This is a genomic window from Pseudomonas sp. IT-196MI5, from assembly GCF_949767415.1.
In the GTDB taxonomy this organism is placed as follows: domain Bacteria; phylum Pseudomonadota; class Gammaproteobacteria; order Pseudomonadales; family Pseudomonadaceae; genus Aquipseudomonas.
Window position 1 is genome coordinate 112,060 of sequence record NZ_CATKPZ010000022.1, and the last position, 230,686, is coordinate 342,745.

Annotated in this window: 194 protein-coding genes and 1 pseudogene (2 of these 195 running past the window's edge); 94 read left to right on the forward strand and 101 right to left on the reverse strand. The window is 59.5% G+C overall.

The features are described 5' to 3' along the window. The 10 genes from mraY to lpxC all read left to right on the forward strand — a co-directional run. A protein-coding gene (gene mraY, locus ACM6IK_RS14910; protein WP_108214916.1) for a phospho-N-acetylmuramoyl-pentapeptide-transferase crosses the window boundary here: on the forward strand, positions 1-649 show its 3' portion. The gene continues 434 nt to the left of window position 1, outside the view; the window shows 649 of its 1,083 coding nt (coding positions 435-1,083); the start codon falls outside the window, past its left edge; the stop codon is at positions 647-649. A gap of 6 nt (positions 650-655) precedes the next feature. Further along, complete coding sequence (gene murD, locus ACM6IK_RS14915; RefSeq protein ID WP_414874938.1) at positions 656-2,002, forward strand: UDP-N-acetylmuramoyl-L-alanine--D-glutamate ligase; 1,347 nt, start codon at positions 656-658, stop codon at positions 2,000-2,002. Continuing rightward, positions 1,999-3,216: a putative lipid II flippase FtsW gene (ftsW, locus tag ACM6IK_RS14920; RefSeq protein ID WP_046041925.1), complete on the forward strand. Its 1,218-nt coding sequence runs from the start codon at positions 1,999-2,001 to the stop codon at positions 3,214-3,216. The genes murD and ftsW overlap by 4 nt, the downstream gene beginning before the upstream one ends. Beyond that, positions 3,206-4,276 carry an undecaprenyldiphospho-muramoylpentapeptide beta-N-acetylglucosaminyltransferase gene (murG, locus tag ACM6IK_RS14925; protein ID WP_414874939.1) on the forward strand — a complete coding sequence of 357 codons (1,071 nt, stop codon included), beginning with the start codon at positions 3,206-3,208 and terminating at the stop codon, positions 4,274-4,276. The genes ftsW and murG overlap by 11 nt, the downstream gene beginning before the upstream one ends. Then, positions 4,269-5,729, forward strand: coding sequence for a UDP-N-acetylmuramate--L-alanine ligase (murC, locus tag ACM6IK_RS14930; RefSeq protein ID WP_150727953.1), 1,461 nt, complete (start codon positions 4,269-4,271; stop codon positions 5,727-5,729). Before murG ends, murC begins: the two co-directional genes overlap by 8 nt. Then, complete coding sequence (locus ACM6IK_RS14935; protein ID WP_414874940.1) at positions 5,726-6,709, forward strand: D-alanine--D-alanine ligase; 984 nt, start codon at positions 5,726-5,728, stop codon at positions 6,707-6,709. The genes murC and ACM6IK_RS14935 overlap by 4 nt, the downstream gene beginning before the upstream one ends. 4 nt (positions 6,710-6,713) lie before the next feature. Further along, positions 6,714-7,583: a cell division protein FtsQ/DivIB gene (locus ACM6IK_RS14940; protein ID WP_223529615.1), complete on the forward strand. Its 870-nt coding sequence runs from the start codon at positions 6,714-6,716 to the stop codon at positions 7,581-7,583. A gap of 15 nt (positions 7,584-7,598) precedes the next feature. Next, positions 7,599-8,858: a cell division protein FtsA gene (gene ftsA / locus ACM6IK_RS14945; protein WP_007989901.1), complete on the forward strand. Its 1,260-nt coding sequence runs from the start codon at positions 7,599-7,601 to the stop codon at positions 8,856-8,858. Between the two features lie 73 nt (positions 8,859-8,931). Beyond that, entirely contained in the window at positions 8,932-10,125 is a 1,194-nt protein-coding gene (gene ftsZ / locus ACM6IK_RS14950) for a cell division protein FtsZ (protein WP_108214923.1), read from the forward strand. Positions 10,126-10,237: 112 nt separating this feature from the next. Further along, positions 10,238-11,149, forward strand: coding sequence for a UDP-3-O-acyl-N-acetylglucosamine deacetylase (lpxC, locus tag ACM6IK_RS14955; RefSeq protein ID WP_007939852.1), 912 nt, complete (start codon positions 10,238-10,240; stop codon positions 11,147-11,149). A gap of 157 nt (positions 11,150-11,306) precedes the next feature. Here the strand turns inward: lpxC and ACM6IK_RS14960 are convergent, their stop codons facing one another. From ACM6IK_RS14960 to ACM6IK_RS14990, 7 genes are all read right to left on the reverse strand, one after another. Next, positions 11,307-12,809, reverse strand: coding sequence for a diguanylate cyclase (locus ACM6IK_RS14960; RefSeq protein WP_414874941.1), 1,503 nt, complete (start codon positions 12,807-12,809; stop codon positions 11,307-11,309). A 247-nt stretch (positions 12,810-13,056) separates the two neighbouring features. Further along, on the reverse strand, positions 13,057-13,281 hold the full coding sequence (locus tag ACM6IK_RS14965) for a hypothetical protein (protein WP_414875256.1): 225 nt from the start codon (positions 13,279-13,281) through the stop codon (positions 13,057-13,059). Between the two features lie 248 nt (positions 13,282-13,529). Further along, complete coding sequence (locus ACM6IK_RS14970) at positions 13,530-14,894, reverse strand: heavy metal sensor histidine kinase (RefSeq protein ID WP_414874942.1); 1,365 nt, start codon at positions 14,892-14,894, stop codon at positions 13,530-13,532. Next, positions 14,884-15,561, reverse strand: a complete 678-nt coding sequence (locus ACM6IK_RS14975; RefSeq protein WP_223529616.1) for a heavy metal response regulator transcription factor — start codon at positions 15,559-15,561, stop codon at positions 14,884-14,886. The genes ACM6IK_RS14970 and ACM6IK_RS14975 overlap by 11 nt, the downstream gene beginning before the upstream one ends. A gap of 8 nt (positions 15,562-15,569) precedes the next feature. Continuing rightward, positions 15,570-18,671 (reverse strand): multidrug efflux RND transporter permease subunit, encoded by a 3,102-nt coding sequence (locus ACM6IK_RS14980; protein WP_414874943.1) that lies wholly within the window; start codon positions 18,669-18,671, stop codon positions 15,570-15,572. Continuing rightward, on the reverse strand, positions 18,668-19,828 hold the full coding sequence (locus ACM6IK_RS14985; protein ID WP_414874944.1) for an efflux RND transporter periplasmic adaptor subunit: 1,161 nt from the start codon (positions 19,826-19,828) through the stop codon (positions 18,668-18,670). The genes ACM6IK_RS14980 and ACM6IK_RS14985 overlap by 4 nt, the downstream gene beginning before the upstream one ends. A gap of 704 nt (positions 19,829-20,532) precedes the next feature. Next, positions 20,533-21,501, reverse strand: a complete 969-nt coding sequence (locus ACM6IK_RS14990) for a LysR family transcriptional regulator (RefSeq protein WP_218426778.1) — start codon at positions 21,499-21,501, stop codon at positions 20,533-20,535. Between the two features lie 201 nt (positions 21,502-21,702). Here ACM6IK_RS14990 and ACM6IK_RS14995 point away from each other — a divergent pair, with 201 nt between their 5' ends. From ACM6IK_RS14995 to ACM6IK_RS15010, 4 genes are all read left to right on the forward strand, one after another. Beyond that, on the forward strand, positions 21,703-23,202 hold the full coding sequence (locus ACM6IK_RS14995; RefSeq protein ID WP_414874945.1) for an efflux transporter outer membrane subunit: 1,500 nt from the start codon (positions 21,703-21,705) through the stop codon (positions 23,200-23,202). A gap of 138 nt (positions 23,203-23,340) precedes the next feature. After that, positions 23,341-25,533, forward strand: a complete 2,193-nt coding sequence (locus tag ACM6IK_RS15000; protein ID WP_414874946.1) for an FUSC family protein — start codon at positions 23,341-23,343, stop codon at positions 25,531-25,533. Next, entirely contained in the window at positions 25,523-25,723 is a 201-nt protein-coding gene (locus ACM6IK_RS15005; protein WP_108214933.1) for a DUF1656 domain-containing protein, read from the forward strand. Before ACM6IK_RS15000 ends, ACM6IK_RS15005 begins: the two co-directional genes overlap by 11 nt. A 39-nt stretch (positions 25,724-25,762) precedes the next feature. After that, positions 25,763-26,626, forward strand: a complete 864-nt coding sequence (locus ACM6IK_RS15010; protein WP_414874947.1) for an efflux RND transporter periplasmic adaptor subunit — start codon at positions 25,763-25,765, stop codon at positions 26,624-26,626. A gap of 150 nt (positions 26,627-26,776) precedes the next feature. Here the strand turns inward: ACM6IK_RS15010 and ACM6IK_RS15015 are convergent, their stop codons facing one another. The 3 genes from ACM6IK_RS15015 to ACM6IK_RS15025 form a co-directional block, all read right to left on the reverse strand. Then, complete coding sequence (locus tag ACM6IK_RS15015) at positions 26,777-27,175, reverse strand: DUF4440 domain-containing protein (protein ID WP_414874948.1); 399 nt, start codon at positions 27,173-27,175, stop codon at positions 26,777-26,779. Between the two features lie 149 nt (positions 27,176-27,324). Beyond that, positions 27,325-28,149, reverse strand: coding sequence for an SDR family oxidoreductase (locus ACM6IK_RS15020; protein WP_414874949.1), 825 nt, complete (start codon positions 28,147-28,149; stop codon positions 27,325-27,327). A gap of 33 nt (positions 28,150-28,182) precedes the next feature. Next, the gene (locus ACM6IK_RS15025) at positions 28,183-28,647 is read right to left on the reverse strand and encodes a multidrug transporter (protein WP_414874950.1); all 465 of its coding nucleotides are present in this window, start codon (positions 28,645-28,647) and stop codon (positions 28,183-28,185) included. A 173-nt stretch (positions 28,648-28,820) separates the two neighbouring features. Between ACM6IK_RS15025 and ACM6IK_RS15030 the strand changes: the two genes are divergently transcribed. Then, complete coding sequence (locus ACM6IK_RS15030) at positions 28,821-31,709, forward strand: RHS repeat-associated core domain-containing protein (RefSeq protein WP_414874951.1); 2,889 nt, start codon at positions 28,821-28,823, stop codon at positions 31,707-31,709. A 104-nt stretch (positions 31,710-31,813) separates the two neighbouring features. On the opposite strand, the gene ACM6IK_RS15035 is transcribed toward ACM6IK_RS15030, so the two are convergent. The 13 genes from ACM6IK_RS15035 to yaaA form a co-directional block, all read right to left on the reverse strand. Further along, positions 31,814-33,265 carry a mannose-1-phosphate guanylyltransferase/mannose-6-phosphate isomerase gene (locus ACM6IK_RS15035; protein WP_218426788.1) on the reverse strand — a complete coding sequence of 484 codons (1,452 nt, stop codon included), beginning with the start codon at positions 33,263-33,265 and terminating at the stop codon, positions 31,814-31,816. 212 nt (positions 33,266-33,477) lie between these two features. Then, entirely contained in the window at positions 33,478-34,134 is a 657-nt protein-coding gene (locus ACM6IK_RS15040; protein WP_414874952.1) for an alginate O-acetyltransferase AlgF, read from the reverse strand. A gap of 14 nt (positions 34,135-34,148) precedes the next feature. Further along, a complete protein-coding gene (locus ACM6IK_RS15045) occupies positions 34,149-35,324 on the reverse strand; it encodes an alginate O-acetyltransferase (protein WP_414874953.1) in 1,176 nt (391 codons plus the stop codon). An 11-nt stretch (positions 35,325-35,335) separates the two neighbouring features. Beyond that, positions 35,336-36,901: an MBOAT family O-acyltransferase gene (locus ACM6IK_RS15050; protein ID WP_414874954.1), complete on the reverse strand. Its 1,566-nt coding sequence runs from the start codon at positions 36,899-36,901 to the stop codon at positions 35,336-35,338. 214 nt (positions 36,902-37,115) lie between these two features. Next, complete coding sequence (locus ACM6IK_RS15055; protein ID WP_414874955.1) at positions 37,116-38,240, reverse strand: mannuronate-specific alginate lyase; 1,125 nt, start codon at positions 38,238-38,240, stop codon at positions 37,116-37,118. An 8-nt stretch (positions 38,241-38,248) separates the two neighbouring features. Continuing rightward, positions 38,249-39,700: an alginate O-acetyltransferase gene (locus ACM6IK_RS15060; RefSeq protein WP_108214944.1), complete on the reverse strand. Its 1,452-nt coding sequence runs from the start codon at positions 39,698-39,700 to the stop codon at positions 38,249-38,251. A 10-nt stretch (positions 39,701-39,710) separates the two neighbouring features. Next, complete coding sequence (gene algG, locus ACM6IK_RS15065) at positions 39,711-41,285, reverse strand: mannuronan 5-epimerase AlgG (protein WP_414874956.1); 1,575 nt, start codon at positions 41,283-41,285, stop codon at positions 39,711-39,713. Between the two features lie 26 nt (positions 41,286-41,311). Beyond that, positions 41,312-42,793: an alginate export family protein gene (locus ACM6IK_RS15070; protein ID WP_414874957.1), complete on the reverse strand. Its 1,482-nt coding sequence runs from the start codon at positions 42,791-42,793 to the stop codon at positions 41,312-41,314. Continuing rightward, positions 42,790-44,298: an alginate biosynthesis TPR repeat lipoprotein AlgK gene (gene algK / locus ACM6IK_RS15075; protein ID WP_414874958.1), complete on the reverse strand. Its 1,509-nt coding sequence runs from the start codon at positions 44,296-44,298 to the stop codon at positions 42,790-42,792. Before algK ends, ACM6IK_RS15070 begins: the two co-directional genes overlap by 4 nt. A 9-nt stretch (positions 44,299-44,307) precedes the next feature. Continuing rightward, the gene (locus tag ACM6IK_RS15080) at positions 44,308-45,477 is read right to left on the reverse strand and encodes a PilZ domain-containing protein (RefSeq protein WP_414874959.1); all 1,170 of its coding nucleotides are present in this window, start codon (positions 45,475-45,477) and stop codon (positions 44,308-44,310) included. A gap of 36 nt (positions 45,478-45,513) precedes the next feature. Continuing rightward, positions 45,514-46,995, reverse strand: a complete 1,482-nt coding sequence (gene alg8 / locus ACM6IK_RS15085) for a mannuronan synthase (protein WP_411736572.1) — start codon at positions 46,993-46,995, stop codon at positions 45,514-45,516. Between the two features lie 200 nt (positions 46,996-47,195). Beyond that, positions 47,196-48,512 carry a nucleotide sugar dehydrogenase gene (locus ACM6IK_RS15090; RefSeq protein ID WP_046041959.1) on the reverse strand — a complete coding sequence of 439 codons (1,317 nt, stop codon included), beginning with the start codon at positions 48,510-48,512 and terminating at the stop codon, positions 47,196-47,198. An 827-nt stretch (positions 48,513-49,339) separates the two neighbouring features. Beyond that, entirely contained in the window at positions 49,340-50,119 is a 780-nt protein-coding gene (yaaA, locus tag ACM6IK_RS15095) for a peroxide stress protein YaaA (protein WP_414874960.1), read from the reverse strand. Between the two features lie 267 nt (positions 50,120-50,386). Between yaaA and ACM6IK_RS15100 the strand changes: the two genes are divergently transcribed. The 6 genes from ACM6IK_RS15100 (at position 50,387) to ACM6IK_RS15125 (ending at position 55,721) form a co-directional block, all read left to right on the forward strand. After that, entirely contained in the window at positions 50,387-51,511 is a 1,125-nt protein-coding gene (locus tag ACM6IK_RS15100; protein ID WP_414874961.1) for a polysaccharide deacetylase family protein, read from the forward strand. A gap of 335 nt (positions 51,512-51,846) precedes the next feature. Beyond that, positions 51,847-53,241 carry a PhoH family protein gene (locus tag ACM6IK_RS15105; protein ID WP_414874962.1) on the forward strand — a complete coding sequence of 465 codons (1,395 nt, stop codon included), beginning with the start codon at positions 51,847-51,849 and terminating at the stop codon, positions 53,239-53,241. 227 nt (positions 53,242-53,468) lie between these two features. Continuing rightward, positions 53,469-53,942 carry a cyclic pyranopterin monophosphate synthase MoaC gene (gene moaC, locus ACM6IK_RS15110; protein ID WP_218426815.1) on the forward strand — a complete coding sequence of 158 codons (474 nt, stop codon included), beginning with the start codon at positions 53,469-53,471 and terminating at the stop codon, positions 53,940-53,942. Beyond that, positions 53,939-54,181 (forward strand): MoaD/ThiS family protein, encoded by a 243-nt coding sequence (locus tag ACM6IK_RS15115; RefSeq protein WP_414874963.1) that lies wholly within the window; start codon positions 53,939-53,941, stop codon positions 54,179-54,181. Before moaC ends, ACM6IK_RS15115 begins: the two co-directional genes overlap by 4 nt. 3 nt (positions 54,182-54,184) lie before the next feature. Continuing rightward, complete coding sequence (moaE, locus tag ACM6IK_RS15120) at positions 54,185-54,637, forward strand: molybdopterin synthase catalytic subunit MoaE (RefSeq protein WP_414874964.1); 453 nt, start codon at positions 54,185-54,187, stop codon at positions 54,635-54,637. Between the two features lie 307 nt (positions 54,638-54,944). Continuing rightward, positions 54,945-55,721: an ABC transporter substrate-binding protein gene (locus ACM6IK_RS15125; protein ID WP_414874965.1), complete on the forward strand. Its 777-nt coding sequence runs from the start codon at positions 54,945-54,947 to the stop codon at positions 55,719-55,721. A gap of 112 nt (positions 55,722-55,833) precedes the next feature. Here ACM6IK_RS15125 and ACM6IK_RS15130 read toward each other — a convergent pair whose 3' ends face one another. From ACM6IK_RS15130 to ACM6IK_RS15150, 5 genes are all read right to left on the reverse strand, one after another. Further along, positions 55,834-56,475, reverse strand: a complete 642-nt coding sequence (locus tag ACM6IK_RS15130) for a helix-turn-helix transcriptional regulator (RefSeq protein WP_414874966.1) — start codon at positions 56,473-56,475, stop codon at positions 55,834-55,836. Positions 56,476-56,559: 84 nt separating this feature from the next. Continuing rightward, positions 56,560-57,693, reverse strand: a complete 1,134-nt coding sequence (locus ACM6IK_RS15135; protein WP_414874967.1) for an NAD(P)/FAD-dependent oxidoreductase — start codon at positions 57,691-57,693, stop codon at positions 56,560-56,562. Positions 57,694-57,843: 150 nt separating this feature from the next. Further along, the gene (locus ACM6IK_RS15140) at positions 57,844-58,788 is read right to left on the reverse strand and encodes an ornithine cyclodeaminase family protein (protein ID WP_414874968.1); all 945 of its coding nucleotides are present in this window, start codon (positions 58,786-58,788) and stop codon (positions 57,844-57,846) included. Positions 58,789-58,926: 138 nt separating this feature from the next. Continuing rightward, positions 58,927-60,417 (reverse strand): ATP-dependent RNA helicase RhlB, encoded by a 1,491-nt coding sequence (gene rhlB, locus ACM6IK_RS15145; RefSeq protein WP_414874969.1) that lies wholly within the window; start codon positions 60,415-60,417, stop codon positions 58,927-58,929. Between the two features lie 98 nt (positions 60,418-60,515). Continuing rightward, positions 60,516-61,172: an alpha/beta hydrolase gene (locus ACM6IK_RS15150; protein ID WP_414874970.1), complete on the reverse strand. Its 657-nt coding sequence runs from the start codon at positions 61,170-61,172 to the stop codon at positions 60,516-60,518. Positions 61,173-61,641: 469 nt separating this feature from the next. Here ACM6IK_RS15150 and ACM6IK_RS15155 point away from each other — a divergent pair, with 469 nt between their 5' ends. From ACM6IK_RS15155 to ACM6IK_RS15180, 6 genes are all read left to right on the forward strand, one after another. Continuing rightward, complete coding sequence (locus ACM6IK_RS15155) at positions 61,642-62,673, forward strand: amino acid ABC transporter substrate-binding protein (protein WP_108214962.1); 1,032 nt, start codon at positions 61,642-61,644, stop codon at positions 62,671-62,673. A 65-nt stretch (positions 62,674-62,738) separates the two neighbouring features. After that, entirely contained in the window at positions 62,739-63,920 is a 1,182-nt protein-coding gene (locus ACM6IK_RS15160; RefSeq protein ID WP_218426832.1) for an amino acid ABC transporter permease, read from the forward strand. 10 nt (positions 63,921-63,930) lie between these two features. Beyond that, positions 63,931-65,028, forward strand: a complete 1,098-nt coding sequence (locus ACM6IK_RS15165; protein ID WP_218426834.1) for an amino acid ABC transporter permease — start codon at positions 63,931-63,933, stop codon at positions 65,026-65,028. Between the two features lie 28 nt (positions 65,029-65,056). Next, positions 65,057-65,821: an amino acid ABC transporter ATP-binding protein gene (locus ACM6IK_RS15170; RefSeq protein ID WP_108214965.1), complete on the forward strand. Its 765-nt coding sequence runs from the start codon at positions 65,057-65,059 to the stop codon at positions 65,819-65,821. Between the two features lie 257 nt (positions 65,822-66,078). Beyond that, the gene (locus tag ACM6IK_RS15175; protein WP_414874971.1) at positions 66,079-66,738 is read left to right on the forward strand and encodes a FadR/GntR family transcriptional regulator; all 660 of its coding nucleotides are present in this window, start codon (positions 66,079-66,081) and stop codon (positions 66,736-66,738) included. Beyond that, the gene (locus ACM6IK_RS15180; RefSeq protein ID WP_414874972.1) at positions 66,728-68,038 is read left to right on the forward strand and encodes a CynX/NimT family MFS transporter; all 1,311 of its coding nucleotides are present in this window, start codon (positions 66,728-66,730) and stop codon (positions 68,036-68,038) included. Before ACM6IK_RS15175 ends, ACM6IK_RS15180 begins: the two co-directional genes overlap by 11 nt. A 7-nt stretch (positions 68,039-68,045) precedes the next feature. On the opposite strand, the gene ACM6IK_RS15185 is transcribed toward ACM6IK_RS15180, so the two are convergent. The 5 genes from ACM6IK_RS15185 to ACM6IK_RS15205 form a co-directional block, all read right to left on the reverse strand. Then, positions 68,046-68,696: a DUF1120 domain-containing protein gene (locus tag ACM6IK_RS15185; RefSeq protein ID WP_414874973.1), complete on the reverse strand. Its 651-nt coding sequence runs from the start codon at positions 68,694-68,696 to the stop codon at positions 68,046-68,048. Between the two features lie 78 nt (positions 68,697-68,774). Further along, on the reverse strand, positions 68,775-69,389 hold the full coding sequence (locus ACM6IK_RS15190; RefSeq protein ID WP_414874974.1) for a DUF1120 domain-containing protein: 615 nt from the start codon (positions 69,387-69,389) through the stop codon (positions 68,775-68,777). Between the two features lie 86 nt (positions 69,390-69,475). Continuing rightward, complete coding sequence (locus ACM6IK_RS15195; RefSeq protein ID WP_414874975.1) at positions 69,476-70,618, reverse strand: DUF1120 domain-containing protein; 1,143 nt, start codon at positions 70,616-70,618, stop codon at positions 69,476-69,478. Between the two features lie 10 nt (positions 70,619-70,628). Further along, positions 70,629-73,112 carry a fimbria/pilus outer membrane usher protein gene (locus ACM6IK_RS15200; RefSeq protein ID WP_414874976.1) on the reverse strand — a complete coding sequence of 828 codons (2,484 nt, stop codon included), beginning with the start codon at positions 73,110-73,112 and terminating at the stop codon, positions 70,629-70,631. A 140-nt stretch (positions 73,113-73,252) separates the two neighbouring features. Then, entirely contained in the window at positions 73,253-73,981 is a 729-nt protein-coding gene (locus ACM6IK_RS15205) for a fimbria/pilus chaperone family protein (protein ID WP_414874977.1), read from the reverse strand. Positions 73,982-74,440: 459 nt separating this feature from the next. Between ACM6IK_RS15205 and ACM6IK_RS15210 the strand changes: the two genes are divergently transcribed. From ACM6IK_RS15210 to ACM6IK_RS15225, 4 genes are all read left to right on the forward strand, one after another. Continuing rightward, positions 74,441-75,067 (forward strand): response regulator, encoded by a 627-nt coding sequence (locus tag ACM6IK_RS15210; protein WP_414874978.1) that lies wholly within the window; start codon positions 74,441-74,443, stop codon positions 75,065-75,067. A 120-nt stretch (positions 75,068-75,187) separates the two neighbouring features. Beyond that, a complete protein-coding gene (locus ACM6IK_RS15215; RefSeq protein ID WP_414874979.1) occupies positions 75,188-75,658 on the forward strand; it encodes a nuclear transport factor 2 family protein in 471 nt (156 codons plus the stop codon). 40 nt (positions 75,659-75,698) lie between these two features. Next, the gene (locus ACM6IK_RS15220; protein ID WP_414874980.1) at positions 75,699-76,019 is read left to right on the forward strand and encodes a GIY-YIG nuclease family protein; all 321 of its coding nucleotides are present in this window, start codon (positions 75,699-75,701) and stop codon (positions 76,017-76,019) included. 88 nt (positions 76,020-76,107) lie between these two features. Further along, positions 76,108-77,043 (forward strand): glutathione S-transferase family protein, encoded by a 936-nt coding sequence (locus ACM6IK_RS15225; protein WP_414874981.1) that lies wholly within the window; start codon positions 76,108-76,110, stop codon positions 77,041-77,043. A gap of 133 nt (positions 77,044-77,176) precedes the next feature. Here the strand turns inward: ACM6IK_RS15225 and ACM6IK_RS15230 are convergent, their stop codons facing one another. Together ACM6IK_RS15230 and yejK are read right to left on the reverse strand one after the other, a co-directional pair. Continuing rightward, positions 77,177-77,527, reverse strand: a complete 351-nt coding sequence (locus ACM6IK_RS15230) for a glutaredoxin family protein (protein WP_414874982.1) — start codon at positions 77,525-77,527, stop codon at positions 77,177-77,179. Beyond that, positions 77,527-78,531 carry a nucleoid-associated protein YejK gene (gene yejK, locus ACM6IK_RS15235; RefSeq protein WP_007972706.1) on the reverse strand — a complete coding sequence of 335 codons (1,005 nt, stop codon included), beginning with the start codon at positions 78,529-78,531 and terminating at the stop codon, positions 77,527-77,529. The genes ACM6IK_RS15230 and yejK overlap by 1 nt, the downstream gene beginning before the upstream one ends. Positions 78,532-78,927: 396 nt before the next feature. Here yejK and ACM6IK_RS15240 point away from each other — a divergent pair, with 396 nt between their 5' ends. After that, positions 78,928-79,209, forward strand: a complete 282-nt coding sequence (locus tag ACM6IK_RS15240) for an HU family DNA-binding protein (protein WP_007905514.1) — start codon at positions 78,928-78,930, stop codon at positions 79,207-79,209. 303 nt (positions 79,210-79,512) lie between these two features. Beyond that, a complete protein-coding gene (locus ACM6IK_RS15245; RefSeq protein WP_414874983.1) occupies positions 79,513-79,953 on the forward strand; it encodes a DUF3757 domain-containing protein in 441 nt (146 codons plus the stop codon). Between the two features lie 152 nt (positions 79,954-80,105). Here the strand turns inward: ACM6IK_RS15245 and rlmF are convergent, their stop codons facing one another. From rlmF to ACM6IK_RS15270, 5 genes are all read right to left on the reverse strand, one after another. Further along, positions 80,106-81,137 (reverse strand): 23S rRNA (adenine(1618)-N(6))-methyltransferase RlmF, encoded by a 1,032-nt coding sequence (gene rlmF / locus ACM6IK_RS15250; RefSeq protein WP_414874984.1) that lies wholly within the window; start codon positions 81,135-81,137, stop codon positions 80,106-80,108. A gap of 265 nt (positions 81,138-81,402) precedes the next feature. Continuing rightward, positions 81,403-84,249: a valine--tRNA ligase gene (locus tag ACM6IK_RS15255; RefSeq protein WP_414874985.1), complete on the reverse strand. Its 2,847-nt coding sequence runs from the start codon at positions 84,247-84,249 to the stop codon at positions 81,403-81,405. 168 nt (positions 84,250-84,417) lie between these two features. After that, complete coding sequence (locus ACM6IK_RS15260) at positions 84,418-85,734, reverse strand: MFS transporter (protein WP_414874986.1); 1,317 nt, start codon at positions 85,732-85,734, stop codon at positions 84,418-84,420. A 255-nt stretch (positions 85,735-85,989) separates the two neighbouring features. After that, positions 85,990-87,222: a transporter associated domain-containing protein gene (locus tag ACM6IK_RS15265; protein WP_414874987.1), complete on the reverse strand. Its 1,233-nt coding sequence runs from the start codon at positions 87,220-87,222 to the stop codon at positions 85,990-85,992. A 12-nt stretch (positions 87,223-87,234) separates the two neighbouring features. Beyond that, complete coding sequence (locus ACM6IK_RS15270) at positions 87,235-88,047, reverse strand: inner membrane protein YpjD (protein WP_414874988.1); 813 nt, start codon at positions 88,045-88,047, stop codon at positions 87,235-87,237. Positions 88,048-88,257: 210 nt separating this feature from the next. Here ACM6IK_RS15270 and ffh point away from each other — a divergent pair, with 210 nt between their 5' ends. From ffh to ACM6IK_RS15325, 11 genes are all read left to right on the forward strand, one after another. Beyond that, positions 88,258-89,634, forward strand: a complete 1,377-nt coding sequence (gene ffh / locus ACM6IK_RS15275) for a signal recognition particle protein (RefSeq protein ID WP_056726162.1) — start codon at positions 88,258-88,260, stop codon at positions 89,632-89,634. A gap of 266 nt (positions 89,635-89,900) precedes the next feature. Beyond that, positions 89,901-90,152, forward strand: a complete 252-nt coding sequence (rpsP, locus tag ACM6IK_RS15280; RefSeq protein ID WP_108214983.1) for a 30S ribosomal protein S16 — start codon at positions 89,901-89,903, stop codon at positions 90,150-90,152. Positions 90,153-90,157: 5 nt separating this feature from the next. Continuing rightward, on the forward strand, positions 90,158-90,694 hold the full coding sequence (rimM, locus tag ACM6IK_RS15285) for a ribosome maturation factor RimM (RefSeq protein ID WP_150754524.1): 537 nt from the start codon (positions 90,158-90,160) through the stop codon (positions 90,692-90,694). Between the two features lies 1 nt (position 90,695). After that, positions 90,696-91,448, forward strand: a complete 753-nt coding sequence (trmD, locus tag ACM6IK_RS15290) for a tRNA (guanosine(37)-N1)-methyltransferase TrmD (RefSeq protein WP_007941398.1) — start codon at positions 90,696-90,698, stop codon at positions 91,446-91,448. Positions 91,449-91,493: 45 nt separating this feature from the next. Further along, complete coding sequence (gene rplS, locus ACM6IK_RS15295) at positions 91,494-91,844, forward strand: 50S ribosomal protein L19 (RefSeq protein ID WP_003175895.1); 351 nt, start codon at positions 91,494-91,496, stop codon at positions 91,842-91,844. A gap of 100 nt (positions 91,845-91,944) precedes the next feature. Continuing rightward, entirely contained in the window at positions 91,945-92,841 is an 897-nt protein-coding gene (gene xerD / locus ACM6IK_RS15300; protein WP_414874989.1) for a site-specific tyrosine recombinase XerD, read from the forward strand. Positions 92,842-93,095: 254 nt separating this feature from the next. Beyond that, positions 93,096-93,827, forward strand: coding sequence for a bifunctional protein-disulfide isomerase/oxidoreductase DsbC (dsbC, locus tag ACM6IK_RS15305; protein ID WP_218439690.1), 732 nt, complete (start codon positions 93,096-93,098; stop codon positions 93,825-93,827). A 132-nt stretch (positions 93,828-93,959) separates the two neighbouring features. After that, on the forward strand, positions 93,960-95,264 hold the full coding sequence (locus tag ACM6IK_RS15310) for a homoserine dehydrogenase (protein ID WP_414874990.1): 1,305 nt from the start codon (positions 93,960-93,962) through the stop codon (positions 95,262-95,264). 66 nt (positions 95,265-95,330) lie between these two features. Then, entirely contained in the window at positions 95,331-96,740 is a 1,410-nt protein-coding gene (thrC, locus tag ACM6IK_RS15315; protein WP_414874991.1) for a threonine synthase, read from the forward strand. A 119-nt stretch (positions 96,741-96,859) separates the two neighbouring features. Next, the gene (locus tag ACM6IK_RS15320) at positions 96,860-98,215 is read left to right on the forward strand and encodes a transporter substrate-binding domain-containing protein (protein WP_414874992.1); all 1,356 of its coding nucleotides are present in this window, start codon (positions 96,860-96,862) and stop codon (positions 98,213-98,215) included. Between the two features lie 160 nt (positions 98,216-98,375). Further along, positions 98,376-98,663, forward strand: a complete 288-nt coding sequence (locus tag ACM6IK_RS15325) for a DUF3509 domain-containing protein (RefSeq protein WP_414874993.1) — start codon at positions 98,376-98,378, stop codon at positions 98,661-98,663. Between the two features lie 170 nt (positions 98,664-98,833). Here ACM6IK_RS15325 and ACM6IK_RS15330 read toward each other — a convergent pair whose 3' ends face one another. After that, positions 98,834-99,790 (reverse strand): TIGR02285 family protein, encoded by a 957-nt coding sequence (locus ACM6IK_RS15330; RefSeq protein ID WP_414874994.1) that lies wholly within the window; start codon positions 99,788-99,790, stop codon positions 98,834-98,836. Further along, positions 99,744-100,943: a CaiB/BaiF CoA transferase family protein gene (locus ACM6IK_RS15335; RefSeq protein ID WP_414874995.1), complete on the reverse strand. Its 1,200-nt coding sequence runs from the start codon at positions 100,941-100,943 to the stop codon at positions 99,744-99,746. The genes ACM6IK_RS15330 and ACM6IK_RS15335 overlap by 47 nt, the downstream gene beginning before the upstream one ends. Before the next feature lie 147 nt (positions 100,944-101,090). Here ACM6IK_RS15335 and ACM6IK_RS15340 point away from each other — a divergent pair, with 147 nt between their 5' ends. From ACM6IK_RS15340 to ACM6IK_RS15350, 3 genes are all read left to right on the forward strand, one after another. Continuing rightward, positions 101,091-101,633 carry a YaeQ family protein gene (locus ACM6IK_RS15340; RefSeq protein ID WP_007971297.1) on the forward strand — a complete coding sequence of 181 codons (543 nt, stop codon included), beginning with the start codon at positions 101,091-101,093 and terminating at the stop codon, positions 101,631-101,633. 66 nt (positions 101,634-101,699) lie between these two features. Further along, a complete protein-coding gene (gene recJ, locus ACM6IK_RS15345) occupies positions 101,700-103,409 on the forward strand; it encodes a single-stranded-DNA-specific exonuclease RecJ (RefSeq protein ID WP_414874996.1) in 1,710 nt (569 codons plus the stop codon). Positions 103,410-103,737: 328 nt separating this feature from the next. Then, complete coding sequence (locus ACM6IK_RS15350; protein WP_414874997.1) at positions 103,738-104,844, forward strand: NADH:flavin oxidoreductase/NADH oxidase; 1,107 nt, start codon at positions 103,738-103,740, stop codon at positions 104,842-104,844. 324 nt (positions 104,845-105,168) lie between these two features. Here the strand turns inward: ACM6IK_RS15350 and glpD are convergent, their stop codons facing one another. From glpD to ACM6IK_RS15370, 4 genes are all read right to left on the reverse strand, one after another. Continuing rightward, on the reverse strand, positions 105,169-106,707 hold the full coding sequence (glpD, locus tag ACM6IK_RS15355; protein WP_414874998.1) for a glycerol-3-phosphate dehydrogenase: 1,539 nt from the start codon (positions 106,705-106,707) through the stop codon (positions 105,169-105,171). Positions 106,708-107,006: 299 nt separating this feature from the next. Then, positions 107,007-107,762: a DeoR/GlpR family transcriptional regulator gene (locus ACM6IK_RS15360; protein ID WP_108214993.1), complete on the reverse strand. Its 756-nt coding sequence runs from the start codon at positions 107,760-107,762 to the stop codon at positions 107,007-107,009. Positions 107,763-107,857: 95 nt separating this feature from the next. Further along, positions 107,858-109,363: a glycerol kinase GlpK gene (gene glpK / locus ACM6IK_RS15365; protein ID WP_414874999.1), complete on the reverse strand. Its 1,506-nt coding sequence runs from the start codon at positions 109,361-109,363 to the stop codon at positions 107,858-107,860. Between the two features lie 74 nt (positions 109,364-109,437). Continuing rightward, positions 109,438-110,289, reverse strand: coding sequence for an MIP/aquaporin family protein (locus tag ACM6IK_RS15370; RefSeq protein ID WP_414875257.1), 852 nt, complete (start codon positions 110,287-110,289; stop codon positions 109,438-109,440). Between the two features lie 347 nt (positions 110,290-110,636). On the opposite strand from ACM6IK_RS15370, the gene ybaK reads away from it, so the two are divergent. Both ybaK and ACM6IK_RS15380 read left to right on the forward strand, forming a co-directional pair. After that, positions 110,637-111,107 (forward strand): Cys-tRNA(Pro) deacylase, encoded by a 471-nt coding sequence (ybaK, locus tag ACM6IK_RS15375; RefSeq protein ID WP_414875000.1) that lies wholly within the window; start codon positions 110,637-110,639, stop codon positions 111,105-111,107. 106 nt (positions 111,108-111,213) lie between these two features. Next, the gene (locus ACM6IK_RS15380) at positions 111,214-111,996 is read left to right on the forward strand and encodes a PhzF family phenazine biosynthesis protein (protein ID WP_414875001.1); all 783 of its coding nucleotides are present in this window, start codon (positions 111,214-111,216) and stop codon (positions 111,994-111,996) included. Positions 111,997-112,110: 114 nt separating this feature from the next. Here ACM6IK_RS15380 and ACM6IK_RS15385 read toward each other — a convergent pair whose 3' ends face one another. Together ACM6IK_RS15385 and argF are read right to left on the reverse strand one after the other, a co-directional pair. Next, positions 112,111-113,220 (reverse strand): ABC transporter ATP-binding protein, encoded by a 1,110-nt coding sequence (locus tag ACM6IK_RS15385; protein ID WP_414875002.1) that lies wholly within the window; start codon positions 113,218-113,220, stop codon positions 112,111-112,113. Further along, a complete protein-coding gene (gene argF / locus ACM6IK_RS15390) occupies positions 113,217-114,137 on the reverse strand; it encodes an ornithine carbamoyltransferase (protein ID WP_223548151.1) in 921 nt (306 codons plus the stop codon). The genes ACM6IK_RS15385 and argF overlap by 4 nt, the downstream gene beginning before the upstream one ends. A gap of 575 nt (positions 114,138-114,712) precedes the next feature. On the opposite strand from argF, the gene ACM6IK_RS15395 reads away from it, so the two are divergent. Both ACM6IK_RS15395 and grxD read left to right on the forward strand, forming a co-directional pair. Continuing rightward, positions 114,713-116,821 (forward strand): molybdopterin oxidoreductase family protein, encoded by a 2,109-nt coding sequence (locus tag ACM6IK_RS15395; protein ID WP_414875003.1) that lies wholly within the window; start codon positions 114,713-114,715, stop codon positions 116,819-116,821. Positions 116,822-116,918: 97 nt separating this feature from the next. Then, entirely contained in the window at positions 116,919-117,260 is a 342-nt protein-coding gene (grxD, locus tag ACM6IK_RS15400) for a Grx4 family monothiol glutaredoxin (RefSeq protein ID WP_064679482.1), read from the forward strand. Positions 117,261-117,447: 187 nt separating this feature from the next. On the opposite strand, the gene bfr is transcribed toward grxD, so the two are convergent. Beyond that, positions 117,448-117,924: a bacterioferritin gene (gene bfr / locus ACM6IK_RS15405; protein ID WP_414875004.1), complete on the reverse strand. Its 477-nt coding sequence runs from the start codon at positions 117,922-117,924 to the stop codon at positions 117,448-117,450. Positions 117,925-118,122: 198 nt separating this feature from the next. After that, positions 118,123-118,341: a bacterioferritin-associated ferredoxin gene (locus ACM6IK_RS15410; protein WP_414875005.1), complete on the reverse strand. Its 219-nt coding sequence runs from the start codon at positions 118,339-118,341 to the stop codon at positions 118,123-118,125. Positions 118,342-118,653: 312 nt separating this feature from the next. Here ACM6IK_RS15410 and ACM6IK_RS15415 point away from each other — a divergent pair, with 312 nt between their 5' ends. Further along, positions 118,654-119,256 (forward strand): peroxiredoxin, encoded by a 603-nt coding sequence (locus ACM6IK_RS15415; protein ID WP_414875006.1) that lies wholly within the window; start codon positions 118,654-118,656, stop codon positions 119,254-119,256. A gap of 197 nt (positions 119,257-119,453) precedes the next feature. On the opposite strand, the gene rnt is transcribed toward ACM6IK_RS15415, so the two are convergent. Both rnt and pyrC read right to left on the reverse strand, forming a co-directional pair. After that, positions 119,454-120,131, reverse strand: a complete 678-nt coding sequence (gene rnt / locus ACM6IK_RS15420) for a ribonuclease T (RefSeq protein WP_046043606.1) — start codon at positions 120,129-120,131, stop codon at positions 119,454-119,456. Then, positions 120,128-121,174 carry a dihydroorotase gene (gene pyrC / locus ACM6IK_RS15425; RefSeq protein WP_414875007.1) on the reverse strand — a complete coding sequence of 349 codons (1,047 nt, stop codon included), beginning with the start codon at positions 121,172-121,174 and terminating at the stop codon, positions 120,128-120,130. The genes rnt and pyrC overlap by 4 nt, the downstream gene beginning before the upstream one ends. A gap of 159 nt (positions 121,175-121,333) precedes the next feature. Here pyrC and ACM6IK_RS15430 point away from each other — a divergent pair, with 159 nt between their 5' ends. Continuing rightward, complete coding sequence (locus tag ACM6IK_RS15430) at positions 121,334-122,239, forward strand: flagellar protein MotY (RefSeq protein ID WP_414875008.1); 906 nt, start codon at positions 121,334-121,336, stop codon at positions 122,237-122,239. Positions 122,240-122,368: 129 nt separating this feature from the next. Then, complete coding sequence (locus ACM6IK_RS15435; RefSeq protein WP_414875009.1) at positions 122,369-123,586, forward strand: argininosuccinate synthase; 1,218 nt, start codon at positions 122,369-122,371, stop codon at positions 123,584-123,586. A 149-nt stretch (positions 123,587-123,735) separates the two neighbouring features. On the opposite strand, the gene ACM6IK_RS15440 is transcribed toward ACM6IK_RS15435, so the two are convergent. After that, the gene (locus tag ACM6IK_RS15440) at positions 123,736-124,446 is read right to left on the reverse strand and encodes a hypothetical protein (protein ID WP_414875010.1); all 711 of its coding nucleotides are present in this window, start codon (positions 124,444-124,446) and stop codon (positions 123,736-123,738) included. A 480-nt stretch (positions 124,447-124,926) separates the two neighbouring features. On the opposite strand from ACM6IK_RS15440, the gene ACM6IK_RS15445 reads away from it, so the two are divergent. Beyond that, positions 124,927-125,553 (forward strand): response regulator transcription factor, encoded by a 627-nt coding sequence (locus ACM6IK_RS15445; protein WP_008053528.1) that lies wholly within the window; start codon positions 124,927-124,929, stop codon positions 125,551-125,553. Between the two features lie 80 nt (positions 125,554-125,633). Here ACM6IK_RS15445 and ACM6IK_RS15450 read toward each other — a convergent pair whose 3' ends face one another. From ACM6IK_RS15450 to metG, 8 genes are all read right to left on the reverse strand, one after another. Then, positions 125,634-125,813, reverse strand: coding sequence for a PA3496 family putative envelope integrity protein (locus ACM6IK_RS15450; protein WP_414875011.1), 180 nt, complete (start codon positions 125,811-125,813; stop codon positions 125,634-125,636). A 106-nt stretch (positions 125,814-125,919) separates the two neighbouring features. After that, complete coding sequence (gene nth / locus ACM6IK_RS15455; protein ID WP_007972326.1) at positions 125,920-126,558, reverse strand: endonuclease III; 639 nt, start codon at positions 126,556-126,558, stop codon at positions 125,920-125,922. Positions 126,559-126,583: 25 nt separating this feature from the next. Further along, entirely contained in the window at positions 126,584-127,168 is a 585-nt protein-coding gene (locus ACM6IK_RS15460; RefSeq protein WP_414875012.1) for an Rnf-Nqr domain containing protein, read from the reverse strand. After that, entirely contained in the window at positions 127,161-127,772 is a 612-nt protein-coding gene (locus ACM6IK_RS15465) for an RnfABCDGE type electron transport complex subunit G (RefSeq protein WP_414875013.1), read from the reverse strand. The genes ACM6IK_RS15460 and ACM6IK_RS15465 overlap by 8 nt, the downstream gene beginning before the upstream one ends. Further along, complete coding sequence (locus ACM6IK_RS15470; RefSeq protein WP_414875014.1) at positions 127,769-128,755, reverse strand: RnfABCDGE type electron transport complex subunit D; 987 nt, start codon at positions 128,753-128,755, stop codon at positions 127,769-127,771. The genes ACM6IK_RS15465 and ACM6IK_RS15470 overlap by 4 nt, the downstream gene beginning before the upstream one ends. Beyond that, positions 128,742-129,755, reverse strand: a complete 1,014-nt coding sequence (rsxB, locus tag ACM6IK_RS15475) for an electron transport complex subunit RsxB (RefSeq protein WP_414875015.1) — start codon at positions 129,753-129,755, stop codon at positions 128,742-128,744. Before rsxB ends, ACM6IK_RS15470 begins: the two co-directional genes overlap by 14 nt. Further along, complete coding sequence (locus tag ACM6IK_RS15480) at positions 129,752-130,321, reverse strand: electron transport complex protein RnfA (RefSeq protein ID WP_414875016.1); 570 nt, start codon at positions 130,319-130,321, stop codon at positions 129,752-129,754. The genes rsxB and ACM6IK_RS15480 overlap by 4 nt, the downstream gene beginning before the upstream one ends. A 254-nt stretch (positions 130,322-130,575) precedes the next feature. Then, the gene (gene metG, locus ACM6IK_RS15485; protein ID WP_414875017.1) at positions 130,576-132,627 is read right to left on the reverse strand and encodes a methionine--tRNA ligase; all 2,052 of its coding nucleotides are present in this window, start codon (positions 132,625-132,627) and stop codon (positions 130,576-130,578) included. Positions 132,628-132,873: 246 nt separating this feature from the next. Between metG and apbC the strand changes: the two genes are divergently transcribed. Then, positions 132,874-133,968 (forward strand): iron-sulfur cluster carrier protein ApbC, encoded by a 1,095-nt coding sequence (gene apbC / locus ACM6IK_RS15490; RefSeq protein ID WP_218426935.1) that lies wholly within the window; start codon positions 132,874-132,876, stop codon positions 133,966-133,968. A 121-nt stretch (positions 133,969-134,089) separates the two neighbouring features. Here apbC and ACM6IK_RS15495 read toward each other — a convergent pair whose 3' ends face one another. Continuing rightward, on the reverse strand, positions 134,090-134,848 hold the full coding sequence (locus tag ACM6IK_RS15495) for an SDR family oxidoreductase (protein WP_102671225.1): 759 nt from the start codon (positions 134,846-134,848) through the stop codon (positions 134,090-134,092). A gap of 163 nt (positions 134,849-135,011) precedes the next feature. Here ACM6IK_RS15495 and ACM6IK_RS15500 point away from each other — a divergent pair, with 163 nt between their 5' ends. From ACM6IK_RS15500 to groL, 4 genes are all read left to right on the forward strand, one after another. Further along, a complete protein-coding gene (locus ACM6IK_RS15500; RefSeq protein ID WP_414875018.1) occupies positions 135,012-135,743 on the forward strand; it encodes a HugZ family protein in 732 nt (243 codons plus the stop codon). Between the two features lie 66 nt (positions 135,744-135,809). Next, the gene (locus ACM6IK_RS15505; protein WP_218426941.1) at positions 135,810-136,286 is read left to right on the forward strand and encodes an FxsA family protein; all 477 of its coding nucleotides are present in this window, start codon (positions 135,810-135,812) and stop codon (positions 136,284-136,286) included. Positions 136,287-136,534: 248 nt separating this feature from the next. Then, complete coding sequence (locus tag ACM6IK_RS15510) at positions 136,535-136,828, forward strand: co-chaperone GroES (protein ID WP_047532658.1); 294 nt, start codon at positions 136,535-136,537, stop codon at positions 136,826-136,828. A gap of 49 nt (positions 136,829-136,877) precedes the next feature. Beyond that, complete coding sequence (groL, locus tag ACM6IK_RS15515; protein ID WP_150728305.1) at positions 136,878-138,524, forward strand: chaperonin GroEL; 1,647 nt, start codon at positions 136,878-136,880, stop codon at positions 138,522-138,524. Between the two features lie 122 nt (positions 138,525-138,646). Here the strand turns inward: groL and ACM6IK_RS15520 are convergent, their stop codons facing one another. Further along, positions 138,647-139,390: a phosphatase PAP2 family protein gene (locus tag ACM6IK_RS15520; RefSeq protein WP_414875019.1), complete on the reverse strand. Its 744-nt coding sequence runs from the start codon at positions 139,388-139,390 to the stop codon at positions 138,647-138,649. Between the two features lie 54 nt (positions 139,391-139,444). Next, positions 139,445-141,394 (reverse strand): LTA synthase family protein, encoded by a 1,950-nt coding sequence (locus ACM6IK_RS15525; RefSeq protein WP_414875020.1) that lies wholly within the window; start codon positions 141,392-141,394, stop codon positions 139,445-139,447. 202 nt (positions 141,395-141,596) lie between these two features. On the opposite strand from ACM6IK_RS15525, the gene colR reads away from it, so the two are divergent. The 5 genes from colR to ACM6IK_RS15550 all read left to right on the forward strand — a co-directional run bounded on the left by colR (position 141,597) and on the right by ACM6IK_RS15550 (position 145,315). Further along, entirely contained in the window at positions 141,597-142,280 is a 684-nt protein-coding gene (colR, locus tag ACM6IK_RS15530; RefSeq protein WP_007985839.1) for a two-component system response regulator ColR, read from the forward strand. Then, a complete protein-coding gene (locus ACM6IK_RS15535) occupies positions 142,270-143,538 on the forward strand; it encodes a sensor histidine kinase (RefSeq protein ID WP_414875021.1) in 1,269 nt (422 codons plus the stop codon). The genes colR and ACM6IK_RS15535 overlap by 11 nt, the downstream gene beginning before the upstream one ends. 160 nt (positions 143,539-143,698) lie before the next feature. Continuing rightward, positions 143,699-144,367, forward strand: coding sequence for a class I SAM-dependent methyltransferase (locus ACM6IK_RS15540; RefSeq protein ID WP_414875258.1), 669 nt, complete (start codon positions 143,699-143,701; stop codon positions 144,365-144,367). Positions 144,368-144,371: 4 nt separating this feature from the next. After that, entirely contained in the window at positions 144,372-145,085 is a 714-nt protein-coding gene (locus ACM6IK_RS15545; RefSeq protein WP_414875022.1) for a lipopolysaccharide kinase InaA family protein, read from the forward strand. A 2-nt stretch (positions 145,086-145,087) separates the two neighbouring features. Next, complete coding sequence (locus ACM6IK_RS15550; protein ID WP_414875023.1) at positions 145,088-145,315, forward strand: hypothetical protein; 228 nt, start codon at positions 145,088-145,090, stop codon at positions 145,313-145,315. A 201-nt stretch (positions 145,316-145,516) separates the two neighbouring features. On the opposite strand, the gene ACM6IK_RS15555 is transcribed toward ACM6IK_RS15550, so the two are convergent. From ACM6IK_RS15555 to ACM6IK_RS15585, 7 genes are all read right to left on the reverse strand, one after another. Beyond that, complete coding sequence (locus ACM6IK_RS15555) at positions 145,517-148,543, reverse strand: multidrug efflux RND transporter permease subunit (protein ID WP_414875024.1); 3,027 nt, start codon at positions 148,541-148,543, stop codon at positions 145,517-145,519. Positions 148,544-148,556: 13 nt separating this feature from the next. Then, positions 148,557-149,705 carry an efflux RND transporter periplasmic adaptor subunit gene (locus ACM6IK_RS15560; protein WP_414875025.1) on the reverse strand — a complete coding sequence of 383 codons (1,149 nt, stop codon included), beginning with the start codon at positions 149,703-149,705 and terminating at the stop codon, positions 148,557-148,559. A gap of 198 nt (positions 149,706-149,903) precedes the next feature. After that, complete coding sequence (locus ACM6IK_RS15565; RefSeq protein ID WP_414875026.1) at positions 149,904-151,004, reverse strand: DUF1513 domain-containing protein; 1,101 nt, start codon at positions 151,002-151,004, stop codon at positions 149,904-149,906. Positions 151,005-151,018: 14 nt separating this feature from the next. After that, positions 151,019-152,083, reverse strand: a complete 1,065-nt coding sequence (locus ACM6IK_RS15570; RefSeq protein WP_414875027.1) for an imelysin family protein — start codon at positions 152,081-152,083, stop codon at positions 151,019-151,021. Positions 152,084-152,110: 27 nt separating this feature from the next. After that, the gene (locus ACM6IK_RS15575) at positions 152,111-153,538 is read right to left on the reverse strand and encodes a di-heme oxidoredictase family protein (protein ID WP_414875028.1); all 1,428 of its coding nucleotides are present in this window, start codon (positions 153,536-153,538) and stop codon (positions 152,111-152,113) included. Positions 153,539-153,819: 281 nt separating this feature from the next. Continuing rightward, positions 153,820-155,163 (reverse strand): imelysin family protein, encoded by a 1,344-nt coding sequence (locus ACM6IK_RS15580; protein ID WP_414875029.1) that lies wholly within the window; start codon positions 155,161-155,163, stop codon positions 153,820-153,822. A 252-nt stretch (positions 155,164-155,415) separates the two neighbouring features. Continuing rightward, positions 155,416-157,467 carry a putative bifunctional diguanylate cyclase/phosphodiesterase gene (locus ACM6IK_RS15585; protein WP_414875030.1) on the reverse strand — a complete coding sequence of 684 codons (2,052 nt, stop codon included), beginning with the start codon at positions 157,465-157,467 and terminating at the stop codon, positions 155,416-155,418. Positions 157,468-158,420: 953 nt separating this feature from the next. Between ACM6IK_RS15585 and ACM6IK_RS15590 the strand changes: the two genes are divergently transcribed. Beyond that, positions 158,421-158,687, forward strand: coding sequence for a DUF6124 family protein (locus tag ACM6IK_RS15590; RefSeq protein ID WP_414875031.1), 267 nt, complete (start codon positions 158,421-158,423; stop codon positions 158,685-158,687). A 182-nt stretch (positions 158,688-158,869) separates the two neighbouring features. Here the strand turns inward: ACM6IK_RS15590 and ACM6IK_RS15595 are convergent, their stop codons facing one another. From ACM6IK_RS15595 to ACM6IK_RS15605, 3 genes are all read right to left on the reverse strand, one after another. Beyond that, the gene (locus ACM6IK_RS15595; protein ID WP_008022038.1) at positions 158,870-159,466 is read right to left on the reverse strand and encodes a superoxide dismutase; all 597 of its coding nucleotides are present in this window, start codon (positions 159,464-159,466) and stop codon (positions 158,870-158,872) included. Between the two features lie 165 nt (positions 159,467-159,631). Beyond that, the gene (locus ACM6IK_RS15600; protein ID WP_414875032.1) at positions 159,632-160,234 is read right to left on the reverse strand and encodes a LysE/ArgO family amino acid transporter; all 603 of its coding nucleotides are present in this window, start codon (positions 160,232-160,234) and stop codon (positions 159,632-159,634) included. 6 nt (positions 160,235-160,240) lie between these two features. Then, complete coding sequence (locus ACM6IK_RS15605; RefSeq protein WP_414875033.1) at positions 160,241-160,642, reverse strand: ACT domain-containing protein; 402 nt, start codon at positions 160,640-160,642, stop codon at positions 160,241-160,243. 96 nt (positions 160,643-160,738) lie between these two features. Between ACM6IK_RS15605 and ACM6IK_RS15610 the strand changes: the two genes are divergently transcribed. The 4 genes from ACM6IK_RS15610 to ACM6IK_RS15625 all read left to right on the forward strand — a co-directional run bounded on the left by ACM6IK_RS15610 (position 160,739) and on the right by ACM6IK_RS15625 (position 163,822). After that, the gene (locus ACM6IK_RS15610; protein WP_218426972.1) at positions 160,739-161,632 is read left to right on the forward strand and encodes a LysR family transcriptional regulator ArgP; all 894 of its coding nucleotides are present in this window, start codon (positions 160,739-160,741) and stop codon (positions 161,630-161,632) included. 54 nt (positions 161,633-161,686) lie between these two features. Beyond that, a complete protein-coding gene (locus ACM6IK_RS15615) occupies positions 161,687-162,679 on the forward strand; it encodes an NAD-dependent epimerase/dehydratase family protein (RefSeq protein ID WP_414875034.1) in 993 nt (330 codons plus the stop codon). A 116-nt stretch (positions 162,680-162,795) separates the two neighbouring features. After that, complete coding sequence (locus ACM6IK_RS15620) at positions 162,796-163,668, forward strand: ATPase (RefSeq protein WP_414875035.1); 873 nt, start codon at positions 162,796-162,798, stop codon at positions 163,666-163,668. Positions 163,669-163,687: 19 nt separating this feature from the next. After that, complete coding sequence (locus tag ACM6IK_RS15625; protein WP_414875268.1) at positions 163,688-163,822, forward strand: hypothetical protein; 135 nt, start codon at positions 163,688-163,690, stop codon at positions 163,820-163,822. 106 nt (positions 163,823-163,928) lie between these two features. Here the strand turns inward: ACM6IK_RS15625 and ACM6IK_RS15630 are convergent, their stop codons facing one another. Together ACM6IK_RS15630 and pobA are read right to left on the reverse strand one after the other, a co-directional pair. Next, positions 163,929-165,446, reverse strand: a complete 1,518-nt coding sequence (locus ACM6IK_RS15630) for an MDR family MFS transporter (RefSeq protein ID WP_414875036.1) — start codon at positions 165,444-165,446, stop codon at positions 163,929-163,931. Positions 165,447-165,524: 78 nt separating this feature from the next. Next, positions 165,525-166,709: a 4-hydroxybenzoate 3-monooxygenase gene (gene pobA, locus ACM6IK_RS15635; protein WP_414875259.1), complete on the reverse strand. Its 1,185-nt coding sequence runs from the start codon at positions 166,707-166,709 to the stop codon at positions 165,525-165,527. A gap of 190 nt (positions 166,710-166,899) precedes the next feature. Here pobA and ACM6IK_RS15640 point away from each other — a divergent pair, with 190 nt between their 5' ends. After that, positions 166,900-167,796: a helix-turn-helix domain-containing protein gene (locus ACM6IK_RS15640; RefSeq protein ID WP_414875037.1), complete on the forward strand. Its 897-nt coding sequence runs from the start codon at positions 166,900-166,902 to the stop codon at positions 167,794-167,796. A 9-nt stretch (positions 167,797-167,805) separates the two neighbouring features. Here the strand turns inward: ACM6IK_RS15640 and ACM6IK_RS15645 are convergent, their stop codons facing one another. Beyond that, on the reverse strand, positions 167,806-167,982 hold the full coding sequence (locus ACM6IK_RS15645; RefSeq protein WP_414875038.1) for a hypothetical protein: 177 nt from the start codon (positions 167,980-167,982) through the stop codon (positions 167,806-167,808). A gap of 202 nt (positions 167,983-168,184) precedes the next feature. Continuing rightward, entirely contained in the window at positions 168,185-169,090 is a 906-nt protein-coding gene (locus ACM6IK_RS15650; RefSeq protein ID WP_414875039.1) for a LysR family transcriptional regulator, read from the reverse strand. Positions 169,091-169,320: 230 nt separating this feature from the next. Here ACM6IK_RS15650 and ACM6IK_RS15655 point away from each other — a divergent pair, with 230 nt between their 5' ends. Continuing rightward, positions 169,321-170,205: an MBL fold metallo-hydrolase gene (locus ACM6IK_RS15655; RefSeq protein WP_414875040.1), complete on the forward strand. Its 885-nt coding sequence runs from the start codon at positions 169,321-169,323 to the stop codon at positions 170,203-170,205. Positions 170,206-170,399: 194 nt separating this feature from the next. After that, positions 170,400-171,014 (forward strand): NAD(P)-dependent oxidoreductase, encoded by a 615-nt coding sequence (locus ACM6IK_RS15660; RefSeq protein ID WP_414875041.1) that lies wholly within the window; start codon positions 170,400-170,402, stop codon positions 171,012-171,014. 94 nt (positions 171,015-171,108) lie between these two features. Here ACM6IK_RS15660 and ACM6IK_RS15665 read toward each other — a convergent pair whose 3' ends face one another. Then, a complete protein-coding gene (locus ACM6IK_RS15665; protein WP_414875042.1) occupies positions 171,109-171,990 on the reverse strand; it encodes a LysR substrate-binding domain-containing protein in 882 nt (293 codons plus the stop codon). 228 nt (positions 171,991-172,218) lie between these two features. Here ACM6IK_RS15665 and ACM6IK_RS15670 point away from each other — a divergent pair, with 228 nt between their 5' ends. The 6 genes from ACM6IK_RS15670 to ACM6IK_RS15695 all read left to right on the forward strand — a co-directional run bounded on the left by ACM6IK_RS15670 (position 172,219) and on the right by ACM6IK_RS15695 (position 179,738). Next, positions 172,219-173,856: a 5-guanidino-2-oxopentanoate decarboxylase gene (locus ACM6IK_RS15670; protein WP_414875043.1), complete on the forward strand. Its 1,638-nt coding sequence runs from the start codon at positions 172,219-172,221 to the stop codon at positions 173,854-173,856. Continuing rightward, positions 173,853-175,301: an aldehyde dehydrogenase family protein gene (locus ACM6IK_RS15675; RefSeq protein ID WP_414875044.1), complete on the forward strand. Its 1,449-nt coding sequence runs from the start codon at positions 173,853-173,855 to the stop codon at positions 175,299-175,301. Before ACM6IK_RS15670 ends, ACM6IK_RS15675 begins: the two co-directional genes overlap by 4 nt. A 310-nt stretch (positions 175,302-175,611) precedes the next feature. Continuing rightward, positions 175,612-176,715: an extracellular solute-binding protein gene (locus ACM6IK_RS15680; RefSeq protein ID WP_414875045.1), complete on the forward strand. Its 1,104-nt coding sequence runs from the start codon at positions 175,612-175,614 to the stop codon at positions 176,713-176,715. A gap of 195 nt (positions 176,716-176,910) precedes the next feature. Continuing rightward, complete coding sequence (locus tag ACM6IK_RS15685) at positions 176,911-177,819, forward strand: ABC transporter permease (protein WP_414875046.1); 909 nt, start codon at positions 176,911-176,913, stop codon at positions 177,817-177,819. Continuing rightward, positions 177,816-178,664, forward strand: coding sequence for an ABC transporter permease (locus ACM6IK_RS15690; RefSeq protein ID WP_414875047.1), 849 nt, complete (start codon positions 177,816-177,818; stop codon positions 178,662-178,664). Before ACM6IK_RS15685 ends, ACM6IK_RS15690 begins: the two co-directional genes overlap by 4 nt. 18 nt (positions 178,665-178,682) lie before the next feature. After that, on the forward strand, positions 178,683-179,738 hold the full coding sequence (locus ACM6IK_RS15695; RefSeq protein WP_414875048.1) for an ABC transporter ATP-binding protein: 1,056 nt from the start codon (positions 178,683-178,685) through the stop codon (positions 179,736-179,738). A 132-nt stretch (positions 179,739-179,870) separates the two neighbouring features. On the opposite strand, the gene ACM6IK_RS15700 is transcribed toward ACM6IK_RS15695, so the two are convergent. Next, positions 179,871-180,800, reverse strand: a complete 930-nt coding sequence (locus ACM6IK_RS15700; protein ID WP_414875049.1) for an AraC family transcriptional regulator — start codon at positions 180,798-180,800, stop codon at positions 179,871-179,873. Positions 180,801-181,230: 430 nt separating this feature from the next. Here ACM6IK_RS15700 and ACM6IK_RS15705 point away from each other — a divergent pair, with 430 nt between their 5' ends. Together ACM6IK_RS15705 and ACM6IK_RS15710 are read left to right on the forward strand one after the other, a co-directional pair. After that, entirely contained in the window at positions 181,231-181,584 is a 354-nt protein-coding gene (locus ACM6IK_RS15705; protein ID WP_414875050.1) for a putative quinol monooxygenase, read from the forward strand. Between the two features lie 41 nt (positions 181,585-181,625). After that, positions 181,626-181,856, forward strand: a complete 231-nt coding sequence (locus tag ACM6IK_RS15710; protein WP_108215055.1) for a hypothetical protein — start codon at positions 181,626-181,628, stop codon at positions 181,854-181,856. A gap of 3 nt (positions 181,857-181,859) precedes the next feature. Here ACM6IK_RS15710 and ACM6IK_RS15715 read toward each other — a convergent pair whose 3' ends face one another. The 9 genes and pseudogenes from ACM6IK_RS15715 to ACM6IK_RS15755 form a co-directional block, all read right to left on the reverse strand. Next, entirely contained in the window at positions 181,860-182,483 is a 624-nt protein-coding gene (locus ACM6IK_RS15715; protein WP_414875051.1) for a flavin reductase family protein, read from the reverse strand. Positions 182,484-182,733: 250 nt separating this feature from the next. After that, on the reverse strand, positions 182,734-182,925 hold the full coding sequence (locus ACM6IK_RS15720) for a hypothetical protein (protein WP_414875052.1): 192 nt from the start codon (positions 182,923-182,925) through the stop codon (positions 182,734-182,736). Between the two features lie 224 nt (positions 182,926-183,149). Beyond that, a pseudogene (locus ACM6IK_RS15725) lies at positions 183,150-183,281 on the reverse strand (hypothetical protein); the annotation flags it as partial. Positions 183,282-183,341: 60 nt separating this feature from the next. Continuing rightward, positions 183,342-186,143 (reverse strand): RHS repeat domain-containing protein, encoded by a 2,802-nt coding sequence (locus ACM6IK_RS15730; protein ID WP_414875053.1) that lies wholly within the window; start codon positions 186,141-186,143, stop codon positions 183,342-183,344. A 122-nt stretch (positions 186,144-186,265) separates the two neighbouring features. After that, on the reverse strand, positions 186,266-187,585 hold the full coding sequence (locus ACM6IK_RS15735; protein WP_414875054.1) for an MFS transporter: 1,320 nt from the start codon (positions 187,583-187,585) through the stop codon (positions 186,266-186,268). Positions 187,586-187,914: 329 nt separating this feature from the next. Continuing rightward, positions 187,915-189,249: a sigma-54-dependent transcriptional regulator gene (locus ACM6IK_RS15740; RefSeq protein WP_414875055.1), complete on the reverse strand. Its 1,335-nt coding sequence runs from the start codon at positions 189,247-189,249 to the stop codon at positions 187,915-187,917. Then, positions 189,243-191,009 carry a sensor histidine kinase gene (locus ACM6IK_RS15745; RefSeq protein ID WP_414875056.1) on the reverse strand — a complete coding sequence of 589 codons (1,767 nt, stop codon included), beginning with the start codon at positions 191,007-191,009 and terminating at the stop codon, positions 189,243-189,245. Before ACM6IK_RS15745 ends, ACM6IK_RS15740 begins: the two co-directional genes overlap by 7 nt. 96 nt (positions 191,010-191,105) lie before the next feature. Beyond that, positions 191,106-195,740 carry a SpvB/TcaC N-terminal domain-containing protein gene (locus ACM6IK_RS15750; RefSeq protein ID WP_414875057.1) on the reverse strand — a complete coding sequence of 1,545 codons (4,635 nt, stop codon included), beginning with the start codon at positions 195,738-195,740 and terminating at the stop codon, positions 191,106-191,108. A 206-nt stretch (positions 195,741-195,946) separates the two neighbouring features. Beyond that, on the reverse strand, positions 195,947-197,470 hold the full coding sequence (locus ACM6IK_RS15755) for a fumarate hydratase (protein WP_218427023.1): 1,524 nt from the start codon (positions 197,468-197,470) through the stop codon (positions 195,947-195,949). Between the two features lie 432 nt (positions 197,471-197,902). Here ACM6IK_RS15755 and ACM6IK_RS15760 point away from each other — a divergent pair, with 432 nt between their 5' ends. From ACM6IK_RS15760 to ACM6IK_RS15770, 3 genes are read left to right on the forward strand one after another with little or no spacing between them, the layout of a single operon-like run. Beyond that, on the forward strand, positions 197,903-199,009 hold the full coding sequence (locus tag ACM6IK_RS15760; RefSeq protein ID WP_414875058.1) for a diguanylate cyclase domain-containing protein: 1,107 nt from the start codon (positions 197,903-197,905) through the stop codon (positions 199,007-199,009). Then, the gene (locus ACM6IK_RS15765; protein WP_414875059.1) at positions 199,002-199,937 is read left to right on the forward strand and encodes an iron-sulfur-binding ferredoxin reductase; all 936 of its coding nucleotides are present in this window, start codon (positions 199,002-199,004) and stop codon (positions 199,935-199,937) included. The genes ACM6IK_RS15760 and ACM6IK_RS15765 overlap by 8 nt, the downstream gene beginning before the upstream one ends. Positions 199,938-199,966: 29 nt before the next feature. After that, complete coding sequence (locus tag ACM6IK_RS15770) at positions 199,967-200,716, forward strand: enoyl-CoA hydratase-related protein (protein WP_414875060.1); 750 nt, start codon at positions 199,967-199,969, stop codon at positions 200,714-200,716. 208 nt (positions 200,717-200,924) lie between these two features. Here the strand turns inward: ACM6IK_RS15770 and pyk are convergent, their stop codons facing one another. Further along, the gene (gene pyk / locus ACM6IK_RS15775) at positions 200,925-202,376 is read right to left on the reverse strand and encodes a pyruvate kinase (protein WP_115947377.1); all 1,452 of its coding nucleotides are present in this window, start codon (positions 202,374-202,376) and stop codon (positions 200,925-200,927) included. A gap of 172 nt (positions 202,377-202,548) precedes the next feature. On the opposite strand from pyk, the gene ACM6IK_RS15780 reads away from it, so the two are divergent. From ACM6IK_RS15780 to ACM6IK_RS15800, 5 genes are all read left to right on the forward strand, one after another. Then, complete coding sequence (locus ACM6IK_RS15780; RefSeq protein ID WP_414875061.1) at positions 202,549-202,923, forward strand: tetratricopeptide repeat protein; 375 nt, start codon at positions 202,549-202,551, stop codon at positions 202,921-202,923. A gap of 246 nt (positions 202,924-203,169) precedes the next feature. After that, positions 203,170-203,529 (forward strand): PilZ domain-containing protein, encoded by a 360-nt coding sequence (locus ACM6IK_RS15785; protein ID WP_414875062.1) that lies wholly within the window; start codon positions 203,170-203,172, stop codon positions 203,527-203,529. Between the two features lie 868 nt (positions 203,530-204,397). After that, positions 204,398-209,218, forward strand: a complete 4,821-nt coding sequence (locus tag ACM6IK_RS15790) for a Tc toxin subunit A (protein WP_414875063.1) — start codon at positions 204,398-204,400, stop codon at positions 209,216-209,218. An 87-nt stretch (positions 209,219-209,305) separates the two neighbouring features. Further along, on the forward strand, positions 209,306-213,043 hold the full coding sequence (locus tag ACM6IK_RS15795; protein WP_414875064.1) for a neuraminidase-like domain-containing protein: 3,738 nt from the start codon (positions 209,306-209,308) through the stop codon (positions 213,041-213,043). Positions 213,044-213,137: 94 nt separating this feature from the next. Then, a complete protein-coding gene (locus ACM6IK_RS15800) occupies positions 213,138-213,695 on the forward strand; it encodes a hypothetical protein (RefSeq protein ID WP_414875065.1) in 558 nt (185 codons plus the stop codon). 20 nt (positions 213,696-213,715) lie between these two features. Here ACM6IK_RS15800 and ACM6IK_RS15805 read toward each other — a convergent pair whose 3' ends face one another. The 6 genes from ACM6IK_RS15805 to ACM6IK_RS15830 form a co-directional block, all read right to left on the reverse strand. Then, complete coding sequence (locus ACM6IK_RS15805; RefSeq protein ID WP_414875066.1) at positions 213,716-215,047, reverse strand: DUF58 domain-containing protein; 1,332 nt, start codon at positions 215,045-215,047, stop codon at positions 213,716-213,718. Positions 215,048-215,123: 76 nt separating this feature from the next. Then, a complete protein-coding gene (locus tag ACM6IK_RS15810; RefSeq protein ID WP_414875067.1) occupies positions 215,124-216,125 on the reverse strand; it encodes an AAA family ATPase in 1,002 nt (333 codons plus the stop codon). Beyond that, positions 216,122-217,285: a DUF4350 domain-containing protein gene (locus ACM6IK_RS15815; RefSeq protein WP_414875068.1), complete on the reverse strand. Its 1,164-nt coding sequence runs from the start codon at positions 217,283-217,285 to the stop codon at positions 216,122-216,124. Before ACM6IK_RS15815 ends, ACM6IK_RS15810 begins: the two co-directional genes overlap by 4 nt. After that, the gene (locus tag ACM6IK_RS15820; RefSeq protein ID WP_414875069.1) at positions 217,282-218,826 is read right to left on the reverse strand and encodes a DUF4129 domain-containing protein; all 1,545 of its coding nucleotides are present in this window, start codon (positions 218,824-218,826) and stop codon (positions 217,282-217,284) included. Before ACM6IK_RS15820 ends, ACM6IK_RS15815 begins: the two co-directional genes overlap by 4 nt. Then, complete coding sequence (locus tag ACM6IK_RS15825; protein WP_414875070.1) at positions 218,813-219,790, reverse strand: stage II sporulation protein M; 978 nt, start codon at positions 219,788-219,790, stop codon at positions 218,813-218,815. The genes ACM6IK_RS15820 and ACM6IK_RS15825 overlap by 14 nt, the downstream gene beginning before the upstream one ends. After that, positions 219,787-220,512, reverse strand: a complete 726-nt coding sequence (locus ACM6IK_RS15830; protein ID WP_414875071.1) for an RDD family protein — start codon at positions 220,510-220,512, stop codon at positions 219,787-219,789. Before ACM6IK_RS15830 ends, ACM6IK_RS15825 begins: the two co-directional genes overlap by 4 nt. Before the next feature lie 187 nt (positions 220,513-220,699). Between ACM6IK_RS15830 and sbcB the strand changes: the two genes are divergently transcribed. After that, positions 220,700-222,130, forward strand: coding sequence for an exodeoxyribonuclease I (gene sbcB, locus ACM6IK_RS15835; protein WP_414875072.1), 1,431 nt, complete (start codon positions 220,700-220,702; stop codon positions 222,128-222,130). A gap of 99 nt (positions 222,131-222,229) precedes the next feature. Here sbcB and mvaT read toward each other — a convergent pair whose 3' ends face one another. After that, on the reverse strand, positions 222,230-222,607 hold the full coding sequence (mvaT, locus tag ACM6IK_RS15840; RefSeq protein WP_007933316.1) for a histone-like nucleoid-structuring protein MvaT: 378 nt from the start codon (positions 222,605-222,607) through the stop codon (positions 222,230-222,232). A 336-nt stretch (positions 222,608-222,943) separates the two neighbouring features. Between mvaT and purU the strand changes: the two genes are divergently transcribed. Both purU and ACM6IK_RS15850 read left to right on the forward strand, forming a co-directional pair. Continuing rightward, entirely contained in the window at positions 222,944-223,792 is an 849-nt protein-coding gene (purU, locus tag ACM6IK_RS15845; RefSeq protein ID WP_414875073.1) for a formyltetrahydrofolate deformylase, read from the forward strand. 86 nt (positions 223,793-223,878) lie between these two features. Then, positions 223,879-224,055, forward strand: a complete 177-nt coding sequence (locus ACM6IK_RS15850; protein WP_414875074.1) for a hypothetical protein — start codon at positions 223,879-223,881, stop codon at positions 224,053-224,055. A gap of 61 nt (positions 224,056-224,116) precedes the next feature. Here the strand turns inward: ACM6IK_RS15850 and ACM6IK_RS15855 are convergent, their stop codons facing one another. The 3 genes from ACM6IK_RS15855 to ACM6IK_RS15865 form a co-directional block, all read right to left on the reverse strand. Beyond that, positions 224,117-224,893 carry a DUF2334 domain-containing protein gene (locus tag ACM6IK_RS15855; RefSeq protein ID WP_414875075.1) on the reverse strand — a complete coding sequence of 259 codons (777 nt, stop codon included), beginning with the start codon at positions 224,891-224,893 and terminating at the stop codon, positions 224,117-224,119. Beyond that, on the reverse strand, positions 224,886-225,998 hold the full coding sequence (locus tag ACM6IK_RS15860; protein WP_414875076.1) for a glycosyltransferase family 4 protein: 1,113 nt from the start codon (positions 225,996-225,998) through the stop codon (positions 224,886-224,888). Before ACM6IK_RS15860 ends, ACM6IK_RS15855 begins: the two co-directional genes overlap by 8 nt. Before the next feature lie 208 nt (positions 225,999-226,206). Beyond that, positions 226,207-228,096: a methyl-accepting chemotaxis protein gene (locus ACM6IK_RS15865; RefSeq protein WP_414875077.1), complete on the reverse strand. Its 1,890-nt coding sequence runs from the start codon at positions 228,094-228,096 to the stop codon at positions 226,207-226,209. A 188-nt stretch (positions 228,097-228,284) separates the two neighbouring features. On the opposite strand from ACM6IK_RS15865, the gene ACM6IK_RS15870 reads away from it, so the two are divergent. Further along, on the forward strand, positions 228,285-229,763 hold the full coding sequence (locus ACM6IK_RS15870; protein ID WP_414875078.1) for a helicase HerA-like domain-containing protein: 1,479 nt from the start codon (positions 228,285-228,287) through the stop codon (positions 229,761-229,763). 120 nt (positions 229,764-229,883) lie between these two features. On the opposite strand, the gene ACM6IK_RS15875 is transcribed toward ACM6IK_RS15870, so the two are convergent. After that, positions 229,884-230,339 (reverse strand): DUF721 domain-containing protein, encoded by a 456-nt coding sequence (locus tag ACM6IK_RS15875; RefSeq protein ID WP_414875079.1) that lies wholly within the window; start codon positions 230,337-230,339, stop codon positions 229,884-229,886. A gap of 307 nt (positions 230,340-230,646) precedes the next feature. On the opposite strand from ACM6IK_RS15875, the gene secA reads away from it, so the two are divergent. Further along, positions 230,647-230,686, forward strand: partial view of a preprotein translocase subunit SecA gene (secA, locus tag ACM6IK_RS15880; RefSeq protein ID WP_414875080.1) — the 5' end (the start) only. It continues 2,696 nt past the right edge of the window; the window shows 40 of its 2,736 coding nt (coding positions 1-40); it begins with the start codon at positions 230,647-230,649; its stop codon lies beyond the right edge, outside the window.

Consider the following 230,686-nt stretch of genomic DNA (forward strand, 5'->3'; position numbering starts at 1 on the left):
GATCTTTCTGTATGTGACCGCCGCCACTCCGGTGGAAACAACGCTGATCCTGCCGATGCTCAAGGACTACAGCATTCCATTGGGCGCCGGCTTCATCGTCCTGACCTATTTCGTGATCGTCGGTTCGAGCAACGCGGTCAACCTGACCGACGGCCTCGACGGCCTGGCGATCATGCCGACGGTGATGGTCGGCGGTGGCCTGGGCATTTTCTGCTACCTGTCGGGTAACGTGAAATTCGCCGAATACCTGTTGATCCCTTACGTACCGGGCGCAGGCGAGCTGATCGTGTTCTGTGGCGCACTGATCGGAGCCGGCCTGGGCTTCCTCTGGTTCAACACCTATCCGGCACAAGTCTTCATGGGCGACGTCGGCGCACTGGCGTTGGGCGCGGCCCTGGGCACCATCGCGGTGATCGTCCGTCAGGAAATCGTCCTGTTCATCATGGGCGGCGTGTTCGTGATGGAAACCCTGTCAGTGGTCATCCAGGTTGCCTCTTTCAAACTGACCGGTCGCCGTGTATTCCGCATGGCGCCCATTCACCACCACTTTGAACTCAAGGGCTGGCCCGAGCCGCGCGTGATCGTCCGTTTCTGGATCATCACCGTGATTCTCGTGCTGGTCGGCCTTGCCACCCTGAAGCTGAGGTAGAAACTCGTGTCTCTGATCGCTTCTGACCACTTCCGCATTGTTGTCGGCCTCGGCAAGAGCGGCATGTCCCTGGTTCGCTTCCTGGCGAACCAGGGCGTGGCGTTTGCCGTGGCCGATACGCGGGAAAATCCACCGGAACTGGCCACGCTCAAGCGTGACTATCCGCACGTGGAAGTGCGTTGTGGCGAGCTGGACGTCGAGTTCCTGTGCCGTGCCGACGAACTCTACGTCAGCCCCGGTCTGGCGCTGGCGACCCCGGCCCTGCAGGCCGCCTCCGCCCGTGGCGTGAAATTGTCCGGCGACATCGAACTGTTCGCGCGTAACGCGAAGGCGCCGATCGTGGCCATCAGTGGTTCCAACGCGAAAAGTACCGTGACCACCCTGGTCGGCGAGATGGCCGCTGCGGCGGGCAAGCGTGTTGCCGTCGGCGGCAACCTCGGTACGCCGGCGCTGGATCTGCTGCGCGACGACGTCGAGCTGTACGTGATGGAGTTGTCGAGTTTCCAGCTGGAAACCACCGATCAGCTCAACGCCGAAGTGGCCACCGTGCTCAATATCAGCGAAGACCACATGGACCGTTACAGCGGTCTGCCGGCCTATCACCTGGCCAAGCACCGGATCTTCCGTGGCGCCAGACAGTTCGTGGTCAATCGTCAGGATGCCCTGAGTCGTCCGTTGATGGGCGAAGGGCAGCCATGCTGGACCTTCGGCCTGAGCAAACCCGACTTCAAATCCTTCGGTATCCGTGAAGAAGACGGCGAAAAATACCTGGCCTTCGAGTTCCAGAACCTGATGCCGGTGCGCGAGTTGAAGATTCGCGGTGCCCACAACCAGTCCAACGCCCTGGCAGCCCTGGCGCTGGGCCATGCGGTTGGCCTGCCATTCGATGCCATGCTGTCGAGCCTGCGCACTTTCGCCGGTCTCGAACATCGCTGCCAATGGGTCCGCGACCTCGACGGCGTGGCCTATTACAACGACTCCAAGGCCACCAACGTCGGCGCCGCACTGGCCGCCATCGAAGGCTTGGGTGCGGACATCGAGGGCAAGATCGTGCTGATCGCCGGTGGCGACGGCAAGGGTGCCGAGTTCAATGACCTGCGCAATCCGGTGGCAGCCAACTGCCGCGTCGTGGTGCTGATGGGGCGTGACTCCGACAAGATCGGCGAAGCCATCGGCGATGCTGTACCGCTGATCCGCGCCGGCTCCCTGGTCGAAGCCGTCGAGCAATGCCGCGCCGCCGCCCAGCCGGGCGACGTAGTGCTGCTGTCGCCAGCCTGCGCCAGTTTCGACATGTTCAAGAACTACGAAGACCGTGGTCACCAGTTCGTCCAAGCCGTGGAGGATCTGGCATGAGTCTCAAAGGCATCATCAAGCCGTATCCATCGCCGCTCATCACCGGGCGCGGTATCGACCTCGATTTCCCGATGCTTGCCGGTTGCCTGACGCTGCTCGGCCTTGGGCTGATCATGATTGCCTCGGCATCGACCGAAGTGGCGGCAGTGCAGTCTGGCAGCGCCCTGTATTACATGATTCGCCACCTTATTTACGTGGTGCTGGGTCTGGGTGCCTGCATCGTCACCATGATGATCCCGATTGCCACCTGGCAACGCCTGGGCTGGTTGATGCTGCTGGGGGCGTTCGGCTTGCTGGTGATGGTGATCGTCCCGGGAATCGGTCGTGAGGTTAACGGCTCGATGCGCTGGATCGGTTTCAGTTTCTTCAACGTCCAGCCTTCCGAAATCGCCAAGGTGTTCGTGGTGATCTACCTCGCCGGTTATCTGGTACGTCGCCAGAAAGAAGTGCGCGAAAGCTGGATGGGCTTCTTCAAACCGTTCATCGTGCTGCTGCCGATGGCGGGCCTGCTGCTGATGGAGCCGGACTTCGGTGCCACCGTGGTGATGATGGGCGCTGCCGCGGCGATGCTGTTCCTCGGCGGCGTCGGCCTGTTCCGTTTTTCCCTGATGGTGGTGCTGGCCGTCGGCGCGGTGGTGCTGTTGATTCAAATGCAGCCCTATCGTATGGCGCGTCTGACCAACTTTGCCGACCCGTGGGCCGACCAGTTCGGCGCCGGCTATCAGTTGTCCCAGGCATTGATCGCTTTCGGTCGCGGCGAATGGCTGGGCGTTGGCCTGGGCAACAGCGTGCAGAAACAGTTTTACCTGCCGGAAGCCCACACTGACTTCGTATTCTCGGTCCTGGCCGAAGAACTGGGTGCGGTAGGTTCGCTGTGCACCGTGGCACTGTTCGTCTTCGTGTGTATTCGTGGCATGTACATCGGACTGTGGGCTGAAAAGGCCAAGCAGTTTTTTGCTGCTTATGTCGCCTACGGTCTGTCGTTCCTGTGGATTGGTCAGTTCCTGATCAACATTGGTGTAAACGTCGGTCTGCTGCCGACCAAGGGACTGACCCTGCCGTTCCTCAGTTATGGCGGTAGTTCGTTGGTGATCTGCTGTGCCTGTCTCGGTTTGTTGCTGCGCATCGAGTGGGAAAGTCGAACCCACCTGGGCAGTGAAGAGATGGAGTTCCATGAGAGCGACTTCGCCGAGGAGCCGAACCATGGGCGCTAACGTCATGATCATGGCCGGCGGCACCGGTGGCCACGTGTTCCCGGCGCTGGCCTGTGCTCGCGAATTCCAGGCGCGCGGCTACACCGTGCACTGGCTCGGCACCCCGCGTGGCATCGAGAACGATCTGGTGCCGGCGGCCGGTATCGAGTTGCATCGGATCAATGCCAGCGGTCTGCGCGGCAAGGGCAAATTGTCCCTGCTCAAGGCACCGTTCATGTTGTTCAAGTCGGTCTGGCAGGCGCGGGCGATCATTCGTCGGCTGCGGCCGGTCTGCGTGGTCGGCTTTGGTGGTTACGTGACCGGTCCTGGTGGCGTTGCCGCCAAACTGGCCGGCGTGCCGGTAATCGTTCACGAACAGAACGCCGTGGCCGGTACCGCCAATCGGTTGCTGGTGCCGTTGGCCGCCCGAGTCTGTGAAGCGTTCCCCGACACCTTTACCCTGTCGGGCAGCCGCCGGACCACCGGTAATCCGGTGCGCACCGAGCTGTTCCTCGAGACATCGCGACCTGCCCTGGCTGGTCGCAAGGCGCGTTTGCTGATCCTGGGCGGAAGCCTGGGCGCAGAACCGTTGAACAAGTTGCTGCCTGAAGCCCTGTCGCAAGTCGCTGCCGATTTGCGTCCGGAAGTGTTCCATCAGGCCGGCAAAAACCACGATGAAGTGACTGCAGAGCGCTATCGCGCGGCTGGCGTCGAAGCGCAGGTGCAGCCCTTCATCAAAGACATGGCCCAAGCCTACAGCTGGGCCGACCTGGTGGTTTGTCGCGCAGGCGCGCTGACCATCAGTGAACTGGCCGCCGCCGGTCTGCCCTCGATGCTGGTGCCTTTGCCTCATGCCATCGACGATCACCAGACCCGCAACGCCGAATATTTGGCCCGTGAAGGCGCAGCCTTCCTGATGCCGCAAAGAACGACTGGTGCAGCGGATCTTGCCGCTCGCCTGACAGAGGTCCTGATGCAACCACAACGACTCAACGAAATGGCTACTGCGGCACGCCGCCTGGCCAAACCCGATGCCACCCGTAACGTGGTCGATAGCTGCCTGGAGGTGGCCCATGGTTGAGAATCAGAAAGCCATGCCGCAACCGGAAATGCGCCGCATCCGTCGCATCCACTTCGTTGGTATCGGCGGAGTGGGCATGTGCGGGATTGCCGAAGTGTTGTTGAACCTGGGCTATGAAGTGTCCGGTTCCGACCTGAAGGCTTCGCCAGTGACCGAGCGTCTGGAGTCCTTCGGGGCGCAGATCTTCATCGGCCACCGCGCCGAGAACGCCGCTGCCGCCGACGTGCTGGTGGTGTCGAGTGCCGTGAACACGTCCAACCCGGAAGTCGCTACCGCGCTGGAACGCCGTATTCCGGTGGTGCCGCGTGCAGAGATGCTGGCTGAGCTGATGCGTTATCGCCACGGCATCGCCGTTGCCGGTACCCACGGCAAAACCACGACCACCAGCCTGATCGCTTCGGTGTTCGCCGCCGGTGGCCTGGACCCGACGTTCGTGATCGGTGGCCGCCTGAATGCCGCGGGTACCAATGCCCAGCTCGGCACCAGCCGTTACCTGATTGCCGAAGCCGACGAAAGCGATGCCAGCTTCCTGCACTTGCAGCCGCTGGTGGCCGTGGTCACCAACATCGACGCCGACCACATGGCGACCTACGACGGTGACTTCAACAAACTGAAGAAAACCTTCGTCGAATTCCTGCACAACCTGCCGTTCTACGGTCTGGCGGTGGTGTGCCTGGACGATCCGGTGGTGCGTGAAATCCTCCCGCAGGTCAAGCGTCCGACCGTTACCTACGGCTTCGGCGAAGACTGCGACGTGCGCGCCATCAATGTGCGCCAGCAAGGCATGCAGACCTTCTTCACCGTACTGCGTCCCGACCGTGAGCCACTGGATGTTTCGGTGAACATGCCGGGCAACCACAACGTATTGAACGCCCTTGCGACCATCTGCATCGCCACCGACGAAGGCGTCAGCGATGAAGCCATCGTCCAGGGCCTGTCCGGGTTCCAGGGTGTCGGCCGACGCTTCCAGGTCTACGGCGAACTGCCGGTAGACGGCGGCAATGTGATGCTGGTCGACGACTACGGTCACCACCCGACCGAAGTTGCGGCCGTGATCAAGGCCGTCCGCGGTGGCTGGCCGGAGCGCCGCCTGGTGATGGTTTACCAGCCGCACCGTTACAGCCGCACCCGTGACCTGTACGACGATTTCGTCAATGTGCTGGCTGACGCCAACGTATTGCTGCTGATGGAAGTCTACCCGGCCGGCGAAGAGCCGATTCCGGGCGCCGACAGCCGCAAGCTGTGCAACAGCATCCGTCAGCGTGGCCAGCTCGACCCGATCTACATCGAGCGTGGCGTCGACCTCGCGCCAGTGGTCAAGCCGTTGCTGCGCGCCGGCGACATCCTGCTGTGCCAGGGCGCCGGCGATATCGGCGGTCTCGCACCGAAACTGTTGAAAAGCGAGTTGTTCGCCGGTGCCGTTGCCGCGCCGGAGAAGGGGAAGTTGAAATGACTGCTGCCTACGCCAACCTGGTCTCCACGATCGCGCCGAAAGACTTCGGCCGCGTCGCCGTGCTGTTCGGCGGCAAGAGTGCCGAGCGTGAGGTCTCCCTGAAGTCGGGTAACGCCGTTCTGGACGCACTGCAAAGCGCCGGTGTGGACGCGTTCGGCCTCGACGTGGGCGATGACCTGCTGCAGCGACTGCTCAATGAAAAGATCGACCGCGCCTTCATCATCCTCCACGGCCGTGGCGGTGAAGACGGCAGCATGCAGGGCCTGCTCGAATGCCTGGGCATTCCGTACACCGGCAGCGGCATCCTGGCTTCGGCCCTGGCCATGGACAAACTGCGCACCAAGCAGGTCTGGCACAGCCTGGGCATTCCGACCCCGCGTCACGCGGTACTGAGCAGCGAAGCCGATTGTATTTCGGCGGCGACGGAACTGGGCTTCCCTTTGATCGTCAAACCGGCCCATGAAGGTTCAAGTATCGGTATGGCCAAAGTGAGTTCCGCGTCCGAATTGATCGACGCATGGAAAGCGGCCAGTACCTACGATTCGCAAGTGCTGGTCGAGCAATGGATTCACGGTCCGGAGTTCACCATCGCCACCCTGCGTGACCAGGTGTTGCCACCGATTGCCCTGGGCACGACGCACAGCTTCTACGACTACGACGCCAAGTACATCGCCAGCGATACCCAGTACCGCATTCCGTGCGGTCTGGACAGCGCCAAGGAAAAGGAACTCATGGACCTCACGGCGAAAGCCTGTGAAGCGCTGGGTATCGCCGGTTGGGGCAGGGCAGACGTGATGCAGGACGCCGAAGGGCAGTTCTGGTTCCTGGAAGTCAACACCGCACCGGGCATGACCGATCACAGCCTGGTGCCGATGGCGGCCCGTGCCGCCGGTCTGGATTTCCAGCAACTGGTTCTGGCCATTCTGGCCGAGAGCGTTGCCGGCAACACTGCCGGTAACCAAGAGTCGACGAGAGGTTAAGGCCATGCAAGGCGCTCAGCTCAGACATCAGCCCTCCGCATCGCCCGGCCGCAAGCCGGTGCCGCGGGGTGCCAGCCGAATGGTGGCCAAAGAGCCGATGTCCGCGCGCCTGCCGAAAGCCAACTTCGGTTTTCTCAAAGCGTTGTTCTGGCCGGTAGTGCTGGTGGCTTTGGGGTTCGGTACTTACGAAGGCGCGACACGGCTGTTGCCGTATGCCGACCGGCCGATCACCAAAATCAATGTGCAGGGCGACTTGAGTTACATCAGCCAGCAAGCGGTGCAGCAGCGGATCGCCCCGTACGTGGCATCGAGCTTCTTCACCATCGACCTGGCGAGCATGCGCACCGAGCTGGAAACGATGCCATGGATTGCCCACGCCGAAGTGCGCAGGGTGTGGCCGGATCAAGTGGTGATCCGCCTGGAAGAACAACTGCCGGTGGCCCGATGGGGTGACGAGTCGCTGTTGAACAACCAGGGCCAGGCGTTCACTCCACGCGAGCTGGCGAACTACGAACACTTGCCTCAGTTGTTTGGCCCGCAGCGGGCTCAGCAGCAAGTGATGCAGCAATACCAGGTGCTGAGCCAGATGCTCAGGCCGCTGGGCTTCTCGATTGCACGCCTGGAACTGCGTGATCGCGGCAGCTGGTTCCTGACCACCGGCCCCGGCAGCGCGGGTCCCGGGATCGAACTGCTGCTGGGACGCGGCAACCAGGTGGAAAAGATGCGCCGTTTCATCGCCATCTATGACAAGACGCTCAAAGAACAGATTACGAACATTGCGCGCATCGATCTGCGCTACGCCAACGGCCTCGCTGTTGGCTGGCGGGAACCTGTAGCGCCCACGGCAGCCCAACCCGCTGTCGCGAAGAATTAAGAAGAGGCAGGACCCATGGCAAACGTGCAAAGCGGCAAAATGATCGTCGGTCTCGATATCGGCACCTCCAAGGTGGTGGCGCTGGTGGGCGAGGTCGCGGACGACGGCACGCTGGAAATCGTCGGGATCGGTACCCATCCGTCCCGTGGCCTGAAAAAAGGCGTGGTGGTGAACATCGAATCCACCGTGCAATCGATCCAGCGCGCCATCGAAGAAGCGCAGCTGATGGCGGGTTGCCGCATTCACTCGGCGTTCGTCGGCGTGGCCGGCAATCACATTCGCAGCCTGAACTCCCACGGCATCGTGGCGATTCGTGATCGCGAAGTCAGCTCGGCGGACCTTGAGCGTGTACTCGACGCCGCCCAGGCCGTGGCGATCCCGGCTGACCAGCGCGTGCTGCACACCCTGCCGCAGGATTACGTGATCGATAACCAGGAAGGCGTCCGCGAGCCACTGGGCATGTCCGGCGTGCGTCTGGAAGCCAAGGTCCACGTGGTCACCTGCGCCGTCAATGCTGCACAGAACATTGAAAAATGCGTGCGCCGCTGCGGTCTGGAAATCGACGACATCATTCTCGAGCAACTGGCTTCCGCGTACTCGGTACTGACCGATGACGAGAAAGAGCTGGGCGTGTGCCTGGTGGATATCGGCGGCGGCACCACCGACATCGCGATCTTCACCGAAGGTGCGATCCGTCACACCGCGGTAATCCCGATTGCCGGCGACCAGGTGACCAACGACATCGCCATGGCGTTGCGCACTCCGACCCAGTACGCCGAGGAAATCAAGATTCGCTACGCCTGCGCCCTGGCCAAACTGGCCGGTGCCGGTGAAACCATCAAGGTGCCAAGCGTTGGCGACCGTCCACCACGCGAGCTGTCACGCCAGGCCCTGGCCGAAGTGGTCGAGCCGCGCTACGACGAACTGTTCACGCTGATCCAGGCCGAACTGCGCCGCAGCGGCTACGAAGACCTGATCCCGGCCGGCATCGTGCTGACCGGCGGTACGTCGAAGATGGAAGGCGCTACCGAACTGGCCGAGGAAATCTTCCACATGCCGGTGCGTCTGGGCGTGCCTCACGGCGTGAAAGGTCTGGATGACGTGGTGCGCAATCCGATTTACTCCACCGGCGTCGGCCTGTTGATGTACGGCCTGCAGAAGCAGTCCGACGGCATCTCGTTCTCGGGCATCGGCAGTCGCGACAGCTACAGCAACGAAGAGCCACAGGCTCCGCTGCTGGACCGCCTGAAGAAGTGGGTCCAGGGCAATTTCTGAAGAATTACCGCATCACCGTTACACCGAAGCACGCAGTAGGCGAAAAAACTAGAGAATGTAAAGGAGAGGGAAAATGTTCGAACTCGTAGACAACATCCCCGCAAGCCCGGTAATCAAAGTTATCGGTGTCGGCGGTGGCGGCGGCAACGCTGTCAACCACATGGTCAAGAGCAACATTGAAGGCGTTGAATTCATCTGCGCCAACACTGATGCCCAAGCGCTGAAAAGCATCGGCGCGCGGACCATCCTGCAACTGGGCACTGGTGTGACCAAAGGTCTCGGCGCTGGCGCCAACCCTGAAGTAGGTCGTCAGGCCGCTCTGGAAGATCGTGAGCGCATTGCCGAAGTCCTGCAGGGCACCAATATGGTGTTCATCACCACGGGCATGGGCGGTGGTACCGGTACCGGTGCTGCGCCAATCATTGCTGAAGTGGCCAAGGAAATGGGCATTCTCACCGTTGCGGTGGTGACTCGTCCGTTCCCGTTCGAAGGCCGCAAGCGCATGCAGATCGCCGACGAAGGTATTCGTCTGCTGTCTGAAAGCGTCGACTCGTTGATCACCATTCCCAACGAGAAGCTGCTGACCATCCTCGGTAAAGACGCAAGCCTCTTGTCGGCTTTCGCCAAGGCTGACGATGTATTGGCCGGTGCCGTTCGCGGTATCTCCGACATCATCAAGCGTCCGGGCATGATCAACGTCGACTTCGCCGACGTGCGTACCGTGATGAGCGAAATGGGCATGGCGATGATGGGCACTGGCTGCGCCAGCGGTCCGAACCGTGCACGCGAAGCCACCGAAGCGGCCATTCGCAACCCGCTGCTGGAAGACGTGAACCTGCAAGGCGCTCGCGGCATCCTGGTGAACATCACCGCAGGTCCCGATCTGTCCCTGGGCGAATACTCCGACGTGGGCAGCATCATCGAGGCGTTCGCTTCCGAGCACGCGATGGTCAAGGTCGGTACCGTTATCGATCCGGACATGCGCGACGAGCTGCACGTGACGGTCGTTGCCACGGGTCTGGGCGCCAAGATCGAGAAGCCTGTGAAGGTCATCGACAACACTGTCCATACTTCGATGGCTGCACAGCCACAACAACAGGCCCCTGTTCGTCATGAAGCTCCAGCGGTGAACTACCGTGACCTGGACCGTCCGACCGTCATGCGCAACCAGGCCCAGGCCGGTGCTGCGGCTGCCGCGAAGATGAATCCGCAAGATGACCTGGACTACCTGGACATCCCGGCATTTCTGCGTCGTCAGGCCGATTGATGAAATGTATCAGGGGTATTAGGGTGATTGGTGTTCAGCAAAGGTCTGGTCTGCTATCATCGCCAGCCTTTGTTGATACCAGTTCGCAATTTGCGCTGAAGCGGCCCATGCCATGATTAAACAACGCACCCTGAAGAATATTATCCGTGCCACAGGTGTCGGCCTGCACTCCGGGGAGAAGGTCTACCTGACCCTCAAGCCAGCGCCTGTCGACACCGGCATTGTGTTTTGTCGCGCCGACCTCGACCCCGTGGTGCAGATTCCTGCCCGCGCGGAAAACGTTGGTGAAACCACTATGTCGACCACGCTCGTTAATGGTGACGTCAAAGTGGACACGGTAGAGCACCTGCTCTCGGCCATGGCAGGCCTGGGCATCGATAACGCCTACGTCGAGCTCTCCGCGTCCGAAGTCCCGATCATGGATGGTAGCGCTGGACCTTTTGTATTCCTGATTCAATCGGCTGGACTGGAAGAACAGGACGCCGCCAAGAAATTCATCCGCATCCTGCGTGAAGTGACAGTGGAAGACGGCGACAAGCGCGCCACTTTCGTCCCTTTCGAAGGGTTCAAGGTGAGCTTCGAGATCGATTTCGATCACCCGGTTTTCCGTGACCGCACACAAAGTGCAAGCGTGGATTTTTCCAGCACTTCGTTCGTAAAAGAAGTCAGCCGCGCCCGTACCTTTGGTTTCATGAGTGACATCGAGTACCTGCGCAAGCACAACCTCGCACTCGGCGGCAGTGTTGAAAACGCTATTGTGGTCGACGCCGATGGCGTACTGAACGAAGACGGCCTTCGTTATGAAGACGAATTCGTGAAGCACAAGATTCTCGATGCAATTGGTGACCTCTACCTGCTGGGCAATAGCCTGATCGGTGAGTTCAAGGGCTTCAAGTCCGGCCACGCACTGAACAACCAGCTGCTGCGCAAGTTGATTGAGCAGACAGATGCCTGGGAAGTCGTGACGTTCGAAGACGCCAGCACTGCACCGATCTCTTACATGCGTCCGGTTGCGGCCGTGTAAGTAAAAACCTCTCTAGTTTTTAAAGGCTGCCTTCGGGTGGCCTTTTTTTATGAAGCAAAAGATCGCCCGAGCGCGGACCGAGCCTTCGGCAGCTCCTACATTTGGAACGCATTTCCCTGTAGGAGCTGCCGAAGGCTGCGATCTTTTGATCTTTGCTTTAATCCGCGCACACCACCCGATTACGCCCTCCTTCCTTGGCCTGATACAACGCCTTGTCGGCACTGAACAGCAATTGCTCCAGGTTGATATCGCTGGCTTCAGTCCAGGTGGCAATACCGATACTCACGCTCATCGGCGGTTCACCGGCATCCGCCAGCAGCAGCTTTTGCACCGCCTCACGGATATGCTCGGCGATCTGCCGCGCGCCTTCGCTGTCAGTTTCGGCCAGGACCACCGAAAACTCTTCACCACCATAACGAGCCACCAGGTCTGCCGGGCGATGGACACTGGTGCGGATGACCTCGGCCAATGCCCGCAAGGCGTCGTCGCCGGCCTGATGCCCGTGCCGGTCATTGAAGGCCTTGAAGTGATCGGCATCGATCATCAGCAATGACAACGGCTTGCCGCTGCGCTGCGCACGAAACCACTCATGGCGCAGGGTCTGATCAAGGGATCGACGGTTGGCCACGCCGGTCAAGGCATCGGTGGCCGCCAATTGCGACAATTCCTGCTCGGCATATTGGCGCAGTCGCAGCTCGCGGCAGAGCAGCCAGGTCAGCCACAACAGACCGATGCACAAAACCCCCGTCGCACCGTTGATCACATAGGCCGTGCGGTTCCAGGTGGCGAACACTTCATCGATGGAAAGGGCCACGATGACGGTCAGCGGCAGATTGCCGACCCGGGAAAAGGTGTACAGGCGCCGCTGATGGTCGACACTCGACACGCTTTCGAAGGTCCCACTGCGCTCCTGCAACATGCGTGCGACGTTGGGGCGGCTGGAGAAGTTTTTGCCGATGGCGTTTTGTTCCCGGTACGGTTTCTGCGCCAGGAGAATCCCGTCGTCGTTAATGATGCCCAGCGTACTGCCGGAGCCGATTTCGAGGCTGTTGAACAGCTGGTCGAAGTAGCTCATGCGCATCGACGCAACTGCGACCCCCTGAAATTCACCTGTGGGCGAGGAAATGCGTCGGCTGAAACTGATGCGCCATTCGTCGCTGTCATCGCAGTCACAACGTGTCTTGAACGGTCGGCTGATAAACATGCCCGCGTCGCGATTGAAGACATGGGCCAGGAAATAATCGCGGTCAGCGAAGTTGCCCGGTTTCGGTTCGATCAACGATGAGTCGGCCAGCACGTCGCCGTGCTTGTCCAGCAGCAGGATGTCGCCCTTGTAGCGCGCGGTGGTGGAGCGGTCGAACAGCACCAGGTGACGGATCTGCGGCGAAACCTGTTTCAGGTCGTCCCGTTGGGCGGCGGCGATCAGGCCCTGCAAGGTCAAGTCATAGAGCTCGACCGTACGCAGGACATCGGCATCGATCAGTTGCGCAATGGTGGTCGCGCTGCGTGTGGCGGTCTGCTGGGCATTGGCGTGCTCGCGGATCAGCAGGTAAGTGACAATGCACAGGATCGAGATGACAGTCAGGGTGCTGCCGAGGATCACCATGATCTCGGGTCGCCCGGGCGGGCCTTGAAAGTGTGGGGTGCGGCTTGCGGTCATAGGGCTGACGTCTGCTAGAGGGACGTTGTAAGCGTAGTTGCATAAACGTAGCAGCCAAGTGAATCGTTCCTGTTGCCCGAACGATTGATCGATGGGACGGGCATCAGTGATTTTCGTTGCAAAAGTTGCAATGAAGGTAGAGTCGTCACTATAAAAAAAGCCGCTGACAGAAGCGGCTTTGAAGACAACTTTTCAAAGGGAAGAGCCGATGAAAAGTGTCGAGGGAAACAGGTGTGACAGGTGTGGATCAGCTGTCTTTCTCGGCCCGTGGCTGGGCCTGGGTGCTGGATGCTTGCGGGGCCTGGGCGTCTTGCGCAGCCTCGGCCGTCATCTCGATCCGATGCTCTTTGAACGCCGCAGCGCGTGCAGCGTTATGCGTGACGAAAGTCTGCGACTCTTCCGCCATCGCCAAGGGTGACAGGAACAAAGAGGACAAAACGAAAGCGCTGGCAATACCCATACTGTTGGACATCTTTAAAACCTTCTTGCTTGGCAAGTGCTGTTTGGTGCGGGCAAAGATAAGGATATGGGGCGAGGGGAAAAAGAGCGGATTCATGAAAGGACTGTTGCGGTTACGGCAATAGTTGGTTGGCCGCACATTTAAGTGCGCCTGAATCCAATGTGGGAGCGAGCTTGCTCGCGATAGCATCACCTCGGTTCCGAAGTTGTACCGAGTCGCCTGTATCGCGAGCAAGCTCGCTCCCACAAAGGAAGAGGGGGTCAGACCGGGAGATGTATGCCGAAGGTATTCATCCCATGGTCGCTGTGCACAAACACATCGCCGCCATGCATCAACGCAATGGCCTTGACGATGGCCAGTCCCAATCCATGGTTTTGACCGCTGTTGCTGCGCGAGGCATCGACCCGGTAGAAGCGCTCGAACAGCCGTGACAGGTGTTCACGGGCTATCGGCGAACCGGGGTTGGCGACGCCGATGCTGACCAGGTGTTCTGCGGCTTCAATGCGCACTTGAATCACCTGCCCGGGCGCGGTGTGTTGCACCGCGTTGTTCAGCAGATTGATCAACGCCCGGCGCAGATGCGCGATCTCGATCCGCACTTGCGCGTCTCCACTGACCTCAACCCGGACCTGAGCGTCCTCAAGTATGAAATCCAGGTATTCCAGGGTCGTGGCCACTTCATCGGCCAGTGAGGTTGAGGTGAGTTTGGTCGCCTTGCTGCCCTGATCGGCGCTGGCGAGGAACAGCATGTCGTTGATGATCGAACGCAGCCGCTCAAGCTCTTCGAGGTTCGATTGCAGCACTTCGAAGTAATGCTCGGCGGAGCGTCCACGGGTCAATGCGACCTGGGTCTGGCCGATCAGGTTGGTCAGTGGAGAGCGCAGTTCGTGGGCGACGTCGGCGTTGAACGATTCAAGGCGCGAGTACGCTTGTTCAACCCGTTCCAGGGTCGAGTTGAACGAACTGACAAATTGATCAAGTTCCGGCGGCAATGGCGACAGGCGCAAGCGCCCCGAGCGCAATGGCGGGGCCAGGCGCTGGGCTTCCTGGGACAGTTTGATCAGCGGCTTGAGCCCGATCCGCGCCACCCAATAGCCCAGTGCCGAAGCCAGCAACACACCGACGATCGCCAGGCTGATCAGCGCGATCAGCAGTTGATGCTGGGTCTGGAAAAATGTCTCGGTGTCGATGGCGATCATGAAACGCAGTGGTGGGCGCTGGTCCTTGGCAGGGAATTCGCTGACCAGCACTTTCAGCGGATAGGGGTGATCCGGCAGATGCATGTCGCGGGTGCCCAGCGGCCCTTGGGCAAAGGCGCGGATTTGCGGTGTCGGGTTGCCGTATTCGTAGTGTGGATCGCCGCTGATGATCCAGAAACGGATGCGCTTGTCTTCTTCGCTCAGCAGATTGAGTTTGTTGTTGATCTTCACCCAGTGCTCGGGCGTGCCGTAACGGCCGACCGTGGATTCGAGCACGCTGTAGCGCGCATCGAGTTCGGCTTCAGGCAACAGGCCCAGGCCCTTGTCGACCTGCTGGTACAGCGCCCAGCCGATCAGCAGGAACACCAGCAGCGCTACCAGCGTGAACATGCCGCTTAAACGCAGCGCGATGGAATTACTGGACACCACGGCTCTCCAGCACATAACCCATGCCGCGAATGGTGTGCAGCAGCTTCTCTTCGAACGGCCCGTCGAGCTTGGCCCGCAGGCGTTTGATCGCGACTTCGACAACGTTGGCGTCGCTGTCGAAATTGATGTCCCAGACCATTTCGGCGATGGCGGTTTTCGAGAGGATTTCACCCTGGCGCCGGGCCAGCACACTGAGCAGCGAGAACTCTTTGGCGGTCAGGTCCAGCCGTGTGCCACCTCGGGTAGCCTTGCGGCTGATCAAATCTATCCACAGGTCGGCGATGCTCACTTGCACCGGTTCATGGCCACCGCTACGGCGGGTCAGCGCTTGCAGGCGCGCCACCAGTTCCAGGAAGGAAAACGGTTTGCCCAGATAGTCATCGGCGCCTTCACGCAGGCCCTTGATGCGGTCTTCCACACGCTCGCGGGCGGTGAGCATGATCACCGGGGTTTGCTTGCGCGCACGCAGGGCGCGCAACACACCGAAGCCGTCGAGGCCCGGCAACATCACGTCGAGGACGATCACCGCGTAGTCGCTCTCCAGCGCCAGGTGCAGGCCTTCCACACCATCGCGAGCCAGGTCCACGGTGAAACCCTGTTCCGTCAGGCCGCGATGCAGATAATCCGCGGTTTTTTCTTCGTCTTCGATAATCAGAACGCGCATGACCCGCCTCAGTCTGTGGTCGCCAGCTTTGGCACTGGCGAAGGTTTAGGCCGATGGAACAGACGCTCCAGCCACAAGTATATGACCGGCGTGGTGAACAGCGTCAGCGCCTGGCTCACCAGCAAACCGCCGACCACCGCGATCCCCAGGGGCTGGCGCAATTCGGCGCCGGTGCCGTAGCCGAGCATCAGCGGCAGGGCGCCGAGCAGGGCGGCGAGGGTGGTCATGATGATCGGCCGGAAACGCGTGATGCAGGCCTTGAAGATCGCTTCTTCTGGCGACAGTCCGCCATTGCGCTGCGCTTCGAGGGCGAAGTCGACCATCAGGATGCCGTTTTTCTTGACGATGCCGATCAACAGCACCAGCCCGATCAAGGCCATGATCGAAAAGTCCTGGCCGCAGATCCACAGCATGATCACCGCGCCGAGGCCCGCCGAAGGCAAGGTCGAAATGATCGTCAACGGGTGCACGAAACTCTCGTAGAGCACGCCGAGAATGATGTATACCGCCACCAGTGCTGCCAGGATCAGCCACGGCTGGCTGGCCAGCGAACTCTGGAACGCCTGGGCCGCACCCTGGAAATTGCCGCTGATGGCGGTCGGCATGCCGATGTCGACTTTGGCCTGGTTGAGCATGATGACCGCATCGCCCAACGCCACGCCGGGGGCCAGGTTGAATGACAGGTTGGCCGCCGGGAACATGCCGTCATGGGCGATGGACAGCGGGCCGATGGTCGGCGCATCAAACCTGGCCAGGGCCGACAGCGGTACCATTTCCCCGCTCAGGGGCGAGCGCAGGTAGAAGTAATTGAGGCTCTCGGCCTTGCCGCGCTGCCTGGTGTCCAGTTCCAGGATCACGTTGTACTGGTTGACCTGGGTCTGGAATTCATTGATCTGGCGCTGGCCGAACGCATCGTACAGCGCTTCGTCAACGTCGCTGGCGGTCAGGCCGAAACGGGCTGCGGCGCTACGGTCGATGCTGATATGGGTAATGCTGCCGCCCAGTTGCAAGTCATTGGAAATGTCGCGGAAGGCCGGGTTGGCGCGCAGTTTTTCCGTCAGGCGCTGGGTCCAGGTGCTGAGTGTGCCGCCGTCGTTACTCTTGAGTACATATTGGTACTGGGCACGGCTCGGGCCGGAGCTGAGATTGATGTCCTGGCCGGCGCGCAGGTACAGGACGATGCCCGGTACGTTCATCAGTTGCGGACGAATCCGGTCGATGAACTGGCTGGCGGAGACGTCGCGGTCGCCACGTTTTTTCAAGGTGATCCAGAACCGGCCATTGGCGATGGTCTGGTTGCTGCCCGAGACACCGACGGAATGTGAAAACGTTTCGACTGCGGGATCGGCAGCGACGATTTCGGCCATCGCCAGGTGTTTTTTCACCATGTCGCCATAGGAAATATCGGCAGCAGCTTCGGTGGTGCCGAAGACGAAACCGGTGTCCTGGATCGGGAAGAAACCCTTGGGAATGAAGATGTAACCGGCGACGGCCAGACCCAGCGACAAAGCAAACACACCGATCATCGTTTTCTGGTGGGCGAGGGCATGGCGCAGGCCTTTTTCGTACCAGGCCAACAGGCGTTCACCGAAGCCCGGTTTGTCGTGGGCGTTATGCACCGGCGCGCGCATGAACAGCGCGGCCAGCATCGGCGCCAGGGTCAGGGATACCACCACCGAAATCATGATGGTCGAGGTGGCGGTCAGGGCGAACTCCTTGAACAACCGCCCGACCACGCCGCCCATGAACAGCAGCGGAATGAACGCAGCCACCAGCGAGAAACTGATCGACACCACGGTGAAGCCGATCTCCCCGGCGCCCTTGATCGCCGCTTCGCGCATGCCTTCGCCGGCCTCCAGGTGCCGGTGAATGTTTTCCACCACCACGATCGCATCGTCGACCACAAAGCCCACGGCCACCACGATCGCCACCAGCGTCAGGTTGTTCAGGCTGAAGCCCATCACATACATCAGGGCAAAGCTGGCGATCAGCGAAACCCCCAGCACCGCCGAGACAATCAAGGTCGCCGACAACTGGCGCAGGAACAGCGCCATCACCGCCACCACCAGCATGATGGCAATGAGCAGGGTGATTTCCACTTCATGCAGCGAGGCACGGATGGTCTGGGTGCGGTCGATCAGCGTCTTGACCTGCACCGAGGCGGGGAGCATCGCTTCCAGCGCCGGCAAGGCGGCCTGGATGCGGTCCACGGTTTCGACGATGTTGGCCCCCGGCTGGCGGAAGATCACCAGGTTGACCCCCGGTTGCGAGCCTGCCCAAGCCTGGATGTAGGCATCTTCCGAGCCGTTGACGACTTTGGCGACATCGCGCAGATGAACCGGTGCACCGTCCTTGTAGGAAACAATCAGCTGGCTGTAGTCCTCCGGGTGGAACAACTGGTCGTTGGTGGACAGGGTCGAGATGCTCGACTCCCCGTACAGCGCACCCTTGGCCAGGTTGAGGCTGGTCTGCTGGATCGCCAGGCGGATGTCGGCGAGGGTCAGGCCGATGGCCGCGAGCTTGTCCGCCGAAACCTGGACGCGGATCGCCGGACGCTGCTGACCGGTGATGACGACCTGGCCTACACCGTCGACCTGACTGAGCTGACGGGACAACAGGGTTTCCGTCAGGTCGCTGAGCTGTGGGCCGGGCATCAGCGAGGAGTTGACGCTGAGGATCAGCACCGGGCTGTCCGCCGGATTGACCTTGCGCCAGGTCGGCAGGTTCGGCATGTCCTTGGGCAGCTTGCCCGCGGCAGTATTGATCGCCGCCTGCACTTCCTGGGCGGCGGTGTCGATGCTCTTGTCGAGGGTGAATTGCAGGGTCAGGATGGTCGAGCCCAGTGCACTGCTCGAGGTCATCTGGGTCACGCCGGGAATGGCGCTGAATTGCACTTCAAGAGGCGTGGCCACCGAGGAAGCCATGGTTTCCGGGTTGGCGCCGGGCAGTTGCGCGGCCACCTGGATGGTCGGGAATTCTGCCTCCGGCAACGGCGCTACCGGCAGGCGCGGAAACGCGATGACACCCAGCAGCACCAGGGCGAACGTCAGCAGGACCGTGGCCACCGGGTGGTCGATGCACCAGGCTGAAATCGAACCATGACCCTTCATTGCTCCGCCTCCGATCGCACCACCTGCGGCGGCTCGGTCAGCACTTGCACAGTCGCGCCGGGCTTGAGCCGCGACTGACCATCGCTGACCAGCACATCACCGGGCTTCACACCTTTGATGATGTCCTGGCCGCTGCCTTGATAGACCATCTGCACCTGCACGGCTTCGACCTTGTTGCCATTGACCCGGTACACGAAGTGCTGGTCGAGGCCGCGTTGTACGACTGTCGGCGGCACCACCAGCGCATTTTTCTCCAGGGCCGTCTGAATCTTTACCGTCACCAGCAGGCCCGGCCAGAGCTTCTGCCCGGGATTGTCGAACTCGGCCTTGGCGCGGATGGTGCCGGTGCTGGCATTGATCTGGTTGTCGATCAGGGTCAGGTGGCCTTCGCCGAGCAGGTTGCCGGTTTCGCCGTCGGTGTCGGCACCGATGTAGGCCTTGACCTGGGCGTGCTGTGGATCGTTGATCAGGCCCTGCAAGGTCGGCAGCATTTGCTGCGGCAGGGAAAACTCCACGGCGATCGGGTCGATCTGGGTGACAGTGAACAAGCCCTTGGTGTCGGTCATGCGCAGGAAGTTGCCTTCGTCCACCGTGCGAATACCGACACGACCGCTGACCGGTGAGCGGATTTGTGTGTAGGAAAGCTGTACCTCGGCAGAATCAATCGACGCCTGGTTGCCTTGGGCGGTGGCCTTGAGCTGGTTGACCAGGGCCTGTTGCTGGTCGTAAGTCTGCTTGGACACGCCGTCGTCGACGCTCAGCAGTTTGTAGCGTTTGAGGTTGACCAGCGCCACTTGGAGCTGCGCCTGGCTTTCGCCCAGTTGTGACCGGGCCTGATCGAGGCTGGCGCGGATCGACCGGTCGTCGATGGTGGCCAGCAGGTCGTCTTTTTTCACCAGTTGGCCTTCCTTGACCATGATTTTGGTGAGAATGCCGTCGATTTGCGGGCGGACCACGACGCTGTGCAGGGACAACACCGAACCGATGCCACTGACATAGCGCGGCACGTCTTTTTCGGCAACGGCGACCACTCGCACGGGGATGGCGGTGGGGGGGGCGAGTTTGGCCTTGGCCGGTTTGGCGGTATACCACAGGCCCAGCGCTGCCAGGACGATCAGAAGGGCGACGAGCAGGGCCGATTTTTTCTGGATTCGCATGCGAGTGGGGCGCCGGGGCTGGGTGGTCGGTTGGTATTTTCCTTTATAAACCTGTTTGCCGGTCAGGAGGGTGACGGCTAACTGACGGCGCTGTCAGCTTTGGGGGACTTGGCGGCCTTTGGGCCGACCATGGTGTTGGGTGACCGTGTACATATCCGTTTCTTCGGTAACGGCCACTTAGGGTTCCGCCCTGACGGCGGGTCACTTGGAAGAGCCCCAAGTAACCAAGGGCTCTTGCCCCTGACGTTCGGTGCCTCGCCGTGGCTCGGCATGCCCTCGCTCCGGTCCTGCTCCGTGGGCCCGCCGCCATCGGCCATCCATGGCCGGCGGCGGTGGAGGTAGCTTCGGGTTGACGGAGAGGCTCAGGGCATGAGGGGGCGTACACCGCAACAGCGCCCGAGGCGGCCTACCGGCCGGCCTGATTTTTTGGTCCGTACGCATTTCAAAACTGTAGGAGCGAGCCTGCTCGCGATGGCGGCCTGATAGCCGACCGATCTCATGCAGATGTACTCGATCCCTGTGGGAGCGGGCTTGCCCGCGAAGGCGGCCTGACAGCTGGCCAATTTCTGGCAGATTTATGCAAATCTAACTGTGGGAGAGAGCTTGCTCGCGATGGCGGTGTATCTGCTCACAGAGATTTGAATGTGAGAACGCCATCGCGAGCAAGCTCGCTCCCACAAGGGATCAATCCTTGAGCCGATGGATCAATTCGCCACCCGAACCCCACCCAGACTCCCGCTCAATTCATACGCCGCCAATTCCGCCTGGTGTGCCGCCAGCAATTCCGGTAACGATCCGCGCAAATACTCGACCCAGGTCTTGATCTTCGCATCCAGGTACTGGCGCGACGGGTAGATGGCGTACAGGTTCAGTTCCTGCGAGCGGTATTTGGGCATCATGCGCACCAGCGTGCCGTTGCGCAGGCCTTCTATTGCGGCGTACAGCGGCAGCACGCCAACGCCCATGCCGCTGATGATTGCGGATTTCATCGCGTCGGCGGAGTTCACCAGGAACGGTGAGCTGTTGATGGTGACCATCTCCTGGCCGTCAGGACCGTCGAAGGCCCATTTTTCCAGCGGAATCACCGGGCTGACCAGGCGCAGGCAGGCGTGGTTGAGCAGGTCGCTGGGTTTTTGTGCGCAGCCGTTGGCTTTGACGTAGGCCGGCGAGGCGCAAACGATGCTGTAGGTGATGCCCAGGCGCTGGGAGACGAAACCCGAGTCCGGCAGTTCGCGGGCCAGGACGATGGACACGTCGTAACCCTCGTCGAGCAGGTCCGGCACGCGGTTGGCCATGGTCAGGTCGAAGGTCACGTCCGGATGGGTCTTGCGGTAGCGGGCGATGGCGTCGATCACGAAGTGCTGGCCGATGCCGGTCATGGTGTGCACTTTCAGTTGCCCGGCCGGGCGGGCATGGGCGTCGCTGGCCTCGGCTTCGGCTTCTTCGACGTAGGCCAGGATCTGCTCGCAGCGCAGCAGGTAACGCTTGCCGGCTTCGGTCAGGGCGATACGGCGGGTCGTTCGGTTGAGCAGACGGGTTTGCAGGTGGGCTTCCAGGTTGGAGACCGCGCGCGAGACATTGGCCGTGGTGGTGTCCAGTTGTATGGCGGCGGCGGTGAAGCTGCCGGCTTCGGCCACGTAACTGAAGGCGCGCATGTTTTGCAAAGTGTCCATGGGGTGCTCTCTCGTCGAATGACAAATTGTGACACGAAGTTTCTGTTTATTTACAGGCGACTAAAGATCTACCAACGGATTATCTCGTTAACGGTAACAAAGATTCACAGGAATCCCAGCTTATCGCCCTTCAGGCTGCCCCATAGAATTGCGCTCACCTCTTACGCCCCGAACATCTCCCCACCTCAGGAAATCACAGCAGTGCCGCGTCGCATCAGCAGAGCGCTTCAGCCGCTCAGTGTTTTGGCTTTAATCCTGGCAATCAGCGGCTGCATCGGAACCGGAGGTATTGCCCCACAGGGCAAGGCGCTGGAGGCCAATTCACTGGCCACCGACGAAGCGATCCAGAGCGCCGCGCAAGATGCGCACTGGCCCACCGCGCAATGGTGGCAAGCCTATGGCGACCCGCAACTGAATCGCTGGATCGACCTCGCCCTGCAAGGCAGCCCGACCCTGGCCATGGCCGCCGCCCGGGTGCGTCAGGCCCGGTCCATGGCCGGAGTGGCCGAAGCGGTCGAGTCGCTGCAGATCAATGGCGATGCCACCCTCAAGCGCCACAACTGGCCGACCGACCAGTTCTATGGCCCAGGCGAACTGGCCAACAGCACCACCTGGGACAACAATGCCGCGCTGGGCTTCAGCTATGCCCTCGACCTCTGGGGCCGCGAAAGCAATGCCACCGAGCGCGCCGTGGACCTGGCGCACATGACCGTTGCCGAGGCCCGCCAAGCCCAGCTCGAATTGCAGGACAACATCGTCCGGGTTTACATCGAGCTCTCGTTGCATTACGCGCAACGGGACATCGTTGATGCGACCCTGAAGCAGCAACAGCAGATTCTCGAACTGGCGCAAAAACGCCTGAGCGGGGGTATCGGCACTCATTTCGAAGTCAGCCAGGCCGAGACGCCGCTGCCGGAAACCCATCGCCAGATCGATGCCCTCGACGAAGAGATCGCCCTGAGCCGCAACCAACTCGCCGCCCTCGCCGGCAAGGGGCCGGGGGAGGGCGCGCAGTTGCAGCGGCCAACGCTGTCGTTGGGGGCGCCGCTGAAACTGCCGTCGTCGCTGCCGGCGCAATTGCTCGGCCAACGCCCGGACGTGGTCGCCAGCCGCTGGCAAGTGGCGGCACAGGCGCGGGGCATCGATGTCGCCCATGCCGGTTTCTACCCGAACGTCGACCTGGTCGGCAGCCTCGGCTACATGGCCACCGGCGGCGGGGCGCTGGAGTTCCTGACCGGCAAGAAACTCAACTACAGCGTGGGGCCGGCGATTTCGCTGCCGATCTTCGACGGCGGGCGTTTGCGCTCGGAACTGGGCGAAGCCTCGGCCGGGTATGACATCGCCGTGGCCAAGTACAACCAGACCCTGGTCAATGCCCTGAAAAACATCTCCGACCAGTTGATCCGCCGCGAGTCCATGGACAAGCAACAGGCTTTCGCCGCCGAGTCGGTGGCCACCGCGCAGAAGACCTACGACATCGCGATGATCGCCTACCAGCGCGGCCTGACCGACTACCTCAACGTGCTTAACGCCCAGACCTTGTTGTTCAAGCAGCAGCAGGTGCAACAGCAGGTTCAGGCGGCGCGTTTGAGTGCTCATGCGCAATTGGTGACGGCGCTCGGTGGTGGTCTCGGTGCCGGTCATGACGTGCCGAACGCCGAACAGACCCAAGCGCCGAAAACCCCGAGCCTTTTGCGTTGAACACAAGACCTGTGGGAGCGAGCTTGCTCGCGATGAGGGCGTGTCAGTCAGCAATGATGTTGCCTGACACACCGCTATCGCGAGCAAGCTCGCTCCCACAGGTTCCGGTTTTCACTGGAATTTATTGAGCAGGATTTAATGACTCCCTTGCCCGCACCCTTGCGCTGGCTGTACTCCCTGGAATGGCGCCGGGGGTTCTTCGACTGGGCACGCAGCGACGGCGTGACCTGGGTTTATATCTTCAAGGTGCTGTTCGCGGCATTCCTGGCGCTGTGGCTGGCCATGCGCCTGGAACTGCCGCAACCGCGCACGGCGATGATCACCGTGTTCATCGTCATGCAGCCGCAAAGCGGCCAGGTGTTCGCCAAGAGTTTCTATCGTTTTCTCGGCACCCTGGCCGGGTCGACGGTGATGGTCGCGCTGATCGCCCTGTTTGCGCAGAACACTGAGCTGTTCCTCGGTTCGCTGGCGATCTGGGTCGGTATCTGCACGGCCGGTGCCGCCCGCTGCCGCAACTTCCGCGCCTACGGTTTCGTACTCGCCGGATACACCGCGGCGATGGTCGGCTTGCCCGCGCTGGCCCATCCGGAGGGGGCGTTCATGGCGGCGGTCTGGCGGGTGCTGGAAATCTCATTGGGCATTCTCTGTTCGACATTGATCAGCGCTGCAATCCTGCCGCAAACCGCCAGCGCCGCCATGCGCAACGCGCTGTATCAGCGCTTCGGCGTGTTTGCCCTGTTCGTCACCGACGGCTTGCGTGGCCGCAGTCAGCGCGAGGCGTTCGAGGCCGGCAACGTGCGTTTCATTGCCGAGGCAGTCGGACTGGAAGGGTTGCGCAGCGTCACCGTGTTCGAAGACCCGCACATGCGTCGGCGCAATGGACGACTCAGTCGCCTGAACAGTGAGTTCATGGGCATCACCACGCGCTTCAATGCCCTGCATCAGTTGCTCGAACGCTTGCGCAACAACAATACGGACCATGCCGTGGCGGCGATAAAGCCGGGCTTACAAGACCTCGCCGAACTGCTCGACGGCTTCAGCGGTCGTGCCCTGACCAGCGCCGATGCGGCGCGTCTGGTTATGGCGCTGAGTGCATACAAGGCAGGGTTGCCGGCGCGGGTACGCAGCCTGCGGGTGATCTTTCAGGAGAGCGAACCGAGCGACGACGAACTGCTGGACTTCCACACGGCGTACGAGCTGCTCTATCGCTTCGTCGACGACCTGCACAGTTATGCGCAGACCCACGCCTCCCTGGCCGATCACAGCCACGAACGGGAGCGCTGGGACGAGCCGTTCACCCCGCAAACCAACTGGATGGCGGCGGCGGCATCGGGGATTCGCGCGGCGTTCATCCTGGTGGTTTTGGGCAGCTACTGGGTGGCAACCGCCTGGCCGAGCGGCGCGACCATGACCCTGATCGCTGCTGCGACCGTGGGCTTGTCCGCCGCCACCCCGAACCCGAAACGCATGGCGTTTCAGATGGCGTGCGGGACGTTGCTCGGGGCGCTGATCGGCTTCGTCGAGATGTTTTTCATTTTCCCGTTGATCGACGGATTTGCGTTGCTGTGCGTGATGCTCGCACCGGTGATCGTACTGGGCTCGTTCCTGACTTCACGGCCGCAATATGTCGGCGTCGGCCTGGGCTTGCTGATCTTCTTCAGCACCGGTTCGGTGCCGGACAACCTCACGGTCTACAACCCCTACACCTTCATCAACGACTACATCGCCATGGTAATGGGCATGCTGGTGTGCGCAGCGGCCGGGGCGATCATTCTGCCGCCCAACAGTCGCTGGCTGTGGCGCCGATTGGAGCAGGATTTGCGCGGTCAGGTGGTGTACGCCATCAGTGGCAAGCTCAAGGGTTTGGCGTCGAGTTTCGAAAGCCGCACTCGCGATCTGGTGCATCAGGCCTACGGCTTCGCGGCGGGGCAACCGCAAGTGCAGCGGGACTTGCTGCGCTGGATGTTCGTGGTGCTGGAAGTCGGTCACGCGATCATCGAGTTGCGCAAGGAGCAGGCGACTCTGCCGGTGCATCCGGCCTATGCCGAATCCCGGCCATGGCGTCAGGCGATCCGGGTGATGGGGCGTGCATTGGTGCGGCTGTTCCTGCAACCAAACAGCAGCAACCTCGAGCGCGCGTTGGTCGCCGTCGATCACGCGATCAGTCGTGTGCAGTCCACTGACGAACCCTTTGCCCCGCACTTCGATACCTCGGCGTTGCGCCGGGTGAAGAGCTATCTGCACTTCATCCGCACCTCATTACTCGATCCGCAATCACCGCTCGCCGCCTTCGCCAGCAGCCAGCCACAAGGATTTGAACATGCCTCGTGAAATCGCCTTCCACGGCGTGTACATGCCGACCATGACCCTGATGTTTTTCATCGCGGCGGCGATTGCCTGGGCGCTGGACCGGTTCCTGTCCGGGTTCGATCTGTACCGCTTCTTCTGGCACCCGGCGTTACTGCGCCTGAGTCTGTTTACCTGTCTGTTCGGCGCGTTGGCGCTGACTGTCTACCGTTGACTCTCTATCACTGACTCTCTATCTCTGAAGAATGCCCCGATGAAAAAGTTTTTCAGCCTGCTCGCGACCCTGCTGGTGCTGGCCCTCGCGCTGTGGATCGGCCGCTCCTTGTGGGAGCACTACATGAACACGCCATGGACCCGCGACGGTCGCGTACGCGCCGATATCATCAACGTCGCCGCCGACGTCACCGGTGAAGTGGTAGACGTGCCGGTGCGCGACAATCAGTTGGTGAAGAAGGGCGATTTGCTGATGCAGATCGACCCCGAACACTACCGCTTTGCAGTCAAGCAGGCGCAAAGCCTGGTGGCATCGCGCAAGGCGACCTGGGAGATGCGCAAGGTCAACGCCCATCGTCGTGCCGATATGGACAACCTGGTGATCTCCCGGGAAAACCGCGACGATGCCAGTAATCTCGCCGACTCAGCCCTGGCCGATTACCAGCAGGCCCAGGCGCAACTGGAAGCCGCCGAACTCAATCTCAAACGCACTGAAGTGCGCGCCGCAGTGGACGGCTACGTCACCAACCTCAATGTGCATCGCGGCGACTACGCACGCATCGGCGAGGCGAAAATGGCCGTGGTCGACATGAACTCGTTCTGGGTCTACGGCTTCTTCGAAGAAACCAAGCTGCCCCATGTGCGCGTGGGTGATAAGGCCGACATGCAACTGATGAGCGGCGAAGTGCTCAAGGGCCATGTGGAAAGCATCTCGCGCGGTATCTACGACCGCGACAACCCGGAGAGCCGCGAGTTGATTGCCGACGTCAACCCGACCTTCAACTGGGTTCGCCTGGCGCAACGGGTGCCGGTGCGCATTCATATCGATGAAGTGCCGGAGGGTGTGGTGTTGGCGGCGGGGATTACGTGTACGGTGGTGGTCAAGCAAGGTGATGGTGCATAACAGGTAGACCGAGTCGACTGTTTCGCGAGCAGGCTCGCTCCCACATTTGATCTTCAGCGACCGATGATTTTATGTACGACACAAATCCAGTGTGGGAGCGAGCCTGCTCGCGAAGGGCGCGACTCGGTCTCACAGGTATAAGAAACAGGTTCACTCCTTGCAAAACGTCTCATGCAGATGCCGCCAGATCACCCGGCCATCCACCTGCTTTTCGAACACCACCGTGGAGCGACGATCCGAGTGCAGCCCGGTCGCATCGGTTTGTTGTTCGCGGTAACTCACGGTCGCGCCACTGTCGTACAACGCAATACCACGCAACTCACTGAGCTTGATGCGGAACCCGAGTTTCTTACCGCCCGCCAACGTGAACAATTCGTTCAGCGCGTCAAAATCCAGCACTCGACCGAGCGGCGAGACCATGGAGAACTGCGGCGAAAAACGGGTCAGCAGTTTTTCGAGTTCGCACGCATCGCGTTCTTCGGCCAGCCATTGTTCGATGGCCACGTGGGCCTGGATCACTTCGTCGAAGTATTCGGTGTAGTCGGTCATGCTAGCGTTTCCTGAAGTATTGCAGTGTTTGTGCAGGCGTCATCGCGAGCAAGCTCGCTCCCACAGGGTTCTGCTGGGTGGCATAGATAGCATTCACACCAAAAATCTTTGTGGGAGCGAGCTTGCTCGCGATTGCAGGCAACTCGGTCTCAGAGCTGCCCACGCAACCCGAATCGCTTCATCAGCCCGGATTCGAGCAACCCCTTGGGCAACAAACTGGCCATCAGCGGTAATGCACGACTGCCATTGCCCAGGCGCACCAGTCGCGGTGGCTTGTGCTGCTGCACAGCCTTGAGCAATCCGGCGGCAAATTCATTGGCCGGCGTCGGGTTGTCCTGAGAGGCTTTGGCCCGGGCGCGAATGCCTTCGCGCAGCGGGAACCATGGCGATTGCTCACTGATCAGTTGCTCGGCTTCATGCCCTGCGTTCCTGGCAAAACTGGAAGCGATGGCCCCCGGCTGGACTTCCATCACCCGCACGCCGAACGGCGCCAGTTCCATGCGCAAGGCATCGCTCAAGGCATGCACGGCGGCTTTCGAAGCGCAGTAGGCGCCGGCGAATGGCGTGACCAGCACACCCGAAACGCTGCCGATATTCACGACCAATCCTTTGGTCCGGCGCAGCACAGGAAACATCGCGCGGGTGACGCCGACGACAGCGAACACATTGGTTTCGAACTGGCGTTGCATGGCCGGTACGCCGCCATCGAGCAGCGGTCCCATGGCGCCATAACCCGCATTGTTGATCAGCACGTCGAGACCACCGCGCTCCTGGTTGATGCGGTCGCTCAACTGCTCAAGGGCAACACCGTCGTTTACGTCAAGTTGCACGGCGGTAAATCCGGCAGCGCTCAGCATGGCGACATCTTCGGCCTTGCGCGCACTGGCCCAGACTTCATAGCCGGCGCCCTTGAACGCATCGGCAAGGGCACGGCCGATGCCGCTGGAGCAACCGGTAATCAACGCAACGGGCATGGCGCATTCCTTGTGCAAAAAATGGGGGAGAGATCAGTCGGAAAAACTACCCTGCAACCGCTCGGCGCGAAACTCCAGGGTTTCCGGACGGTAGCCAGGGCGCAGTGGCGGCAGCGGCAAACAGTCTTCCCAGTTGCCACCGGCCTGCAATTCGCCGGGGCCACGATAGCGTGGGGCGGTGTACTGATTGTCGGCCAGGTTCACCGTATCGCCCGGCGCATAAGCCGCGACTCGCCACCGCAGCTCAGTCAGCGGCACGTCATTGCCGTTGTTCAGGGTCAATTGCAGTGGCCGATCGGCGGGACATTGCTGCGGCGCGTAGCTGATGCGCAACTCCAGGCGTTGCAGCTGCTTGAGTTCGCGGTGATCCATCCAGACGACCCAGGTGGCGACGATGCCCAACCCCGCGGCGGCCGCCATGGAAACGGGCAAGGCCTTGGCCGGGTAGCGCAGCAACAGGATCAGCCAGGTGATGACCAGCAGGACGCCGATGAACATGACGTGAAATCTCGGGAATAGAGAGGGTCATCCTACCTAAGCGCAGGTGGGGTTGGCGATGGGCGGGACGAGGTCATGGCTTTTAGGCCATCCGTCTGATCTGTAATTTCTGACAGTAGCCAGGCGCCTGAGCGGCGGGTTTAGTTGAGGCCAGTGCCTCAGGAGCGGCTACTGTGCCAGCGACCCTTTCAATCCACCGCCACACGCCGACCTTGATCGCGATTGACCCTCGGGGGCTGGCGGTGCGCGCGGTCGGTTATTGGCGTGACATCGACGACGTGCCCCCCCAGGCACGGGTCAACCGTACGGTCCATGATGGGGCAGGGCGAGCGATTGCACAGTGGGACCCGCGGTTGTTTCTGGACGCTTCGGCGCCGCCTAATCTGCAAACGATTCATGCCCTGTCCGGTGCGGTGTTGAGCACGGACAGCGTGGATGCCGGGTGGCGTGTGACGCTGCTGGGCGAGGCGGGGCAATCAGTTCACCACTGGGATGGTCGCGGCTCGCAGCGCTGGTTGCGGTACAACACTCAGCTGCGCCCGGAATCGGTGTTCGAACAGGCGGTGGACGGCGAAGCGCTTTGCGCGGAGCGCTTGAGTTACGGCGCGAGCGGACCGACTTTTGCCGAGCGCAACCAATGCGGCCAATTGATTCGCCATGATGACCCGGCGGGCACGCAGCGGTTTACCGGGTTCGGCTTGCACGGCGCGGTGCTGGAGCAGACGCGGCATTTTCTGACCGACTTGACGCTGCCGGACTGGCCCGAGTCAATAGCGGATCGCGAGTTGTTGCTGGAACCGGGTGAGGGCGCAACCTCCCGATCGCACTTCAACGCGGCGGGCGAGATTTCCCATCAGACCGATGCCAAAGGTCACCGCCAGTTTTTTAGCCAGGCCCTCGACGGCCAGTTGCGTGAGGTGCGTCTGCAACTCAATGGCGCGCCCACCGCGAAAACGCTGATCAACGCCATCGCCTACAACGCCCATGGCCAGACCGAACGGGAAGTCGCCGGCAACGGCGTGATCACCACGCTGGAATACGACGCGCAGAATGGCCGGCTGACCCGCCTCCAGGCGCAACGCGGCAATGAAGCCGTGCAAGACCTGCGCTACACCTACGACCCGGTGGGCAATGTGCTGAGCATCGAGGATGCCGCGCAGCCGATTCGCTACTTTGCCAACCAGCGGATTGAACCGGTCAATCGTTATGGATACGACAGCCTGTCGCAACTGATCGAAGCCACCGGCTGGGAAGCGGACGGCGCCAATAAGGGTCCACAAATTTCAACCTTTGACGACCCCGCCCCTCGCGCCAACTACCGCCAGACCTATCGCTACGATGCGGGCGGCAATCTGCTGGAGCTGACTCACGAAGGTCCGCAAAGCCATGGGCATCGACTGATTGCAGCAGCACACAGCAACCGTTGCCTGCCGGTGCTGGAGGGGGTGGAACCGGACGAAGAGGACTTCCGCCAAGGCTTCGATGGCGATGGCAACCTGCTCAACCTGCAACCGGGGCAGGCCTTGGCATGGGACCTGCGCAACCAGTTGGGCGAAGTGCGGCCGGTGGAGCGCGATTCGGGCCTCAATGACCGCGAACGCTACGTCTACGGTGCCGACGGCATGCGCCTGCGCAAAGTCCGTGAAACGCAATCCAATGCCCGAACGCTGATTGCTGAAACCCGCTATCTGCCGAATCTCGAACTGCGCAATGACAGTGGCACGGGCGAAGAGCTGCAGGTGATCAGTGTTCAGGCCGGGCGCAGCAGCGTGCAGGTATTGCATTGGGAGTCCGAGCCGCCGAAAGACATGGGCAAAGATCAATACCGCTACCACCTGAATGATCACTTGGGCTCCTGCACCCTGGAACTCGATGACGACGGTGAAGTGATCAGCCAGGAGCGTTATCACCCCTTTGGCACCACCGCGTGGTTCGCTGGACGCGGGGAGGTAGAAGCGAGTTATAAAACGGTGCGTTATTCGGGGAAAGAACGGGATGCGACGGGGCTGTATTACTACGGGTTCAGGTACTACATGGCGGGGTGGCAGCGGTGGTTGAATCCGGATCCGGCGGGAGAGATTGATGGCATGAATGTTTTCCGGTTTGTCCAGAATAGCCCGGTAATGAACATCGACCCCAATGGACTGGATTCAAAAAGGGCGCGAGGACTCTGGAAGTATGCTTTTCAAAGCATTGTAGAAGACCGTGATAATCGAAGTGTGATTACTATTGCCCCAGGCATTATCGGCGTAGCCCTTTCCGGTGGGGCAGAGGTCTTTGAGCAAGTCGGGATATCCCTGTCTCGGGGATTCAAAGGTGAACGTAGTCTTTACTATCTTTCAATTGATGCTAGCTACGAAGGGCGAATTGTAGGCGGCGATCGTCCTGTATCTCTAAAAAGTGCTTCCGCCGCTGGCTTGAATGCAGCAATTGGTAGTTCGGGTGCCAAGTGGACGGCCTTCATCAATGGTGGATTTTACAACCTTGGCCAACTGGCTGATGCAAACGAGCCCTCGTGGGCCGCTATCGGTCCAAGCTTCATTGATGGAGGCTTCAAGCAATCAGTATCTATTCCTTCTGACTACATTGAAAATTATGTTGAGCTGAGAATGGGCAACGGATCGTTTATTCAGACAGGGCCAGTGCTCGCAAGAGAGGGGCAAGCCGTGTTCACACAACAGCATCTCGAGCAACCGAAATTCCAGTTTGATCCTGAAATGAATTATCCAGGTCGATTAGGTCATTCAAACCGACCCAACAATCGTTCAGGGATCAGCATGCCTTCCGAGGCGAACAGCGTACATCGCACACGGTTAGTGATTGGACTTGGGAGGGGGCGGAGTGATGATTCTCCCGGGTTTACGATGCCTGAATGGGCAGAAGTCATGGCCAGAATTGATCGTCTGAATGAACTACCAGGCTGGTCAGTGAATCTGGATGGAGGCGACTCGAGTGCTCTCGGAGTTATTGACCAATCAAACGTCGTTTTGATGGATGCGGGAGCCCCAGCTAACAAAAAAAGAGGTACAAGCAATTTCATTGCGTTTATGAAAAAGTCTTGATTTTTGAGTTTTTTTTAAAAAGTTAATCTTTCTCGGAAAAACATCCAACCCACTGCGGATAGGGAACGCAGTGAGCTGGATGGGGGCCGTTTTTTGCTGAACACTTACTGCGCGATAGTCTTCACCGCAACCCCACGCTCAATCGGCGTCGACCGCCCGTAGATATCCTCAAACCGCTCGATATCGTCCTCACCCAGATAGCTCCCCGACTGCACCTCGATGATCTCCAGCGGGATCTTCCCCGGGTTACGCAGGCGATGCACCGAAGCGATCGGAATGTAGGTCGACTGGTTCTCGGTCAGCAGGAACACGTTCTCGTCACAGGTCACCTCAGCGGTGCCGCTGACCACGATCCAGTGTTCGGCGCGGTGGTGGTGCATCTGCAGCGACAGGCACGCGCCCGGTTTGACCGAGATGTGCTTGACCTGGAAGCGCCCGCCCATGTCCACCGAGTCGTAGGAGCCCCACGGACGGTAGACCTCGCAGTGGTTCTGGGTTTCGCTGCGGCCCTGTTCGTTGAGGGTGTTGACCATCTGTTTCACGCCTTGGACCTTGTCCTTGTGGGCGATCATCATGGCGTCCTTGGTTTCCACCACGACGATGTTTTCCAGGCCGATCACCGACACCAGTTTGCCGTTGCCGTGGATCATGCAGTTTTTGCTGTCCTGGATGACCACGTCGCCTTTGGTGACGTTGCCGTTGGCGTCTTTTTTATTGACTTCCCACAGCGACGACCAGCAACCAACATCGCTCCAGCCGGCGGTCAATGGCACGACGCAGGCGCGTTGGGTTTTTTCCATCACCGAGTAGTCGATGGAGTTGTCCGGGCAGCAGGCGAAGGTGGCTTCGTCGAAGGTGATGGTGTCGGCATCCTGCTGGCTGCGTTCCAGGGTCAGCAGGCAGGTGTCGTAGATGTCCGGATCGTGCTTCTTCAGCTCTTCGAGGAAGCGGCTGGCGCGGAACAGGAACATGCCGCTGTTCCAGAAGTAACCGCCGGACTGGACGAACTCGGTGGCGCGCTTCACGTCGGGTTTTTCGACGAAGTGCGAGACGCGGCTGACGCCTTCCGGCAGCAGCGAGTCGTTGGTCGACTTGATGTAGCCATAACCGGTCTCCGGCTTGGTGGCCGGCACGCCGAACAGCACCATCTCACCATTTTCGGCGGCGACGGTGGCCAGGGCCAGGGCGCGTTGCAGGGCTTTCTGGTCTTCCAGCACGTGGTCGGCCGGCAGTACCAGCATCAGCTCGTCGCGACCTTCGCTGACCAGCATCATCGCGGTCAGGGCCACGGCCGGCGCGGTGTTACGACCGAAGGGCTCCATCAGGATGCGCTGGGATTCCAGCTTGCGGGCGGCCAGCTGCTCGTTGACGATGAAACGGTGGTCCTTGTTGCAGACCACGATTGGCGAATCCATGCCTTCGAACACCAGGCGTTCCAGGGTTTGCTGGAACAGGGTGTGTTCGCCGGTCAGGGCCAGGAACTGCTTAGGGAATTGTTTGCGGGAAAGCGGCCAAAGACGTGAGCCACTACCACCTGACAAGATCACCGGAATCATGTTGTTACTCCTTGAATATCGATTGGTTAGAGCCACGAGAGTTCTGTCGTTTCACTCTTGTTTTTGTTCCGTGTCCGGCTGGCCTTTGTAGGAGCGGGCTTGCTCGCGATGGAGGCTAACGATGATGTTGGGCACCAGAAGAAACGCGGTGCCCTTGAGTTCATCGCGAGCAAGCTCGCTCCTACAGGGTCTTGGTCAGCCTGAAAAATGTATCAGCGCGTCGACACCGGGCGTTTCACCCAGACCGGCGACAGGCTGCTGCCGCTGCCAGTGACGTACAGCACCGCGGCTTCACCGCGTTCCAGGGCGACCGGTTTCACATCGCCGACTTTGGTGGTGCCGTCATAGAGCGCCAGGCTGACCTTCACCGGGTTGATTTCACGCTCGCCACGGCCTTTGGCTGCCACGCTCGGGACCACGTCGGTCTTGCCATCGGCGGTCTTCAGGGTCAACGCCTTGTCGCTGAGGTTTTGCATGCGTACCAGGGACTTCTGCTTGTTCTTGAACGGCGGCTCTTCGATCAGTTGTGGTGCGCCGCTGGCGTTGTTGACCAGGGTGTAATAGTGGTCGCCGGCCAGTTTGACCGGCAGGGTCTGGCTGCCGACCTTGGCGCTGTAGTCGCCACCCGGCATGAAGCTGAAGTCACTGCTCGACAGTGGTGCGACATCGCTCAGGTTGGTGCTGCCGACAGTGGCGCTGACTTCTGCGTTGCTGGCGTTGTAGATGCGCACGAAGGTCGAGCCTTTCGGCGCAGTCGGGCCGTAGAGTGCTGCGTCGCCACCGGCGAAAGCCTGTACCGACAGCACGCTGAGGCCGGCAACCAGGGCAAAGCGTTTGGCGAGACGACGAGGAGTTGTAGTGAAAGTCATGGTGTACCTCTCTTTCAGTTTTGCGCCCGGTCGGGCGTCTCGGATTTGTTGGTGATGGCTACGTTTTGTTGGCGCGCGCCGGCTTGTTTAAGCTCTGCGACCCACTGCGGGTCGGCGTCGCCGATTTCGTTGTTCACAGGCAGATATCGTTCAGGGAACTCCCAGATCAGCACCTGTGGGGGGCTGTTCTTGAAGGCATCGCTTTTCAGGTAGCTGAGCATCGGCAGAATCGGGCCGTGGCCGTCTTCGGCGTAATTGACCACGTCGCTGTGCAGCGCTTGCTTGAGCGCACCGACGAAGTTCCAGTTGGGGTTGGCGCTGTAGCTGGTGCCGATCAGGGCCACCGGAACTTCGGTGTTGGCGAACAGCGCATCGTCGCCGGCGGGCTGATCTTCAGCCGCGACCGTATTGCGCTTTTGCAATTGTTCCTGTTTAGGCATCAGGTTTTCGAACAGCGGGTCCAGTGGCAGAAACAGACGCAGGTCGCCCTTGTGGGTGATGGTTTCCGCAGGTTCAGTGACGAAACGCTGCGGCTCGCCGCTCAGCGGGTACTTGTCGGCAATGGTTTTGGCCAGTCGGTTGGCGGCGATCTCGGCGCCTTGCGGCGTCCAGTGGGTGTCGGTACGCAGGAACACTTGCTGACCATCCTGCTTGGCCTGTTGCAGCGGGCCGAGCAGGTCAGGGGCCGGAATCCGGTCGGCGGCCAGGCGCTGGTGGAAGTCCTTGTAGAGGTTGGCGTGGATGCTCGCCGGTTTCACCTCACCGAGGTGTTCCGGGTACAGGCGCACCTTGGCCGGCACCACCGCCATTACCAGTTGCACGCCTTTCTCTTTCAGGGTCTGGCGCACGCCTTCGACCAGCGCGTAGTTGCCTTGCAGGTTCAACTCTTCGTTGACCACCGGGTGGAATTCTTCATCGCTGTACAACCACTGGTCGCGACCGAGCACCACGCCCGGACGACCTTCGTTGAACAGCTTGAAATCCAGCGCGGCCCAGAGGTTGGTGCCCAGGCGCTTGATCGGGAACTCGTCGTCGTAGTGGGTTTCCACGGCCTTGGTCCAGCGACCGTTGAGCACCGTCGCATCGGCGTTGGTGCTGAAGCCGAAGAAGCTGCGCACCGACCACAGACCGAGCACCAGCAGGGTCACCAGGAACAGCGCGATGTAGAAGATGCGTAATGAGCGGGTCATGGTCAGATCCCTCAGAACTGGAAGTAAAGGAACGGCGAGAAGCTTTGCGCCGAGAGTTTGAGAATCGAGGCGATGAACAGCAGCAGCACCAGCGCACGCATCACGTAGCGCGACCAGTCAGCGGTCCAGTAGGCCGGTTGCACCTGGGCTTCGACGCCGACGGTGTAGCCAGGCTGGTGGATGTTTGCCGGGTTATCCCCAGGCACGGCCTTGATCGTTCCCGGTGTCGCAGCGGCCGGGCCGTCGGCGTCGACGTTCACGGCAGGCTTGGTCTTGGCCGGTGGCTGATTGGTGTAGAAATCGCGCAGGCCGAAGAACGCCAGGGTCACGTAAGCCACGATCAGGGTCGCCACTTGCAGGCCGGTGAGGCTGGCCTGGTTGAGTTCCGACAGCGACCAGTCGCCGAAGCTGAACATCGCGCCGTACATGCGCCCGGCGACGTGCAGGTTTTCCGCGCGGAAGATCACCCAGCCCATCACCACCAACAGGAAGGTCATCACCCAGCGGATCGGATTGAAGCTGCGTGGAGAAGTATTCAGGCCGATGGCTTTTTCAATCGCCAGCCACATGCCGTGCCACGCACCCCAGACGATGTAGGTGATGTTCGCGCCGTGCCACAGACCGCCGAGCAGCATGGTCAGGAACAGGTTGCGATAGGTCATCAGCGTGCCTTTGCGGTTACCGCCGAGGGTGATGTACAGGTAGTCACGCAGCCAGGTCGACAGGCTGATGTGCCAGCGCCGCCAGAACTCGGTGATCGACTGGCTGACGTAAGGCTGCTTGAAGTTTTCCATGAAGCGAAAACCCATCATCAAGCCCAGGCCGATGGCCATGTCGCTGTAACCGGAGAAGTCGAAATACAGCTGCGCGGTGTACGCCAGCGCGCCGAGCCAGGCATCGCCCGTGGTCGGGTTTTGCAGGGCGAAACAGTGGTCGGCCACCACCGCCAGGGTATCGGCGATGAAGACTTTCTTGATGAAACCCTGCATGAACCGCGTGCAGCCCTCGGAGAACTTGTCGAGGGTGTGGGTGCGGTTGTTGAACTGGTCGGCCAGGTCACGGAAACGCAACACGGGGCCGGCGATCAAGTGCGGGAAGATCGCCACGAACGCCGCGAAGTCGATCAGGTTGCGGGTCGCCGGGGTATCGCCACGGTAGACGTCGATGATGTAGCTGATGGACTCGAAGATGTAGAACGAGATCCCGATCGGCAACAGCACGTGGGTCAGGATGAACGGCGAAAGACCCACCGACGTCATCATCGCATTGATGCTGTCGACGCCAAAGTTGGCGTACTTGAAGTAGCCGAGGATGCACAGGTCGACGGCCACGCCGAGCAGCAGCCAGCGCTGTGCCGGTTTGGTCCTGACCCCGGCGGCGCCGACTTTCAGGCCGATCCAGTAGTTCCACAGCGTGACGCCGGCGAACAGCGCGAGGAAGTCCACGCGCCACCAGGCGTAGAACACATAACTGGCAATCAGCAGCAGCAGATTGCGATAGCGTTGCCCGCTCAGGTAGTACAAGCCGAGGAAGATCGGCAAGAACAAAAACAGGAACACGTTGGATGAAAAAACCATCCCGGTCTCTCCTTGTTTGAACCAACAGTCAAGGGCCAACGGCCCCCCCAAACCCCCCACTGAAATCTGGAGGGCTAACTCACAAAACTCAAACTCGACACTGAACCTGTAGGAGTGAGCCTGCTCGCGATGAGGCTTTGTCAGTCGACATCAATGTTGAATGTCAGACCGCTATCGCGAGCAGGCTCACTCCTACAAGGGTTTGTGTTTGTCTCTAAGAACCCTTACTGCCCTTTTCATTGGCCGGGTCGTAGACCTTGGTCAGGTCTCCGCCCAGGCGGAAGTTCTTGAACGGTTGCATCTTGTGCTTCTTCTCCAGTACGTCCGGCGTACAGGTGTAGAGCGAGCAGAACGGCTCGAGCCAGGCGAACTTCATGCCCTCTTTCAGGTCGGTCATGTCCTGTTCCTTGCCGTTCTTTTCCTCGAACTCATCCGGGTCTTTCACCCCGGACAGCACCCGATCACCCAGGCGTTTGAGTGCGCCATTGTTTTCCTGGCGCAAGTCCACCCCGTTGACCTGGGCGAAACTGGCGATCATCGCCAGCGGCGGCAGGGCGTAGTTGTGGTAGGCCAGCGCCCGTTGCTGACGCTTGAGTTCGTTGGGCAGGTAGCCGTCGGCATCGATCTGATTGGCGCCGACCTTGTATTCCTTCACCGCCCAGTCGAACAGGTCGCGACGGTTGGTGGCGACGGAAGTGGCCATCACCGACCAGGCGGCCCAGTACGAGTGGTTGTTGGTCTGGTCGAGCGGCAGGTTGTCCCAGTCGCTGACCACCTGGTCGGCCATTTTGCTGAACCAGGCTTCAATCAACTGGGCTTCCTGTTGATGGGTGGCCAGCGGATGGGAGTCGGAAAACTTCAGGCGGATATACGCCGAAGCCATGCTGCCCAATGCCCATTTGCGCATCGACTTGCCGGTGTGGTTGAAGTCCCTGGACATCAATGCATCCGCCCGAGCCCAAGTAGCCAGCCAGCTCAACGTGCATTCCAGTTGTTCCGGGCGACCGTCACGCATGAACTGCATTACGCGCTTGCTGGTGCCGCGCTCGATCTTGGTGATGTCGGCGGTGCTCTCGCGAAAGGCTTTTTCCGACTGCACATTCAGGGTCGCGCGGGCCTTGTCCGAACCTTCGTACTTGCTGCGAAATTGCAACGAGCCGGTGTACGGCGTCGGCATTGCATCGCAGCCGTCGCTCTTGTCGCCCGTCTTGAATTTATCCACAGGCGCAAAATAGCCTTGGGGTGGACGCAGTGGCGCAGCCGCTTGCGTGGCCCCGGCGAACATCGCCAGGCTCAAGAGCGTCGGTGCCAACAGTGTTGAAAATTTCGGATTGCGCATGGCAGACCTCATTGCCCGACCGAAGCAGTACGCTGCTCGGCGCCCGGGAACACGTTGCGTTTGCAAATTTTCGCTTCGACTTTCTGTGGTGCGGCACCGGCTTGTTCCGGGCCCTGGACTTCAACGGCCAGCAGGTTCTGCGAGGCCCAGTCTTCGTCCGTGCGCAACTCGAAAGCGAAACGCCCGTCAGTCTCGGAGGTTTCCGGTTTGTCGATCTTGATGTCCTCGTGGCGACCGTTCATGTACCAGAGGGTGGCTTGCAGGGTTTTCACCGAGGTGTCGGCGAAGCGGATGTCGACCTGGTGGCTACCGTTGCGCAGGTCCATGTTCTTGCTGTTGACCATCAACTCGTTTTTGCCCGGCTTGAGCGTGGCGCTGCCGGACATCTGTGCATCCTTGCCTTCGCAACCGTTGTCCAGCAACGCCATCATCTGGCGGTAGATGGTTTCCTGGTCGAGGCGGTACAGCGGCGAGAATTCCCAGATGAGAATTTTCGGCGGGTTCTTCTGGAATTCGTCGCTGCCCAGGTACTGCAGCATCGAACCTTCCAGGCCGCCGCCGGGGAACGCTACGTTGAGGATGTCGGCGCCGATGGCCTCTTCGAGGAAACCGGCGAAGTTGTAGTTCTTGCCGCTGTGGGAGGTACCGACCAGGGTGATCTGCGGGTTACCGGAGTCGCCGAACAGATCGCCATCGCCCGCTTCGCCCTTGGGCTCGGTGGTGAATTGATCCATGTACTGGATCGCATAGCTGGTGCCACAGAGTTGGCCGGCCATGTTGTGCAAGGTGCCGGTCTTGCCCATGCGACCTGACTTTTTGGTCTCGAATTCGCGCTTGGGAATGTCGGCGAACTCAGGCAATTGCTTGACCTTCTCGGCGACGATTTTCGCCGTGCGCTGGGCACCGTACGGGGTCCAGTGCTGGTCACCGCGGAAGTAGAAATCGTGGGCGGGCAGGGTGTCGGGCAACGACTCGTTGGTCAGCGGCGACAGGTCCGGAACGACATAGCCCATCTGCGCGAAACGACCGAGCATGGACTTGTAGTTTCTCAGTGCCTTGTCGAAGTCGTAGCTGGCTTTCTCCGCCGGGTTGAGCTTGTTGCGGTTCACCAGGCCACGGGTCGGCTGGTACACGACAACCAGTTCCACGCCTTTGCTCTTGAACGCATCGTGCAGTTGTTTCATGCGTTTGTAGCCGGCGGGCGTGGTGTCGAATTCGGTGCGCAAGTCTTCTTGCGTACGGAACAACCAATCACCCTGGGCCTGCACCAGCGTGGTGAAGTTCTGCTGGTAACGGGTGGTGTAGTTCTTCGGATCGTGAGCAGCCGGGCACAGGCTGCAGCACGGTTCGGCAGAGAATTTTGGTGGGGCAACTTCATCGGCACGCGCGCCACCGCTGGCCGCGAGAATGCCGGCGGTCAGGGCTGACAGGCTGAGTAATTTGATCAGGTGTGGGTGCATAAGATTATCCTCAGTCCCGCATTTCGGTCTGGCGTTCGACGGGGTCGATCAGCACGGCTTTCTGCTGGCGCACCAGCAGGTCGAGAATTTCATCCTGGCGCTCGCCAAGGATGCCGGTGAAGCTGATGCCGCTGGATTTGGTCGGCGCGAGCATCGACACGCGATACAGCTCGACACTCAGTGGCGAGTCGATGGACAGCGGGCCACTGCCGTTGGCCGCCAGCTCACCGCCGACCACGATCAGCGACACCTCGGCGTCGAACGGGTCGAGCTTGATGTCACGGTCGGTGTTGCTCAGGTCCTTGATGTGGCCATAGACGCCGGTCAGGCCGTTGGCCATGGCGACGTTTTCGTAGAGGCGAATGTTCACGCTGTTACGAATGCGGATGCCGTGGCGCCTGTTGCTCAACACGCGGTTGCCCCACAGCAGGTTGTCGGCACTCTCGTAGAGGGTGATGCCGTCGGTGTGGTTCTGGTAGATCTCGTTGTGGGCAATCAGGTTGTTGACGCTGTTACGGTCGATCACCAGCCCTGAGAGGTGGTTGTCGTAGCTGCGGTTGTTGAAGATGAAGCTGTCGTTGACCTCACGGGAAATAATGATCCCGTGCTTCTTCTTCGTTCCATACACCGTGTTGTCGGCAATGATCAGACCGTGGGAACGGTCGTGCGGGTCAATGCCGTAGACGATGTTGTCTTTGTAGGTGTTGCTCTTGACCACGAAGTCGCGGGTTTCGTAGCAGTAGAAGCCGTACCACATGTCCGAGAATTCGGAGCCGACGATCCAGCCGGTCGGCTCAGGGCGCTTGAGCACCTTGGCCATGTTTGGCGTGTACTGGGAAATACTCACGCCATAGGACTTACTGTTGGCGTAGCCGAAACTGGCGATCTTGCTGTTGGCGATGTAGGTCTCGGTGCCGCCCCAGGCCAGCAGGAACGGACGGAATTCCTTGGGCGAAGTGAACGTCGCCGGGCCGTTGTCCTTCTCGCGCCAGCCAGTGATTTTGGTATCGCGAACGAACAGCTGGCCGTCGTTGACCAGGAACGTACCGGCCTCCTGGGACAGGCGCAGTTCCTGGGTCTGTTTGTCGATTTCCAGGATGCCGTGGCGACCGACCACGATCGGCAACCGCGAGAGGAACACACCCGGCGAGGTTTCGCTGAAGTACTGCTTGGGCAGCTTCTTCGCCAGGTCCTTGAGGTTCATGTAGCCGTCGTCGACGAAGATCGCCTGGGGGATGCCGTGCTGACGCACTACCCACTCGGCCATCTTGTTGTCGCCACCGATGAAGTCCTTGAGGGCGTCCTCCTGCATCATCCGGCGCACGCTGATCTTGCCGGCCTTGCTGCGCACGATTTTCGCCGCGATGGCATCGCTGGTGTAGCCGGAAACGTCCGGCAGTTTCGGCGTGGCCAGTTCCAGCGGCGCGGTCGGTGCGCTGCTGACGGTGTAGGTCTTGGCCTGTTGCAGTTCCTTGGCCACGGTTGCCGGCTTCGCCGGCTCCACATTGGCGAAGGCAGTCGTGCTGGCCAGCAGCATCGCGCCGGCCAACAGGCTGATCGAGCCTTTTCGGGCTGGATGATTCATCTGGGAGACTCCCTTCGCAATGTGCATCAGAAGCGCCAGATCACGTCGATGAACGCGCGATGCATGTACGAATCGACTTCCTTGCCGTACGCATCGCCCGGCTTGAACACGCCGCCACGGAAGCGCACCAGGGCCGAAGGCTCATCGATCGCCTGACTCATCGACGCGGGCAACAAGCCTTGCTTGAAGTACTTGGTGACCACCAGGTCCATCTCCTGACCGAGGTCTTTCTCGCCATCGTTCAGCGGCAGCGAAGTGCTGGAGAGGATCGCGCCGGTGACGTCGTCGGTGTTGTTCTGGACGGCGTTGATGCCATTGCTGCCGACCGGCTTGTTGCCGTCGACGCGCCAGAACTTGTGGTAGATCAGGCTGGCGTCGTATTCGTCGTTGAGCATCCACGAACCGAACAGGGTGGCGCTCTGCATGTTGTTCATTTCGCCACGGAAGGCCTCGCCGAAGCGGTGCACGCGCGAGCGGGTGCCGGTGTAGTTCGAGCGGTTGCTTTCCAGGCCGTTCTGTTCGTACTCGGCGCTGGCGCGGGCATAGGCAGCACCGACTTGCCATTGCGGATCGAGGCGCAAACGCACGCCGAGATCGGTAGCCCAGCCATTGAGGTTTTCACCGCGCTTGGCTTCAGCTGGCGGCGTGCCATCGGCGTTCAGCGGGTTGACCTTGTCGATGTCGCCGCTCATGCCGGTGATGCTGCCCCAGTAATTGACGGTGTTGGTATTGCGCCAGTTGTAGGCGTCGCTGTCGGCGGTCAGGCCGAGCCAGCTGATGTCGCCGTTCTGTTTCTTGTCCAGCGAATCCGCCGGCACACCTGGCTCCGGGAAGTCGAGCTTGCCGTTGTCGTGGGTGTGATGACCGCGAATGCCGACCCAGTTGCCGGGTGTCCACTGGTACGCGGCGTCGGCGTAGGCGTGCAGGCGATCCTTGTCTTGCGGCGACAGCTCCTTGAGGTCGGTGCGGTACTCGCTGAAGCGTTCGGCGATACCGACGTTGGCGCGCAGCAGGGTGGTGTCGAAGGTCCAGTTAAGGGCTTCGATGTTGGTGTCACGCCATTGGCCGTCGTCGTTGCGCAGGCGCTGGCGACCGAATTTCAGGATCTCGCCGGGGTAGGGCGTGAAGCCGCTGTAGCCGACCCAGAATTCGCGCATGGCCAGGTAGTTCTTCTTGGTCTGGCGATCATTGTTGTCGGTGTTCTCGGCGCCATCGGATTGTTGCAGGGTGTCGGTCTCGATGATGTCGGTGGACGTCACCGCCTGACCCATGGCGTAGGCGCTCCACGCACCGCTTTCACCATAGACCCACGGACGCAGGTCGAGGCCGACACCATTGACGTCGCCGCCGGGAGCGGTGCCGAGGTCACGGTCGTCTTCGGACTGACCGGTGATTTTCACGTCCAGGCCGAAGTTCTTGGTTTCAGTCATCGCAGCGAGCGTCGGGCAAGACCAGATCAGCGCGAATGTCAGGCCGATGCCGGCCTTCATGAATGGATTCAACTTCATTGGGATTCCTCGCTGACTTCTTCTTGCAGGGTGTGCAGTTCCGGCGTGTTCGGGCTCAGGGCACCGCGCACGGCCTGTTCTTGTTTCAACAGGCGTTGGGCTTCGGCCAACCGATCGGGCGGCAATTGCGTTTGGATTGTTTGCGCAAGCTCGGTGGCTTGCGGGGTGTTCTGGGCCAGGGCCAATTGGCTGAAGACGTAGGCGTTCAGCGGATCAGGCTTGGTGCCCTTGCCTTGGGAAAACAGCTGGGCAATGGCGAAGTCGGCGCTGTTCTGGCCGTTGCGCGCAGCGGTCAACAGATGGTCGAGAGCCTTCTGCGGATAGACCTTGCCCAGGTAGCCACGGCGATAGATCTGGCCGAGGTAGTAATCGGCAGCGACTTCGCGGCCGACGGCTTTCTGGAAATGCTCTTCGGCGACCTTGGCGTCGGCCGGCACCAGTTTGCCTTCGAAGTAGAGCTTGCCCAGCAACAGTTCGGCGCGGGGCTGGTCGGCGGCGCGGCCGTTGTCCAGGTACTTCATCATCTGGTCGACATCGCCGAGTTCCGGGAAGTCGTAGAGCAGTTGCGCGAGGCTGACCCACGAAGCCGGGTAGCCCGGTGCGATCGGTTCGAGCAGCGATTGTGCGGTCTTCTCGTCGGTCTTGCCCAGGGACGCATCGGCGAGCACGCGGGCGACGCTGTCGACGCGCTGCGCCGAAACGGTGCCTTGGGCGTGCGCCGCTTGCATCTGCTTGATCAGCTCGGCCTGTTGCTCTGGCTTGGCCTGTTTCTGATAGACCGTTGCCAGCTCGACGTAGCAGATGTCGCTGGTGTTGAGTGCGGCCTTGCAGATTTTTTCCACGTCATCCAGATGCTGGTCGTAGGTGCCCTGGGTGCGATAGAGCAGCACCTGCGCCAGACCGGCTTCCGGTTTGTTCTCGGCACGCCATTGGCTGATCTGCTGCTGCGCATTCACGTTGGGGAAGCTGTGCGGGTATTGCAGGTACAGCATCGCCAGCGGGATCAGCGTGTTGCCTTCGCCTGCCGCAGCGGCTTTTTTCAGCAGGGTTTCAGCTTCGTGTTGTTCCGCTTCGGTGGAACCGGGTTTGGCTACCAGCAGTCGGCCGAGGCGTGCCTGGGCGCGCGGCGAAACGCTGGCCGCAGCGCGGTAAGTCGCCTCGGCCTGTTTCATCTGCGCCGGGTCACGGCTGTCGACCTGGATATCGGCCAGACCGACCTGGGCTTCGCTGTAGCCCAGGTCTGCCAGTTGCCGGTAATTCTGCGCGGCGGTGGCGGTATCGCCACGTTTGAGCGCTTCGTTGGCCAGGCGCTGGTCGGGCAGGCCGGCACAACCGGCCAGGCTCACCGCCAATGCCAAGGCACACACTGTTCCCATGTAGGAGTGAGCCTGCTCGCGATGCAAGCAACTCGGTACATCAGACAGACCGCGTCGATCCCATCGCGAGCAGGCTCGCTCCCACAGGGATGGCGGTGTGTTCGAGATTTTTGTGATAGTCACAGGCATGTCCTCGACTTAAAGACCGACAGCCATGGCTTTGTCGATCAGCCAGTTCAGGTTCGGGCCACGGTCGCTGTTGACTTCCACCGGGCGGCCGGCGAGGGAGCTGTCCAGGGTCTCGTCCGGCTGGATCAGCACGCGGATGTCCGAGGACAGATCGGCGCTTTTCAGGCTGGTGCTGCTGACGATCTTGCCGGTGCGGCTCTTGTCTTCGCCGGCGATCTGGAAGCGCACCGAAGTACCCGGGCGCACGTCGCCGAACTGGCGATAGGAGAAGCGCGCTTCAACATTGGCTTCGCTGTTACGCGGCACCAGTTGGAAGATCACGTCACCCTTGCTGGCGTACTGACCGTTGGCGACCATTTGCTGGGCCACGGTGCAGTCGCACGGCGAGGTCAGGGTGCCGGTCATCTGCTTGCCGAACAGTTCTGCAACCTTGGCCGGGGCCAGTTGGTCTTCGTCCAGATGGCCCTTGAGCACGTCGAGCATGCTGGTGCTGAAGGTCGCCAGCGGTGCGCCCTTGGCGGCCACGCCGTCGGCTTTCACCAGGCTCTGCACGGTGCCGTCGCGGGGCATGGTGATGTTCACGCCCGGCACGCTGACCAGACCGGCCTGGGCGTGGCTGACGAAGTACATGCCGTACACCGATTTGAAAACAAAGCCGAATGCAGTCAGGCCGACAACGAAGACCCCCAGGCTGAAGGTCACGGCTTTCAGGCGGCCGAACGCGGTCATGCCGTGGCCGCCGTCCTTCATCTTGCGCGCCTTGGTGAAGTTGTCGCGCTGCAGGGTCGCCAGCATTTCACCCACGCTGACGATGTCGCCAGCCAGGTGCGAAGTGATCAGGTGGCGCAGGGTCGAGATGTCCCGTGGTTCCAGGTTCTGGAACTGGCAGCCGGCGCGTCCGGTCTGGCGGTCGAAGGAGCGGACCTGCAATTCGACGTCAATGGCCAGGCCGAGGTTGTCGATGAGGAATTGCAGGCGGGCCTTGTACACGTCACCGATCTTCAGCGGCAATTGACCGGCGTTGAACGCCAGGCCACCGGCGGACAGGTCGATCACCCGGGCTTCGACCGGCGTCCGGTCGGGGCCGAAGAAACGCAACTTGGCCGGGATTTTCACGCGGGCGTGTTGGCGCTGGGCTTCGGATTCATGCACTACGTTGGCGTTGACGGCGGTATTCATAGGGGGCGTTTTCCTAGTTAATTCAGGCGAGTTCGGTCAGACCATCAACAGCAGCACGGCGACAAAAATGCTGCCGGCAGAGAAGGTCATGGTCCGAGACGACCAGGTGTTGAACCAACGTTGAAAGCTGGCGAGATCACGGGTCAGAGAAGTGGGCTGGCGAGTCCAGGACTGTTGATCGAGGCGGAAGAACACGTAGATCTTCACCAGCGCGCCGACGATCTGGTTGTAATAGAGAATCGCCGGGTAGGCCGGGCCGATCCGGTGTCCGGAGCACGACAGCAACAAGGTCAGGATGAACCGGGTGATGCCGATCCACAGCAGGTACACCAGGATGAACGCGGTGCCGTACTTGAAGCTGGCGATCAACGCCACGGTCAGGCCCAGCAGCGAGGTCCACATCGACACGCGCTGGTCGAACAGCACCACCGAAGTGAACACGCCGAGGCGTTTGATCCCCAGGCCCAGGGCACGGGAGTTCTGCCGCAGGTTGTTGCCGTACCAGCGGAACATCAGTTTGCGGCTGGCCTTGATGAAGCTCTTTTCCGGCGGGTGTTCAACGGTGTTGATCGCCGCGTCGGGCACGTAGAACGTGTCGTAGCCCAGGCGCATCAGGCTGAACCAGCTCGACTTGTCATCGCCGGTAAGGAACTTGAAGCGACCCAGGCGCCAGTGTTGCAGCGAGTCGCTTTCCACGTCGGCGATGAAGTCCGGGTTGGTGACCACGGTGGCGCGGAACACCGACATGCGGCCGGTCATGGTCAGCACGCGCTTGGACAAGGCCATCGAGCACATGTTGATGTGGCGCTGGGCAAAACGCAGCTTGTGCCATTCGCTCATGATGTAGCCGCCGCGCACTTCGCAGAACTCGTTGGTGGTCAGGCCACCGACGTTGCCGAACATCTGGAACCACGGCACGGTCTTGAGCACCACGCCTTCGGCCAGCACGGTGTCGCCATCGATCACTGCGACCACGGCGCGATCATCCGGCAGGTGCCGGGAGATGGCGCGGAAGCCGTAGGCCAGGCCATCGCGTTTGCCGGTGCCGGGAATGCGCACGAAGTCGAGCTTGACCCGGGACGGCGGGTTCATCCGGTTCCACAGGCTTTTCACCAGCAGCTCATCGGACATTTCCACGATGGAGCAGACCACGGTGGTCGGCAGGCCGCAGTCGATGGCTTCGCGGATTACCGAGCTGTAGACCTGCGCAGTGGTCAGGGCGTCGATACGGAAACTGGTGACCATCAGGAACACATGGGATGGGTCAGCCGCTTTACCCAGCTTGCGCACTTTGCGTCGCAGGTAGGGGTAGACGATGTACAGAAAGATCATGCCGCGCACAAAGTGCGTGGCACCCATCGAATAGCGCCAGATACCCACGGCGCCAATCAGGAAAATGAAGTCCTTCGACTCGGAGTCGAACGTGGACACGGGCAACGCCATGGCGAGGCCCATCAGTAAACTCAGGTAGAACAGCCAACCGGCGGCCTGGAGTAGGCCGTGTTTTAGCCTGTGCATAATCTGCATCCGTCTCGATCTCGGGCGAGCCTTTGGGGTGGCCCGATGGGGTTAAGGCAGGCCTGTGAAAACTGGCGGCACCCGCTCTGGGTGACGCCAGAATCCCTGTAGGAGCTGGCGAAGCCTGCGATCTTTTGATCTTCAGCAATCACGCCGGCGCCAAAAGATCGCAGCCTGCGGCAGCTCCTACAGATACCGCGTTACCAGCAGATACCTTCAGCCCGGCTATTCGTGCTGGTGGCCTTGGACATGAAACCAACCAGGTCGATCACCTGCTTGCCGTGTGGAACGTCCTGCACCAGGGCGCGGAATTTCTCGTCACGGTTGCCGAGGATGATCACGTCGGAGTTGTTGATCACCGCGTCGAAATCGGAGTTCAGCAAGGACGAGACGTGAGGGATCTTCGACTCGATGTAGTCCTTGTTCGCACCGTGAACGCGGGCGTACTCGACGTTGCTGTCGTAGATGCTCAGGTCGTAGCCCTTGCCGATCAGCATTTCCGCCAGGTCAACCAGCGGGCTTTCACGCAGGTCGTCGGTACCGGCCTTGAAGCTCAGGCCCAGCAGGGCGACTTTGCGTTTGTCGTGGCTGGAAACGATGTCGAAAGCGTTCTGCACCTGGGATTCGTTGCTGCGCATCAGCGAGTTGAGCAGCGGCGCTTCCACATCCAGGGAACCGGCGCGGTAGGTCAGGGCACGCACGTCTTTTGGCAGGCACGAGCCACCGAAGGCGAAGCCCGGGCGCATGTAGTACTGGGACAGGTTGAGGGTCTTGTCCTGGCAGACCACGTCCATCACTTCGCGACCGTCGACGCCGACCGCCTTGGCGATGTTGCCGATCTCGTTGGCGAAGGTGACCTTGGTGGCGTGCCACACGTTGCAGGTGTACTTGATCATCTCGGCGACGGCGATGTCCTTGCGGATGATCGGTGCGTCGAGCTCTTCGTACAGCGATTGCAGAACGTCACCGGACGCTTTGTCGAATTCGCCGATGACGGTCATTGGCGGCTGGTCGTAGTCGGCGATGGCGGTGCTTTCGCGCAGGAACTCAGGGTTCACGGCCACGCCGAAATCAACGCCGGCCTTCTTGCCGGAGCAGTCTTCGAGAATCGGGATGACCACGTTGGCCACGGTGCCCGGCAGCACGGTGCTGCGCACGACGATGGTGTGGCGGGTGGTCTTGTCACGCAGGACAAAACCGATTTCGCGGCACACGGCCTCGATGTAGTTCAGTTCCAGATCGCCGTTCTTCTTGCTCGGCGTGCCCACGCAGATCATCGACAGATCGGTGTCGCGAATCGCCTCGGCGAAGTTGGTGGTGCCACGCAGACGACCTGTCTGGATGCCTTGGGCCAGAAGTTCGCCCAGGCCCGGTTCAACGATCGGCGATTTACCGGCGTTGATCATATCGATCTTGTCTTTGGCCACATCGACGCCTACGACGTCATGGCCCCGTGCAGACAGGCAACCGGCACATACCGCGCCGACGTAACCCAAACCAAAAATGCTGATGCGCATCGCAATTACCTCTCTGTTATCAAGCCTGTATACATCAAGCCATTTAGATGGCCGGAGTTAAGGGTGTTCAGCGTGTTTTAGTGCACTCGCAAGTGTGCCTTACAGGCACAACGATGCCCTGTGCTGGCATATAAGTTACGAGTGTCTAAATAAATGCACTCAAGGTGTGCGCAACTAGGCCTTGTTGTTATGATTTGCCCTGTTATGCAGCCGATCCTCCTTTCAGAAGGATGCAGGTGCAACGGCCTTGCACGCTTGATGTCAGGCGAAAAGCCTGTGGATCAAGCGGTTGGGTGCTCGGGTGAGCACGTTTATAGGGGCGCTGCCGTGGCCTTGTAGGGGATAGTCATACCGCGTTATCTCCTGTCAGATCGCTATTGTCCAAATCAGTGATTATTCAGCGCAAGTTAGTGTTTCAACTTCGCTACATGAATCGCTTATCTGCGTAAGTTATCTCGTACACGTTCGGCGAGAATCGTTACCGGTGGTATGAGCGGCGCGTTTGGACATAGTTCCGGTCCGCTCATCGTGAAATCTGAAATTTCTTGAAATACTGAGAGAGATGGCACTGCTCTCAAATTGATAGCACTTGCCGTTTCGCCCTTTATATATAGGCGGATCATTGGGTAGGATATTTTTTTGCCACTACTGTTAAAAAAAGTCAGTGCCACTACGCAAAAAAATGTTCGAAGTCGAGTGAAACTAAAGTTAGAAAATAGGTCGATGTTTTTTTGGCGCCATAAAAGTGGCGAAATGGCTGGGAAGGTTGAAGTGAATCAAGGGTCAGCGCACGAGGGGATGTGGAGGTCGTGCGCCGACTGGATGCATCACTCTGGTGCGTGATCGCGAAGAAACACCAGATTGTCCGGTTTGGATTGTTCGGCGCTGTAGCGATAGCCTTGAACGTCGAACTGCTTGAGGGTGGCCGGGTCGTTGATGCGTTCTTCGATGACGAAGCGACTCATCAAGCCGCGGGCCTTTTTTGCGTAGAAGCTGATGATCTTGTACTGGCCGTTCTTCAGGTCCTTGAATTCGGTATTGATGATGCGCGCGTTCAAGGCGTTGCGTTTGACCGCTGAGAAATACTCGTTGGACGCCAGGTTGAGCAGCACGTCATCGCCTTGATCGAGCAAGGCTTCGTTCAGCCATTCGCTGATGCGCGTGCCCCAGAAGGCATACAGATCCTTGCCACGGGCGTTGGCCAGCCTGGTGCCCATTTCCAGGCGGTAGGGTTGCATCAGATCCAGCGGACGCAGCAGGCCGTAGAGGCCCGAGAGCATGCGCAGGTGTTTTTGGGCGTAATCGAAATCGGCTTCGCTGAGGGTTTGCGCATTCATGCCGGTGTACACATCGCCCTTGAAGGCCAGCAGCGCCTGCTTGGCGTTTTCCGGGGTGAACGCAGGCGTCCAGCTGCCGAAACGCGCGGCGTTCAGCCCGCCGATCTTGTCGGAGACGTGCATCAATTCGCTGATCTGTGCGGGCGTCAGTTCGCGCAATTGCAGGATCAACTCCTGGGAGTGGTCGAGGTACTGCGGCTGAGTGAAGCGCTGGGTCGCCGGCGGTGTTTCATAGTCGAGGGTCTTGGCGGGTGAAATCACCATCAGCATGAAGTCGTCTCCTTTAATCGTGGCGGCGATTCTAGGGGGTTGTTCGTGTTGACTCCAGCTATGGCATCCATAGGTGATGGCCGGTGGCTTGCATAAAACCCTGTGGGAGCGAGCTTGCTCGCGATTGCGGTATGACATTCACCAAAGATGGTGCCTGAACTACTGCTATCGCGAGCAAGCTCGCTCCCACAGTGGTTCAGTGTTGCTGCGGGAGTTGAGTGTGGATCAGCTATAGTGCCGCGCGGGTTTTGTTCTGGAGACATCCCATTGCGTATCGCTTTTCTCATCTCGATCTGGCTACTGAGTTTCGGCGCCCTCGCGGCACCTGGCGATGTGGCGACGCTCGATCGCAGCACCTGGCCGGAAAAACTCGGCAACCCGACCCTGTTCGACGTGGCATCGAGGGCCGAGATCCTCATGTTTTCCAGTGTGCTATTGGCCAGCGAGTCACTGGATGAACCCGCCCTGGCCCAGCGCCTGGGCTTGCGCACGATCAATCTGGAGTCGGTCAACCGGGTTCGCCAGCGTCTGTGGCAACGGTTGCTGGCCAACTACAACTTCGCCCAACAGAGCTGCGACCAGGATGCCTCCTTCTGTTTTCTGGTCGAAGACATGCCGACCCTGCACGAACAGGCCGCCAGGTTCCAGGTCAGCGCAGACAGTTACTACATCAAGTGGGCCGAGCCGAGCCGTGTGTTTCACACCCAATACCTGGACGAGCAGTTGCGCAAGGCCGCGCTGTTCCCGCAAACCAGCAGCGAAGTCGATCGTTTTGGCGACTACGAGCGCAGCGGCGACGAGATGCATGACCGGCTGTTTCTGCTGACTTTCGACAGCGCCGCCAACGCTGCACCGGACAATACCGCCTGGGTCACCGAGTACCTGCGCAAGTCGAACATGAGCGGGACATTCTTCGTCCTCGGCAAGGACATCCAGGCCCGTTTGGCCGAGTATTCGGTAAGCAACCTGCAAGCGACCTACTCGACCCAGTGCATTGGCGTACAAGGCTGGGAATTCCGCTCCCACAGCTACTGGCAGGACTGGCAGGACTCGTTGCGCCGCAGCGCCGAACTGGTGAAAAGCAAGCTGCCGGAGAACTACGTGCCACTGTTCCGTCCGCCGGATGGCCAGCGCCGTTCCGATGCCGAGGGTTTCTTCAAGACTCAGGGGTTGCAGGTAGCGCTTTGGGACATCGACGCCCAGGATGGCGCCGGCAAACTCAAGGGCAACCCGAGTGCGCAACGGGTGCTGACCCTGATGCTGCTGTGGCGGCACGGGGTGATCAATTTCAATGTGAAGCAGGATGGGGTGAAAACGGCGTTGCCGTGGCTGGTCACGCAAACGGCGCCTGTCGGAATCGGCTGGGAAGATTGCCAGGATGCGTTTCGCTGAGCCTCAAAAACCCGTAAACATTGGGTTTTTGGTGATTTTTGAGGGGAGTTCGTTGCAGGTTGACTTACGACTGTAAACGGGTGATGGCAGTCCGCCAAGTGTTATTGGTCATTCTGAAAAATAAACTTCAAAAAAGCGTCAAAGTACTTTTTTCTGTCACACGTTTTGGAGTATTACGAAGACAGACCGCCGAAACCTGCAACACAGGTGGCGTCTCCCAAGACCCAGCTATGTAGGCAGAACACTTGAGTCCCCGCAGGTGTATTCGGCAGTCACTTCGAGGCGCAGCACCGTCAAGGTATTGCGTCGAATGGCTCCCACAAAGGTGACCGAGTATGGATGATCACGGACGTAGCTCTTCTTCCAACCAGCCAATCCTGTATGTACTCGATACCAACGTATTGATTCACGATCCAAACGCGCTGCTCAACTTCGAAGAACACCACGTCGCCATCCCGATGACCGTGCTTGAGGAGCTCGACAAGCTCAAGAGCGGGCATCACAGCGTTGCCGCCGAATGCCGCCAGGCGATCCGCCTGATCGACAAGACCCTGGGCGATGCCTCACCCGAGGATGTCGAGCAGGGTGTGCCGATCCAGCGTGGCAAAAGCGGACCCAAGGGTTTACTGTCAATTCTGATGAGCAGGAATACCGAGCCGAATCTGATTCTGCCCGAGCACCTGAACGACAACAGAATCATCAACCAACTGATCGACCTGCACGCGCGCGACCCGAAAAAGCCCGTGGTGCTGGTCACCAAAGACATCAACATGCGCCTCAAGGCGCGCGCCTGCGGGATTGAGGCCGAGGACTACAGCACCGACCAACTGGTCGACGACGTGTCCTTGCTGCCCAACGGCTACCACAACATGACCGGCTCTTTCTGGGACCGCGTGAGCAAGGTCGAAACCCGTCAGGACCACGGCCGCACCTGGCATCAGGTGCAATTGATCGACAACCTGCCAGCGGTGCACATCAACGAATTCATCATTGATGAACAGGGCTTTGTCGGCTGGATCAAGGAGATCGAAGAAGACCGTTTGCTGATCCTCGACCTGCACCAGGAACCGCTGCTGCACCAGGAAGCCTGGGGCCTGAAACCGCGTGATATCTATCAGAGCCTGGCGCTATACGCCTTGCTCGATCCGGACATCCACCTGGTCAACCTGTCGGGTGCCGCGGGTTCGGGTAAAACCATCCTGGCGCTGGCCGCTGCGATCGAGCAGACCATGGTCAGCAAACGTTATCGCCGCATCATCGCCACCCGTAGCGTGCAGGGCCTGGACCAGGAAATCGGCTTCCTGCCCGGCACCGAGGCGGAAAAAATGGAGCCGTGGCTGGGCGCCATCACCGACAACCTCGAAGCCTTGCACATGGATGACGAAAGCACCCATGGCAGCGTCGACTACATCCTCAGCAAAGTGCCATTGCAGTTCAAATCCCTCAACTACATCCGGGGCCGCAGCTTCCAGCAGAGCCTGATTTTGATCGACGAATGCCAGAACCTCACGCCGCACCAGATGAAAACCATCATCACCCGTGCCGGCGCCGGTTCCAAAGTGGTGTGCCTGGGCAACCTGGCACAGATCGACACCCCTTACCTGTCCGCGACCAGCTCCGGGCTGACCTACCTCACTGAACGCTTCAAGGACTTCCCGAACGGGGTGCACATCACCCTGCAAGGGGTACCACGCTCGATCCTGGCCGAATACGCCGAATCGCATTTGTAACTGTCCACCGGAACCGGGCGGCCGCGAGGTCGCCCGGTTTTTTGTGCCCGACACAAAACCTTGTAGGAGCTGGCTTGCCAGCGAAGACGGCCTCGAGTTCAACGCAAGCCTCAAGGCACCCTTCGCTGGCAAGCCAGCTCCTACAGGAAAGCGTCCGTCCGATAATCAGGCGTGCGAATAATTGACCCGCAGGTTTACAATCGACGCTCCTGATCAGGAGTAATCCCGTGCTGACTCATCTCGATTCCCAAGGTCGCGCCAACATGGTCGACGTCACTGAAAAAGCCGTGACGTTCCGTGAGGCGACCGCCCAGGCGCTGGTGCGCATGCTGCCCGAAACCCTGCAGATGATCGTCAGTGGCGGCCACCCCAAGGGTGATGTGTTTGCCGTGGCGCGCATTGCCGGCATTCAGGCAGCGAAGAAAACCAGCGATCTGATTCCCCTGTGCCATCCGCTGATGCTGACCGGCGTCAAGGTCGAGCTCAGTGCCGAAGGCGACGATTCGGTGCGCATCGTGGCGCGCTGCAAGCTGTCCGGGCAGACCGGCGTCGAGATGGAGGCGCTGACCGCTGCCAGTGTCGCCGCGCTGACCATCTACGACATGTGCAAGGCCGTGGACCGCGGCATGACCATCGAAAGCGTGCGTCTGCTGGAGAAGGTCGGTGGCAAGAGTGGTCATTTCCAGGCGGAGCCGTCATGAACGTTACCGTGAAATTTTTCGCTCGTTATCGTGAAGCGCTGGGGCTGGACTCGGTGAAGGTTCAAGGCGATTTTGCCACCGTCGACGACGTTCGCGCATTGTTGGTCCAGCGTGACGGTGCCGAGGTATTGAGCGAGCAAAACCTGATGTGCGCCCGCAACGAAGACCTCTGCCAGCTCGACGAGCCGGTCAGCGAGGGCGATGAAGTGGCGTTCTTCCCGACTGTGACCGGAGGCTGAACCATGGCCATTCGCGTGCAGTCCACGCCGTTCGACCCGGGTGCCGAGGTCAACGCCATGCACGACGCCAACGTCGGCGTGGGGGCGGTGGTGAGTTTTGTCGGCTATGTGCGCGACTTCAACGACGGCCTCGATGTGGCTGGGATGTTCCTCGAGCATTATCCCGGCATGACCGAAAAAGCCCTCGGCAAGATCGCCACCGAGGCCGAGCAGCGCTGGCCGCTGCTCAAGCTGGAAGTGCTGCACCGCGTCGGCGCACTGGAACCGGGCGAGCCGATTGTCTTCGTCGGCGCGGCCAGCGCCCATCGTCAGGCGGCATTCGACGCCTGCGCCTTTGTCATGGATTACCTGAAAACCCGTGCGCCGTTCTGGAAAAAAGAAAACACCAGTGACGGGCCGCGCTGGGTCGAGGGGCGTGACAGTGATCATGCGGCGGCGGATCGCTGGAAGCAGTAGTTCCTGCGGTGTTCTTTAGTCCGTCTTCGCGGGCAAGCCCGCTCCCACAGGGTTCTGCGTCGTACACAACATTTGTGTTCAACCAGATCAACTGTGGGAGCGGGCTTGCTCGCGAAGGGGCCATCTGACTCACCCAATACCTTGCAGAACCGCCACCCGACCATCGGCCGGCACAGGCTGCATTTGCCTGATTGACGCCTAATACATAAAAGTCCAGTATGGAATTATAAGTACAAAAAAGGTTTCCACCCCGTTTCAGCTTTTTCTTCTGTCTTGCCAAACCAACAACAACCGCGAGAAAACGAACATGAAGAAGTTCCCCCTCATCACCGGTCTGGCCTTGAGCCTGTTGGCGTGCAGTTCTGTATTCGCCGCCGAGAAAACCCTGCGCATCGGCATTGAAGCCGCTTACCCGCCGTTCGCCTCGAAAACCGACAAAGGCGAAATCGTCGGTTTCGACTATGACATCGGCAATGCCCTGTGTGCGCAGATGAAGGCCAAGTGTGTGTGGGTCGAAGGCGAGTTCGACGGTCTGATTCCTTCCCTGAAAGTGAAGAAAATCGACATGGCGCTGTCGTCCATGACCATCAACGAAGACCGCAAGAAGTCGGTGGACTTCACCCACAAGTACTATTTCACTTCGTCGCGTCTGGTGATGAAGGATGACGCGGTGGTGGATGACCAGTACGCCAGCCTCAAGGGCAAGACCGTCGGCGTGCAGCGCGCCACTACCACCGACCGTTACGCCACCGAGGTGTTCGAGCCCAAGGGCATCAACGTCAAGCGCTACAGCAACAACGAAGAAATCTACATGGACCTGGCCGCCGGTCGCCTCGACGCGATTTTTGCCGACACCATTCCGCTCAATGATTTCCTGTCGATGCCGCGTGGCAAGGGTTACGCCTTCGTCGGGCCGGAGCTGAAAGATCCGAAGTATGTGGGCGAGGGGGCCGGGATTGCCGTGCGCAAGGGCAATACCGAGTTGGTCAGCGAGCTGAACACGGCCATTGATGGCATTCGCGCCAATGGTGAGTACCAGAAGATTTCGGACAAGTATTTCAAGTCCGACATCTACGGCGACTGATGGTCCGCCATCGCGAGCAGGCTCGCTCCTACAGGGTACGGTGTACGCCGATCCATCGTAGGAGCGAGCCTGCTCGCGATGAGGCCAGATCAAACAATACAAATTTCAGGGCCTAGCCCTTCAATTCCTTCAAATGCTTGTACACCGTCGCCCGGCCCATGTTCAGCACATTGGCCACGTAGTTCGACGCACTTTTGCCCTTGAACGCGCCTTCGGCGTGCAACGCCAGCACCAGTTCACGCTTGTGGTCGCGGGTCAGCAGATTCAGGCTCAGCTGGCGCTCGCGCAGCCAGGCGTGGAGGAAGGTGTTGATCCGTTCCTGCCAGTCATCGCGGAACAGTGAATCCGGTTGCGGGATCAGCTTGGTCGGCGACAGGAACAGGTCCAAAGCGGCCTTGGCATTTTCAAACAACGAAATATTCAGGTTGATGCACAGCACCGCCAGCGGATGACCCTCGCTGTCCCGTAGCACCGTGCTGAGGCTGCGAATCTTCTGGCCATCCCAGTTGAGCTTTTCGTACGGCCCGATGTTTCGTTCGCTGACATCGTCGCTGAGCATGTCTTCCAGCGCCGAGTCGTCGCCGATTTCCCGTTTGGACAGGTTGTTGGCGATGTAGTCGACCTTTTGTGTACGCAGGTCGTGCAGCACCACTTCGGCGTGGGGAAAGAACAGTGTGGCGATGGCATCGGCGATCGCCCGGAAGTTATCCAGCGCCGCAGTGTTCGGGACCGAGTCTTTTTCGGGGGCGTTCATACAGTGGAGCTCCAGGCAGCGTCAGCGCCCCATCAAAGGGGCTCTGAAAGTGTGCCGTAATCGTGTGGGCGCGTCACCTGAGGATCAGGATGAGCCGAGGCGGGCAGGGGAGAGCATTTCGGCATTCAGCCCGAAATGGCTGAGCGACTCGGGCAACGCTGCACCGCGTACCAGTGCCGCGCTGGCCTGGCCCATGGCCGGCGAGGTCTGGATGCCATAACCGCCCTGTGCCGCGACCCAGAACAGCCCCGGCACTAGTGGATCGAAACCGGACAGCAAGTCGCCGTCGCTGACGAAGCTGCGCAGGCCGGCCCAGGTGCGGGTCGGGCGGCGAATGGTCAAGGTCGTGGCCTCTTCGATCTGGTAGATGCCCATGGCAATGTCCAGCTCTTCGGGCTGCACGTCGTGGGGTTCCACCGGGTCGGCGTTGGCCGGCGAGCCGAGGAACATCCCGGCGTCGGGTTTCATGTAGAAGGATTCGTCGAGGCTGACCAGCATCGGCCAATGGTGGATGTCCACGCCTTCGGGGCCGGCGAAGATGAACGCGGCACGACGTTTCGGTTGCAGGCCCAGGGGCTTGGCGCCGGCCAATTCACCGACCTTGTCGGCCCACGCGCCGGCGGCGTTGATGATGATCGGCGCGCTGTACGTCTGGTTGCCGGTCTGGACATGCCATGTGCCTTGGCCGTCGTGGCTCAGGCTGACGACTTCGCTGTCGGTATGCACTTCGCCCAGGTTGCGGCGGATACCGCGTAAATAGCCCTGGTGCAGGGCATCGGTGTCGATGTCGCTGGCGGTCGGGTCGTAGATGGCGCCGTGGACCTTTTCCCGGCGCAGGATCGGCACCCGCTTGCAGGCCTCGTCGACGCCGAGCAATTGCATCTCTGGCACCGTGGTTTTTGCGCTCTGGTATTGCCTGTTCAGCTCGTCCGGGTCACCGGTGAAGTCCACGGTCATTTCGCCACGCGGAGTCAGCAGCGGGTGTTCGCAGAAACCGCTGGGCGGGTTGTCGAAAAAGTCCCGGCTGGCCAGAGTCAATGCGCGAACTTGCGGGGTGCCGTAGGCCGCGGTGTACAGCGCGGCCGACCGGCCGGTGGAGTGATAGGCCGGATAGGATTCGCGTTCGAGCACGATCACGCGGCCGTGCTGCGACAGCCAGAAACCGGTGGACGCGCCGGCAATCCCGCCGCCGATGATAATGAAATCTGCCTGGCTCATGAACGTCTCCTGTTGGGGCGTAAATGCCAATGGTGTAGACATTTTCTGTGGGAGCGAGCCTGCTCGCGAAAGCGTCAGGTCAGTCAACATCTATGTTGAATGAAAGATCGTATTCGCGAGCAGGCTCGCTCCCACAGGTGAGTGGTGGTGTCAGCGGGACAGGCGATAGATCGCGTTGGCCAGCGCAATGTCTTCCAGGCCCAGGCCGATGGAGCGGAAAAACACATGACGATCGTAATCAGGGCGCAGGACTTTTTCGCTTAGCAGGTCGGGCAGGTCGCCGATAATCGCGCTCCTGTCCCAGCCGTGCCGTTCGGCGGCGATCAGCATTTCACCGGCCGAACCCGGAGTGGTCAGACGATAGTCGCAGAACACCCGCATGTCATTGAGGCTCTGCGGCGGCACTTCGTGGGCGCGTGGCGCGTTGGTGCTGATGGAGGTGATCAGCGCCGGTTTGCGTAAGTGAGACGGGTCGATCACAGGGCCGGCGGATGAGGTGCAGAGCATGATCACGTCGGCGTCCTGAACAGCAGCTTCGCGACTGTCGACGATGTTCAGGCGTGGCTCGATGTTTTTCAGCAGGCTCACGGTTTTGGCATCTTCGCTCAGGCTCGGCGAATACAGGCTGATGCTCTGCCAGTCGCGCAGGCCTTTCACGTAATGCAGGTGCGCCTGGGCCACTTTGCCGCTGCCGATGATGGCCAGGCGCCTGGCTGTGAGCGGCGCGAGGGCGTCGACCGCCACGGCGGTGGTCGCGGCGGTGCGGGCCGTGGTCAGTTCGCCCGCATCGCACAGCAACAGCGGCTGGCCGGTTTGCATCGACATCAGCAGTGTCCATGCCGTCACCAATGGCCCCTGTTCACGGACGATGTACGGCGAAGTCTTGATCCCGTACACGCCGTCTTCGGCCAACACGCCCAGGTAATTGATGAAGTCGCCGGCGCCCTGGGGGAATTCCACCAGTTGCTGCGCCGGTTGCACTGCTTGCCCGGCGGCCAGGTCGCGGAACAGTTTGCGCAGGATCTGCGGCACGTCGACCTGCGTCAGTAGCTCGCGAGCCTGGGCTTGGGGGATCACTTGAGGCGTACTGGACATGGTCGGCTCCGGAGCTGGAAGTAAACTAATTTGTCTATTATGGACTTTTAGATATCTACAGCAAGCTCCTGTTGAAAAAAAGCCGGGCGAAAAAAAAGCGCAGTCCGTTTCCGGCTGCGCTTGTCTTTTCAGCGTCGCTTAATGAGGACGCTTGCGCTCAACCGCCCGCAACAGATGCGTCGGTGGCGTTTCACAACTGATCTTGCGCCCCAGCAGTTCTTCGATGGACGGTAGCTGGTAGGAGTCGTCTTCACCGGCAAAGCTGATGGACACACCGTCGGCACCGGCGCGACCGGTACGACCGATGCGGTGCACGTAGTCGTCCGGCACTTCTGGCAGGGTGAAGTTGATCACGTGGCTGATGCCGTCGATGTGGATGCCGCGGCCGGCCACGTCGGTGGCCACCAGCACGCGGATCTTGCCTTCGCGGAAGCCTTCCAGGGTCTTGATGCGCTTGTGCTGCGGCACGTCGCCGGACAGTTGCGCGGCGTTGATGCCGTCGCGCACCAGGCGTTCTTCGATGCGTCGCACTTCATCCTTGCGGTTGGCGAACACGATGACCCGCTCCCAACCATTGTCGTTGACCAGGTTGTAGAGCAGTTTGTATTTGTCTGCACCGGCCACCGCGTAGATGTGCTGCTCGACGTTTTCGCTGGCCACGTTCTGCGACTCGATCTCGACGATCGACGGGTCGGTGGTCCATTGCTTGGCCAGGTTCATCACGTCTTCGGTGAAGGTCGCGGAGAACAGCAGCGTCTGACGCTCGGACTTCGGTGGCGTCTGGCGAATGATCTGGCGTACTTGCGGGATGAAGCCCATGTCGAGCATGCGGTCGGCTTCGTCCAGTACCATCACTTCGACCATGTCCAGATGCACGTCGCCGCGCTGGTTGAAGTCCAGCAGACGGCCCGGTGTGGCCACGAGGATGTCGCAGTGGCGGGCTTCGAGGTGCTTGAGTTGCTTGTCGAAGTCCATGCCGCCGACGAACGTCATGACGTTGAGGCCGGTGTACTTGGTCAGGTCGGCGGCGTCCTTGGCGATCTGCACCACCAGTTCGCGGGTCGGTGCGATGATCAGCGCCCGCGGCTCACCCATGTAGCGCTCTTTCGGCGGCGGGGTTTGCAGCAGCTGGGTGATGATCGAGATCAGGAACGCAGCGGTTTTGCCGGTACCGGTCTGGGCGCGGCCAATGGCGTCTTTGCCCGCGAGGGTGAAGCCCAGCACCTGGGCCTGGATCGGCGTGCAATACGGGAAGCCCAGGTCCTGGATGGCGTGCATCAGCTCAGGGGCGAGTTTGAAATCGTGGAAGCGGGTTTTGCCTTCCTGGGGTTCGACGACGAAGTCTTCGAGTGTCCATGGGATGACCGGCGCCTTCGGCTTGGGTTCACGGCGCGGTTTGGCGGGTTTCGGCGTTTCGCTGCGTGGCTGTTCCGGGGGGGTTATCGCCGCAGGCTGGGCAGTTTGTGCGGTCTTCGGCTCATGCTCGGGTGCCGCGGTGGGGGCGGCCCGTTCAGACTGATTACCGTCGGTGCGGTGGCCGGGAGCGTGAGACGCAGCGCTGGGAACTGGCGCGAGTTGCTCAGTCTCGCTTTTACCGAACATTTTCTTGAGTGCTTTGAGCACGGTCATCTCATCAATTGGTTAAGGAATGTACGCCGGCCAGTGTAATGCAAGAACCGGGCGCGGCGTAGGGGGATGGATCAAAGGGCGCTTTTAATCCTGAACGCTCAGCGCAAGCGCTCGGCGAGCCAGGTGCCGATGTCGCGAATTTCTTCGGGTAACACTTCGTGACCCATTGGGTATTCCTGCCATGTCACGGTGACACCACGCAGCTTCAAGTGCTCGTAGGCGCTGCGTCCCATCGAGTTTTGCACCACGTCGTCATACTGGCCGTGCATCGTCAGCACCGGAATGCGCTGCTGGCTGGCGGACAACTCCAGTTCATCGCTGAAGGTCGGTGCATAAGTAGAAAGGGCAACGATGCCACCCAGTGGTCCCTGCCACTTCAGAAACGCGGTGTGGAACACCACGGCACCGCCCTGGGAAAACCCTGCCAGGAAAATCCGCGAGGCGTCTATTCCGCAGGCTCGCTGCGCCTCAATCAATTCGATGATCCAGTTGGCAGACTCTTCAAGTTGTTCGCGATTGATCGCGCGCGCCGGGCTCATGGCCAATATGTCATACCAGCTCGGCATCTCGTAACCGCCATTGATGGTCACGGCGCGGCTCGGTGCCTGGGGCAAAACGAAGCGGGTGCTCAGCAGGCTTTCCTGTAGCGCTTCGGCCACCGGCAGGAAGTCATAGCGGTCGGCGCCCAGGCCATGCAGCCAGATGACGCAGGCGTCTGCGGTCTTGACGGGTTCAAGAATCAAGGGGTTGGTCATGGCTGCTCCAATGTTGTGCGTGCGCGCTCATTAAGTGCGTGTTCCAAGTGCGCGTCAGGTTGATCCGTTAAGAAGATGTCGCAAGGGTACAAGTTTTGCTATTGACCTGCAGCTGAAGCGCTTCCGCGGGCGGTGTGGTACGGGCTTTGCTATGGAGAAGCGGTGCAACACATCTCGCGCCCGGCGGTAACACTATCAGTGTACTGCCGACTGTGGGATAGCAATGAATCCGGTGATGGATGTTCGCCAAGGGCCGCTACGGGGCTTCGCGAACGTGAAAGGGCTACAGCCCCGTTCGGCCGACTGGTGAGAGTGAGTTTTCCAAAACGTGGATTTTCTCCTACTAGACTCATAGCTGATGTCTTACGTCGGTTGACCCCAAAAAAAGCCAACACGGGTCGACTACGCCTCAAAAGGGTGCGACTGGACTCACGCTCCGACACAACAAGAGCAAAACTGGAGGTTTTGAATGAAGATGTTGAAATCCACCCTGGCTATCGTGACTGCAGCCGCGGTACTCGGTGTCAGCGGGTTTGCCCAGGCGGGTGCAACCCTGGATGCAGTGATGAAGAAAGGCTTCGTGCAGTGTGGCGTCAGCGATGGCCTGCCAGGCTTCTCGGTTCCGGATTCCACCGGCAAGATCGTGGGTATCGATGCTGACTACTGCCGCGCAGTAGCGGCGGCTGTCTTCGGCGACGCGACCAAGGTCAAGTTCAGCCAGTTGAACGCCAAGGAGCGCTTCACCGCGCTGCAATCCGGCGAAATCGACATCCTGTCGCGCAACACCACCATGACCAGCTCCCGTGACGCGGGCATGGGCCTGAAATTCCCTGGTTTCATCACCTACTACGATGGCATCGGCTTCCTGGTAAACAACAAACTGGGCGTCAAAAGCGCCAAGGAACTGGACGGTGCAACCATCTGCATCCAGGCCGGTACCACCACCGAACTGAACGTTTCCGATTACTTCCGCGGCAACGGCCTGAAGTACACCCCAATCACCTTCGACACCTCCGACGAAAGCGCCAAGTCGCTGGAATCCGGTCGTTGCGACGTACTGACCTCCGACAAATCCCAGCTGTTCGCCCAGCGCAGCAAGCTCGCTTCGCCGAAGGACTACGTGGTTCTGCCGGAAACCATTTCCAAGGAGCCTCTGGGCCCGGTCGTGCGTAATGGCGACGACGAGTGGCTGGCCATCGTGCGTTGGACTGGCTTCGCCATGCTCAACGCTGAAGAAGCCGGCATCACTTCGAAGAACGTCGAAGCCGAAGCCAAGGGCACCAAAAACCCGGACGTAGCCCGTCTGTTGGGTACCGACGGTGAATACGGCAAAGACCTGAAAGTGAAGAAAGACTGGGTCGTGCAGATCGTCAAGCAAGTGGGTAACTACGGCGAAGTGTTCGAGAAAAACCTCGGCAAGAGCACTCCGCTGGAAATCGACCGCGGGCTGAACGCTCTGTGGAACGCTGGCGGCATTCAATACGCACCACCAGTGCGCTGATGGTTCTATCACCCGGTGGGCCAACCGCCGGGTGATGTTCTGTTCCATTATTTGCGGGGCACTTCATGCAAAATTCAATCGGCGCACCAAAGCAGAGGCTCAGCCTCAGCGATCCTAAAGTGCGTGCGTGGCTATTCCAGATCATCACCATTGTGGCGGTGGTCTCGATGGGCTGGTATCTGTTCGATAACACACAGACCAACCTGCAACACCGGGGCATTACCTCCGGTTTTGACTTTCTGGAGCGCAGTGCCGGTTTCGGCATCGCTCAACACCTGATCGACTACACCGAATCGGACACCTATGCCCGAGTGTTTGTCATCGGCCTGCTCAACACGCTGCTGGTGACCTTCATCGGCGTGATCCTGGCGACGATCCTCGGGTTCATCGTCGGCGTGTCACGGCTGTCGAAGAACTGGATCATCAGCAAGGTAGCGACGGTGTATGTGGAAGTCTTCCGCAATATTCCGCCACTGCTGCAAATCCTGTTCTGGTATTTTGCGGTGTTCCTGACCATGCCGGGGCCGCGCAACAGCCATAACTTCGGCGACACCTTCTTCGTCAGCAGCCGCGGCCTGAACATGCCGGCGGCGTTGATGGCGGACGGCTTCTGGCCGTTTGTGGCGAGCATTGTGGTGGCGATCGTCGCCATCGTGCTGATGAGCCGCTGGGCCACCAAGCGCTTCGAAGCCACCGGTGTGCCGTTCCACAAGTTCTGGGTGGGCCTGGCGATGTTCCTGGTAATCCCTGCACTGTGTGCACTGATCTTCGGCGCACCCTTGCATTGGGAAATGCCGAAGCTGCAAGGCTTCAACTTCGTCGGTGGCTGGGTGCTGATCCCGGAACTGCTGGCGCTGACCCTGGCCCTGACTGTGTACACCGCGGCGTTTATCGCCGAGATCGTGCGCTCGGGCATCAAGTCGGTCAGCCATGGCCAGACCGAAGCGGCGCACTCGCTGGGGCTGCGTAACGGTCCGACCCTGCGCAAGGTGATCATCCCGCAAGCCCTGCGCGTGATCATTCCACCGCTGACCAGCCAATACCTGAACCTGGCGAAGAACTCCTCGCTGGCGGCCGGTATCGGTTATCCGGAAATGGTCTCGCTGTTTGCCGGTACGGTGCTGAACCAGACCGGGCAGGCGATCGAGGTGATTGCGATCACCATGAGCGTGTACCTGGCGATCAGTATCAGCATTTCCCTGCTGATGAACTGGTACAACAAGCGCATTGCGCTGATCGAGCGGTAAGGAAAAGCGCATGAGCACTCACACTTTCAAACCCGACATGCCTCCACCGGGCCGCAGCATCGGCGTGGTGGCGTGGATGCGCGCGAACATGTTCTCCAGCTGGCTCAACACCTTGCTGACTCTGTTTGCGTTTTATCTGATTTACCTGGTGATTCCGCCGATCCTGAGCTGGGCCATTCTCGACGCCAACTGGGTGGGCACGACCCGTGCCGACTGCACCAAGGAAGGCGCCTGCTGGGTGTTCATCCAGCAGCGTTTCGGCCAGTTCATGTATGGCTACTACCCACCGGAACTGCGCTGGCGCGTGGACCTGACGGTGTGGCTGGCGATCGTCGGCGTGGCGCCATTGTTCATCTCGCGCTTTCACCATAAAGCGGTGTACGGGCTGGGCTTCCTGGTGCTGTACCCGATCTTTGCCTACTTCCTGCTCAATGGCGGCATTTTTGGCCTGACCAGCGTGGCGACCAGCCAGTGGGGCGGCCTGATGCTGACCCTGGTGATCGCCACTGTCGGTATCGCCGGCGCGCTGCCGCTGGGGATTGTCCTGGCCCTGGGCCGTCGTTCGAACATGCCGGCGATTCGCGTGGTCTGCGTGACCTTCATCGAATTCTGGCGCGGCGTGCCGTTGATCACGGTGCTGTTCATGTCCTCGGTGATGCTGCCGCTGTTCCTGCCCGAAGGCATGAACTTCGACAAGCTGCTGCGGGCGCTGATCGGCGTGATCCTGTTCCAGTCGGCCTACGTGGCCGAGGTGGTGCGCGGTGGTCTGCAGGCGATTCCAAAAGGTCAGTACGAAGCCGCTGCCGCGATGGGGCTGGGCTACTGGCGCAGCATGGGCCTGGTGATTCTGCCGCAAGCCCTGAAGCTGGTGATCCCCGGCATCGTCAACACCTTCATTGCGCTGTTCAAGGACACGAGCCTGGTGATCATCATCGGCCTGTTCGACCTGCTCAACAGCGTCAAGCAAGCCGCCGCCGATCCGAAATGGCTGGGCATGGCCACCGAAGGCTATGTGTTCGCCGCCCTGGTGTTCTGGATTTTCTGTTTTGGTATGTCGCGCTATTCCATGCATCTGGAACGCAAGCTCGACACAGGCCACAAGCGCTAAGTCGCTACCTAATTTAGGAAGTTCTCCAATGAGCGAAGCAATCAAAAAGCCTGTGAGCCCTGAAGGCATTATTCAGATGCAGGGCGTAAACAAGTGGTACGGCCAGTTCCACGTGCTCAAAGACATCAACCTCAACGTCAAGCAGGGCGAACGTATCGTGCTGTGCGGCCCGTCGGGTTCCGGCAAGTCCACCACCATCCGCTGCCTCAATCGACTGGAAGAGCACCAGCAGGGCCGCATCGTGGTCGATGGCGTAGAGCTGACCAACGACCTCAAGCAGATCGAGGCGATCCGTCGTGAAGTCGGCATGGTGTTCCAGCACTTCAACCTGTTCCCGCACCTGACCATTTTGCAGAACTGCACCCTGGCGCCGATGTGGGTGCGCAAGATGCCCAAGCGCAAGGCCGAGGAAATTGCCATGCACTATCTGGAACGCGTACGCATTCCGGAACAGGCGCATAAATTCCCGGGGCAACTGTCCGGCGGTCAGCAGCAGCGTGTGGCGATTGCCCGCGCGCTGTGCATGAAACCGAAAATCATGCTGTTCGACGAACCGACTTCGGCGCTCGACCCGGAGATGGTGAAGGAGGTACTCGACACCATGATCGGCCTGGCCGAAGACGGCATGACCATGCTTTGCGTAACCCACGAAATGGGCTTCGCCCGTACCGTGGCCAACCGCGTGATCTTCATGGACAAGGGTGAAATCGTCGAACAGGCGGCGCCGAACGACTTCTTCGATAACCCGCAGAATGATCGCACCAAGCTGTTCCTGAGCCAGATCCTGCATTGATCGAACCCAGGCATTGAAATAAACCCGGACTGAGTTCCGGGTTTATTTTTTCCCTCAATTTATCGCCCGGCCCCCCCTGTAGGAGCGAGCCTGCTCGCGATGGGCGTTAACGATGACGCGTTTTAACTGGAAACATGCCTCGCCTGCCCATTCATCGCGAGCAGGCTCGCTCCTACAGGGATCGCCTTGCTCTCTCGGATGAAGCTGACTACCATGTCAGAAAATTCATCCTATGATTGGATGAAAGGGCGAATCCCATGTCTGAAATCACTTCATTGGTAAAACGATCCCTGGTCGATCAGGCCCTCGACCAATTGCGCCTGCGTATCAACCAAGGCGTTTGGGTCGTGGGTCAGCGGTTACCCACCGAGCCTGAGTTGTCCGCCGAGCTGGGCATCAGCCGCAACACTGTGCGCGAAGCCATGCGCGTGTTGGCGTTTTCCGGGTTGATCGAAATCCGTCAGGGCGACGGCAGTTACCTGCGCGCGGTGATCGATCCCCTCGATACCTTGAAGGCGCTGTCCCGTTGCTCCCTTGAGCAGGCCCGGGAAACCCGGTACATCCTTGAAGTCGAGGCCGTCGGCCTTGCAGCCATGCGCCGCACCAATGAAGACTTGGTGGCATTGCGCGAAGCGCTGGGTGTCAGCGGTAGCCACTACCACGGCGATCTCGACACCTACATCGCCTGCGATCTGGTGTTTCACCGCCGCTTGGTGGACGCCGCGCATAACCCGACCCTCAGCGAGTTGTACCGCTATTTCTCCAGCATCGTCGGCGCGCAGTTGCGTCAGACCCTGAGCATCGTCCCGCGCCGCCAGGAAGTGTTCGACCTGCACATCGAGTTGCTCGATGCCGTCGAACAACGCGATCCGGAACGGGCTAAAGCCCTGTCGAGGCAGTTGATCAATGAACCTTGAAACCGAGAAGTCCATGCACCGCAGTGAGTTATCCACAGCCCCCAAACGTTCGGCCGAGCTGGAAGAGCTGCTGATCGATGCCGAGGCCGATGACGAACAGGTCCAGCAAACCCATCCGGTTCTGAGCCGGCCCTGGCTGTTGCTACTGGGCCTGATACTGGTGGCGCTTAACCTGCGCCCGGCGCTGTCGAGCATGGCGCCGATGCTCAGTGAGGTGTCGAAATCCCTTGGCCTTACAGCCTCTCAGGCCGGTTTGCTGACGACGCTGCCGGTGCTTTGCCTGGGGTTGTTCGCGCCACTTGCACCGGTGCTGGCCCGACGTTTCGGCGCTGAACGGGTGGTATTGGGGATTCTGCTGACACTGGCGGGCGGGATCATCTTGCGCAGTTCGTTCGGTGAGGTCGGCCTTTTTGCTGGCAGCGTGCTCGGCGGTGCCAGTATCGGCGTGATCGGCGTGTTGCTGCCGGGCATCGTCAAGCGTGACTTCCCGAAACAGGCCGGGACCATGACCGGCGTCTACACCATGGCCCTATGCCTGGGCGCGGCGATGGCGGCGGGTGCGACTGTGCCGCTGAGCGAGCATTTCGACAAAAGCTGGGCGGTGGGTCTCGGCTTCTGGGGCATTCCGGCTTTTGCGGCGGCACTGTTCTGGCTGCCGCAAGTCGGCCAGAAACACGGAGCGCATCATGTCGCCTACCGCGTTCGGGGACTATTGCGTGACCCGCTGGCCTGGCAGGTGACCTTGTACATGGGGTTGCAATCGTCCCTGGCCTACATCGTGTTCGGTTGGTTGCCGTCAATCCTGATCGGGCGCGGTCTGACTCCGACCCAGGCCGGGCTGGTGCTGTCGGGTTCGGTGATCGTGCAACTGGTCAGTTCCCTCGCCGCGCCATGGCTGGCGACGCGTGGCAAGGATCAGCGGCTGGCGATTGTGATCGTGATGGCCCTGACGCTCGGCGGTCTGTTCGGTTGCCTGTATGCACCGATAGAAGGCTTGTGGGGCTGGGCGATCGTACTTGGATTGGGGCAGGGCGCCACGTTCAGCCTGGCGTTGACCCTGATTGTGCTGCGCTCGCGGGATTCCCATGTGGCGGCGAACCTGTCGAGCATGGCCCAGGGCTTCGGTTACACCCTGGCGTCCATGGGGCCGTTCGCAGTCGGTATCGTGCATGACTGGACCGGCGGCTGGACGGCCGTGGGCTGGATTTTCGGTGTCATCGGCCTGGGTGCGATCATCGCCGGCCTCGGTGCCGGGCGGGCGCTGTATGTGCAGGTCAGCAGTGAAAGAATTCAACCATGACGCACACCTATAAATAGATAAGCTCCAGGGTAGCGGAGCCGTCGAGTGTTGCATCGTCACTCAAGTCCAGTGTTGAGGTAGGTGCAATGATTGTAACGAGCGTGGCCCGACTGCTCAGGTTCTGAATCGCGACAGGGCCTGCGGTGCTGCCCGCCACATTGGTGAAGCCCAGATAGCTTTGGGCGCCAATCGGTATGGGGCTGGATCTGGATGTACTCCACGCTCGCCCTCCAGTGGTGGAGTCGGTTCGATAGACTTCAGGCCAAGCGTCCACTACGGTTCTGGCGGGATCGAAGTGCAACGAAAACAGACCAATCCTGTTGTCGCTTCGGTCGAAATTCAGGCCGTAATAGATCTCACTGTTGACGATGGCAGAGCCTTCCCGGTTGTCCCGCATGATCAATGCGAAACGGGCCGCAGCGTTGCAACTGATGTTGAGGTCAAGGAATTGGTCACGCAGTTGCGTCCTTTTGTCTACGTTCAGGTCCTGCCGGGATATTTTTCCGTAGTCGACAAGACCGTTGTTGGAAAAAATCGGGGTGCAGGCGACCGGGGTGATGGTGCCTTTGACCAATAGTGCATTGGGAGACGCCGCAAGGGCGCCAGTCGTCGTGCTCATCAACAGTGCGGCGGTCAGAGCCATGGGTATACGCTTCATCGATAAATTCCTTTTTGGATAGAAGGTATAGGCGCTGAACCGTTCATTCAGACAGCGAACGGTTCAGCGCGTTGGTCCTTAGAGGTATTTCACTTCGAACGTCGCGGAGCCATCAAGGGTGACTTCGTCGGTCAGGGTCAGTTCGCTAGTCTTATTGATGTAGGTATCGACCTCAAAATAAAAGGTGACATCTTTTGCATCAATCGGTGTGGTGGTGCCAGTAGCGGCAAAGGACAGGAGATATCCGGCTTGAGCATTGTCTGCTTTCACCCAGGTTGATCCGCCGTCTTCTGATTTGATTGCGTCCAGTGAATTTGTCGCGTCTTTGACTTGCACGACTTTGGGAACAAATTGGCCCAATGGTTCGTCGGCAGGGGTCAGACCAAGGCCAAACCAGTCAGCAATTGATGTGCCGCCTTTATTGTCAATTGGATTCAATGCAAACGATATTGCAGCATCACATGCTACTTCCAGTTGAATTGTATTTGTCCCAACCAGCGTATTGTTGGTTTCACTAAGGTCTGCTGACGAGATCTTGCCGATATCAATGACACCGCCGCCGGTGAAGGTCGGTGTGCAAGCGATTGGCGTGATGAGGCCTTTGACCGTCAGGTCAGTGCTCGACGCTGCGAGAGCAAAAGGCGCGGCGCTGATCAGTGCCGTTGTGGCGAGTGCTGCGAAGTACTTTTTCATAGGTGAAACATCCTTGCTACTGTTGTTGACCTTGAATGGCCCGGAGCGCGTGATTGCACTTGGGGTTCAACAAGGCCGGGTGGGTGTTATGGGTAAAGCATTTCGATCGTCGCTGAGCCGTCGAGGTGAACGGCGGTGCTCAGGTCCAGACTGGCGGTGGGGGCAATGACGGCATCGACCGTCACCGTGGTTGTGAGGTTCTGGATCGAGGCGGGCCCCGCGGTGCTGGCGGCGCTGTCGGTAAAGCCCAGGTAGCTTTTCCGGGCGATCGGTATGGGGTTCGAACTGGAAGTGCTCCAGGCCACGCCCTGGGTGGTGGAATCGGTTCGATACACGCGGGCAAAGTTGTCCGCGCTGGCGTTGGCCGGATCGACATTCAGTGAATACAGGCCAATCTTGTTGCTGCGGTTATCCAGACCCAGTCCGTAGTAAATCTCGCTGTTGACCGTCGCTGTGCCTGAGCGGTTGTCATGCATGACCAGGGCAAATTGTGTCGGAGCGTCGCAGCCAACTCGCAGGGTTAAATCCTTGGGTGGCAATCGGGTGCTCCTGTCAGGGTTCAGGTCGTTTTTTGATAACCGGCCGAAATCCACCAGGCCGCCATTGGACAGTTCCACGTTGCACGCGGCGGGCGCAAAACTGGCGCGCAGGGTTATCTCTCTTGAGCGTCCCGCAACGACCGCATCGAACACGCCGGTGGTTTCCCAGACAACGGCGTCACGTACCTGCGACGCTTTTTCCTGCGCCCAGGCTGTCAGTTCCAGTTGCGCCGACAGACTTTGCCCTTGCACCGCCACACCGCCCCGAACCGGAACGACCGCTTGCTGCGGTCGCCAAAGCACACTCGATGCGGCCGCTTCGGGTAACTGGCCGACGACGGAAATCAGGCCCAGGTCCACCGGTTGCCCATCGAGTACGGCGTCACCCATGCGCACGGCATAGTTGCCGTGTTCGGCAAAGCGAAAGCGCTCGGCGGTCGCCGCCATGGCGCGGTAGAACAGGGTCATGTCGGTCGGTTGTGGGCAGTTCAGGTTCAGGCTCAGGCGGCGCTCGCCCAGGGATCGCTCTCCGGGGGCATTGGCGCGTGTTGCCCGATTCATCAAGCCGTAATCGAGCACCGACTGACTCAGGGTGAGCTGGCATTCATCGGCGAGCGCCCGGGCCTGTGGCGTCAGCGCGCTTAACATCAGCGTGCCAAGTGTTAACAGCAAAGGGTGGGACAGCTTCATGGGATCATCCTTAAAGAATCCGGCACTGGGCGGCTGCGGTCTCGTAATACACCTGGGTGTTGGCCTTGGCCGGTAGTTCGAAACGCAGTTCGCAGCGCTCCAGCCCCGGTGCGGTTATCCACAGGTCAGGGGTGTCGAGGGCGTTGGGCAGAAACACCAACCCCCCTTCTTGAGCGAGCGTGACGAACTCGCCGCTTGCGGTGCTGACCGTCGCGCCACGGGGCAGGGGGGTGCCGTTGTCGGTGGTGACTTTGAGCAAGGCACGGCGGGTCAACGTGACACCGAATGCAACCTTGTCGACGGCACCGCGCCCCGCGGAAACCATGGCCAGTCCGTTGTTGATGTCGAGGTTGCGTGGCAGCGAGCGGGTGTCGACTTCTACCGGGCTGCGACCATAGGCGCTCACTTGAGGAACCACGGCGTGACCTTGCCAATCGGTCCATACCGGACCACTGGGGGTCGAGACTTTGATGGCGCTCGTATCGCCTACCGAAAGCAGCGCGAAGGTGTCCCGCACGGCATATGGCGATAACGTCAAACCGTCGCCGTGCAGCACCGCGCCACCACGCGCGCCAATCTGGTAACTGGAGCGTTCGGCATCGGAGCGGGTGTAGCTCAAGTCCAATTGGCTGTAGCGCGGCAGCAGGGAAACCCCTGCCGAGGACTGCACCTGTTTGTCGCGGGTGTCGTGCTCGACGCCGAGCCGGTAACTCAACTGGTCGTTGACCTGTTCGTTCAAACCGACACCGCTGCGGTATTCGCCTGCGGAACTGCGTACCCAAGTGCGCGCCCGACGATTTTCACCCAGCGGAATACTGAAACTCAGGTAAACGCTGTCGTCACTGCGTTGGGTGCCACTGACCTGCCGTTGCGCCGTGGCCGACACCGATACGCCGCCGATGTTGGTGCCCCAGGATGCCAGGGCGCGGCTGCTGCTTTGTCCATCGAATGTCGTTGAACGACTGAAGCCGCTGCTGAAGGCGCCGAGCCCGGGAGTCGACCAGGCCAGCGACAGGCTTTGCCGATCACGGTAACGCGACTGGCTGCGCTCGGACTGGGTATCGAACACGGCCTCCGACAGCTCGCGATAACCGAAGGTCCGGTGCGAAGCTCCGGCAGTGATCGACCACTGCTCACCCAGGCGTTGCGAAACATTCAGGTCGGCCTGAAACCCTCTGTCGGCTTGGCGGGTTCTGGTGTCGGCCGCTTGAAGGGTGGTCTGGATCTGTGTGCCGGGCCCCGTCAGCAGGCCAAGACCTGCGCCCGCTGCACGGTAGTCGGCGGTCCCCGTGGCGCCGGCGCTGAGCAGGGCATACGGGTTGAGTGCTCCGCTCCAGCCACCGCTGATCACCCATGGGTCGCCGCTCTGTGCCGCGCCGAGACTGCGTACCTGGCCTGCGGCCAACGAAAAGCCGGGAGCCGGCAGGCCAACGCCGAGCATGGCGACGGGGACCGTGAAGCGCTGCTCGCTGCCATCCGCTTCCTTGACGGTGACTTCAACATCGGAGCGACTGTCGAGCCGACGCACGTTACTCAGGGAAAACGGCCCGGCCGGCACCACTGTCGAGTGGATCAGCGAACCGTTCTGGCGAATTTCGACCTGAGCCTGGCTGCGAGCAATCCCTTCGATGGGATTGCTTTGGCCTTCGACCTGAAGCGCCTGCTCGGTCATGACCTGGACGCCAGTGATCTGCGCGCCGGCCAGTACCGGGTTGTAGAGATTGACTTGACCCGCTTGAAGCACCGTCTCATGGCTGGCAAAGGTGCGCTGGGCATAGGCCGCCAGGTGAGTGGTGCTGGACACATCGTTCTGCCAGGTCTGCACCTGACGACTGCGCACAATCCAGTCGCCGGCATTGAACCCGACTTCGGTATTGGCCGAGAGGTAACGGTTCGATTGATTGCCGTATTGGCTGTGGAGGCTGTTGACGTCGTAGTTGAACAATCCGGCGATACCGCCGGTTTGATAACCAGAGATATCCCGGACCGCCGGACGTATCGCCTGGGTGGGCACGATCAATGACAAGCCGAGGTTGGCCGGGTCCTGTTCGATTCGGGCTTGCGGCCAGGTGGCGAGTACATCGAAACAGCCTTTGTCGTTGGCCGGGGTGGGTGGCTCGGTCAGGTTTGCCGCATCGAGCAGGGCACGGTCAAAGCACGGAGCGCCTTCCTGGTTGAACGTGACGTCTACCCGGCCACGGCGCAGGCCATTGACCGTAAGGGTGATCGGATGTCGGCCAGCGGTGAAGCTTGGAGCAGCCAGCAGCAGGGTAGCGAGACTGGGGTCGATACCGCGTTGACTCAGCATTTTCTGGTCGAACGAAGTCAGTAACGAAGCCTCATTGAGGTCTTCGGCATTGACTTGAAGCCCTATCAGCACGTTGCTTAGCAGCAACACCATGCCGGTTCTGACTCGCGACAGATGTGGGGGCATGCTGGCCGGCCGAATCGCAGGCATGGCTTCGCCATCACGGTATTTCAATACGGTGTTCATGAGGCTCACTTGGGTTATGCCTGGGCGCCGGCTTGATCCGCTACGGCGTCCGTCACGCATGTGGCGACGGCAAAACAGGCCATCACGTTGAAATGTCGACGCCTGCTTTTCCCTGCACGGCGCTATCGGTGGTGTCGGTTCTAGGGGGCGAGCAGCGCTTCATAGGGCGGCACGGCAAAGCCATAGACCGTCGCGGGATGAATTCGAACCTGGGTGGCAGCCTTTACGGGGACCGGAACGCTGATGTGGTCTCCAGGCAGTACGTAGGTTCGCGGTAGCATTGCACCGCTCCCGGAAGGCAACAGTTGCACTTCCTGAGCAAGGCGTACGACATAAGGCGTTTCGTTGCGTACGGTCAGTTGACCATCCTGCAGCGACCATTTCAGGTCGGTCCATGGCGTGCGGTTGGGCGCCAGGCCTGCGGGGTGAAGGATGACCGGCAGGTTCTGGCGCACCGTCATGCCCACACGGGCATGCCCGGCCTCGGGAGCAGATTTGCCTTGGGGGATGCCTTCGAAAATCACCCGCTTCAAACGCTGGGTGAGCAGGGGCTTTTTTGATTGCAGGATGAAGCGCACCAACTGCGTCCTGGAGGCTTCAACGCGTGCCAAGGGTGGCGTCACGAACACCAAAGGCTCGGTGTCTTCGGGAATGTCTTCGAGGGTGACGTGCAGCAGCGCCAGGCTGCTATCGGTATTGGTCACAGAGACAGCGACTTCCCCGTTGGCTTCATTGACGATGACCACTGAAGTATCGGGCACCATGCCGTCGGCGTGAGCCTGCGCGGTGAATAACAGAGCGCAGGCACCGATACCCGTATGGGTCAAACGGCGCACTTGCTTCAACAATATTGTCTTGATGTCTCTCATTGAAATTCCCGGATAAAAGACCGTTGGCATGGCTCGCGATACAGGTAGCGCAGGGATTGCATGGGCAAGCATGCAGTGCGCTGGGTAATGGGCGTTCGATCGTCAGCCAGCGAGTGAGCGCAGTTCTGTACAGGTACGGCGGGGCAAATTGGCAGGCCGCAATTTAGCGGGCAGGCGGAGCGGGAGGAATGCAACTAATACGAAAAGGGAGGGGGCGTGTATGAAAGAATGTTGCGGACTACGTAGCGTTTTCTAACGAGCAATCCTTTGGTTGTAGTCCTTCTGTGTAGTCTTCCGCCTGCTGCATTGTAGGAACCATCTTTTTAATGGGTGGGCAAAGAGTCAGCCCATTGAATACATTGAGGCTGCGACGTTAGAGGTTTTTTCGGGGCGTTGTGGAATGGGTAAGAACGGCGCTATTTTCCGCGCTTTCGCGCCACAATCAGAAGGTATCCCACAATGCGAGTCGTTATTGCTGACGACCATTCCGTCGTTCGTGTCGGGCTGCGCATACTCATCAACGCCAGTCGACGATGTGTGATCGTCGGTGAGGCCGACAGTGCCGACAGCCTGATGAATCTGCTTTCAAGCACGCCCTGCGACCTGCTCATCACGGACTTCTCCATGCCGGGGGGGCAGCAGGCCGATGGCTTGAAAATGTTGAGTACGATTCAGCGCCATTACCCGGCCTTGCCGATCATTCTGGTGACGATGTTTACCAGTGTGGCGACGGCAAGGGCTGTGTTGGCTCAAGGGGCGATGGCCGTCGTGGCCAAAACCGCATCGGCGAAGGAGCTGCCCCTGGCAATCAATGCAGTGCTGGAAGGGCGCCGCTACCTCAGCGAGTCCCTGCGCACGCTGCTGGCCAACACCCGCAATCAGCTGCACGAATCGCCACTGTCAGCCAAGGAATATGAAGTGGTCCGAATGCTCGCCAGTGGCATGACCGTCAGCGAAATCGCCATTCATTTCAAACGCAGCGTGTCGACCATCAGTAAGCAGAAGAACATGGCCATGCACCGGTTGGGTATTTCCACGGACGTTGATCTTTTTTCCTACGCCCGGGACAGCGGAATGTCGTACTGAAATGGCAGGAATAGTCATTGCGCTATTTTCGCCATGAATGCCGATAGTGTTCGATGCATTTGCAGACTATCGTGCAGGCAATCTTTCGAAGCCATTATGCAAATCCTGGGGAGCCCGCAAATGAGTGAAGCCCATAGTGCCTTGATCACCCGTTTCTACCAGGCTTTCCAGCGCCTGGATGCCGAAGCCATGGCTGCCTGTTACGCCGATGATGTGGTGTTCAGCGACCCGGCGTTCGGCGAGCTTCGCGGTCGCGATGCCGGTGACATGTGGCGCATGCTGACCACTCGGGCCAAAGACTTTTCCCTGACTTTCGATCATGTTCACGCCGATGAGCGCACCGGTGGTGCCCATTGGGTTGCGACCTATCTGTTCAGCCAGACCGGCAACACCGTGGTCAACGATATCCAGGCGCGTTTCGTCTTTCGTGATGGCAAGATCTGCGAGCATCATGACCGTTTTGATCTGTGGGCCTGGTCGCGTCAGGCGCTGGGTTTCAAAGGTCTGTTGCTGGGCTGGACGCCACTGGTGCGCAACGCCGTTCGCGCCCAGGCATTGAAGGGGCTGAAGGCATTCCAGGCCAGTCGCTGATAAGATCGCGGCCTGTTTTCCCTCAAGCCCGGATCGTTACGTGACCACCCTCAGCGAAAGCCCTGTCGACGCCGACACCTGCGCGAGTAAAACCTGGTTCGTCTACCTCGTTCGCGCGGCCAACGGTTCGCTCTATTGTGGGATCAGCGATGATCCCGTGCGTCGCTTCGCCAAGCATCAAAGCGGCAAGGGCGCACGTTTCTTTCTCTCCAGCCCGGCCATGGCCCTGGTCTACACCGAACGTTGTCGCGACAAAAGCGATGCGTTGCGTCAGGAACGGCTGATCAAAAAACTCAAGAAGAGTGCCAAGGAATGCCTGGTGGCGAGCGTAGCGAACGTCGCCTCTGGTTTATCACTCTGACTGATCAGTTCCCATCAGGCAGATCTGTAGGCTGTCAGCTGATTGCGCGCTAAGCTGCTGGTTCCTGATCCTTGCGGCGGAGCCGAGCATGTCCGAGTTGATTCTGCATCATTACCCGACGTCCCCCTTTGCCGAAAAGGCCCGCCTGATGCTGGGCTTCAAGGGCTTGTCCTGGCGCTCGGTGAGGATCCCGCCTGTGATGCCCAAACCGGATCTCACGGCGCTGACCGGTGGCTATCGCAAGACACCGGTGTTGCAGGTCGGTGCAGATATCTATTGCGACACAGCATTGATTGCCCGGCGACTGGAACAGGAAAAAGCCTTGCCGGCGTTCTACCCTGAGGGGCAAGAAATGATCACTGCGTCATTTGCCGCCTGGGCCGACTCAGTGGTGTTCCAGCATGCGGTCAGCCTGGTGTTCCAGCCGGAGTCGATAGCGGTGCGCTTTGGCAATTTGTCGCCGGAAGCGATCAAGGCGTTTCTGGCCGACCGCGCCGGTTTGTTCGGTGGTGGTAGTGCGACAAAACTGTCCGCCGAGCAGGCCAAACACCAGTGGCCAACGATCATGTCGCGGCTGGAACAACAGTTGCAGCGCGAAGAAGGCGATTACCTGTTTGGCGAACCGTCGATTGCCGACTTCGCCTTGGCTCATTCACTGTGGTTTCTCAAGGCGACGCCGGTCACGGCACCCTTGGTCGATGCTTATCCGGCAGTCAATGCATGGCATGCGCGGGTTTTGGGTTTCGGTCATGGTGCGTCCAGCGAGATGAGCTCCGAGGAGGCCCTGGCAGTGGCACGCACGTCCACGCCAGCGGCATTGCCGGATGAGCAGTTCGTCGATCCCAACGGGTTCACGGCGGGGCAGCAGGTAGTGATCGCCGCTACGGACTACGGCGTTGATCCGGTGGCGGGGGAGTTGTTGTTTGCCGGCCGCGAGGAGCTGATTGTACGGCGAGAGGACGAGCGTGGCGGTGTGGTGCATGTGCACTTCCCGCGGTTTGGTTTCCGTATTGGAGCGCAGTAAGTCCCGTCATAAACAGGCCCTGTAGGAGCTGGCTGGCCAGCGAATGCGGTTTGTCAGTCAGCATTTTTGTCGACTGATCCACCGTCTTCGCTGGCAAGCCAGCTCCTACAATGGATGGTTGTACGCTGAACAGTTATTTGAGAGCCGCCAGAATCGCATCCGGGTCATACCCGCGAATCAGGGTTCCGTTTACATCGATGATCGGAATCCCGCCGCCGCCCAAGGCCTGATAATCCTTGCGCGCGACGGCATCCTTCTCGATATCGAACTCCTTGTACGGAACGCCTTTCTGATCGAGAAAGCGCCGGGTCAGCTTGCAGTAACCACACCATTCGGTGGCGTAGAGCACGACGTTGGCCTGGGCCTGCGTCTGTGCAGGTACCACTTGCGAAGGGTTGAACACCCGCTCGATCTTGCCCCAGTTCTGGTAAGCCACGACCACCAGCAGGATCAGCAGGAATTTTTTCAGTACGCCGCCGAGCATCAGTTGCGACGCTTCAACTGATCGGTGAGCGAAGTGGGCAGGCCCTTGATGATCAACGTGCCGGCTTCTTCGTCGTACTCGATCTTCGATCCCAGCAGGTGCGCTTCGAAACTGATCGACAGGCCTTCGGCGCGGCCGGTGAAGCGGCGGAACTGGTTCAGGGTGCGTTTGTCAGCCGGGATTTCCGGCGACAGGCCGTAATCCTTGTTGCGGATGTGATCGTAGAAGGCCTTCGGGCGTTCTTCGTCGATCAGCCCCGACAATTCTTCCAGACCCATTGGCTCGCCGAGTTTGGCCTGGCTGCTGGCGTAATCCACCAGGGTCTTGGTCTTCTCGCGGGCGTCGTCTTCCGGCAGGTCTTCGCTTTCGACGAAATCACTGAAGGCTTTGAGCAAGGTGCGGGTTTCACCGGGACCGTCGACGCCTTCCTGGCAGCCAATGAAGTCGCGGAAATACTCCGAAACCTTTTTGCCGTTCTTGCCTTTGATGAACGAAATGTACTGCTTGGATTGTTTGTTGTTCTGCCACTCGGAAACGTTGATCCGTGCTGCCAGGTGTAACTGGCCAAGGTCCAGGTGACGGGACGGGGTCACGTCCAGTTCGTCGGTCACGGCCACGCCTTCACTGTGGTGCAGCAGGGCGATGGCCAGGTAGTCGGTCATGCCTTGTTGATAGTGCGCGAACAGCACGTGGCCGCCGACCGACAGGTTCGACTCCTCCATCAGCTTTTGCAGGTGCTCGACCGCCACTCGGCTGAATGCGGTGAAATCCTGGCTGCCCTCCAGGTACTCCTTCAGCCAGCCGCTGAACGGGAAAGCGCCGGATTCCGGATGGAACAGGCCCCAGGCTTTACCCTGTTTGGCGTTATAGCTTTCGTTGAGGTCGGCGAGCATGTTCTCGATGGCCGCGGACTCAGCCAGTTCAGAGTCACGGGCGTGGAGAACCGCAGGTGTGCCGTCGGGTTTTTTGTCGATCAGGTGGACGATGCAATGACGGATCGGCATGGGCTTCTCGGCTGAATGGAGAGAGGAGGGCGTGCTCCCCCGAAAAAGCGCTCAGTGTACCGCAACCACTGGTTTTGGCGCGGTGCGAAGGGTAATTGCGGGCCGACCGGCGGCGCTTATGCGATTTTTTGCAGATTTAGAGCAATAAAGCTGACCAAATGGGTAGCTAGAGGCGGATATTTCCACGTCTGTGTGCTAGTTTTGCCCGGTCTTGCGCGAAGTCACTGCGTTAAGCCTGCAGTCAGCTTTTGTCAGGTCGAACCAAACCCTGATTTCGGTATCTATAACCCCGATCCCGAGGTTATTTCGCCGAGGGTGCCAGATCCAGAAGATCGGGCTCGATGGCTGACATTGCACTCTGCAATCCATATGAATTTGATAGGGAAGGAACACTAAATGGCTCTTACTAAAGACCAACTGATCGCCGACATCGCTGAAGCTATCGACGCGCCGAAAACCACCGCGCGTAACGCTCTGGACCAACTGGGCCAAATCGTTGCCGATCAGCTGGAAAACGGCGGCGAAATCACTTTGCCAGGTATCGGCAAACTGAAAGTGACTGAGCGCCCTGCCCGTACTGGCCGTAACCCTTCGACTGGTGCTGCCATCGAAATCGCTGCCAAGAAAGTGATCAAGCTGGTTGTGGCCAAAGGCCTGACCGACGCTGTCAACAAGTAAGACTTGTTAAGAAAAAACCGTGCACCGGAGCGATCCGGGCACGGTTTTTTTGTGGGTGCTGTAACGATTTACGCAAGGTGAATTGTTGAAATAATCCTGTCATTTGAAAGCATTTATTACCTGCGTGCCAGACAAAGTAGCTGTTTGCGCTGAATAGCACTTTTCTCTCTTTATAAAACGATCATTCCTACAGAGCTGATAGTTGAGTGTGCGCCTTGGGTCGGTAGTATCAACAACGCATAGCGCTTGGCTTTACTTAAAAGCCAAAATCAAATTTCAGTTGTTCGTTACAGGGACGTTTTTATGAAAGTTAAACAGCTATTGATGTGCGTGTCGTTTCTGGTTTCCGGCCCGGCTTTGGCAAATGTTACCGAGTACTGCCCAAGCCCTTCTGACATCAAGGAGTTGACAGCCGGTGCCTATAAAGCACCAGCAGCGAGTGGCGAGGGGGAGTGGTACGGTGTTTCGCAAACCGGGCGCGGGCCGGTAGGTGAATTCGAAGTGGCGATATTCGCACCTCGCAAAGAGGCCGAAGCTGGCATGATCGTTGGTGAAATCCTGCGTTGTGGTTACATGCTGCAAAATGGAGGTAGTCTGGATATGAGATACAAGCGAGAGGGAACTATCGTAAGTATTGATACCAACAAGGGTCCATGGTCGGAGTGGATGACTCGGTATTACTGCGACAGTAAAGAGGCCCGTGCCTGTGGGTTCAAAGAGATTGTTCGTGCGGCAAAGCCCTGAAACGATAATGTATGAACTTTCTTGTTGTTGAAATCGTCAGGAAAGTTGTCAGGTTTTTTGTGGTAACCCCGAATATCACGGTTAACTACTAAGACTTGTTAAAAAGCCGTGCCCTGGGTAATCGGGGCACGGCTTTCTGTGCATTCAACGTTTTACTCAGCGGTAGCCTTCGGCCATCGTGCCTGACGCCAGGCCTGTTGCTGCGCCTGGGTCTGGAAGGTCCATGCGACGAAGCGGCTCTGTTTTTGTCCCTGGCCCATTTCGACCACCTGGCTGTCCAATGCGCCGGCCTTTTTCAAGGCGGCCTGGATCGCCGGCAGGTTCGACGCCTTTGACACCAGCGTGCTGAACCACAGTACTTGTTGCGCCACCTGCGCGCTCTCGTTGACCAGTTGCGTGACGAAACGCACTTCTCCGCCCTCACACCACAATTCCGCCGCTTGCCCGCCAAAGTTCAACACCGGCAGCTTGCGTTTCGGGTCGGCTTTGCCCAGGGCGCGCCATTTGCGCGTGCTGCCCCGTGTGGCCTCGTCCAGAGAGGCGTGGAATGGCGGGTTGCACATGGTCAGGTCGAACCGCTCTGCGCTCTCCAGCAGGCCTGTGAGGATCTGCTTGGGGTTGCTCTGCTGGCGTACCTGGATCGCTTTGTTCAGGCCATTGGATTGAATGATGGCCTTCGCCGCGGCAATGGCGGTCGCATCGATATCGGAACCAAGGAACTGCCAGCGATAGTCGCTGTAACCGATCAGCGGATACACGCAGTTGGCGCCCATGCCGATGTCCAGCACCTTCACGGCGGCGCCCCGGGGGATTACACCGTCATTGCTGCTGGCCAGCAGGTCGGCGAGGAAGTGCACGTAATCGGCACGGCCTGGCACCGGTGGGCACAGGTAGTCGGCCGGAATGTCCCAGTGAGCGATGCCATAGAACGACTTGAGCAGTGCCCGGTTGAACACCCGCACGGCTTGCGGGCTGGCAAAGTCGATGCTTTCCTTGCCGTACGGATTGATGATCACGAATTTCTTCAATTCCGGGGCGCTTTTGATCAGCGCCGGAAAGTCGTAGCGACCCTGATGGCGATTGCGCGGATGCAGGCTGGCCTTTTCCTTCGGGGCGACGGCCGTGGCCGGAGTCTTCGGAGCAGGCTTTTTGCGCGCAGGCTTGGGGGGGCGAGGGGCGGTCATGGGTGTGGTCGATTCGGGTATGGCTGAAAGTGGCGGGCATTGTCCCACATCCAGCCGATGTGAACCCAACTGTAGCAATCAGCACATAACCCTGTGGGAGCGAGCTTGCTCGCGATGGCGGTGTGTCATACAACACATATGTTGGATGTGATGGCCTCATCGCGGGCAAGCCCGCTCCCACAGGGATCTTCTTTGGTTAGTTGGGAAGTGGCAGGCATAAAAAAGGGAGGCCGCATGGGCCTCCCTCATTTATTGCGATCTACCGTTACAGGCTGGCAATCCGCGCATGCTGCTCGGCCAGCTTGCCCAGGGCCTGTTCGGCCTCGGCCAGTTTGGCGCGTTCCTTGTCGATGACTTCGGCTGGCGCCTTGTCAACGAAGCCGGCATTGGACAGCTTGCCGCCGACACGTTGCACTTCACCTTGCAAACGCTGGATTTCCTTGTCCAGACGCGCCAGTTCCGCACCTTTGTCGATCAGGCCGGCCATTGGCACCAGCACTTCCATCTCGCCGACCAGCGCGGTGGCGGACAGCGGAGCTTCGTCGCCGGCAGCCAGCACGGTGATCGATTCGAGGCGTGCCAGCTTCTTCAGCAAGGCTTCGTTCTCGGTCAGACGACGCTGATCCTCGGCGCTGACGTTCTTCAGGAACAGCGGCAGCGGTTTTCCCGGGCCGATGTTCATTTCGCCACGGATGTTACGAGTACCGAGCATCAGACCCTTGAGCCACTCGATATCGTCTTCGGCCGCCTGATCGATGCGTGTTTCATTGGCCACTGGCCAAGGTTGCAGCATGATCGTCTTGCCATCGATACCGGCCAGCGGCGCAATGCGCTGCCAGATCTCTTCGGTGATGAACGGCATGAACGGATGCGCCAGACGCAGCGCGACCTCCAGTACACGCACCAGGGTGCGACGGGTGCCGCGCTGGCGTTCGACCGGTGCGTTTTCGTCCCATAGCACAGGTTTGGACAGTTCCAGGTACCAGTCGCAATACTGGTTCCAGATGAATTCGTACAAAGCTTGCGCAGCCAGGTCGAAACGGAACTGGTCGAGCTGGCGGGTCACTTCGGCTTCGGTGCGTTGCAGCTGCGAAATGATCCAGCGATCGGCCAGCGACAGCTCGTAGGCTTCGCCGTTCTGGCCACAGTCTTCGCCCTTGTCCAGCACGTAGCGCGCCGCGTTCCAGATCTTGTTGCAGAAGTTGCGATAGCCTTCGACGCGGCCCATGTCGAACTTGATGTCACGACCGGTGGACGCCAGCGAACAGAAGGTGAAGCGCAGGGCGTCGGTGCCGTAGCTGGCGATGCCTTCGGCGAACTCGTCGCGGGTCTGCTTCTCGATCTTCTTCGCCAGTTTCGGCTGCATCATGCCGGAGGTGCGTTTCTGCACCAGGGCTTCGAGCTCGATGCCGTCGATGATGTCCAGCGGGTCGAGGACGTTGCCCTTGGACTTGGACATTTTCTGGCCCTGGCCATCACGCACCAGGCCGTGAACGTACACGGTCTTGAATGGAACCTGCGGCGTGCCGTCTTCGTTTTTCACCAAATGCATGGTGAGCATGATCATCCGGGCAACCCAGAAGAAAATGATGTCGAAGCCAGTCACCAGGACGTCGGTGGAGTGGAACTTCTTCAGGAATTCGGTTTTTTCCGGCCAGCCGAGGGTGGAGAACGTCCACAGGCCCGAGCTGAACCAGGTGTCGAGAACGTCGTTGTCCTGTTGCAGCGCAACGTCCGGGTCGAGATTGTGCTTGGCACGCACTTCGGCTTCGTCGCGACCGACATAGACCTTGCCCGACTCGTCGTACCAGGCCGGAATCCGGTGGCCCCACCACAGCTGGCGGCTGATGCACCAATCCTGGATGTCGCGCATCCACGAGAAGTACATGTTTTCGTACTGTTTCGGCACGAACTGGATACGGCCGTCTTCAACGGCGGCGATCGCAGGCTCGGCCAAAGGTTTGGTGGACACGTACCACTGGTCGGTCAGCCACGGCTCGATGACGGTGCCGGAGCGGTCGCCTTTCGGTACTTTCAGGGCGTGATCGTCAACGCTGACCAGCAGGCCGGCAGCGTCGAACGCGGCCACGATCTGCTTGCGCGCTTCGAAGCGGTCGAGACCGGCGTATTCGGCCGGGATCTTGCCGTCGATGGTTTCGTTCAGCGTGCCGTCGAGGTTGAACACCTGGCACGCGGGAAGAACGGCTGCGTTCTTGTCGAAGATGTTCAGCAGCGGCAGGTTGTGACGCTTGCCGACTTCATAGTCGTTGAAGTCGTGGGCCGGGGTGATTTTCACGCAGCCAGTGCCGAATTCAGGGTCGCAGTAATCGTCGGCAACGATCGGGATGCGGCGGCCGACCAGCGGCAGCTCGACAAATTTGCCGATCAGGGCTTTGTAGCGTTCATCGTTCGGGTTAACGGCCACGGCGGAGTCGCCGAGCATGGTTTCCGGGCGAGTGGTGGCGACGATCAGGAAATCGTTGCCTTCAGCGGTCCTGGCGCCGTCGGCCAGTGGGTATTTCAGGTTCCACAGGAAACCTTTCTCGTCGTGGTTTTCCACTTCAAGGTCGGAAATCGCCGTGTGCAGCTTGGTGTCCCAGTTGACCAGGCGTTTGCCGCGGTAGATCAGGCCGTCTTCGTGCAGGCGGACGAAAGCCTCTTTAACGGCTTCCGAGAGACCGTCGTCCATGGTGAAGCGCTCGCGGCTCCAATCTACGGACGAACCGAGACGACGGATCTGACGGCTGATGTTGCCGCCAGATTCATCCTTCCACTCCCAGACTTTCTCGAGGAATTTCTCGCGGCCCAGGTCGTGACGGCTCTGGCCCTTGGCTTCGAGCTGACGCTCTACCAGCATCTGCGTGGCGATACCGGCATGGTCGGTGCCCGGTTGCCACAGGGTGTTGCGACCCTGCATGCGGCGGAAGCGGATCAGGGCGTCCATGATCGCGTTGTTGAAGCCGTGACCCATGTGCAGGCTGCCGGTGACGTTCGGCGGCGGGATCATGATGGTGTAGGACTCGCCCGCGCCTTGCGGGGCGAAGTAATTCTCTGACTCCCAGGTGTTGTACCAGGAAGTTTCAATGGCGTGCGGCTGGTAGGTCTTATCCATGCGCGGCGGGACCCTATTGGCATTTATTCAGGAAAAGCCGGGAAGTATAGCGGGGATGAGCCGATGCGCGTAGAGCGAGGTGACAATGGGTGGAGGGAAAATTGTGGCAAATCGACCCACAGGGATACATCTCCCTGTGGGAGCGAGCCTGCTCGCGATAGCAATCTGTCAGGCGACGCGATTCAAATCGTTATGTCGAGTTTCTTTCAGGCACAGCACGGCAATCAAACTCAACACCGCTGCCCCGGACACGTACCCGCCGACATAACTCAAACCACCCATCGCAACTAGCTTCTGCGCGAAGAACGGCGCCGCCGAAGCACCGACGATACCGCCCAGGTTGTAGGCCGCCGAGGCGCCGGTATAACGCACGTGGGTCGGAAACAGCTCCGGCAGCAGCGCACCCATGGGCGCAAACGTCACGCCCATCAGAAACAGCTCGATGCATAGAAACAGTGCCACGCCCCAGGTCGAGCCTTGGGTCAGCAGCGGCTCCATGAGGAACCCTGACAGGATCGCCAGCACGCCACCGATGATCAGCACCGGTTTGCGCCCGTAACGGTCACTGGCCCAGGCCGACAGTGGGGTGGCGGCTGCCATGAACAGCACGGCGAAGCACAGCAGCCCGAGGAAGGTTTCACGGCTGTAGCCGAGCGTTGCCACGCCGTAACTCAAGGAAAACACGGTGGAGATGTAAAACAGCGCGTAACACACCACCATCGCGCCGGCTCCCAGCAAGACGGGAGCCCAGTATTGGCCGAACAACTCGAACAGGGGGATCTTCACCCGTTCCTGACGTGCCATGGCGTTGGCGAACACCGGGGTCTCATGCAGCTTGAGGCGCACGTACAGGCCGACCATCACCAGCGCGGCGCTGAGGAGGAATGGAACACGCCAGCCCCAAGAGCGAAATTGTTCATCGTCAAGCACCACGGCCAAGGTCAGGAACAGACCGTTGGCCGCGAGAAAACCGATGGACGGGCCGAGTTGCGGGAACATGCCGAACCACGCGCGCTTGCCTTTGGGTGCGTTCTCCGTGGCCAGCAACGCTGCGCCGCCCCATTCGCCGCCCAGCCCCAAGCCTTGGCCGAAGCGCAGGACACACAGCAGGATCGGTGCCCAGGCGCCAATGCTGTCGTACCCGGGCAGTACGCCGATCAGTGTGGTGCACACGCCCATCAGCAGCAGCGAGGCAACCAGGGTCGATTTGCGACCGATTCGGTCGCCAAAGTGGCCGAACAGTGCCGAGCCAAGTGGTCGTGCAAGGAACGCGATGCCGAACGTGAGAAACGCCGAAAGCATCTGGGCGGTGCCGGATGTCTGTGGAAAGAACACCGGGCCGATCACCAGCGCGGCGGCGGTGGCGTAAACGTAGAAGTCGTAGAACTCGATGGCTGTGCCGATAAAACTCGCGGTGGCCACGCGGGTGGCGGAGTTCGTCGGTTGCGCAGGCGTGGAATCGCTGTAAGTCGTGCTGGTCGTCATGCGGTTATCCCTGACAGTCATGTGCCCCAGTGGAGCGAATTATTATGGTCGAGAACCCAGGGATGTGGGTGAGAGCGCGGTCGCTGTTTCAGGTAGGAACAGTCGTCGGTTTGCTGCGGTTCTTGCTGATGGTCGGGCCGGAAGCTGCGAAGTGCGGGGTAAGCACGGGGCCGGCGAGGCTTGGGTAAGCGGTTCGATTATAGGAAGGTGGCTAACGATCGAACAAGAGGGCTTGCGAGGGCATTGTGGCGAGTTTTAGATAACAACAGGCATCGAGCTGGTCTGCCAGATCAGCACCCGCGTGACACGGTTGTCCTCGGTCTCGAGAATTTCCAGGCGGTAGCGGCCGATCTTCAGGCATACCGCGCTTTCGGGAATGGTTTCCAGAGCCTCGGTGACCAAGCCGTTCAGGGTTTTCGGGCCATCGCTGGGCAGGTGCCAGCCGAGGCTCTTGTTCAGCTCGCGAATGGAGGCGGCACCGTCGATCACCAGGCGTCCGTCGGCTTGCGGATGAATGTGCGGATTGTCCACGCTGTGCTGGCTTTCGAACTCACCGACGATTTCTTCGAGAATGTCTTCCAGGGTGACGATGCCCAGCACTTCGCCGTATTCGTCGACCACCATGCCCAGGCGCCGCTGCTGCTTATGGAAATTGAGCAGTTGCAACTGCAACGGGGTGCTTTCCGGCACGAAGTATGGCTCGTGACTGGCCGCCAGCAACGCTTCCCTGGTCAGGCTCGCGTCGGGCAGCAAGTGCAGGATGTGCCGGGTGTTGAGGACGGCTTCGACCTGGTTGATATCACTGTGGAACACCGGCAGGCGAGTGCGCTTGTTGTGGCGCAATTGCTCGGTGATTTCTTCGATGGGATCATCGAGGTTGATGCCGTCCACGTCACTGCGCGGTACCAGGATGTCATTGACCGTGATGTTGTCCAGCGCGTGGATGCCTGGCAGCGGGTGAGTGCGGGTTACGGTTTCGGAGGATGCATGCCGCTCCGTCAACGTTTCGTCGTCACTCTGCTGTACTACTTTGGCTTTACGGGCGAACGGTCGAATCAGCCATTGACTGATGCTGTTGAGCAACCATGCCGCGGGATAGGTGATTTTCAGTGGCACGCGCAACAGATTGTTGCCCTGGGCCAGGATCGCATCCGGATAGCGGGTGGCGAGCGCTCGGGGTAAATAGTCGGAAAACACCAGCAAAATGGCGCCGGCCCCAAGGCACGCGACCCACGGACCGTTCTCGGCCCAGGTGAAAATGGCCAGCAAGGTACTGATGACCACCACGAGTGCGCGGCAGAGGGTGTTGCAAAAAATCAGGCTGGCCAGGGGGAAGCTGAGTTTCGCCACCGGTTTGTCGCTGGAGCGCGTTGCGGTGCGCTGGGCCAGTAAATACTGGTGCGCCGCTTCGATGGCGGTAAACAGTCCCGACCATAAAATCAGCAGGGTCACTACCGCAAGCATCGGCCCTATGGGCAAGTCGTCCATTAATGCCGCCCGTCAGATATGCAGGATGTATTCACGAACCAGTTTGCTGCCGAAATACGCCAGCATCAGCAGGCAAAAACCGGCCAGGGTCCAGCGAATCGCTTTGTGCCCGCGCCAGCCGAGGCGATTGCGTCCCCAAAGCAGCACGCTGAAAACGAACCAGGCCAGGCAGGCCAGCAGGGTTTTGTGCACCAGATGCTGGGCGAACAGGTTTTCGACGAACAGCCAGCCGGAAATCAGCGACAGCGATAACAGCGTCCAGCCGGCCCAGAGGAAACCGAACAGCAGGCTTTCCATGGTTTGCAGTGGCGGGAAGTTCTTGATCAGCCCGGATGGGTGCTTGTGCTTGAGCTGATGGTCTTGAACCAGCAGCAGCAAGGCCTGGAACGCCGCGATAGTGAACATGCCGTAGGCCAGAATCGAAAGCAGGATGTGGGCGAGGATGCCCGGCTCCTCATCGATGATCTGCACCGTACCGGCCGGCGCGAAATGCGCCAGCGACACGGTCAAGGCCCCAAGCGGGAACAGCAGGATCAGCAGATTCTCCACAGGAATCCGCGAGCAGGCCAGCAGGGTCAATGCGATGACCGCTGCGGCAATCAGGCTGGCGGCACTGAAGAAATCCAGGCCCAGGCCGATCGGGGTCAGCAGGTGGGTGAGCAGGCTGGCGCTGTGGGTCAATACGGCGAGCACGCCGAGCAAGACCAGCAGGCGTTTGTTGGCCTTGGCGCCGGACGCCAGGCGAGTGCCCTGGTAGATGGTCGCAGCGGCATACAAGCAGGCGGCGGCGAGGGTAGTTAGCAAACTGGGTGACAAGGGGAGCATAAATCCTGTTAGGCAAGCCCGAAAGTCGCTGAGTTTGGCATAGAACCCCCGCCACACGAAAGACCGTGCAACCCGACAGCGAGGTGTCCGCCGGCCACAGTCTTCGCTATAATCCGCGACCTGCCCACGCCGCAGGCTCGCCGAGCACACGTTTAGTCCGGTCCGGGCCGCCATTATCCCGGTCTACACAGGGCCTGAAAGGATCGCGCAATGTTTGAAAACTTAACCGACCGTCTCTCGCAGACGCTGCGCCATGTCACCGGCAAGGCCAAGCTGACTGAAGACAACATCAAAGACACCCTGCGTGAAGTGCGCATGGCGTTGCTCGAGGCCGACGTCGCCCTGCCGGTGGTCAAGGACTTCGTCAATTCGGTCAAGGAACGTGCCGTCGGTACCGAGGTGTCGCGCAGCCTGACGCCGGGCCAGGCCTTCGTGAAGATCGTCCAGGCCGAACTTGAAAGCCTGATGGGCGCGGCCAACGAAGATTTGAACCTGAGCGCCGTGCCGCCAGCGGTCATCCTGATGGCCGGTTTGCAGGGTGCTGGTAAAACCACCACCGCCGGCAAGCTTGCGCGCTTCCTTAAAGAGCGCAAGAAGAAGTCGGTCATGGTCGTGTCCGCCGACGTTTATCGTCCAGCGGCGATCAAACAGCTGGAAATGCTCGCTGGTGAAGTCGGCGTTACCTTCTTCCCGTCCGATCTGAGCCAGAAGCCGGTCGAGATCGCGCAAGCGGCTATCAAGGAAGCAAAACTCAAATTCATCGACGTGGTCATCGTCGATACCGCCGGTCGCCTGCACATCGATGAAGAGATGATGGGCGAGATCAAGGCGTTGCATGCCGCGATCAACCCGGTCGAAACCCTGTTCGTGGTCGACGCCATGACCGGTCAGGACGCCGCCAACACGGCCAAGGCCTTCGGCGACGCATTGCCGCTGACCGGTGTGATCCTGACCAAGGTCGACGGCGACGCCCGTGGCGGTGCCGCACTGTCGGTGCGTGCGATCACCGGCAAGCCGATCAAGTTCATCGGTATGGGCGAGAAGAGCGAAGCGCTCGATCCGTTCCATCCTGAGCGTATCGCCTCGCGCATCCTCGGCATGGGCGACGTGCTCAGCCTGATCGAGCAGGCGGAAGCGACCCTCGACAAGGACAAGGCCGACAAACTGGCCAAGAAACTGAAGAAGGGCAAGGGCTTCGATCTCGAAGACTTCCGTGATCAGCTGCAACAAATGAAGAACATGGGCGGCCTCGGCGGCCTGATGGACAAGCTGCCGAACATGGGCGGCGTGAATCTGGCGCAGATGGGCAACGCCCAGGGTGCGGCAGAGAAGCAGTTCAAACAGATGGAAGCCATCATCAACTCCATGACCCCGGCCGAGCGCCGCGACCCTGAGATGATCAGCGGCTCGCGCAAGCGCCGGATCGCCATGGGTTCCGGCACTCAGGTGCAGGACATCGGCCGCTTGATCAAGCAGCACAAGCAGATGCAGAAAATGATGAAGAAATTCTCCGCGAAAGGCGGAATGGCCAAGATGATGCGCGGCATGGGCGGTATGTTGCCCGGCGGCGGCATGCCGAAGATGTAGTGCTCTGTTAAGCACCAGAATTCGCGCCGGCCATCGGGTCGGCGCTGCCCCACACGGACGTGGGATACACAGCAAACCCGCACTTGGCGGGAGCTGATCGGCCGTTTTCAACGACGGCTCTATAGCAAATCTGCATGGCGGCCGATAGACCGCCGGAAAAAGTCATTTGCAAAAGTCCGGATATTCCTTAGAATATGCGGCCTTTCGGGCACCCATGCCCGCTGTGCCTTTAGATTTGCAGCACCGACTACAGGAACGATGTTCACATGCTAACAATCCGTCTTGCCCTTGGCGGCTCCAAAAAGCGCCCGTTTTACCACTTGACCGTAACCGACAGCCGCAACCCGCGCGACGGTTCGCACAAGGAACAGGTTGGCTACTTCAACCCTGTTGCCCGTGGTCAGGAAGTTCGTCTGTCCGTGAACCAAGAGCGCGTAGCCTACTGGCTGAGCGTTGGTGCACAACCTTCTGAGCGCGTTGCTCAGTTGTTGAAGGAAACTGCTAAGGCTGCGGCCTGAGCAATATGAACGCGACGCCAGCCATTGCTGATGATTTGATCGTTATCGGCAAGATTTATTCTGTTCACGGCGTTCGCGGCGAAGTGAAGGTGTACTCCTTTACTGATCCGATTAAAAACCTGCTGGACTACAAAACCTGGACGCTCAAGCGTGACGGCAATGTAAAGCAGGTAGAGCTGGTCAGCGGACGCGGGAACGACAAGTTCCTGGTCGCAAAGCTCAAGGGTCTCGATGATCGCGAAGAAGCTCGTCTTCTGGCTGGTTATGAGATCTGCGTGCCGCGCAACCTGTTCCCTGAACTCACCGACGGCGAGTACTACTGGTACCAGCTGGAAGGTCTCAAGGTTATCGACACTCTCGGACAACTGTTCGGGAAAATCGATCACCTGCTGGAGACCGGCTCGAACGATGTCATGGTGGTCAAGCCTTGCGCTGGCAGCCTGGATGATCGTGAACGCCTGTTGCCCTATACGGAGCAATGCGTGTTGGCCATCGACCTGGCAGCAGGTGAGATGAAGGTGGATTGGGACGCGGATTTCTAACGTGGCTAACTTGCGCGTAGAAGTGATCAGTCTGTTTCCCGAGATGTTTTCCGCCATCAGCGAGTACGGCATCACCAGTCGGGCGGTGAAACAGGGGCTCTTGCAGCTCACCTGTTGGAATCCGCGAGACTACACGACGGATCGACATCACACTGTGGACGATCGCCCGTTTGGCGGTGGTCCGGGCATGGTGATGAAGATCAAGCCCCTGGAAGATGCTCTGGTTCAGGCCAAGGCAGCAGCCGGGGAGGCGGCGAAGGTAATTTACCTGTCCCCCCAAGGCCGTCAACTGACTCAGTCGGCGGTACGCGAGTTGGCGAATCTGGATGCATTGATCCTGATTGCCGGCCGCTATGAAGGCATTGACGAGCGTTTTATTGATGCTCATGTCGATGAAGAGTGGTCGATTGGCGACTATGTACTGTCTGGCGGCGAGCTGCCGGCGATGGTCCTGATCGATGCGGTTACACGACTGCTGCCTGGAGCTTTAGGGCATGCGGACTCCGCCGAGGAAGATTCCTTTACGGATGGTTTGCTGGATTGCCCGCACTACACCCGACCGGAGGTGTATGCGGATCAGCGTGTTCCCGACGTATTGCTAAGTGGCAATCACGCGCACATCCGGCGTTGGCGTTTACAGCAGTCCCTTGGTCGGACCTATGAACGACGCGCCGATCTTCTGGAAAGCCGCTCGCTTTCTGGAGAAGAGAAGAAGCTGCTCGAGGAATACATCCGCGAGCGGGACGATAGTTAACAACGTATCGATGGTAGATCCGACGATTTACCTTAGGAGCACAGCATGACTAACAAAATCATCCTTGCACTCGAAGCAGAGCAGATGACCAAAGAGATCCCTACCTTTGCCCCGGGCGACACCATTGTCGTTCAGGTGAAAGTGAAGGAAGGCGACCGTTCGCGTCTGCAAGCGTTCGAAGGTGTTGTTATCGCCAAGCGTAACCGCGGCGTAAACAGTGCATTCACCGTTCGTAAAATCTCCAACGGTGTTGGCGTAGAGCGTACTTTCCAGACCTACTCCCCGCAAATCGACAGCATGGCTGTCAAGCGTCGCGGTGACGTACGTAAAGCCAAGCTGTACTACCTGCGTGACCTGTCGGGTAAAGCAGCTCGCATCAAGGAAAAACTGGCTTAAGTCCAGCTTCCGATGCAAAAAAAAAGCAGCCTGCGGGCTGCTTTTTTGTTGCCCGCGATTTATCTTCCCAGGCCGTATTGCCGGTCTTGCCTGAGCCTTTATGCCTGCCATTGATCATCCCCTGATTGACCAGTTTCTCGACGCTCTTTGGCTGGAGAAAGGTCTCTCCGATAACACTCGAGACGCCTATCGCAGTGACCTCGCGCTGTTTAACGGTTGGTTGCAGGAGAATGGGCTGGAGTTGATCAGTGCCGGGCGTGAGTTGATCCTTGATCATCTGGCCTGGCGTCTGGAGCAAAACTACAAGCCCCGTTCGACCGCGCGATTTCTCTCGGGCGTGCGTGGCTTTTATCGCTATCTGCTGCGGGAAAAGCTGATTGCGGTCGATCCGACGTTACGCGTTGATATGCCGCAGCTCGGACGGCCGTTGCCGAAATCCCTCTCGGAAGCTGATGTTGAAGCACTACTGAAGGCGCCTGACTTGAGCGAAGCCATCGGCCAACGCGATCGAGCCATGCTCGAGGTGCTATACGCCTGTGGCCTGCGTGTAACCGAGTTGATCAGCCTGACGCTGGAGCAGGTCAACCTGCGCCAGGGTGTGCTGCGCGTAATGGGCAAGGGCAGCAAGGAGCGGCTGGTGCCAATGGGCGAGGAGGCGATCGCCTGGGTCGAGCGGTATATGCGTGACGGGCGTAGCGAACTGCTCGGTGGCCGTCCCAGCGATGTGTTGTTCCCGAGTCAGCGTGGCGAACAGATGACCAGGCAGACCTTCTGGCATCGGATCAAGCACCAGGCCAAGGTGGCCGGGATCGGCAAGTCGCTGTCGCCGCACACCTTGCGCCATGCCTTCGCCACGCACCTGCTCAACCACGGTGCAGACCTGCGGGTGGTGCAGATGCTGTTGGGGCACAGCGACTTGTCGACGACCCAGATCTACACCCATGTTGCCCGGGCACGGTTGCAGGATCTGCATGCCAGGCACCATCCCAGAGGCTAACGCAAAACCTGTGGGAGCGAGCCTGCTCGCGAAGAGGCCGGCATATCCAATATTAATGACGCCTGACACACCGCATTCGCGAGCAGGCTCGCTCCCACAGGGGATTGTGTCGCCACAAATGTCTTGCATCAGGTGCATTCGGCCATGCGGACCTTATGTGATAGGCTGGGACGGTTTGCACGATGGGCGGTTATGACCCGGTGTTTCGGCACGGGCGTTCTGATCGTCCCATATGTTCGCCTTCAGGAGTTCTCATGCGTCTGACCCAGATTTTCGCCGCCGCAGCCATTGCGTTGGTCAGCACCTTTGCCGTCGCCGATGACGCGGCAGACAAAGCCATTCGTAAAAGCCTGGAAAGCCTCCAGCTCGAAGTGCCAGTGGAAAGCATCACCGCCAGCCCGTTGCCCGGCCTGTACGAAGTCAAGCTCAAAGGCAGCCGCGTGCTGTATGCCAGTGCCGACGGCCAGTACGTGGTTCAGGGCTACCTGTTCGATCTCAAGGACGGCAAGCCGGTCAACCTGACCGAGAAGACCGAGCGCCTGGGGATCTCCAAGCTGATCAACGACATCCCGGTTGCCGAAACCGTTGTCTACCCGGCCATTGGCGAAACCAAGTCGCACATCACCGTATTCACCGACACCACCTGCCCGTACTGCCACAAACTGCATGCCGAAGTGCCTGAGCTGAACAAGCGCGGCATCGAAGTGCGTTACGTCGCGTTCCCGCGCCAGGGCCTGGGCTCGCCGGGTGACGAGCAGCTGCAAGCAGTGTGGTGTTCGAAAGACAAGAAAGCGGCCATGGACAAAATGGTCGACGGCAAGGAAATCAAGGCCGCCAAGTGCGATAACCCGGTTTCCAAACAGTTCGCCCTCGGCCAGTCGATCGGCGTGAACGGCACACCGGCCATCGTTTTGGCCGACGGTCAGGTCATTCCGGGCTACCAGCCTGCGCCACAAGTCGCCAAACTGGCGCTGGGCGCGAAGTAATTCGCATCGTCACGGCAAGCCTTGACGATCATGGTCCGGTAGCGACGTTCGCCGGGCCATCAATAGAGAGCCGCGAGTCTGCGGTTGTTTTCACGGCCGGCCTCGAGTCGGCCGTTTTATGGGGAGTTCACAGTGAATCCGGTCAAAGTAGGCATCTGTGGGTTAGGGACCGTCGGTGGCGGTACCTTCAACGTACTTCAGCGCAACGCCGAGGAAATTGCTCGTCGTGCCGGGCGTGGGATCGAAGTGGCACAAATTGCCATGCGCACGCCAAAGCCTCAGTTCCAAACGACCGGTATTGCGATTACCAACGATGTCTTCGAAGTGGCCACGAACCCTGAGATCGACATCGTCATAGAGCTGATGGGCGGCTACACCGTTGCCCGCGAGCTGGTACTCAAGGCCATCGAGAATGGCAAGCATGTGGTCACCGCGAACAAGGCACTTATCGCCGTTCACGGTAATGAAATTTTCGCCAAGGCTCGCGAGAAGGGCGTGATCGTTGCGTTCGAAGCGGCGGTGGCCGGTGGCATCCCTGTGATCAAGGCGATCCGCGAAGGCCTGTCGGCCAACCGCATCAACTGGGTGGCCGGCATCATCAACGGCACGGGCAACTTCATCCTGACGGAAATGCGCGAGAAGGGTCGCACCTTCGAAGACGTATTGGCCGAAGCCCAGGCCCTGGGTTACGCCGAAGCCGATCCGACCTTCGACGTCGAGGGTATCGACGCCGCTCACAAGCTGACGATCCTGGCGTCCATCGCGTTCGGTATCCCGCTGCAATTCGACAAGGCCTACACCGAAGGCATCACCAGGCTGACCACCGCCGACGTCAACTACGCCGAAGCGCTGGGCTACCGCATCAAGCACCTGGGCGTGGCGCGCAGCACCGCGGCCGGTATCGAGCTGCGCGTGCACCCGACGCTGATCCCGGCCGATCGCCTGATCGCCAACGTCAACGGCGTGATGAACGCGGTGATGGTCAACGGCGATGCTGCTGGTTCGACCCTGTTCTACGGCGCTGGCGCCGGAATGGAACCGACCGCTTCGTCCGTGATCGCCGACCTGGTGGACGTGGTCCGCGCCATGACTTCCGACCCGGAAAACCGCGTGCCGCACCTGGCGTTCCAACCGGATTCGCTGTCGGCTCACCCGATCCTGCCGATCGAAGCCTGTGAAAGCGCCTACTACCTGCGCATCCAGGCCAAGGACCATCCGGGTGTATTGGCTCAGGTCGCGAGCATCCTCTCGGAGCGCGGCATCAACATTGAGTCGATCATGCAGAAGGAAGCCGAGGAGCACGACGGCCTGGTGCCGATGATCCTGCTGACCCACCGTGTGCTGGAACAGCACATCAACGATGCCATCGCGGCTTTGGAAGCCTTGGCGGGTGTGGTCGGTCCGGTTGTACGGATCCGTGTCGAGCACCTGAACTAAGCCGATATCGTTGACCGGGCTCGCTTGCGGGTCCGGCACTACGAACACTGTCCATTGGAGTCAGTCATGCGTTACATCAGTACCCGCGGCCAGGCACCGGCCCTGAATTTCGAAGACGTCCTGCTGGCAGGCCTTGCCACCGACGGCGGTCTGTACGTCCCGGAAAACCTGCCACGATTCACCCAGGAAGAAATCGCTTCCTGGGCCGGCCTGCCGTATCACGAACTGGCTTTTCGCGTCATGCGCCCGTTCGTTACCGGCAGTATTCCGGACGCCGATTTCAAGAAAATCCTTGAAGAAACCTACGGTGTCTTCGCCCACAGCGCCGTTGCGCCGCTGCGTCAGCTGAACGGCAACGAATGGGTGCTGGAGCTGTTCCACGGCCCGACCCTGGCATTCAAGGACTTCGCCTTGCAATTGCTCGGTCGTTTGCTCGACTACGTGCTGGAAAAGCGCGGCGAGCGCGTGGTAATCGTCGGTGCCACTTCCGGTGACACCGGCTCGGCCGCCATCGAAGGCTGCAAGCATTGCGAAAACGTCGACATCTTCATCCTGCACCCGCACAACCGGGTGTCCGAAGTGCAGCGTCGGCAGATGACCACCATCTTCGGTGAGAACATCCACAACATCGCCATCGAAGGCAACTTCGATGACTGCCAGGAAATGGTCAAGGCGAGCTTCGCCGACCAGGGCTTCCTCAAGGGCACGCGCCTGGTGGCGGTGAATTCGATCAACTGGGCGCGGATCATGGCCCAGATTGTTTACTACTTCCACGCAGCCCTGCAACTGGGCGGCCCGGCACGTTCGGTGTCGTTCTCTGTGCCGACCGGCAACTTCGGCGACATCTTCGCCGGTTACCTGGCGCGCAACATGGGCCTGCCGATCAACCAGTTGATCGTCGCCACCAACCGCAACGACATCCTGCACCGCTTCATGAGCGGCAACCAGTACGTCAAGGAAACCCTGCACGCCACGCTGTCGCCGTCCATGGACATCATGGTGTCGTCGAACTTCGAGCGCTTGCTGTTTGACCTGCATGGTCGCAACGGCGCGGCCATCGCCGGGCTGATGGATTCGTTCAAGCAAGGCGGCGGTTTCAGCGTCGAGCAAGAGCGCTGGACCGAAGCTCGCAAGTTGTTCGACTCGCTGGCCGTGGATGACGCGCAAACCTGCGAAACCATCGCCGAAGTCTACGAGCAGACTGGCGAAGTGCTGGATCCACACACGGCCATCGGCGTGAAAGCTGCGCGGGAATGCCGTCGCAGCCTGGACATTCCAATGGTGATCCTGGGCACCGCCCACCCGGTCAAATTCCCGGATGCCGTGGAAAAAGCCGGCGTAAGAAAAGAGCTCGAGCTGCCTGCACATCTTTCTGATTTGTTTGAACGAGACGAACGTTGCACCGTATTGCCAAATGACCTGAAGGCCGTGCAGGCCTTTGTCAGTCAGCATGGCAACCGCGGCAAGCCGCTGTAACCGGTCAGCGCTGTAACATTTTGAAGCCCGTCTCCTGACGGGCTTTTTCATTTCTGAGTGCACACTTGTCGTGTTATCGCCGCGAAGGGACAGGCGAATGGATCACCAAGGACGTGGGAATGCTGTTTACAAGTGTGTTCAAGCCAGTCGCACGCTGGCTGTTTTTATTCGGCATGCTGGGAATCGCCGAATGGGGAGGGGCGAACCCTGCATCGATTCCGGAGCGCGGGATGTCTGCCCACCGCTCAATGGTCGTGCTGAATGACCAGGAGTTGCAATGGATGGCCAGCCATCCACGGGTCGTGGTCACGGCACTGGAATATCCGTTGTACCTGTTCAAGGATGAACATGGTCAATGGACGGGCTTGAACAGTGATCTGCTCAAGCGCATCAGTGACATGACGGGGTTGCAGTTCGTTTACGAACAGTCTTTTTCCACCGATCAGATGCTGGCCCGTCTGGAAAGCGGCGCGGCGAATTTGAGTACGACCTTGGCGATGAATGATGAACGCAAGGTATTTCTCGATTTCAGCCATGCGTTCGGCGGTGCCGGATGGGTCTTTGTCGGGCAGGCCGGGGCGCCGCCGGTGCAGTCGCTGGAGGATATGGCGAAGCGGGTACTGGTGCTGCCGACCCGGCATGCACTGGAAGCGGTGATCCGCCGTGATTATCCGTCCATCGAATTGCGTTCGGTCAAAACCTATGCCGAAGCCCGTGCCTGGGTTGAAAGCGACGAAGCCTACGTCACCATCGAAAACGAAATCGGCGCCCTGCACTTTCCGTCGGGTCGGCTGCAGATCGGGGCTGTGGTGCCGGGCAAATGGGATGCGGATTATCTGACGTTGCGCAAAGGTCAGCCGCAGTTGCTGAGTATCCTCAACAAGGCGCTTGAGGCGTTTCCTGCGCAGGAGCTGCGCGACCTTCGCCTTAAGTGGTTCGGCGGCACTACCGTGCCACCGCCGCCTGGCCTCTGGCAGCGGATTGACCAGTGGGTCTGCTGGGGCATGTTTGTGCTCAGCCTGTTCGGCCTGTTGTCCCTGCTCTGGAATCGGCGGTTGGCGGTGGTGGTCAGGCAACGGGTCGAGGCCCAAAGCAGTCTGCGCGATCAGCTCGCCTTCCAGCATGCCTTGATGGATGCCATGCCTGACCCGATGTTTGTCCGTGATCTGCAAGGGCGCTTGATCATGTGCAACAAAAGTTATGAGGATGCTTTGTCGACACGTTTTGACCGGATGCAGGGGCGGCAGTTGATCGAGGTCGACGTCATGCCCAGACAAACCGCGGAACTGCTGCACGCCGAGTTTCTGGCGCAGTTGAGTACGCGCAGGACGCGCTTCTTCGAGCGTCAATTGATGTTCAAGGACGGCGCCAGGGATATTTACCAGTGGACGGTGCCGTTTTACACGGCGGATGGCCAGCTACGAGGATTGTTGGGGGGCTGGGCCGACATCGCCCGACGTACCCGACAGACGTGATGGTAGCGTTTTTTCTCTGTCATGTTCGACGTGCATGCTCTCTTGACTGGGCTGCAGGTTCGCTTGCAGTCAGTATCCAGAACTTTCTTCTCGGGCCAGCGGTCATCTTTTTCAGGCCCGCCCCAGGCACGTTGTTTCGGACTATTGAGTGGTGATCGGGATGGAAAGTATCAATCTGTTGCTCGGTGAGGCGCTGAGCCCGTATCAGGTCACGTTGACCCCGTCAGGCATTCGTGGCGAATGCCGGGTAACCCTGAAGAATGCTATCGGCGCGACGGTGGTCGAGCGCGAGTTCAATCAGGTCCAGTTGGATGACAAACGGCTGCTGACGGATGTGGTCGACGGTTTGCACCGCGACGTGCTGATCGCTGAAGGACGCCTTGAGCCTTGTGTCATCGCGGCGTTGCGTAATGCGGCGCAGGACAAGCTGCTGACCAGCCGCAATTGAAGGGATTTTTGTGGGAACCTTCCCGCGCCCAGGTCGGTCAGACTTTATAACAGCAGGATCAAGCATTGTGCTCCGGTGCTTGTAGCTTGCTGCTACTGGTCTCCAGGCAGACCACGTTTAACCCCGGGTCGTCTCCCCACTTCCCGGGGTTTCTTTTTGCCCGGGATTTGTCAGGGTTGCGCCAGGTTGTCGAAAAACGCCTTGGTGTCTTTCAGGTATTCGCTACGGCTCTCGGGATCCAGCCAGGCGGCATAGGCCTCGTCAAGGCGTTCACGGGGAAGGGTACGCAGCACCTGGTTGATCTCGACAATGGCCTGCCGGCCCTTTGGCGTGTCGGTGCAGCCGATATAACCGGACAGGTATTTGCCCGTGCCACGAATTGGATAGAACTGCAATTCATCCTCGGCGATGCCTTGCTGCGAGGCCTGGTAGCGAATTTCCGGGCGATAGCCCAGCAGCAGACGCAAGCGTCCCAGGCGCTGCATTTGCAGCAGGCTGCCCAAGGCGTCGTTGCCGTAATGAGGAGTCAGCGCGTCGGCTGGCGCTTGCTTGAGCAGCCCGTCGAGGTATTCGCCGTAATTGCGCTCGGCAATAATCCCCAGTTTTTCGCTGCCGCTGGCAAGCAGAGCCGCCAGGTCCACTTCGCCGTCCTTGATAAAGGGCGCCAGCACTTTCTGGTCGACGCGCCGCACGGCCAGGCCATTGCTCATGGCGCGGAAGACCGGGATGGAAAAGGCGATCCACTTTTCCCGTTCCTTGCTCCAGTTCAGCGCCGCGTCGCAAACGAGGGACGGTTCGTGGAGCATTTGCAATCCACGCGCGCGATTGACCCTTATCACGTTGTGCTGGTACTGCGGCATGCCGGCAATCAACAGTGGAAGCAGTTGATCGATAACGCCCTGGCCCTTTTTCGGGCCGTCGAAGATCGTCAGCGGCGGCAGGTCGCGTTTGAGCCAGATCAGGGTTTCCCTGGTTTGCGCCAGGGCTGATGGGGCCGTTTCAAGGAGCAAGAGCAAAATCGCCAGCATGTACAGTAGCTGTCCGCCGCGCGACGGGCAGCTTCGAGGCAGGGGCCTCAGTTCAGATGGCTCCGTCTTTGCGCAACTCTGCGATCTGCGTCGCGTCATAGCCAAGTTCCTGGAGTACCTGTGCGTTGTGTTCACCCAGTTGTGGCCCGACCCATTCACATTCCCCGGGTGTCTCTGAGAGTTTCGGCACAATGCCCGGCATCTTGAAGTCTTTGCCATCCGGCAGCTTGGCCTGCAGGAACATTTCCCGCGCCAGGTACTGAGGGTCATTGAACATGTCTTCGGCGCTGAAGATCCGGCTGGCCGGCACTTCGGCCTGATTGAGCCGCGCCAGCACCGTGTCCAGCGGCAACGAGTTGACCCAGCGATCGATGACGCCATAAATCTCATCGCGTCGGGCATCGCGGCCATCGTTGCTGGCAAGCAGGGGGTCGTTGGCCAGGTCCTCCCGGCCAATGATCAGCATGAAGCGTTTGAAAATCGCGTCGCCATTGGCGCCGATCTGCACGTGCTTGCCATCGGCGCTGGTGTGGATCGAGGACGGGGTGATGCCCGGCATGATATTGCCCGTGCGTTCGCGAATGAAGCCGAACACGTCGAACTCAGGGACCATGCTTTCCATCATCGCGAAGATGGCTTCGTACAGCGCCACGTCCACCACTTGCCCCTGGCCGCCGTTGACTTCGCGATGACGCAGGGCCATCAGTGCGCCGATCACGCCCCAGAGCGCGGCAATCGAGTCGCCGATGGAAATGCCGGTGCGCACCGGTGGCCGGTCTTCGAAGCCGGTGATGTAGCGCAGACCGCCCATGGATTCACCAACCGCACCAAAGCCGGGCTGATCTTTCATCGGACCGGTCTGGCCGAAACCCGACAGCCGCACCATGACCAGTTTCGGGTTCAAGGCGTGCAGGACGTCCCAGCCCAGGCCGAGTTTTTCCAGGACGCCGGGACGAAAGTTTTCGATCAGAATGTCTGCTTCACCCAGCAGCTGTTTCAGGATCGCCTGACCGTCGGGGTGCTTGAGATTGAGGGTCAGGGACTTTTTATTGCGGGCCTGGACGAACCACCACAACGAAGTGCCTTCATACAACTTGCGCCATTTGCGCAATGGATCACCGCCGTCCGGAGACTCGACCTTGATCACATCGGCACCGAATTCAGCGCAAATGCGCGAAGCAAACGGGCCGGCAATCAAGGTACCCAATTCGATGACTTTCAGACCGGAAAGCGGTTTGGCGGTGAGCGGCATGCGGGATCCTGCAGGACAAAGGATGAGCGAATACAGCGTTTTAACATAGCCGACTGTCAGGCGCTTCAGGTTGATCACCTTCAATTCGTGGATTGCCTTGCGCATCGGTTAGACTTGCCGCCTTTCCTCGTATCAAGAAGCCCGTTCATGGCCCAGCCGTCCACGACCTACAAGTTTGAACTGAACCTCACCGACCTTGACCGCAGCGTCTATGAGAGCGTGAAGCAGACCATCGCCCGTCACCCTTCGGAAACCGAAGAGCGCATGACCGTGCGCCTGCTGGCCTACGCCCTCTGGTACAACGAGCAGCTGTCGTTTGGCCGTGGTCTGTCGGAAGTGGATGAGCCTGCCTTGTGGGAAAAAAGCCTGGATGACCGCGTCCTGCACTGGATCGAAGTCGGCCAGCCCGATGCCGAGCGCCTGACCTGGTGTTCGCGTCGCACTGAACGCACCAGCCTGCTGGCCTACGGCAGTTTGCGCGTGTGGGAAGGCAAAGTGGTGCCGGCAGTGAAAAACCTGAAGAACGTCAACATCGCTGCCGTGCCCCAGGAAGTCCTGGAAACCCTGGCCAAAGACATGCCGCGCGTTATCAAGTGGGACGTGATGATCAGCGAAGGGACGATCTTCGTCACCGACGACCGCGGTCAGCACGAAGTCCAGTTGCAGTGGCTGGCTGGTGAGCGCGGCTGATTTTTCGCCGCTTTAGCGCATCACCCGGTTTTATCCTACGTATTGAAGAGAAGCATCTTTCACCCCATGCGCATCGAACCTCGCCTACTGCCCGACACCCTGCCATTCCTCGGTGATATTCCGCCGCTGCTGACCCGCCTGTACGCGGCGCGGGGTGTGCAATCCGAGGCAGAACTGGACAAGAGCCTGGCGCGGTTGATTCCGTTCCAGCAGCTCAAGGGCATCGATGCCGCCGTGGATCTGCTGGTGACGGCGCTCGAACAGCGCCAGCGCATTCTGATCGTCGGCGACTTCGATGCCGACGGCGCGACGGCCAGCACCGTGGGCACGCTGGGCCTGCGTTTGCTGGGTGCGGCGCATGTCGATTATCTGGTGCCAAACCGTTTCGACTACGGCTACGGCCTGACACCGGAGATCGTCGCGGTCGCGCTGGAGCGCCAGCCGCATTTGCTGATCACCGTCGACAACGGCATCTCCAGCGTCGAAGGCGTGGCCGCGGCGAAAAAGGCCGGACTCAAGGTGTTGGTTACGGATCACCACTTGCCCGGTGACGAGTTGCCGTTGGCCGATGCGATCGTCAATCCGAATCAGCCTGGTTGCGAGTTTCCGAGCAAGGCGCTGGCCGGTGTCGGGGTGATTTTCTATGTGCTGATGGCCTTGCGCGCGCGATTGCGCGAACTTGGCTGGTACACCAGCAAGCCGCAGCCGAATATCGGCGAACTGCTCGATCTGGTGGCCTTGGGCAGCGTGGCCGACGTGGTGCCGCTGGATGCCAACAACCGGATTCTGGTGCATCAGGGCCTGGAACGGATTCGCGCCGGACGTGCCCGACCGGGGATCAAAGCGATCCTCGAAGTGGCCAAGCGTGACCACACACGCATCACTTCCACCGACCTGGGCTTCATCGTCGGCCCGCGCCTGAACGCGGCAGGGCGCCTGGATGACATGAGTCTGGGCATCGAATGCCTGCTGACCGAAGACGCCGGGCTGGCCCGTGAAATGGCTGCTCAGTTGGACGGCATGAACCAGGATCGCAAATCCATCGAGCAGGGCATGCAGCGCGAAGCGCTGGCGCAGCTCAAGGATCTGCCGGTGGAGTCGATGCCGTTCGGCTTGTGCCTGTTCGATCCCGAGTGGCATCAGGGTGTCATCGGTATCCTCGCATCACGGATGAAAGAGCGCTATTTCCGCCCGACCATCGCCTTTGCCGATGCCGGAGACGGCCTGCTCAAGGGTTCGGGGCGTTCGGTCCAGGGCTTTCACATCCGCGACGCCCTGAGCGTGGTGGCGGCGCAGCATCCGAATCTGATCACCAAGTACGGCGGCCACGCGATGGCGGCCGGCCTGACGCTGCCGGAAGCGAATTTCCCCTTGTTCGCCGAAGCCTTTGACGCTGAAGTGCGCCGGCAGATGCGCGAAGAAGACCTGACTGGCCGCCTGTTGTCGGACGGCACCCTGGCGGTGGAAGAGTTCCACCTGGAACTGGCCCGTGCCCTGCGGCATGCCGGTCCTTGGGGACAGCACTTCCCGGAACCGTTGTTTCATGGGGTGTTCCAGTTGGTCGAGCAGCGGGTTGTGGGCGAACGGCACCTTAAAGTCGTGCTGAAAAGTGAATGTGGTTCGGTGAAACTCGACGGCATTGCCTTCGGGATCGACCGCGACATCTGGCCGAATCCGACCATCAAGTGGGTGGAACTGGCCTACAAGCTCGACCTCAACGAGTTTCGTGGCAACGAGACGGTCCAGCTGATGATTGCCCACATCGAACCGCGTTGAATCCCTGTAGGCGCGAGCTTGCTCCGGGCGGCGTTCCGACGAAAAAACCAATGGCGCCGCTGGGCATCAGGTTTAGCGCATTATCGTTCACGACCATCGCGAGCGAGCTCGCTCCTACAATAACCAAAGTGACTTCCTCTCCAGCAAATCCCTCGGAACCCTCCCTGATCCGTCGATGTCGACTAGGCTCTAAACACTGCTTGATTTTAGCCTTGTGACGTCTTGTCGAATTTTTTGCCCGCGGGGGCGGGTGCTGTACCTTTTTCCTGTCACTCGTCGACTATTCAAACAGAACCTGGAGCCTGCCCACTGATTCGAGAGGTGCCCCATGAGTCTGCTGCTTGAACCCTTTACCCTTCGCCAATTGACCCTGCCCAACCGCATCGCGGTATCGCCGATGTGCCAGTACTCCAGCACCGATGGCCTGGCCAATGACTGGCACCTGGTCCACCTCGGCAGCCGTGCTGTCGGCGGGGCCGGGCTGGTGTTTACCGAAGCCACGGCGGTCACCGCCGACGGGCGTATCACCGCTCAGGACCTCGGTCTGTGGAATGACGAGCAGATCGAACCCCTGCAACGCATCACCCGCTTCATCAACGCCCAGGGCGCCGTTGCCGGCATTCAACTGGCCCATGCCGGGCGCAAGGCCAGTACTTACCGGCCATGGCTCGGCAAGCATGGCAGCGTCAAGCCCGACGAGGGCGGCTGGGTGCCGGTCGGGCCTTCACCGATTGCTTTTGATCCACAACACACACAACCCAGGCAGCTGGATGACGCTGAGATCGCCAAGGTGATCCAGGCCTTTGTCGATGCGGCAAAGCGCTCGCTAAAAGCCGGTTTCAAGGTGGTAGAAGTGCACGCCGCCCATGGTTACCTGTTGCATCAGTTCCTGTCGCCGTTGAGCAATCAGCGGCGCGATCAATATGGCGGTTCATTCGAAAATCGCATTCGGCTGGTGTTGCAGGTCACCGAAGCGGTGCGTGCGGTGTGGCCTGAAGAATTTCCGGTGTTTGTCCGGGTATCGGCCACCGACTGGGTGGAGGACGGCTGGAACCCCGATGAAACCGTGGAACTCGCCCGTCGCCTCAAAGCCCAGGGAGTGGACCTGATCGACGTCTCGTCGGGCGGGACGGCGGTGAATGCCGAAATTCCCACAGGTCCCGGTTACCAGACCCGCTTCGCCGAACGTGTGCGCAAGGAGTCGGGCATGGCCACCGGCACGGTTGGCATGATCACCGAGCCGGCACAGGCCGAGCACATCCTGCGCACCTGTCAGGCGGACATCATCTTCCTGGCTCGTGAGTTGTTGCGCGACCCGTACTGGGCGCTGCATGCAGATGATGATCTGGGCGGGCACAAGGCCGTGTGGCCGGCGCAGTATCAGCGGGCGACTCACCGTGAGCAGCCGATTCACGAATCGGATTTGCGCGACTGAAATCCATCGATACGAAAAAGCCCCTTGAATCGTGAGATTCAAGGGGCTTTTGTTTGGTTCTTCACGCAATCCCGGGGAATACCGATACCTGTAGGAGCTGCGGTGCGGCGATCCGACTTGCCAGCGATGGCAACTGACGGTCGAGCATTTTCTTCCTGGTGTACATATTCATTGCTGCGGTAACGGCTGAACTGGTCAAGTAATCCCGGACACCGGTTACGGTGTTTATGCCGCTTTTTGCTCCATGGCTATTGGCGACAGATATTTCGTTATATGTGTTCCCCCGGAATTCCGTGAAGAACCTTTTGTTTATGCCGCGATCGATCAGGCGGCTTCGATCTTGCTGCGGTTCTGTTCGACCATGTTCAGGTAGTCCTTGAGCTTTTCCTGTTCGGCCGCCGTCGTGAACAAGCCGAGCTTGCTGCGACGCCAGAGGATGTCGTGGGCGCTGGTGGCCCATTCTTCGCTGCACAGATAGTCGACTTCACGGGTGTAGAGACCGCCGCCGATGTGCTCGCCCATATCGCTGAGGTCCTGTACGCCTTCGAGCATGCGCCAGGTGCGGCTGCCGTAGGTGGTAGCCCAGCGGCGCGCGATCTCGCTCGGTACCCAGTCGAATTGGTCGCGGATACGCGAGCTCAAGGCTTGCGGGGTGGTCATGTCTTCACCGCCCGGCAGCGTGGCGCTGGCGGTCCAGCTTGGCTTGATGTGCTTGAAGTACGGTGCCAGTTGCGCCAGTGCCGACTCGGCCAGTTTTCGATAGGTAGTGAGCTTGCCGCCGAACACCGACAGCAACGGAGCCTCTTCGCCAGTGCCAGACAGCGCCAGGGTGTAGTCGCGGGTCACTGCCGACGGGTTGTCGGATTCGTCGTTGCACAGCGGGCGCACGCCGGAATAACTGTGCAGGATGTCGTTGCGGCTGATTTGCTTTTTGAAATGGGCATTGACCACGTTCAGCAGGTAATCGGTTTCGCCATCGGTAATTGCCACTTTCGCCGGATCGCCGGTGTACTCGCGGTCAGTGGTGCCGATCAGGGTGAAGTGATTCAGGTACGGAATGGTGAACACGATGCGCTGATCTTCGTTCTGCAGGATGTGCGCGTGTTCGCCTTCGTACAGTTTCGGCACGATCAGGTGGCTGCCCTGAATCAGGCGGATGCCGTAAGGCGATTCCATCTTCAGGTCATCGCGAATGAACCTGGCGACCCATGGTCCGGCCGCATTCACCAATGCTTTGGCGCGGATCGAAAACAGGCTGCCATTGGCACGCTCGAGATGCAGGTGCCACAGCCCCTTGGTACGGCGAGCGCTGACGCAGCGGGTCTGGGTGTGAACGTGGGCGCCTTTTTCCCGTGCGGCCATGGCGTTCAACACCACCAGGCGCGCGTCGTCGACCCAGCAATCGGAGTACTCGAAGCCCTTGGTGATCTCGCTTTTGAGCGCGCTGTCGGGGCCGAACTTCAGGCTTTTCGAACCTTGCAATTGCTCGCGCTTGCCCAGGTTGTCATAGAGGAACAGGCCGGCGCGAATCATCCACGCCGGGCGCAGGTGCGGGCGGTGCGGCAATACGAAACGCATTTGCTTGACGATGTGCGGAGCCTTGGTCAACAGCACTTCGCGTTCGGCCAGGGCTTCACGCACCAGGCGGAATTCGTAATGTTCGAGGTAGCGCAGGCCGCCGTGAATCAGCTTGCTGCTGGCCGATGAGGTATGGCTGGCCAGATCATCCTTTTCACAAAGGAACACCGAAAGACCGCGACCGGCGGCATCCGCTGCGATCCCCGCACCATTGATCCCGCCACCGATGACGGCGATATCGTAGACCTCGGCGAGAGGGGGCATGGACAAGGTGGAATTGGGCATCGGCTCGGCCTCGGAATTCTTTGAAGTTCTGTATTTGAATTCGAACATTAATGTTCATTTTCGAAAATACTAGCCCATAAAGAAGCGCACAGCCAGTCAGCTTCGATTGAAAATACTCATCGAAGGGCCGTTAAAGGAAAATTTACGAACATTTTGCTGTGTATTGGCGACCGCCATCGCGAGCAAGCTCGCTCCCACAAGGAATGGAGTCGGTCACAAATCTTGTGCACGCCATCAATCACTGTGGGAGCGAGCTTGCTCGCGATGGCGTCAATACAGACGCCGAAGAAGGAGGGGGCTTAAACGACTTCCAGCCGAACCTTGTGCTGGTTCAACAACTGAGCCAGCGCCGGGGAAGGCTGCTGATCGGTGACCAGGCAATCAACCAGGCTGATCGGCCCCAGGCGAATCATGGCGTTGCGTCCGAATTTGCTGGAGTCGGCCGCGAGGATCACTTGTCGGGCATTGGCGATGATCGCCTGGGATACCCGCACTTCCTGATAATCGAAGTCCAGCAGGCTGCCGTCCTCATCGATACCACTGATGCCGACCAGGGCGAAATCGACCTTGAACTGGTTGATGAAGTCGACACTGGCCTGACCGACCACGCCGCCGTCACGCCGCACATTGCCACCGGTCAGCAGTACGTCGAAGTCGTCCTTGGCGCTGAGCATCGAAGCCACATGCAGGTTGTTGGTGATGATTTTCAGGTGACTGTGGTTAAGCAGTGCCCGGGCAATGGACTCGGTGGTCGTGCCGATGTTGATGAACAACGAGGCATGGTCGGGAATCTGTGCGGCAATGGCTTCGCCGATACGCTGTTTTTCGTCGCGCATCTGATCGGCGCGCATGGCGTAGGCGGTGTTTTCGACACTGGAATCATAGGCGGCGCCACCGTGGTAGCGACGCAACAAGTTGGCTTCAGCGAGCTGATTGATGTCGCGGCGGATGGTCTGCGGGGTAACTACGAACAGAGCGGCCATTTCCTCGATACTGACATAGCCACGTTCGCGGACCAGTTCGAGGATTTGCTGCTGACGGGGAGGCAGATTCATGGGGCGTCCTTTGGGCTGCCGTGCAAAATTTGCCCATGATGCCGCAGGAATCCGCTCCCTACCAGTTACATACAGATACGGGGACTGGAGTTAGCTTATTCAGCCTCGTCTTCAGCCGCCCAATCGCGGGTGCGACTGACCGCTTTTTTCCAGCCAGCGTAGAGTTTTTCCTTTGCGGCTTCGTCCAGTGTCGGCTCGAACTGGCGTTCGATCACGGCCTTGCCACGTAACTCCTCCAGGCTGCCCCAGAAGCCACAGGCCAGACCTGCCAGGTAAGCCGCACCCAGCGCCGTGGTTTCGCGCATTTGCGGGCGCTCGACCTGCGTGCCGAGGATGTCGGCCTGGAACTGCATGAGGAAGTTGTTGGCCACCGCACCGCCGTCCACGCGCAACGCCTTGAGGCGTTCGCCAGAGTCCTGCTGCATGGCGTCCAGCACGTCGCGGGTCTGGTAGGCAATCGATTCCAGCGCGGCCCGAATGATGTGATCCACGCGGACGCCGCGGGTCAGTCCGAACAATGCACCACGGGCGTACGGGTCCCAGTACGGGGCGCCAAGACCGGTGAAGGCCGGCACCAGGTACACACCGTTGCTGTCCTTGACCTTGTTGGCGAAGTATTCGGTGTCGTGGGCGTCGTTGATGATCTTCAGTTCGTCACGCAGCCACTGTACGGTAGAGCCGCCGTTGAACACCGCGCCTTCCAGCGCGTAAGCGACTTCGCCACGCGGGCCACAAGCGATGGTGGTCAGCATGCCGTGTCGGGATTTCACGGCTTTGTCGCCGGTGTTCATCAACAGGAAGCAGCCAGTGCCGTAGGTGTTTTTCGCCTGGCCTGGCTCGACACACATCTGGCCGAACAGAGCGGCTTGCTGGTCACCGGCAATGCCACCGATGGCGATGCCGCTTTTTGTGTGGCCGTAGATCTCGGACGACGATTTGACTTGCGGGAGCATCTCAGGCGGGATGTCGAGGACTTCCAGCATCTTCGCGTCCCACTCCAGGGTGTGGATGTTGAAGAGCATGGTGCGCGAAGCGTTGGTGTAGTCGGTGACATGCACCTTGCCGCCGGTAAATTTCCAGATCAGCCAACTGTCGACGGTGCCGAACAACAGTTCACCGTTGCGCGCGCGCTCGCGGCTGCCTTCGACGTTGTCGAGGATCCACTTGAGCTTGGTGCCGGAGAAGTACGGGTCGGTGACCAGGCCAGTGGTTTCGCTGATGTATTGTTCGTGGCCATCGCGCTTGAGTTGCTGGCAGATCTCGGTGCTGCGTCGGCACTGCCAGACGATTGCGTTGTAGATCGGGCGGCCGGTGTTCTTGTCCCAGACCACGGTGGTTTCGCGCTGGTTGGTGATGCCGATGGCTGCTACCTGGTCGTGGTGCAGGCCGGCTTGTGCCAGGGCCTCGACCATCACGGCGCTTTGGGTGGCGAAGATCTCCATCGGGTCATGCTCGACCCAACCGGCTTGCGGGTAGTGCTGTGCGAACTCCCGTTGGGCGGTGCAGACCACGTTCGCGTCACGGTCGAAAATGATCGCGCGGGAGCTGGTCGTACCCTGATCGAGGGCAATGATGTAGTTCTTATTCTGTGTGTCGGTCATGTCGATTGCCTTGGACGAAATAAGGGAGTGAGGTCTGGCGCGTGATCAAAGGGCAGGGGCACGCGCCAACGGTATCAAGAAGTTCTGGGTTTGCCGTCAATGGCACCTGTTGCATCCTTTGTAGCAGGTACAGCGCCGTGCAGATGGCGGGCAATCAGCCCGCGATAGGCGGCGGCGCCGAGGCAGGCACCGACAATCGGTGCAAAAACAGGAATCAGGAAATACGGAATATCGCGTCCGCCGGTGAAGGAAATTTCACCCCAGCCAGCGAAGAAAGTCATCAGTTTAGGGCCGAAGTCCCGCGCAGGGTTCATGGCAAAACCGGTCAGCGGTCCCATCGAGCTGCCGATCACCGCAATCAGCAGGCCGATCAGCAGTGGTGCCAGCGGGCCTTTTGGCAGGCCATTGTTGTCATCGGTCAGGGACATGATCACGCCCATCAGGATGGCCGTGATGATTACCTCGACCAGAAATGCCTGGGCGGTGGTCAGCGCAGGATTCGGGAAGGTAGAGAACACAGAGGCCAATTCGAGGCTGGCTTGAGTGCCGCGAACCATGTGCTGCGTTTGTTCGAATTCGAAGAATAGATTGCTGTAAAGCGTGTAAACCAACAACGCGCCACAGAAGGCACCCGCCACCTGGGCGAGTACGTAGAAAGGCAATTTACGTTTTTCGAAGTCCGCGAAAATGCTCAGGGCAATGCTGACGGCAGGGTTCAGATGAGCTCCGGAAACTCCGGCGGTGAGGTAGATCGCCATGCTGACACCGACGCCCCAGATAATGCTGATTTCCCACAAGCCAAAACTGGCACCCGCGACTTTGAGCGCGGCAACACAACCTGTACCAAAAAAAATCAGCAGCGCCGTACCCAGAAACTCGGCCATGCATTGGCTCGAGAGCGACGGTTGTTGTAAAGCAATTGTCATTGAAACCTCATTTTTTTGTTGTCTGGCGCTCTTTTCCATCATGGTCGGAACGCGTTTTTCGCCGAGGCAGGATCCCCATCCTGGTCGCGGTTTACTGCTGGGTGCAGCGATAGGATGTTTCGTGTAGTTTCAGAAACGAAAAAATATAGACAAGAAACGCAACTGTCAAAGGTCGAAAGTGAACCATTGGTCACAAAAAAAACATTCGTTGCATGAATGAATGAGTCACTGGGGGATGGGGTGGCCAGGCAATGGCGTCATGGATGCGCCGCCGTAGAGCCTTTTAACGATCAATGTCCTAGAATCGGGCGCAGTATTTTTCTTCTGCCGCCCAGTCTGGAGCTGTCATGACCCCCGCATTGGATTTGTTGAAAAAGGTTCGGGCCGAACATCGCGTACACAACTACGAACATGACCCGAAGGCCGCCTCCTACGGGCTGGAAGCGGCGGAAAAACTCGGGCTCGATCCTGCGCAGGTGTTCAAGACCCTGCTGGCGGCCAGCGAAAAAGGCGAGTTGCTGGTGGCCGTGGTGCCGGTTGTCGGCAGCCTGGACTTGAAAGGGCTGGCCCACGCCGCGGGAGTGAAAAAGGTCGAAATGGCCGACCCGGCGGCAGCGCAGCGCTCTACGGGTTATCTGTTGGGCGGGATCAGTCCTTTGGGGCAGAAAAAGCGTTTGCGTACCTTCATTGATAATTCGGCCCAGCCCTTCGCCAGCATTTTTGTCAGTGCGGGTCGACGCGGGCTGGAAGTTGAGCTGGCACCGGCCGTGCTGGCCGAGCACACCCAGGCGAAGTTTGCCGATATCGGTCGGGCGTGAGCATTGAAGCAAGTGCAGCGCTGTATGGTGAAAATCAGCCCGCTCTGTCACTGGCGTTGGTTCGGCCGGCGCTGCATGCTCAGCGGACAAACCAAGGGAGAAGGTTATGCAGCTTGAGTTTCATCAGGTCGACGCGTTCAGCAATCAGCCATTCAGTGGTAACCCGGCGATGGTCTATCGGCTCGATACCTGGCTCGCCGATGAATTGATGCAGAAGATTGCCGCCGAGCACAACCTCGCCGAAACAGCATTTGTCGTGCGCGAAGGGCAGGGCTGGCACATCCGCTGGTTTACGCCGACCACCGAGGTGCCATTGTGCGGTCACGCGACGTTGGCCAGTGCCTATGTGCTGTTTGAGATCTATAAAGAACCGGTCGAGCGACTGGACTTTACCTGCAAATCCGGCCCGTTGAGCGTGACCCGAGAGGGTGGGCGCCTGTGGCTGGATTTCCCGGCGATCACTGCGTCGCCAGTGAACCTGATCCCGGACATCGAGCGTGCACTGGGCGTGAAGCCTGTCGAGGTACTGGGCTCGAATGAGCTGTTCGTGGTGCTGGAGTCGGAGCAAGCCGTGCTCGACTGCAAGCCGGACATGGTGGCCCTGGCGAAACTGCCATGGTTGGGCGCCATCGTGACGGCGCGTGGCAGCCAGTACGATTTCGTTTCCCGCTACTTCGCCCCGGCAATCGGCATCAATGAAGACCCGGTGACCGGATCGACCCATTGCCTTTTGATTCCGTACTGGTCAAAGCGTTTGGGCAAGTCGAGCCTGACGGCTTTTCAGCGTTCGGCGCGGGGCGGGGAACTGTTCTGTCGACTGGAAGGCGATCGAGTGAATATCGGCGGTAATGCGACGCTCGTGGCAAGCGGAACGCTGATGCTGGGCTAATGCCAGTCCAATGTGGGAGCGAGCTTGCTCGCGATAGCGGTGGATCAGTCAACATCGCTGTTGAATTTGAAACCGTCATCGCGAGCGAGCTCGCTCCCACAGGGATTGTGTTGTTTAGCTAGCGGTGCTGTACCGCCGGACACCTGATTCGAGAGCAGGAATCTGCGCCGCCGTGCTGCCGGACGCCTGGAATAGCACCAGGTGTTCAGCCGCGACACGAATACCCACATCCGCCCCAACCTGGCGATCGACATGGCTCGGGAAGATTGATTCCAGCTGTGCGCCTGTCGGCAGCTGCAAGCGATACAGGGTCGAGGCACCCAGGAACGTCTTGCCGGCAATTCGCGCCTTCAGTGCGCTGTCCGGCGCGTAGACGATATCGTCCGGGCGCAGCAACACGTCCACGGCACCGCCTACCGGCCAGGTGTAGGCCCGGTTGCCGCGCAATTCGCCGAGCTCGGTTTGCACCGACTCCGGGCTGCTCAACTGACCGCGAATGAAATAACCCTGGCCGATGAAACTCGCCACGAAGGGGGTCAGCGGTTCGTGATACAGGTTGTAGGGCGTATCCCATTGTTCCAGGCGACCTTCCTTGAACACGCCAACGTGGTCACTGACTGCGAAGGCTTCTTCCTGGTCGTGAGTCACCAGAATCGCGCTGGTGCCTCGGGCCTTGAGGATGCCGCGTACTTCGTGGCTGAGCTTGCGGCGCAATTCACCATCGAGGTTGGAGAACGGCTCGTCGAGCAGCAGCAATTGCGGATCGGGCGCCAGTGCGCGGGCCAGGGCGACACGTTGCTGCTGGCCACCTGAAAGTTCGTGGGGGAAGCGCTTGCCGAGGTTCTTCAGGTTGACCAGTTCCAGCAGTTCTTCGGTCACACGATCCTTTTGCGGATGCTTGCGAATGCCAAAAGCGATGTTGTCGGCCACGGTCAAATGCGGAAACAGCGCGTAGTCCTGGAACACCATGCCAATGCGACGTTTCTCCGGCGCGAGGGTGAAGCCGGCACTGGAAATGGTTTCGCCTGCCAGCTGGATTTCGCCTTCATGTACCGGTTCAAAACCGGCAATCGCCCGTAGTGTGGTGGTCTTGCCGCAGCCCGAAGAGCCGAGCAGGCAACCGATGTCACCAGCGTTCAGATGCAGGTTCAGGTTCTGTACCACACGCTGGTCCTGATAGCCGCAGGCGAGGTTACGCAGGTTAAGCAGTAATGGATGGCTCATGCGTGGTGATACGCCGGCTCGACGAGAAACTCGAGCAAGGCCTTCTGCGCGTGCAGGCGGTTTTCGGCTTGATCCCAGGCCACCGAACGTTTGTCGTCGAGCAGGTCGACGCTGATTTCTTCGCCGCGGTGCGCTGGCAGGCAATGCATGAACAGTACGTCTTCAGCGGCCAGGTCAAGCAGGGCGCGGTTGACCTGGTACGGTGCGAACAGCTGCAGACGCTTGGCGGTTTCTTCTTCCTGACCCATGGAGGTCCAGACGTCGGTGCTCACCAGGTGTGCACCGCGAACGGCTTCTTTCGGGTCGCGAACGATGGTGACCCGGTCGCCGGCCTTGGCCACGAATTCAGGATTGGGCTCGTAGCCTTCCGGGCAGGCCACGCGCAACTGGAAGTCGAACTGGATCGCCGCTTCTATATAACTGTTGCACATGTTGTTGCCGTCGCCGATCCAGGCCACGGTCTTGCCCTGGATGGAGCCGCGGTGTTCGAGGAAGGTCTGCATGTCCGCCAGCAACTGGCACGGATGCAGGTCATCGGACAGGCCGTTGATCACCGGCACGCGGGAGTTGGCGGCGAATTCGGTCAGGTTGCTGTGGGCAAAGGTACGGATCATCACTGCGTCGAGCATGCTCGACATGACGATGGCGCAGTCGCCGATCGGCTCGCCACGGCCCAATTGGGTGTCACGTGGCGACAGGAAGATCGCCTGGCCGCCGAGCTGGATCATGCCCGCCTCGAAGGAGATCCGGGTGCGGGTCGAGGATTTCTCGAAAATCATCCCCAGGACGCGGTTTTTCAAAGGCTCGAACAGTACGCCGCGGTTACGCAGGTCCTTGAGCTCAACGCCTCGACGGATCACGCTGACCAGCTCTTCGGGCGTGCAATCCATCAGGGAGAGAAAGTGCCTTGCGCTCATCATTGACTACCTTTTTGCTACAAACCGCAGATGCTCAAAGCCTTGTTTGACGGAACAACGGGCGAGACCTGCGGCGTAAGCCGCACGGGGCGACGAAATAGGGGAAGGCGCGATCTTATAATTAAATGTCGCGTCTTACCAATAGGGCTACAGTTTTTAGGGAGTTTCAGAGGTGCTACGGGTTCACCGAGGTAGCGCTTTTGAAGCCTGTTTCCTGATAGCAGCGCCTCATTTGTACACCGGCCCCTCGGGGCTTGGCAATCAGGCTGGGCGGCAATGGTGCGCTGACAGTCGGTTTCTGACTTGTCATTGATCAGCACCGGGCTCGACGAACACGGGAGCCTGATCGGCGAGGTGGGTGGCGTGCATGTCCCTCGCGGGCCGATTGAAACCTTTCGGGAACTCCAGTTGCAGGCGCCGCCCAGGCTGCCTTCGACCTGAACTGCGGTGGCCATCGGCTGGCCTGATATCCACCGATTCACAAGACGCACGTCGCTGGCGTGGCGGCGGGTCTGGCGCCATAGTTTTGTTTCCGCGGCCATCGTTGCCCGCCCCTGACAAAACAGAGACTGGCCATGACCAAGACTCTCCATCACCGTGCGTGCCATTTGTGCGAAGCCATTTGTGGCCTGACCATCGAAACCACCGAGCCCGAAGGCGGTAACGTCCAGATCACATCGATCAAGGGCGACCCCCAGGACACGTTCAGCCGTGGGCATATCTGCCCCAAAGCCGTGGCGCTGCAAGACATCCAGAACGATCCGGATCGCCTGCATCGGCCGATGCAGCGGGTGGGCAATGAGTGGCAGCCCATCGAGTGGGAAGCGGCATTCAATCTGGTCGCCGAACGCCTCGCCGCCATTCAGGAGCGTCACGGGCAAAACGCCGTGGCGGTCTATCAGGGCAACCCGAGCGTGCACAATTACGGGCTGATGACCCACAGCAACTACTTCCTCGGCCTGCTGAAAACCCGTAACCGGTTTTCCGCCACCTCGGTCGATCAATTACCCCATCACCTGACCAGTCATTTGATGTACGGCCACGGGTTGTTGCTGCCGATTCCGGACATCGATCACACCGATTTCATGCTGATCCTGGGCGGCAACCCACTGGCTTCGAACGGCAGCATCATGACCGTGCCGGATGTGGAAAAACGCTTGAAGGCGATACAGGCCCGGGGTGGCAAAGTGGTGGTGGTCGACCCTCGTCGCAGTGAAACGGCGGCGATGGCCGATCAGCATCTGTTCGTGCGCCCGGGCGGTGATGCGGCATTGTTGTTCGGCCTGCTCAACACCTTATTCGCTGAAGGTCTGACCCGCGACAGCCATCTGCCGGTGGACGGCCTGGAGGACGTGCGGGAGGCCGTCGTGCGGTTCACCGCCGAAGCCATGAGCCCGTTGTGCGCCGTACCGGCCGAACAGATCCGCCAATTGGCGCGGGACTTCGCCGCGGCACCGAGTGCAGTCTGCTATGGCCGCATGGGCGTTTCGACCCAGGTCTTCGGTACGCTGTGCCACTGGGTGGTGCAGTTGATCAATCTGGTCACCGGCAATCTCGATCGCGTAGGTGGTGCCTTGTGCACTGAGCCAGCAGTGGACCTGGTGGCGTCGACCTCAGGCGGGCATTTCAATCTGTGGCAGAGCCGGGTTTCCGGGCGCCCGGAATACGCCGGAGAACTGCCAGTGTCGGCGCTGGCCGAGGAGATGCTCACCGAGGGGGAAGGGCAGGCGCGGGCGCTGATCACGGTGGCGGGCAATCCGGTGCTGTCCACGCCTAATGGCCGAAAGCTCGAGCAGGCGCTGGACGGGCTGGAATTCATGGTCAGTATCGACCTGTACATCAATGAAACCACGCGTTACGCCGACTTGATCCTGCCGTCCACATCGGCGCTGGAAAACGACCATTACGACACCACATTCAACTTGTTTGCGGTGCGCAACGTCAGTCGTTTCAATCGCGCCATCCTCGCCAAGCCCGAAGGTGCATTGCACGACTGGGAGATCTTCGTCGGGTTGGCCAAGGCATTTGCCGCCAGGACCGGCAAAGAGTTGAAGCCCACCATCGCCCCCGCACACATGATCGATCGCGGCCTGCGCATGGGGATGTACGGCGACAATTCAGAGCACAAGCTGTCGCTGGCGACCTTGTTCGATCATCCCCATGGTGTCGATCTTGGCGCGCTCAAGCCTAACCTGACACCACGCCTGAAGACTGCCAATCAACGCATCCAGGCCGCACCGGCCGCGATTCTCGCTGACCTGGCGCGCTTTGCAGCCTTGAAGGCACCGGCCGCCGACGAGTTGTTGATGATTGGCCGCCGGCATGTGCGCAGCAACAACTCATGGATGCATAATTATCATCGCTTGGTGAAGGGCAAGCCGCGTCATCAGTTACTGATGCATCCGGACGACCTGGCCAGTCGCGGTCTCAGCGACGGACAGCGTGTGCGGGTCAGCTCGCGGGTGGGGGAGATCGAAGTCGAAGTGCTTGGCAGTCTGGACATGATGAAGGGCGTGGTCAGCCTGCCTCACGGCTGGGGTCACGCGCGGCCAGGCGTGCAAATGTCGATTGCCAGCAGTCAGCCGGGTTCAAGCGCCAACGACCTGACCGACGAACGCCAGATTGACGAACTGTCGGGAAATGCCGCGCTCAATGGCGTGCCAGTGACTGTGGCGGCGGCTTGAATCATACTGACGGAGAGACCGAGCAGGGCGCTCGGCTTTCCGTTACAATGCGCCACCGTGCCGACCCATGAGTCGGAAAGTTCAGCCGAGGTGCTCCATGGATATCATCGAAACGATTAAAGAGCAGATTGCCAACAACACCATTCTGCTTTACATGAAAGGCTCGCCGAATGCCCCGCAGTGCGGCTTCTCCGCAAAAGCCGCGCAGGCCGTGATGGCGTGTGGCGAAAAGTTTGCGTACGTGGACATCCTGCAGAACCCGGAAATCCGCGCCAACCTGCCAAAATACGCCAACTGGCCAACCTTCCCGCAACTGTGGGTCGGTGGTGAGCTGGTCGGCGGCAGCGACATCATGACTGAAATGGCGGCTGACGGTTCGCTGCAAGCCACCATCAAGGCTGCTGTCGAAGCCGCTGCTGCCAACAAGTCCGAAGCCTGATTCGGTCCCTGTAGGAGCGAGCTCGCTCGCGATGGACTAAAGAACGCCGCGGGGTGTCAGGCTCCCAGCGTTATCGTTAACGACCATCGCGAGCAAGCTCGCTCCTACAACAGCAGGCAATAAAAAGCCCCGCCTCTATTACAGAGAGCGGGGCTTTTTTAATGCATCGCGATTAACGACGTAGAACTTATTCGTCTTCACCCATCTGCGATTGCAGATAGTTTTCGAGTCCGATTTTATCGATCAGGCCCAACTGGGTTTCCAGCCAGTCGATATGTTCTTCTTCGGACTCGAGGATATCTTCAAGCAGCTCACGGCTACCGAAGTCGCCGACTGTTTCGCAATGAGCGATAGCCACTTTGAGATCCGCGTGACCGATGCGTTCGATACGCAGGTCGCACTCCAGCATTTCCTTGGTGTGCTCACCGATGTGCAGCTTGCCCAGGTCCTGGACGTTCGGCAGGCCTTCAAGGAACAGGATTCGCTTGATCAGCTTGTCCGCGTGCTTCATCTCGTCGATGGATTCGTGGTACTCGTGCTTGCCGAGCTTGTTCAGGCCCCAATCTTCATACATGCGCGCATGCAGGAAGTATTGATTGATCGCGACCAGCTCATTGGCGAGGATCTTGTTGAGATGCTGGATGACTGTAACGTCGCCTTTCATGATGGGGTCCTGCCCTTTATTAGCTGTCAATAGGGCAGAGTTTGAGCCGCGTATTTAAGGGTGTCAAACCTAAGTTATTGAAACTTAAATGAAAATTAATCGGAATAAGAATGTTTGTGTTCCGCGTCTAGAGCATAACCAGTTGATTTTCAGGCATAAAAAAACCGGACATATGTCCGGTTCTTTGAAATTCGATAGTTAAGCCGAGGTAAATTCCGCTGGAAAAGGAATTGCAGCCTGGGCCGTTTGCAGTTTGGTCAGGGTCTCGCGGACCACTTCCTTGGCGAGGCAGGCACATTTGCCGCATTGACTGGCAACGCCGGTGGCCACCCGGACTTCCTTGTAGCTGCAGCATCCTTCATAGATCGCATCGCGGATTTGACCGTCGGTGACGCCAGTGCAGAGGCAAACGTACATAAGGAAGGACCGTCGCTGATTGTGACTCAATTGCGATGGATCTTAATGTTAACGAGAATGATTGTCAAAGTGCTTTCGGCGCACTTTTCGTCATGAGTGGGGGATGGCTGACGAACGGTCTGCCTGGCCAACCGGTGATATAAAACCGATGAGGATTTCATCGTACCGGGAAAAAACAGCTAAGCCAGCTCAAACACGCGGTGTATGATGGACGGTCTTTTGCGACCGGGGATCGTGTCACAGGGCTGTCGCCTCAGGGTGGCAGGCTGATTCGAACCCTGTTTCTCACGCTATTACACCAGGAGATATCCAATGAGCGTACTCGTAGGCAAACAAGCCCCTGACTTCACCGTACCGGCCGTACTCGGCAATGGCGAGATCGTTGACAGCTTCACCCTGTCTTCGGCGATCAAAGGCAAATACGGCCTGGTGTTCTTCTACCCACTGGACTTCACCTTCGTATGCCCGTCCGAGCTGATCGCTCTGGACAACCGCATGTCCGAGTTCAAGGCGCGTAACGTTGAAGTGGTCGCTGTGTCGATCGATTCGCACTTCACCCACAACGCCTGGCGCAACACTCCAGTGAACAATGGCGGTATCGGCCAGGTTCGCTACACCATGGCTGCCGACATCAAGCAGGACATCATGAAGGCCTACGACGTTCAGTCCGCTGACGGCGTGGCTTTCCGTGGCGCGTTCCTGATCGACGACAAAGGCGTTGTCCGCTCGCAGATCATCAACGACCTGCCGCTGGGCCGTAACATGGAAGAGCTGATCCGTCTGGTCGACGCTTTGCAATTCCACGAAGCGCACGGCGAAGTCTGCCCTGCCAACTGGAAAAAAGGCGACAAAGGCATGAACGCTTCGCCAGAGGGCGTTGCGGCTTACCTGACCGAGCACGCTGCCGCTCTGTAAGGCGCACGCTCCAGCTATAAAAAGCAGGTACAAAAAAACCGGCCTTCGAGGCCGGTTTTTTTATGGGCGGGATTTTTGCTCACTGTAGGAGCGAGCCTGCTCGCGATGGTCGTCAACGATGACGCTGGGAGCCTGACACCCCGCAGTGTTCTCTAGTCCATCGCGAGCAGGCTCGCTCCCACAAAGAGCCGACGACATCAATCGTCGAAATCTTCCCAGCCACCCATCTGTTTCCAGCGATTGACGATGCCGCAGAACAGCTCAGCGGTCTTCTCGGTGTCGTAACGGGCCGAGTGAGCCTCGCGGCCATCGAAATCGATGTCCGCTGCCTGACAAGCCTTGGCCAGCACGGTTTGACCGTAGGCCAGGCCCGCGAGCGTCGCGGTATCGAAACTGGAGAACGGGTGGAACGGATTGCGCTTCATGTCCAGGCGCGCAACTGCGGCGTTCAGGAAGCCCAGGTCGAAGCTGCTGTTGTGCCCAACCAAAATCGCCCGTTTGCAGCCGTTGGCCTTCAGCGCCTTGCGCACACCACGGAAAATATCGTTCAGGGCCGACTCTTCACTCACCGCCATGCGCAGCGGGTGATCGAGTTTGATCCCAGTGAACTCCAGGGCCGCCGCTTCGATGTTCGCGCCTTCGAACGGCTCGACACGGAAGAAGTAGGTGTGATCCGGGTAGACAAAACCCTTTTCATCCATGGCGATGGTGGTCGCGGCGATCTCCAGAAGGGCATCGGTGGCCGAATTGAAGCCACCGGTTTCTACGTCGACGACAACCGGCAGGTAACCACGGAACCTGGCCGCCATTGGATGACGAGGGCCACCTCCGCCGCCGTTGCCTTCCAGTTCGTCGTCGAAATGGTCTTCACTCACGCGTGTTCCTCCAGCAGGCGCCAGCGCAGTTTTTCACCGGCGCGCAGCGGGATAACGGTCAGCTCGCCAAATGGCAGGCTGGTCGGGGCGGTCCATTCTTCGCGGACCAGGGTGATGTGATCGGTGTTGGCCGGCAGACCATAGAACCGAGGGCCGTAGAGGCTGGCGAAGGCCTCGAGCTTGTCCAGCGCATTGCGCTGTTCGAAGGCTTCGGCGTACATCTCGATGGCCGCATAGGCGGTGTAGCAACCGGCGCAGCCGCAGGCCGCTTCCTTGGCGTGCTGGGCGTGGGGCGCCGAGTCGGTGCCGAGGAAGAATTTCTCGCTGCCGCTGGTGGCGGCGTCGAGCAGGGCTTCCTGGTGGGTATTGCGCTTGAGGATCGGCAAGCAATAGAAGTGCGGCCGGATCCCGCCCACCAGCATGTGATTGCGGTTGTACAGCAGGTGATGCGCGGTGATGGTCGCGCCCACGTTGGCCGAAGCCGAGTTGACGAACTGCACGGCGTCCGAAGTGGTGATGTGTTCGAAGACCACTTTGAGGGTCGGGAAACGCTCGACCACACGACGCATGTGCTCATCGATGAAGATTTTTTCGCGGTCGAACACGTCGACATCGCCACGGGTGACTTCGCCATGAACCAACAAGGGCATCCCGACTTCGGCCATGGCCTCGAGTGCAGGGAAGATCTTGTCGATGCTGGTGACGCCAGAGTCCGAGTTGGTGGTCGCGCCGGCCGGGTACAGCTTGGCGGCGTGCACGAATCCACTGGCCTTGGCCTCGCGAATTTCTTCAGGTTGGGTGCGGTCGGTCAGGTACAGGACCATCAGCGGCTCGAACGGGCTGCCGGCCGGGCGGGCAGCGAGAATCCGCTGGCGATAGCCGTCGGCTTCGGCCGCGTTGCGCACCGGTGGAACCAGGTTGGGCATGATGATGGCGCGGCCAAAGGTGCGCGCGACATCCGCGACGGTATGGGTCAACACGGCACCATCGCGAAGATGAATGTGCCAGTCGTCGGGACGCAGCAGGGTCAGGCGGTCGGACATGAGGGGATTCCAGGCGGGTCAAACTGAGGGGAATGCTACCGGAAAAGACACTTGCAGGCACTCGCTATCAAGTTTTGCTGGAAGCTTCCGATATCCAACAGGTATGCCGTAAACATGTGTGTGTCGGTCTTTTTGTTGTAGAAGCCAGTGGAGCCTCCTGTGCGCCAGCGTTATTTAGCCTTGCTCAGTGTGTTTGCCAGCCTTCCCGCGATGGCGCTCACTTTCCAGACTCGTCTGGAGAGCATTGAGTGGACGGTCGAAGGTGACAAGTTCGAGTGCCGCCTGACTCAGCCGGTTACCGACTTCGGTTCGGGCGAGTTCGTGCGTCGTGCCGGCGAGCAGGCGACTTTTCGTCTGAAAACCTACAATCCGATGATCGGCGGCGGTTCAGCGACCTTGCTGGCCGCTGCGGCACCGTGGCAACCGGGGCGTGATGATATCAACCTGGGTACGGTGAGAATCGGTAGCGGTAACGTGTTGTTCAGCAGTTCGCAGGTTCAGGCCGGGCGCCTGATCAGCGGACTGATGGACGGTCGCAGCCCGGTGGTTCGCCATTCTTCGGGGGATGGCCGGGTGTCGGAAGTGCGCTTGCTGCCGGTCAGGTTCACCAAGGCGTTTGCCGATTATCAAAGCTGCGTGGCCAAATTGTTGCCGCAGAACTTCGAGCAGGTGAAGCAATCCGACATCGGCTTCCCCGGCGGCGGAATCGAACTCGACAGCGCCGCGAAGGCCAAGCTGCAGGTGATGCTGGAGTACATGAAGGCCGATCCGACAGTCAATCACATCGAGCTCGACGGTCACTCCGACAACAGCGGCAACCGCCTGACCAACCGTGACCTGTCGCGGCGCCGGACCCTGGCAGTGATGGAGTTCTTCAGGGCCAACGGCATCCAGGAGTCGCAAATTACCGTGCGTTTCCATGGCGAGCGTTATCCGCTGGCGCCTAATACCAGCAATGCCAACCGCGCGAAGAACCGTCGGGTAGCGGTGCGCCTGGAGCGCGGAGCACCCGCGGAACAAGTCGCCCCGCAAGCGACGAAAGCGGCCGTTTCGGCCACTTCCTGACTTTTTGGTCATCGTCGCCCTCTCGACATAATCTGTCGCTTCGTCGTCATAAGCTGTCGCGCCACTGTAAATTATTCTGCATGAGCGGTAGACTTCCCGGCTTTCCGTAGAATCCCGTGGAGTGATGGCATGGCGGACGTAAACAAGGTCGTTCTGGCGTATTCCGGCGGCCTGGACACTTCGGTGATCCTCAAGTGGCTGCAGGATACTTATAACTGTGAAGTGGTGACCTTCACCGCTGACCTGGGTCAGGGCGAAGAGGTCGAACCTGCACGCGCCAAGGCTCAGGCCATGGGCGTCAAAGAGATCTACATCGACGACTTGCGCGAAGAGTTCGTGCGCGATTTCGTTTTCCCGATGTTCCGCGCCAACACCGTTTACGAAGGCGAGTACCTGCTGGGTACTTCCATCGCTCGTCCGCTGATCGCCAAGCGCCTGATCGAAATCGCCAACGAAACCGGCGCTGACGCCATTTCCCATGGCGCCACCGGCAAGGGTAACGACCAGGTTCGTTTCGAACTCGGCGCCTACGCCTTGAAGCCTGGTGTGAAAGTGATCGCTCCGTGGCGCGAATGGGACCTGCTGTCCCGTGAAAAGCTGATGGATTACGCCGCGAAGCACGCGATTCCGATCGAGCGTCACGGCAAGAAGAAATCCCCGTACTCGATGGATGCCAACCTGCTGCACATCTCCTATGAAGGCGGCGTGCTGGAAGACACCTGGACCGAGCACGAAGAAGACATGTGGAAATGGACCGTCTCCCCGGAGAACGCTCCAGACAAACCGCAATACCTGGAACTGACCTACCGCAACGGCGACATCGTCGCGCTGGACGGCGTCGAAATGACTCCGGCCACCGTGCTGGCGACCTTGAACCGTATCGGTGGTGAACACGGCATCGGTCGTCTCGACATCGTCGAGAACCGTTATGTGGGCATGAAGTCCCGTGGCTGCTACGAAACCCCTGGCGGCACCATCATGCTGCGCGCTCACCGTGCGATCGAATCGATCACCCTGGACCGCGAAGTAGCTCACCTCAAGGACGAGCTGATGCCGAAATATGCCAGCCTGATCTACACCGGTTACTGGTGGAGCCCTGAGCGTCTGATGCTGCAACAAATGATCGATGCGTCCCAGGCCCACGTGAACGGTGTTGTGCGCCTGAAGCTGTACAAGGGCAATGTGATCGTTACGGGTCGCAAGTCTGACGAATCGTTGTTCGACGCCAACATCGCGACCTTCGAAGAAGATGGTGGCGCGTACAACCAGGCGGATGCAGCGGGCTTCATCAAGCTCAACGCCTTGCGCATGCGCATTGCAGCGAACAAAGGCCGGAAGCTGTTCTGAGACCTTTGAGATCGTGATGGATGCCTGATCTCGTCCAGGACGAGGTCAGGCACCTGAAAACGGGGTGTGACGCCAGTTACTACGTTGTCGTGTGTTTGCGTTTGCGCTGACGATTTCCTGTTTTTCTCCTTCCAGTGGTCTGTCCTGTTCTACGTGTTGTTGTCTGCTGGTTGTCCGGCTTGATCAATGACCGACAACCTGTGCGAGTCCAGATTGTAGGCCACATAAAAGGCGGCACTGCGCTTCCTGGCCTGCTTTGAATATTTAAGCGCACTGGCTTTCAGTAAAGCCTCCGAAACGGCACACGTGACAAACAGAATCACGTACGCCGTCTTTTCCCGCGGCCTCTGGATTTTTTCCAGCAGCGCTCCAAACTCGACCTCTTTGCTCATCCAGCGTGCATCCACGATGTACAGGTCTTTTATAAACTCCGGTAACTGAAGTTGATGCTGAACAAATACGGTGGAGTGCAGGCCAATCTCCGTTGGCGGGCCCTGTGCGCCGCAGGGCGTCCGAGCTGACTGCCGGTCATCCGTTGACGTTTCCACAGCAGAACTCCCAGAGGACTTCCCGGCCGCCTTTTTTTCCGGCCGCCCGGCATCATCCATGACTCTCATGAAGTGTTTGCCCTTTTCAAAGTCGGAAGGCGCATACAGTGATCTGTAGTTGAAGTTGAGTGTCGCGAAAAAAAGCAAAAGTAAATAAAACGGAAAACTGATCAGAAACCAGACATAGAGTTCTCTTTCCTCTTGGTCAAGGAAGGGTAGAGAAACGGCTGCCGAAGTCTCAGAGAGCGCTGCGAATATCGCGATAATTGTCATCGGGTTGTTAATTCGTTTTTTATCATGTTCTATATTCATGCTCTATTGTCTTTTCTCGAATGGTTTATGGGAATGGTTTGATGTAATAGTTGTTGTGTTTTCTTCGGTTTTTTAAGTGTTGGTGGTGCTTTAATGATTGCTCAAAAAATATTATTTGCTGTAAGAGTAATTGGATGCTTGGTGTGTGATATTTCTGGTGTGAGTGTTGAGTGCGAAAATATCAGTTACGTTTTAACGAAGGAGTAGAGACTTATGTTTGTCAAGGCGCGACTGTTCAGGCCGGATCTCGGAAAATTTTGGTCGTATATCGATAGAGGTAGCTGCTGGAAAGTGCGACAGACTGACGCTGACACAGTTTTCAACTCATTCCGTTCGAGGGGTTTTTGTAGGAGAAATCCGTGTTGTTTGTAGGGGATGTCTCTTGGTGTGGGTGTCCGGAAGGGGCGACATGCCATGGGTGAAACGACTAGGCTATTGTGCGGACTCTAAAAATTCGAACAGCGAAAATTGGACTTGCCCATGAATAAAGTGCTGATCGTGGATGATCACCCCGTCATTCGTCTTGCGGTACGTATGCTAATGGAACGTCATGGCTACGAAGTTATTGCAGAAACTGATAATGGTGTGGATGCACTGCAACTGGCCCGTGAACTTATGCCGGATATTGTCATTCTGGATATCGGGATTCCGAAGCTGGACGGATTGGAAGTCATCGCGCGTTTGTCTTCGACCTCAATGCCGATGAAAGTTCTGATCCTGACTTCCCAGGCACCGGGGCATTTTTCAATGCGTTGCATGCAATCCGGTGCGGCCGGTTATGTCTGCAAACAACAAGACCTGACGGAGTTGCTCAGTGCGATAAAGGCCGTGTTGTCAGGCTACAGTTATTTTCCTAATCAAGCCTTGCATACCGTGCGTTGCAGTTTGGGGAACGCCAGTGAGGCCGATATGGTTGATCGATTGTCAGGACGGGAAATGATGGTCCTGCAACAGTTGGCCCGAGGAAAGACCAATAAGGAGATTGCCGATGGAATGTTTCTCAGCAATAAAACAGTCAGTACTTACAAGACCCGCCTTTTGCTCAAACTGAATGCGAGGTCTCTGGTCGATTTGATCGAGTTGGCACAACGCAATGGTCTGGTGTAATGACGTAGCTGTGCGACAAGGGGTGTCAACCAGAGTATGGCACTTAAAAAAAAGCCTCCGTTTCGGGAGGCTTTCAGGTGTCATAAGTCAAAATCGTAATCGGCCAATTGCTTTTGCAGTCGGCGCTCCTCCAGCAGATTGTCGATGGTGCGGCGTTTGCTCAGATTAGTTTTCGCTGCTTCAACCACCGGCTCGGCGTCATCGGTTTCGGCGGTGGTGAAGTCGTCTTCTACGTCCAATTGCTCATTGCCAGTACTCATTTAGTTACTCCAGGCTAAGAAGGCCTTTGGCGCTCCTTATATCGACAATCTCCCGGCGGGTAAAAAAGATTTTTTCAATCGACAATTCAATAAACCTAATAGCGCCTCAATCGTCGGAGGTTTTGTGCTTGTATTCGCACAGGTCCTCGATCCGGCAGCTCCCGCATCGGGGCTTGCGGGCCAGGCAAACATAGCGGCCGTGAAGGATCAGCCAGTGGTGGGAGTCGAGCAGGTACTCCCGGGGTACGAATTTCATCAGCTTTTTCTCGACTTCCACCACATTCTTGCCGGGAGCAATGCCAGTCCGGTTGCTGACCCTGAAAATATGCGTGTCGACGGCCATGGTCAGCTGACGGAATGCCGTATTGAGTACCACATTGGCGGTTTTTCGGCCGACGCCGGGCAGTGCTTCCAGCTCTTCGCGGGTTTGTGGCACTTCACCGGCGTGGCGCTCGACCAGCAGGCGGCAGGTTTCGATCACGTTTTTTGCTTTGCTGTTGTACAGACCGATGGTCTTGATGTACTCCGACAGTCCCTCCACGCCCAGGGCATGGATCGCTGCCGGGGTATTGGCGACCGGGAACAGCTTGGCCGTGGCCTTGTTGACGCCGACATCGGTCGACTGCGCCGAGAGAATCACGGCAATCAGCAATTCGAACGGTGAGGAATAGGCCAGTTCGGTCTTTGGTTCCGGGTTGTCCTCGTGCAGCCTGCGGAAGATTTCCAGACGTTTTGCGGCATTCATGGGCAGTGCGTTTCCTCGAAGACGATCAATGTGTGGACCTGGGTCGCCAGGCCTGCCAGGCGGCGATCAGCAGTCCGAGCAGGATGAACCCGCCAGGGACCAATGTGGCCAGGCGCAGACCGCCATCCGCCATCAGTACCCAACCTTGCCAGTCAGTTTGCGTTGCACTGGACAGCCACGGTAGATGATTTCCAAGTGTTCCGTTGCCGATGAGTTCGCGCAGCAGGCCCAGCGCGATCATCAGCGTGGCAAACAGGCCGTTGAGTCGCAGGCGTTGACGCCAATCGCTCTGAAAGAACCCGGTGTGTTCCAGTACGACGCATTGCAAGGCGATCAACGCGCCATAAAACCCCAGATGCTGCTGCCATTGCAGCGACCAGGCCTGTGCCATGAGTTCCGCGCAACTGGTGAGCGTGGTCGCCAACAGAATGCTGGCCGGCAAGCGGGTCGCCGGGACCAGTCGGGATCGCAGGGCGCCCATGGCCAGGCTGAACAACTGGGTCACCACCATGAACATCAGGCACAGGCCAAGTGCGGCCATCAGCGACTCGGTAGCGCCGATCAGAGGCGTCAGCATCAAGGTGCTGCGCAGGTTCGATGAGTTATCCATGGGCAGGGTTTCCGAGCAGTTGTTGCCGGTGTTCATCGAAATAGCGCAACGCATCGTGGACGGCATTGATCACCGCCCTTGAAGTGATGGTCGCACCGGCGATCTGATCGAACTGCCCCTGATCCTTTTTCAATGCCCAGCCATTGTCGCCCGGTTCTATTCGAGACTTGCCGGAAAAAATCTGAAGCCAGGCGTTGGGCCAGTCGGCGATCCGCGCACCCAGTCCTGGTGTTTCCGACTGTTTGAGGGTCTTGACGCCCAGCAATCTGCCATTGGTGTCGACAGCGATCAACAGGTCGATGGCACCCGCGTAGCCGAGGGTTTGACTGCGCAGCAACACTGCGACGGGGTGATCGGTCCGGGTCGCCAGATAGCCACCGAGCAAGGCACTGTTGGTCAGGGCAGTTGATTCGACCCTGATGGGGTGTTCGAGTGGTTGATTGTCGTAGCTGTCCGGCGCGATCAGGTCTAGCAGATTGCGGCTGTCGATCAGGCGCTGTTCGGCCGCAATGCGCGGCGCGCTGCCGAGCTGCACGAAGTACGTCACACCAAGGCCCAGTGCGGTCAAAAGCACCAGAAGCGCAATGCTTGACGTCCGGCTCATGGTACCTCCGGCTGTTGTCTGGCCGCCACGAACCGCTCCAGTGCTGGCACACACAGGTTCATCAACAGCACGGCAAAGGCGATGCCGTCCGGATAGCCGCCCCAGGTACGAATCAGATAAGTCAGCAGTCCGACGCCGACGCCGAACAGCAGTTTTGCCCCTGGGCTTCTGGCGCCGGACACCGGTTCGGTGATGATGAAGAACGCCCCCAGCATGGTCGCGCCGCTAAGCAGATGAAACAGCGGTGAACCATGGGAGTCGGAGCCCGACCCGTTCCAGCACAGCAGGCTGGTGATGAACAGGCTGACCAGCATGCCGACCGGGGCATGCCAACTGATCACCCGCCGTTGCAGGAGAAACATTCCACCCGCCACAAAGGCCAGGTTCAGCCATTCCACTCCCCGGCCGCCGAAGTGGCCGAATGCCGGGTTGTCGGCAAACAGTTCATCCATGGTCAGGCTTTTGTTGATCCGCAGACTGTCCAGTGCCGTAGCCTGCACCCATGCATCCGGCGGCTGGCCGACACCGAACACTTGCTGCAAGCCACTCAGCAGATCCATGCCATGGGACGAGGGCCAATGGGTCATTGATTGGGGAAAGGTCACCAGCACCAGAGCAAAGCCGAGCATCGCCGGGTTGAAGGGATTCGAGCCGACGCCGCCATACAAGTGCTTGCCAAGCACCATCGCAAAAGCGGCAGCACTGAGGGTCAGCCACCATGGGCAGTAAGGCGGTAGCGCCAGAGCCAGCAAGGTGGCACTGACCAGCGCGCTACCGTCACTCAGGGTTGGTCGCAGCGGCCGCTTGCGCCATTGCACAACAGCGGCCTCGACGGCCAGCGCAGCAGCGGCCGCCAGAACCAGGTTGATCAACACGCCCCAGCCGTATAGCCAGAACGCCGCCAGCATTCCCGGCAGCGTGGCCAACAGCACCAGTTTCATGGCCTGTTGCAGGCGATCATCAACCGCTTCAAGGGCGGGCATGGGCGTCCACCTGACGTTCGGCTTCACCGAGTGCGCGCTCCAGGGCTTCGATTTGTTCCGCCGGTGCTTCGTTGGACAAAGCCTTCTTGAGTTCGGCGCGGCGCATGGCCAACTGGATCTTGGCCCGTTTCAGATCGGCATCATTTGACGACACCGCTACGACCGTCGGCGCGGGGGCCGGTGGTGCGACGCTTTCCAGTTGTGCCAGGTTTTGCTCGGCGGCTTCGAACTGTTGTTGCAGGACGATCAACTGCGATTGCTGTTCGAAGGTCGGCGGATGTCCGAAGGCCTTCAGCGATTTGTGCAGTTGCGCCCGACTCATCGCCACCTCGATTTTCGCCTTTTTCAGCGCGGCATCGGCATTGGCGGCTTTCTGTGCGCGAACACGCTCGAGGGCGGACTGAACCGGGTCGACAGACGCCTCGGCGGGTTGCGCGGCACGTTGCCGGGCCTGGCGCTCGGCGATTTTCTGTTGTTCTTCGCGCTGCAAGCGCGCATTGCGTTGTTCGAAGCGGCGCCGTGCGTGATCGCGCTTGAGGGTGCGGGCCTGCCGCGCTTGCGGTGTGAGGGCCAGGCCCCCGACAACTGGCAATACATTGTCCAGTGGCAGCGGGCGCATTTCGATGCAGTCCACCGGGCATGGTGCTACGCAGAGATCGCAACCGGTGCACTCATCGATGATCACCGTGTGCATCAGTTTGGCCGCGCCGACGATGGCATCGACCGGACAGGCCTGAATGCACTTGGTGCAACCAATGCACTCGGCCTCGCGGATATAGGCGATCTGCGCAGGTGCCGAGCCGCGAGTGGTGTCCAGTTCCAGCACCGGCACCTTCAGCAACTCGGCCAGGGCCGCGATGGTTTCCTTGCCACCGGGCGGACACTTGTTGATCGGCTCACCGCTGGCGATGCCTTCGGCGTACGGCTTGCACCCGGGGTGGCCGCATTTGCCGCATTGGGTTTGCGGCAAGAGTGCGTCGATGCGTTGAATCAGACTCATGTTTTGATCAGTCCGCTGAATCCGAGAAAAGCCACAGCGATCAGGCCGGCACCAATCAGGTCGATCGGCAGGCCGCGAAAGGGCAGGGGAACATCGTTGTCGGCTGTATGTTCACGCAAATCAGTGAACAGGCTCAATACCAGCCAGAAGCCCAGCCCTGCACCCAGGCTCAAGGCTGTGGCATGAAAGAAGCCCTTGTCTTGCTGAGCGTTGAGCAAGGCCACGCCGAGTACGCCAGCATTGCCCAGCAGCAACGGCCAGAGGTCCTCGAACGGCAATGTCGAAAACACCCGGGCCAGCAACTTCAGCAACGGGCTGATCAGCAGCACGCTCAATGGCAGAAACACAAACAGGCGCAACGGCGTCAATTGCAGCGGCACCAGCAGCCAGTGATAGAGCGCGTAGCCGAGCATGCCCACGACCAGCATCAGGCACGTCGTCGCAATGCCCAAGGCATGGACCTGCCGGCGCGGGCTGCCCAGCAGCGGATCGACGCCCAGCGGCCAGTGCAACACAAGGTTGTTGATCAGGGCGGCGCTGATGAGCGTAAGCAGGATCTCGGTCATTGTCGGTGCCGGCAGGAACGGTAGTTTTTGTAGGAGCGAGCTTGCTCGCGATGGACTCAAGAGCGCCACGTTCAACCTGTGGGCACGCATTATCGTTAACGACCATCGTCGGAGCGCCGCCCGGAGCCAGCTCGCTCCTACAGGAGATGGTCTGAAGAGCTTAGGCATTATCCGGCAAGGCGGGAGGGTGGGCCAGACATGAAAATCCCACAGTCGCGCCAGGCACGACTGTGGGATCGGTTCAGCGCAGAAATTTACTTGATGCGCTGACCTGGCTTGGCGCCGCTGTCAGGGCTGAGCAGGTAGATTTCTTCACCGCCAGGGCCCGCCGCCATCACCATGCCTTCGGAAATGCCGAACTTCATTTTCCGTGGCTTGAGGTTGGCGATCATCATGGTCAGGCGACCATTGAGCTTGGACGGGTCCGGGTAGGCACTCTTGATCCCGGAGAACACGTTGCGTTGCTCGTCACCGATGTCCAGGGTCAGGCGCAACAGCTTGTCGGCGCCTTCCACGTGTTCTGCCTTGACGATCAGGGCGACACGCAGGTCGACGGCGGCAAAGGTGTCGAACTCGATTTCCGGCGACAGCGGATCCTTGGCCAGTTCGCCATTGCCGACAGGTGCAGCCTCGCCAGTGTCAGTCTGGCTGGCGGTCAGGTCTTCTTTCGAGGCGTCGGTCATGGCTTGTACCTTGACCGGGTCGATTCGGGTCATCAACGGCTTGAACTCGTTCAACTGATGGTTGCTGAGCAAGGTCGCGTGGTCGTTCCAGGTCAGCGGCGCGACGTTCAGGAACGCCTCGGCGTCGGCGGCCAGCAGCGGCAGCACAGGCTTTAGGAAGATCACCAGTTGGCGGAACAGGTTGACGCCGGTGGCGCAGATGGCCTGGACTTCATCCTGCTTGCCTTCCTGTTTGTTCAGCGACCACGGTGCCTTGTCGGCGATCCAGGCGTTGGCGCGGTCGGCCAGGCCCATGATCTCGCGCATGGCGCGGGCGAAGTCGCGGGCTTCATAGGCGTCGGCAATGCCTGGCGCGGCGGCCAGGAAGGCTTCGGTCAGTTCAGGCGCGGCGTTGGTGTCGACCATCACGCCGGCATTGCCCTTGTTGATGAAGCCGGCGCAACGGCTGGCGATGTTGACGACCTTGCCCACCAGGTCGGAGTTGACCTTCTGCACGAAGTCCTCGAGGTTGAGGTCGAGGTCGTCGACGCCACGGCCCAGCTTGGCTGCGTAGTAATAGCGCAGGTATTCCGGCGACAGGTGGTCCAGGTAAGTGCGGGCCTTGATGAAGGTGCCACGAGACTTGGACATTTTCTGGCCGTTGACGGTCAGGTAGCCGTGCACGTTGATCCCGGTCGGCTTGCGGTAGCCCGCGCCTTCGAGCATGGCTGGCCAGAACAGGGCGTGGAAGTTGACGATGTCCTTGCCGATGAAGTGGTACAGCTCGGCGGTGGAGTCCTTGCCCCAGAACGCGTCGAAGTCCAGCTCCGGCGTACGGTTGCACAGGTTCTTGAAGCTGGCCATGTAGCCGATCGGTGCATCCAGCCACACGTAGAAGTATTTGCCCGGCTCGTCGGGGATTTCAAAACCGAAGTACGGCGCATCGCGGGAGATGTCCCACTGTTGCAGGCCGGCGTCCAGCCATTCGGCGATCTTGTTGGCTACGGCATCCTGCAGGGTGCCGCTGCGGGTCCAGGTTTGCAGCATTTGCTGGAAGTCTGGCAGCTTGAAGAAGAAGTGCTGGGAATCCTTGAGCACCGGGGTGGCACCGGAGATCGCCGACTTCGGATCCTTCAGGTCGGTCGGTGCGTAGGTCGCGCCGCATTTTTCGCAGTTGTCGCCGTACTGGTCTTCGGTGCCGCATTTCGGGCAGGTGCCCTTGATGAAGCGGTCGGCCAGGAACATTTTCTTTTCCGGGTCGAAATACTGGGTGATCGAGCGCGTGGCGATGTGCCCGGCGTCACGCAGCTTCAGGTAGATCTGGCTCGACAGCTCACGGTTTTCTTCGGCGTGAGTGGAGTGGAAGTTATCGAAATCCACCAGGAAGTCGGCAAAGTCGGCGCTGTGTTCAGCCTGGACGTTGGCGATCAGTTGTTCCGGGGTGATGCCTTCCTTTTCCGCGCGCAGCATGATCGCCGAACCGTGGGCGTCGTCGGCGCAGACATAGATACATTGATTGCCGCGGTGCTTCTGGAAGCGCACCCACATATCGGTCTGGATGTATTCCAGCATATGGCCGAGGTGAATCGAACCATTGGCATAGGGCAGGGCGCTGGTGACGAGGATCTTGCGTGGCTCGGACATGGGGCTCGGCTACTTGATGAAACGGAGGTCGGCCACTATAAAGCGCTGGCGCATATTTTTCACCCTGTGAGCCTGTTTCATTGGATGTGCAGACAGAAAAGATCGCAACCCGCGGCAGCTCCTACAGGGAATCGGCGTACATCTGCAGGAGCTGCCGCAGGCTGCGATCTTTTGAGCATCCCGCCAAACGATCAGAACAGGTACGATACCCGTTATCTTTTTCCAGTCCTGTTTTCGGAGTTGCCCATGAGCGCCGTCAATCGCGCAGCGGTGGAAGCCGTCCTTCGCCAATACACCGACCCATACCTGAACCAGGACCCGGTCAGCGCCGGGTGCGTGCGCAACATCGACATCCAGGGCGACCGCGTCAGCGTTCAGCTCGAGTTGGGATACGCCGCCGGCCTGTTCAAGAGTGGTTGGGCACAAATGCTGGAAATGGCTATTCAGGGGCTGGATGGCGTAGCCAGTGCCAAGGTCGACATCACCAGCGTGATTGCCGCACACAAGGCCCAGGCACAGATTCCGGGCCTGGCCAACGTCAAGAACGTGGTGGCCGTGGCGTCTGGCAAGGGCGGCGTGGGCAAATCCACCACGGCGGCCAACCTGGCCCTGGCCCTGGCCCGCGAAGGCGCCAAGGTCGGGATTCTCGATGCAGACATCTACGGTCCGAGCCAAGGCATCATGTTCGGCATCCCTGAGCGCACCCGTCCAGAGGTCAAGGACCAGAAGTGGTTCGTGCCGCTCAAGTCCCATGGTGTCGAAGTGATGTCCATGGCCTTCCTCACCGATGACAACACACCGATGGTCTGGCGTGGTCCGATGGTCTCCGGCGCCTTGCTGCAATTGGTGACCCAGACTGCGTGGGGCGACCTGGACTACCTGGTCATCGACATGCCGCCAGGCACCGGTGACATCCAGTTGACCCTGGCGCAGAAAGTGCCTGTGGCCGGTGCGGTCATCGTGACCACCCCGCAGGACCTGGCATTGCTGGACGCGCGCAAGGGCGTGGAAATGTTCCGCAAGGTCAACATTCCGGTGCTGGGCGTGGTGGAAAACATGGCCGTGCACATCTGCTCCAATTGCGGACATGCCGAGCATCTGTTCGGTGAGGGCGGTGGCGTGAAACTGGCCAACCAGTATGGCGTCGAACTGCTGGCCTCGTTGCCGCTGTCGATGGTCATCCGCGAGCAGGCCGATGGCGGCAAGCCAACGGTGATCGCCGAGCCTGACAGCCAGATCGCCATGGTCTACCAGGAACTGGCCCGCCATGTCGGCGCGCGGATCGTATTGCAGGAAGCGTTGACGCCGGCGATGCCGAATATCAGCGTCAGCGACGACTAATAAGCTGAAATACGAATCCCTGTAGGAGCGAGCCTGCTCGCGATGGTGTATCAGTCGACACCGCGGTGCCTGACACACCTTCGCGAGCAGGCTCGCTCCTACAGTTGTTCTTTGTCGCGTCTTAGATACGCAGCCCGCCATCCATTTCCAGAATCCGACCGGTGTAGTAGTCGTTCTCGAAGATGTATGCCGCCGAATGGGCGATTTCCTCAGGCTTGCCCATGCGCTTGAGCGGGATCCCGGCGGTCATTTTTTCCAGCGCTTCAGGCTTCATGCCCAGAGTCATTTCGGTTTCGATGAAGCCCGGTGCAATGCCGGCGACGCGAATGCCGTAGCGCGCCAGTTCCTTGGCCCAGGTCACGGTCGCCGCAGCGACACCGGCCTTGGCCGCCGAGTAGTTGGTCTGACCGACGTTGCCGGCGCGGGAAATCGACGAGATATTGATGATTGCGCCGCTGTTGTTCAGCTCGACCATTTTCGCCGCGACTTCACGAGTGCACAGGAACACGCCGGTCAGGTTGACGTCGATGACCGCCTGCCACTGGGCCAGGCTCATTTTGGTCATTTCGCCATCCTTGACCTTGAGCAACAGGCCGTCGCGCAGGATCCCGGCGTTGTTGATCAAACCATGGATCGCGCCGAAGTCTTCAGCGACCTGGGCAACCATGTGGGTCACTTGCTCTTCGTTGGCCACGTTGCACAGGTAGGCGCGGGCCTCGACACCTTGGGCCTTGCAGGCCGCGACGGCATCGTCGAGTTTCTCCTGATTGAGGTCGACCAGCGCGAGTTTCGCGCCAAGGCCTGCGAAATACTCGGCCATGGAACGGCCTAAACCCTGGCAACCGCCAGTGATAATGATTACTTTGTCAGTGAGTTGCATTCGCATGCCCCGGTAGCAGGTCTGAGTGGTTTCCTTTAGAGAGCCTCTCGATCTGCGCCTGACCTGGCTTGGCTGCACATGAGAACTGCCCCAATGACGTGCTGGAACTTTCCACCAGCAGCCCGTCCGTTTTTATGACGGATTCTATTTAAGGAGTCATAAATTGAGCGTTGAAGCAGCTAAGCATGCACGAGAATTGCTCCTCAAGGAATACCGTGGGGTGCTTTCGACGCACTCCAAATCGATGCCCGGTTTTCCATTCGGCTCCGTGGTCCCGTACTGCCTGGATGAGCTGGGCCGGCCGCTGATCCTGATCAGCCGCATCGCCCAGCACACGCATAATCTGCAGAAAGATCCGAAATGTTCGCTGTTCGTGGGCGAGCGTGGGGCTGAAGATGTCCAGGCCGTTGGTCGACTGACTTACCTGGCCGAGGCGCAGCAGCTCGAAGACGAAGCCGCCATCGAAGCCGCCTCCGAGCGTTACTACCGCTACTTCCCGGAGTCGCAGGGTTATCACAAGGCCCACGATTTCGATTTCTGGGTGCTCAAGCCTGTACGCCACCGTTATATCGGCGGTTTTGGCGCGATTCACTGGGTCAACGACCTGACCCTGGCCAACCCGTTCGCCGGCAAGGCCGAAGAGAGCATGGTCGAGCACATGAACGCCGACCACGCCAAGGCCATCGCCCATTACGTCGAGCTGGCCGGACTGCCGAAAAACGTGCCTGCGCAAATGGCTGGTATCGACAGCGAAGGCATGCACCTGCGCATTGGCCAGAGTCTGTACTGGTTGCCGTTTCAAGCTCCTTGTAATACGCCGACACAAGTCCGCGAAGCCTTGGTTTCTCTGGCCCACGCCGAGCATTGGCCGAAAAATGAAGTGGCCGATGCTTGAATTCACGAAACGGCGACGTCATCTAAGGTGAACTGGCAAGGCATTCTTGCGTTGAGGAACCATTTGATGCGCCCTTTTTTGTTGCTCTTTCTGCTGTTCCCGGTGTTGGAGCTGTTCGTATTCGTCAAGGTGGCAGGGTCTATCGGGTTTTTCCCGGCCCTGCTACTGATCATTCTCGGCTCGATGTTCGGCGTGTTCGTGCTGCGCGTCGCCGGCCTGGCCACGGCCCTGCGTGCCCGTGAAAGCCTGAACCGCGGCGAGCTGCCGGCCCAGACCATGCTCGAAGGCCTGATGCTGGCATTGGCCGGTGGCCTGCTGATTCTTCCCGGTTTCATCAGCGATGTGATCGGCCTGTTCATGCTGCTGCCGTTCAGTCGTCGTCTGCTGGCCAATAAAATGCGCCAGCGCGCCGAAGAGCAGGCGATGCGTCAGCGAGCGTTCGCCGACGACCTCCAGGCCCGTGGCGGCCCGGCGCCTCGCGAGCCGCTGGGCCGTGAGCCCAACGTGATCGAAGGCGAGTTCGAACACCGCGATACCAAGTAATACGCACATCGACACGGCACCTTCGGGTGCCGTGTTCGTATGCGGGGGCAGCGAACTGAAATTTTTTCGATCCCCACCCTTGTAATAAGCTTATGCGCCCTTATGTAACGGTCACCGCAAGGTTTCTGGCGAACACGCCAGACAGACTTCCGCGGTTCGTTGACGAACCGCAACCGGCACTGCCGGCCTTTGTTAAACCCGCCGGGACTACACCGGCCGATGAAAACCACAATTAGGAGAGATCGACAATGAAGCTTCGTCCTCTGCATGACCGCGTCGTCATCCGTCGCAGCGAAGAAGAAAAGAAAACCGCTGGCGGTATCGTCCTGCCAGGTTCGGCTGCTGAAAAAGCCAACAGCGGCGAAATCCTCGCTGTAGGCACCGGCCGCGTACTGGACAACGGTGAAGTGCGCGCACTGGCTGTAAAAGTGGGCGACAAGGTTGTGTTCGGTCCTTACTCCGGCAGCAACACTGTGAAAGTCGACGGCGAAGACCTGCTGGTAATGAGCGAGAACGAAATCCTCGCTGTTATCGAAGGCTGATACCCCCGTTCATTTTCCGCTACTACAAAGTATTTAAGGAATATCGATCATGGCTGCTAAAGAAGTTCTGTTTGGCGATTCCGCCCGCAAGAAAATGCTCAAAGGCGTCAACGTCCTGGCTGACGCGGTAAAAGCGACCCTGGGCCCGAAAGGCCGTAACGTGATCATCGAGAAGAGCTTCGGCGCTCCGACCATCACCAAGGACGGCGTTTCCGTCGCCAAAGAAATCGAACTCGAAGACCGTTTCGAAAACATGGGCGCGCAGCTGGTCAAAGACGTTGCCTCCCGTGCCAACGATGACGCTGGTGACGGTACTACCACCGCTACCGTTCTGGCTCAGTCGATCGTCAACGAAGGCCTGAAAGCCGTCGCTGCCGGCATGAACCCGATGGATCTGAAGCGCGGCATCGACAAGGCGACCATCGCCATCGTCAAAGAGCTGAAAAACCTGTCCAAGCCATGCGCTGACACCAAGGCCATCGCTCAGGTTGGCACCATCTCGGCCAACTCCGACAACTCCATCGGCGACATCATTGCCGAAGCCATGGAAAAAGTCGGTAAAGAAGGCGTGATCACCGTTGAAGAAGGCACTGGCCTGGAAAACGAACTGTCGGTTGTAGAAGGCATGCAGTTCGACCGTGGCTACCTGTCCCCGTACTTCGTCAACAAGCCGGAAACCATGGTTGCCGAGCTGGACAACCCGCTGGTGCTGCTGGTCGACAAAAAGATCTCGAACATTCGCGAAATGCTGCCAGTACTGGAAGCCGTTGCCAAAGCCGGCCGTCCACTGCTGATCGTATCCGAAGACGTTGAAGGCGAAGCCCTGGCGACTCTGGTCGTGAACAACATGCGTGGCATCGTTAAAGTCGCAGCCGTCAAGGCTCCAGGCTTTGGCGACCGTCGCAAGGCCATGCTGCAGGACATCGCCGTTTTGACCGGCGGTACCGTTATCTCTGAAGAGATCGGCCTGAGCCTGGAAGCAGCCACCTTGGAAAACCTGGGCAGCGCCAAGCGCGTGACCATCTCCAAGGAAAACACCATCATCGTTGACGGTGCTGGCGTAGCAGGCGACATCGAGTCCCGCATTGCTCAGATCCGTGCTCAGGTTGCCGAAACTTCCTCGGACTACGACCGTGAAAAACTGCAAGAGCGTCTGGCCAAGCTGTCCGGCGGCGTTGCAGTGATCAAGGTTGGCGCTGGTTCCGAAGTAGAAATGAAAGAGAAGAAAGCCCGCGTTGAAGACGCCCTGCACGCAACCCGTGCAGCCGTTGAAGAAGGCGTGGTACCTGGCGGTGGCGTTGCGCTGATCCGCGCTCTGGAAGCAATCCTCGACCTGAAAGGCGACAACGCCGACCAGGACGTGGGTATCGCCGTTCTGCGTCGTGCCATCGAAGCACCGCTGCGTCAGATCGCTGCCAACAGCGGTGACGAGCCAAGCGTTGTGGTCAACGAAGTCAAGAACGGCAAAGGTAACTTCGGTTACAACGCTGCGACTGGCGAGTACGGCGACATGATCGAAATGGGTATCCTGGATCCGACCAAGGTCACCCGTTCCGCGCTGCAAGCTGCATCGTCGATCGGCGGTCTGATCCTGACCACCGAAGCCGCGGTAGCTGATGCACCGAAGAAAGACGGCGGTGCTGGCGGCGGTATGCCAGACATGGGCGGCATGGGTGGCATGGGCGGCATGATGTAAGCCAGCCTTACCCCTGTACGAAAAAACCCCGCCTGCGAAAGCAGGCGGGGTTTTTTATCGCCCGGATTTCAGTGGTCACATCGATCCACTGTGGGAGCGAGCTTGCTCGCGATGGCGTCAGGTCAGGCGCTGACCGGTTCAGCCTTTGTCTCGTGCTCAGTCTTGAGTGCAGGTCGATACAGAACGTAGTAATACGACCCCAGACAAATCAGCCAGCAGAACACCGCCGTCCACACGTTGTGCGAGAAGAAGTGCGCGCCCTGCATCATTCGCCCGATGGAGAACACCGAGCCGAGGGCGAAGGCGAAGACAAATACTGCGCGAGCCATGCGCGGGCGACGGTCACGCAATACGAAAAACAGGGCAAACAGGGTGAAACCGGTGGCCGCATGGCCGCCGGGCCAGCAGCGCCCCGGTTTCTCGGTAGGCGGGCGATGGCTCAATAGTTCGCTGTACGTCTCGTGACCGCCGAATTGCTCAAGACTCCAGGGGCATTGCACCGCGGTCACCGCTTTCATGGGCGTGACAAAGGAAGTCGCCAGGCCCAGGGACAGCACCAGACAACCCAGTTCGCGCTTGTACGGCTTGAGTTTTGCCATGAAAAACGAAGCGATGTAGCCGAGGACGGCGAACACCGAAAATGCAATGACGACCTGCTTGGCGCGGGTATGCAGGATGTTTTCCAGGAAGTAACTGTGCCGTCCGATGAAGTCCCCCGCGACCGGGTCGTAGAACAGCTTGGCAAGGTCCATGTCCAGTGAGGTCAGTTCGAGCAACACCAGAACGATCGCCGCAACGGCGGGAACCCCCAGGCATACCCGGAAGTTGAGCGGGCGAGGGGCAGGGCGGACAGCGGTTGATGACATGGTGGATCCTGAACAAAGGAACAAGCCCCGGGGCATCAGCCCGGGGCGATTCGGTTAACGTTCGCCGACTTGACCGGCACCCTCCTTGGGCGCCTTCCAGCCAAGCAGCTGTTGCTTGAAGCCATAACTGGCGGTTTGGTAATAAGTGATAGCGCGGGTAATCAGCGGGTCATCGGCGCTGGACCGGGACTCGCGGCTTTCGGTCAGTGCGTCATCGTGACGACGCAATCCCTGGCGAGGGCTCAAAATTGCCAGGTCCTTGCCGTCGAACAACCCCAGGTGCTGATAGTTGCCGACCACCACCCGTGGCGGCAGCGGGTTGTCCTGCAACAGGTTACGGCCGAAGAACGTCGACTCATAATCCAGATTGAGCAAGCCCAGCAACGTCGGCGCCAGATCGATCTGGCTGGCCAATTGTGCAGTTTCCCGAGCTTCGATCAACTTGGGCGCATAGATGAACAGCGGAATCTGATAGTTGGCGATGGGCAGGTCTTCCTTACCGGCGCTGCCTGCGGTGTGGTCGGCGACGAAGACGAAGATTGTATTGTCAAACCAGGGCTTTTGACGCGCCTGATCGAGAAACTGACCAATGGCGTAGTCGGTGTATTTCACCGCGCCGTCACGGCCGTTGCCGGACTTGATGTCGATCCGGTTGTCCGGATAGGTGTAAGGACGGTGGTTGGACGTCGTCATCAGTTGCAGCAGGAATGGCTGCTGCCTGGCATAGTCGGCATCGGCCAGTTTCAGTGTCTGGTTGTAGAGATCCTCGTCAGCCATGCCCCAGGCATTCTTGAAGTGAATCTCCGACTCCTCGACGCTGCTTTGGTCCACGACGCGGTAGCCGTTGCCGCTGAAGAACGCATTCATGTTGTCGAAGTAACCGCGGCCGCCATAGACGAACACACTGTCGTAGCCCACGGCATTGAGTTGCTGGCCAAGGCTGGCAAAGCCGCTTTCACGGCCCACGCGCTTGACGATCGAGCGACCGGGCGTCGGCGGAATCGCCAGGGTGATGGCTTCCAGGCCGCGGTCGGTGCGGGTGCCGGTGGCGTAGAAATTATTGAAATACAGACTCTGCTTGCGCAGGGCATCGAGGTTGGGTGTCAGATTGCGGGTATCGCCGTTGCTGCCCATGTACTTGGCGCTGAAGCTTTCAATGGTGACCAGTACGATGTTGGGCTTGCGTGGCGTGCCCGGGTTATCGATCTGCCGGCGAATGTCCTGCGGGTCCTCACCCACGAAGCGGGCATTGGGTTCTGCCAGTTCGGCGCGAATCTGTTGGGCAACCACAGCCGATGGCAGCGTGCTGTAGAACTGCGGGTAGTCCAGTTCGTTGTTACGGAACGCGGCGAAGAACTGGTATGGACCGTTGCTCGCCAGTTCGTTCTGATAGGCATTGCCGCCCTGGGCGCGCGGGGAGTCCTGGCTGAGCAACTGCATGCTCAGACCGGCGACGATCAACAAACCGAGTGCATTGAGCAAGCGACCACGCAGCGGCGGCAACGGCGCATCGAGTGCAACATTGAACGCTTTACGCAATACAAGACTCAGGACCACGGCCAGCACGGCGAGGATGCTCAGCAGCGTGCCGATCGGGTACGACTCAAGCAGGTTGTTCAATACTTCGTCGGAATACACCAGGTAGTCGACGGCGATGAAGTTGAAGCGCACGCCGAATTCATCCCAGAATAGCCACTCGGCGACTGAAGTGAATAACATCGCGAACAGACTGACAGTCAGCAGCCCCTGAAGAAACCAGCGATGGCCACGCGTGCGCCACAGGGCCGGCGGACATAGCAACAGGTAGAGGCCCATGGGCAGTGCTGCGTAGGCAATGAAACCCAGGTCGTACAGCAGGCCGATGCCGAACACCGGAAGGAAGCCACTTCCGGCCTCATCCAGATGAGTGAGAAGCAGGACTGTTCGAGTCAGAAAAAATATTGCCAGCCAGGAGCCGGCGACCAGCAGCAAAAAGCGCATGGGGGCTGTTTTCAAATAGTCCATTTTTTATATTCCTTATTATCAATCGCGTGACAGTTTTCATCGACCGCTGTAGTCAGCGTGTGAATCGATAGTGAAAAACTTGTCAATCATACCTATTGGTTGAGCGAATTGATCCATACACAGCCTTCCCCTAGCCGTGGGCCACACTTGGCCTTAAGCTGCGCGGGCCACGACGGCTGTTACTGTGGACGGAGAGATACCCATGCGAATTCTATTGGTTGAAGACAACCGCGATATCCTGGCCAACCTGGCCGATTACCTGGGGCTCAAAGGCTATACCGTGGATTGCGCGCAGGACGGTCTTTCGGGTCTGCATCTGGCAGCCACCGAGCATTACGATTTGATCGTGCTCGATATCATGCTGCCCGGCATCGATGGCTACACCCTGTGCAAGCGCCTGCGCGAAGATGCCCGACGCGAAACGCCGGTGATCATGCTCACGGCCCGCGATCAACTGGATGACCGTCTGCAAGGCTTCAAGTCCGGCGCCGATGACTACCTGATCAAACCGTTCGCCCTGTCTGAGCTGGCGGCGCGCATCGAAGCGGTCATGCGCCGTACCCAGGGTGGCGGCCGGCGGACCTTGCAGGTCGGCGACCTGAGCTATGACCTCGACACCCTGGAAGTCACTCGCGAAGGCCGCTTGCTGAAACTCAACCCGGTCGGCCTGAAGCTTCTGGCCGTGTTGATGCAGAAAAGCCCGCACGTATTGCGCCGTGAAATTCTTGAAGAAGCGCTCTGGGGCGACGACTGCCCGGACAGCGACAGCCTGCGCAGCCATGTCCACCAACTGCGCCAGGTGATCGACAAGCCGTTCGCCAAGCCATTGCTGCAAACCGTGCACGGTGTGGGGTATCGCTTGGCCGAGGGGCGTGATGGAGTTTAAGCAGAGCCTTTCTCAACGAATCATCATTGCCTTTGCGCTGATGAGCGCACTGGTGGCGGGTGCCTTTGCCATGGGCATTGTGGCGACCGTGCACCTGGTGGAAGAAAAACTGATTTCGGCAGGTCTGGGTGGCGATTTGCAGCGCCTGTTGCTGATGGACAATGTCACGGACTGGCGCCATCGTCCCGAACCGGACCAATTGTTCTACTTCAGCAGCGGGCCAGGCGATTTCAGATTACCCAAGGATTTGCGGCACCTGGAGCCGGGTTTCCATGAAGTGTTCCGTGAAAACCTGTCGTACCACGCCATGGTCGAAATCGTCGACGGCCGACGTTATGTGCTGTTGCAGGACCAGAGCGACTTCGAAGAGCGTGAGCGGGTGCTGTTTGCCGTGGTGCTGGTGGGTTTCGTCCTGAGCCTGGCGCTGGCGGTATTTCTTGGCTGGGTCCTGGCCCGCAAGGTTATGGCACCGGTGGTGCGGTTGGCCCGCCAGGTACGCCATCGTGATCAACTGCTGGGTTTGGCTCCTCCGTTGGCTCCGGACTATGCCGCTGACGAAGTGGGCGAACTGGCCGTGGCCTTCGACGCCACCCTTGGGCGCCTGCGTCAGGCCTTGACCCGCGAGCGGTTGTTCACCAGCGACGTCAGCCACGAATTGCGCACGCCCCTGATGATATTGGCCAGTTCCTGTGAGTTGTTGCTGGAAAACCCCGGTATCGATCAGCGCGGCCGCGCTCAGGTCGAACGCATTGCCCGAGCGTGTGAAGAAATGCGTGAGCTGGTGCAAACCTTCCTGATGCTTGCCCGTGCCCAACGCGAAGACGCCAGCATGTCGCCGCAACAGTCCCTTAGCCAGGTGGCCGAGGGCCTGCTCGGTCTATGGCGTGAACCTATCGAAAGCAAAGGGTTGGAGCTGATCTTCGAACCGGGCAATCCCAAGGCCAAGGGCTACAACGCGACGTTCTTGCACGCGGTGATGGGCAACTTGCTGCGCAATGCCTTGCATTACACCGAGCGGGGTTTCATCCGCCTGACCCTGACGGGTACGGGCTTTCTGGTCGAAGACAGTGGCGTGGGCATTCCCGAGGAAAAACGCGAGGCGATGTTCGAACCGTTCGTTCGGGGCGACGAAAAGCGCGGGGAAGGCCTGGGCCTGGGGCTTTCACTGGTGCAGCGGATCTGTGAAAACCAGGGCTGGAGCGTCAGCCTGACAACCATGGAACCTAGTGGCTGCCGTTTTCAGGTGGAGTTGTCCTGAATTTGATCAGTTGAGTCGGGTGTACAGCAAACGCTACCTGTTCTGTAAATCCCTGTAACATTTTTGGGTTTCCCGTGACAAATTTTTCACAGGTGGATCACCTGTCGCCGACACCCCAATACCTAAGGTAGTTGCTATCAGAAGTTCAGGAGACCTGATGATGGACGGCCCGGTCAAACTCGACTTTTCCGAAAAGTACGATGATCAACACGCGCAACGCTATTTGCGCAAACACCAGGAGGGTCTTGGCCGTCGATTGTCCCATTGGCGTGACGAACAACTGGCGCGCAAGGCGCTGGCCTTGGTTGGCGAGCCTGGCCTGGTCCTCGATTTACCGTGCGGTGCAGGGCGTTTCTGGCCCTTGTTGGCGGAAAAATCCAACCGTGTGATCATCGGCGCCGATAACTCGGAGTCCATGCTGAAGATCGCAACCCAGGCGCAACCTGCCGACGTGGTGAAACGGGTACAACCCTTGCACACGTCTGCATTCGACATCGCTTTGCCGGATAACTCCGTCGACAGCATTTTTTGCATGCGCTTGCTCCACCACATCGGTGAAGCCGAGCATCGCATGGCCATTTTGCGCGAATTCGAGCGAGTTTCCCGTGACAGCGTGATCCTTTCGCTGTGGGTCGATGGCAACTTCAAGGCCTGGAAACGCAAGCGTTCGGAGAAAACCCGTGGGCAGGAAGGTTACCAAAACCGGTTTGTGTTACCGGCCGCTACCATAGAAAAGGAAATTGAGCAGGCGGGTTTCCTCATCCAGGAACAACTGGACTTTTTGCCGCTCTATGCGATGTGGCGAGTTTACGTATTACGCAAGAGGTAACAGGATGGCAGTGCAGTGTGCAGCAGAAACGGAAGTCGCTCCCCAGGACCGCTTCGATTACTTTTGGAATCAGCGCGGTGAATGGGTGGAAGAACCCAACGTCCGTCGCGGTGGGGAAAGCGGCGTTCAACGGGTGATGGGCAGTGATGGTCAACTGCTCTACGTCAAGCGTCAGACCGGGCATATCCATCGTAGCTTGCAGCACCCTTTCGGGCGGCCTACGGTAATGCGCGAGCATGCTGCGCTCATCGGTATGACCGCGCTTGGCGTGCGGGTTCCGCAAATCATTTTCTGTGGTGCACAGCGCGATCCTGTGCACAAGTGGCGTGCCTTGCTGGTCACCAAGTCGCTGGACGGCTACGAGGAAATCGATCGCTGGTACGCCGGTGGCGGTCGCGAGCGTCATGGTGCAGCCATAAATGAACGGGTGCTCAAGGACCTGGCTGAAAACCTGGCCCGTATGCACAAGGGCCGCTGGCAGCACGGCTGCCTTTACGACAAGCACGTATTCGTTCGCGTGACCGGTGAGGGCGAGTCGGCCAAGGTCGAAGTTGCCCTGATCGATCTGGAGAAATGCCGACGGCGTTTGACCGCCTATCGCGCAGCTGTCCATGACATGAAGCAGTTGCGTCGCCACTCGTCATTCAGCGCGGCAGACTGGAAAAAGCTCATCTATTTTTATGAGACGGCGTTTGGCAGCGCTATCAAGGGTTTATAGCGATGAAACTCGAAATTGCACGAGGTGTGTTTCTGGTAGGAGCCTTGGCAGTTGCATCAATCGCGATGGCAACCTGGGAGCAACCACGCCCCCGGGTTCTCAGCTCGATAAGCGTAGAAGAACATTGTCCATTGCCACGGGTTGCGAAGGCGCCCGTGGCCACTCGACCCGATCATGATCTGTTGTTGTTCATGTTCGGACTTTCTCAAGGATTGAGGTCGCAAAATTGAACCGATTGAAGCCCAAATGAAAGGCCTCGCTGATGCGAGGCCTTTTTTTACCTGAAGAAAGCAGCCAGGTATCACACAAAACCCTGTGGGAGCGAGCTTGCTCGCGATGGCGGTGTATCAGTCGATATCTATGGTGGTTGACACGCCCTCATCGCGAGCAAGCTCGCTCCCACAGGTTCTACTCCCACAGATGCATCTGTGTCAGGGTTTATCGGGTTTAGCCAGCAACGTGTAGATGCAGGGCAACACAAACAAGGTGAACAACGTGCCGATCGACATGCCCGTTGCGATGACCGTGCCGATGTCGAACCGGCTGACCGCGCCGGCACCGGTGGCGATGATCAATGGCACCATGCCGAACACCATTGCCGCGGTGGTCATCAAGACCGGACGCAGCCGGATGGCCGCCGCTTCCTCTACCGCTTCCCTGGCCGTCAGGCCCTTGTCCTTGCGCAGCTGGTTGGCGAACTGGACGATCAGAATGCCGTGCTTGCTGATCAGCCCGATCAACGTCACCAACCCGACCTGGGTGTAGATGTTGATGCTCGACCAACCCAGGAACAGCGGAATCAATGCGCCGCAGATGGACAGGGGCACGGTGACCAGGATCACCAGCGGGTCGCGGAAGCTTTCGAACTGGGCCGCCAGTACCAGGAAAATGATTGCCAGTGCCAGGGCAAAGGTGACCCATAGGGCACTGCCTTCCTGAACGTACTGCCTCGATGCGCTGGCGTAGTCGAAGGCAAAGCCGGCGGGCGCCTCTTCCTGGGCGATCTGGCGCATGAGGTCGATGGCTTCCCCCATGCTCACCAGCGGCACGCCGGACAGGGTGGCCGAGTTGAGTTGCTGGAACTGGTTCAGTTGTCGCGGTCGAGCACGGTCGGAGACGGTGATCAGGGTCGACAATGCCAACAGCTCGCCCTTGGCGTTTTTCACGTAGTAATTGTTCAGCCAGTCCGGATTGTCGCGGAACGGCCGCTCGACCTGGGCAATGACTTTGTAGCTGCGACCTTCAATGGTGAAACGGTTGATCTCGGCTTCACCCAGCAGGGTCGCCAGGGTTCCCCCCAGATCCTGCATGGAAACCCCCATCTGTGCAGCCTTGGCGCGGTCGATATCCACCACCACTTCCGGCTTGTCGAAGGCCAGGTCAACGTGGACAAACGCAAACTTGCCGGATTCCTTCGCACGTTTTTGTACCCGGTCGGCCACCTGCAGCAGCAATTCGTAATCGTTGGCGGCGTTGATGACGAACTGGAACGGCAAGCCTTCGCCGGTGCCTGGCAGTGATGGCAGGTTGAAGCCGAAAATCTGCAGCCCCGGGATCTTTTCCAGTTTGGCCTGCACCTTGGGCAGGATCGCCATTTGCGTGCGACTGCGCTCACTCCATGGCTTGAGCAGGAAACCGCCGATGCCCGATTGCACGCCGTTGAAACCGTTGATCTGGAATGACGAGTAGTACTCGGGAAATGCCTTGAAGATCGAGACGAACTCGTTGGTGTAGGTGTTCAGGTAGTCGAGGTTGGTCGGTTGCGGGGCGTTGGCAATCATGAAAATGATGCCCTGGTCCTCATCTGGCGCCAGTTCCGATTTGGTGAATTTGAGAAAGACCGGAATCAGGCACAACACGATTACAGCGAACACCAATACCACCGGCCGGGTGTTGAGGGTGCCGTGAAGCAGGCTCTGGTAGCGCCGCTTGAGGTTTTCGAAAGTCATGTCCAGGCGATGGGCCAGACCACCGGGATTCTCGTCGTGACGCAGAAGGTACGCACACATCATCGGCGACAGGGTCAGGGCGACGATACCGGAGATCACCACCGCGCCGGCCAGGGTCAGGGCGAACTCCTTGAACAGTGCCCCGGTCAGGCCGGTCAGGAAGCCGATCGGTGCATATACCGCGGCCAGGGTGATGGTCATCGAGACCACCGGCATGGCGATTTCCCGGGCACCTTCAATGGCGGCGTCCAGCGGTGTCTTGCCTTCCTCGATGTGGCGATGAATGTTTTCCACCACGACGATGGCGTCATCCACCACCAGACCGATGGCCAATACCATCGCCAGCAGGGTGAGCAGGTTGATGGAGTACCCCATCATTTGCATGAAGAACATGACGCCGATCATCGACAGCGGGATGGTCACCACCGGGATCACTACCGAACGCAGGGCGCCGAGGAACAGGAACACCACCACGATCACGATCAGCACCGCTTCGAACAGGGTTTTCACCACTTCGTCGATCGAGGCCTGGATGAACAGGGTGGCGTCATAGGCGATTTCACCCTTGAGGTTCGGCGGTAGCTGGGCCTCAAGGTCCGGCATGATCTTGCGCACTTCCTTGATCACCTCCAGCGGGTTGGCGCCGGGTGTCGCCTTGATGCCGATGTACACCGAAGGGGTGCCACCGAACGAGCTGATGGTGTCGTAGTTTTCCGCGCCCATTTCCACACGCGCCACATCGCGCAGCAACACACGGCTGTCGCCGTCGACCTTGAGCGCAATCGCCCCGAAGGCTTCGGCGGACTTGAGTTCGGTATTGGCGTTGATGCTGGTGACCACGTATTCGCCTTTCACCTCACCGGCGGCCGAGAGGAAGTTGTACTGGCGCACCGCGTTGGTCACATCGCTGGCGCTGAGGCCGAAACCGGAGAGCTTCACCGGGTCCAGCCACAGGCGCATGGCAAAGACCTGGTTGCCGAGGATCTCGGCTTCGGCCATGCCGGGCAAGGTCGCCAGTTTCGGCTGGATTACCCGCGACAGGTAATCGGTAATCTGCGGGTTGCTCAATTCCTTGCTGAAAAAGCTCATGTACATCAGCACTGACGCATCGGCAGATTGTTTGCTCAGCACCGGGTCTTCAGCGTCCTGGGGCAGCCGGCTCTTGACCTCGTTGGCCTTGGCCAGCAGTTCGGTAAACAGACGGTCGCTGTTGGAGCCGACGCGCGCGTAGATCGAGATCACCGAAAAGTTCTGGCGACTCACCGAGGTCATGTAGTCGATGCCCTCGGCGCTGGCCAGGCTTTGCTGCAACGGTTGGGTGATGTAGCCCTGGATGGTCTCGGCGTTGGCCCCGGGGTAGGCGGTGGTCACCGTGATCAGGGCGTTTTCCATTTGCGGGTACTGGCGCAGGGGCAGCTTGCCCCAGGCCTGGAAACCCAGCAGCACAATCAGCAGGCTGACCACGGTTGCGAGAACCGGGCGGCGAATGAACGGATCGGTAAAAGCCATGGGGATTCCTTGATCAGTCCGCGCGTGGCGGGCTGTTCCGCTCGGCCAGGGTCTTGTCGTCGCTGATGGCAATGTGTGCGCCGTTGTCCAGTTTGAGCTGGCCGGCGGTCACCACTTTCTCACCGCTCTGCACGCCTTTGGTGATCATCACTTGCCCATCGCGGTGTTCGCCGGTTTCGACAAAACGCCGTTCGGCGATCAGCACCGGCTGGCCCTTGTCGTCCTTTTCCGGGCTGCCATCTTTGGCCTTCTTTGGTACGGCCACATACACCGAGTTGCCGTAGAGCGTGTAGGTAATCGCGCTTTCCGGTACCACGATGCGCGGTTGCGGGTCGGGCAGGAGCACCTGGAGGCTGGCGAACATGCCGGGCATCAACTTGCCATCGGGGTTGGCCAGGGTGGCGCGGACCTGCACGTTACGGGTGCTGTTCTCGACTTTGGGGTTGATTGCACTGATGGTGCCGGGGTACTCCTGGGTCGGATACGCCGCGACAATGACCTGCACTGGTTGGCCGAGAGCGATCTTCGGCACCGATTGCTCGGGCACGAAAAAGTCGACATACAGGCTACTGAGGTCTTGCAGGGTGGCGATCATGGTGCCGCTGGCCACATAGTCGCCGACATCCACCTGACGAATGCCGATGGTGCCGCTGAACGGCGCGATGATGCGTTTTTTCTCGAGGGCAGCCTTGAGCTGATTGACCGTGGCCCTGCTCTTTTTCAGGACCGCCGAGAGTCGGTCGAACTCACCTTTGGAAATCGCCTGGCTGCCGACCAGCTGGCTGCCACGGTTGTAGTCCAGCTGGGCCAGCCCAAGGTCGGCCAGGGCGGTTTCGAGCAGGGCACTTTCTACGGCGCTGTCGAGCCGGACGATAGGTTGACCGGCCTTGACCTTTTGCCCTGACTCGAACTGGACATCAATGACGGTGCCATCGGTCTCCAGGCTCAGGTCTACGCCTTGCAAGGCCTTGAGCGTGCCAACGCTAGGCAGGCGGGCTTGCCATGGGCGCTCGGTGGCGGTGGCCACGGCAACGCTGATGGCCGGTCTGGGCGCAGAGTAGCCTTGAACCATCGTGTAGATCGAGAAGGCTTTGTACGCGGCCAGGACCAGCACAATCAGTAGAACGACACCCAACATGATCAGCATGCGGCGACGCAGCATATCCAGTTCCTTGGAGAAAATCAGGTGAGACAGCGGGGCTCATTACCGGGAGTGTAGAGGGTAATCCAACTGTCGTTTTTACAGGTTGTGAGGTATTAGAGGGGGGAAAGCCTGAAAAGATTCGTCGCCTTGGGCCACGCCTGCGGGGTGTCCGTCATCCCGATGCAGGCGCGGCCCAAGGCGGCGATCTTTTCTGAATTACGCCATCAGATGCAGATGGTTGTCCCAGAGCCCGGCGGGTAGCTCCAGCGGTTTTGCAACAAGGTTTGTCTGGCGGCAGTCGTAGTAGCGGCAGCGCCCCTGACCCGAGGTCACGACAAAACCATCGGCCACGGCGCCGACCCCGGCACAATCGGGCAGTGGCGCATCCAGGCGTACTTCACCGCTGTCCAGGTCCCAGATGAAAAAGCGGTTGCCCCGCGGGGCGGTCAACGCCACCAGGCGCAAGTCGCTGTGCACCGCGACGCTGGCGGTGTAGTGCCCCATGGCCTGCAACTGGTGCTCGGGTACCGGGAACGCGACGAAAGGCTGACCGGGACGCTTGATCGCCAATAGCTGCGACGACTCATGGGCCGCGCCCATGAACTGCTGGCTGGCGACGATGGTGCCGTCGCTGGCGATGGCGAGATGGCGCACGCTGTTCATCTGCTGGGCGAGGGTTTCCTTGCTCAGCAAGGTGCCGTCACGTTGCATCAGGACCAGGCTCGGTTCCATGGCATTGAGGTTCATCTCCACCCGGCTTTCGGCCTCGGTGCGAATCCCGCCGTTGGCCACCACCAGAGTTTCGCCATCGGGCATCCACGACACCTGATGGGGACCGAGGCCGTGGGTGGAAATCTCACCGCTGTGCACCAGCCGTTCGCCTTCGAATTTATACACGCCGAGCAGGCCGCGGCCCGGATCGCTGGTATCGTTTTCAGTGGCGTACAGCCAGTCACCGCTGTGGTGAATGACCGCGTGTCCGTAGAAGTGCCGGTTCGGCTGTGACACAACGGTTTGCAGGAGCGCGCCGTCGCTCAGGTCGACCAGGTAGCTCTCGGTACCTGGACGACGGGCGACAAACAGCGCAATCGGCAGGGTCGGGTGGTTGATGATGTCGTGGCAACGCTGGCTGACCCGGGTGGCAAACACCTGGGTGCCATCCAGCCGATAACCGACGGCGTAATGCCGGCCATCGGTATCGTCCCGTGCCGACAGCAGCAACGGACTCTTGTCCTTTTGCTTGAACAGCTTCCAGCCGCCCAGCGTCACTGCACCGAGCAGCAAACTACCTAATGTCAGAACCTGGCGTCGCAGCATGGAACTGGCCCTCATCAGTCACCGTCGTTGGCGTTGAAGCCCAGTTGGATGCCCAATGCCTTGGCCAGATCGGCCTCGTGCAGGCGATGGACGACGTTGAGGCTGTCATACAGCTCGTTGAGTTGCTGGCGGCCGGCCTCGTCATTGAGCATGTCGGTCAGCGAGCGCTGGTTGCCGGCGAACAGTTTCAGCGAAGCGGCATAGGCGGCATCGATCTTGTCGGCCAACGGTTTCTGCTCGCTCGGCAACAGGCCGCGCAGGCCTTTGTTATCTACGCCTTCCCAGACCGTTCTGGCGGCCGCGAGGCTGGCTTGGAGGCTGGTCAGGGACGATTGGCTACGCCATGCATCGGCCTGGAACGGTTGCGGCACGCCTTTGGTCTGACGGCCCATTGGCGTGCCGAGTTTTTTCTTCAGGGTGTCGATGGCGGTGACCTGCACGCGCAACAGATCGGCGATCGCCTCGTGGGAGTCCGCATAACGCTGGTTCGGGAACTTGCTCATTTGCGCGAGCATGCCGTCGGTGTTGTTCCAGGTTTGCAGAATGTCTTCGGCCAATTGCTTCTGGCGTTCGCCGATGGCGATCAGCAGCGGGCAGTATTTGCTCTTCTGCTCAGCGTTGGCCACGTCAGGCTTGCTGTCGAACAGAATGTATTCGTAGGCCGAGAGCCCCTGTACCACAACGCTGGATTTGGCCAGGGCGGCGGCATCGATCTGCGGCTGGGCGGTAACCAGTTGCTCGACCTGACGGCCGACCAGGTTTTTCTTGTCCGGCCAGAACTGCACTTGCCACGAACGGTTGCCTTCGGCCAATGGCCCGATCAGCAGCGGTTGCAGTTCGGCCCAGGCTTTTTGCGCATGGAGGAAATCGGCACGAGCGGTTTCCAGGGTTTCCTTGCCTTCGCAATAGGCGAGGGCGCTGACCGCCAATTGACGGTCGGCTTCAACCCAACGGGTGTAGGTTGGCAGGATCACCGACTTGGCAATGGCGGCCGACGTGACCGCTTGCGGGTCCTGGGGCGAGCAGGCGCCGAGTGCGAGTGCGACAAGGCTGGTGAACAACAATTTGGGACGGAACATGTCGGGCTCCCGCGAGTGGAATGCGTGTTAAAGGGAATTCAGGAACGCCAGCAACGCAGCGCGTTGCTCGGCATTGAAAGACAAAACCTGTTGCTGCGCCGCTTGTGCTTCGCCGCCATGCCAGAGCACGGCTTCGAGCAGGTTGCGGGCGCGGCCGTCGTGCAGGAACCGGGTGTGGCCGCTGACCGCCTGTGTCAGACCGATGCCCCACAACGGCGGGGTACGCCATTGGCGGCCGCTGGCCTGGAATTCGCTACGGTTGTCGGCCAGGCCGTCGCCCATGTCATGCAGCAACAGATCGCTGTACGGGCGAATCACCTGATTGGCCAGTTCAGGTTCAGATGCGTTGGCGGCGGTGGTGTATTTCGGTGTGTGACATGACTGGCAACCGGCCTGATAAAACAGGGTCTTGCCGGCCAGCACTTCAGGGGCGTTGACGTCACGACGGGCCGGTACAGCGAGGTTACGGCTGTAGAACAGCACCAGGCGCAGGATGTTGTCGCTGACTTCCGGCTCGCCATTGGGGCCGTTGCCACTGGGAGCCTGTTTGCAGGCCGTTTGCGCGTCCGTGCAGTCATCAAGGGGTCTCAGGCTGGTGGTGAGCCCCATATCCCCCGAAAACGCGTGGACATTCTGTTGATTGAGGTTTGGTTGTCCGGCTTTCCAGCCAAATCGTCCCAGAACGGTCTGTTGCCGGGCGTCATCCCAGACCCGGTTCAGGCGTCCGCTGATGCCGTTGTTCGCCTTGGCCTGTGCCTCGGCGTTGGCCAGTATCGCCTCCTCGGGGATCGCTTCGAGCAGGCCCAGGCCAATCATCGGCGGCGCTACACGTGCCGAGAAACGGGTATCGGGGTGCATCGGGCCGTAGCCCAACTGAGTGATGTTGAGGCTTGGTTTACGCAGTTCGATTTCGGTGCCGTCCTTGAAGCGAACCGGCACGGCGGTGTAATCGACCCGCACTTTGCCTTCGGGGGCCACGCCGGGTACGGCCATGTCCTGGAGCTGCCCGCCGTAGACGGGCTCCGGCACCACGCCGAGCCGTTCGATGACCTTGGCATACGCCGGGGTGTCGGGAATCGACAGGCGTACCAGCATCGACACGGCGTTCACATCGTCCGGAGTCGGCGGATGACCGCGGCCGTCCTTGATGTGGCAGCCCTGGCAGGCATTGGTGTTGAACAGCGGGCCAAGGCCATCGCGAGCGGTCGTGGTCGACGGGGCGATCACCCAAGGGCTGCGGAAGAAACTGTTGCCGACGCTGAAATCCACGCGCCGTGACGGTGGCAGATTCGCCGAGGGCATGGAAAACGCGTTCTGATCGGTCTTGCGCACCGTCGCACTGCCACCGGAGCGGGCTTCACCGGGTTCGGCCTGGGTGAATTTCGGGGCGTCATCGCAGGCACTCAGGCCCAGGGCCAGAAACAGTGCGGACAAGCGCAGAGGCAGCGGGGGCATCAGACATCCTGCAAAACGAGCAAAACAAGGGCGCAAAGTCTAACAGGGGATGGGAATTTGAATAAGAGGAATTATCGTTTGCTTGATGTGGGGCAATTGTCGCGGACAACCCTGACCCCTGTGGGAGCGAGCTTGCTCGCGATGGGGCCGTGTTAGTCGACATCAACTTTGAATGACATACCGCATCGCGAGCAAGCTCGCTCCCACAAGGGGGACTGCGTGTAGCAGGTAAGAAAAAGGCGACCCGAAGGTCGCCTTTCTGATCACTCAGCCAGCGTTGATCAGAATTCGTGATCAGCGTTGTCCGGGTTCAGGTCGTTGATGCCCAGTTTGCCTGCAGCGGCTTCGATCGAACCGGTCTGCTTGACCAAGGACGCGATGGCGTCGCGGACGATCTGGTTGCCCGCGGTGTTGCCAGCGGCGATCAACTGGTCGTAGTGCTCACCCTTGTTGGCGTGGTCGACCATGACCTGGATCTTGGCTTCGGTAGCGGCCAGGTCGTCTTTGAGTGCGGTGTCAGCGGCCGGATCAGCCTTGGCCACCAGGGACGACAGGCTGGCGCCGGTCATTTTGGTGCCGTCGACACGGGTGTATTCGCCCAGGTACACGTTACGAATGCCCTTGGCATCGTAGAAGTGCGAGTTGTGGGTGTTGTCGCTGAAGCAGTCCTGTTCGTCTTCCGGAGAGTTGGCTTCCAGGGAAACCTTCATGCGCTCGCCCGCCAGTTCGCCCAGGGACAGGCTGCCCATGCCGAACAGCATTTTGCGCAGGCCGGTTTCAGCCGGTTCCGCTTCCAGGGTGGCGCGGTAGTTGTCGGCCACGTTCGGCTTCCAGTTACCGACCATCTCTTCCAGGTCGCTGACCAGCAGCTGAGTCACGGACTTCAGGTAAGTACGACGACGATCGTTGTGACCGCCAGTGGCGCCTTTGCCTTCCAGGTAGTCCGAAGCCGGACGGTTGCCGGCGCCAGGGCCGGTGCCGTTCAGGTCCTGGCCCCAGAGCAGGAATTCGATGGCGTGGTAGCCAGTGGCGACGTTGGCCTCGGAACCGCCCAGTTCGTTCAGGCTGGCGAGTTTTTCCGGGGTGATGTCTTTGACATCGACCTTGTCTTCGCCGATCTGCACTTGAGTGTTGGCAATGATGTTGGCAGTGGCACCCGGGTTGCCCAGGGCGTGTTCGTAGGACTTGTCGACGTAGTCGATCAGGCCTTCGTCCAGCGGCCAGGAGTTCAGTTGACCTTCCCAGTCGTCAACGATGGTGTTGCCGAAGCGGAACACTTCGCTCTGCAGGTAAGGCACGCGAGCGGCAACCCAGGCAGCCTTGGCGGCTTTCAGGGTGTCGGCGTTCGGCTTGGCGAGGAAGGCGTCTACAGCGGTTTGCAGGGTCTTCGCGGTGGATTCGGCATCGCTGTAAACGGCGAACACGATGTCGGCGTAATGGGCGACAACGGCTTTGGCGGCGGCTTCGTCGACTTTACCGGCAGGCGCAGCGGCTGGAGCAGCCGGGGCAGCCGCAGTGCTGGCAGCTGGCACAGCAGCTTTTTCTTGGTCTTTACCTTCGCCGCAACCGGCGAGGGAAATAGCGATGGCCAACAGACTGGCGGTAGCCAGAGGCATACGAATCATGGCGAACATCCTGCTTCGAAATGGGTGGAGTCGTGCTATGCGCACGCAAAACTGCGACATAATGCAAATCTTTCGCATTCTGTGTAAAGGGTTGTACCTGTAAATATTTCTTATTCACGGAGGCGCGCGATTCATCCTGTGGGAGCGAGCCTGCTCGCGATGGACGTCAACGATGACGCGCGCAGTCTGAATGTACGCGGCGCCGAGACGTCCTTCGCGAGCAAGCTCGCTCCTACAGCAGGGTTGTGTTTTTTACAAAATAGCGGCGTTGCTGCGTTGGGCCTGCTTCAGGTAAGCGCCCAGTTCCCGTGCCAGCAACGGTTTGCTGTAGAGATAGCCCTGACCTTCGTGGCAGCCTTCGGAGATGATGTAGGCCTCTTGCTCGGCGGTTTCCACACCTTCGGCAATCACCTGCATGCCCAGGCTCTTGCCCAGTTGGATGATGGCCCGAACGATGGTCGCATCGTCGTCGTCATCGAGCAGGTCCTGAACGAAGCTCTTGTCGATCTTGATCTTGTCCAGCGGCAGGCTCTTGAGATAGCTCAAGGACGAATAGCCGGTTCCGAAGTCGTCGATGGCGATCAGCGCGCCGGAGCGGCGTAGGCTGAGCAAGTGCTGGGCCGCGGTGCTGATGTCTTCCATCAGGCCGGTTTCGGTGACTTCCAGCTCCAGGCTGCGCGGTGGCAGGCGATACATCTGCAGCAGATTGTTGACCACCCGTGGCAGTTCGGCGTGGTGCAATTGAACCGTGGACAGGTTTACCGCCATGCGCAGGTCGCTGAAGCCCTGGTCATGCCACTCGCGTAATTGTTTGCAGGCCTGGTCAAGCACCCACTCGCCGATGGCAATGATGGTGCCGTTCTGTTCGGCCAGCGGGATGAACAGGTCCGGTGGCACCATGCCGTGCTCGGGGTGTTGCCAGCGAATCAGGGCTTCGACGCCCACCACGCGGTTGTCGCGATAGCTGATCTGCGGCTGGTAGACGAGGTAGAACTGATTGCGGATCAGTGCATCGCGCAGGTCTTTTTCCAGCTCGCGGCGTCGGCGCATTTCGGTGTCGACGCTGGCGATATAGAACTGATAGCGGTTGCGCGAACGGGTCTTGGCCAGCGTCATGGTCTGCTCGGCCTTTTGCAGCAACTTCTCGGTGCTGTCGCCGTCCTCGGGGAACAGAGTGATGCCGATGGTGGCGCGCAGGCGGATCTCCTGATGATCGAGGGCGAACGCCGCTTCCAGATCATCGAGAATGCTTTGTGCCAGCTCGGCGGCTTCGTAGGGTTGCTCGATATCGGCCTGGACCAGGGCGAACTGGTCGCCACCGAGACGGGCGAGGGCACCCAGGCGACCGCTATGACCGCGCAGGCGATCGGCCAGGGCCAGCAGCAACTGGTCGCCGGTCTGGTAGCTGAACTGCTCGTTGATGCCCTTGAAGTCATCGAGGCCGACACACAACACCGCGACCCGGCGCTGCAGTTTGCCGGCGTCGATGAGGATCTTGTCCAGTTGCTGCTGCAATTGCTGGCGGTTCGGCAGTCCGGTCAGGAAATCGTACTGGGACATGCGCAACAGGCTGTTTTCGGCTTCGTGGCGCAGATGGGTATTGCGTTCGATGGATTCGAGCAACTGGTTGGCGGTGTTGATCCAGATGCCCAGTTCGTTTTTCTCGTGGCCCTTGAGCAGCGGAATCTTGTGCTCGCTGGGACGATCCGGATTGATTTCCGTGAGGTGCTCGATGATCCGCGACAGCGGCTTGGTCAGCAGCCAGTGATAGACCAGATACAACACCAGCCCCATGGCGAGCGCGCGCAGTACGCCGGAAATGAAGATGATCACTGAGCTGACAATGAACCCCTGGCCGTAAGTGGCGGTATCGAGGGTGATGCTCAGATCGCCGTAATATTCGCTGTAAGGCCCGCGACCGACCAGTTGTGTGGTGAAGGTGCGTTCCTTGCCAAGAATCAGGTCGGTCAGCCAGCGACTGTGGGAGTGCTGTAGCTCACGGGTTTTTTGCGCGAGCATGGCTTCGTTGGGATGGCCGATGGAGGCCTGGCGCACGGCGGCGTCCTGAAACAGGCCTTCGATGACCTGCATGCCCATTTCCCGGTCCAGGCTATAGACCGCCTGGGTCGAGGGGTCGCGAAACATGTTGAGGATGCGCTGGGCATCGCTGGCGACAGCCTGGCGTGTTTTATAGGCATCGAACACAATTTGGGCGCAGCTCAAGACCACGCCGACGATCAATGCCGACAGGAGCACGACCCGGAGCAACTTCACCGACAAGCTGTTCTTGAGTTCCAGCTTCAAAGGGCTATTCCTTGTTCCGTGCGGGTAGCATCAAGTTGCCATGAGTATTGGCAATCCCGTGATGGCAGTCAAAGGGACTATCACCCTTGGGGGATTTTGCCTTCAGCCTGGCCGATTTGCAGTTGTCTTGACGAGTTAGCCTATTAGCACTGTGTCGGTTGTCTAGCCCTTCAACTTGAGGGGCGGGGTGCAGATATTTTCCTTTTGTTTGATGTTAGTCGTCCGCGGCGTTGGGGCAAGGGGGGCAAGACTTGTTTCATCGTGGGAAATTGTCCTGGGTTGCTCGCTCAGGTGACCAGATAGCCGACCTGATTTCGCGGATGTATTACTCCGTAGGAGCTGCCGAAGGCTCGGTCCGCGCTCGGGCGATCTTTTGATCTTGTTTGTAGGTAATAAAGCCAAAAGATCGCAGCCTCGTTGCACTCGACAGCTCCTACAGGGAAATGCATACGCATGAAGAACCAGGCCTGCCAGCCGACCAATTTCTTGCAGATGTCCCCAATCCCTGTAGGAGCTGGCTTGCCAGCGATGGCGGCCTGCCAGCCAACCAATCTCCCACGCCCTGAGCTGAGCGTTCCCACGCTCCCGCGTGGGAATGCTGCCAGAGACGATCCGCGTTACGTTTTTGCGGGTTAGCGGTGTAGGAAAGCGCCAGAAGTTTCCCACGCAGTTTTCAGGTTGTCCGTCGGAAGCGGACTCAATAGCCTCTGACTGTCGCTGAAAACTCAGCGATCGGGTGTGAGAACCCGGCAAGTCATAGTCATCCAGTGCCAGTATCCGCATAATTGCCGCCAGCTTATCCGCTGTTTGTAAATGCGTTATGGCGGCTGTGTGCGGGCAGACTTTTGTCTGGCCGGGTGCCTATGACCGGTTTTCTCACCTCGCACATAGCTGCCACCTCTTTGCCGTGTGAGAACGGCAATGGGTGGCACCCACCGCATAGGAATATTTCAGTGGATAAGTTAATCCCCGATCCGCCCTTAAATACAGCCAAACCCTTCACTCCCAACACCATGTTCATGATCGTCCCGGACATGGATACCGAATCCCTGCTGGCCCACGCTTGTGAGTCATTGGCTTCGGCCAACGTCATGGCGAGTGATTTCGCCACCTTCCTGACCGGCCCTCAGCGCAACACGGCGCTGGCCATTGCGCAGATCATCATGCTGGCGGAGCTGGCGGTGAATCGTGCGTTGGATAACGTCGATCCGCAGGGATAGGTATTCAGTCAGGTTGACCGCGTCATCGTTCATCGCGAGCAAGCTCGCTCCCACAGTAGTCCGGTGTAGACCGATCCAATGTGGGGGCGAGCCTGCCCGCGAAGAGGCCCTGCCGAACGCTGAAAATCCCGGGCAATAAAAAACCCGGCTAAAAAGCCGGGTTCTTTTGACTGGCGTCGAGCTTAAGCGGTGAAGGTTTTGCCTTCGAACTGCTCAGCCACGAATTTCCAGTTAACCAGGTTCCAGAACGCTTCGACATACTTTGGACGCAGGTTGCGGTAGTCGATGTAGTAAGCGTGTTCCCAGACGTCGCAGGTCAGCAGCGGGGTGTCGCCGTTGGTCAGCGGGTTGCCGGCGCCGATGGTGCTGGCCAGGGCCAGGGAACCGTCAGCCTTCTTCACCAGCCAGCCCCAACCGGAACCGAAGGTGCCGATGGACGTCTTGCTGAACTCTTCCTTGAACTTGTCGAACGAACCGAAAGCCGCGTTGATGGCTTCAGCCAGAGCGCCGGTTGGTTGACCGCCGGCGTTTGGCGCCAGGCAGTTCCAGTAGAAAGTGTGGTTCCAGACCTGAGCGGCGTTGTTGAAGATACCGCCCGAGGAAGTCTTGACGATTTCTTCCAGGGTCTTGCCTTCGAACTCGGTGCCTGGCACCAGGTTGTTCAGGTTCACGACGTAGGTGTTGTGGTGCTTGTCGTGGTGGAACTCCAGGGTTTCCTTGGAGATGTGCGGCTGCAGGGCATCGTGTGCGTATGGCAGCGGCGGCAATTCGAAAGCCATGATGATTCTCCTAAATCAGGTCAGTTGCGGTGAGCGCAAGGCCGATCACGGGCGGCCAGACAAGCGCCGGGGAGTTTGTACTCTTTGCGGCGCAGGGAGTCGGATCATAGCACCGGGGGGACGGCATAACCACGCAACAACTGTGTGGAATAGAGGTTCCGCCAATCAGATGGCCACGATCAACTGCAGCGCTACGGCAAACATCATCACCGCCACCAACAGATCGAGAATTCGCCAAGTGCCGGGCCGGGCGAGCCACGGTGCCAGCCATGCCGCACCGAGGGCCAGGGTGAAAAACCACAGTAGCGAGGCACTGGCGGCGCCTACGACATAGGCGCCGGGCTCGGTTTGTTGTGCGCCCAGGGAGCCGATCAGCAAAACGGTGTCCAGATAGACGTGCGGGTTGAGCAACGTTACCGCCAGCGCACTGAGCATCACCGCCCGTAGCGAGCGTACGGTCTGGCCTTCGCCCTGCTCAAGACTCTGCTTCGAAAAGGCCCGGCGCAGCGCCTGGCTGCCATACCACAACAGGAACGCTGCGCCACCCCAACGGGCGATGGCCAGCAACGTTGGATTCTGCGCCAGCACGGTCGCCAGACCAAATACACCGGCGGCCACCAACAGGGCGTCGCATGCCACGCACAGCGCCGCTACCGGCAGGTGATGCTCTCGCCGCAGGCTTTGCGCCAGGACAAACGCATTCTGGGTGCCGATCGCCATGATCAGGCCGAAGGCCACGAGTAGCCCGTTCACATAACTTTGCCACATGATTTTTTACTCCGCGTTGGCTGCCAGATCCCGCAGTACTTGCAGGGCACGGTCGGCGTCGGCCTGGCCGACAAACAAATGGTCGTGGTAGTAGCCGGCAATCACGTTGCAGCTGATGCAGGCATTGCCCAATGCCGTGGCGAACGCGGCGGTCAGGCCGACCGCTTCGAGGGCCGAATGCACGTTCAAGGTGATCCAGGCGGCGATGTAGTCGAAGCTCAAACCGGCCTTTTCGGCGTGGGTGCGTTCGAGAATCACGGTCAGGCCTTCTTGCTCACGAAAGCTGCCGACAATTTCCAGATCCGTCGGTAATTTGCCGTCACGCAGGGTGCAGAACACGTAGTCGCCGGCGTTGAGTTGCGGACTCATGCTGCGCAGCAGCGTTGCCAATGAAGTTTCGCCAGCCATGTGGGTGATCCTTGTTCAAGAGTTCTTGCTGGTCATTGTCCTTGTGAAGGCTGTATAAGAAAAACCAATCTTGCTGATCGCTCATTAGGAAAACTGATGTTCGACTATAAATTGCTTTCTGCCTTGGCGGCCGTGGTCGAACAGGCGGGTTTTGAACGGGCGGCCCAGGTGCTGGGCCTGTCGCAATCGGCGATTTCCCAGCGCATCAAACTACTGGAAGCGCGGGTTGGCCAGCCGGTGCTGGTGCGGGCCACGCCGCCAACACCGACGGAAATCGGTCGACGGTTGCTCAACCACGTGCAGCAAGTGCGCTTGCTTGAACGGGATTTGCAGAGCCTGGTGCCGGCGCTGGATGAGGAGGGCCTGCCGGAGCGCCTGCGGATCGCCCTGAATGCCGACAGCCTGGCCACTTGGTGGGCGCAGGCCGTGGGGGCGTTTTGCGCGGAACAGCATCTGTTGATGGACCTGGTGGTCGAAGACCAGACCGTTGGCCTCAAGCGCATGCGCGCCGGTGAAGTGGCGGCCTGCGTCTGCGCCAGCGAGCGCCCTGTGGCGGGTGCGCGTAGCGTATTGCTGGGGGCCATGCGTTACCGGGCACTGGCCAGCCCCGCCTTCATTGCCCGGCATTTTCCGCAGGGCGTACGCGCCGACCAGTTGGCCCGTACCCCGGCGCTGGTGTTTGGCCCGGACGATTTCCTGCAGCATCGCTACCTTGCATCCCTCGGCGTCGAGGGCGGTTTCGAACACCATTTATGCCCGTCCTCCGAAGGTTTCATTCGTCTGACGGAAGCCGGGCTGGGCTGGGGGCTGGTTCCGGAACTGCAGGCGCGCGAGCAACTGCAAAGGGGCGTATTGCAGGAGCTGCTGCCAGATAAGCCGATCGATGTGCCGCTGTACTGGCATCATTGGCGTAATGGCGGTCAGTTGCTGGGGCTGCTCACCGATCAATTGGTACGCGCATCGAAACAATGGCTGGTGCCCTTGGACTGACGCGCAGCGTCAAGACCTCACGTAATACGCAAAACGAAATATTCGGAGCAATTCATGAAGATTCTGGTTACCGGCGCAAGCGGCTTCATCGGCGGGCGCTTTGCGCGTTTTGCCCTGGAGCAGGGCCTGGACGTGCGGGTCAACGGTCGCCGGGCCGAGAGTGTGGAGCATCTGGTACGCCGCGGAGCCGAGTTCATCCCGGGAGACTTGAGCGACCCGGAACTGGCGCGCGAGCTGTGTTCGGACGTTGAGGCCGTGGTGCATTGCGCCGGTGCCGTCGGTTTGTGGGGGCGTTATCAGGATTTCCATCAGGGCAACGTCCAGGTCACTGAGAACGTGGTTGAGGCCTGCCTGAAGCAACGGGTACGGCGGCTGGTGCATTTGTCGTCGCCGTCGATCTACTTCGATGGTCGCGATCACCTGGGCCTGACCGAAGAGCAGGTGCCCAAGCGCTTCAAACACCCTTACGCTGCCACCAAGTACCTGGCCGAGCAAAAAGTCTTCGGTGCCCAGGAGTTCGGCCTGGAAACCCTGGCCTTGCGCCCGCGCTTCGTCACCGGGGCCGGCGACATGAGCATCTTTCCGCGCTTGTTGAACATGCAGCGCAAGGGGCGCCTGGCGATCATCGGCAACGGTTTGAACAAAGTCGATTTCACCAGCGTGCAAAACCTCAACGAGGCGCTGCTCAGCAGTTTGCTGGCCAGCGGTTCCGCGTTGGGCAAGGCTTACAACATCAGCAATGGCACGCCGATTCCGTTGTGGGACGTGGTCAATTACGTCATGCGCAACATGGACGTCCCACAGGTAACCCGCCACCGTTCCTACGGCCTGGCCTACAGCGTCGCGGCGCTCAACGAGGGTGTGTGCAAGATGTGGCCGGGGCGTCCCGAACCGACGCTGTCGCGCCTTGGCATGCAGGTCATGAATAAAAATTTCACCCTGGACATCAGCCGCGCCCGGCATTATCTGGATTACGATCCCAAGGTCAGCCTCTGGACAGCGCTGGATGAGTTCTGTGGCTGGTGGAAGGCCCAGGATATTCGTTGACGCTCGAACAACGCCCCTGACTGAACCGGATACGGGGCTTGGGGGTCAATGGTTACGGCTGTGGGGTTTATACTGCGCGGCATAAAGCCATCATTTGTTTCACTAAGGTTGATTCAATGTCCATGCGTAACGATGCCAACGACGACTTCGACGATGTACCGAGCCTGCGTGCAGACGTTCTCGACGACGATTTTCCGCCGACTGCCCGCACGGTCGTGCATTCGCGCACGGCGCCGGCGGTGAAGGTCAAGGCAGCGAGCACTGGCCCCCTGTGGGCGTTGGTCGGGGCGTTGATCATTGCGTTCGCGGGCCTGGCCTGGTGGAGTTTTCAGCAGATTTCCCTGATGGAACAGCAATTGGTGGCGACCCAGGAAAGTTTCGCGCGGATCAGTGAGGAAGCGGCTGGGCGCCTGCAGGACATTTCCGGCAAGGTCGTTGCCAGCCAGACCAGTGTCACCACCGACAGTGAGGCCTTGAAGCTGCAAATCCGCCAGCTGGAAGGCAAACTCAAGGACCAGGGCGCCCAGCAGCAAGGTGTTGCCGGCCAGGCCTCGGACCTGGACAAGCGACTGGCACAAATGGCCGCGCAATCCACCGAACTGGACAAACGCCTGGCGCAGTTGACTGCCCAGGACACCGATCATCAGACAGCCAATACGCAGTTGCAGGCCCAGGTCAAAGCCTTGAGCGCTGAATTGGCCGCCCTGAAAAGTGCCCCGTCCGACTCGGAAAAACTCGACGCACAGCTCAAAAGCCTGGGCGCCGATATCACTGCGCTGAAGAAGCAAGGCAACCCGAGCGCTGCCATCGAGCGTCTCGAGCAAGACATGCTCGTGCTCAAGAGCCAGCAGGACAACCGTCCGGCTGCCACACAGGGCTCGACCAATACCGCCGAGTTCGATGCCTTCCGCAGCCAGGTCACCCGCAACATCAATACCCTTCAGGCGCAGATCCAGAACTTGCAACAGCAACTGCGCCCCCGGCAGTAATGACCTGCTCCAGGAAATCTTGAGGGCAACCGACCTGGTCAGGGACGAAAAGGGCACCCTGATGGCGATCAAATCCCTCAAGGTCGAGAACCAACATGCCTACCTGAAGAATGTCGGGAATTTTCTGGTGGCGGCCGGGTATTACAGCCCTTGATTTTATGGTTTCAATGAGGACGCCTTCGCTGGCAAGCCAGCTCCTACAAGGACTGTGCATATCCTGTAGGAGCTGGCTTGCCAGCGAAGGGCGCAGTACGGCCTGCCTACCGAACCTTGTCCTCACGCCCGCGCAACAACATGTTCGGCATGGCAATCGCTGCCGCCAGCCCCAGCAGCGACACCACCGCGCTGACCGTCAGCAAGTGCCGGAACGTCAGCAACAGCTCAGCGCGCAAGGCGTTCTGCGCGTCACCCGGTGCGGCGTTCAAACCGTCCAGCAACACATTCCCCGAACTGCCTTCGGCAATCAGCGACGAGCCGGCCAGGTGCGCAAGACTTGAATCCTGCAACAGCGCCAGCAGCAGCGCCGACATCAATGCCACACCCACGGCACCCCCTAGCGAACGGAACAGATTGGTGGTGCTGGTCGCCACGCCGATATCCCGTTGCTCGACCGAGTTCTGCGTGCCGACCAGGGAGGTCGGGAACTGCATGCCGGAGGAAATCCCGCAGAGCAGCATGAACAGGCTGCTCACGACGAACGCCTGCGGCGGGCTGAACGCCATGCCAAGAATCGAGATGGGCATCAACGCAGCACCGGTAAGGATCATCGGTTTGTAGCGTCCGGTCACGGAAGTACGGCGGCCGGCGAAATACGCGCCAATCGGCAAACCCATGGCCAGTGGCAACAGGTGCAGGGCAGCGCTGTCGGCGCCGGCACCGGTGACGCTCTGGAAGCGCAATGGCATCAGCACAATCAGCGAGATGGCCTGGAAACTGGTAAAGAAAATCGTGCACCAGCACAGGATCGCGTTGCGGTTGGCGAACAGATGCATGGGCAGCAACGGCTCCCGTGCGCGCCGCTCGTGGACGACGAACAGCCCCAGCACCAGCACTGCACTGGCCAGCAGCGCCAGCACTTCGGCACTGCGCCAGGAATGGCCCTGACCGACCTGCGTGATGCCCAGTAACAATGCCGTCAGCCCGATGATCATCAGCACGGTGCCCAGGTAATCGATGATCGGTTTGCGTTGCGGAATCGGCAGGCCCACCAGCGTGCGGTTAGCCACCAGCCAGGCGCCCAGGCCCAGTGGCAGGTTGATCAAAAACACCCAGCGCCAGGACAGGTATTCGGTCATGTAGCCGCCAAGCACCGGGCCGGCCACGCTCGCCACCGCGTACATGCTGCTGAAATAGCCCTGATAACGACCGCGCTCCCGTGGCGGCACGATGTCACCGATGATCGCCTGGCTCACCGAAATCATCCCGCCGGCGCCGATGCCCTGGAAGATCCGCGCCAGCACCAGTTGCTCCATGCTCTGGGCCATGCCGCAGAACACCGACGCCAGGGTGAACAGGCCCATGCCGAACAGCATCAGCTTGCGCCGCCCGTACAGGTCGCCCAGTTTGCCGTAGATCGGCACCGCCACGGTCATGGCCACCATGTAGCCGGAAATCACCCAGGCGAGCAGGCTGACGTCCTTGAATTGCGCGGAAATGGCCGGCATCGAAACAGCGACAATGGTCTGATCCAGTGCCCCGAGAAAGATCGCGAGCATCAGCGCGATCAGCACGCTGCGGATGGCGGGTTTGAGCGTTTCAGGCTGGTGGAGATTGGTCACGGGAAAACCTGCGGGCGGTGATTGACCCGCAAGTGGCAAGGCGAGCGGGGATGCTCGCCAGTGTAAGTCGGTAGGGGGCTATTCGATAGCCTCATAAGGAAGTCCGACGTAGTTTTCTGCAATGGTTTTTCGACCTGCCTCGGAGTCGATGAAATACTCCAGTTCCGATTCGGCAATGCGCTGGCTGAAGGCATCGTGATCATCAAAGCGGTGCAGCATGGAGGTCATCCACCAGGAAAAGCGTTCGGCCTTCCACACCCGGCGCAGGCAGATTTCAGAGTATTTCTCCAGCAAATCGGCGCGATTTTCGCGGTAGACCTTGAGCAGGATATTGAATAGCGTACTCACATCACTGGCCGCCAGGTTCAGGCCCTTGGCGCCGGTGGGCGGGACGATGTGCGCGGCATCGCCGACCAGGAACATTCGCCCGTATTGCATGGGTTCGACCACGAAGCTGCGTAGCGGCGCAATGCTTTTTTCGATGGCCGGGCCGGTGACCAGTTTGTCCGCCAGTTCTTGCGGCAATCGCGACTTGAGTTCGTCCCAGAAGCGTTGATCCGACCAGTTATCGACATGATCGCTGGTGGGCACTTGCAGGTAATAACGGGTGCGTGTCGACGAGCGCATGCTGCACAGGGCAAAGCCGCGTTCATGGCGGGCGTAGACCAGTTCTTCGTGGACCGGCGGGGTATCGGCCAGAATCCCGAGCCAGCCGAAGGGATAGATCCGTTCGAAGACTTTCAGGCTGTCGGCGGGAATCGATTGCCGCGCCACCCCATGGAAGCCGTCGCAACCGGCGATGTAGTCGCAATCGAGTCGCCAGGTCTCACCGTCCTTCTCAAAAGTGACAAACGCTTCATCGGTTTTCATGCCGTGGGGAACGACGTTGGCGGCTTGATAAATCGTCTGTGCGCCGGCCTCCCGACGAGCGGCCATCAGGTCGCGGGTGACTTCGGTCTGGCCGTAGATCATCACGGTTTTGCCAGCCGTCAGGGCGTGCAGATCGATATGGACCCGGCGCCCGTCGAGGGCCAGCTCGAAGCCGCCATGCACCAGCCCCTCGGCGTCCATGCGCTGACTCACGCCGGCCTGGCGCAATAGCTCTACCATGCCTTGTTCAAGCACGCCGGCGCGGATTCGGCCGAGCACATAGTCCGGGGCCTGGCGTTCCAGGATGACGGTATCGATACCAGCGTTGTGCAGCAATTGGCCGAGCAACAGGCCTGAAGGGCCGGCACCAATGATGGCGACTTGGGTTTTCAGCGTTTTCATTGTTGTTATGACTCGCAAGCTTCACGCGACCAGGGCCGGTGAATGATTTTTATGGATCGAGTGCTTGCATTTTTCCCTTGCGAGTCTGTCAATTGAAGGTGAAAACTGAGCCGATACCTGTACATTCTGCCAATCGGTGCGATTATCGCCCGTCATCTACTCCGAGACCTGGATTGAAGTGATGAACAAGCCTGACCTGCCTTCGATTCCGGTGTTCAAGCTCTACGGTGAAAGCCTGGATTGGCCGACCCCGGACTTGCTGCACTGTGAAACCATTTCCAAACGCAGTCGCGAACATCATTGGGAAATCAAACCCCACCGCCACGCTGATTTGTGCCAGTTGCTCTTCGTGTTCAAAGGTCAGGCAGAGCTTGAAATCGAAGGCCAACGTACGCAACTGGTGGAACCGACGATCCAGATCCTGCCACCGCTGTCGGTACACGGCTTTCGCTTTTCCGAGGATGTGGAGGGCTTTGTCGTGACCCTGGCTGCGCCGCTGATCGCCCACCTGCAGATGCAGTTGGGACACTCGGTCAATGCTCTGGCCCAGGCCGAAAGTTACCCGGCAGGCAAGGACGCCGAGTACCTCAACAGCCTGTTCAGTGCCTTGCAGAACGAATACACCAGCCATCAACCGGCGCGGGAAATGCTCATGCATTCGCTGGTCAGTGTGATCATGGTGTGGGTCAGCCGCCAGGTGATCCAGCGTCGCACTGCCATGGCGCGACCGCAGCGGGCCCGGGAATACCTCAACGGCTTTATACAGCTGGTGGAAGAGACCTATCGCCAGCACGTCAAGGTCGAGGACCTGGCGCACCGGCTGGGGATTTCCGTGTCCCATCTCAACGGCACCTGTCGTGAGCTGGCGGGGCAACCGGCGTTGCAGATCATGCACGAACGGCAATTGCTGGAGGCCAAGCGCTTGCTGACCTACACCAGCATGACCATTTATGAAATGTCCGACGTGTTGGGGTTTTCCGATCCGACCAACTTCACGCGCCTGTTCCGGCGTCGTGTGGGGATTTCGCCCAAGGCCTTCCGCGACCGCTTGAAGGCCGATCAGGACAACGAAGCCTGACCCCCTTCGTTACCGGAGGGCGTTGAGGGTGGCGTTGTGGGGGATGCAGTGCTCGAAGTTACAGCTCGCGTACTCACGGGGCAGGTTGCGCAGTTGCTCTACGCGCCAGGCGGCAGCGCCATACAACCCGAGCGTGACCGCACAGGTGATGAAAATCGCGAGGTATCTTCTTGTTTTGATGTTCATGGCGTTGACCTCTGAACGAATACCTTTCGGTATTACTTTGAGCATAGGTCAGCGCTGGGGAGTTATCAGCAATAGCGCGGTATTCAGAACACTGATGCCCTTGTAGGAGCGAGCCTGCTCGCGATAGCAATCGTTCATTGACGAAGATGTTGACTGATCCAACGCTATCGCGAGCAGGCTCGCTCCTACAGTTTTAATCGGGTTACAGGCCCGCATCCCACGCCGGCTGTTCCGGAAATCTAACCACCAGAAAATCCAGCAAGCTGCGCAACGCCGCCGGCATGTGCTTGCGCGAGGCATACACCGCATACACGTTCATTTTCCGGGGTTCGGCCGTCGGCAGCAGGCGAATCAACTCGCCGCTGTGGATGTGCACGCCGGCCTGATACGTGGGCAGCATCGCCACCCCGGCACCGGCGAGCGTTGCGCGCAGCAGCGTGCTGGCCTCGTTGGCGCTGATGTTGCCCTGCACCGGTACTGAAACCTGCTCGCCGTCCTGCTCGAAATGCCAGAGGCTTTTGCCGAAGTAGGAATGGGTCAGGCAATTGTGCCGGCTCAGGTCCTCGACCCGTTGCGGCGCCGGGTGCTCACGCAAGTAAGCGGGGGAAGCGCAAATCACCGAGCGGCAAACCGTCAGGCGGCGGGCGATCAGGTTCGGGTCCAGGTCGTTGCTGGTGCGGATCGCCAGGTCGATGCGCTCATCCACCAGGTTCACGGTGCGGTCGAGCATCTGCATGTCGATGCTGACGCCGGGGTAATGTCGGACATACTCGGCCATGGCATCGGCCAGTTGCGCCTGGCCGAAGGAGGTGCTGACGCTGATCCGCAGCAGGCCGCGCGGTGCGTCGTCCGGTTCGCTGACGGCGGCTTGCATGTCGCTGGACAAATCGAGCATCTGCCGACAGCGGGGCAGGATCTCGGTGCCGGCGGCGGTCAGGCTCAACTTGCGTGTGGTGCGATGCATCAGGCGCGCGCCGACCCAGTCTTCCAGTTCCGCCAGATACCGCGACACCACCGGTCGTGACAGCTCCAGATGATCGGCGGCGGCCGACTGGCTGCCGAGGTCGACCACCGTGACGAACACACGCATTGCTTGAAGACGATCCATGATTTGCCCGCTTTCAGAAACAAACTATGTCCAAGCATCGCATTTTTTGTACTGAGTCAGGCAACTAAGCTCTGTTCCACTGTAGGAGCGAGCTTGCTCGCGATGGACCCCCAGGCGCCGCGTTTAACCGGCAAGTACGCGCCATCGTTTACGACCATCGTCGGAACGCCGCCCGGAGCAAGCTCGCTCCTACAAGGGACCACGACAGCCATTGGAATACGGAGCAACAGATGATCGGTTTCACCACTTTAATGCGGGTTTTACTGGCAAGCGCGGCCTTCGGTTTCGCCGCCCATGCAGCCGCCTCGACCCTGACGCTGGATGTCTACAACCCCGGCGAAAAAGCCATCTTCCCGGTGACCTCGGTGCTGGTCAGTGGCGAGAAAGAAGCGATCCTGGTGGATGCGCAATTCGGCAAGTCCCAGGCCGAGCAGGTGGTGGAAAAGATCCGCTCCAGCGGCAAGCAGCTGACCACTATCTACATCAGCCACGGTGACCCGGACTACTACTTCGGCCTCGAAACCCTGACGGCCGCGTTCCCCAAGGCCAGGGTCCTCGCCTCGCGGCCGACCGTTGACCACATCAAGCGAACCGTCGACGGCAAACTGGCATTCTGGGGCCCGAAAATGGGGGCTGATGTGCCGGGCAAAACCATCGTGCCGGACGTGCTCAAGGGCGATAGCCTGAACCTTGAAGGGCAGAAATTGCAGGTGGTTGGTCTTGAGGGCCCGCAGCCGGATCGCAGCTTTGTATGGATTCCATCGATCAAGGCCGTAGTCGGCGGTGTCGTGGTAGCGCAAAACATCCACGTGTGGATGGCTGACACGCAAACGCCACAGTCCCATGCCGATTGGTTGGCTACGCTGCATTCCATTGAAGCCCTGAAGCCGCAGACCGTGGTACCGGGGCATTACCTGGGCGAGAGCAATCGTTCACTGACGGCAGTGCAGTTCACCGCCGCTTACATCAAGGCTTTCGACGAGGAAACCGCCAAGGCCAAGGATTCTGCTGATCTGATTGCGGCAATGAAAAAACGCTTCCCGGCACTGGGCGATGAAAGTTCGCTGGAGCTGAGCGCCAAGGTCGCCAAGGGCGAGATGAAGTGGGGCGAATGAATTTAAGGAGTAACGGGGATTTCTGTGGCGAGGGAGCTTGCTCCCGCTGGAGTGCGAAGCGCTCCCCTGCATTTTTCAGCTACATCGCATGAACCGGATTTACGGCTGCTTCGCAGCCGTGCGGGAGCAAGCTCCCTCGCCACAAAGGTCAGCGCAGATTGATATCGATACTTTCAAGCCAACTGGAGAACGTCATGAGCAAAATCGCAATCATCGGTGCCACCGGTCGTGCCGGTAGCCAATTGCTGGAAGAAGCCCTGCGTCGCGGTCACAGCGTTACCGCGATCGCCCGCAACACGGCGAAAATCGCCCCGCGTGCCGGATTGGTCACGCGTAACGTCGACGCTCTGGATGCCAGTGCTTTGCAAGCGGCTATCGAGGGGCATGACGTAGTCATCAGCGCCGCACATTTCGCCACCCTGCCTGCAAGCGCTGTCATCGGGCCGGTGAAGCAGGCCGGAGTCAAACGCTTGCTGGTGGTGGGCGGTGCTGGCTCGTTGCTGTTGCCCGATGGCACTCGAGTGATCGATAGCGAAGGTTTCCCTGAGGCATACAAGGCTGAAGCCAGTGCCGGTGCCGAATTCCTCGCAAACTTGCGTGAAGAGCGGGACCTGGACTGGACCTTCCTGTCGCCATCGGCCGAATTTGTCGAAGGCGAGCGCACCGGGAAATTTCGTCTCGGTCAGGATGATTTGCTGGTGAGCAGCGAAGGGCGCAGCTGGATCACGTTCGCCGACTATGCGATTGCAATGCTCGACGAAGTGGAAGCGCCAAAGCATTCGCGGCAGCGGTTTACAGTCGGTTACTGATTCCCCCCTGTAGGAGCTGGCTTGCCAGCGAAGGCGGTCTGCCTGACACACCGCACCGCCTGATTCGCCAGCAAGCCGGCTCCTACAGGGCAACTTAGCGCGCCTGCGCCTGCTCCACCAACCAGCCCATCAATTCACGCAACTTCGGCGAGGGCTCGGCTTTTTCGGGGAACACCAGGTAATACGCCAGCCCCGTTGTGACCTTCAAATCGAATGGCATGACCAGCCGCCCGGCATTCAGGTCATCGCCGATCAGCGACCAGTCGCCAATCGCCACCCCCGTTCCCTGGGACGCCATCGACATCGCCAGGTCCAGTGTTTCGAAATGCTGGCCCTTGCCGACATTGGTCAATCGTACATCCGCCGCTTTCAACCAGGCCTTCCAGTCCCGTTCATCGCGGGTCGGGTGGAGCAACAGGTGTTGTTGCAGATCGGCCGGTGCTTGCAGGGGAATGGGGCCTTCGAGCATCGGTCTGGAGCACACGGGCGTGAGTTGTTCATCGAAGAGTTTTTGCGACATCAATGAATCGTCCGGCGGTGCGCCGTACATCACCGCTGCATCGAACTGCTCGCGATGAAAATCCACGCCGTGCTTGACGGTCGTGGTCAGTTCCACCGGCACATCCGGACGTTCCCTTTGCCATTGCAACAGACGCGGCAGCAACCAGCGCATGACGCAGGTCGGGGCCTTGAGTTGCAGGGTTTCGCGCTTTTCGCCGATCTGTTCAACGGCCTCGTCGATCAGGCCGAAAATCTGCTGCACCCGTGGCAGCCATTCCCGCCCTTCGGCCGTCAGGTCCAGGCCTCGGGCCAGGCGGATGAACAGCTCATAACCCAGATGATCTTCCAGTCCGGCGATCTGCCGACTCACCGCACCCTGGGTGATGTGCAACTGTTCGGCGGCCCGGGTGAAATTGCAGCACTGCGCGGTAATCAGGAAGGTGTGCAGCGCCGGCAGGGGAGGCAGTCGTTTCATTGGGATCCAAGGTATGACGTGAGGACATGGCTAGTATGACTTTTTATCCATTGTTGCGGCTACCTGTCGCCCGTTCCAATGAGGCCATTCCACGGACTCTGTGGGAGCGGGCTTGCTCGCGAAAGCGGTCTTACATTCAACATTGATGTTGGTTGATACACCGCTTTCGCGAGCAAGCCCGCTCCCACAAGGGCCCTTGTGTCTCAAACGAACAAAAAGGGCAAAGACATGGCGACGTGCGGCGAAGTATTGGTCAAGTTACTCGAAAACTACCGGGTCGAGCAGGTGTTCGGCATTCCGGGGGTGCATACCGTGGAGCTGTATCGCGGGCTGGCCCGTTCGAGCATCAACCACGTCACGCCGCGTCATGAACAGGGCGCCGGCTTCATGGCCGACGGCTACGCCCGCACCAGCGGCAAACCGGGTGTGTGCTTCATCATCACCGGCCCGGGCATGACCAACATCACCACCGCCATGGGCCAGGCCTACGCCGATTCGATCCCGATGCTGGTGATTTCCAGCGTGCAATCGCGCAGCCAGTTGGGCGGCGGTCGCGGCAAGCTGCATGAGCTGCCGAACCAGGGCGCGCTGTGTGCCGGTGTCGCGGCGTTCTCCCACACCCTGATGTCGGCGTCGGAGTTGCCGGGTGTGTTGGCTCGTGCCTTTGCCCTGTTCCAGGCCGGCCGTCCGCGTCCGGTGCACATCGAAATTCCATTGGACGTATTGGTCGAAGACGCCGATGACCTGCTCAGCAGCCTGCCGGTCAATATCGACCGCGCCGGTGCTTCGCCGAGCGCCGTGTCGCGCATGACCGATTTGCTGGCCGACGCCAAGCGTCCGCTGATTCTCGCCGGTGGCGGGGCCATCGACGCGGCAGCCGAGCTGACTGAACTGGCCGAGCTGCTGGACGCGCCGGTCGCCCTGACCATCAATGCCAAGGGCATGCTCGCCTCCGGCCACCCGTTGCTGATCGGCTCGACCCAGAGCCTGGTCGCCACCCGTGCGCTGGTCGCCGAGGCCGATGTGGTCCTGGCCATTGGCACCGAGCTGGCCGAGACCGACTACGACGTGACCTTCGCCGGTGGCTTTGAAATCCCCGGCAAATTGCTGCGCGTCGATATCGACCCGGACCAGACCGTACGCAACTACTCGCCGCACGTGGCACTGGTGGCCGACTCGCGCAACGCCGCCCAGGCTTTGCTCAGCGCCCTGTCGCACAAATCCCTGGCCGAGCGCCGCAACGATTGGGGGCAGGTACGCGCCGCCCGTCTGCGTGAAGACCTGGCCGCCACCTGGGACGCACCGACCCTGGCCCAGACCCGTTTCCTCGAAACCGTGCTGCATGAGTTGCCGAACGCGGTATTCGTCGGCGACTCGACGCAACCGGTGTACACCGGCAACCTGACGTTCAACCCGGAGCGCCCGCGCCGCTGGTTCAACTCGTCCACCGGTTACGGCACTCTCGGTTACGCCTTGCCGGCAGCGATTGGCGCCTGGCTGGGTGGCCGCGTTGAAGGTGGCGCGCGTCCTCCGGTGGTGTGCCTGATCGGCGACGGTGGCCTGCAATTCACCCTGCCGGAACTGTCCAGCGCCGTTGAAGCGCGCACCCCGGTCATCGTGCTGCTGTGGAATAACCAGGGCTACGAAGAGATCAAGAAATACATGGTCAACCGTGACATCGAACCGGTCGGCGTGGACATCTACACCCCGGACTTCATCGGTGTGGCCAAGGCATTGGGTTGTGCGGCCGAAGCGGTCAGCAGTGTCGAGCAACTGCGTGGTGCATTGCGTATGGCCACCGATCGTCAGGGTCCGACCTTGATTGAAATCGACCAGGCCGAGTGGATGCAGGCGGTGTCGAAATGACGTTCCCTACAACGCTGGATGGCCTGTACATCAACGGCCAATGGTCGGCCGGCAACGAACACCTGCGGGTGATCAATCCGGCGACCGAAGCCCTGTTGACCACCGTGAATGGTGGCGACGAGAGTGCTGTCGATCAAGCCGTGAGCGCGGCGACCCAGGCGTTCGCCGTCTGGTCGAAAACCACGGGCGCCGAACGCGGTGCAATCCTGCGCAAAATCGCCGCGGGCGTGCAGACCAACCGTGAAAAGCTGATGCACTTGCAGTCGAGCAACAACGGCAAGCCACAGTTCGAAGCGGCTATCGACGTTGATGACGTGATCGCCACGTTCGAGTATTACGCCGGTTTGGCCGAAGGGCTGGATGCGAAACAGGACAGCGCCATCGAACTGCCGACCGACGATTTCAGCGCCCGCCTGCGCCGTGAGCCCTGCGGTGTAGTTGGCTTGATCGTGCCGTGGAACTTCCCGATGGTCACCACTGCGTGGAAGCTCGCCCCGGCCCTGGCCGCCGGTTGCTGCGTGGTGCTCAAGCCTTCGGAAGTGACGCCGCTGCCGGAGCTGGAACTGGCGGCAATCATCGCCCAGGCCGGGGTGCCGGCGGGTGTGTTCAACCTGGTGTGCGGCACCGGCCTGGCCGTTGGCGCTCCGCTGTCGGCGGACCCACGCATCGCCAAGATCTCGTTCACCGGCAGCAACGCGGTCGGTGTGCAGGTCATGCAACGGGCGGCGGAAACCGTCAAAGGCGTGAGCCTGGAACTGGGCGGTAAATCTTCGCTGCTGGTGCTGGCCGATGCCGATCTCGACCTGGCGGTGGAAGTGGCTTGCGGCGGTGGTTTCTTCAACGCCGGGCAGATGTGCTCCGCCACCAGCCGCGTGCTGGTCGCCGATGAACTGGCCGATGAATTCCTGACCCGCGTGAAGGCCCGTGCCGAAGCGATTCGCGTGGCCGACCCGTTCGACCCGAACGTGGAAATGGGTGCGCTGGTCAATCAGGCGCAATACCAGCGCGTGCTCGGTCACATCGACCGCGGTCTGAGTGCCGGCGCCAAGCTGGTTTGCGGTGGCAATCGCCCGGTCGACCTGCCGCGCGGATATTTTTTGCAGCCGACGGTGTTCACCGAAGTGCCCCTCGACAGTGCGCTGTGGTGTGAAGAGATTTTCGGCCCGGTGATCTGCGTGCGCAGTTTCGCCTCTGAAACCGAAGCGATTGACCTGGCCAACGACAGCCAGTTTGGTCTGGTCGCCAGTGTGGTGACGCGCGATGCACAGACCGCTGACCGCGTCGCCAACGCTTTGCAGGCGGGGCTTGTGTGGATCAACGCGCCACAGGTGATCTTCCCGCAGACCGCCTGGGGCGGCTACAAGCAGAGCAGCATCGGCCGCGAATTGGGGCCGTGGGGCTTGCAGGCTTTCCAGGAAATCAAACACGTGATCCGGGCCGTCTGACGCCTGTCACTGTGTAGGAGCAGCCGGTCGACGCTCGATTGCTCGCGATGGACGTCAACGATAACGCGGGGAGTCAGACAGCCCGCGTCGTTCATGCCTCATTCGCGAGCAAGCTCGCTCCTACATGAGGCATGCGCTGGCGTCATGGCTTCAATGAGTTTTTATCGATAGTCAGGTGTTTTACACGACCTCAGGATGAACCCGCTGGCTCAGCCAAGCCCCCGAAAATACGGGGGATAACGCTGGTCCGGTCGCGCGGATGCAACAGTTTCGACCTGCCTTATACCTACAAAAACAAAGGGAGTCCGTAATGGGCGAGCATGATCTGAACAGACGTCAATTCATCAAGACCGTGGGCGTAGCCTCGGTTGCAGCGGCAGCCATGAGCATGCCGTTCATCAAGGCCAATGCCAGCGACACACGTTTTGCCGGCAAGACCCTGCGTTTGCTGACCTGGTCCGATGACACTGGCCTGGCTGCGCTGCGCAACATCGCCGCGACCTTCGAAGACAAGTACGGCTGCAAGGTCATCGCTGACCGCACCGGCAGTACCTCGGAAATGGTCGCCAAGCTCAAGGCCGGTGGTGATCGTCCGCAATACGACGTCATCACCCTGGCAGGTGTCGGCGCCGAAGGTCTGGCCGCCGCCAACCTGCTGGAAAAACCCGACCTCAACCGCATTCCCAACCTCGTCGATGTACCGGAGAAATACCGCACCGGCGCCAATGGCCACGGTATCGGTTACCTGCTGTGGTGCAACAGCCTGGTCTACAGCACCCGCACCCAGAAACAAGCGCCGGACAGCTACGCCTCCCTGTGGGACGCCGAACTGGCACCGAACATCTTCCTGCCGCCGCCGAACTGGACCGAGGCCATGGACCTGATCATCATCGCCGCCAAACTGGCCGGTGGTGACGAACACAACATTGAACCTGGCTTCAAGAAACTCGCCGAGCTGAAGGATCGTGTGGTGACCCTGGGTGAAAACCCGAACCAGATCGCTGAGCTGTTCCGCACCGGTTCCCTGGACATGGGCGGTCTGTACGCCCCCGCGTTCTTCCCGAAGCAGATCCGCGATCCGAACTACGGCCTGGGTGCCACATTTGGCATGAAGGAAGGTTTCTACACCGACCTGATGCTGTCAGTGATGCCGAAGAATCGTCCTGGCGATACCGACATGGCCTACGCCTTCATCAACCACTCTCTGGACCCGCTGGTGCAGGGCAAGATGGCTGAAGACATCTACAACGGCCCGGTCAACGCCAAGGCGATCATCTCCGCCGAAGCACGCAAGAGCCCGTACATCCTCACGCCGGAGCAGATTGCCGAGAAGGCGATCATGCACGACAACGCCTTCCTGGCGACTGTGCATGACCAATGGATTCGTCGTTACACGGAAATCTTTTCTTCCTGATCGAGTGACGTACACAGGATCTTCAAACACTGAAGATCCCCTGTGGGAGCGAGCTTGCTCGCGATAGCGGAGTGTCAGTCGACGTCATTGGCGACAGACAAGCAGTCATCGCGAGCAAGCTCGCTCCCACAGGGGGGCAAAGTGACCTTGAGTCTTGTGTCTGTCAGCTGCTTTCCATTGACGAGACCCTTTGCTATGGAACACCAACCTTTGACCCATTCGGTCAGCGCCGCTGAGTCGCGCCCGAGTCGGGGTGTTTCGCCAACGACGCGCGCCTGGCTTTTCCTCTCGCCGTCGATGCTGTTTCTTGGCGTACTGATTGCCGCCAGCCTCTTGGTACTGCGCATGAGCGTGGGTACCAAAGGCGCGGAATGGTCCGGGTTCAGCCTGGCCAGCTACGCCCAGTTGCTGGAACCCTATTACCTCAAGTCGCTGATGCTGACCCTGCGCCTGGCGCTGATCAGCGCGGTGATCGCCGTGATCCTGGCGATCCCGGTGGCCTACACCATGTCGCGCCTGACCTCGCCGTTCGTGCGCCGGATCTTCCTGGCGGCAGTGTTGCTGCCCTTGCTGGTCAACCTGCTGCTGCAAAGCTACGGCTGGCTGGTGATCCTCGGTCCCGGTGGCATGCTCAACCAGACCCTGATGGGCCTGGGCCTGATCAAGCGCCCGATCATGCTGTTGTACAACCAGAACGGCGTGTTGATGGGCCTGGTGCAAACCGCCTTCCCGCTGGCCGTGTTGCCGATTGCCAGCGCCATGCGCGGCGTCGCTCGCAGTTATGAAGAAGCTGCCGCGACCCTGGGCGCCAGTCGCTTCCAGGTGTTCCGTCAGGTGGTATTGCCGATGAGTCTGCCGGGGATCATTACCGGTGCGACCCTGGTGTTCGCCTACAACGCCAGCAGTTTCGTGGTGCCGTTGCTGCTCGGTGGCCGGCGTGTGCCGATGCTGGCGGTGATGGTGCATGACCAGATCGCCCCGCTGATGAACTGGCCCGCCGCATCCGCTGCCGGTGTGGTGCTGATCGTCACCACTCTGGCGATCATGACCCTGTCCGAATACATCACTGGCCGTCGTCGCCGCATGCTGGAGGCTTCGCAATGAGTACCCTGACCAAGAAGCGCCAGTCGCTGTTGCCGGGTGATACCGGCAAGTTTGCCGGCATCCTTTCGGGCTTCATCCTGCTGCTGGCGGTGTTGCCGATCCTGACCATGATCGTGATGTCGTTCAGCGGCGCGTCGAACCTCGACTTCCCGCCGAGCAGCTACAGCCTGCAATGGTACAAGGCCGCCTGGCACACCTTTGTGTCACCGGACTCAAGCGACGTGCTGAGCCTGGGCAAAGCCATGAGCACCAGCCTGATGGTGGCGTGCCTGACCATGATTTTCGCCACGATCATTGCGGTGCCAGCGGCCTACGCGCTGACCCGTTGCGAATTCCGCGGCAAGGCCGTGGCGCTGCAACTGATGTCGTTGCCACTGGTGTTCCCGATGGTGGTATTGGGGCTGGCATTGCTGCTGGTGTTCGACAGCCTGCCGTTCCAGATGACCACCTCGCGCCTAGTGATTGCCCACGTGATCCTCGCGTTGCCGTTCGTGGTGAAGAACTGCACGGCAGCGATGCTCTCCATCGGCAGCGAAGTCGAAGAGGCCGCGCAAATGCTCGGCGCTTCACCGCTGCGGGCGATTGTCGATGTGGTGGTGCCGTTGATGAAGTCGGGGATCCTGGCGGGCATGCTGCTGGCGTTCATCGTCTCGTTCAACGAATTCACCGTGACCTATTTCCTCTACACCATCGACGTGATGACCGTGCCGATCTGGATGTACAGCCGCACCGTGTCTTCGCTCGACCCAACCGTATTTTCGTTTGCCGTGCTGATCGTGTTGATCGACTTCGTCCTGATCTGGGCGCTCGAAAAACTGGTTGGTGAAGGTGGCGTTTCGTTCTGATTTCTTGAGGTGATTCACATGTCTGGTCTGATTCTGGAAAACGTCGAGAAACATTACGGCTCGGCCTGCGCGGTAGCGGATGTGAACCTGCATTTGCCCGAGGGCAAACTGGTGTGTTTCCTCGGCCCTTCGGGCTGCGGCAAAACCACCTTGCTGCGCATGATTGCCGGCCTTGAAACCCTGACCGGCGGCGAAATCCGCCTGGACGGCGAAGACATCGGCAACACCCCGGCGCACCTGCGCAATTTCGGCATGGTGTTCCAGTCCCTGGCGTTGTTCCCGCACATGACGGTCGGGGAGAACATCGCCTATCCGCTGAAACTGCGTGGGGTCAGCAAGGCTGACCAGCAGGCGCGGGTGGTGGAGTTGCTGGAACTGATCCAGCTGCAAGCGATGATCAATCGTCCGGTGGCCAAGCTGTCCGGCGGGCAACGCCAGCGCGTGGCGATTGCCCGGGCGATTGCCTCGCACCCGAAAATCCTCCTGCTCGACGAGCCGCTGTCGGCGCTGGACGCCAAGCTGCGCGAGTCGATGCAGGTGGAAATCCGTCAACTGCAACAACGCCTGAACATCACCACCATCATGGTCACCCATGACCAGCGCGAGGCCATGACCATGGCCGATATCGTGGTCGTACTGGGTGAGCACAAGGTGCAGCAAGTGGGCACGCCGATCGAGATCTATCGGCACCCGGCCAACGAGTTCGTCGCGGACTTCATCGGCTCGGGCAATATCTTCCCGGCCACGGTGCTGGGTAACGGCAAGGTCAGCTTGCCGGGTGGCGATGCGCTGCAAGTGCCAATCTGCAGCAGCATTGTGGCCGGTGAAAAGGTGAAGATGCTGATTCGCCCGGAAGACTTGCAACTGTCCGCACCCCAGGCAACCGCGGGCAACCGCTTGCTGGGCAAGGTGACCTTCGTGCGCGATATCGGCGCGACCATCGAGACCACGGTGGAGTGTTCCGGGGTGTCGTTTACCGCGCTGAGCACGCCGTGTCAGGGCTTTGGCCTGAGCGTTGGGCATCCGGTGTCGGTGACCTTGCCGGTGGAGGCTTGTCGGGTACTGGGGGCCTGATCCAGGATTTATATTGCCTGAACTGGCCCTATCGCGAGCAGGCTCGCTCCTACATGGGGGTTGTGTACACCGGCCCATTGTAGGAGTGAGCCTGCTCGCGATGAGGCCGGCACAACCAACACAAATTCTGGATCAAACCGATAAGCGCAACCGCGCCAGATCCCGCAACGGCGGCGCCCCGAACAACCGGCTGTACTCACGGCTGAACTGCGACGGGCTTTCATACCCCACCCGATACCCCGCCGCCGAAGCTTCCAGCCCTTCGGCCAGCATCAACCGCCGTGCTTCCTGCAGGCGCAACTGCTTCTGGTACTGCAACGGACTCATCGCCGTCATCGCCTTGAAGCGGTGATGCAGCGTCGACACGCTCAGGTTCACTTCCTTGGCCAGATCGTCGATGCGCAACGGCTGTTCAAAGTTGCCGTTGAGCCATTTGATCGCCTGGCTGATGCGATGGCTCTGACTGTTGGCGATGGCGATTTCATACAGCCGATGCCCCTGCTTGCTGCGCAACAATCGGTAGAGTATTTCTCGACGAATCAGCGGCGCCAGCATGGCGATGTCTTTCGGCGTGTCCAGCAACCGCGCCAGGCGCAGCACCGCGTCGAGCATCGCGCTGTCGAGTTTTTCGACATACAGCCCGCGCCCGGTCGGCCGGGTGGGCACGCCGAGGGGGCCGGCGTCGGCGATCAGCGCGGTGATTTCCGTCGGGTCGATGTCCAGGCGCAAGGCCAGGATCGGTTCCTCCGGCGAGACATCCACCACCCGTCCACTGAGCGGCATCGAGACCGAGACCACCAGGTAGTTCAGCGGGTCGTAGTTGAAGTACTCGTTGGCCAACTGAACTTGCTTGCGCCCCTGGGCCATGATGCACAGCGCCGGTTGCGCGAGCACCGGGGCGAACTCGTGGGACTGGCTGTGGCGGGACATGAACAGCGAGCCGATGGCAGTCGCATAACTGCCATCTTCGGCAGTGTTGCGGCGAATGATCGCCGCCAGTTCCGCGCGCTGGTGCTCCATGTCGGGGTTCAGCGGGGCTTCAAAGTGATCGAGCGACGACATGCAAGGCATCCTCGGCAAGGCATGAGTAATGGGCAGAGCATAAGTTTGTGCAAGCCGCAGCGGTAGACACATCCTGCCCGATGCTTGCCTGATTCTGCTCGGGGTTGGTTTCGTTCCCAAACACGGCCAACGCACAGGCGCGCTTTAGCTAACGCCGATAATCCCGTAGGAGCTGCCGAAGGCTGCGATCTTTTGATTTTGAAAGTGAAAGTCAAAAGATCACAGCCTTCGGCAGCGCCTACACAAAGCTCGTATGGCACAACCGTGACAGGGTTTTACAGCTTGTTACAGGTTGGCGATGCAGTTTCGCAGGATTGTGCAACGCGCCAGCAGGAATCGACTAACGAGACAGGCATCGCGGCCCTTAACCTTTGATCCTGTCGCAGCCCGTCCCCTGGGCTGCCACGCGACTCCCCGGGAGGGTTGAACCATGTCTACGCAAATCCCTGTCAGTCATATGGCCTTCGTTCGAGCGCGCGTCGGGCGTTCGTCGGAACTCGGAGTACGCCTCAGCGCCCTGATCGAACCATCCCGCGCAGCGCCTGGCTGCCTGAGCTTTGCCTTGCAGCATTCGCAGTGCGATCCGCAGCTTTGGCTGGTCTCCGGTTTCTGGAGCAATCAGCAGGCCATGACTGCGTACTTCAGCACGCCGGCGATGGAGATTTTTGCCGAGCTGGTACAGGAGCTGGTGGTCAACAGCCTGGATTTCCACACCTTCAAGGATGTCTCGACGGCGCAGGCCCTCGATCGCTCCGCAGTGGCGGTACACAAACTGGCCGGTTGAGGGTTTAATGATGGCATTCTCAACCAGCCAGGATTCGCGACATGGCACGTAAAGCCTTTGATCACTTCGAAGCTGTTTCCGCTGTAGTACCGGGCGAGGGTGGTTACCACGCCGCGATCGCCGTCAAAGCGCTAGGTGGTGCTGGCGCCCCGCGTTTTCACAAAGTCCTGGAAGGCCAGATCTTCAAGACCGCTCACGAGGCCGATGATGCGGCCGCCAAGGAACTGACCCACCTCAAGGACGTCAAGGAAAACACCGACCTGCTCTGGTGATTCTCACCGCCCCGGGCGGTACATCTTGAACAACGCCTCGGGCCCCAGCTGGAAATAATCCGCTGGCCCGCCGCCGCGCAGAATCGGTTCTGCCGCGGCGGTGTCGTATATCCCGTCTTTCAACAGCCATTTGGCGATATGCACGGCGACCACTTCGCCGAGGATCAGCCAGCTGGGCACCACATTACCGTCCGCCCGTTGCAACTGAATGATCTGCGTGACCTTGCACTCGAAGGACACCGGGCTCTGGGCCACCCGTGGCACCTGAATGACCTTCGAGGCAACGGTCGTCAGCCCGGCCAGTTCGAACTCGTTGACCTCGGGCCCGACCATGGCGCAGCTCTGGTTCATCTGCTCGGCCAGCGGCCGGGTGGCCAGGTTCCAGGCGAACTCGCCGGTTTGCTCGATGTTGTTCAGGCTGTCTTTGCGCCCGATGCTGGAAAACCCGATGATCGGCGGAATGTAGTTGAAGGCGTTGAAGAAGCTGTAGGGCGCCAGGTTCAAGTGGCCCTCGGCATTCTGTGAAGAGATCCAGCCGATGGGGCGCGGGCCGACGATGGCATTGAACGGATCGTGGGGCAGGCCGTGGCCGTTGGCGGGTTCGTAGAAGTGGATGTCGTCGGGCATGGGTGAGTTCCAGAACTTGCGGGAGACGCTCATGGTGCAAGCACGCGCCACAGATTTCCAGTCAGATGAAGAACCCTGTGGGAGCGAGCTTGCTCGCGATGACTGACTTTCAGTCGACATTTATGTTGAATGTCAGTCCGCAATCGCGGGCAAGCTCGCTCCCACAGGTTTTATGTGATTATCAGACTTTGTGGCCCCCCAAAAAACGAATAAGCCCGGCCGAAGCCGGGCTGTGAGTTTCCCTCCACGATCAGCCGATAGCCTCAGCGCTACCGGTTTTATCAAAACCGTCCGAGGCATAGGCGCCCGAGTGGCTGCGTTCGATGGCGGCGCTGGCATCGGAACCGAAGGAGGCCGAGCCGGTTTTGTCGTAGCCATCCGCTGCAAAGGTATTGGCAGCCAGCACGGAAAGGGTCAGGGCAAGGATCAATCGGATTTTCATGACAGGTACTCCAGGTACGTTCGCGATGGGTACGTTCAGGCACTCTTTCGAGGCCTGTAACGGATATACGTGCGTCCTGTCGATATGGATGCACTCAGCAACAGGCTGCTGCCGGTGCATTAACCGATGATTATCCTGGTGGAGGGGGAGACGAATGGTGCCCTTCGCGAGTTCGTTCGCGAAGGGCTTTGGCGCTCACCGTTGCAGTGAGCGTCGGTTGGCGATCAGTCCGCGACAATCCGCGAATGCTTGCGGGTGTCTTTCATGGTGACGTACACCAGCAACGACACGGCAATACACGCGCTCACGTACCAGTAGTAACCCGTCTCCATGCCGATGTTCTTGAACCACAGCGCGCGATTTCACGACGGGTTTACTGCAACGAGTCCCAATCAGCCAACTTCGCTGTCGATCAGTTAGCGACGTCTTTTGGTTTCAATGGTGGAGGCAGACCCGGTCGCACTTCGTTTTTTTCCTTCATTGCTGTGGGCCCGGATTGGTCTTACCATGCCCGAGATATATTCTTTTTTGGTAAAATTCGATGGTCTTAATTTAAATATATTGCTTGCAAATTTTACTTGCCTGTTACTAGCTCTTCGAAGCTCTTCGCCATTATTTCTAATCGGCTCCACCAAGTTGGTGGTTAACATTCCGGCTCCGGTGAAATTGTTTCTCAAGATAATTCCAGTCACTGGCATAAAGTGGAATAAATATCCTGCGCGGTCGACAGATTTTTTGTCGAGGGTCTGAGTAAACATAATGCCCTCGCCGACAGTGGCGATTGATTCGGATTCTTTCTCGAAGTAACTTTTATAGTTGGTTGAAGTGAGTTTTTCTTCCAGCATTTCATCAGATGAAATGTTCAAGCTTATATTGTCTGAAAAAACTACTTTAGTCTGGATTTTTCGCGTTTTTGCATGACCTGAGACTTCCCCAGGATAGTCAAAGTCACTTATGTCTCCCGCCATGTAGGAAAGCAAGAATTCAGTGGATTGAATACAACTCTCAGGTATTTCGAATTTTGTTTCGAGTATTGTGTATTTGCCTTTTTCTACTGGCGTATAAAGGGAGTCGGGAACATTTAGTTTTCCAGCTTGAAGGTGCTTGGCGAAATCTTCCGATGTTCCTGGTAGAAGATTTAAAAGGTTGGTTTTTATTCTTATTTGTTGCGCATGTGTAATATTTTCACTCTCAAAAATATCGAAAGTTATTCCTCCGGCAGTGTGGGAGATCCATTTTAGGCCTTTATGATCAACAGCCGAAATCGGGCCGTTATGAACGAACTTAAAAAGATTTAATCCATCAACATCAGCAGCCGGGTCCGGAGAAATCCATCGCTGCAACCATGGTGCGTAATAACGATAACCATAGTAATAGAGCCCGGTAGCATCGCGCTCTTTTCCTGAATAGCGAATGGTCTTGTACTCTGCCTCGATCGCGCTCCTGCCGGCTTGGCATGCCGTGCCACCAAAGGGGTAGTACTCTTCCTGAGTGAGTAACGAAGCCGTCTCGTCCAGTTCCAGGGAGCAGGAGTCCAAATGATCACACATGCAGTACCGCACGGTATCACTATTGATCCCATCTGGTGGAGTCGTTACCCAATGCAATACCCGAACGTTACTGCGGCCTGCCGTAACGGAAATCACATGATGCTCTTTGTTGCCAACCGCGTCGCGATGGATTTCTAACCCTGGCAAGTAGCGAGCGTCGGATTTTAGTATAAGTTTTGCGCAATGAGTCAAGCGCACTTTGCGCAAACGATGGCCGGAATGGTCATACCGGTAGCACTCTTCGTCATCAGGCCCATCGTCACGTTTCACCATTGTGACGAGGCTCAATTGATTACGAACATCCCAGTGCATTAATTGGCCGCGTACCAGTGCCTGCTGGTTACCATTGGGATCGAAACCCATAGCGATATCGCTTTCGTCCGGCAAAGAGCCATCTGCACGCTGACCCATGCTGCGGTTGCTGGTTTTTGAGGTGTACAGTCTGTACGTAGGTCCGCTGCTGTGGCTGCGGGTTTGAAGATTACCTGCGGCATCGTACTGGAAAGACTGGGTGTAGTTGCGCAAGTTTAATGGATCAAGGGGCGTGGGTTGCAGAGTCGGTAATTCGGGTCCGTTGCTGGGGATAGCGGTTTCCCGGCCTTTGGCCTCGATAAGTTGATAGAGGCTGTCGTAGCAGTAGTAGCTGATTGTTTCGATGCGCTGGTTTTTGAAATAACGCACAGGCTGATGTTTTTTTTCAACACTAATTACGTTGCCTACCGGGTCGTAAGCGTAATGCAAATGCTGAAAGATTTTTCCGCCGGGAAGTCGTGTCAATAGCGACGTTAGACGCCCGTCTTCAGCGGCATACTCAGCGGTGTTTCTTACGCCATTACCGGCGTTTTCACTCTGGACCTGGCCGAAGGCATTGCGGCAAATGTTGCTTATCAACACACGGGGTTGTCGCCCTGCACCTGCCATTTGCAGAGAGGCCGTCACGAGTTCTCCGGCCACGGTGTAACCGAACAGCCTTGAGTTACCCATGGCATCGGTTTTTCTGCGGATCTCATCGGTGGGGCAATACAGCTGACTTGTCTTAAAACACTGGTTTTCCAGCAACTTGCTTCTCAACTCATGTTCGAGAGGCCAATCCGGCAAATCCAGACTGTCGAGAAACTGTCGAGTTTCTGTTAGCAATAAAGCACTCAAACCATAATCGAAAAAGTGCAACGTGCCGACCGGATCGTCGTGCCGAATCAACTGACTACACTGATTATGCACCGCGAATTCTTCGTTTGCATCGCCGTAGGTCAATCGTTCGACAACTTTGGCGGGGGCAGCAATTAACTGTTCAGTGATCGCTACCGGACGTTGAAGCATATCGTATTCAACATGGCGCTGGCTGCCGCGGCTATCCCAGATCGACACCGGATGGCCTGCTTCATTGATCAAGCCAGCTCGCCAACCAGCGTCAACGCTATGGGCCAGTAGTACTTGGCCGGACAAGCTGAACGTCTCGACTACATTGGGGCAAAGGTGGCTCATCAGTAGGCGCGGATCCCAGCTGGCAGTCTTGCGCCCGAGCGGATCGTAGATATGACGAGTGGTTCGCGTATCAGGTGCTTTGTCAGGTTGCGAGCGGCAGTAGGCCACATGGCGGATATGGAGACCACGTGAGCTCGTTACCGTTATGGTAGGGGTAGCACTGTCCACACGATTACTGTTCATACCAGATCAATATCATGAGCGGCATGTGTCGGCTACTGTCAGAAGTTACAGGTCGATGGTTCGGGGGTGAGAGAAGGGGCAGGCCATAAGCCGCCCCTCGTTGTCATCGCAGTTTTCGAGCGTCAGTCAGTAACGATCCGCGAATGCTTGCGGGTGTCTTTCATGGTGACGTACACCAGCAACGACACGGCAATACACGCGGTCACGTACCAGTAGTAACCCGTCTCCATGCCGATGCTCTTGAACCACAGCGCGATGTATTCGGCGGTGCCACCGAAGATCGAAACGGTCAGTGCGTACGGCAGGCCCACGCCCAGGGCGCGGATTTCGGTCGGGAACAGTTCGGCTTTCACCACGGCATTGATCGAGGTGTAGCCACTGACGATGATCAGTGCCGCCATGATCAGGAAGAACGCGCCCCACCAGGTCTGGATGGTGTGCAGGGTGGTGAGGATCGGCACGGTGAACAGGGTGCCCAGGATGCCGAAGGCAATCAGGATCGGCCGGCGACCGATTTTATCCGAAAGCCCGCCGATGACCGGTTGCAGGCACATGAACAGGAACAGCGTGGCGGCGGAAATGGTGGTGGAGTCGGAGATGCTCATGCCGACGGTGTTCACCAGGTATTTCTGCATGTAGGTGGTGTAGGTGTAGAACGCCAGGGTGCCGCCCATGGTCAGGCCGATCACGGTCATCAGTTCCTTGGGGTGACGCATCAAGGTGCGCATCGCGCTTTCCTTGGCTTTTTCTTTCCTGGTGAAGGACTCGGTTTCTTCCATGCCACGACGCAGATAGAGCGCAACCACGGCACACAGCGCGCCGATGGCGAACGGGATGCGCCAGCCCCAGGCGTACAGCTCTTCGGTCGTCAGGAAGTTCTGCAGGACAATCAGCACTGCCAAAGCGATGAGCTGGCCGGAGATCAGGGTCACGTACTGGAAGCTGGAGTAGAAGCCGCGACGTTCCTTGGTTGCCATCTCGCTAAGGTAGGTGGCGGAGGTGCCGTATTCGCCACCCACCGACAGGCCTTGCAGCAAGCGTGCGAACACCAGCAGGATCGGCGCGCCGATGCCGATGATTTCATAGCTCGGGCTCAGGGCGATCAGCAGCGAGCCGAAGCACATCAGGTACACCGAGGCCATCAGGGCCTTTTTGCGCCCGACCTTGTCGGCATACAGCCCCATCAGCCAGCCACCGATCGGACGCATGAGGAAGCCCACGGCGAAGATCGCGGCGGTGTTGAGTAGTTGGGCGGTGGTGTCGCCTTTGGGGAAGAAGGTTTTGGCGAAGTACAGGGAGAAGGCGGCGTAGACGTACCAGTCGTACCACTCGACCATGTTGCCGACGGAACCGCTGAAAATCGATTTGATGCGACTGGCGGTGGTTCTTTCCTTGGCCGGCGCGGCAGCCGACCCAAGCGGCAGGGAGTTGGAGTTATCCATTGAAGGATCCTTCATTTAATTGTTTTTGTGGAGCGCGAATAAACGCAGCCTGCAGGGGCTATAGCAGGAGCTGTGCCAAGGGGGAGAGGGGTGGTTTAGAGGGGTGGTGGTGTTTCGGTGAGCGGAAATCCGCTTATAAAAGTTTGGTGGTGAGCGGAAAATTGCTTGTCGGGAGGTGTGTTTGTATTGCCTTTGCCGGCCTCATCGTCGGAACGCCGCCCGGAGCAAGCTCGCTCCCACAAGGGATCGGTTTACACAAAACCAAATGTGGGAGCGAGCTTGCTCCGGGCGGCGTTCCGACGATGGGGCCAGAGCAAACACCACAAAAATCAGGCCTCGGGCAAAAACATCTCCCGGCTCAACCCATGTCGCTGCATCTTTTCATTGAAGGTCCGGCGCGGCAGCTGCAGTTCTTCGAGCACCGCTTTCACATCGCCCTTGTGTCGGGTCAGCGCGGCACGCAGGCATTGCGCTTCGAACGCTTCCTGCTGCGCTGCCAGTGACTGGCCGGGCTCGATGCCCAAGGGCTCCGGCTCACCCAAGCCCAATACCTGACGCTCGGCGACGTTCGCCAGTTCGCGCACATTGCCCGGCCAGTCGTGGCTCAGCAGGTGACTCAACTGTGCGCCGCTCAACGGTGGAAATTTACGTCCCAGCCGTTCGGCGGCGTTTTGGGCAAACGATTCGAACAGCAGCGGAATGTCTTCACGGCGTTCGCGCAAGGGCGGCAGGCGTAGTTCTGCGACGTTCAAACGATAGGCCAGGTCTTCGCGAAAACGTCCGGCCCGCGCTTCGTCGAGCAGGTCCGGTTTGGTCGCGGCGATGATGCGCAGATCCACGCGGATGCTCTGGTTCGAACCCAGTCGTTCAAGCTTTTGCTCTTGCAACACCCGCAGCAATTTCACTTGTTGGGCCAAGGGCATGCTTTCGATTTCATCGAGAAACAGCGTGCCGCCGTCGGCGTACTCCAGTTTGCCAATGCGCTTGCCGGACGCCCCGGTGAACGCGCCGCTCTCGTGACCGAACAGCTCGGCCTCGAACAATTGCTCGGGGATGGCCGCGCAGTTGAGTGCGACAAAGGGCTTGTCGGCCCGCGGTCCGAAGTCGTGCAGGCAACGGGCGACCAGTTCCTTGCCGCTGCCGGTTTCACCGCGGATCAATACGTTGACCGGCAGCGCCGCCAGATCGAGAACCTGCCGACGCAGGTTTTGCAGGCCACGGGACACGCCGAGCAACGTGGCATCCAGCTTGGCGCGGTTGTCCGCCTGTTCGTGCAGCGCGCGGTTTTCCAGCACCAGCCGACGCTTGTCGAGGGCGCGGCGCAGGCTGCCGAGCAGGGTTTCCGGGCTGAAGGGCTTTTCGAGGAAATCGTAGGCACCGTCGCGCATGGCCTCGACGGCCATCGGTACATCGCCGTGTCCGGTCAGGAGGATCACCGGCAAATCGGCATCCCGGCGTTGTACTTCGGCCAGCAGTTCCAGGCCGCTCATGCCGGGCATGCGCACATCGCTGAGAATCACCCCGGCAAAATGCCTGGGCAATTGCGCCAGGCATTCATCGGCGCGGCTGAACAGCTGCACCTCGAAACCCGACAGGCTCAACCATTGCTCGACGGCACTGCGGATGCTGCTTTCGTCGTCGACCACGATCACTGAGTTCAGCATGCTGCATGCACCTCCAGGTCGATGGGCAAGGTCAGGGTAAACACGGCACCTTTGTCATGATTGCCGGCACTCAGGCGACCGCCGGATTCGTGAACGATGGCAAACGATACGGCCAAACCGATCCCCAGGCCTTCGCCCACCGGTTTGGTGGTGAAGAACGGATCGAAGACCTTGGACAGGTTCTCTTCGGCGATGCCGCCACCGTTGTCGATCACGCTCAGGCGCCACAATTGCTCGTCGGCTTCGAGGCGGATTTCCAGGCGTTTGCAGGGTTTGTCCTGCATCGCATCGAGGGCGTTGCGCAGCAGATTGATCAGCACCTGTTCCAGGCGAATCGCATCGCCACGCACCCAGGCCGGGCGGGTCAAATGCAGCACGGTGCTGACTTGTTCGTCGCGCAGCCGGGTGTCGAGCAGTTGCAGCGACTGATCCACCACCGCCGCCAGGTCCAGGCGTTCGCGCAAACCGCTGGGGCTTTTGCGGGCGAAGGTTTTCAGATGGCCGGTGAGGGCGGCCATGCGCGTGAGCATTTCATCCACCGGTTTGAGCGCCTTGTAGGCGTCGTCGACGCGGCCATGGTCAAGCAGCAGGCGCAAGGTTGCCAACTGCATGCGTTGGGCGGTGAGCGGCTGGTTGATTTCGTGGGCCAGGGCGGCGGACATCTGCCCCAGTGCCGCGAGTTTGGCCGATTGCACCAGGCCTTCCTGGGCGGTGCGCAGGTCGCGGGTGCGTTCTTCTACCAGTCGTTCGAGTTCTTCGCGACTGCGCTGGCGCATTTTCGCCAGGCGCCAGCGTTGGTTGAGAAACAGCAACAGGAACACCAGGGTCAGCCACAAGCCGGCCGCGGCAAGCGCGGCGTTGCGGCTGTCTTCGAAGGCGACCTGCGGGCGACGCAGCAGGTGCAGGGTCCAGCCCTCGGTGCTCAGCGGCAGGGATTCCCACAGGTAATCCGCCTTGCCGTCCGGGCCGTCGACCCGAGCCAGGTCACTGTTGTCGTCGAAGCGCCGCAACGATTGAAATTCGAGTGGCGTCAGCGGCTGCTTATCGTATTGGCGGGTGGTCTTGAGCTCGGCATGATCGCTGTCGCTCAGCGGCTTGAGCAGGCGATAGCGCCAGCCCGGCTGGTTGGCGATGAAGATGATCCCGCGTGCGTCGCTGACCAGCAGCGTGTCGCTGCCCTGACGCCACTCGCGCTCCAGTTCGGGAAACTCCAGTTTCACCACCATGGCGCCGAGGAACTGGCCGCCATCATCGCTGACTGCGCTGGAGAGGAAGTAGCCGGGAATCCCGCTGGTCACGCCCACGGCATAAAAGCGCCCGGTGCCTTGGGTGCGGGTCTGGTTGAAATAAGGGCGGAAACCGTAGTTGTGACCGACATAACTACTGGGCAAACGCCAGTTGCTCGCCGCGATGGCGAGGCCGCTGCGGTCGAGCAATTCCAGGGTCGAGGATTCGGCGGCGCCATTGATCTTTTCCAGTTTGCGGTTCAACGCATCCTGCTGCTCTGGGCTCACCGCCCCCTTGAGCGCCGAGCGCAGTTCCGGGTCCAGCGCCAGCACGGCGGGCAGGGCGCGGTAACGTTCGATCAGGGTATGCAGGGACGTGGCGTACAGCGCCAATTGCTGATTGGCACGGGCCGCGTCTTCGACCATTGACTGGCGCACGGCGTGGCGCATGGCCAGGGTCGCGGCGATGGCGGCGCCGGCGATGATCAATAAGGTGTAAAGCGCCAGGCGTAGGGTTCGGGATGTCGGCAGCATGCAATGAACAACAGGCGAAAATGGGGGAAAGCACCATAGCATGTGAACGGTGATCCACACTCACCGAAACGCCTGCGCCAATGTTTCCCCTTTGGCTCAAATCACCAGCGTGTTCTTGCGCTGCTGCACGGGTGGCGGATCAAACAAGTCGTTCTCATCGAACGCAATGGTGTACCAGATGCGATAGCGTTGTTCCCGGCGCAACGGTTTTTGTTCCGGCGGATTGCCCTGCAACATTTTCTTCGCCAGCACGGTGTGTGTCGGCCGGCCGGCGGCGTCGTAGAACTGCTGGTCGTGGTAACCCGATTCGCGGATCGAGGCGTCGTTGATGTAGCGATAGGCGCTGGCGAAGTAGGGACGATAGATCCGCACGGTTTCGCCTTTGTTGTTGTACTCGACCCGTTCGCTGACCCGCCAGCGTCGGGTCGCCTGTTCTTCCCTGGGCCGGCCGTTTTCGTCGGGTTCCAGTTCGCCTTGGTCGTTCACTACCCAGGCCAGGCCAGGTTCGACCTCCTGCTTGGTTTGCAGGGAACGGCCGAAGCCATCCCAGCAGGCGATGGCCGCGCGGATTTGCAGCTCCGGGTCACCGGGGTAGCGGTCGGCCTGCAGGGTGACGACATGCACCGGTTCGCGATGAGCGTCGTCAAGGTATTGCTGAAGTTGACGCTCGTTCGCCGAAGGATTCTCCAAGCCTTCGAGATGCACGCGAGCCCGGCTGCAAAGGTGGCCGTCGGGCAATACAAAACCTTCGGCGCGGGCCCAGGCCAGCCAGGGCGCGGGCGCTGCCGGGGGGACTTTTCCCATCCAGCTGAAGGGCGCAGAGAAGGTCGCCGTCGCGTAGTTGCCGATGGCGTTGTGTTTGTCGGCGATAGCGCCTGCGGGCGAGCGATCTTCCGGTGGCTGGTAACCGCTGAGCGGGTCGAAACCGACCTCGACGCCCAGTTCCGTGCCATGGAAACTGGTCACCAGCACTTCGCCGAACGCGTTGTAGCGGGCTTCCTGGGTGTTTTGATTGGGGTCGATGATGCCCGCGGGCAGGAACGATCGGTAGTCGATATCGAGGATGCTTGTGGTGCAACCATCCGGCAGGGTGACGGCGGTGCTCAGGCACCAGTGCTCGTCATACGCGACGGTGGTGATGCCATGGCTCTTGGTCTGCTGGAACTTTTCGACGTTATAGAACCCTGCCCGGCCGTGGTAAGTGGGGAAGCTTTTTCGCACGGACCATAGGTAGTTCTTGGCATCGGTCGGGTCTTCGGGGTCACCCGCAGGCGCCAGCGGCAAGAACAGATCCATGATGTGGTAACCGACTTGCGGCGATTCGAGTTTCTCCTTGAGGTTGAACGGCATGTCACCATTTTCGTCCTTGAGCTTGTCATAGGCGCTCAGGGCGGTGGCGTCCAGTTCGGCGGTTTCCTGATAGTCGGGCAGGGCGGTGAAGATCAGGTTATCCGGCTCCAGTAATCCGCCTGTGGCCGGATCCTGATAGCGTTGCAGCGACAAACCGGTCAGCACCGCTTTGGCTGCCCAGGTTCCTTCGTCATCGGCCCATTCCAGAAAGTTTTCGTGGTTGATGTCGACAGGTTCGAGTTCATCCTTTTCCAGGACCAGCGCATTGGCGCGCTGACGATAGGGCAGGCCCAGACGCCAGCCGTCAGGGGCTTCCAAATGCCGATACTCGGCTTTGGCCTCGGTCAGATACCAACATTGCTGTGCTTCGTCGTGGGCGTCCAGCCACCATTTGTTTTCATAGTCTTCATCACTCTCATCGCCGGGCTGATCGACGTGGAAGGGTGGGCTGTCCTTGTCTGTTTTGCGCCGGGCGTAGTGCACGACAAAACCGTGGGTCAGGCTGCCGAACTTGTCCCACGCCAGATTGAGGGTGTGCTGCACCAATGGGTCGTCCGCCACCTGCGGTTCGTATTGGTAGGCAATGCTTTCCAGTGCCAGTGACTGCAACACGGCATAGGGGTGATTCCTGCCTTTGGGGCGCAATTGGCGAATGAGAAAGCGGTTCTCCTGCACGGTATAGGGCACGGCCGTTTCGGGATCGTCGTCGGCGGCAAACACCTCCGAACGCAACACTGAGCCGCTGAGGGTGCGGGCCATCTCACGGGCAAGGTCTTCATCAGGGCTGATCACCCGTCCCGCTGCGTCGCTGAGGTGATACTCGTGCAGCAGCGTCGTGCGCAGCGGCTCTGCGTTCGTGTCACCGTCGTAGTAACCGTCGTCGCGCATGTCGATGGCGCGGCCGGTATGGAACCAGGTTTTACTCAGAATCGGCGCGGTGAAACCCGAGTTGGAACGCTCCGCCGCCGAAGCCTCGGTATCGGTTTGCAACAGCAGGCCGAAACCCCGGAACTCACGTTCGAAACTGTCGTAAAACCCCTGGCGATAGCCGAAGCCCTGGGTCAGTCGATTGCCGGTGATTTCATCGAGCTGGGTCTGCTGGCTCACCAGGTGCATGGCAAACGGCAGATGAGACACCGGGGCTTTGCCTGCTGCAATAAGCTCGGCTTTTTCGTCCAGCCATTCCTGGGCCGAGCTGCGGTAATTCACACCCGTCACGGCCCCCATGTTGTTGTGGCTGGCATTCACCAGATACGGCTTGGCGCTGACAAAATCGTAGCGCCAGTGCCGGGGTTCCATATGTGGCACGGTCAGGATCAGGCTGGAACATCCCAGCCCCTGCAGGTCGGCGATGCTGACCTGGCAGAGGCGGTTGTAACGTACGCCTTGCGGCCACGGCATGTTCACCGAGGTCTCATCGAAGCCTTCCCCGCCATGGTTCATGAACACCCGGAAACCGTCGGACTCCAGGTAGATCAGGTCGACCGCGCCCGAGCCGTCCAGGTCCGCCAGGCGCACTCGCGACGCGTCGAACTCGGCATAGTCGAAGGGCAGGTCGCAGAGCACGAAGCCTTTACCGAACTTTCCGTGACCCAGATTCGGCCAGCATTTGACTTCGTTGTGGCGAATGCGGATCAAGTGCTGCGTGCCGCTGCCCAGTGGGTCGCTGAAGGCCACCAGTTCGGTCTGGGCATTGCTCAACAGCGGCAGCGAGTCGTCGTCATGAGGCACGTTGTCCCCATGGCTGAACCCGACTTCACGACGGCTGGAGTACAGCCGCACGCTACGAGGGCCGATCAAGGCCAGATCGGTCAGACCGTCACCCACCAGATCCGCCAACTGCGCCATGGGATGAAAAAACTCCGTGGGAAACGCTGCATAGGCCACGAAGTTCGACCAGGTTCGGTCGGGATTGAGGGTGAAAAAACCGGACAGGCCAGGACGGGCGATCACCCAGTCGAGCTTGCCGTCGCCGGTCAGGTCGCTGAGGGACTGGCGAATCGGTTTGCTGCTGTCGGCCACGGGAATACCGGGCAATAGCGCCCAGTCGCCATAACTCACGTCATTGCCGCCCGCGTCGGCACGCAGCGGTTCACGGTAGTACCAGGCCTTGTCACTGCTGAACAGCACCCCGGGCATGCCCTCGCCATACAAGTCCACCAATTGATAACGCTGGCCGTCATTGAGACCGGGCATCTGCGGGAACTCGCGGTACCCTTCGCGCTGGGGGTCGAGTTCAAACGGGTTGTAGAAAAACTCCATGGGCGGGCGACTTTCCATCTGTCCCTGATTGTCATAGGCCTGGATGTGGGCAGCAGTCAGATGGTTGTAGCCCAGCGGACTCTGGCGGTGTTCCAACAGCAGGCGCTGGACCAGCACCAGGTCGCTGCCCAGTTCTTCGGCGAACTGATGGAACATCAGGACCTGACGGCACAGGCGTCGGGAACCCAATTCAAACCCGTAGGCGTAGTTCCAGAAGGGGTCCTTGCGCGGTGCCCCCCACTCGCCGCGTTCTATGCCGGGGAGGTCGTAAACCGGCACCTGTGTCAGGTCGGCACTGCGCTCGCCGTAGTCAAACAGCAAATGGAAATGCCAGATCGCGTCTTTCCAGCCATCGGCTTTCCATGCATAAAGATTGGCGTTGGCCTGGGCATTACCGTACAGAACCCGACGCAGGTAACGCTGGCTGCGGTAGTCGCGGAACTGCGGAGCGGCCGGCTCCTCGACTTCCGCCTGGTACAGGTACACCACATGTTCACCGCGCAGGTTCAGGCTTTCATCGATCAGCCAGACACCAACATGGGTTTTGTCTTGTGGATCGGCCCGGCGTGATGCTTCGGTTTTTCCGTAGCAATGCAGGCTGCCATCGGCGCCGTGGATCAGCCAGAAGCTCGCCGGATTGTCGACATCGTCCTCTTTGGTCCAGCGCTCGATCAAATCGAAAGCGCCTTCGACCCGGGGCCAGTAGCGCACGACATGGTGCGTGCCGATCTGAACGCCGTTGTACTCGGATACCGCTTTGGAGATCGGTTTGCCGTCGTCACTCTTCTCGGGCATCCACACGTCACCGCCGGGGCCGACCACCTGATCATTGCCGTCGTACTTCGGCACGCCCTTGGTGGTACGCAGGGTGATCGCGTTGGTGGTCAGCCGCCAGCCAATGCCGAATGGACTGTTGCCGACATCGCTGCTGTAACCCAGGCCCAGGGCCGGGACCAGATCGCGGTTGGGCGCCTTGCTGATCGGCAGCGGCAACTCCAGCGACGCGGCACCACTGGTACCCACCGCTCCCCAGCCCTTGCCGATGCTCTGGATGGCGCCGCCGCCTTTGGGGAGGGCGGGGGCGTTGATGTCGAGGGTGCCCTGCTGTTCAGTCGCCATGGAAGTGTCCGCCGTGACAGAGAATGCATCGAGTGCGTTCAAGCTATCAGCGAGGCTGGCGGCTGTAACCTGTCAGATCTGACAGGTCAACCCGGTATTTTTAGAACAAACGGTGCGCTTGTTTCGGTCTTTGATTACTTTTTTCATGCGTAAAAAAACCGGTCTGCGTTGCCGACAGACCGGTTCTTACTGTGCGATGTCAGTGCTTACTGCACTTCCACCGCCAGGCTTTCACTGATCTTTTTCTGCCAGATGGCGGGACCTGTGATGTGCACCGACTCGCCCTTGCTGTCGACCGCAACGGTCACAGGCATGTCCTTGACGTCGAACTCGTAGATCGCTTCCATGCCCAGTTCGGCGAAAGCGACAACGCGGGACTTCTTGATCGCTTGCGCCACCAGGTAAGCCGCGCCGCCCACCGCCATCAGATAAACGGCCTTGTGGTCCTTGATCGCTTCGATTGCGGTCGGGCCACGCTCGGATTTGCCGATCATGCCCAGCAAACCGGTCTGCTCGAGGATCTGACGGGTGAACTTGTCCATCCGCGTTGCAGTGGTAGGACCTGCCGGGCCGACCACTTCGTCACCGACCGGATCGACCGGGCCGACGTAGTAGATGAAACGACCCTTGAGGTCCACCGGCAGGGTTTCGCCCTTGTTCAGCATCTCGACCATGCGCTTGTGCGCAGCGTCGCGACCGGTGAGCATCTTGCCGTTGAGCAGGACGGTTTCGCCCGGCTTCCAGCTCTGCACTTCTTCCGGGGTCAGGGTGTCGAGGTTGACGCGGCGGGCCGACGGGCCGGCTTCCCAGACGATTTCCGGGTAGGCGTCCAGCGGTGGCGCTTCCAGCGAGGCTGGACCTGTACCGTCGAGCACGAAGTGCGCGTGACGGGTGGCGGCGCAGTTCGGGATCATGCACACCGGCAGGGACGCGGCGTGGGTCGGGTAGTCCATGATCTTCACGTCGAGCACGGTGGTCAGGCCACCGAGGCCCTGGGCACCGATGCCCAGCTGGTTGACCTTCTCGAACAGCTCCAGACGCATTTCTTCGATGCGGTTCTGTGGGCCACGCGCTTTCAGCTCGTGGATGTCGATGGATTCCATCAACACTTCCTTGGCCATGACCGCGGCTTTCTCGGCGGTGCCGCCGATGCCGATGCCGAGCATGCCTGGTGGGCACCAGCCGGCGCCCATTTCCGGAACGGTTTTCAGCACCCAGTCGACGATCGAGTCGGACGGGTTGAGCATGGCCATTTTCGACTTGTTCTCGGAACCGCCGCCCTTGGCCGCCACGTCTACTTCCACGGTGTTACCCGGAACGATGGAGTAGTGGATCACGGCCGGGGTGTTGTCCTTGGTGTTCTTGCGAGCGCCAGCCGGGTCGGCGAGGATCGAGGCACGCAGGACGTTTTCCGGCAGGTTGTAGGCGCGACGTACGCCCTCGTTGATCATGTCGTCCAGGCCCATGGTGGCGCCATCCCAGCGCACGTCCATGCCCACGCGGACAAAAACGGTGACGATACCGGTGTCCTGGCAGATCGGGCGGTGGCCGGTGGCGCACATGCGCGAGTTGATCAGGATCTGTGCCATCGAGTCGCGGGCCGCTGGCGATTCTTCGCGCAGGTAGGCCTCGTGCATCGCCTGGATGAAATCCACGGGGTGGTAATAGGAAATGAACTGCAGGGCGTCGGCAACGCTCTGAATCAGGTCGTCTTGCTTGATCACGGTCATGAGTCGCGCTCCTCTAAAAGACGGGAACATTCAATAAGGTGCTTGCAGCTTGGGTGCATCGGTCGGTTGCAAGCACCTTTCAAGGCACGCCGGGCAATCTGGCGCGACGCTAAAAAGGCGCGGCAGTATAACGCGCATCAAAGGCAGGCACACGCGCCGGCAGTCAATCGTTGGTCGCATGGATTCGCAAAAAGCCCTGGAGCTGGCTTGTCGGGTCGCCGCATCGCAGCGAAAGCGGTGGATCAGTCGCCACCCGTATCGCCTGCGAGAACGCCTTCGCTGGCAAGCCAGCTCCTACAAGAGCAGGGCGTTGCAGCCGTTATCGGCCATCCCGAAAATTGAATGGTCATTTATCGGCCACGCCACTAAAGTGACATGCGGTCTGTAGAGTAGGACGCTCTGTCAGTCTCCTTTCATTCGGTGAATCTACGATTGACCCATAACGCCATCCAGCGCCTGTTGCTCAAACGTTTCGCCCTCGCGGCCGGCACCTATGCCCTGGCATTGCTGTTGCTGTGGCTGGCGTTTTTTACCGGTCACTACGACGCGCCGCTTTCCAGTGTCGTCATCGGCAGCGCGCTGGTGGTGATCAGTCAGGCCACCCTGTTCGCGGTGTTTTACAGCGGCTACAACCTGCGTTTCGCCGACCCCAGCCTGACCGAGGCGCAAGTGTTGCTGGGGCTGGGCTGGCAAACCTGGCTGATCGCCCATCTGGATGAAGCCCGGGGTGCGTTTCTGGTGTTTTACGTGCTGATCCTGCTGTTCGGCCTGTTCCATCTGTCGCGCCGGTCTTTAGTACGCTGCGCGCTGCTGGTGTTCTTCAGTTTCAGTGCGATCACGCTGTGGGAGGGCTACCACTTCCAGCTGCCCGACCCGGCCATGGCGGTGTTGCAGGTCTGTGTGCTGTTCATCGTGTTGGTGTGGCTGGTGCTGTATGCCCGCTATGTGCAGGCCTCGCGACAACGCATGCGCCAGCGACGATTTGCGTTGCAGGCGCACCAGGACACCTTGCGCGGGATGATGCGCCAGCTCGAAGACCTGGTGGCCACCGACGAGCTCACAGGCCTGTTCAATCGCCGGCATTTCCTGAGTCTGGCTTCCCGCGAGTTGAATGCCATGGACGCCGGTGTGGTGCACGGCCTGGCACTGATCGACCTCGACCATTTCAAGCGTATCAACGACCTGCACGGTCATGCCGCCGGCGATCAGGTGTTGCAAGCCTTTGCCGGCGTTGCCACCGCGTGCCTGCGCGAAGGTGACGTTCTGGCCCGCTACGGCGGTGAAGAGTTCGTGGTGCTGCTGCCCGATTGCGATGCCGACAGTTTGACTTCGTGCTGCGAACGGCTGCGCATCGCGTTCACCGATGTCGAGTTGATCGGTCTGAATGTGCGCAACCTCAGCCTGTCCGCCGGCATGACTCTGCTGGAGTTGGGCGACGATCTCGATGACGCCTTGCAACAGGCCGATCAGGCGCTCTATCGCGCCAAACGTGACGGCCGCAACCGATGCGCGGCGGCGTGGGAGAACGTCGATGCCTGAGCTGCGGGTCGGTGAACTTCGCTGGTCGGTGGCGACGGGCAGCAATCTGCTCGACGCGCTGAACCAGAACGGCGTGCCGGTGCCCTACAGTTGCCGGGCCGGCAGTTGTCATGCGTGCCTGGTGCAGTGTGTGCAGGGCTTGCCGAGCGACAGCCGCCCGGATGCCTTGAGTGCACAGCAGCGTGAACAGGGCTGGCGCCTGGCGTGCCAGTGCCAGGTGGTCGAGGACTTGCAGGTGCACGCCTTCGACCCGCAAACCGATGGCCGACCGGCCGAAGTGGCTGCCGTCGATTGGTTGAGCGCCACGGTCCTGCGTCTACGCGTAATCCCCCAGCGACCGTTGCGCTATGACGCCGGCCAGCACCTGGTGTTGTGGGCGGGCAGTGTGGCGCGGCCGTATTCCCTCGCCAGCCTGCCGCAAGAAGACCGCTTTCTGGAGTTCCATCTCGATTGTCGCAAGCCCGGGGAGTTCAGCGATGCCGCCAGGCAATTGCGCATCGGCGATCCGATCCGCCTCGGTGAGCTGCGCGGCGGTGCCTTGCATTACGATCCGGACTGGCACGCCCGGCCATTGTGGTTGATGGCGGCCGGCACCGGGTTGGGGCCATTGTTTGGCGTCTTGCGCGAAGCGCTGCGGCAAGATCACCAAGGTGCCATCCGCGTCATCCACCTGGCCCATGATGCCGATGAGCACTACCTGACCAAACCGCTGCAAGCCATGGCCGCCAGTCGTCCGAACCTGAGTGTCGAACTGTGGACCCCGGCCGAGTTGCCGGCGGCTTTGGCGCAACTGCGGCTTGTTTCGCGGCAAACCCTGGCCTTACTCTGCGGAGCCCCCGACAGTGTCGATGCCTTTGCCCGGCGCCTGTATCTGGCGGGATTGCCGCGCAATCAACTGCTGGCCGATGTATTCCTGCCCCGTGGTTGAGCGCTGACTTTTCAGACGCGAGACCTGCCATGACCGATGCCATCGAAGTTGAACGCGAACGCGGCCTGTTGACCCTGCGCCTGAATCGCCCGGACAAGAAAAACGCCCTGACCCGCGCCATGTACAGCCACTTGGCCGAGGCGTTGAAACTGGCCGACAGCGACCCCGGGATCAACGCCGTGCTGATCACCGGCTCTGCCGAATGTTTTACCGCCGGCAACGACATCGCCGACTTCATCCAGCAACCACCGAACGGCCTCGACAGCCCGGTATTCCGGTTCATGCTCAATCTGCTCGAATGCCGCAAACCGGTGGTCGCCGCCGTGGCTGGCGCGGCGGTGGGTATTGGCACGACGATGTTGCTGCATTGTGACCTGGTCTACGTCAGCCGTGATGCACGCTTGCGTATGCCGTTCGTCAACCTTGGTCTGTGCCCGGAGTTTGGCTCCAGCCTGATCCTGCCGCGCTTGCTCGGGCAGGCCAGGGCGGCGGAGTTGTTGCTGCTCGGTGAGGGTTTCAATGGTGAACAGGCGGCCGCGTGGGGCATTGCGTCCGAAGCCTTGGGCAGTGGCGAAGAAGTCTTGGCCAGGGCGCGGGAGATGGCCTTGCGCTTCGAGTCGCTGCCGCCGGAAGCGGTGCGCATCAGCAAGCAGTTGATGAAGGCGCCGGATCGGGAGTTGATCCGCAAAGTGATAGAGGAAGAGGGTGCTTTGTTTACCCAGCGGTTGCGTTCGCCGGAGGCTTTGGCGGCGTTGACGGGGTTTATCAAGCGGCATTGAGTCTTTCGCTGACTGGGCCGGCCTCATCGCGAGCAAGCTCGCTCCCACAGGTTCCGGAGGCGATCATGTGATTTGTGAACAATACAAAACCCTGTGGGAGCGAGCTTGCTCGCGATGGGGCCGGACTGGACAACACAACTTTCGGATCAGAAAACAAAAAGCCCCGCCATTCACATGGCGGGGCTTTTGTTTTTCAGCAATCTGTCACTCAGACCATCGGATCGCCAACGTGCAGGATCTTCATGCCGTTGGTGCCGCCGGTGGTGTGGTAGCTGTCGCCCTTGGTCAGGATGACCCAGTCGCCTTTCTGTACTACGCCGCGCTTGACCAGCTCGTCGATCGCCTTCTGGCTGACTTCGTTCGGCGCCAGCGAAGCCGGATCGAACGGGATGGTGTACACGCCACGGAACATCGCCGCGCGAGCCTGGGCTTCACGGTGTGGGGTGAACGCGTAGATCGGCACCGAGGAACGGATGCGCGACATGATCAGCGGGGTGTAGCCACTTTCAGTCAGGGCGATGATCGCTTTCACGCCCGGGAAGTGGTTGGCGGTGTACATGGTCGCCAGTGCGATGCTTTCGTCGCAGCGCTCGAACTCTTTACCGATGCGGTGGCTGGAGGTCTTGCTGGTCGGGTGTTTTTCAGCGCCGATGCAGATGCGCGCCATGGCTTGCACCGCTTCCAACGGGTACAGGCCGGCGGCACTTTCGGCCGAGAGCATCACGGCATCGGTGTAGTCGAGCACGGCGTTGGCTACGTCGGACACTTCAGCGCGGGTCGGCATCGGGTTCTGGATCATCGACTCCATCATCTGGGTCGCGACGATCACCGCCTTGTTGTGGCGGCGTGCGTGCAGAATGATCTTTTTCTGGATGCCCACCAGCTCGGCGTCACCGATTTCCACGCCCAGGTCACCCCGTGCAACCATCACTGCGTCGGACGCCTTGATCAGGCCGTCGAGGGTTTCGTCGTCGGCCACGGCTTCGGCGCGTTCGATCTTCGCCACCAGCCAGGCGGTGCCGCCGGCTTCGTCGCGCAATTGACGGGCGTATTCCATGTCGGCGGCGTCACGCGGGAAGGACACCGCGAGGTAATCGACTTCCATTTCCGCAGCGAGCTTGATGTCGGCCTTGTCTTTTTCAGTCAGGGCCGGAGCGGTCAGGCCGCCACCGCGACGGTTGATGCCTTTGTGGTCGGACAGCGGGCCGCCGATGGTCACGGTGCAGTGCAGTTCGGTGGCCGTGGCGGTATCGACGCGCATCACCACGCGACCGTCGTCGAGCAGCAGCTCGTCGCCCACGCCGCAGTCCTTGACCAGGTCCGGGTAGTCGATGCCGACCACTTGCTGGTTGCCTTCGGTCAGAGGATGGCTGGTGGAGAAGGTGAATTGATCACCGATCTTCAGCTCGATCTTCTTGTTGGTGAATTTGGCGATACGGATTTTCGGGCCTTGCAGGTCACCCAGCAGGGCAACGAAGCGGCCGTGCTTGGCGGCGAGGTCACGCACCAGCTTCGCGCGAGCCTTGTGCTCGTCGGGGGTGCCGTGGGAGAAGTTCAGGCGGGCGACGTCCAGGCCAGCCAGAATCAGCTGTTCGAGAACTTCCGGCGAGTTACTGGCCGGGCCAAGGGTAGCGACGATTTTGGTACGACGGACGGACATGCAATGACTCCTGAGTTCAAGCGCTGAGTGAGGCTACTACGCTCCGATGTTGTAGTCATTGTTCGTTTGCACTACTTATTCGCTTGTTTCTTTAACCGAATACTTTCGGTTGCAGGCAGCCTGAAGATTTTCGCTCACGGGTCGATACAGAGCTCAAGACAGGAGAACCCCCATGCGAATCGTGCTCATAGTCGTCCTTGCCCTCAGTGTTGTGGGCTGCACCCGTTGGTCGATGAACCATCATTTGAATAACGCCTACAGCGCCTACGAGCGCGGCAATTGCGAGCAGGTGACGCTCGAACTGTCCAAAGTCGAACGCGACAGCCGCGCGCGGCCTTACGTGTGGCCGGAAGTCTCGATGATGCGCGGCCAGTGCCTGGAACGGCAGAAAATGTTCATCGATGCTGCCCAGACCTACCAATTCATCATCGCTTCGTATCCGCAAAGCGAGTACGCCTACCGCGCCCGCGCGCGTCTGGAAACCCTGCAGAGCCTGGGCCACTACCCGACCCGCAGTGCCGCCGCGGTGCGTCCGACGCAGTTCTGATCGCACGTGTCATCTATAGCTGGCCGGCCGGCGGTGTTGAGCTATAGTCGAATAAACCGGTTTAGAGCCTGGTTTCTAAATCGACGTAACACCTGTGATCGGCAGACGTAAGCGGCAGCGGTTCATGGACTGTCGCACCGGGATCGGGGAGAGCGCGCCCATTGCCTGGCTCTAGTTTGATAAAGGCAGGCCCGTTCCGAAGCATTAGTGCGGTCCTGCTTAAGGGCCTTGCTGGGCGAATTGCGCATGTTCACTGACCGCCGGATCGAGCGGCATCAACTGCCGTATTTTTTGCGAGTGTTCAACAGCGTCACCGATAAACCGATTGGCTTTCTGGGCAACGTCTGCGAAGACGGACTGATGCTCATCAGCCAATGGCCGATGATGATCGGCGCGGACTTCGAATTGCGCCTGAAAATCCCCGCCAGCGACGGCATCTTGCAGGTCATCGATGTGCAGGCGTGTTGCCTGTGGTGCCATGAAGACGAGACTCCCCACCATTACGACGCCGGGTTCAGCCTGCAACGGGCACCGCCGGAGTATGGGCAGTTGGTGGAGGCGTTGAAGCTGTATTTCAGTTTTCTGCCGTTGCCTGCCTCTGCATGACACCGCAAAAGATCGCAGCCTGCGGCAGCTCCTGCGGGACCTGTGTCCATACGCAAAATAGGCGGTGACCACGGTCGATGCAGGAGCTGCCGCAGGCTGCGATCTTTTGATCTTGCTGTTACATCGTCTTGATCGCCAGCTCGTTTTCCAGCGCGTTCTCCACCAGCAACAACTCCGACTCACTCAACTAAAGTAACGGCCAAAGGCAATGCAGTCATTGCCATTGCAAGTAAACAGGCACCGTTTTTCGTTGAAGTACCACTCTGCCTTTCATCGGAACTGTCAACTTTTACAGGTGTTTTGCGCCAACGGGCGGTGTAGCTATAACCGGGTCAAACAACCGACTGTTCCATGATTGGAGATTGGAAAAATGGCCAAGTTACAGGACGATTCGCAACCGCGAGTGGACATCAGCCCGCCTGACGTCATCAGTCCCAAACCCGGTGAAATTTACGATTCCCCCGTGCCTTTCGAACTCCGCCCGGGATCGGGGGGGGGGGGCATTACCCGGCGAAAGCGTTCAAATGCCACATTTATTACACGGGGCCAGAATTCGAAAATCTGTTAGTTGCTGACGCCCGGTTTACACAAACATTGGAGCCGGGGCCTCATGAAGTGCACGTCTGTTCAAAGTGGTGGAGCAGCACAGGCAACGAAACTTCAGAGTGGGTCTTTATCAAAGATTTCTATGTGCGGACCCCACCCGAGAACTAAAGCCAGCCGCCATGATGGTCGCTGACCGTTCGTCAGAACTGTCACAAGTGACAGATGTAATGCCCCCATGGTTCCGCGTAAAAAAACCGCAAGCAATCGCTCTTCCGCTTCAGGAGTATTTAGAGCGCACACCCTGGCCTGCTGGAGATTCATGATGAGCAAGGACTACTTCAACCCACCCCTCAAGCAACTTTTCGAGTTGGCACCAGGCACCCTCGACCACTCTATCCAGGTCAACTGCGAGAGCTTTATCAATGAGGGCGGCACGGTTTTCGAAATGTTGAAAATGGGACGTCAGGGTGTGGTTGATGCGTTCGGACTGCACAGTCGACAGGCGCAAGTGTTGCTGGATAAAGCCATGAGTCTGGCGGTGTACACCGCTCGCGAATTTCGCGAGCAGCGTCTGGTGAGGAAGGGGCCGCCCAACCCGCTGCATCGCACCGGAATCAGGGCATTGGTGGATTCGCCCACCTTCGACGATTTGTTCAACCCGGACTGGGAAGCTGCTGCCCCTGCACAAAGCCTGGATTCGAGCATTTCCCCAGCGGCCTATTTTCTGCGGCTGGTAGAACTCGCCCGTGCGCTGGAAGAACGAGCCGTAAAAAAGAAGTTCACCTTCGAAGCCCGGCGACCCGATCTGACATCGCTCATCATCGATCCGACCAGCGCCTTTCAGATCAAACCGACCATCACTTTGGTCAATGAAGTGCTAGAAAGCATTATCAAGAATCACCTCGCTCCACAATTGCTGGAAGGTCAGGTTGTCGATGACAAATTACTGGAAACACGGTTTCCGCATCGCTCCATGCCCTTCGAGTGGTACGCCGAGCAATACAAAGTGGTACTGGCGAAGAACAAGCTCTCTCTGGGCGAGGTGGTGCGATCGATCGATCACACTGCTCCCTACTTCAGACGGCCTGGCGTGCGGGGTGATTTTTCGGATATTGCATTGCGTCAATCGTGCAATCTCGGACCGCAGCAGCAGCGTTTGTTGATCGAGAATTTTGTCAGTCCCGGCAATGCGGCGGATTTTTACACAAAAAACTTTGGTTCCACGGCTGACAAACTCAAGGACTCGGTACATTTCTGCGCGCAAACCTCGATTGATGCCAAAGCATTGACCTCGCTGTTGTCCATAGAAGAGTTTGCACCAAAACAATCCAGCAACGTCAGCCTGCCAACCACGACGATAACGCCCAAAGAGTTTGGTTCGCGCTACATCAATTATGGCTTGGCAGCAGCGATGGACCTGTCGGATCCGGCAGATGGCACACGCAAATTCGTCCGGCACGATCTCAATCGCTTTGACCGGATGAACCGCATGCTGCGTCTGAGCCGTTGGTTGGAGCTACCTCCAGATCAATGTGATCGACTGATCATGGCAGCGTTCAATGCCGAAGTACGGGGCGATATCGTTGACCCTGCGACCCGATTGAGCGAGTTGGCGGACAGGCCCTCCAGAATTACCAACAATACCCTTCGAGTCATCGGCCTGTTCCAGGAGTTTCGTCTGCAGTTCAAGTGTACTGCAGAGCAATTCGCTGCGTTGATTGACGAGATTTCCCCTTGCGGTCGCGGAGAAGAACTTTCTCAGTTCGATCGCATTTTCAACGTTCAGGCTTTGTTCGACACGCCGCTGAAACTGGATAACCACTTTTTCGCGATCGAGCCTCAAACCCGCAACGACAAGCGCACCGTCGATCAGATTTGCAGCAGCCTGGGCCTCAACCAGGAATCCTGGCTATACCTCGCGCGCTTCGTCGCCAAGAGCTATAACCAGCGCGACGAACTGCAGTGCAGTCTGTCGGTCGTGTCTTCATTTTATCGCTTGGTACTGCTCGCTTCTTTTTTGCGCGTCAGCCCGATAGAACTGGCGGCCCTGCTGGAAACCTTGAGTGAGCGCGGTGCAAGCGAAGTGGTGCAACGCCTGCTCGGCGAGCCCCGCCTACTGATCAGCGGCACCAGTGGCGTCGGTGACGTGCTGAGTGTTATCCATGCGGTACAAACCTGTGTCCAGTGGTTGCAGGAAAACGACCTGAGTGTGACCTGGCTGGTACAGCATGTGGCTCAGGTGATTGCTCCCCCCATGGCCACTGAAGCAGACGTCATGTTGCTGCAAGAAATCCACGGGCGACTGCAGCCAGTGCGGCTCACCGAAGAAGTCTTCACGGCAGCGGGTGTTCCACAGAGCAACGCCATCCCTTCGCGAGGTTGGCTGTCTCTGCTGGATCAACTGGTAGATGCCGATGGCCTGGTGTCGAACCTTCCCAGCGATGAGAACGATTACGACCGGGCCGTCGCCGAGATTCAAGCGGCAGTGGTGGACGCGAAATTACCCGAGGCCGATGTGGATAATGCCCGCGCGGTCATTTTGGCATTGGTGCTGCAGGCCCGGGATGCGCAATGCGCAGTGATTCAGGAAAGTCTGTCCGTGTATTTGAGTGTGTCACCAGACGTGGTGTTGCCGCTGCTCAAATGGGTCAACAAGGGTGGTGTTTACCTGTTGGTGATGGAAACCACACGGGCACTCGCAGCGGTTACTTCGGGGGCCGATAAAGTCAATGTTGGTGATGATGTGCTTAACCTGCTGGAGCATCTGGTACAGCGGGCCGAGGTTGTTAAAAAGTTGTCGTTGAGTTCCGCAATGCTCGTAGCCCTGACGACGCGACAGAACTGGCAATGGTTCGGCCTCAATGATGCGCAAGCACTTACCTTGAGTACGTTGTATCAACTGACACTGTTTCAGCGAGCTGTCATGCACACCGGGCAACCCGCCCAAACGCTGTTGCAATACCTGGAACTGGTCAACGCTTTACCGGCCATGCTGACGCCGGAAGATCAGCGGCTGATCCGTGATTCCGCCGCGACCCGGCTGGCGGTGGTGCTGAAGTGGGGCGTCAGGGAGGTGCTTGAATGCATCCTCTATTTGAGCCCTGAGATGCCGATCGTTCGCGACGTCACCACGCTGGATGCCCTGCTGCGCATTCGTGGACTGGCGACCCGCAGTGGACTGGATGCGAAAGCCATTATCCGATTGGGATCGCTCACTCCAGACAGCGACACCCCCGCCTATCGTGACGTGGCGGAACACGTCCTTGAGAGCCTGTCCGAGTCGACGGTAGAGGGGCAATCCAGGGAAATTGGCGAAATCGGCCAGAGCGTGACTCACGAAATCCGCTGCATCAATGACACCCTGATAGCCAATGCTGAGAATCAGGTCGCGCTGGTCGAGTTGTGCTTGCGTGATCTTGCCAACCGACCAATGCCGAATATCACGGTTCAGTGGACCTCCGACCGCCCCGGTTTGCTGGAGGATATTTCAATTACCGATCATGAGGGCCGTGCGGTCATTCGCTTCAGGCCAGAAAAAGGGCCGTGGATGGGCGCAGTGCAGATCAAAGGCTCTTATGGTCTGGCTCAGGTGGTTTATGCACCGAAGATCATTGTCGACTGCGATGAGTACTCGCTTGGCTTTGACCTTGGCGGCACACCCGATCCAGAACCAGACGAGACATTTCTTGCGGGTGGCGAAGGGATCTTTCCAGTGTGGGTGCGTCTTGCCGACGAGCACTCCAACTCAGGGGTTGGCCGTACCGTGACGTTTTCAGGACAGGGCGTGGTGGCTGATCCTCTGGTGGCAATTACAGATGAGGAGGGCATCGCCCGCACCCGTGTCAGAAGTATTGAGCCTGTTGAAAAAGCGCGCCTGGTGGCCAGTTACAGCACCAAGGATTCGAAGGTCATCAACAACATCACCTTTGTCGACAAGCCTTCCATCAAGCTCCTGGAAGAGGTGTCGATGGCCGTGGACGGGGAGCCACTGGTGCTTCGCTGCCATGTGTTCGGGTTGGGCAAGCTGCCGTCCCCAGGTGTGTCGGTTGAGTTGTACCTCGATGCCGCAGAGGAGCCGATTGAAACAAAACTCACCACCGAGAAGGGGATCGCGGAGTTCACTGTGCCTGACGTTAATGCCGGGAAACAGACATTTACCGCCAAGGTCGAGATGGACGAGCAACAGCTTGAAATCGATGTGGCCAAATCGGCGGTTATTCACGGAGAGTCTGCGGATTATCGGTTCCCTGTGGCAGGTTCTGGTACGCCTACCTTGCTGTGGGTCACGGTCAGAGAGGAGTCGCATAACCAGTCCCGGTTCATTGGCAACTGCCCGATTTTGTGGAGCGTTACAGGTCCGAGTGGAGAACTGCTGGCATCTGTCAGCATCCCTACCGATGCAATGGGGCGTTCAACCTACCCCTTCGAGGTTGATGTGGCTGGGAAGTATGAAGTGACCGCCGTTCGTGAGGCTGGCGCGGGGGACCAGCGCATATTCGATCTTCAAGTTGTTCCGGCCATTGACTGGACGTTCACGTTGACCGACACCACGACAAGTATTGCTGACAGCAGCGTGCCACTGGCCTTTATCAGAGGTCATCAATACCAGCTCGTAATCAACTTGCCTGATGGCGTCGACCTGGAAGGGGCTCGTGCGATGCTGGCGTGGGACAGTGATTTCTCGGCGAAGGGGTTAGGAATGCTGTTCACCCCGGCAACAGGTGCCTATGTAGCGATCGGCGCCAATGGCGCATCCCTCAGTTGGGATATTAGTTGCCAGAATCTGCGCAACGGTGCCTTCGATTTGACCTTCTACTGCGATCGACTTGATCAGCGCCTGATATTACCGGGTCGCCTGGATGCACCGCCTCCGGTGGTGGCGATTCCTGCCCAACACGCTGAAGTGGACGTTCAACCGGAGCTCAGCGGTACGGGGAGTTCCTCAGCGCAGATATATGTATTTGAAGGTAAGCAGGGCGCGCTGCTGGCAAGAACCAGCGTAGGCGCTGACGGCAACTGGAAAGTAACGATTGCCGAACCACTTTCAACAGGGCCACATGTGTTCTCGGTCAAACAACGACACATCGACACAACCGAAGCATGGGCGCCGGATGTTCACGTGCATGTTGGAAAAAGTCATTGATTAATCCCTGAACACTTATTGCTGAATATCGAACGGGTGTTTTTATTGAAACCGCCGGGTGCATGCTGCATTCAGGAGCATTAAAAAATGAATAACTCCATCATTGGTACATTGGAAGAAAGGCGCTGCTCGGCCCTGGCCGATTTTTATCTGGGGCAAGTGGCGCCCAATGATCCAGATGCCAGGGAACTTAACCTGACGTCGCTGGATGATTTATACCAATATTTATTATTGGACAGTCAGGTTGGCCAGGAACCCGATACTTCGCGGCTAGCTGAAGCCATTGCTTGCCTTCAACAGTATATAGGTGCTGTCTACGGTGGTCTGGAACCCGGTCATGCAACAGAGTTCACTCAAGAAGAGTTGATTGCCTGGCATCAGCGCTATTGCAATATCAGTGATTGGGCCGGTTATCAGATGTTGCTCGATTATCCGGAGAACTGGTTGAATCCGACGTTGCGTCTTGGGAAGTCCGATTCGTTCAAGGAGTTGGAGAATAACCTGAGTCAAAGTACGCTCAATGAATCGGCTGTACAAACGGCGCTGTTTGAGCATTTGAAGAACTTTGAAGAAGTGTGCAATCTCGATCTCGTTTCGGGCTATATCAATAGTATCGACGGTACGGGAACTGGAAAGGGCCAGAGTTTCAAAAATGCCGACTATTATTTTATTGGTCGGCAAAGGGTGCAGCCTTTTGGCTATTTCTGGCGCAAGGCCCATGTTGATTTAAACAGTAATAGCAAGTTTCTTGACCCTGCGGCTTGGACCGAGTGGGCCCCCATCACTTTGCCAACTGCGAAGGATACGGTGGAAATGCGCCCGGTATTTTTCGCCGGACGCTTGATGGTGGTTCAGGTTGAACGTTTGGAAATGGTCGATTTCACGATCGAGTATGAAGGTGGTCATTTTAAAATAAATGGTTGGTGGGAGTTTGAGATAAAACTTTCCTATCTGGCTGCGAACGGAGTATGGTCGACCCCGACGAGTCTGGGGAAAAAGAAGCTGAAGCATTGGTTTGGTGACCCTTCAACGAAGTTGGCAGTTGTGAATTATGCTGGCGACAAAAGTAGCGATGATAGGTTGGTTATATGTTTTGCTGCTAAGGACCCTTATGAAAAATGGGATTATTTTGTCGCGGCGAGAAATTCGATATTCGATGACGTGCTGGGTTCCGGCGAAGACTTTAAGTCGCTGATTGCTGACCCATTCGCTGACACCCGTTTGCAACATAATTTGAAAAATGGTGCGGTCACCCTCGGTGATGCACCACAGATCAGCAAGCAGAAATCCGGGGCGCAGTTCCTGGATATTTCAAAGTTGAATATCACCGACCTCAAATGGATTCGCCTCAATTCTCTTTTTGCTCCGGAACTGGTAGCCAAAGCGGCTATCTCCATTGATGACATCTTGAGTCTGGTTACTCAGAACACAAAAGAACCATTGCCGGTTGAAGGCATAAATGACGAAATTAGATGGGCTCCCATCGATTTCAACAGTGCCCACGGCACTTTTTATTGGGAACTGTTCTTTCACCTGCCATTCCTGATTGCCCATCGGCTCTGCGAACAGCGCAACTACCATGAGTCGCAACGCTGGTATCAATACATATTCAACCCGCATATTCGCACCGATAGCAACCGCGAAGCGGTTCCCGGTGAGCAATTCTGGTTTTGTCGCCCATTGCTGGAAGAGGGCAGTATCAGCTTCGAGGCCAAAGGGTTGGTTGACCCTGATGCCATCGCCTTTTCCAATCGGATTCACTATCGCAAAGCTATTTTCATGGGCTACGTGCGTTGCATCATCGCGCATGCCGACTCGCTTTATCGTCGATTGACCCGCGACAGTCTGACGGCGGCGAAACTGCAATATGTGCGTGCGTTGTCACTGATGGGGGCGGCACCCACAGCAAAAGCCATGAGCCACTGGAAGCCGCAGTCAGCCAAAGACATTCTTGACGACCCAGCCGTAACCGTTTCGCCCCTGGAATCGTTCGCGGGAACACTTGATGTCGACGTCGCGAACCTGCCCGCCTGCGTCGAGGGCACACCCGATTTTGAAATATTGAAGCTGGGTGTTTTTCGTCCATTCACCAACGAGCAGTTGCTGGACACCTGGAAGTACATTGACGAGTGCTTGTGGAACATGCGGCATAACCTGACCATCGATGGCAAACCGATGATGCTGGCGCTGTATGCTCCGCCGACGAATCCACTTGATTTGCTTCGCGCCCAGGCTGGCGGTTCATCGGGGGCAACGCGCAATGCGGGCGGGTGGAAGACGATTCCGCATTATCGATTCCGTACCCTGCTGTCCACGGCACAAAACGCAGTGCAAACGCTGATCGGCTTTGGTCGGGAGGTGCGTCAACTGATGGAGCAGAGTGACCGTGGGCAGTTGGAGGAGCTGCAGCAGAGTCATGTCATCGCACTGGGAGCACATGCCAGGACCATTCAGGAGGAAACGATCAAGCAGATGGAGGCATCGCTGCAGGGGCTTAAACAAAGTCAGAAAATGGTTGAAGAGCGGGCGCGGCACTATAGGGATATCAGTGCCAGCGCGCTTTTGGTTCCGGAAGTAGCTGGGGACTACTTTTACATTGGAGGCAGGCTGACGGCTGCCGCAGCCGCAGCGCCTATTACCGCTGCAGCTGTTGCGAGGACCGTGCCGAATGTTTTCGGTATGGCGAACGGTGGCTCGGATTATGGGTCACCGCTGGAGGCCGTATACAAAAACTTGTACGGAATTAGCGGTTTACAATTTGCGATGGGAGACGTTCTACATCGATCAGCTTTTTATGCCCGCCGAGAACAAGAGTGGGACTTTGCCGAAAGACAGGCCAATAGTGAGTTGCTAGTCCTTCAGGAACAGCTGACAGCACAACAACACTCTCTCAATGCAGCGAGAAGCAGCCTGGCGCAAACACAAAAAGCCAATGACCAGGCCCAGGAAATTTTTTCCTTTTACAAAACCCGGTCCACCAATGTTGAGCTCTATCGTTGGTTGCTGAGCCAGATGGCCACGTTGTACTTCCAGGCTTATGACGCCGTGGTGAGCATTTGCCTGAGTGCGCAAGCCAGCTTTCAATACGAGATGGGCGATTTCGACACGCAGGTCATTCGCCCTAATGTCTGGATGGACCATCACCATGGCCTGAGTGCGGGCGAATCCATGTTGCTTGACCTGTTGCGTTTGGAACGCATGTATCTTGAGCGAAACGAACGCCGGCTGGAGCTGACCAAAACCATCTCTTTGCGCGACCTTTTCGAGAAAGAAAAGTCCATCTCAGGGAAAGACTGGACAGCGGTGATAGACGAACTCAACAATGGCAAACTTGAATTTAACTTTTCCCAAAGATTATTCGACAGTGATTATCCCGGCCATTACTGCCGGCAGATCACGAGTGTCTCGCTGTCTCTGCCCGCGGTACTCGGTCCTTATCAGGATGTTCACGCGATTTTGACGCAAACCGGCAGTACCACAGTACACAAAGCCGATATCGACTCACTTGACTGGTTGTATGGCGACGGAGAGGAAATGCCGCCATCGGGGATTTTTCTGAATCCGCGCCCCAATCAGCAACAGGGAATCAGCCACGGTCTGGATGACTACGGTTTGTTCCAGGTGAGTTTTGGTGATGAACGCTACCTGCCATTTGAAGGAACAGGAGCGGTATCGCATTGGCACTTCGAATTACCACGACCCAAATCGCCAGACCAGATCAAACTGATCGACAGTCTGACAGACATCATTGTGCACGTGCGGTACTTGGCGAAGGTCGGAGGTTCAGCCTACACCAAAGCTGTTCTGGACAAACTGGGTGATTGAGGGGGCGCTGCCCTGAGGGCCTTGGGGCATTAGCTTGACAACCGGGTCGAATTCATCGACTTCGCAACTGTTGATTGATAGAGGTGAATGCATCATGAACGATGACGATATCAAAGGGCGCAATTTTATTTTACGCGGCAACTTTCCCGCAGACTGGAAGAGCTCCTGGACACATGATGGCGTGGGATACGCAGTGATACAGAAAGATGAGAGTGTAGGTGACTACTTGGCAATGAATAGCCTTGCAAAGGTGGAACAGAAAATGGATACGGCTACTTTTTCTGAGTCTCAGATGACGGGAGTAAAGTATCGGATTGCCTTTATGTATGAAAACTATCTCGACGGTGAGAACTCAAAAGTCGTAGTGATAACCAGCAAGGGAAAAGAATTCCCTATTGACCTGAGTGGCAAGATTGCTGATCAGCCGCTTGCCGATTGGAACCACTATGACCTGAATCAGATGGATATTTTTGAGGCGGGGGATACCGATTTTACTGTGGAGTTGCATGGTTCTAAAAAAGCCGGTACGGCCGCACTGCGTATGGCAAATGTTGAGGTGGATGTGAAACTAGACCCCCTTGCACTAAAAACTATCCAACTCGACGGCAGGGTTTACGAACCGCAGAACTTGCGTGTTTTATCGTCGAGTTGAATGACCGTCAACAACGCCCCCTAGATCGATCCTGCTTTTTTTCTGCTCAAGTAGTGTGTGACCAGAGCAGGGCCCAACTGTTCAGGTTGGGCATCCACCACCTGCACTCCATGAGCACTCAACTGCTCATGGAGTTCTGCCCGCGCATTCAGGTAGTCAACCGTGCCGCAATAGGCCAGTGCCTCCTGCAGGGTTTGCACCGGTGTCTGGCGCAGACTGTCGAGCACGTCTTCCCTGAGGCTGGCGACGATCACCCGGTGCGCCTTGCCCATGCGATTGACGGCGGTCAGCAAATCTTCATCGTCCTCAACGCGCAAGTTGGTCACCAAGACCACCAGCGCCCGGCGCTGCTGCCGAGCCAGTAACAGGCTGGCAGCGGCCTGATAATCAACACTGTGGTGAGTGCTTTCCAGGTCATAAACCGTGTTGAGCAGTGTGTTGAGATGGCTGGTGCCTTTTACCGGTGCAAGGTAGCGCTGCTGTTCGCTGGCAAATGTACTCAGGCCCACCGCGTCTCCCTGACGCAGCGCGACGTAGCTCAGCAACAAACAGGCATTGAGCGCGTGATCGAAGTGCGCCAGTTCGCCGTCCTGGCTGCGCATGTGCCGACCGCAGTCGAGCATGAAAATGATCTGTTGATCGCGTTCGTCCTGATATTCGCGGGCAATCGGCATGCGTTGGCGGGCGGTGGCTTTCCAGTCGATCTGGCGCAGGCTGTCGCCTTCGCGAAATTCCCTTAGCTGGTGAAACTCCAGGCCCTGGCCGCGTCGTTGCCGCTGGCGTACGCCGAGCTGGCTGAGCCAGTTGTCCACCGCCAGCAGTTGGCCGCCGTAGAGGCGCGCGAAGTCGGGGTAGACGCGGGTGTGGTCGGTCACGCTGAGCAGACGTTTGCCGGACCACAGGCCCAATGGACTCGGCATGTTGACTTCGCAATGTTCGAAGGTGAAGTGGCCGCGCTTGAGCGGGCGCAGGCGATAGCCAGCCTCGCTGTGCTGGCCGGGCTGAAGTTCGACCGACAGGGGAAGGTTTTCGAAGCTCAGGCCGTTGGGCACATGGTCGAAGACCTGAATGTTCAGTGGTTGGGGGAAGTCATGCACGACTTCCATTCGCACTTCGCTCCAGCGACCCAGCGCCAGGCTGCCACGCATTTGTCGTCGTACGCGGGGGGAGGGCAGGCGTTGGAGGCGGATGGCGTCGAGTATTGCCAGGGCCAGCAGCGCCAGCAGCAATCCCCAGTTGATCGACAACAGGCTTGAAGGAACGGCGACGTCCAGCGCCCGCAATGCACCGAGCACGATGCCGATAACCAGCAGCAGTGCCAGCCAGATCAACAGCAGGCGCGAGGGTTTCATGGTGTAACACCGTGCAGCCAGATCAAAAGATCGCAGCCTTCGGCAGCTCCTACAGGTGCACAGCGGGCCACGACGTTCAAACCCGTGGCGCCGGCACTTGGTCGAGCATCTGCCGGAGCACCTGATCGACATCCAGGCCCTCGATGTCCAGCTCCGGCGCGATACGTACACGATGACGCAGCACGGCCAGGGCGCAGCCCTTGACGTCATCCGGAACCACGAATTCACCACCGCGCAGCAGCGCGCGGGCCCGGGCACATCGTACCAGGGCAATGGATGCCCGAGGTCCGGCGCCGAGGGTCAGGCCTGGCCAGTTGCGGGTGGATCGGGCCAGGCGCACGGCGTAATCGAGCACCTGATCGTCCAGTGCCAGGTCGCTGGCGATGCGTTGCAGGGCCAGTACATCCTTGGCCTGCAACAAGGTGCGCATCGGTTGCACATCGAGCATGTCGGCCCGGGTCGAGCGGCTGACCTGACGGACCATGTTCAGCTCTTGCTTGGCGTCGGGGTAGTCCATGCGCACCTTGAGCATGAAGCGATCCAGTTCGGCTTCCGGTAGCGGATAGGTACCTTCCTGTTCGATGGGGTTTTGCGTGGCGAGCACCATGAACGGCTGCGCGATGGGCAGGGCACGACCTTCGAGGGTGACTTGCCGTTCCTGCATGGCTTCGAGCAGCGCCGCCTGGGTTTTCGCCGGGGCGCGGTTGATCTCGTCGGCCAGTAGCAGGTTGGTGAACAACGGGCCTTTGCGCAGCTTGAATTGCTCGGTCTGCAAGTCATACACCGCATGCCCGGTGACGTCGCTCGGCATCAGGTCCGGGGTGAACTGGATGCGCGCGAACTCACCGCCGAAGCAGCGGGCGAGGGCGCGAACCAACAGGGTCTTGCCCAAGCCCGGTACGCCTTCGAGCAGCACATGGCCGCCGGCGATCAGCGCCGTCAGGACGTCGTCGATCACACTGTCCTGGCCGATCAAGGCTTTTTGCAATTCATGGCGTACGGCCTGGGCCAGGTGGCTGGCACGCTGACGTTGTTGAGTGGCATGACTGGCTGCCTCGGGCTCGATTGGTTGACTCATAGGGCGTTCCTCAAGGTTTGCAGGTGGGCGACCTGACGGCTGAATTCAACGCTGGAAAGCCGTTGCTTCGGTCGCGGGCTCATGGCCTGGCTGATGGCGCGTGTGGGTTGGCCGGTCAGGCGCGCGAGCATCAGCCATTGATCGGCAACGGCGAGTTGTTCAAAGCCGGGATGGCGACGCCGCACGCGCCGCAGGATGTCTTGCTGCAAGGCTTGCAGCAGGCCGGCCTGACCGTTGCGGCGCAACAGGAAGTCGGCACTGGCGCGCAGGTGCTCCTGCAGCTGCCGGCGCGCTTTCGGCGCCGGTTCCAGCAATGGCCCCTGACGCACACCGAAGTGCCAGAAACCCAGGCCGATCAAAGCGAACAACGCGACCAGCGCCTGGGGAAAATAACGCAGCAGCAAGGTCGGCAGGCTGTCGTGATCGGTATTGAAGATCAGCGTCACGCGGGTGTCGGCGGTCAGGTACCAAAGCAGCCAGGCGTTGTCGTACCGGTCGATGGCCGGGGTTTTCCACAGGTCGGCATCGGTGACCACGATGATCGAGCCGAGGCCGTATTTGAGTTGCATCATGTGCGTGGCCCTGGCGCTGTTGGCCCAGGCCTGGGCGAGGTTTTTCGGGTCTTCGAGATGGAACGCGGTATCGAAACCGGCATAGGCCGGGGCGTCTTCGTTTTCCAGATAGAGCTTGGTCAGTTGCGGGTACGGATCGTCACCGACATCCGGCGGCGGGTCCTTGAGGTCTTTGCTCAGGGATTGGTGCAGTTGCACCCGATCGAGCAGCAGGTCATTGCTATGGCCGAGTTTTTCATCCCACAGCGATTCGGCGACGAACAGAAGCCGCCCGCCGGCCCGGGTCCAGTTCAGCACCTGGTCGATCTGCCGTGGGGTCATGTTGTAGCGATCCCCGAGCAACAGCAGGCTGTGTTGATGCGGGTCGAGGCTGGGCAGGATGTCGAGGCCGTTGGCGTGGTCGACGCTCAGGCCTTGCTTGCGCAGGAACAGCTGCGCCGCCAGATATGGGTTGGCCCTGGCTTCGGGGGAGGGACCGTGGTCGATGTCGGTCTGGTAGGGGGTTGCCTTGAGGTACTGATAAACACCCAGCGCCGCCAGCAACACGGCGACCAACGCAGCGGCTATCGACCCCCAGCGCCGATTCAACGGACAACCTGCGAGCCGAACAGAATACGCCAGCCGTTACACAGTTCCTGTTGCACCTGAGCAGGTGGCAGGCGATGACCGTAGGCCATGTTTTGCCAGTGCCCGGTCAGGTTTTTGCTGTAGGCCAGCAAGGCCGGTTGCTGTAATAGCTCGATACGCTGAAGCACCTGGCCTTCAGTGTCGGCGGACTTGAACGCGATGTTGAAGTCGTACAACAGACGGCTGAGCAGGGCGCGATAAAGCAGACCAAGTGCTTCGCGTGGATAAGTCTGCCAAAGCCTTTCGGCGTGGGCGGCGATGTCGGCGGGCAGGGATTCTGGCTTGAGGTCCATGCCGAATGCCTGCTGCGGTAACGGTTGCGTGGCTTTATTGTCGGTGATCGATCGGCGGCTGACGAACGCCTGCAACCCGTCGCGATAGCGCCAGATCAACAGGCCGACGGCACCCATGACGATGCCCCACAGCACGATTTCAATCAGGGTCGCCAATGCCCCGAAATGCTGCCCCTCGAACAGTTTCAGCAGGGCCTTCAACCATTGCGGTGTCTTGCCATTATCCGCGGCTTCAGCACTCGATTGCTCTTCGCCAAAACGGTAGCGCGTCACCGTTTCCCGGTTCTTGAAGGGCGGCTGTTCGAGGATCGCCTTGATGCTGTCCCTGGAGGCCTGGCTGCTCAGGGGCTGGTCCAGCAGGCGCGGGCTGTCGGGTGAAATGGCCGGTTCGCCGGCCCACACGCTGTGGGTGGTCGGCATCAGCACAATCACGGCCATCAACAGGACAGCGCCTGCACTGACCAGACGCTGGCGCATTCGGCGGAACACCAGTTCGATATCCCAGGCCTCCAGCACGGTGCGCCGGTTCAGGTAAAGGCTGAAGCCGCAGGCGACATAGATCGGCTCCCAGACCACCAGCACCAGTGCATAAAAGCCGTTGGTCAGGTGTTCCAGCCAACGCCAGTCCTGGTTGGCCGCCGAGATCAGCGACTGCCAGCTCCAGTCGAGCGCGACCTGCTGTGGCAGGAGTAGATAGAACAGCACCATCAAGCCGATCCACAACGCGCCTTCCAGGTGCGCACCGATGATCGTCAGCCAGCGTGCGGCGCCGGCGTTTCGCTGCAACAGCACCTGTAGGCGCTGTTGCCGTTGCTGCCCGTGGAGTCCTTCGAGTTGCACCACCGGCATGACGAAGCTGCGGTGCAAACTCAGGCGTCGCCAGGTCAGGCTGGCCAGCAATTGCGGCTTGAGCAGGCGCGGCCATTGGTGCAGGGCCTGCTTGAGCGTGGGCGTTTCACCGAACATGGCTTTGGACAGGATGTACAAGGGCAAGCGTTCGAACGCCGGCTTCAGCCACCAGAAAATGAACACGGCGAGCGAGGGCGAATCCCGGAATCCCCAACTGAGCAGCGCGAAAATGGGCAAGGTGACCATGGCCCAACTGGTCATCAACAGGCGTCGGTGGCGCTGGCTCAGGAGCACCCCGAGGTCCATGGCTTCCCAGGTCGAGCGCGGGCGAATCACCACCGTGGCGTCACTCAGGCGCATGGCGGCGACGTCCGGCGAACACGAGATAAACCACCACCAGCAGCCAGAGCGCCGCGCCGACCAGGTATTTGGTCTGGTGCGAAGGGCCGGTCATTGACGACCAATAGGCTTCTATAAACGCTGCGATCAACAGAAACAGCATGACCCCGCAGATCAATAGCACGCTCTTGCGCGCCGCCAATCGCAAGGCCTCGGCCCGTGGCAGGCGCCCCGGGGCGACCAACGCCCAGCCCAGCTTCAGACCAGCGGCACCGGCCAGGGCGATGGCGCTGAGTTCGAAAGCGCCATGGCCGATCACGAATGACCAAAAGGTTTGCCCGTAGCCGACGTAGGTCAGGTGCCCGGCCACCGCCCCGATCATCAGGCCGTTGAACATCAGGAAAAACACGCTACCCAAGCCGAACAGCAAACCACTGGCGAAGGTCTGAAAGGCAATGCCGATGTTGTGCATGATGTAGTAGCCGAACATCGCCCAGTCCTCACTGGCGGCCCGCTCCGCCGTGCGCCCGAGGTGGCCGGCAACGGGGTCGTACATGCTTTGCATCTCACTGACCTGCTCGGCGGGGATCAGGTTGTAGACCAGATCCGGGTACAGGTACACCAGCAGCGCGAAACCGGCCAGGCTGGCAAAGAACATCAGGCTGGCGGCGAGGACGAAACGCCACTGTTCGCGCACCAGTCGCGGAAAGTCGGCCAGGATGAATGCCAGCATGTTGGCCCCCAGACGGCTGCGGTGTCGGTAAAGCTGTTGATGCCCGCGCAGCACGTGGCGCTGCAAGGCTTCGATCAGAAAACTGCTGTAGCCGCGCTCCCGTGCGAGTGCCAAGTGTTGGCAGAGGCGTCGGTAATCCTTTGGGAAACTGCCGGCGTCGGTGACTTTGCCGTCGCGTTCCAACTGCTCGAGCAGGTGGGAGAAGCGGTCCCATTCGGCTTTGTGCCGGCTTTCAAAAAAGCTTTGCTTCATGTCGGCCCCAGCAAGCCGCGGGCGATGCCATTGAGCTCGGTCACCGCCTGTGCAGGCTGGACTTGCAATGGTTGGGCGAGGATCGCGGCCAGTTCATTGACCCGCGCCTGGGAGAGTTCGCCCTGGCGCTCGGCAAACCCGAGAATCGCCTGTTGCTCGGTGAGTGTCAGGGCAAAGGCCGGGCGGCGGGGCTGGGCTTCAGGGGGGGCGGGGCGGGTGTGCGATTGTTCGCGGTAGATCACCAAGGTCCCGGCGGCGATATCGCCGAGGCGCTTGAAGTGGGGATGTTGCAGGCAACTGATGGCCCCGAGGAAGTAACCGAAGGGCAACAGGTCAACAACGCGCAGCAGGTTGCGTAGCAGCGAGGCGGACCAGCCGACCGGGGTGCCATCGTCGTGCACCACCCGCAGTCCCATCCATTGCTTGCCCGGCGAGCGGCCGTGGTTCAGCACCTCGAACAGCACCATGTACCACCAGCTCACTACGAACAGCAGGATCGAGCCGAGCCCGGCGCCCAGTTTGCCGAGCGTCGCCAGCACAATGAACAGCACGCCCAGGATCAGGCCGCGCAAACCGAGATCGATGGAGAATGCCAGCGCACGGACCATCAAACCGGCCGGGCGCAGTGGCAGGTCGACGCCCTCCGGCGTTTCGACCTGGTACCGCGTATCCAGTGGCGGTGACAGCGGCGCGTTCCCTGGCAGTGCTGTGGTCTCGAGCATGGGCAACCTGACGATGTGGCCTGGATCGGGATTCTTTGTCCATCCGATGCTAGCAGCCTATACGGAGGGAAACGACATAACTATGTAGTGCATGGCGAGTCGCGCAAGGTGCTTGAATGACAAGACTACTGGCCGGGGCGGGAGGTGAACGCCTAGACTTTGCCGATCTTCAGTTCAGGAATCGCCCGTGACCTCTATCTTCTGGTACGACTACGAAACCACTGGCATCAATCCCCGTTGCGACCGTCCGTTGCAAATGGCCGGCCTGCGCACCGACTTCGATCTCAATGAAATCGACGCGCCGGTCAACCTTTACTGCCAGCCCAGTGATGACATCCTGCCGCATCCGGCCGCCTGCACCATCACCGGAATCACCCCCGGGCAACTGCAGGCGCAAGGCTTGAGCGAAGCCGACTTCATGACCCGGGTGCATGCGCAACTGGCCGCGCCCGGTACCTGTGGCGCGGGGTATAACACCTTGCGTTTCGACGACGAGATGACCCGCTACAGCCTGTACCGAAACTTTTTCGACCCTTATGCGCGGGAATGGCAGGGCGGCAACAGCCGCTGGGACCTGATCGATGTGGTGCGCGCCGCCTATGCCTTGCGCCCCGATGGCCTGATCTGGCCGACCGATGACGAGGGGCGGGTCACGCTCAAGCTCGAACGCCTGACCGCTGCCAACGGCATCGACCATGGCAATGCCCACGAAGCGCTGTCGGACGTTCGCGCGACGATCGCCCTGGCGCGCCTGATACGGGAAAAACAGCCAAAACTGTACGACTGGCTGTTTCAACTGCGCAGCAAGCAAAAAGTCATGGACCAGATTCGCCTGCTGCAACCGCTGGTGCATGTTTCCGGGCGTTTTTCGGCCGCGCGCAGCTATGTGGGTGTGGTGTTGCCGCTGGCCTGGCACCCGCGCAACAAGAACGCCCTGATTGTCTGTGACCTGCACCTCGATCCCCAGGGCTTGCTCGATCTGGATGCCGAAAGCTTGCGTCAGCGCTTGTATACCCGCCGTGACGAGCTGGCCGAAGGCGAGTTGCCGGTGCCGTTGAAGCTGATTCACATCAACAAGTGCCCGGTGGTGGCACCGTTGTCGGTACTTCGCCAGGAAGATCAGCAGCGTCTGGGGTTGGATATGGCGCTGTATCAGCAGCGGGTGTTACAGCTCAGTGACGCCAGGAAAGTTTGGCTGGATAAAATCCTGGCGATCTATGCTCGCGAAGATTTTTCCCAGAGCCAGGATCCGGAGCAACAGTTATATGATGGATTTATCGGTGATCGGGATCGGCGATTGTGTGAGCAAGTCAGAACCGTTGACCCGGTGCAATTGGCACAACAGCTGTGGCCTTTCGATGACGAACGTTTGCCTGAATTGCTGTTTCGATATCGCGCACGTAACTTTTCCGACACGTTGAATCCCGAGGAGCAAGAACGCTGGCGAATATTCTGTCAGAAACGTTTGTCAGAACCCGAGTGGGGGGCGCCAAATACCCTTGAAAGTTTTGTAGACGCCGCGGCCCAATTGAGCGTTAGTGCTACTCCGTTTCAGCAGGGGGTGCTCAGTGAGTGGCAGGATTATGTCCAGGGATTGCGTCAGCGTTTGCGTCTTTGAAATCGAAGATGCCAGGGCTTAGAACACCGGGCATAAAAAACGCCAGCATTTGCTGGCGTTATTTTTTGTCACGGGTCCGTCTGCGACAAGCTCTGAAGCTTAGCCCAGCAGGGTAGCCCAGCCTTCCACCACGTCACCGCCCCACTTGGCTTTCCACTCTTTCAGCGTCTTGTGGTTGCCACCTTTGGTTTCGATGACTTCACCGTTGTGCGGGTTTTTGTATTGTTTAACTTTGCGCGCACGCTTGGTGCCGGTAGTTTTCACTGCACCGCCACGTGGTGCCTTGGTTTTGGATTCTGGATCCAACAGCGCGATGATGTCGCGCAGGGATTTCGAGTATTCACCCATCAGGGTGCGCAGTTTGCCTTCGAATTCCAGCTCGGTTTGCAGTTTGTCGTCTTGGGACAGGTTCTTCAAACGGGCTTGCAGCTCTTTGATAGCTTCTTCGGTGGCGCGATATTCGTTGATCAAGGACATGTGGACTACCTTATGTTGTGCGCTGGATGGCAGGTGACAGTGCGGCAATAATAGTCACGGTGTTTCATCAAGTAAACATTTAAGCGAACTTTATTTAATTTAATTGCTGTGTCTTTGGCGCGCATCGGTAATGCATGTATTAGTGTGGTCCAGGTCTGCCGGATATACATAATTTAACATTTGACCGGCTCCATTAGAGCATCGGGGTGAACCCGCACTGGCGCTGTCCGTCCTGCCGCTCCGACCTTCGGGCAAGGCGAATCGTCAACAATACTGCAGTTTTTCTGCGCAATCGCTAGAATGGCGGCCTTTGCGAAGTTCTGGAGTTTCCCCCTCATGCGCACTTTTCGTCTGGTGATTTCTTGCCCGGACCGTGTTGGCATCGTTGCCAAAGTCAGTAACTTTCTGGCATCACACAACGGCTGGATCACTGAAGCGAGCCATCACTCGGACAACCTCAGTGGCTGGTTCTTCATGCGTCACGAGATCCGTGCCGACTCCCTGCCCTTTGGTATCGAAGCGCTTCGCGAAGCCTTTGCCCCGATCGCCGAAGAGTTCTCGATGGACTGGCGCATCACCGATACCGAACAAAAGAAACGCGTGGTCCTGATGGCCAGCCGCGAGTCGCACTGCCTGGCCGACTTGCTGCACCGCTGGCACAGTGATGAACTGGACTGCGAAATTTCCTGTGTGATTTCCAACCATGATGACTTGCGCAGCATGGTGGAGTGGCACGGCATTCCGTACTACCACGTCCCGGTCAATCCGCAGGACAAGCAGCCGGCCTTCGCCGAGGTTTCGCGCCTGGTCAAACAGCACGATGCCGAAGTGGTGGTGCTTGCCCGTTACATGCAAATCCTGCCGCCGCAGTTGTGCCGCGAATACGCGCACAAGGTCATCAACATTCACCACAGCTTCCTGCCGTCGTTCGTCGGTGCCAAACCGTATCACCAGGCCTCCCTGCGTGGCGTGAAGCTGATTGGCGCAACCTGCCACTATGTGACCGAAGAGCTGGATGCCGGTCCGATCATCGAACAGGACGTGGTGCGCGTCAGCCACAGCGACAGCATCGAAGACATGGTGCGTTTCGGCCGCGATGTCGAGAAGATGGTGCTGGCCCGTGGCCTGCGTTATCACCTGGAAGACCGGGTGCTGGTGCACGGCAACAAAACCGTCGTCTTCTGACAGACCTGCGGTACAGTTGAAATTCGAAGGGCCTGGGCGTTCAATCGCTTCAGGCCCTTCGCCGTTTCTGCACCGAGGACATGACCATGGCCGATCCACTGGACAAAGCCACCTCCAAGCCCCCTGCCACGCTGGGCGAGGGTTGCCTGAGCCGCTACGACCCGGATGACATGGGGCCTGAAACGGGTACGGAGTTTCCTGATGCCGCGCAGTTGTGGGAGCAGTTGCAGCAAGAGTCCGAGGACAAACCCAGGCCTGCCTGAGTTTCATCGACTTTACCGGCACCGCCTGCGCGCAGACTAACGAGCGACAGCAGTCTGCGACTCATGCCGCACGACCCACACAGTCGTTTTGCAGCGCCAGCCACTGGGCTTTGGTCATCGGAACCCGTCCGTTATCGAGCAGGCGCTCGAGGGTTTGTAGCCAGTATCGGCACGAAAACTCATGGCGCATGTCCACCGGGTGCAGGCCCAGGCGAATCACCGGCGCCTGCTGCCAGCGTTGTTCACGGCGGTCGCTGACGAGCTTCGATACGCCTCGGCGCCAGACACTGCGCGCACTCCACACCAGCCCCGGCGCCTCGAACGCGGTGAGATCCGGCAGCCGGTACAAGTGCTGCGAGTCGCTGGTGTAACTCAACGGCAATTGGCGCAATGCCTGGCGGGTGCCTTGGCTCATCAGCCAGGCAGGGGCGACGAACCCCTCCAGCGGCCAGTCATGACGGTGAAACATCTCGATGCCCGAACGCAAGCGGGCGAGGGCGGCTTCCTGCGACAAACGGTAAAACTCGCCTTCGTGGGTGTAGACCCGGCGCATGAACCAGTCTCGGGGATTGCTGGCCATCGGCCCGTCGTCGCAGTGGAAGTAGCCATGCAGCGCCAGTTCGTCGCCCCGGGCGAGCCTGGTACTGAGCTGGCGGCGAAATTGCGGATGGGCGTCCAGGTTGTTGTGTTTGTGGAAGTCCGGCACCACCAGCCAGGTGATCGGCACGCCATTCAAAGCGTCGACGGCTTTGACGAACGGCTGGTAATCGGCCCAGGTTGGCGGTGCCACGTCGTGCAGTACCAGCAGTAAAGCGGGACTGTTCATGGACTCAACCATTGGCCGTCAGCGGCAATTGGCTGCCGAGCACGGCGTGGTAGTGGCGCAACAAGCTGTTGACCACGGTGTCCCAGGCGTAATGCCGTTCGACATGCAACCGCGCCTGTTTGCCCAGCGTTGTGTTGCCCGACCCGAACAATTCTCGAACGGCGGTGGCCATCGCGGCGGGATTGTTCGGCGCGCAGAGCCGGCCGCAGTCCTCGGTGACGATTTCCTCGAAGGCCCCGGCCGCCACGGCCACCACCGGAATACCGCTGGCCATGGCCTCCAGAATGACCAGACCGAAGGTTTCCTGATCGCCAGCGTGCAACAGTGCATCGGCGCTGGCCATCAGGCGGGCCACCTGCGCCGCCGGGCAGAACTCGTCGATCACCGTCACGTTGGACGGCACGGCCGTGGGCATCGACGAACCAACCAGCAACAGGTGGTAGCGTCGGCCCAGGCGTTTCATGCAGTCGAGTAGCACCGGCAGGTTTTTTTCCTTGGAACCGCGCCCGGCGAAGATCAGCAGACGGGTGTTTTCGTCCAGGCCCAACTCGGCTCGCAGCCCGGGGTCTCTGGCATCGGGATTGAAGGTTTGCAGGTCGACGCCGAGCGATTGCACAAACACATTCTTGACTCTAAGCCCGGTGAGCTTGTCGGCCATGACCTGACTGGGCGCCAGTACGCGGTCAAAGTTGCCGTAGAGCTTGCTGACATAGGCCTCGACGTTGTTGGTCACCCAATGGCCCATGCGGTTGCTGACCAGCAGGGGCAGGTCCGAGTGATAAAAGCCGATGACCGGCACATCGAGTTGGCGCCGCGCATCCAGCGCCGCCCAGGCCGTGAGATAAGGATCGCCGACTTCGATCAGATCGGGCTGCAAATCCTGCAAGACATTGCGCCAGGGCGCGAGGCGCAGAGGGAAGCGATAGCCCTTGCCGAAGGGCAGAGCAGGGGCCGGAACGGTGTAAATACCGTCCTGTTCGCTAAAAGAAGATCCGGGAATCAGCAAACTGTGGCGAATGCCCGGTTTGATGCCCAAACGACGGTGCTTCGCATCCAGATAAGTGCGTACGCCACCGCTGGCAGGGGCGTAGAACATGGTGATGTCAGCGATATGCACGATGAACGGTCCTCCAGTCCCGGTACTCCCTTGGTTGACCTATATGAAGGATAGATGTTCGGTTGGGGTTGTGCGGGTGGAGCGTCAGTGGGGTTTTGTAGTGTTTGGCAGGCCGCTATCGCGAGCAAGCTCGCTCCCACAGGGATCTTTGTCGCACTGGAGATCTACTGTGGGAGCGAGCTTGCTCGCGATGGCGCCAGTCCAGGCGCTAGATACGGAAACTGCCTACCAGCTGCTTCAACCGCGCTGCCTGCTGCTCAAGGTCCGAGCACGCGCGCAATGTAGATTGCAGGTTTTCCACGCCTTCCTGATTCAGCGTGTTGATCTCGGTGATGTCAACGTTGATCGACTCCACCACGGCGGTCTGTTCTTCGGTCGCGGTGGCCACCGACTGGTTCATGCCGTCGATTTCACCAATACGCAGCGTCACGCTGTTCAGGCGTTCGCCCGCGAGGTTGGCGATTTCCACGCTGTCCTGGCTGTGGCGTTGACTGTCGCTCATGGTGCTGACCGATTCCCGGGCGCCGACCTGCAGCTCCTCGATCATGGTTTGCACCTGCTGTGCCGATTCCTGCGTGCGATGCGCCAGGTTGCGCACTTCGTCCGCCACCACAGCAAAACCACGACCGGCTTCACCGGCACGGGCGGCTTCAATCGCGGCGTTGAGCGCCAGCAAGTTGGTTTGCTGGGAAATGCTGGTGATCACTTCGAGAATCTGCCCGATGTTCACCGTTTTGCTGTTCAGCGACTCGATGTTGGAACTCGATGCGCTGAGCATGCTCGACAGTTGATTCATCGCCACGATGCTGCGGTCCACCACGTGTTGACCTTCCTCGGCGAGGCTGCGGGCATCACTGGCCTGGCTCGACGCCTGAGCGGCGTTGCGGGCAATTTCCTGGGCTGCGGCGCCGAGCTGGTTGATGGCGGCTGCGACGCTGCTGGTGCGCGAGGCTTGCTGGTCGGAGTTGAACATCGACGAGTTGGAAGCCGCGACCACGCGCAACGCCACTTCGTTGACTTGCCCGGTGGCCGAGGACACTTCGCGGATCGAACCGTGAATGCGCTCGACGAAGCGGTTGAACGCAGTGCCGAGGGTGCCGAATTCGTCATTGTTCTGGATGGTCAGGCGTTTGGTCAGGTCGCCTTCGCCGTCGGCGATATCAGCCATGGCGCGGGTCATGACGTGCAATGGCTGGATCAGGATGCGAATCAGCATGCCCAGCAGGGCGATGATGATGGCCACGGCAATGACGGTCGCAACGACCGCCGAGGTGCGGAACTCGCTGAGCATCGAGAAGGCCTTTTCCTTGTCGACCGACAGACCGATGTACCAATTGACCGACGACAAGCCTTTGATCGGGGTGAAGGTCACGATGCGGGTTTTGCCGTCGACCTGGATTTCGCTCATTGCGCTGCTGATGGCCGGCGTGTCTTGCGGGTAGACATCCTTGAGCGTCTTCATCGCCAGCGCTTTGTCGGGATGTACCAGGATCTTGCCGTCGGAACTGACCAGGAAGGCATAACCCATGCCGTCGAAGTCCAGCGTGCCAAGGCTGTCGGCGATCACCTGCAAGCTCAGGTCGCCACCGACCACGCCGATGTTCTGGCCGTCCTTGATAACGCTGTCGACAATGGAAATCACCAGTTGTCCGGAGGCCAGATCAATATAAGGCTCGGTCAATGCCGAACCGCTGCTGGCTTGCGCGCTCTTGTACCAAGGGCGTGCACGTGGGTCATAGCCATCGGGCATCTTGCTGTCCGGGCGAATGATGAAAGAGCCATCCTTGTTGCCGAGGTAGGCGCCCATGAAGGTCGAGGTCACGGCTTTTTGTACAAGCAGCCTGGAAACGTTGTCGGCATCGGGATTGAGCGCGACAGTTTGTGACAGGTTTTCAATCAGCAGGCTGCGCCCGTTCAACCAGGTCTGGATATTGTTGGCAGTCACTGCGCCCATTTCCTGCAGATAGCTATCAAGGTCTTCGCGGATGGCGTTGCGCTGCAAATAGTCGTTGTACAGCGTGAATGAGGCGAAGGCGGCAATAACAATAAGGGCGGCGGCAAGCAGGATTTTATGGCTGAAACGCAGATTTTTGTTCATGGCTTGGGGTTCCGCTAAGGTCTTAATGTCCAGTGCGTGCTTTTATAAAGGGGCGCACGACGGGCAAGGTTGAAAGCAAGTGAATTTTCCGACTCTCCTTAGGGAAATTTCCGACCAGATCGTGTCTGACTGCTTTGTCGTTATCTCTATCGGCCGTGTAGGACCAAAGATTAATCATGGGTGACCAAATGCCTGACTCTCTGCAACTCGTTATCGGCGCCGATCTCAACGGGCAGCCGATTGCCCAGGCTATGCGTCTGGCGAACCGCCACGGTTTGATCGCAGGCGCGACCGGCACCGGCAAGACCGTCACTTTGCAACGATTGGCCGAAGCCTTCAGCGATGCTGGCGTGGCGGTGTTCGCCGCCGACATCAAGGGTGACCTGTGTGGCCTGGGTGCCGCTGGCAACCCCCAGGGCAAGATCGCCGAGCGGATTGCCGGGATGCCCTGGCTCAACCACAAGCCTCAGGCTTATCCGGTGACGTTGTGGGACGTACACGGCCAGTCCGGTCATCCTTTGCGCACAACCTTGAGTGAAATGGGGCCGCTGTTGCTGGGCAGCCTGCTGGAACTGACCGACAGTCAGCAGTCGGCGCTGTACGCCGCGTTCAAGGTGGCGGATCGCGAAGGCCTGTTGTTGCTCGATCTCAAGGACCTGAAGGCGTTGCTCAATCACCTGCGGGATAACCCCCGGTTGCTGGGCGACGATGCGGCATTGATGACCACCGGCTCCAGCCAGGCATTGCTGCGGCGTCTGGCGACCCTGGAGCAACAGGGCGCCGAAGCCCTGTTCGGCGAGCCGGCGCTGCAACTCGAAGACATCCTCCAGCCCACTGCGGACGGTCGTGGGCGCATTCATTTGCTGGATGCCAGCCGTCTGGTGCATGAAGCGCCAAAGGTCTACGCGACGTTCCTGCTGTGGCTGCTGGCCGAACTGTTCGAGCAGTTGCCGGAGCGTGGCGATGCCGACAAACCGTTGCTGGCGCTGTTCTTCGACGAGGCCCACTTGTTGTTCAGCGGTACGCCCCAGGCGTTGCGCGATCGTCTGGAGCAGGTGGTGCGGCTGATTCGTTCGAAAGGCGTGGGCGTGTATTTCGTCACCCAGTCGCCGGGTGACCTGCCGGATGACGTGCTGGCGCAGTTGGGTTTGCGCATCCAGCACGGTCTGCGTGCGTTTACGGCCAAGGAGCAGAAGTCCCTGCGCGCAGTGGCCGAAGGTTTCCGGCCGAATCCGGCGTTCGATGCGTTGTCGGTGTTGACCGAGCTCGGGATCGGCGAGGCGCTGGTCGGCACCTTGCAGGAAAAAGGCACACCGGAAATGGTCCGGCGGGTACTGGTGGCACCACCGCAATCGCGGATCGGGCCTTTGACCGAAACCGAGCGCACGATATTGATCGCAGGCTCACCGTTCAAAGGGCGTTATGACCAACCGATCGATCGCGAATCAGCCTATGAGGTGCTGATGGGGCGCAAAGGCCTGGCGCCCGAAGCTGAAGCGGAGCAGGGCAAACAGGAACCGAGTTTCACCGAACAGGCGGGAGAGTTTCTTGGAACCGCGGCGGGTCAGGCCTTGAAATCAGCGATGCGACAGGCGGCGAACCAGATTGGCCGACAGTTGGTACGCGGGTTGATGGGCTCGTTGCTGGGTAGCAAAAAACGCCGGTAGCGAGCGGACACAATCTGACTGTGGGAGCGAGCTTGCTCGCGATGGCGGCGTATCAGTCAACTTATGCATTGAATGTTGCATGGCAATCGCGAGCAAGCTCGCTCCCACATTGGATTTGTATCAGGCCCTGGTTTTGGCGTGCGCCGCCAGTCGCTCCAGCGCGGCCCGCAGATTCGGATCGCTGATGCCATCTGCGGTGGCCTGAATGGTCGCTGCCGCGTCGTTGGACAAATCCATGGTGTGCCCGGCCGCACCTTGCTGAACGGTCGGCGGTTGAACTTTGAACAGGATCCGGGTCAGATTGGCAAACTCGTCGAACAGTTGCAGTTGTCGTTGCAGGCGCTTCTGCTGGTAGCGCAGGCGGGTTGCCCAATGACCGTCGGTGACAATCAGCAACAAACTGCCTTCGCGCCACGAGGCCACGTGGCAATGTTCGCGAGCGGCGGGTTGCAATTGGCTTTCGAGTAAACGCTGCAGATGACCCAGGCGTTGAGCGTGGCCGAGAATGGCTTTCAGCGGCTTGGCTTCGCGTAGTAGAACGGCAGGTACTTTGGCCGTAAGTGGGCGAAATGCCATGATCAGACACCTGAAGTAACAGAGGCGCCATGGTAGCAGAAAGCACCGGATGCACCCGCCCATTGCTTTTGTGGGTGCTTTGCCCATTAAATCAACAACTAACTTCTGCCTTGAACGGCTTGAAGTTGAGCAAAACGCCCTTATTTTAAGTGAGCCCCGTCAAAGCGCTGTGCCAGCATCGTGGAATATCGCCACTTTCCTCTCCATCGTTTCCGGGTAGAATGCTCGTTCGCATGCGGCCATGAGGGCTGCACGGGCGACTCACGGGGCCGCCCTCCATCCCTTTAGTGTGGAAGATCCTGCCGATATGTTTGCGCCTTTGTTAAAGAAACTTTTTGGAAGCAAGA

Coding starts and splice junctions, on each gene's coding strand:
- ftsW (WP_046041925.1), top strand. CDS start 1,999: ATGAGTCTCAAAGGCATCATCAAGCCGTATCCATCGCCGCTCATCACC.
- murG (WP_414874939.1), top strand. CDS start 3,206: ATGGGCGCTAACGTCATGATCATGGCCGGCGGCACCGGTGGCCACGTG.
- murC (WP_150727953.1), top strand. CDS start 4,269: ATGGTTGAGAATCAGAAAGCCATGCCGCAACCGGAAATGCGCCGCATC.
- ACM6IK_RS14935 (WP_414874940.1), top strand. CDS start 5,726: ATGACTGCTGCCTACGCCAACCTGGTCTCCACGATCGCGCCGAAAGAC.
- ACM6IK_RS14940 (WP_223529615.1), top strand. CDS start 6,714: ATGCAAGGCGCTCAGCTCAGACATCAGCCCTCCGCATCGCCCGGCCGC.
- ftsA (WP_007989901.1), top strand. CDS start 7,599: ATGGCAAACGTGCAAAGCGGCAAAATGATCGTCGGTCTCGATATCGGC.
- ftsZ (WP_108214923.1), top strand. CDS start 8,932: ATGTTCGAACTCGTAGACAACATCCCCGCAAGCCCGGTAATCAAAGTT.
- lpxC (WP_007939852.1), top strand. CDS start 10,238: ATGATTAAACAACGCACCCTGAAGAATATTATCCGTGCCACAGGTGTC.
- ACM6IK_RS14960 (WP_414874941.1), bottom strand. CDS start 12,809: ATGACCGCAAGCCGCACCCCACACTTTCAAGGCCCGCCCGGGCGACCC.
- ACM6IK_RS14965 (WP_414875256.1), bottom strand. CDS start 13,281: ATGTCCAACAGTATGGGTATTGCCAGCGCTTTCGTTTTGTCCTCTTTG.
- ACM6IK_RS14975 (WP_223529616.1), bottom strand. CDS start 15,561: ATGCGCGTTCTGATTATCGAAGACGAAGAAAAAACCGCGGATTATCTG.
- ACM6IK_RS14980 (WP_414874943.1), bottom strand. CDS start 18,671: ATGAAGGGTCATGGTTCGATTTCAGCCTGGTGCATCGACCACCCGGTG.
- ACM6IK_RS14985 (WP_414874944.1), bottom strand. CDS start 19,828: ATGCGAATCCAGAAAAAATCGGCCCTGCTCGTCGCCCTTCTGATCGTC.
- ACM6IK_RS14990 (WP_218426778.1), bottom strand. CDS start 21,501: ATGGACACTTTGCAAAACATGCGCGCCTTCAGTTACGTGGCCGAAGCC.
- ACM6IK_RS15000 (WP_414874946.1), top strand. CDS start 23,341: ATGACTCCCTTGCCCGCACCCTTGCGCTGGCTGTACTCCCTGGAATGG.
- ACM6IK_RS15005 (WP_108214933.1), top strand. CDS start 25,523: ATGCCTCGTGAAATCGCCTTCCACGGCGTGTACATGCCGACCATGACC.
- ACM6IK_RS15010 (WP_414874947.1), top strand. CDS start 25,763: ATGAAAAAGTTTTTCAGCCTGCTCGCGACCCTGCTGGTGCTGGCCCTC.
- ACM6IK_RS15015 (WP_414874948.1), bottom strand. CDS start 27,175: ATGACCGACTACACCGAATACTTCGACGAAGTGATCCAGGCCCACGTG.
- ACM6IK_RS15020 (WP_414874949.1), bottom strand. CDS start 28,149: ATGCCCGTTGCGTTGATTACCGGTTGCTCCAGCGGCATCGGCCGTGCC.
- ACM6IK_RS15025 (WP_414874950.1), bottom strand. CDS start 28,647: ATGTTCATCGGCGTCCTGCTGGTCATCACCTGGCTGATCCTGTTGCTG.
- ACM6IK_RS15035 (WP_218426788.1), bottom strand. CDS start 33,265: ATGATTCCGGTGATCTTGTCAGGTGGTAGTGGCTCACGTCTTTGGCCG.
- ACM6IK_RS15040 (WP_414874952.1), bottom strand. CDS start 34,134: ATGACTTTCACTACAACTCCTCGTCGTCTCGCCAAACGCTTTGCCCTG.
- ACM6IK_RS15045 (WP_414874953.1), bottom strand. CDS start 35,324: ATGACCCGCTCATTACGCATCTTCTACATCGCGCTGTTCCTGGTGACC.
- ACM6IK_RS15050 (WP_414874954.1), bottom strand. CDS start 36,901: ATGGTTTTTTCATCCAACGTGTTCCTGTTTTTGTTCTTGCCGATCTTC.
- ACM6IK_RS15055 (WP_414874955.1), bottom strand. CDS start 38,240: ATGCGCAATCCGAAATTTTCAACACTGTTGGCACCGACGCTCTTGAGC.
- ACM6IK_RS15060 (WP_108214944.1), bottom strand. CDS start 39,700: ATGCACCCACACCTGATCAAATTACTCAGCCTGTCAGCCCTGACCGCC.
- algG (WP_414874956.1), bottom strand. CDS start 41,285: ATGAATCATCCAGCCCGAAAAGGCTCGATCAGCCTGTTGGCCGGCGCG.
- ACM6IK_RS15070 (WP_414874957.1), bottom strand. CDS start 42,793: ATGAAGTTGAATCCATTCATGAAGGCCGGCATCGGCCTGACATTCGCG.
- algK (WP_414874958.1), bottom strand. CDS start 44,298: ATGCCTGTGACTATCACAAAAATCTCGAACACACCGCCATCCCTGTGG.
- ACM6IK_RS15080 (WP_414874959.1), bottom strand. CDS start 45,477: ATGAATACCGCCGTCAACGCCAACGTAGTGCATGAATCCGAAGCCCAG.
- alg8 (WP_411736572.1), bottom strand. CDS start 46,995: ATGCACAGGCTAAAACACGGCCTACTCCAGGCCGCCGGTTGGCTGTTC.
- ACM6IK_RS15090 (WP_046041959.1), bottom strand. CDS start 48,512: ATGCGCATCAGCATTTTTGGTTTGGGTTACGTCGGCGCGGTATGTGCC.
- yaaA (WP_414874960.1), bottom strand. CDS start 50,119: ATGCTGATGGTGATTTCACCCGCCAAGACCCTCGACTATGAAACACCG.
- ACM6IK_RS15105 (WP_414874962.1), top strand. CDS start 51,847: ATGGATGATCACGGACGTAGCTCTTCTTCCAACCAGCCAATCCTGTAT.
- ACM6IK_RS15115 (WP_414874963.1), top strand. CDS start 53,939: ATGAACGTTACCGTGAAATTTTTCGCTCGTTATCGTGAAGCGCTGGGG.
- moaE (WP_414874964.1), top strand. CDS start 54,185: ATGGCCATTCGCGTGCAGTCCACGCCGTTCGACCCGGGTGCCGAGGTC.
- ACM6IK_RS15125 (WP_414874965.1), top strand. CDS start 54,945: ATGAAGAAGTTCCCCCTCATCACCGGTCTGGCCTTGAGCCTGTTGGCG.
- ACM6IK_RS15130 (WP_414874966.1), bottom strand. CDS start 56,475: ATGAACGCCCCCGAAAAAGACTCGGTCCCGAACACTGCGGCGCTGGAT.
- ACM6IK_RS15135 (WP_414874967.1), bottom strand. CDS start 57,693: ATGAGCCAGGCAGATTTCATTATCATCGGCGGCGGGATTGCCGGCGCG.
- ACM6IK_RS15140 (WP_414874968.1), bottom strand. CDS start 58,788: ATGTCCAGTACGCCTCAAGTGATCCCCCAAGCCCAGGCTCGCGAGCTA.
- rhlB (WP_414874969.1), bottom strand. CDS start 60,417: ATGACCGTGCTCAAAGCACTCAAGAAAATGTTCGGTAAAAGCGAGACT.
- ACM6IK_RS15150 (WP_414874970.1), bottom strand. CDS start 61,172: ATGACCAACCCCTTGATTCTTGAACCCGTCAAGACCGCAGACGCCTGC.
- ACM6IK_RS15155 (WP_108214962.1), top strand. CDS start 61,642: ATGAAGATGTTGAAATCCACCCTGGCTATCGTGACTGCAGCCGCGGTA.
- ACM6IK_RS15160 (WP_218426832.1), top strand. CDS start 62,739: ATGCAAAATTCAATCGGCGCACCAAAGCAGAGGCTCAGCCTCAGCGAT.
- ACM6IK_RS15165 (WP_218426834.1), top strand. CDS start 63,931: ATGAGCACTCACACTTTCAAACCCGACATGCCTCCACCGGGCCGCAGC.
- ACM6IK_RS15170 (WP_108214965.1), top strand. CDS start 65,057: ATGAGCGAAGCAATCAAAAAGCCTGTGAGCCCTGAAGGCATTATTCAG.
- ACM6IK_RS15175 (WP_414874971.1), top strand. CDS start 66,079: ATGTCTGAAATCACTTCATTGGTAAAACGATCCCTGGTCGATCAGGCC.
- ACM6IK_RS15180 (WP_414874972.1), top strand. CDS start 66,728: ATGAACCTTGAAACCGAGAAGTCCATGCACCGCAGTGAGTTATCCACA.
- ACM6IK_RS15185 (WP_414874973.1), bottom strand. CDS start 68,696: ATGAAGCGTATACCCATGGCTCTGACCGCCGCACTGTTGATGAGCACG.
- ACM6IK_RS15190 (WP_414874974.1), bottom strand. CDS start 69,389: ATGAAAAAGTACTTCGCAGCACTCGCCACAACGGCACTGATCAGCGCC.
- ACM6IK_RS15195 (WP_414874975.1), bottom strand. CDS start 70,618: ATGAAGCTGTCCCACCCTTTGCTGTTAACACTTGGCACGCTGATGTTA.
- ACM6IK_RS15200 (WP_414874976.1), bottom strand. CDS start 73,112: ATGAACACCGTATTGAAATACCGTGATGGCGAAGCCATGCCTGCGATT.
- ACM6IK_RS15205 (WP_414874977.1), bottom strand. CDS start 73,981: ATGAGAGACATCAAGACAATATTGTTGAAGCAAGTGCGCCGTTTGACC.
- ACM6IK_RS15210 (WP_414874978.1), top strand. CDS start 74,441: ATGCGAGTCGTTATTGCTGACGACCATTCCGTCGTTCGTGTCGGGCTG.
- ACM6IK_RS15215 (WP_414874979.1), top strand. CDS start 75,188: ATGAGTGAAGCCCATAGTGCCTTGATCACCCGTTTCTACCAGGCTTTC.
- ACM6IK_RS15225 (WP_414874981.1), top strand. CDS start 76,108: ATGTCCGAGTTGATTCTGCATCATTACCCGACGTCCCCCTTTGCCGAA.
- ACM6IK_RS15230 (WP_414874982.1), bottom strand. CDS start 77,527: ATGCTCGGCGGCGTACTGAAAAAATTCCTGCTGATCCTGCTGGTGGTC.
- yejK (WP_007972706.1), bottom strand. CDS start 78,531: ATGCCGATCCGTCATTGCATCGTCCACCTGATCGACAAAAAACCCGAC.
- ACM6IK_RS15240 (WP_007905514.1), top strand. CDS start 78,928: ATGGCTCTTACTAAAGACCAACTGATCGCCGACATCGCTGAAGCTATC.
- ACM6IK_RS15245 (WP_414874983.1), top strand. CDS start 79,513: ATGAAAGTTAAACAGCTATTGATGTGCGTGTCGTTTCTGGTTTCCGGC.
- rlmF (WP_414874984.1), bottom strand. CDS start 81,137: ATGACCGCCCCTCGCCCCCCCAAGCCTGCGCGCAAAAAGCCTGCTCCG.
- ACM6IK_RS15255 (WP_414874985.1), bottom strand. CDS start 84,249: ATGGATAAGACCTACCAGCCGCACGCCATTGAAACTTCCTGGTACAAC.
- ACM6IK_RS15260 (WP_414874986.1), bottom strand. CDS start 85,734: ATGACGACCAGCACGACTTACAGCGATTCCACGCCTGCGCAACCGACG.
- ACM6IK_RS15265 (WP_414874987.1), bottom strand. CDS start 87,222: ATGGACGACTTGCCCATAGGGCCGATGCTTGCGGTAGTGACCCTGCTG.
- ACM6IK_RS15270 (WP_414874988.1), bottom strand. CDS start 88,047: ATGCTCCCCTTGTCACCCAGTTTGCTAACTACCCTCGCCGCCGCCTGC.
- ffh (WP_056726162.1), top strand. CDS start 88,258: ATGTTTGAAAACTTAACCGACCGTCTCTCGCAGACGCTGCGCCATGTC.
- rpsP (WP_108214983.1), top strand. CDS start 89,901: ATGCTAACAATCCGTCTTGCCCTTGGCGGCTCCAAAAAGCGCCCGTTT.
- rimM (WP_150754524.1), top strand. CDS start 90,158: ATGAACGCGACGCCAGCCATTGCTGATGATTTGATCGTTATCGGCAAG.
- rplS (WP_003175895.1), top strand. CDS start 91,494: ATGACTAACAAAATCATCCTTGCACTCGAAGCAGAGCAGATGACCAAA.
- xerD (WP_414874989.1), top strand. CDS start 91,945: ATGCCTGCCATTGATCATCCCCTGATTGACCAGTTTCTCGACGCTCTT.
- dsbC (WP_218439690.1), top strand. CDS start 93,096: ATGCGTCTGACCCAGATTTTCGCCGCCGCAGCCATTGCGTTGGTCAGC.
- thrC (WP_414874991.1), top strand. CDS start 95,331: ATGCGTTACATCAGTACCCGCGGCCAGGCACCGGCCCTGAATTTCGAA.
- ACM6IK_RS15320 (WP_414874992.1), top strand. CDS start 96,860: ATGCTGTTTACAAGTGTGTTCAAGCCAGTCGCACGCTGGCTGTTTTTA.
- ACM6IK_RS15325 (WP_414874993.1), top strand. CDS start 98,376: ATGGAAAGTATCAATCTGTTGCTCGGTGAGGCGCTGAGCCCGTATCAG.
- ACM6IK_RS15330 (WP_414874994.1), bottom strand. CDS start 99,790: ATGACGCGACGCAGATCGCAGAGTTGCGCAAAGACGGAGCCATCTGAA.
- ACM6IK_RS15335 (WP_414874995.1), bottom strand. CDS start 100,943: ATGCCGCTCACCGCCAAACCGCTTTCCGGTCTGAAAGTCATCGAATTG.
- ACM6IK_RS15340 (WP_007971297.1), top strand. CDS start 101,091: ATGGCCCAGCCGTCCACGACCTACAAGTTTGAACTGAACCTCACCGAC.
- recJ (WP_414874996.1), top strand. CDS start 101,700: ATGCGCATCGAACCTCGCCTACTGCCCGACACCCTGCCATTCCTCGGT.
- ACM6IK_RS15350 (WP_414874997.1), top strand. CDS start 103,738: ATGAGTCTGCTGCTTGAACCCTTTACCCTTCGCCAATTGACCCTGCCC.
- glpD (WP_414874998.1), bottom strand. CDS start 106,707: ATGCCCAATTCCACCTTGTCCATGCCCCCTCTCGCCGAGGTCTACGAT.
- ACM6IK_RS15360 (WP_108214993.1), bottom strand. CDS start 107,762: ATGAATCTGCCTCCCCGTCAGCAGCAAATCCTCGAACTGGTCCGCGAA.
- glpK (WP_414874999.1), bottom strand. CDS start 109,363: ATGACCGACACACAGAATAAGAACTACATCATTGCCCTCGATCAGGGT.
- ACM6IK_RS15370 (WP_414875257.1), bottom strand. CDS start 110,289: ATGACAATTGCTTTACAACAACCGTCGCTCTCGAGCCAATGCATGGCC.
- ybaK (WP_414875000.1), top strand. CDS start 110,637: ATGACCCCCGCATTGGATTTGTTGAAAAAGGTTCGGGCCGAACATCGC.
- ACM6IK_RS15380 (WP_414875001.1), top strand. CDS start 111,214: ATGCAGCTTGAGTTTCATCAGGTCGACGCGTTCAGCAATCAGCCATTC.
- ACM6IK_RS15385 (WP_414875002.1), bottom strand. CDS start 113,220: ATGAGCCATCCATTACTGCTTAACCTGCGTAACCTCGCCTGCGGCTAT.
- argF (WP_223548151.1), bottom strand. CDS start 114,137: ATGAGCGCAAGGCACTTTCTCTCCCTGATGGATTGCACGCCCGAAGAG.
- ACM6IK_RS15395 (WP_414875003.1), top strand. CDS start 114,713: ATGACCAAGACTCTCCATCACCGTGCGTGCCATTTGTGCGAAGCCATT.
- grxD (WP_064679482.1), top strand. CDS start 116,919: ATGGATATCATCGAAACGATTAAAGAGCAGATTGCCAACAACACCATT.
- bfr (WP_414875004.1), bottom strand. CDS start 117,924: ATGAAAGGCGACGTTACAGTCATCCAGCATCTCAACAAGATCCTCGCC.
- ACM6IK_RS15410 (WP_414875005.1), bottom strand. CDS start 118,341: ATGTACGTTTGCCTCTGCACTGGCGTCACCGACGGTCAAATCCGCGAT.
- ACM6IK_RS15415 (WP_414875006.1), top strand. CDS start 118,654: ATGAGCGTACTCGTAGGCAAACAAGCCCCTGACTTCACCGTACCGGCC.
- pyrC (WP_414875007.1), bottom strand. CDS start 121,174: ATGTCCGACCGCCTGACCCTGCTGCGTCCCGACGACTGGCACATTCAT.
- ACM6IK_RS15435 (WP_414875009.1), top strand. CDS start 122,369: ATGGCGGACGTAAACAAGGTCGTTCTGGCGTATTCCGGCGGCCTGGAC.
- ACM6IK_RS15440 (WP_414875010.1), bottom strand. CDS start 124,446: ATGAATATAGAACATGATAAAAAACGAATTAACAACCCGATGACAATT.
- ACM6IK_RS15445 (WP_008053528.1), top strand. CDS start 124,927: ATGAATAAAGTGCTGATCGTGGATGATCACCCCGTCATTCGTCTTGCG.
- ACM6IK_RS15450 (WP_414875011.1), bottom strand. CDS start 125,813: ATGAGTACTGGCAATGAGCAATTGGACGTAGAAGACGACTTCACCACC.
- nth (WP_007972326.1), bottom strand. CDS start 126,558: ATGAATGCCGCAAAACGTCTGGAAATCTTCCGCAGGCTGCACGAGGAC.
- ACM6IK_RS15460 (WP_414875012.1), bottom strand. CDS start 127,168: ATGGATAACTCATCGAACCTGCGCAGCACCTTGATGCTGACGCCTCTG.
- ACM6IK_RS15465 (WP_414875013.1), bottom strand. CDS start 127,772: ATGAGCCGGACGTCAAGCATTGCGCTTCTGGTGCTTTTGACCGCACTG.
- ACM6IK_RS15470 (WP_414875014.1), bottom strand. CDS start 128,755: ATGCCCGCCCTTGAAGCGGTTGATGATCGCCTGCAACAGGCCATGAAA.
- rsxB (WP_414875015.1), bottom strand. CDS start 129,755: ATGAGTCTGATTCAACGCATCGACGCACTCTTGCCGCAAACCCAATGC.
- ACM6IK_RS15480 (WP_414875016.1), bottom strand. CDS start 130,321: ATGACCGAGATCCTGCTTACGCTCATCAGCGCCGCCCTGATCAACAAC.
- metG (WP_414875017.1), bottom strand. CDS start 132,627: ATGTCCGAGCCACGCAAGATCCTCGTCACCAGCGCCCTGCCCTATGCC.
- apbC (WP_218426935.1), top strand. CDS start 132,874: ATGAGCGCCGTCAATCGCGCAGCGGTGGAAGCCGTCCTTCGCCAATAC.
- ACM6IK_RS15495 (WP_102671225.1), bottom strand. CDS start 134,848: ATGCAACTCACTGACAAAGTAATCATTATCACTGGCGGTTGCCAGGGT.
- ACM6IK_RS15505 (WP_218426941.1), top strand. CDS start 135,810: ATGCGCCCTTTTTTGTTGCTCTTTCTGCTGTTCCCGGTGTTGGAGCTG.
- ACM6IK_RS15510 (WP_047532658.1), top strand. CDS start 136,535: ATGAAGCTTCGTCCTCTGCATGACCGCGTCGTCATCCGTCGCAGCGAA.
- groL (WP_150728305.1), top strand. CDS start 136,878: ATGGCTGCTAAAGAAGTTCTGTTTGGCGATTCCGCCCGCAAGAAAATG.
- ACM6IK_RS15520 (WP_414875019.1), bottom strand. CDS start 139,390: ATGTCATCAACCGCTGTCCGCCCTGCCCCTCGCCCGCTCAACTTCCGG.
- ACM6IK_RS15525 (WP_414875020.1), bottom strand. CDS start 141,394: ATGGACTATTTGAAAACAGCCCCCATGCGCTTTTTGCTGCTGGTCGCC.
- colR (WP_007985839.1), top strand. CDS start 141,597: ATGCGAATTCTATTGGTTGAAGACAACCGCGATATCCTGGCCAACCTG.
- ACM6IK_RS15535 (WP_414875021.1), top strand. CDS start 142,270: ATGGAGTTTAAGCAGAGCCTTTCTCAACGAATCATCATTGCCTTTGCG.
- ACM6IK_RS15540 (WP_414875258.1), top strand. CDS start 143,699: ATGGACGGCCCGGTCAAACTCGACTTTTCCGAAAAGTACGATGATCAA.
- ACM6IK_RS15545 (WP_414875022.1), top strand. CDS start 144,372: ATGGCAGTGCAGTGTGCAGCAGAAACGGAAGTCGCTCCCCAGGACCGC.
- ACM6IK_RS15550 (WP_414875023.1), top strand. CDS start 145,088: ATGAAACTCGAAATTGCACGAGGTGTGTTTCTGGTAGGAGCCTTGGCA.
- ACM6IK_RS15555 (WP_414875024.1), bottom strand. CDS start 148,543: ATGGCTTTTACCGATCCGTTCATTCGCCGCCCGGTTCTCGCAACCGTG.
- ACM6IK_RS15560 (WP_414875025.1), bottom strand. CDS start 149,705: ATGCTGCGTCGCCGCATGCTGATCATGTTGGGTGTCGTTCTACTGATT.
- ACM6IK_RS15565 (WP_414875026.1), bottom strand. CDS start 151,004: ATGCTGCGACGCCAGGTTCTGACATTAGGTAGTTTGCTGCTCGGTGCA.
- ACM6IK_RS15570 (WP_414875027.1), bottom strand. CDS start 152,083: ATGTTCCGTCCCAAATTGTTGTTCACCAGCCTTGTCGCACTCGCACTC.
- ACM6IK_RS15575 (WP_414875028.1), bottom strand. CDS start 153,538: ATGCCCCCGCTGCCTCTGCGCTTGTCCGCACTGTTTCTGGCCCTGGGC.
- ACM6IK_RS15580 (WP_414875029.1), bottom strand. CDS start 155,163: ATGATTCGTATGCCTCTGGCTACCGCCAGTCTGTTGGCCATCGCTATT.
- ACM6IK_RS15595 (WP_008022038.1), bottom strand. CDS start 159,466: ATGGCTTTCGAATTGCCGCCGCTGCCATACGCACACGATGCCCTGCAG.
- ACM6IK_RS15600 (WP_414875032.1), bottom strand. CDS start 160,234: ATGTGGCAAAGTTATGTGAACGGGCTACTCGTGGCCTTCGGCCTGATC.
- ACM6IK_RS15605 (WP_414875033.1), bottom strand. CDS start 160,642: ATGGCTGGCGAAACTTCATTGGCAACGCTGCTGCGCAGCATGAGTCCG.
- ACM6IK_RS15610 (WP_218426972.1), top strand. CDS start 160,739: ATGTTCGACTATAAATTGCTTTCTGCCTTGGCGGCCGTGGTCGAACAG.
- ACM6IK_RS15615 (WP_414875034.1), top strand. CDS start 161,687: ATGAAGATTCTGGTTACCGGCGCAAGCGGCTTCATCGGCGGGCGCTTT.
- ACM6IK_RS15620 (WP_414875035.1), top strand. CDS start 162,796: ATGTCCATGCGTAACGATGCCAACGACGACTTCGACGATGTACCGAGC.
- ACM6IK_RS15640 (WP_414875037.1), top strand. CDS start 166,900: ATGAACAAGCCTGACCTGCCTTCGATTCCGGTGTTCAAGCTCTACGGT.
- ACM6IK_RS15645 (WP_414875038.1), bottom strand. CDS start 167,982: ATGAACATCAAAACAAGAAGATACCTCGCGATTTTCATCACCTGTGCG.
- ACM6IK_RS15650 (WP_414875039.1), bottom strand. CDS start 169,090: ATGGATCGTCTTCAAGCAATGCGTGTGTTCGTCACGGTGGTCGACCTC.
- ACM6IK_RS15655 (WP_414875040.1), top strand. CDS start 169,321: ATGATCGGTTTCACCACTTTAATGCGGGTTTTACTGGCAAGCGCGGCC.
- ACM6IK_RS15660 (WP_414875041.1), top strand. CDS start 170,400: ATGAGCAAAATCGCAATCATCGGTGCCACCGGTCGTGCCGGTAGCCAA.
- ACM6IK_RS15665 (WP_414875042.1), bottom strand. CDS start 171,990: ATGAAACGACTGCCTCCCCTGCCGGCGCTGCACACCTTCCTGATTACC.
- ACM6IK_RS15670 (WP_414875043.1), top strand. CDS start 172,219: ATGGCGACGTGCGGCGAAGTATTGGTCAAGTTACTCGAAAACTACCGG.
- ACM6IK_RS15675 (WP_414875044.1), top strand. CDS start 173,853: ATGACGTTCCCTACAACGCTGGATGGCCTGTACATCAACGGCCAATGG.
- ACM6IK_RS15680 (WP_414875045.1), top strand. CDS start 175,612: ATGGGCGAGCATGATCTGAACAGACGTCAATTCATCAAGACCGTGGGC.
- ACM6IK_RS15685 (WP_414875046.1), top strand. CDS start 176,911: ATGGAACACCAACCTTTGACCCATTCGGTCAGCGCCGCTGAGTCGCGC.
- ACM6IK_RS15690 (WP_414875047.1), top strand. CDS start 177,816: ATGAGTACCCTGACCAAGAAGCGCCAGTCGCTGTTGCCGGGTGATACC.
- ACM6IK_RS15695 (WP_414875048.1), top strand. CDS start 178,683: ATGTCTGGTCTGATTCTGGAAAACGTCGAGAAACATTACGGCTCGGCC.
- ACM6IK_RS15700 (WP_414875049.1), bottom strand. CDS start 180,800: ATGTCGTCGCTCGATCACTTTGAAGCCCCGCTGAACCCCGACATGGAG.
- ACM6IK_RS15705 (WP_414875050.1), top strand. CDS start 181,231: ATGTCTACGCAAATCCCTGTCAGTCATATGGCCTTCGTTCGAGCGCGC.
- ACM6IK_RS15710 (WP_108215055.1), top strand. CDS start 181,626: ATGGCACGTAAAGCCTTTGATCACTTCGAAGCTGTTTCCGCTGTAGTA.
- ACM6IK_RS15715 (WP_414875051.1), bottom strand. CDS start 182,483: ATGCCCGACGACATCCACTTCTACGAACCCGCCAACGGCCACGGCCTG.
- ACM6IK_RS15720 (WP_414875052.1), bottom strand. CDS start 182,925: ATGAAAATCCGATTGATCCTTGCCCTGACCCTTTCCGTGCTGGCTGCC.
- ACM6IK_RS15730 (WP_414875053.1), bottom strand. CDS start 186,143: ATGAACAGTAATCGTGTGGACAGTGCTACCCCTACCATAACGGTAACG.
- ACM6IK_RS15735 (WP_414875054.1), bottom strand. CDS start 187,585: ATGGATAACTCCAACTCCCTGCCGCTTGGGTCGGCTGCCGCGCCGGCC.
- ACM6IK_RS15740 (WP_414875055.1), bottom strand. CDS start 189,249: ATGCTGAACTCAGTGATCGTGGTCGACGACGAAAGCAGCATCCGCAGT.
- ACM6IK_RS15745 (WP_414875056.1), bottom strand. CDS start 191,009: ATGCTGCCGACATCCCGAACCCTACGCCTGGCGCTTTACACCTTATTG.
- ACM6IK_RS15750 (WP_414875057.1), bottom strand. CDS start 195,740: ATGGCGACTGAACAGCAGGGCACCCTCGACATCAACGCCCCCGCCCTC.
- ACM6IK_RS15755 (WP_218427023.1), bottom strand. CDS start 197,470: ATGACCGTGATCAAGCAAGACGACCTGATTCAGAGCGTTGCCGACGCC.
- ACM6IK_RS15765 (WP_414875059.1), top strand. CDS start 199,002: ATGCCTGAGCTGCGGGTCGGTGAACTTCGCTGGTCGGTGGCGACGGGC.
- ACM6IK_RS15770 (WP_414875060.1), top strand. CDS start 199,967: ATGACCGATGCCATCGAAGTTGAACGCGAACGCGGCCTGTTGACCCTG.
- pyk (WP_115947377.1), bottom strand. CDS start 202,376: ATGTCCGTCCGTCGTACCAAAATCGTCGCTACCCTTGGCCCGGCCAGT.
- ACM6IK_RS15780 (WP_414875061.1), top strand. CDS start 202,549: ATGCGAATCGTGCTCATAGTCGTCCTTGCCCTCAGTGTTGTGGGCTGC.
- ACM6IK_RS15785 (WP_414875062.1), top strand. CDS start 203,170: ATGTTCACTGACCGCCGGATCGAGCGGCATCAACTGCCGTATTTTTTG.
- ACM6IK_RS15790 (WP_414875063.1), top strand. CDS start 204,398: ATGAGCAAGGACTACTTCAACCCACCCCTCAAGCAACTTTTCGAGTTG.
- ACM6IK_RS15795 (WP_414875064.1), top strand. CDS start 209,306: ATGAATAACTCCATCATTGGTACATTGGAAGAAAGGCGCTGCTCGGCC.
- ACM6IK_RS15800 (WP_414875065.1), top strand. CDS start 213,138: ATGAACGATGACGATATCAAAGGGCGCAATTTTATTTTACGCGGCAAC.
- ACM6IK_RS15805 (WP_414875066.1), bottom strand. CDS start 215,047: ATGAAACCCTCGCGCCTGCTGTTGATCTGGCTGGCACTGCTGCTGGTT.
- ACM6IK_RS15810 (WP_414875067.1), bottom strand. CDS start 216,125: ATGAGTCAACCAATCGAGCCCGAGGCAGCCAGTCATGCCACTCAACAA.
- ACM6IK_RS15820 (WP_414875069.1), bottom strand. CDS start 218,826: ATGCGCCTGAGTGACGCCACGGTGGTGATTCGCCCGCGCTCGACCTGG.
- ACM6IK_RS15825 (WP_414875070.1), bottom strand. CDS start 219,790: ATGAAGCAAAGCTTTTTTGAAAGCCGGCACAAAGCCGAATGGGACCGC.
- ACM6IK_RS15830 (WP_414875071.1), bottom strand. CDS start 220,512: ATGCTCGAGACCACAGCACTGCCAGGGAACGCGCCGCTGTCACCGCCA.
- mvaT (WP_007933316.1), bottom strand. CDS start 222,607: ATGTCCTTGATCAACGAATATCGCGCCACCGAAGAAGCTATCAAAGAG.
- purU (WP_414875073.1), top strand. CDS start 222,944: ATGCGCACTTTTCGTCTGGTGATTTCTTGCCCGGACCGTGTTGGCATC.
- ACM6IK_RS15850 (WP_414875074.1), top strand. CDS start 223,879: ATGGCCGATCCACTGGACAAAGCCACCTCCAAGCCCCCTGCCACGCTG.
- ACM6IK_RS15855 (WP_414875075.1), bottom strand. CDS start 224,893: ATGGTTGAGTCCATGAACAGTCCCGCTTTACTGCTGGTACTGCACGAC.
- ACM6IK_RS15865 (WP_414875077.1), bottom strand. CDS start 228,096: ATGAACAAAAATCTGCGTTTCAGCCATAAAATCCTGCTTGCCGCCGCC.
- ACM6IK_RS15870 (WP_414875078.1), top strand. CDS start 228,285: ATGCCTGACTCTCTGCAACTCGTTATCGGCGCCGATCTCAACGGGCAG.
- ACM6IK_RS15875 (WP_414875079.1), bottom strand. CDS start 230,339: ATGGCATTTCGCCCACTTACGGCCAAAGTACCTGCCGTTCTACTACGC.